The sequence below is a fragment of the Providencia sp. TYF-12 genome, from assembly GCF_041344805.1.
Classification (GTDB): Bacteria; Pseudomonadota; Gammaproteobacteria; order Enterobacterales; family Enterobacteriaceae; genus Providencia; species Providencia huashanensis.
Genome location: NZ_CP166833.1, coordinates 4,202,076 through 4,432,761, shown reverse-complemented (window position 1 = coordinate 4,432,761; position 230,686 = coordinate 4,202,076). Strand labels below are relative to the sequence as shown.

At 40.6% G+C, this 230,686-nt stretch carries 205 protein-coding genes, 10 tRNA genes and 1 pseudogene (2 of these 216 only partly in view); 127 read left to right on the top strand and 89 right to left on the bottom strand.

Annotation, left to right across the window (positions count from 1 at the left end; genetic code table 11):
* Together gppA and rhlB are read right to left on the bottom strand one after the other, a co-directional pair.
* Nucleotides 1–526, bottom strand: partial view of a guanosine-5'-triphosphate,3'-diphosphate diphosphatase gene (gppA, locus tag ABE954_RS20725; protein WP_129466658.1) — the start only. 977 nt of this gene lie to the left of the window's left edge; only the first 526 of its 1,503 coding nucleotides appear in the window; the start codon lies at nt 524–526; its stop codon lies beyond the left edge, outside the window.
* Nucleotides 527–537: 11 nt separating this feature from the next.
* On the bottom strand, nt 538–1,824 hold the full coding sequence (rhlB, locus tag ABE954_RS20720) for an ATP-dependent RNA helicase RhlB (RefSeq protein WP_166687218.1): 1,287 nt from the start codon (nt 1,822–1,824) through the stop codon (nt 538–540).
* Between the two features lie 117 nt (nt 1,825–1,941).
* Here rhlB and trxA point away from each other — a divergent pair, with 117 nt between their 5' ends.
* From trxA to ABE954_RS20625, 19 genes are all read left to right on the top strand, one after another.
* Nucleotides 1,942–2,268, top strand: a complete 327-nt coding sequence (gene trxA, locus ABE954_RS20715; protein WP_042845895.1) for a thioredoxin TrxA — start codon at nt 1,942–1,944, stop codon at nt 2,266–2,268.
* Nucleotides 2,269–2,990: 722 nt separating this feature from the next.
* Complete coding sequence (gene rho, locus ABE954_RS20710) at nt 2,991–4,250, top strand: transcription termination factor Rho (protein WP_042845893.1); 1,260 nt, start codon at nt 2,991–2,993, stop codon at nt 4,248–4,250.
* A 628-nt stretch (nt 4,251–4,878) separates the two neighbouring features.
* Nucleotides 4,879–5,964: a UDP-N-acetylglucosamine--undecaprenyl-phosphate N-acetylglucosaminephosphotransferase gene (gene wecA / locus ABE954_RS20705; RefSeq protein WP_042845892.1), complete on the top strand. Its 1,086-nt coding sequence runs from the start codon at nt 4,879–4,881 to the stop codon at nt 5,962–5,964.
* 29 nt (nt 5,965–5,993) lie between these two features.
* Nucleotides 5,994–7,052, top strand: coding sequence for an ECA polysaccharide chain length modulation protein (gene wzzE / locus ABE954_RS20700; RefSeq protein ID WP_042845890.1), 1,059 nt, complete (start codon nt 5,994–5,996; stop codon nt 7,050–7,052).
* A 98-nt stretch (nt 7,053–7,150) separates the two neighbouring features.
* The gene (wecB, locus tag ABE954_RS20695) at nt 7,151–8,281 is read left to right on the top strand and encodes a non-hydrolyzing UDP-N-acetylglucosamine 2-epimerase (RefSeq protein ID WP_048605856.1); all 1,131 of its coding nucleotides are present in this window, start codon (nt 7,151–7,153) and stop codon (nt 8,279–8,281) included.
* On the top strand, nt 8,278–9,540 hold the full coding sequence (gene wecC / locus ABE954_RS20690; RefSeq protein WP_042845888.1) for a UDP-N-acetyl-D-mannosamine dehydrogenase: 1,263 nt from the start codon (nt 8,278–8,280) through the stop codon (nt 9,538–9,540). The genes wecB and wecC overlap by 4 nt, the downstream gene beginning before the upstream one ends.
* Entirely contained in the window at nt 9,537–10,604 is a 1,068-nt protein-coding gene (rffG, locus tag ABE954_RS20685; protein WP_129466657.1) for a dTDP-glucose 4,6-dehydratase, read from the top strand. Before wecC ends, rffG begins: the two co-directional genes overlap by 4 nt.
* Nucleotides 10,605–10,612: 8 nt before the next feature.
* A complete protein-coding gene (rfbA, locus tag ABE954_RS20680; RefSeq protein ID WP_048605787.1) occupies nt 10,613–11,494 on the top strand; it encodes a glucose-1-phosphate thymidylyltransferase RfbA in 882 nt (293 codons plus the stop codon).
* Nucleotides 11,472–12,212: a dTDP-4-amino-4,6-dideoxy-D-galactose acyltransferase gene (gene rffC, locus ABE954_RS20675; protein ID WP_166696434.1), complete on the top strand. Its 741-nt coding sequence runs from the start codon at nt 11,472–11,474 to the stop codon at nt 12,210–12,212. Before rfbA ends, rffC begins: the two co-directional genes overlap by 23 nt.
* Nucleotides 12,199–13,329: a dTDP-4-amino-4,6-dideoxygalactose transaminase gene (rffA, locus tag ABE954_RS20670; RefSeq protein WP_042845881.1), complete on the top strand. Its 1,131-nt coding sequence runs from the start codon at nt 12,199–12,201 to the stop codon at nt 13,327–13,329. Before rffC ends, rffA begins: the two co-directional genes overlap by 14 nt.
* Nucleotides 13,329–14,579 carry a lipid III flippase WzxE gene (gene wzxE, locus ABE954_RS20665; protein ID WP_042845879.1) on the top strand — a complete coding sequence of 417 codons (1,251 nt, stop codon included), beginning with the start codon at nt 13,329–13,331 and terminating at the stop codon, nt 14,577–14,579. Before rffA ends, wzxE begins: the two co-directional genes overlap by 1 nt.
* Complete coding sequence (locus tag ABE954_RS20660) at nt 14,576–15,658, top strand: TDP-N-acetylfucosamine:lipid II N-acetylfucosaminyltransferase (protein ID WP_042845878.1); 1,083 nt, start codon at nt 14,576–14,578, stop codon at nt 15,656–15,658. The genes wzxE and ABE954_RS20660 overlap by 4 nt, the downstream gene beginning before the upstream one ends.
* Nucleotides 15,655–17,010: an ECA oligosaccharide polymerase gene (gene wzyE, locus ABE954_RS20655; protein WP_042845876.1), complete on the top strand. Its 1,356-nt coding sequence runs from the start codon at nt 15,655–15,657 to the stop codon at nt 17,008–17,010. The genes ABE954_RS20660 and wzyE overlap by 4 nt, the downstream gene beginning before the upstream one ends.
* Before the next feature lie 9 nt (nt 17,011–17,019).
* On the top strand, nt 17,020–17,772 hold the full coding sequence (wecG, locus tag ABE954_RS20650; protein ID WP_042845875.1) for a lipopolysaccharide N-acetylmannosaminouronosyltransferase: 753 nt from the start codon (nt 17,020–17,022) through the stop codon (nt 17,770–17,772).
* Nucleotides 17,773–17,995: 223 nt separating this feature from the next.
* Nucleotides 17,996–19,372 (top strand): amino acid permease, encoded by a 1,377-nt coding sequence (locus ABE954_RS20645; protein ID WP_042845874.1) that lies wholly within the window; start codon nt 17,996–17,998, stop codon nt 19,370–19,372.
* 167 nt (nt 19,373–19,539) lie between these two features.
* Nucleotides 19,540–19,616, top strand: a tRNA-Arg gene (locus ABE954_RS20640).
* Between the two features lie 79 nt (nt 19,617–19,695).
* Nucleotides 19,696–19,771, top strand: a tRNA-His gene (locus ABE954_RS20635).
* 15 nt (nt 19,772–19,786) lie between these two features.
* Nucleotides 19,787–19,872: transfer RNA gene (locus ABE954_RS20630), tRNA-Leu, on the top strand.
* 46 nt (nt 19,873–19,918) lie between these two features.
* A tRNA-Pro gene (locus tag ABE954_RS20625) sits at nt 19,919–19,995 on the top strand.
* A 766-nt stretch (nt 19,996–20,761) separates the two neighbouring features.
* Here the strand turns inward: ABE954_RS20625 and ABE954_RS20620 are convergent.
* On the bottom strand, nt 20,762–20,989 hold the full coding sequence (locus tag ABE954_RS20620; RefSeq protein WP_042845873.1) for a hypothetical protein: 228 nt from the start codon (nt 20,987–20,989) through the stop codon (nt 20,762–20,764).
* Nucleotides 20,990–21,335: 346 nt separating this feature from the next.
* Here ABE954_RS20620 and ABE954_RS20615 point away from each other — a divergent pair, with 346 nt between their 5' ends.
* A complete protein-coding gene (locus ABE954_RS20615) occupies nt 21,336–22,133 on the top strand; it encodes a DUF1460 domain-containing protein (protein WP_131680931.1) in 798 nt (265 codons plus the stop codon).
* A 134-nt stretch (nt 22,134–22,267) separates the two neighbouring features.
* On the opposite strand, the gene hemY is transcribed toward ABE954_RS20615, so the two are convergent.
* The 4 genes from hemY to hemC are packed head-to-tail and all read right to left on the bottom strand — an operon-like array spanning nt 22,268 to nt 26,399.
* Nucleotides 22,268–23,461 carry a protoheme IX biogenesis protein HemY gene (hemY, locus tag ABE954_RS20610; RefSeq protein ID WP_129466654.1) on the bottom strand — a complete coding sequence of 398 codons (1,194 nt, stop codon included), beginning with the start codon at nt 23,459–23,461 and terminating at the stop codon, nt 22,268–22,270.
* A 2-nt stretch (nt 23,462–23,463) separates the two neighbouring features.
* Nucleotides 23,464–24,699: a uroporphyrinogen-III C-methyltransferase gene (gene hemX, locus ABE954_RS20605; protein WP_048605790.1), complete on the bottom strand. Its 1,236-nt coding sequence runs from the start codon at nt 24,697–24,699 to the stop codon at nt 23,464–23,466.
* A gap of 3 nt (nt 24,700–24,702) precedes the next feature.
* Nucleotides 24,703–25,458, bottom strand: a complete 756-nt coding sequence (locus ABE954_RS20600) for a uroporphyrinogen-III synthase (protein ID WP_042845868.1) — start codon at nt 25,456–25,458, stop codon at nt 24,703–24,705.
* Entirely contained in the window at nt 25,455–26,399 is a 945-nt protein-coding gene (hemC, locus tag ABE954_RS20595) for a hydroxymethylbilane synthase (RefSeq protein WP_042845867.1), read from the bottom strand. The genes ABE954_RS20600 and hemC overlap by 4 nt, the downstream gene beginning before the upstream one ends.
* 667 nt (nt 26,400–27,066) lie before the next feature.
* Here hemC and ABE954_RS20590 point away from each other — a divergent pair.
* On the top strand, nt 27,067–29,640 hold the full coding sequence (locus ABE954_RS20590) for a class I adenylate cyclase (RefSeq protein ID WP_042845864.1): 2,574 nt from the start codon (nt 27,067–27,069) through the stop codon (nt 29,638–29,640).
* A gap of 16 nt (nt 29,641–29,656) precedes the next feature.
* Here the strand turns inward: ABE954_RS20590 and cyaY are convergent, their stop codons facing one another.
* Nucleotides 29,657–29,974 carry an iron donor protein CyaY gene (gene cyaY / locus ABE954_RS20585; protein WP_042845862.1) on the bottom strand — a complete coding sequence of 106 codons (318 nt, stop codon included), beginning with the start codon at nt 29,972–29,974 and terminating at the stop codon, nt 29,657–29,659.
* 216 nt (nt 29,975–30,190) lie between these two features.
* Between cyaY and ABE954_RS20580 the strand changes: the two genes are divergently transcribed.
* The 9 genes from ABE954_RS20580 (at nt 30,191) to ABE954_RS20540 (ending at nt 38,796) form a co-directional block, all read left to right on the top strand.
* On the top strand, nt 30,191–30,376 hold the full coding sequence (locus tag ABE954_RS20580; protein WP_042845861.1) for a lipoprotein: 186 nt from the start codon (nt 30,191–30,193) through the stop codon (nt 30,374–30,376).
* Nucleotides 30,377–30,397: 21 nt separating this feature from the next.
* Nucleotides 30,398–31,222, top strand: a complete 825-nt coding sequence (dapF, locus tag ABE954_RS20575; protein ID WP_042845859.1) for a diaminopimelate epimerase — start codon at nt 30,398–30,400, stop codon at nt 31,220–31,222.
* A 41-nt stretch (nt 31,223–31,263) separates the two neighbouring features.
* Nucleotides 31,264–31,968, top strand: coding sequence for a DUF484 family protein (locus ABE954_RS20570; RefSeq protein WP_129466652.1), 705 nt, complete (start codon nt 31,264–31,266; stop codon nt 31,966–31,968).
* On the top strand, nt 31,950–32,879 hold the full coding sequence (gene xerC, locus ABE954_RS20565) for a tyrosine recombinase XerC (protein ID WP_042845855.1): 930 nt from the start codon (nt 31,950–31,952) through the stop codon (nt 32,877–32,879). The genes ABE954_RS20570 and xerC overlap by 19 nt, the downstream gene beginning before the upstream one ends.
* On the top strand, nt 32,879–33,595 hold the full coding sequence (yigB, locus tag ABE954_RS20560; protein ID WP_187549486.1) for a 5-amino-6-(5-phospho-D-ribitylamino)uracil phosphatase YigB: 717 nt from the start codon (nt 32,879–32,881) through the stop codon (nt 33,593–33,595). Before xerC ends, yigB begins: the two co-directional genes overlap by 1 nt.
* Before the next feature lie 218 nt (nt 33,596–33,813).
* A complete protein-coding gene (uvrD, locus tag ABE954_RS20555; protein ID WP_048605792.1) occupies nt 33,814–35,976 on the top strand; it encodes a DNA helicase II in 2,163 nt (720 codons plus the stop codon).
* A 202-nt stretch (nt 35,977–36,178) separates the two neighbouring features.
* Nucleotides 36,179–36,991, top strand: coding sequence for a hypothetical protein (locus tag ABE954_RS20550; protein WP_371025678.1), 813 nt, complete (start codon nt 36,179–36,181; stop codon nt 36,989–36,991).
* 245 nt (nt 36,992–37,236) lie between these two features.
* Nucleotides 37,237–37,821: a 2OG-Fe(II) oxygenase gene (locus ABE954_RS20545; RefSeq protein ID WP_042845847.1), complete on the top strand. Its 585-nt coding sequence runs from the start codon at nt 37,237–37,239 to the stop codon at nt 37,819–37,821.
* 165 nt (nt 37,822–37,986) lie between these two features.
* Nucleotides 37,987–38,796 (top strand): hypothetical protein, encoded by an 810-nt coding sequence (locus ABE954_RS20540; RefSeq protein ID WP_217008062.1) that lies wholly within the window; start codon nt 37,987–37,989, stop codon nt 38,794–38,796.
* Nucleotides 38,797–38,840: 44 nt separating this feature from the next.
* On the opposite strand, the gene prfH is transcribed toward ABE954_RS20540, so the two are convergent.
* From prfH to ABE954_RS20510, 6 genes are all read right to left on the bottom strand, one after another.
* Nucleotides 38,841–39,452: a peptide chain release factor H gene (gene prfH, locus ABE954_RS20535; protein WP_226693414.1), complete on the bottom strand. Its 612-nt coding sequence runs from the start codon at nt 39,450–39,452 to the stop codon at nt 38,841–38,843.
* Nucleotides 39,452–40,585, bottom strand: coding sequence for an RNA ligase RtcB family protein (locus ABE954_RS20530; RefSeq protein WP_048605796.1), 1,134 nt, complete (start codon nt 40,583–40,585; stop codon nt 39,452–39,454). The genes prfH and ABE954_RS20530 overlap by 1 nt, the downstream gene beginning before the upstream one ends.
* A gap of 576 nt (nt 40,586–41,161) precedes the next feature.
* The gene (locus tag ABE954_RS20525; RefSeq protein WP_042845840.1) at nt 41,162–42,880 is read right to left on the bottom strand and encodes an amidohydrolase; all 1,719 of its coding nucleotides are present in this window, start codon (nt 42,878–42,880) and stop codon (nt 41,162–41,164) included.
* A 101-nt stretch (nt 42,881–42,981) separates the two neighbouring features.
* The gene (locus ABE954_RS20520) at nt 42,982–44,334 is read right to left on the bottom strand and encodes an APC family permease (RefSeq protein ID WP_042845838.1); all 1,353 of its coding nucleotides are present in this window, start codon (nt 44,332–44,334) and stop codon (nt 42,982–42,984) included.
* A 686-nt stretch (nt 44,335–45,020) separates the two neighbouring features.
* Nucleotides 45,021–45,914 carry an EamA family transporter RarD gene (gene rarD / locus ABE954_RS20515; RefSeq protein WP_042845837.1) on the bottom strand — a complete coding sequence of 298 codons (894 nt, stop codon included), beginning with the start codon at nt 45,912–45,914 and terminating at the stop codon, nt 45,021–45,023.
* Between the two features lie 159 nt (nt 45,915–46,073).
* A complete protein-coding gene (locus tag ABE954_RS20510; protein ID WP_042845835.1) occupies nt 46,074–46,544 on the bottom strand; it encodes a thioesterase family protein in 471 nt (156 codons plus the stop codon).
* Between the two features lie 156 nt (nt 46,545–46,700).
* Between ABE954_RS20510 and pldA the strand changes: the two genes are divergently transcribed.
* The 5 genes from pldA to ABE954_RS20485 all read left to right on the top strand — a co-directional run bounded on the left by pldA (nt 46,701) and on the right by ABE954_RS20485 (nt 52,403).
* Complete coding sequence (pldA, locus tag ABE954_RS20505) at nt 46,701–47,591, top strand: phospholipase A (RefSeq protein WP_042845834.1); 891 nt, start codon at nt 46,701–46,703, stop codon at nt 47,589–47,591.
* Between the two features lie 111 nt (nt 47,592–47,702).
* On the top strand, nt 47,703–49,529 hold the full coding sequence (gene recQ / locus ABE954_RS20500; RefSeq protein WP_166687224.1) for an ATP-dependent DNA helicase RecQ: 1,827 nt from the start codon (nt 47,703–47,705) through the stop codon (nt 49,527–49,529).
* A 20-nt stretch (nt 49,530–49,549) separates the two neighbouring features.
* Nucleotides 49,550–50,545, top strand: coding sequence for a lysophospholipase L2 (gene pldB, locus ABE954_RS20495; protein WP_042845831.1), 996 nt, complete (start codon nt 49,550–49,552; stop codon nt 50,543–50,545).
* A 13-nt stretch (nt 50,546–50,558) separates the two neighbouring features.
* A complete protein-coding gene (gene yigL / locus ABE954_RS20490) occupies nt 50,559–51,371 on the top strand; it encodes a sugar/pyridoxal phosphate phosphatase YigL (RefSeq protein WP_042845830.1) in 813 nt (270 codons plus the stop codon).
* A gap of 228 nt (nt 51,372–51,599) precedes the next feature.
* Nucleotides 51,600–52,403: a tetratricopeptide repeat protein gene (locus ABE954_RS20485; RefSeq protein ID WP_129466647.1), complete on the top strand. Its 804-nt coding sequence runs from the start codon at nt 51,600–51,602 to the stop codon at nt 52,401–52,403.
* A 3-nt stretch (nt 52,404–52,406) separates the two neighbouring features.
* On the opposite strand, the gene ABE954_RS20480 is transcribed toward ABE954_RS20485, so the two are convergent.
* The 4 genes from ABE954_RS20480 to rsgA all read right to left on the bottom strand — a co-directional run bounded on the left by ABE954_RS20480 (nt 52,407) and on the right by rsgA (nt 58,275).
* Nucleotides 52,407–52,745, bottom strand: a complete 339-nt coding sequence (locus ABE954_RS20480) for a hypothetical protein (RefSeq protein ID WP_048605800.1) — start codon at nt 52,743–52,745, stop codon at nt 52,407–52,409.
* A 7-nt stretch (nt 52,746–52,752) separates the two neighbouring features.
* Nucleotides 52,753–56,094: a miniconductance mechanosensitive channel MscM gene (gene mscM / locus ABE954_RS20475; RefSeq protein ID WP_042845826.1), complete on the bottom strand. Its 3,342-nt coding sequence runs from the start codon at nt 56,092–56,094 to the stop codon at nt 52,753–52,755.
* Nucleotides 56,095–56,124: 30 nt separating this feature from the next.
* Entirely contained in the window at nt 56,125–57,024 is a 900-nt protein-coding gene (gene asd, locus ABE954_RS20470; RefSeq protein WP_129466646.1) for an archaetidylserine decarboxylase, read from the bottom strand.
* 198 nt (nt 57,025–57,222) lie between these two features.
* Nucleotides 57,223–58,275 carry a small ribosomal subunit biogenesis GTPase RsgA gene (gene rsgA, locus ABE954_RS20465; RefSeq protein ID WP_042845824.1) on the bottom strand — a complete coding sequence of 351 codons (1,053 nt, stop codon included), beginning with the start codon at nt 58,273–58,275 and terminating at the stop codon, nt 57,223–57,225.
* A gap of 145 nt (nt 58,276–58,420) precedes the next feature.
* Between rsgA and orn the strand changes: the two genes are divergently transcribed.
* The 4 genes from orn to ABE954_RS20445 all read left to right on the top strand — a co-directional run bounded on the left by orn (nt 58,421) and on the right by ABE954_RS20445 (nt 59,536).
* Nucleotides 58,421–58,966, top strand: coding sequence for an oligoribonuclease (orn, locus tag ABE954_RS20460; protein WP_042845823.1), 546 nt, complete (start codon nt 58,421–58,423; stop codon nt 58,964–58,966).
* 262 nt (nt 58,967–59,228) lie between these two features.
* A tRNA-Gly gene (locus ABE954_RS20455) sits at nt 59,229–59,304 on the top strand.
* Between the two features lie 40 nt (nt 59,305–59,344).
* Nucleotides 59,345–59,420, top strand: a tRNA-Gly gene (locus ABE954_RS20450).
* Between the two features lie 40 nt (nt 59,421–59,460).
* Nucleotides 59,461–59,536: transfer RNA gene (locus ABE954_RS20445), tRNA-Gly, on the top strand.
* A 685-nt stretch (nt 59,537–60,221) separates the two neighbouring features.
* Here the strand turns inward: ABE954_RS20445 and queG are convergent.
* Entirely contained in the window at nt 60,222–61,403 is a 1,182-nt protein-coding gene (queG, locus tag ABE954_RS20440) for a tRNA epoxyqueuosine(34) reductase QueG (RefSeq protein WP_166696440.1), read from the bottom strand.
* A 293-nt stretch (nt 61,404–61,696) separates the two neighbouring features.
* Between queG and tsaE the strand changes: the two genes are divergently transcribed.
* From tsaE to rplI, 16 genes are all read left to right on the top strand, one after another.
* Entirely contained in the window at nt 61,697–62,161 is a 465-nt protein-coding gene (tsaE, locus tag ABE954_RS20435; RefSeq protein WP_042845821.1) for a tRNA (adenosine(37)-N6)-threonylcarbamoyltransferase complex ATPase subunit type 1 TsaE, read from the top strand.
* A 14-nt stretch (nt 62,162–62,175) separates the two neighbouring features.
* Entirely contained in the window at nt 62,176–63,462 is a 1,287-nt protein-coding gene (amiB, locus tag ABE954_RS20430) for an N-acetylmuramoyl-L-alanine amidase AmiB (protein WP_042845820.1), read from the top strand.
* A gap of 13 nt (nt 63,463–63,475) precedes the next feature.
* A complete protein-coding gene (mutL, locus tag ABE954_RS20425) occupies nt 63,476–65,428 on the top strand; it encodes a DNA mismatch repair endonuclease MutL (RefSeq protein WP_187549494.1) in 1,953 nt (650 codons plus the stop codon).
* Complete coding sequence (gene miaA, locus ABE954_RS20420; protein ID WP_048605805.1) at nt 65,421–66,362, top strand: tRNA (adenosine(37)-N6)-dimethylallyltransferase MiaA; 942 nt, start codon at nt 65,421–65,423, stop codon at nt 66,360–66,362. Before mutL ends, miaA begins: the two co-directional genes overlap by 8 nt.
* Before the next feature lie 106 nt (nt 66,363–66,468).
* Nucleotides 66,469–66,774 (top strand): RNA chaperone Hfq, encoded by a 306-nt coding sequence (gene hfq / locus ABE954_RS20415; protein WP_371025677.1) that lies wholly within the window; start codon nt 66,469–66,471, stop codon nt 66,772–66,774.
* A gap of 92 nt (nt 66,775–66,866) precedes the next feature.
* Nucleotides 66,867–68,147 (top strand): ribosome rescue GTPase HflX, encoded by a 1,281-nt coding sequence (hflX, locus tag ABE954_RS20410; protein WP_042845815.1) that lies wholly within the window; start codon nt 66,867–66,869, stop codon nt 68,145–68,147.
* A gap of 84 nt (nt 68,148–68,231) precedes the next feature.
* Nucleotides 68,232–69,434 (top strand): FtsH protease activity modulator HflK, encoded by a 1,203-nt coding sequence (gene hflK, locus ABE954_RS20405; protein WP_042845813.1) that lies wholly within the window; start codon nt 68,232–68,234, stop codon nt 69,432–69,434.
* Between the two features lie 2 nt (nt 69,435–69,436).
* Complete coding sequence (hflC, locus tag ABE954_RS20400) at nt 69,437–70,438, top strand: protease modulator HflC (protein WP_042845811.1); 1,002 nt, start codon at nt 69,437–69,439, stop codon at nt 70,436–70,438.
* 280 nt (nt 70,439–70,718) lie between these two features.
* Complete coding sequence (locus tag ABE954_RS20395; protein ID WP_042845810.1) at nt 70,719–72,020, top strand: adenylosuccinate synthase; 1,302 nt, start codon at nt 70,719–70,721, stop codon at nt 72,018–72,020.
* Nucleotides 72,021–72,386: 366 nt separating this feature from the next.
* Nucleotides 72,387–72,809, top strand: coding sequence for a nitric oxide-sensing transcriptional repressor NsrR (nsrR, locus tag ABE954_RS20390; RefSeq protein ID WP_004907407.1), 423 nt, complete (start codon nt 72,387–72,389; stop codon nt 72,807–72,809).
* A gap of 42 nt (nt 72,810–72,851) precedes the next feature.
* Nucleotides 72,852–75,320: a ribonuclease R gene (gene rnr / locus ABE954_RS20385; protein ID WP_042845806.1), complete on the top strand. Its 2,469-nt coding sequence runs from the start codon at nt 72,852–72,854 to the stop codon at nt 75,318–75,320.
* Nucleotides 75,321–75,406: 86 nt separating this feature from the next.
* The gene (rlmB, locus tag ABE954_RS20380; protein WP_071548703.1) at nt 75,407–76,153 is read left to right on the top strand and encodes a 23S rRNA (guanosine(2251)-2'-O)-methyltransferase RlmB; all 747 of its coding nucleotides are present in this window, start codon (nt 75,407–75,409) and stop codon (nt 76,151–76,153) included.
* Between the two features lie 156 nt (nt 76,154–76,309).
* Nucleotides 76,310–76,705: a 30S ribosomal protein S6 gene (rpsF, locus tag ABE954_RS20375; protein ID WP_042845804.1), complete on the top strand. Its 396-nt coding sequence runs from the start codon at nt 76,310–76,312 to the stop codon at nt 76,703–76,705.
* An 8-nt stretch (nt 76,706–76,713) separates the two neighbouring features.
* Entirely contained in the window at nt 76,714–77,031 is a 318-nt protein-coding gene (priB, locus tag ABE954_RS20370; RefSeq protein WP_042845802.1) for a primosomal replication protein N, read from the top strand.
* Nucleotides 77,032–77,035: 4 nt separating this feature from the next.
* Nucleotides 77,036–77,263 carry a 30S ribosomal protein S18 gene (gene rpsR, locus ABE954_RS20365; protein ID WP_000135199.1) on the top strand — a complete coding sequence of 76 codons (228 nt, stop codon included), beginning with the start codon at nt 77,036–77,038 and terminating at the stop codon, nt 77,261–77,263.
* Nucleotides 77,264–77,300: 37 nt separating this feature from the next.
* Nucleotides 77,301–77,750 carry a 50S ribosomal protein L9 gene (rplI, locus tag ABE954_RS20360; protein WP_042845797.1) on the top strand — a complete coding sequence of 150 codons (450 nt, stop codon included), beginning with the start codon at nt 77,301–77,303 and terminating at the stop codon, nt 77,748–77,750.
* A gap of 156 nt (nt 77,751–77,906) precedes the next feature.
* Here rplI and ABE954_RS20355 read toward each other — a convergent pair whose 3' ends face one another.
* Both ABE954_RS20355 and ABE954_RS20350 read right to left on the bottom strand, forming a co-directional pair.
* Nucleotides 77,907–78,617 carry a CDP-diacylglycerol diphosphatase gene (locus ABE954_RS20355; RefSeq protein WP_244058187.1) on the bottom strand — a complete coding sequence of 237 codons (711 nt, stop codon included), beginning with the start codon at nt 78,615–78,617 and terminating at the stop codon, nt 77,907–77,909.
* Between the two features lie 189 nt (nt 78,618–78,806).
* Nucleotides 78,807–79,406, bottom strand: coding sequence for a LysM-like peptidoglycan-binding domain-containing protein (locus tag ABE954_RS20350; RefSeq protein WP_131680922.1), 600 nt, complete (start codon nt 79,404–79,406; stop codon nt 78,807–78,809).
* 218 nt (nt 79,407–79,624) lie between these two features.
* On the opposite strand from ABE954_RS20350, the gene ABE954_RS20345 reads away from it, so the two are divergent.
* The gene (locus ABE954_RS20345) at nt 79,625–80,245 is read left to right on the top strand and encodes a peptidylprolyl isomerase (RefSeq protein ID WP_371025676.1); all 621 of its coding nucleotides are present in this window, start codon (nt 79,625–79,627) and stop codon (nt 80,243–80,245) included.
* 127 nt (nt 80,246–80,372) lie between these two features.
* Complete coding sequence (cysQ, locus tag ABE954_RS20340) at nt 80,373–81,113, top strand: 3'(2'),5'-bisphosphate nucleotidase CysQ (RefSeq protein WP_042845789.1); 741 nt, start codon at nt 80,373–80,375, stop codon at nt 81,111–81,113.
* Between the two features lie 55 nt (nt 81,114–81,168).
* Here the strand turns inward: cysQ and mqo are convergent, their stop codons facing one another.
* A complete protein-coding gene (mqo, locus tag ABE954_RS20335) occupies nt 81,169–82,662 on the bottom strand; it encodes a malate dehydrogenase (quinone) (protein ID WP_131680921.1) in 1,494 nt (497 codons plus the stop codon).
* An 8-nt stretch (nt 82,663–82,670) separates the two neighbouring features.
* Nucleotides 82,671–83,066 (bottom strand): cupin domain-containing protein, encoded by a 396-nt coding sequence (locus ABE954_RS20330; protein ID WP_042845785.1) that lies wholly within the window; start codon nt 83,064–83,066, stop codon nt 82,671–82,673.
* 448 nt (nt 83,067–83,514) lie between these two features.
* On the opposite strand from ABE954_RS20330, the gene ABE954_RS20325 reads away from it, so the two are divergent.
* Nucleotides 83,515–86,655: a hypothetical protein gene (locus ABE954_RS20325; RefSeq protein WP_371025675.1), complete on the top strand. Its 3,141-nt coding sequence runs from the start codon at nt 83,515–83,517 to the stop codon at nt 86,653–86,655.
* 35 nt (nt 86,656–86,690) lie between these two features.
* Here the strand turns inward: ABE954_RS20325 and nudK are convergent, their stop codons facing one another.
* Entirely contained in the window at nt 86,691–87,281 is a 591-nt protein-coding gene (gene nudK, locus ABE954_RS20320; RefSeq protein ID WP_071548700.1) for a GDP-mannose pyrophosphatase NudK, read from the bottom strand.
* Between the two features lie 137 nt (nt 87,282–87,418).
* Complete coding sequence (locus ABE954_RS20315) at nt 87,419–87,823, bottom strand: YgiW/YdeI family stress tolerance OB fold protein (RefSeq protein WP_042845781.1); 405 nt, start codon at nt 87,821–87,823, stop codon at nt 87,419–87,421.
* Nucleotides 87,824–88,000: 177 nt separating this feature from the next.
* Between ABE954_RS20315 and qseB the strand changes: the two genes are divergently transcribed.
* A complete protein-coding gene (gene qseB, locus ABE954_RS20310) occupies nt 88,001–88,663 on the top strand; it encodes a quorum sensing response regulator transcription factor QseB (RefSeq protein ID WP_042845780.1) in 663 nt (220 codons plus the stop codon).
* On the top strand, nt 88,663–90,018 hold the full coding sequence (qseC, locus tag ABE954_RS20305) for a quorum sensing histidine kinase QseC (RefSeq protein WP_166685224.1): 1,356 nt from the start codon (nt 88,663–88,665) through the stop codon (nt 90,016–90,018). Before qseB ends, qseC begins: the two co-directional genes overlap by 1 nt.
* 316 nt (nt 90,019–90,334) lie before the next feature.
* Here the strand turns inward: qseC and ABE954_RS20300 are convergent, their stop codons facing one another.
* On the bottom strand, nt 90,335–90,895 hold the full coding sequence (locus ABE954_RS20300) for a YtfJ family protein (protein WP_131680919.1): 561 nt from the start codon (nt 90,893–90,895) through the stop codon (nt 90,335–90,337).
* Nucleotides 90,896–91,194: 299 nt separating this feature from the next.
* Between ABE954_RS20300 and ABE954_RS20295 the strand changes: the two genes are divergently transcribed.
* A complete protein-coding gene (locus tag ABE954_RS20295) occupies nt 91,195–91,401 on the top strand; it encodes a DUF1107 domain-containing protein (RefSeq protein WP_042845777.1) in 207 nt (68 codons plus the stop codon).
* 80 nt (nt 91,402–91,481) lie between these two features.
* Here ABE954_RS20295 and ABE954_RS20290 read toward each other — a convergent pair whose 3' ends face one another.
* Entirely contained in the window at nt 91,482–92,849 is a 1,368-nt protein-coding gene (locus tag ABE954_RS20290; RefSeq protein WP_042845776.1) for a hemolysin family protein, read from the bottom strand.
* Nucleotides 92,850–93,161: 312 nt separating this feature from the next.
* Entirely contained in the window at nt 93,162–93,803 is a 642-nt protein-coding gene (gene msrA / locus ABE954_RS20285) for a peptide-methionine (S)-S-oxide reductase MsrA (RefSeq protein WP_042845775.1), read from the bottom strand.
* Nucleotides 93,804–93,936: 133 nt separating this feature from the next.
* On the opposite strand from msrA, the gene ABE954_RS20280 reads away from it, so the two are divergent.
* Genes ABE954_RS20280 through ABE954_RS20270 form a run of 3 tightly spaced genes read left to right on the top strand, consistent with a single transcriptional unit; the run spans nt 93,937 to nt 99,803 of the window.
* Complete coding sequence (locus ABE954_RS20280; RefSeq protein ID WP_166686942.1) at nt 93,937–95,679, top strand: autotransporter assembly complex family protein; 1,743 nt, start codon at nt 93,937–93,939, stop codon at nt 95,677–95,679.
* The gene (locus tag ABE954_RS20275) at nt 95,676–99,452 is read left to right on the top strand and encodes a translocation/assembly module TamB domain-containing protein (RefSeq protein ID WP_371025674.1); all 3,777 of its coding nucleotides are present in this window, start codon (nt 95,676–95,678) and stop codon (nt 99,450–99,452) included. The genes ABE954_RS20280 and ABE954_RS20275 overlap by 4 nt, the downstream gene beginning before the upstream one ends.
* 3 nt (nt 99,453–99,455) lie before the next feature.
* A complete protein-coding gene (locus ABE954_RS20270; RefSeq protein WP_042845772.1) occupies nt 99,456–99,803 on the top strand; it encodes a gamma-glutamylcyclotransferase in 348 nt (115 codons plus the stop codon).
* 94 nt (nt 99,804–99,897) lie between these two features.
* Here the strand turns inward: ABE954_RS20270 and ppa are convergent, their stop codons facing one another.
* Both ppa and fbp read right to left on the bottom strand, forming a co-directional pair.
* Nucleotides 99,898–100,428, bottom strand: a complete 531-nt coding sequence (gene ppa / locus ABE954_RS20265) for an inorganic diphosphatase (RefSeq protein ID WP_042845770.1) — start codon at nt 100,426–100,428, stop codon at nt 99,898–99,900.
* A gap of 211 nt (nt 100,429–100,639) precedes the next feature.
* Nucleotides 100,640–101,647: a class 1 fructose-bisphosphatase gene (gene fbp / locus ABE954_RS20260; protein WP_042845769.1), complete on the bottom strand. Its 1,008-nt coding sequence runs from the start codon at nt 101,645–101,647 to the stop codon at nt 100,640–100,642.
* Nucleotides 101,648–101,811: 164 nt separating this feature from the next.
* On the opposite strand from fbp, the gene mpl reads away from it, so the two are divergent.
* Nucleotides 101,812–103,194 (top strand): UDP-N-acetylmuramate:L-alanyl-gamma-D-glutamyl-meso-diaminopimelate ligase, encoded by a 1,383-nt coding sequence (gene mpl / locus ABE954_RS20255; protein ID WP_371025673.1) that lies wholly within the window; start codon nt 101,812–101,814, stop codon nt 103,192–103,194.
* Between the two features lie 81 nt (nt 103,195–103,275).
* Here mpl and ABE954_RS20250 read toward each other — a convergent pair whose 3' ends face one another.
* The 4 genes from ABE954_RS20250 to argR form a co-directional block, all read right to left on the bottom strand.
* Entirely contained in the window at nt 103,276–104,451 is a 1,176-nt protein-coding gene (locus tag ABE954_RS20250; RefSeq protein WP_048605828.1) for an anaerobic sulfatase maturase, read from the bottom strand.
* Nucleotide 104,452: 1 nt separating this feature from the next.
* Nucleotides 104,453–106,177, bottom strand: a complete 1,725-nt coding sequence (locus ABE954_RS20245; RefSeq protein ID WP_071548887.1) for an arylsulfatase — start codon at nt 106,175–106,177, stop codon at nt 104,453–104,455.
* A 105-nt stretch (nt 106,178–106,282) separates the two neighbouring features.
* Nucleotides 106,283–106,696 carry a DUF6122 family protein gene (locus ABE954_RS20240; protein WP_048605829.1) on the bottom strand — a complete coding sequence of 138 codons (414 nt, stop codon included), beginning with the start codon at nt 106,694–106,696 and terminating at the stop codon, nt 106,283–106,285.
* An 83-nt stretch (nt 106,697–106,779) separates the two neighbouring features.
* A complete protein-coding gene (argR, locus tag ABE954_RS20235; RefSeq protein ID WP_042845763.1) occupies nt 106,780–107,250 on the bottom strand; it encodes a transcriptional regulator ArgR in 471 nt (156 codons plus the stop codon).
* 494 nt (nt 107,251–107,744) lie between these two features.
* Between argR and mdh the strand changes: the two genes are divergently transcribed.
* On the top strand, nt 107,745–108,683 hold the full coding sequence (gene mdh, locus ABE954_RS20230) for a malate dehydrogenase (protein ID WP_042845761.1): 939 nt from the start codon (nt 107,745–107,747) through the stop codon (nt 108,681–108,683).
* A 466-nt stretch (nt 108,684–109,149) separates the two neighbouring features.
* On the opposite strand, the gene ABE954_RS20225 is transcribed toward mdh, so the two are convergent.
* Nucleotides 109,150–109,422 (bottom strand): helix-turn-helix transcriptional regulator, encoded by a 273-nt coding sequence (locus ABE954_RS20225; protein ID WP_042845755.1) that lies wholly within the window; start codon nt 109,420–109,422, stop codon nt 109,150–109,152.
* Nucleotides 109,423–109,935: 513 nt separating this feature from the next.
* Here ABE954_RS20225 and ABE954_RS20220 point away from each other — a divergent pair.
* Together ABE954_RS20220 and ABE954_RS20215 are read left to right on the top strand one after the other, a co-directional pair.
* Nucleotides 109,936–110,283 (top strand): DNA-binding protein, encoded by a 348-nt coding sequence (locus ABE954_RS20220; RefSeq protein WP_042845753.1) that lies wholly within the window; start codon nt 109,936–109,938, stop codon nt 110,281–110,283.
* A 133-nt stretch (nt 110,284–110,416) separates the two neighbouring features.
* Nucleotides 110,417–110,779, top strand: coding sequence for a DNA-binding protein (locus ABE954_RS20215; protein ID WP_166686945.1), 363 nt, complete (start codon nt 110,417–110,419; stop codon nt 110,777–110,779).
* Nucleotides 110,780–110,809: 30 nt separating this feature from the next.
* Here the strand turns inward: ABE954_RS20215 and ispB are convergent, their stop codons facing one another.
* Entirely contained in the window at nt 110,810–111,781 is a 972-nt protein-coding gene (gene ispB / locus ABE954_RS20210) for an octaprenyl diphosphate synthase (RefSeq protein WP_042845751.1), read from the bottom strand.
* Nucleotides 111,782–112,115: 334 nt separating this feature from the next.
* Between ispB and rplU the strand changes: the two genes are divergently transcribed.
* The 3 genes from rplU to cgtA all read left to right on the top strand — a co-directional run bounded on the left by rplU (nt 112,116) and on the right by cgtA (nt 114,043).
* On the top strand, nt 112,116–112,424 hold the full coding sequence (gene rplU / locus ABE954_RS20205) for a 50S ribosomal protein L21 (RefSeq protein WP_004905925.1): 309 nt from the start codon (nt 112,116–112,118) through the stop codon (nt 112,422–112,424).
* Nucleotides 112,425–112,443: 19 nt separating this feature from the next.
* Nucleotides 112,444–112,701, top strand: coding sequence for a 50S ribosomal protein L27 (gene rpmA, locus ABE954_RS20200; RefSeq protein ID WP_004905922.1), 258 nt, complete (start codon nt 112,444–112,446; stop codon nt 112,699–112,701).
* A gap of 166 nt (nt 112,702–112,867) precedes the next feature.
* Nucleotides 112,868–114,043, top strand: a complete 1,176-nt coding sequence (gene cgtA / locus ABE954_RS20195; RefSeq protein WP_042845750.1) for an Obg family GTPase CgtA — start codon at nt 112,868–112,870, stop codon at nt 114,041–114,043.
* Nucleotides 114,044–114,104: 61 nt separating this feature from the next.
* Here cgtA and dacB read toward each other — a convergent pair whose 3' ends face one another.
* The gene (gene dacB / locus ABE954_RS20190) at nt 114,105–115,553 is read right to left on the bottom strand and encodes a serine-type D-Ala-D-Ala carboxypeptidase (RefSeq protein ID WP_042845749.1); all 1,449 of its coding nucleotides are present in this window, start codon (nt 115,551–115,553) and stop codon (nt 114,105–114,107) included.
* Nucleotides 115,554–115,800: 247 nt separating this feature from the next.
* Between dacB and greA the strand changes: the two genes are divergently transcribed.
* The gene (greA, locus tag ABE954_RS20185; RefSeq protein ID WP_042845748.1) at nt 115,801–116,277 is read left to right on the top strand and encodes a transcription elongation factor GreA; all 477 of its coding nucleotides are present in this window, start codon (nt 115,801–115,803) and stop codon (nt 116,275–116,277) included.
* 119 nt (nt 116,278–116,396) lie between these two features.
* Here the strand turns inward: greA and yhbY are convergent, their stop codons facing one another.
* Nucleotides 116,397–116,690: a ribosome assembly RNA-binding protein YhbY gene (gene yhbY, locus ABE954_RS20180; protein ID WP_004905914.1), complete on the bottom strand. Its 294-nt coding sequence runs from the start codon at nt 116,688–116,690 to the stop codon at nt 116,397–116,399.
* 135 nt (nt 116,691–116,825) lie between these two features.
* On the opposite strand from yhbY, the gene rlmE reads away from it, so the two are divergent.
* The 16 genes from rlmE to ABE954_RS20100 all read left to right on the top strand — a co-directional run bounded on the left by rlmE (nt 116,826) and on the right by ABE954_RS20100 (nt 135,138).
* A complete protein-coding gene (rlmE, locus tag ABE954_RS20175; RefSeq protein WP_004905912.1) occupies nt 116,826–117,455 on the top strand; it encodes a 23S rRNA (uridine(2552)-2'-O)-methyltransferase RlmE in 630 nt (209 codons plus the stop codon).
* 57 nt (nt 117,456–117,512) lie between these two features.
* Nucleotides 117,513–119,498, top strand: a complete 1,986-nt coding sequence (gene ftsH, locus ABE954_RS20170; RefSeq protein ID WP_071548693.1) for an ATP-dependent zinc metalloprotease FtsH — start codon at nt 117,513–117,515, stop codon at nt 119,496–119,498.
* A gap of 68 nt (nt 119,499–119,566) precedes the next feature.
* Nucleotides 119,567–120,403, top strand: coding sequence for a dihydropteroate synthase (gene folP, locus ABE954_RS20165; protein WP_048605841.1), 837 nt, complete (start codon nt 119,567–119,569; stop codon nt 120,401–120,403).
* 4 nt (nt 120,404–120,407) lie between these two features.
* Nucleotides 120,408–121,745 (top strand): phosphoglucosamine mutase, encoded by a 1,338-nt coding sequence (gene glmM, locus ABE954_RS20160; protein WP_048605844.1) that lies wholly within the window; start codon nt 120,408–120,410, stop codon nt 121,743–121,745.
* A gap of 218 nt (nt 121,746–121,963) precedes the next feature.
* On the top strand, nt 121,964–122,308 hold the full coding sequence (gene secG, locus ABE954_RS20155) for a preprotein translocase subunit SecG (protein WP_042845742.1): 345 nt from the start codon (nt 121,964–121,966) through the stop codon (nt 122,306–122,308).
* Nucleotides 122,309–122,424: 116 nt separating this feature from the next.
* A tRNA-Leu gene (locus ABE954_RS20150) sits at nt 122,425–122,514 on the top strand.
* 58 nt (nt 122,515–122,572) lie between these two features.
* Nucleotides 122,573–122,649, top strand: a tRNA-Met gene (locus tag ABE954_RS20145).
* 251 nt (nt 122,650–122,900) lie between these two features.
* Entirely contained in the window at nt 122,901–123,353 is a 453-nt protein-coding gene (rimP, locus tag ABE954_RS20140) for a ribosome maturation factor RimP (protein WP_042845961.1), read from the top strand.
* A gap of 23 nt (nt 123,354–123,376) precedes the next feature.
* Nucleotides 123,377–124,885, top strand: coding sequence for a transcription termination factor NusA (nusA, locus tag ABE954_RS20135; RefSeq protein WP_042845741.1), 1,509 nt, complete (start codon nt 123,377–123,379; stop codon nt 124,883–124,885).
* 23 nt (nt 124,886–124,908) lie between these two features.
* Complete coding sequence (infB, locus tag ABE954_RS20130; RefSeq protein WP_042845740.1) at nt 124,909–127,647, top strand: translation initiation factor IF-2; 2,739 nt, start codon at nt 124,909–124,911, stop codon at nt 127,645–127,647.
* A gap of 111 nt (nt 127,648–127,758) precedes the next feature.
* Nucleotides 127,759–128,169, top strand: coding sequence for a 30S ribosome-binding factor RbfA (rbfA, locus tag ABE954_RS20125; RefSeq protein ID WP_042845738.1), 411 nt, complete (start codon nt 127,759–127,761; stop codon nt 128,167–128,169).
* Complete coding sequence (gene truB / locus ABE954_RS20120) at nt 128,169–129,122, top strand: tRNA pseudouridine(55) synthase TruB (RefSeq protein WP_042845737.1); 954 nt, start codon at nt 128,169–128,171, stop codon at nt 129,120–129,122. Before rbfA ends, truB begins: the two co-directional genes overlap by 1 nt.
* A gap of 112 nt (nt 129,123–129,234) precedes the next feature.
* Nucleotides 129,235–129,504, top strand: coding sequence for a 30S ribosomal protein S15 (gene rpsO, locus ABE954_RS20115; RefSeq protein ID WP_004905890.1), 270 nt, complete (start codon nt 129,235–129,237; stop codon nt 129,502–129,504).
* Nucleotides 129,505–129,903: 399 nt separating this feature from the next.
* A complete protein-coding gene (gene pnp, locus ABE954_RS20110; RefSeq protein ID WP_048605846.1) occupies nt 129,904–132,027 on the top strand; it encodes a polyribonucleotide nucleotidyltransferase in 2,124 nt (707 codons plus the stop codon).
* A 97-nt stretch (nt 132,028–132,124) separates the two neighbouring features.
* Nucleotides 132,125–133,042, top strand: coding sequence for a lipoprotein NlpI (nlpI, locus tag ABE954_RS20105; RefSeq protein WP_225833090.1), 918 nt, complete (start codon nt 132,125–132,127; stop codon nt 133,040–133,042).
* 170 nt (nt 133,043–133,212) lie between these two features.
* The gene (locus ABE954_RS20100) at nt 133,213–135,138 is read left to right on the top strand and encodes a DEAD/DEAH family ATP-dependent RNA helicase (RefSeq protein ID WP_166685221.1); all 1,926 of its coding nucleotides are present in this window, start codon (nt 133,213–133,215) and stop codon (nt 135,136–135,138) included.
* A gap of 209 nt (nt 135,139–135,347) precedes the next feature.
* On the opposite strand, the gene ABE954_RS20095 is transcribed toward ABE954_RS20100, so the two are convergent.
* From ABE954_RS20095 to ABE954_RS20080, 4 genes are all read right to left on the bottom strand, one after another.
* Complete coding sequence (locus ABE954_RS20095) at nt 135,348–135,479, bottom strand: hypothetical protein (protein WP_259672049.1); 132 nt, start codon at nt 135,477–135,479, stop codon at nt 135,348–135,350.
* A 97-nt stretch (nt 135,480–135,576) separates the two neighbouring features.
* Complete coding sequence (locus ABE954_RS20090; RefSeq protein WP_071548690.1) at nt 135,577–135,846, bottom strand: hypothetical protein; 270 nt, start codon at nt 135,844–135,846, stop codon at nt 135,577–135,579.
* Nucleotides 135,847–136,005: 159 nt separating this feature from the next.
* Nucleotides 136,006–136,722: a two-component system response regulator BtsR gene (gene btsR, locus ABE954_RS20085; protein ID WP_042845734.1), complete on the bottom strand. Its 717-nt coding sequence runs from the start codon at nt 136,720–136,722 to the stop codon at nt 136,006–136,008.
* Between the two features lie 18 nt (nt 136,723–136,740).
* Nucleotides 136,741–138,426 (bottom strand): sensor histidine kinase, encoded by a 1,686-nt coding sequence (locus tag ABE954_RS20080; protein WP_048605862.1) that lies wholly within the window; start codon nt 138,424–138,426, stop codon nt 136,741–136,743.
* Between the two features lie 646 nt (nt 138,427–139,072).
* Between ABE954_RS20080 and ABE954_RS20075 the strand changes: the two genes are divergently transcribed.
* The 3 genes from ABE954_RS20075 to ABE954_RS20065 are packed head-to-tail and all read left to right on the top strand — an operon-like array spanning nt 139,073 to nt 142,355.
* Nucleotides 139,073–140,044, top strand: coding sequence for an HlyD family secretion protein (locus ABE954_RS20075; RefSeq protein ID WP_042845733.1), 972 nt, complete (start codon nt 139,073–139,075; stop codon nt 140,042–140,044).
* A gap of 11 nt (nt 140,045–140,055) precedes the next feature.
* Nucleotides 140,056–141,201 (top strand): ABC transporter permease, encoded by a 1,146-nt coding sequence (locus ABE954_RS20070; protein WP_042845732.1) that lies wholly within the window; start codon nt 140,056–140,058, stop codon nt 141,199–141,201.
* The gene (locus tag ABE954_RS20065) at nt 141,201–142,355 is read left to right on the top strand and encodes an ABC transporter permease (protein ID WP_129466607.1); all 1,155 of its coding nucleotides are present in this window, start codon (nt 141,201–141,203) and stop codon (nt 142,353–142,355) included. The genes ABE954_RS20070 and ABE954_RS20065 overlap by 1 nt, the downstream gene beginning before the upstream one ends.
* Here ABE954_RS20065 and ABE954_RS20060 read toward each other — a convergent pair.
* From ABE954_RS20060 to ABE954_RS20045, 4 genes and pseudogenes are all read right to left on the bottom strand, one after another.
* Nucleotides 142,352–142,843, bottom strand: a complete 492-nt coding sequence (locus ABE954_RS20060) for a type II toxin-antitoxin system YhaV family toxin (RefSeq protein WP_336432227.1) — start codon at nt 142,841–142,843, stop codon at nt 142,352–142,354. The two genes, ABE954_RS20065 and ABE954_RS20060, sit on opposite strands and share 4 nt — an antisense overlap.
* Before the next feature lie 17 nt (nt 142,844–142,860).
* Nucleotides 142,861–143,191: pseudogene (locus tag ABE954_RS20055) on the bottom strand (type II toxin-antitoxin system PrlF family antitoxin).
* A 107-nt stretch (nt 143,192–143,298) separates the two neighbouring features.
* Nucleotides 143,299–144,174, bottom strand: a complete 876-nt coding sequence (locus ABE954_RS20050) for a U32 family peptidase (protein WP_042845730.1) — start codon at nt 144,172–144,174, stop codon at nt 143,299–143,301.
* Between the two features lie 17 nt (nt 144,175–144,191).
* Nucleotides 144,192–145,187 (bottom strand): peptidase U32 family protein, encoded by a 996-nt coding sequence (locus ABE954_RS20045; protein ID WP_042845728.1) that lies wholly within the window; start codon nt 145,185–145,187, stop codon nt 144,192–144,194.
* A 516-nt stretch (nt 145,188–145,703) separates the two neighbouring features.
* On the opposite strand from ABE954_RS20045, the gene ABE954_RS20040 reads away from it, so the two are divergent.
* Entirely contained in the window at nt 145,704–146,228 is a 525-nt protein-coding gene (locus tag ABE954_RS20040; RefSeq protein WP_042845726.1) for an SCP2 domain-containing protein, read from the top strand.
* Nucleotides 146,222–146,725 carry a GNAT family N-acetyltransferase gene (locus tag ABE954_RS20035; protein WP_042845724.1) on the top strand — a complete coding sequence of 168 codons (504 nt, stop codon included), beginning with the start codon at nt 146,222–146,224 and terminating at the stop codon, nt 146,723–146,725. Before ABE954_RS20040 ends, ABE954_RS20035 begins: the two co-directional genes overlap by 7 nt.
* Here the strand turns inward: ABE954_RS20035 and ABE954_RS20030 are convergent.
* The gene (locus ABE954_RS20030) at nt 146,698–147,036 is read right to left on the bottom strand and encodes a GIY-YIG nuclease family protein (RefSeq protein ID WP_048605870.1); all 339 of its coding nucleotides are present in this window, start codon (nt 147,034–147,036) and stop codon (nt 146,698–146,700) included. The two genes, ABE954_RS20035 and ABE954_RS20030, sit on opposite strands and share 28 nt — an antisense overlap.
* Before the next feature lie 270 nt (nt 147,037–147,306).
* Between ABE954_RS20030 and ABE954_RS20025 the strand changes: the two genes are divergently transcribed.
* Nucleotides 147,307–147,558, top strand: a complete 252-nt coding sequence (locus ABE954_RS20025; RefSeq protein ID WP_042845722.1) for a DUF1471 domain-containing protein — start codon at nt 147,307–147,309, stop codon at nt 147,556–147,558.
* Nucleotides 147,559–147,836: 278 nt separating this feature from the next.
* Entirely contained in the window at nt 147,837–148,286 is a 450-nt protein-coding gene (locus tag ABE954_RS20020) for a YhbP family protein (protein WP_181468820.1), read from the top strand.
* On the opposite strand, the gene nrdG is transcribed toward ABE954_RS20020, so the two are convergent.
* From nrdG to phnR, 12 genes are all read right to left on the bottom strand, one after another.
* On the bottom strand, nt 148,283–148,747 hold the full coding sequence (nrdG, locus tag ABE954_RS20015; protein ID WP_042845954.1) for an anaerobic ribonucleoside-triphosphate reductase-activating protein: 465 nt from the start codon (nt 148,745–148,747) through the stop codon (nt 148,283–148,285). The two genes, ABE954_RS20020 and nrdG, sit on opposite strands and share 4 nt — an antisense overlap.
* A 4-nt stretch (nt 148,748–148,751) precedes the next feature.
* The gene (nrdD, locus tag ABE954_RS20010; RefSeq protein ID WP_208292493.1) at nt 148,752–150,896 is read right to left on the bottom strand and encodes an anaerobic ribonucleoside-triphosphate reductase; all 2,145 of its coding nucleotides are present in this window, start codon (nt 150,894–150,896) and stop codon (nt 148,752–148,754) included.
* A 360-nt stretch (nt 150,897–151,256) separates the two neighbouring features.
* Nucleotides 151,257–151,643: a 2-iminobutanoate/2-iminopropanoate deaminase gene (ridA, locus tag ABE954_RS20005; RefSeq protein ID WP_042845718.1), complete on the bottom strand. Its 387-nt coding sequence runs from the start codon at nt 151,641–151,643 to the stop codon at nt 151,257–151,259.
* Between the two features lie 163 nt (nt 151,644–151,806).
* The gene (pyrI, locus tag ABE954_RS20000; RefSeq protein WP_042845717.1) at nt 151,807–152,271 is read right to left on the bottom strand and encodes an aspartate carbamoyltransferase regulatory subunit; all 465 of its coding nucleotides are present in this window, start codon (nt 152,269–152,271) and stop codon (nt 151,807–151,809) included.
* Nucleotides 152,272–152,285: 14 nt separating this feature from the next.
* Nucleotides 152,286–153,221: an aspartate carbamoyltransferase gene (gene pyrB, locus ABE954_RS19995; protein WP_042845716.1), complete on the bottom strand. Its 936-nt coding sequence runs from the start codon at nt 153,219–153,221 to the stop codon at nt 152,286–152,288.
* Between the two features lie 347 nt (nt 153,222–153,568).
* The gene (locus ABE954_RS19990) at nt 153,569–154,084 is read right to left on the bottom strand and encodes a fimbrial protein (RefSeq protein WP_210788815.1); all 516 of its coding nucleotides are present in this window, start codon (nt 154,082–154,084) and stop codon (nt 153,569–153,571) included.
* Between the two features lie 111 nt (nt 154,085–154,195).
* Nucleotides 154,196–154,699, bottom strand: a complete 504-nt coding sequence (locus ABE954_RS19985; protein WP_371025672.1) for a hypothetical protein — start codon at nt 154,697–154,699, stop codon at nt 154,196–154,198.
* A gap of 408 nt (nt 154,700–155,107) precedes the next feature.
* Complete coding sequence (gene phnV, locus ABE954_RS19980; RefSeq protein ID WP_166686951.1) at nt 155,108–155,905, bottom strand: 2-aminoethylphosphonate ABC transport system, membrane component PhnV; 798 nt, start codon at nt 155,903–155,905, stop codon at nt 155,108–155,110.
* Nucleotides 155,906–155,907: 2 nt separating this feature from the next.
* Nucleotides 155,908–156,768, bottom strand: coding sequence for a 2-aminoethylphosphonate ABC transporter permease subunit (phnU, locus tag ABE954_RS19975; protein WP_042845711.1), 861 nt, complete (start codon nt 156,766–156,768; stop codon nt 155,908–155,910).
* 1 nt (nt 156,769) lies between these two features.
* A complete protein-coding gene (gene phnT / locus ABE954_RS19970) occupies nt 156,770–157,879 on the bottom strand; it encodes a 2-aminoethylphosphonate ABC transport system ATP-binding subunit PhnT (RefSeq protein ID WP_129466675.1) in 1,110 nt (369 codons plus the stop codon).
* Between the two features lie 6 nt (nt 157,880–157,885).
* Nucleotides 157,886–158,899 carry a 2-aminoethylphosphonate ABC transporter substrate-binding protein gene (gene phnS / locus ABE954_RS19965; RefSeq protein ID WP_129466600.1) on the bottom strand — a complete coding sequence of 338 codons (1,014 nt, stop codon included), beginning with the start codon at nt 158,897–158,899 and terminating at the stop codon, nt 157,886–157,888.
* Between the two features lie 122 nt (nt 158,900–159,021).
* Nucleotides 159,022–159,741: a phosphonate utilization transcriptional regulator PhnR gene (gene phnR / locus ABE954_RS19960; RefSeq protein WP_042845704.1), complete on the bottom strand. Its 720-nt coding sequence runs from the start codon at nt 159,739–159,741 to the stop codon at nt 159,022–159,024.
* 139 nt (nt 159,742–159,880) lie between these two features.
* Here phnR and phnW point away from each other — a divergent pair, with 139 nt between their 5' ends.
* Together phnW and phnX are read left to right on the top strand one after the other, a co-directional pair.
* Complete coding sequence (gene phnW, locus ABE954_RS19955; RefSeq protein WP_371025671.1) at nt 159,881–160,984, top strand: 2-aminoethylphosphonate--pyruvate transaminase; 1,104 nt, start codon at nt 159,881–159,883, stop codon at nt 160,982–160,984.
* Between the two features lie 9 nt (nt 160,985–160,993).
* Complete coding sequence (phnX, locus tag ABE954_RS19950) at nt 160,994–161,803, top strand: phosphonoacetaldehyde hydrolase (RefSeq protein WP_042845701.1); 810 nt, start codon at nt 160,994–160,996, stop codon at nt 161,801–161,803.
* A gap of 54 nt (nt 161,804–161,857) precedes the next feature.
* On the opposite strand, the gene argF is transcribed toward phnX, so the two are convergent.
* Nucleotides 161,858–162,883: an ornithine carbamoyltransferase gene (gene argF / locus ABE954_RS19945; protein WP_048605881.1), complete on the bottom strand. Its 1,026-nt coding sequence runs from the start codon at nt 162,881–162,883 to the stop codon at nt 161,858–161,860.
* A gap of 162 nt (nt 162,884–163,045) precedes the next feature.
* On the opposite strand from argF, the gene rraB reads away from it, so the two are divergent.
* Complete coding sequence (gene rraB / locus ABE954_RS19940; RefSeq protein WP_042845698.1) at nt 163,046–163,459, top strand: ribonuclease E inhibitor RraB; 414 nt, start codon at nt 163,046–163,048, stop codon at nt 163,457–163,459.
* Between the two features lie 227 nt (nt 163,460–163,686).
* On the opposite strand, the gene ABE954_RS19935 is transcribed toward rraB, so the two are convergent.
* The 6 genes from ABE954_RS19935 to ABE954_RS19910 form a co-directional block, all read right to left on the bottom strand.
* On the bottom strand, nt 163,687–163,884 hold the full coding sequence (locus ABE954_RS19935; protein ID WP_034782721.1) for a heavy-metal-associated domain-containing protein: 198 nt from the start codon (nt 163,882–163,884) through the stop codon (nt 163,687–163,689).
* 61 nt (nt 163,885–163,945) lie between these two features.
* Nucleotides 163,946–164,398 (bottom strand): Cu(I)-responsive transcriptional regulator, encoded by a 453-nt coding sequence (gene cueR, locus ABE954_RS19930; RefSeq protein ID WP_042845696.1) that lies wholly within the window; start codon nt 164,396–164,398, stop codon nt 163,946–163,948.
* Nucleotides 164,399–164,442: 44 nt separating this feature from the next.
* Nucleotides 164,443–164,712 carry a glutaredoxin family protein gene (locus ABE954_RS19925; RefSeq protein WP_371025670.1) on the bottom strand — a complete coding sequence of 90 codons (270 nt, stop codon included), beginning with the start codon at nt 164,710–164,712 and terminating at the stop codon, nt 164,443–164,445.
* Nucleotides 164,713–164,769: 57 nt separating this feature from the next.
* Nucleotides 164,770–167,274 (bottom strand): heavy metal translocating P-type ATPase, encoded by a 2,505-nt coding sequence (locus ABE954_RS19920; RefSeq protein ID WP_042845693.1) that lies wholly within the window; start codon nt 167,272–167,274, stop codon nt 164,770–164,772.
* Between the two features lie 205 nt (nt 167,275–167,479).
* Entirely contained in the window at nt 167,480–170,620 is a 3,141-nt protein-coding gene (locus ABE954_RS19915; protein WP_042845692.1) for an efflux RND transporter permease subunit, read from the bottom strand.
* Complete coding sequence (locus tag ABE954_RS19910) at nt 170,620–171,852, bottom strand: efflux RND transporter periplasmic adaptor subunit (protein WP_048605884.1); 1,233 nt, start codon at nt 171,850–171,852, stop codon at nt 170,620–170,622. The genes ABE954_RS19915 and ABE954_RS19910 overlap by 1 nt, the downstream gene beginning before the upstream one ends.
* Nucleotides 171,853–172,135: 283 nt before the next feature.
* Between ABE954_RS19910 and ABE954_RS19905 the strand changes: the two genes are divergently transcribed.
* From ABE954_RS19905 to ABE954_RS19895, 3 genes are all read left to right on the top strand, one after another.
* Nucleotides 172,136–172,426, top strand: a complete 291-nt coding sequence (locus ABE954_RS19905; protein WP_226619061.1) for a DUF1471 domain-containing protein — start codon at nt 172,136–172,138, stop codon at nt 172,424–172,426.
* 30 nt (nt 172,427–172,456) lie between these two features.
* The gene (locus ABE954_RS19900; RefSeq protein ID WP_042845689.1) at nt 172,457–172,810 is read left to right on the top strand and encodes a helix-turn-helix domain-containing protein; all 354 of its coding nucleotides are present in this window, start codon (nt 172,457–172,459) and stop codon (nt 172,808–172,810) included.
* Between the two features lie 226 nt (nt 172,811–173,036).
* Nucleotides 173,037–173,435 carry a MerR family transcriptional regulator gene (locus tag ABE954_RS19895; RefSeq protein WP_166686953.1) on the top strand — a complete coding sequence of 133 codons (399 nt, stop codon included), beginning with the start codon at nt 173,037–173,039 and terminating at the stop codon, nt 173,433–173,435.
* Between the two features lie 43 nt (nt 173,436–173,478).
* On the opposite strand, the gene ABE954_RS19890 is transcribed toward ABE954_RS19895, so the two are convergent.
* The 4 genes from ABE954_RS19890 to pepA form a co-directional block, all read right to left on the bottom strand.
* Nucleotides 173,479–173,973 (bottom strand): GNAT family N-acetyltransferase, encoded by a 495-nt coding sequence (locus ABE954_RS19890; RefSeq protein WP_042845687.1) that lies wholly within the window; start codon nt 173,971–173,973, stop codon nt 173,479–173,481.
* A gap of 171 nt (nt 173,974–174,144) precedes the next feature.
* Nucleotides 174,145–177,015 (bottom strand): valine--tRNA ligase, encoded by a 2,871-nt coding sequence (locus ABE954_RS19885; RefSeq protein WP_198861468.1) that lies wholly within the window; start codon nt 177,013–177,015, stop codon nt 174,145–174,147.
* Between the two features lie 36 nt (nt 177,016–177,051).
* Entirely contained in the window at nt 177,052–177,501 is a 450-nt protein-coding gene (locus ABE954_RS19880) for a DNA polymerase III subunit chi (RefSeq protein ID WP_034782118.1), read from the bottom strand.
* Between the two features lie 724 nt (nt 177,502–178,225).
* Nucleotides 178,226–179,737, bottom strand: a complete 1,512-nt coding sequence (gene pepA, locus ABE954_RS19875; RefSeq protein WP_042845685.1) for a leucyl aminopeptidase — start codon at nt 179,735–179,737, stop codon at nt 178,226–178,228.
* Between the two features lie 340 nt (nt 179,738–180,077).
* On the opposite strand from pepA, the gene lptF reads away from it, so the two are divergent.
* The gene (gene lptF, locus ABE954_RS19870) at nt 180,078–181,175 is read left to right on the top strand and encodes an LPS export ABC transporter permease LptF (RefSeq protein ID WP_042845684.1); all 1,098 of its coding nucleotides are present in this window, start codon (nt 180,078–180,080) and stop codon (nt 181,173–181,175) included.
* Nucleotides 181,175–182,251, top strand: coding sequence for an LPS export ABC transporter permease LptG (gene lptG / locus ABE954_RS19865; RefSeq protein WP_071548680.1), 1,077 nt, complete (start codon nt 181,175–181,177; stop codon nt 182,249–182,251). The genes lptF and lptG overlap by 1 nt, the downstream gene beginning before the upstream one ends.
* A 59-nt stretch (nt 182,252–182,310) precedes the next feature.
* Here lptG and ABE954_RS19860 read toward each other — a convergent pair whose 3' ends face one another.
* From ABE954_RS19860 to ampH, 3 genes are all read right to left on the bottom strand, one after another.
* A complete protein-coding gene (locus ABE954_RS19860; RefSeq protein ID WP_042845681.1) occupies nt 182,311–182,808 on the bottom strand; it encodes a hypothetical protein in 498 nt (165 codons plus the stop codon).
* A gap of 124 nt (nt 182,809–182,932) precedes the next feature.
* Nucleotides 182,933–183,376 (bottom strand): hypothetical protein, encoded by a 444-nt coding sequence (locus ABE954_RS19855; RefSeq protein ID WP_129466590.1) that lies wholly within the window; start codon nt 183,374–183,376, stop codon nt 182,933–182,935.
* 202 nt (nt 183,377–183,578) lie between these two features.
* Nucleotides 183,579–184,802: a D-alanyl-D-alanine-carboxypeptidase/endopeptidase AmpH gene (ampH, locus tag ABE954_RS19850; RefSeq protein ID WP_042845677.1), complete on the bottom strand. Its 1,224-nt coding sequence runs from the start codon at nt 184,800–184,802 to the stop codon at nt 183,579–183,581.
* Nucleotides 184,803–185,215: 413 nt separating this feature from the next.
* Here ampH and ABE954_RS19845 point away from each other — a divergent pair.
* Together ABE954_RS19845 and ABE954_RS19840 are read left to right on the top strand one after the other, a co-directional pair.
* Nucleotides 185,216–185,300 (top strand) — tRNA-Leu (locus ABE954_RS19845).
* A 317-nt stretch (nt 185,301–185,617) separates the two neighbouring features.
* A complete protein-coding gene (locus tag ABE954_RS19840; RefSeq protein ID WP_154638025.1) occupies nt 185,618–186,880 on the top strand; it encodes an integrase arm-type DNA-binding domain-containing protein in 1,263 nt (420 codons plus the stop codon).
* Nucleotides 186,881–186,961: 81 nt separating this feature from the next.
* Here the strand turns inward: ABE954_RS19840 and ABE954_RS19835 are convergent, their stop codons facing one another.
* The 6 genes from ABE954_RS19835 to ABE954_RS19810 form a co-directional block, all read right to left on the bottom strand.
* A complete protein-coding gene (locus tag ABE954_RS19835) occupies nt 186,962–187,864 on the bottom strand; it encodes a hypothetical protein (RefSeq protein WP_154638026.1) in 903 nt (300 codons plus the stop codon).
* Entirely contained in the window at nt 187,861–189,651 is a 1,791-nt protein-coding gene (locus tag ABE954_RS19830; RefSeq protein ID WP_154638027.1) for an AAA family ATPase, read from the bottom strand. The genes ABE954_RS19835 and ABE954_RS19830 overlap by 4 nt, the downstream gene beginning before the upstream one ends.
* On the bottom strand, nt 189,648–190,826 hold the full coding sequence (locus ABE954_RS19825) for a restriction endonuclease subunit S (RefSeq protein WP_371025669.1): 1,179 nt from the start codon (nt 190,824–190,826) through the stop codon (nt 189,648–189,650). The genes ABE954_RS19830 and ABE954_RS19825 overlap by 4 nt, the downstream gene beginning before the upstream one ends.
* A complete protein-coding gene (locus ABE954_RS19820) occupies nt 190,823–192,445 on the bottom strand; it encodes an N-6 DNA methylase (RefSeq protein ID WP_371025668.1) in 1,623 nt (540 codons plus the stop codon). Before ABE954_RS19820 ends, ABE954_RS19825 begins: the two co-directional genes overlap by 4 nt.
* 97 nt (nt 192,446–192,542) lie before the next feature.
* Entirely contained in the window at nt 192,543–195,959 is a 3,417-nt protein-coding gene (locus ABE954_RS19815; RefSeq protein ID WP_371025667.1) for a DEAD/DEAH box helicase family protein, read from the bottom strand.
* Between the two features lie 387 nt (nt 195,960–196,346).
* Entirely contained in the window at nt 196,347–197,264 is a 918-nt protein-coding gene (locus ABE954_RS19810; protein ID WP_154638030.1) for a restriction endonuclease, read from the bottom strand.
* Nucleotides 197,265–197,688: 424 nt separating this feature from the next.
* Between ABE954_RS19810 and ABE954_RS19805 the strand changes: the two genes are divergently transcribed.
* A complete protein-coding gene (locus tag ABE954_RS19805; RefSeq protein ID WP_371025666.1) occupies nt 197,689–201,471 on the top strand; it encodes a DNA-binding protein in 3,783 nt (1,260 codons plus the stop codon).
* A gap of 403 nt (nt 201,472–201,874) precedes the next feature.
* Here the strand turns inward: ABE954_RS19805 and ABE954_RS19800 are convergent, their stop codons facing one another.
* Both ABE954_RS19800 and ABE954_RS19795 read right to left on the bottom strand, forming a co-directional pair.
* Complete coding sequence (locus ABE954_RS19800) at nt 201,875–202,093, bottom strand: AlpA family transcriptional regulator (RefSeq protein ID WP_154638031.1); 219 nt, start codon at nt 202,091–202,093, stop codon at nt 201,875–201,877.
* A 202-nt stretch (nt 202,094–202,295) separates the two neighbouring features.
* Nucleotides 202,296–202,871 (bottom strand): inovirus-type Gp2 protein, encoded by a 576-nt coding sequence (locus ABE954_RS19795; protein ID WP_154638032.1) that lies wholly within the window; start codon nt 202,869–202,871, stop codon nt 202,296–202,298.
* A gap of 663 nt (nt 202,872–203,534) precedes the next feature.
* Between ABE954_RS19795 and ABE954_RS19790 the strand changes: the two genes are divergently transcribed.
* The 6 genes from ABE954_RS19790 to ABE954_RS19765 all read left to right on the top strand — a co-directional run bounded on the left by ABE954_RS19790 (nt 203,535) and on the right by ABE954_RS19765 (nt 208,225).
* The gene (locus ABE954_RS19790) at nt 203,535–204,506 is read left to right on the top strand and encodes a hypothetical protein (protein WP_154638033.1); all 972 of its coding nucleotides are present in this window, start codon (nt 203,535–203,537) and stop codon (nt 204,504–204,506) included.
* A gap of 131 nt (nt 204,507–204,637) precedes the next feature.
* Nucleotides 204,638–205,525, top strand: coding sequence for a GTPase (locus ABE954_RS19785; protein ID WP_154638034.1), 888 nt, complete (start codon nt 204,638–204,640; stop codon nt 205,523–205,525).
* A 303-nt stretch (nt 205,526–205,828) separates the two neighbouring features.
* Nucleotides 205,829–206,293 carry a hypothetical protein gene (locus ABE954_RS19780; protein ID WP_154638035.1) on the top strand — a complete coding sequence of 155 codons (465 nt, stop codon included), beginning with the start codon at nt 205,829–205,831 and terminating at the stop codon, nt 206,291–206,293.
* A gap of 95 nt (nt 206,294–206,388) precedes the next feature.
* Nucleotides 206,389–206,727, top strand: coding sequence for a hypothetical protein (locus tag ABE954_RS19775; protein WP_371025665.1), 339 nt, complete (start codon nt 206,389–206,391; stop codon nt 206,725–206,727).
* 171 nt (nt 206,728–206,898) lie between these two features.
* Nucleotides 206,899–207,339, top strand: coding sequence for an antirestriction protein (locus ABE954_RS19770; RefSeq protein ID WP_154638036.1), 441 nt, complete (start codon nt 206,899–206,901; stop codon nt 207,337–207,339).
* Nucleotides 207,340–207,400: 61 nt separating this feature from the next.
* Nucleotides 207,401–208,225, top strand: a complete 825-nt coding sequence (locus tag ABE954_RS19765) for a DUF932 domain-containing protein (RefSeq protein WP_154638037.1) — start codon at nt 207,401–207,403, stop codon at nt 208,223–208,225.
* Nucleotides 208,226–208,352: 127 nt separating this feature from the next.
* Here ABE954_RS19765 and ABE954_RS19760 read toward each other — a convergent pair whose 3' ends face one another.
* From ABE954_RS19760 to ABE954_RS19745, 4 genes are all read right to left on the bottom strand, one after another.
* The gene (locus ABE954_RS19760) at nt 208,353–208,706 is read right to left on the bottom strand and encodes a hypothetical protein (RefSeq protein WP_154638038.1); all 354 of its coding nucleotides are present in this window, start codon (nt 208,704–208,706) and stop codon (nt 208,353–208,355) included.
* Between the two features lies 1 nt (nt 208,707).
* Nucleotides 208,708–209,205 (bottom strand): hypothetical protein, encoded by a 498-nt coding sequence (locus ABE954_RS19755; protein ID WP_154638039.1) that lies wholly within the window; start codon nt 209,203–209,205, stop codon nt 208,708–208,710.
* Nucleotides 209,206–209,951: 746 nt separating this feature from the next.
* Nucleotides 209,952–210,446 carry a FidL-like protein gene (locus ABE954_RS19750; protein ID WP_042845652.1) on the bottom strand — a complete coding sequence of 165 codons (495 nt, stop codon included), beginning with the start codon at nt 210,444–210,446 and terminating at the stop codon, nt 209,952–209,954.
* Nucleotides 210,447–210,453: 7 nt separating this feature from the next.
* Nucleotides 210,454–211,275, bottom strand: coding sequence for a winged helix-turn-helix domain-containing protein (locus ABE954_RS19745; RefSeq protein WP_129466555.1), 822 nt, complete (start codon nt 211,273–211,275; stop codon nt 210,454–210,456).
* A 1,158-nt stretch (nt 211,276–212,433) separates the two neighbouring features.
* Between ABE954_RS19745 and ABE954_RS19740 the strand changes: the two genes are divergently transcribed.
* The 15 genes from ABE954_RS19740 to ABE954_RS19670 all read left to right on the top strand — a co-directional run bounded on the left by ABE954_RS19740 (nt 212,434) and on the right by ABE954_RS19670 (nt 225,830).
* Complete coding sequence (locus tag ABE954_RS19740) at nt 212,434–212,724, top strand: helix-turn-helix domain-containing protein (RefSeq protein WP_048605919.1); 291 nt, start codon at nt 212,434–212,436, stop codon at nt 212,722–212,724.
* 143 nt (nt 212,725–212,867) lie between these two features.
* A complete protein-coding gene (locus ABE954_RS19735; protein WP_042845650.1) occupies nt 212,868–213,437 on the top strand; it encodes a fimbrial protein in 570 nt (189 codons plus the stop codon).
* Between the two features lie 132 nt (nt 213,438–213,569).
* On the top strand, nt 213,570–214,037 hold the full coding sequence (locus ABE954_RS19730; RefSeq protein ID WP_166686566.1) for a fimbrial protein: 468 nt from the start codon (nt 213,570–213,572) through the stop codon (nt 214,035–214,037).
* 40 nt (nt 214,038–214,077) lie between these two features.
* Nucleotides 214,078–216,585 (top strand): fimbria/pilus outer membrane usher protein, encoded by a 2,508-nt coding sequence (locus tag ABE954_RS19725; RefSeq protein ID WP_210845991.1) that lies wholly within the window; start codon nt 214,078–214,080, stop codon nt 216,583–216,585.
* A gap of 40 nt (nt 216,586–216,625) precedes the next feature.
* Nucleotides 216,626–217,366: a fimbria/pilus periplasmic chaperone gene (locus tag ABE954_RS19720; RefSeq protein WP_042845648.1), complete on the top strand. Its 741-nt coding sequence runs from the start codon at nt 216,626–216,628 to the stop codon at nt 217,364–217,366.
* Nucleotides 217,367–217,391: 25 nt separating this feature from the next.
* Nucleotides 217,392–217,991 carry a fimbrial protein gene (locus ABE954_RS19715; protein WP_129466550.1) on the top strand — a complete coding sequence of 200 codons (600 nt, stop codon included), beginning with the start codon at nt 217,392–217,394 and terminating at the stop codon, nt 217,989–217,991.
* Between the two features lie 17 nt (nt 217,992–218,008).
* Entirely contained in the window at nt 218,009–218,527 is a 519-nt protein-coding gene (locus tag ABE954_RS19710; protein ID WP_129466548.1) for a fimbrial protein, read from the top strand.
* Nucleotides 218,528–218,568: 41 nt separating this feature from the next.
* Nucleotides 218,569–219,117: a fimbrial protein gene (locus ABE954_RS19705; RefSeq protein WP_129466546.1), complete on the top strand. Its 549-nt coding sequence runs from the start codon at nt 218,569–218,571 to the stop codon at nt 219,115–219,117.
* A 10-nt stretch (nt 219,118–219,127) separates the two neighbouring features.
* Nucleotides 219,128–219,655 (top strand): fimbrial protein, encoded by a 528-nt coding sequence (locus ABE954_RS19700; RefSeq protein ID WP_371025664.1) that lies wholly within the window; start codon nt 219,128–219,130, stop codon nt 219,653–219,655.
* Between the two features lie 63 nt (nt 219,656–219,718).
* On the top strand, nt 219,719–220,231 hold the full coding sequence (locus tag ABE954_RS19695) for a fimbrial protein (RefSeq protein WP_371025663.1): 513 nt from the start codon (nt 219,719–219,721) through the stop codon (nt 220,229–220,231).
* A 39-nt stretch (nt 220,232–220,270) separates the two neighbouring features.
* Entirely contained in the window at nt 220,271–221,029 is a 759-nt protein-coding gene (locus ABE954_RS19690) for a hypothetical protein (RefSeq protein ID WP_206227294.1), read from the top strand.
* A gap of 635 nt (nt 221,030–221,664) precedes the next feature.
* The gene (gene mtnK, locus ABE954_RS19685) at nt 221,665–222,930 is read left to right on the top strand and encodes an S-methyl-5-thioribose kinase (protein ID WP_371025662.1); all 1,266 of its coding nucleotides are present in this window, start codon (nt 221,665–221,667) and stop codon (nt 222,928–222,930) included.
* A gap of 9 nt (nt 222,931–222,939) precedes the next feature.
* On the top strand, nt 222,940–224,040 hold the full coding sequence (gene mtnA, locus ABE954_RS19680; RefSeq protein ID WP_048605932.1) for an S-methyl-5-thioribose-1-phosphate isomerase: 1,101 nt from the start codon (nt 222,940–222,942) through the stop codon (nt 224,038–224,040).
* Nucleotides 224,041–224,083: 43 nt separating this feature from the next.
* Nucleotides 224,084–224,731: an L-fuculose-phosphate aldolase gene (locus tag ABE954_RS19675; RefSeq protein WP_042845637.1), complete on the top strand. Its 648-nt coding sequence runs from the start codon at nt 224,084–224,086 to the stop codon at nt 224,729–224,731.
* Nucleotides 224,732–224,825: 94 nt separating this feature from the next.
* Nucleotides 224,826–225,830 (top strand): multidrug DMT transporter permease, encoded by a 1,005-nt coding sequence (locus ABE954_RS19670; protein ID WP_129466536.1) that lies wholly within the window; start codon nt 224,826–224,828, stop codon nt 225,828–225,830.
* A gap of 81 nt (nt 225,831–225,911) precedes the next feature.
* Here ABE954_RS19670 and ABE954_RS19665 read toward each other — a convergent pair whose 3' ends face one another.
* The 4 genes from ABE954_RS19665 to ABE954_RS19650 all read right to left on the bottom strand — a co-directional run.
* The gene (locus ABE954_RS19665; RefSeq protein ID WP_129466534.1) at nt 225,912–226,916 is read right to left on the bottom strand and encodes a sugar-binding transcriptional regulator; all 1,005 of its coding nucleotides are present in this window, start codon (nt 226,914–226,916) and stop codon (nt 225,912–225,914) included.
* Nucleotides 226,917–227,314: 398 nt separating this feature from the next.
* Complete coding sequence (locus tag ABE954_RS19660) at nt 227,315–228,958, bottom strand: thiamine pyrophosphate-binding protein (protein WP_371025661.1); 1,644 nt, start codon at nt 228,956–228,958, stop codon at nt 227,315–227,317.
* Nucleotides 228,959–228,999: 41 nt separating this feature from the next.
* Nucleotides 229,000–230,469 carry an aldehyde dehydrogenase gene (locus ABE954_RS19655; protein ID WP_042845632.1) on the bottom strand — a complete coding sequence of 490 codons (1,470 nt, stop codon included), beginning with the start codon at nt 230,467–230,469 and terminating at the stop codon, nt 229,000–229,002.
* 13 nt (nt 230,470–230,482) lie between these two features.
* Nucleotides 230,483–230,686, bottom strand: partial view of an aspartate dehydrogenase gene (locus ABE954_RS19650; protein ID WP_181468787.1) — the end only. It continues 588 nt past the right edge of the window; the window shows 204 of its 792 coding nt (coding positions 589–792); its start codon lies off the right edge, out of view; the stop codon is at nt 230,483–230,485.

Genomic DNA, 230,686 nt, shown 5'->3' with positions numbered 1-230,686 from the left:
TTCGGTCGCTAAAATAGCGTTCAAGCCAAGTAACACAGCCCATTTCAAGGCTATAAAGTTGCTCCGCTTTAGCACCAGTCCCTGTGACTAGCTCAGTGCTGCCCCCGCCAATATCAACGACTAAACGTTGATCAGGGCCGCCTGTCGTATGTGCGACACCTTGGTAAATTAGGCGAGCTTCTTCTTCTCCTTGAATAACTTTAACGGGGTTTCCTAGGATATTACTGGCTTTCTCGATAAATAGGTCAGCATTTTTAGCTAAGCGTAATGTCGCTGTGGCGACGACTCGAATTTGCGTGTTCGGAATATCTTGTAGGTGTTCCGAAAATAGGCGCAGACACTGCCAGCCTCGTTCCATCGCTTGTTCAGAAAGAAGGTTGTTTTTATCTAACCCAGCCGCAAGCCGAACTTTGCGTTTAACCCTAGAAATAACCTGAATGCTGCCAGCAGTTTCGCGCACTACTAGCATATGAAAACTGTTTGAACCCAAATCGATGGCAGCATAAAGAGAAGAAGATTTCAGCATATCGTTTTTACTCAGCCTGGACGTTTATGGTTATTACGTGGGCCATTGTGGCGACGCGGCGAATTTGAATTGCGGCGAGGGCCCCCAGGGCGAGGACGATGACGGCGTTTTGGTGCCGGTAAATCATCCAATAGTGCTTCGCTATTATATTTACTCACAGGGATTGAGTGTTGAATATACTCTTCGATAGCCGGTAAGTTGAGTGCATATTCTTCACACGCGAGGCTGATTGAGTAACCACTTTCGCCAGCACGGCCAGTACGACCAATTCGGTGAACATAATCTTCACAATCGTCAGGTAAATCATAGTTAAAAACATGAGTTACAGATGGAATATGTAAACCCCGAGCAGCCACGTCAGTTGCGACGAGAATATCAAGGCTACCTTGTGTGAATTGCTCTAAAATACGTAGGCGTTTTTTCTGTGCGACATCCCCAGTAAGTAGCCCCACTCGGTGACCATCTGCAGCTAAATGAGCCCAAATATCATCACAACGATGCTTTGTATTAGCGAAAATGATACAACGTTCCGGCCATTCCTCTTCAAGTAAGGTTTGGAGTAAACGCATTTTTTCTTCATTAGAAGGGTAAAATAACTCTTCTTTGATACGATGACCTGTTTTTTGCAAAGGTTCTACCTCAACATATTCAGGGTTATTCATTTGTTCAAATGCTAATTCTTTGACGCGGTAAGATAGTGTTGCGGAGAACAGCAGGTTAAGCCTTTCTGTTGCAGCCGGAATACGGCGAAATAGCCAACGAATATCTTTAATAAACCCAAGGTCATACATGCGATCAGCTTCATCGAGAACAATGACTTGGATTGCGCTTAAATCGACGTAGTTTTGTTTGGCATAGTCGATAAGACGACCCGTTGTGCCAATTAAAATATCGACGCCATTTTGTAGAACTTTTAATTGTTCATCATAACCATCACCACCATAGGCTAGTCCCATTTTCAGGCCAGTATATTCAGCAAGCTCTTTAGCATCTGAGTATATCTGTACTGCCAGTTCACGAGTTGGTGCCATAATTAGCGCGCGAGGCTGGTTAGTTTTTTTCCCCTCAATAGCGGGATGAGTTAATAAATAATGAAATGTAGACGTTAAAAATGCTAACGTTTTACCTGTACCAGTTTGCGCTTGACCCGCTACGTCTTTGCCTTCGACAGTAAAAGGCAAAGTGGACGCCTGAATTGGCGTGCAATAATCGAAGCCTTTTTTATTAAGAGCTTCAATGACTTTAGGGTGCAATGCGAAGTCGGAAAACTTCTTTTCTGTCAAGTGTGCTTTACTCATAGTATGTTAGAATATCAGTTAACGGTTGGTTTACGAAAGTGTATCTTTTGAAATAAAGCATACTGCTGCCAATAATGTTACACTAAGTCTGCAAAAGATGAATTTTTGGAGTACAACATGAGCGATAAAATTATACATATAACTGATGCAAGTTTTGCAACTGAAGTTTTGAACGCAAGTTCACCTGTTCTCGTCGATTTCTGGGCAGCATGGTGTGGTCCTTGTAAAATGATCGCGCCTATTCTTGATGAAATTGCTGATGAATATACAGGCAAATTGACCATCGCAAAACTGAATATTGATGAAAACCCGGCTACCGCCCCAAAATATGGAATTCGTGGTATCCCGACACTTCTTTTATTCAAAAATGGTGAAGTTGCTGCAACCAAAGTGGGCGCATTATCAAAAACGCAACTGAAAGAATTTCTAGACGGAAATCTGTAAGTTATCGTTATATACAAGCCAAAACGTTTAGCGGTATATCTATTTTATCTAGAGAGCCGCTAGACGTCTTCACTTAAGCATGATAAGTTATCATTATTCCTCGTATAGCACCCATATGAATTACTTTGTATTCCATTGCTCTTATCTTATATATCTAGTTTGTTAGTTCTGTATTGTGATAATTGTTTCGTAATGATTGTTAATGATCAAAAACTGATGACACAATGATTTTAAATATGAAAATTGAGAATTTAGACGTTGAGTTCAAGCTACTGCTGCATTCAATATCATTTATTCCAATGTGTTTTTCATCTTAGTTAAAGATAGTGCATAAGCTACAGTAATGTAATCTAATGTTATTAGATCTTAGGGGATAGTAACAAACTGGGAAAAGTTAACGTTCAGTTCAAATGTGTTATTTAATGCGGTTCTGGCGTTAAATTTGCGATATTGGGATAGATGTTGTCCTAAATGTACAAAAAACTATTGCTAATGTTGTGTGTGTTTCTAATAATATACCGAACATCTTTCAGGTGAATCGTAGTCACATGTTAGAAAAATCATTAGTAATGACTAGCAAAAATTTTTATGCATTGTTGTGAGCGTATGATGAATCCGTTACCAACAGGGCTGTATAAAGTTAAACTGGCACTTAGTTATTAAGTTGCCGTCAATTTACGTTCATAGTTCGAGAATTACCCCGAGTTAAAGAACCCACCATTATGAATCTTACCGAATTAAAAAATACGCCAGTATCAGAATTGATTACGTTAGGCGAAAACATGGGGCTAGAGAACTTAGCCCGTATGAGAAAGCAGGATATTATTTTCTCTATTTTGAAGCAGCATGCAAAAAGTGGAGAAGATATTTTCGGCGACGGCGTACTGGAAATATTGCAGGATGGATTTGGTTTCCTCCGTTCAGCTGATAGTTCTTACCTCGCAGGTCCTGATGATATCTACGTTTCTCCTAGCCAAATCCGCCGTTTTAACCTACGTACAGGTGACACAATTTCAGGAAAAATTCGTCCTCCTAAAGAAGGTGAACGCTATTTTGCCCTCCTGAAAGTCAACGAAGTTAACTTCGACAAACCTGAAAATGCCCGCAGTAAAATCCTTTTTGAAAACTTAACACCATTACATGCCAATAGTCGTCTGCGTATGGAACGCGGTAACGGTTCTACGGAAGATTTAACTGCGCGTGTACTGGATTTAGCTGCACCAATCGGTCGTGGGCAACGTGGTTTGATCGTGGCTCCACCTAAAGCAGGTAAAACAATGTTACTGCAAAATATTGCAGCAAACATTGCACATAACCACCCTGATTGCGTTCTGATGGTACTGCTTATTGATGAGCGTCCAGAGGAAGTGACAGAGATGCAGCGTTTAGTTAAAGGTGAAGTTATTGCTTCGACTTTTGATGAGCCAGCTGCACGTCACGTTCAAGTTGCTGAAATGGTGATTGAAAAAGCTAAACGTCTGGTTGAACATAAAAAAGACGTTATTATCTTACTTGATTCCATTACGCGTCTTGCTCGTGCATATAACACCGTCGTTCCTTCATCCGGTAAAGTATTAACCGGTGGGGTTGATGCCAACGCATTACATCGCCCAAAACGCTTTTTTGGTGCTGCTCGTAACGTTGAGGAAGGTGGAAGCCTAACAATCATTGCGACTGCGTTAGTCGATACCGGCTCTAAAATGGATGAAGTTATCTATGAAGAGTTTAAAGGTACAGGTAACATGGAATTGCATCTTTCTCGTAAGATTGCAGAAAAACGTGTATTCCCTGCTATCGATTACAACCGCTCTGGTACCCGTAAAGAAGAGTTGCTGACGTCGCAAGATGAGCTACAAAAAATGTGGATCTTACGTAAGATTATTCATCCTATGGGTGAAATCGATGCGATGGAGTTCCTCATTAGTAAACTCGCAATGACTAAAACAAATGAAGAGTTTTTTGACTTCATGAAAAGAGCATAGCAGCTAAGATTTTCAAATCTTATAAATAGGTGCCATTATTGGCACCTATTTTTTTGCACCCATATCTTTGCTGAATACAAAAAATGAAGTTATAAAATAAGCTATAAATGATATTTATTGTTGTATGGTGTTAGTTTAGATAAATTAACCCTATGTTTTATTTCTTTATTTACACGCTGTATTAGTTAAACAAGTGTATATTCTCTACGCTACAATAATTAAAGACATACAAAACAATGGGTTTCTTTTAGTTCATTGAATTTAAAGAAATTAATTGGTTTTATATATTTTTGTGATTGAAATTAAATTTATTTAGGGCGTTTTATTATTTAATCTTTAAATGATTATTTAATGGTCAATTGATTAACTCTATTTTAGCGTATTGATTTTATGGCATGCATATTGCAGCTATAAAGTATAAACTTGGAAATGTTTCGTTATCGAATTAAAAACACACGTGTAGTGTGTATATTGATAATGTTATAGGAGTCTTTGTACGAATGAAGATTCGTCTTATAGCGGATTTTATTGCCAAGATGATAATGCATTGGCGCTTGCTTACTTATCGGCATTCACCAAAAAAAATTTAGTTTTGAAAGTTAAATATAAAGATTAAGAGAGTCGAACAGTGGACACCATACACTTTGTAACCAACCTCTTCTACGTTTTCTTGTTTTCGTTAGCCTTTATTTTTCTGGCCCGAGTTGTTGCGATAAAAATCGGGTTAGTTGATAAGCCTAACTTCAGGAAAAAGCACGTAGGATTAGTTCCTCTTGTTGGGGGAATTTCCGTTTTCTTTGGGATCTGTTTTGCGTTTTATATAACTGAAGAGTATATACCCCATAAATGGCTGTATATCAGTTGTGCAGGTTTATTGGTCTTTATCGGTGCGCTAGATGATAGGTTTGATATCAGTGTAAAATTAAGGGCAGGGATCCAAGCTATTGTTGCGGTTGTTATGATGACAGCAGCAGGGCTAAAACTTGAATCATTAGGCCATGCATTTGGGCCATGGGAACTCGTTCTTGGTCCATTTGGTTATATTGTCACTCTCTTTGCCGTATGGGCTGCAATCAATGCATTTAACATGGTTGATGGTATTGATGGGTTACTTGGGGGGTTATCTTCGGTTTCCTTTGGGGCACTCGGCTTTTTACTTTATCAAAATGGTAATTTTGCATTAGCCTTTTGGTGTTTTGCCTTTATTGCAGCTATCCTTCCTTATATTCTGTTAAATTTAGGCGTGTTAGGGCGTCGTTTTAAAGTATTTATGGGGGATGCAGGAAGTACTTTGATCGGTTTCACCATTATTTGGATCTTAGTCGCTTCAACTCAGGAAGAAGTTCACCCTATTAACCCAGTAACAGCTTTATGGATTATTGCGATCCCATTAATGGATATGGTTGCCATTATGTATCGCCGAATTCGTAAAGGTATGAGTCCATTCTCACCAGACCGCCAACATATTCATCATTTGATTATGCGTTCCGGTTTCACGCCAAAAGGTGCATTTGTATTGATTACTTTATCTGCAGCTATCTTGGCATGTATCGGAATTATTGGCGAAAGGTTAACATTTGTACCAGAGTGGGTAATGTTGGCATTATTTTTGCTTGTATTTATGATGTATGGTTATTGCATCAAACGAGCTTGGAAAGTCGCCCGTTTTATTAAACGAGTTAGACGTAGAGTCCGTCGAGGTGCAGTACGGTAACGACAAAACGAAAATAGAGGTTCTGTGCAGTGAATAACTCAGAAACACAACCGAGTCAGCATCAAACACCAATAGAGCCGGAATTGGATATCCGTGGTTTATGCCGCTCATTGTGGCAAGGCAAAATTTGGATCATTGCATTTGCAGTTATTTTTGCTGCAATTGCATTGGGAGCATCTTATTTTATGCAACCCAAGTGGAGCGCAACCGCAATCACGGATTTACCAACTGTAAATAATCTGGGAAGCTATTACTCTCAGCAGCAATTTCTGCGCAACCTCGATTCCCGTATAAATAATACCGGGCAAGAAGGGCAATTACCGACGATCGCAAAAGAAGCGTACCAAGAGTTTACAAAACAACTTGGTTCTTATGATACACGCCGTCAATTTTGGTTGAGTACTGATTACTATAAGCAACGCTTGGAAAATGACCCAAAAGCGGATGCTGCATTATTGGATGAACTCATCAATAATATTGAATTTACTCCCGCCGATGAAATCAAAAACCTAACAGATAGTATTAAGTTAGTGGCTGAAACATCAGCAGATGCGAATCAATTATTGCGCCAGTACACTCAGTTTGCGAATCAACGCGCAACAACGAACCTGAACGATGAAATTAAAGGTACTTGGGCAACTAAAATGCAATCCATGAAAGCCTTAGTTAAGCGTGAAGATATGGTTGCCAACGCGGCTTATGAAAGACGTCTGAATGTCTTAGAACAAGCACTTAAAGTCGCGGAAAAACAAGGTATTGTGCGTAATCAAAGTACAACACCAGTGGATGAACTCCCTGACTCTAAAATGTTCATGTTAGGTGCCCCATTATTACAGGCACAAATTGAAACATTGAAAGCTACAGGTCCTGATCATGATACCGATTATGATCAAAATATTGCCATGTTATCAACATTGAGCGTAGGACCAACTCTCCAAGATAATTTCCAAGCATATCGCTACCTGCGGACTCCTGAAGACCCCGTAAAACGCGATAGTCCTCGTCGAGCCTTTATGATGGTTCTTTGGGGAGCCATAGGGTTGTTAGTTGGTGCCGGAGTGGTACTTGCTCGCCGTCGCCCATCTTGATTTTGGGATATGCCACTGATGTTTTCATCAGTGGCATTATGAAGTCATTAAGATTACAAAAGCAGCACACTGCGAAAGATAAATATAAGAGAGTCACTGTGAAAGTATTGACTGTATTCGGCACACGGCCTGAAGCTATTAAAATGGCACCGTTGGTTCATGCACTTGCTGCGGATGAATTTTTTGAAGCAAAAGTATGTGTCACCGCTCAGCATCGTGAAATGCTAGATCAAGTACTGAAACTGTTTGAGATCACTCCCGATTATGATCTCAATATTATGAAACCTGGGCAAGATTTAACCGATATTACATGCCGTATTCTCGAGGGGTTAAAAGCTGTCTTTGCTGATTTCCAACCTGATGTTGTCTTGGTTCATGGAGATACAGCAACAACGATGGCGACTAGCCTCGCCGCATTTTATCATCGTATCCCAGTCGGGCATGTTGAAGCTGGGTTACGCACTGGTGATCTTTATTCACCGTGGCCTGAAGAAGCAAACCGTAAAATTGCAGGCCATTTGGCCATGTATCATTTTGCTCCAACTGAAAATTCGCGCCAAAATCTATTAAAAGAGTCAATCCCTGATAGCCATATTTTTGTCACGGGTAATACGGTTATTGATGCACTATTGTGGGTGCGCGATAAAGTGATGAGCGACCAGTATATGATGGAAAAATTGGCAGCTAATTATCCATTTATTGACCCAAACAAAAAAATGATTTTAGTTACAGGCCATCGTCGCGAAAGTTTTGGTGGTGGTTTTGAACGTATTTGCCATGCATTAGCAGAGATTGCCCAAGCACACCCAGATGTCCAAGTTGTTTACCCAGTTCACTTGAACCCTAATGTGGGTGAACCAGTTAAACGTATATTGCATGACATTGATAATATTATTTTAATTAGCCCTCAAGAATATTTACCGTTCGTTTACTTGATGAATCATTCCTATTTGATTTTGACGGATTCTGGCGGTATTCAAGAGGAAGCTCCTTCTCTCGGTAAGCCGGTTTTGGTTATGAGAGACACCACAGAACGCCCTGAAGCAGTTGATGCAGGTACAGTTCGCCTTGTGGGGACAGATACACAAAAAATTGTGGAAGAAGTTAATCGGTTACTGACAGATGACGCGGAATATCATGAAATGAGCCGCGCACATAACCCGTATGGGGATGGTCATGCATGTCAGCGTATTCTTGCAGCATTAAAAGGTAATCAGGTGAAATTATGAGTTTTGAAACTATTTCTGTTATTGGCCTTGGTTATATTGGTTTACCGACAGCAGCAGCCTTTGCATCACGTAAAAAGCAAGTGGTTGGTGTAGATGTTAATCAACACGCCGTTGACACCATTAATCAGGGGAAAATCCACATTGTCGAACCTGAGCTGGATGTTGTGGTGAAAAAAGCCGTTGAAGAAGGTCACCTGAAAGCCTTTACTACACCACAGCCTGCCGATGCTTATCTTATTGCTGTGCCAACACCGTTTAAAGGTGAGCATGAGCCTGACCTCACTTATGTTAGGGCTGCGGCAGAGTCGGTCGCTCCAGTGCTGAAAAAAGGCGATTTAGTGATCCTTGAGTCGACATCCCCAGTGGGAACGACTGAGCAAATGGCACAATGGATGGCAGAGGCTCGTCCTGATTTAACTTTCCCTCATCAAGCTGGTGAAGAGGCAGATATCGATGTTGCATATTGCCCTGAGCGTGTATTACCGGGGCAAGTCATGGTCGAATTGATTAAAAACGACCGTGTCGTGGGTGGAATGACGCCAAAATCTTCCCTACGGGCCAGTGAGTTGTATAACATTTTCCTTGAAGGTGAATGTGTTATTACCAACTCTAGAACAGCTGAAATGTGTAAACTAACGGAAAATAGCTTCCGTGATGTTAATATCGCTTTTGCAAACGAATTATCATTGATTTGTGCTGAACAAGATATCAATGTGTGGGAACTAATTAGCCTCGCTAATCGCCACCCTCGCGTTAATATTCTTCAGCCGGGACCGGGTGTTGGAGGGCACTGCATCGCAGTTGACCCATGGTTTATCGTATCGCAAAATCCAAAACAATCCCGCTTAATTCATACGGCGCGCTTGGTCAATGATGGCAAGCCTATTTGGGTAGTTGATCAAGTAAAAGCTGCGGTTGCAGATTGTTTAGTGGAAACGGGTAAAAAAGCCAACGAAGTGACGATTGCGTGCTTCGGTTTATCTTTTAAACCGAATATTGATGACTTACGTGAAAGCCCAGCGATGCACATTACTAAAATGGTGGCGAACTGGAACCCGGGTAAAACCTATGCGGTTGAGCCTCATATCCATGAATTACCAACCTCTTTAAAAGGTATTTCTGAATTAGTATCGATTGAACAAGCCGTTAATGAAGCGGATGTGATCCTCATGTTAGTTGATCACAATATGTTTAAAGGTATTCAAGGTTCAGCTATTCCACAAAAATGGGTTGTTGATACAAAAGGAGTGTGGCGTTGAAACGCATATTAATTACTGGGGGCGCAGGGTTTATCGGTTCTGCGGTTGTTCGTCACATCATTGAGAACACTGGCGACAGTGCGGTCGTGGTTGATTGTTTAACTTATGCTGGCAATTTAGAGTCCTTAGCGGCTGTTGCCAGTCACCCCCGCTATGCTTTTGAGCAAGTGAACATTTGTGATAGAACGGCACTAGACAAAGTATTTGAACAATATCAACCAGATGTAGTCATGCATCTGGCTGCTGAAAGCCATGTTGATCGCTCCATTGATGGCCCTGCTGCATTTATTGAAACCAATATAGTAGGGACTTACACACTGTTAGAAGCCGCGCGTTCCTACTGGTCTTCATTGGATGAAGAAAAAAAAGCTGCATTCCGCTTTCATCATATTTCCACTGATGAAGTGTATGGCGATTTAGAAGGCCCAGAAGGGTTCTTCACTGAAACAACACCTTATGCACCAAGTAGCCCATATTCTGCGTCTAAAGCATCGAGTGACCATTTGGTAAGGGCATGGGAAAGGACTTATGGTTTACCAACCATGATCACTAATTGCTCGAATAATTATGGTCCATATCATTTTCCTGAGAAATTGATCCCATTAATTATTCTCAATGCATTAGCGGGCAAGCCATTACCTGTATACGGTAAGGGGGAGCAAATTCGTGATTGGTTATTTGTTGAGGACCATGCGCGTGCATTGCATTTAGTGGCAACAACAGCTGAACCGGGCACCACTTACAATATCGGCGGGCATAATGAGCGCCGTAATATCGAAGTGGTAGAAGCGATTTGTGAGTTATTGGAAGAGCTACAACCACAGAAACCACAAGGCGTTGCTCACTACCGTGATCTCATTACCTATGTGAAAGATAGGCCGGGCCACGATATGCGTTATGCGATTGATGCTGAAAAAATTGAGCGTGAATTGGGGTGGAAGCCCCAAGAAACATTTGAGTCTGGCATTCGCAAAACCGTGCAGTGGTATTTGAATAACGAAACCTGGTGGCGTCGTGTGCAAGATGGTTCCTATGCCGGCGAGCGCTTAGGTCTTGGCAATTAGGTGAAAGTATGAAAGGTATTATATTAGCAGGAGGGTCGGGGACGCGATTGCACCCAATCACTCGTGGCATTTCTAAACAGTTATTGCCTATCTACGATAAGCCCATGATTTATTACCCGCTATCAGTACTGATGCTAGCGGGGATCCGTGAGATTTTAATTATCTCGACACCTGACGATTTACCCATGTTCAAACGCTTATTAGGTGATGGACATGAATTTGGTATTGAGTTGAGCTATGCGGAGCAGCCATCACCGGATGGTTTAGCACAAGCCTTTATTATTGGTGAAGAATTTATCAATGGGGATTCATGTTGCTTAGTGCTGGGTGACAATATTTTCTTTGGTCATTCATTTAGCCCGAAATTAAAAACAGTCGCGCAAAGGCAGCAGGGGGCAACCGTATTTGGCTACCAAGTCATGGACCCTGAACGTTTTGGTGTGGTGGAGTTTACTGATGATTTTAAAGTGCTCTCCATCGAAGAAAAACCTAAAAAACCAAAATCTAATTGGGCTGTTACAGGGTTATACTTCTACGACCAACAAGTCGTTGAATTTGCTAAGCAAGTAAAACCTTCTGAGCGTGGTGAATTAGAAATCACTTCAATTAACCAAATGTATTTAGAACGCGGTGAGTTGAATGTTGAGCTATTAGGACGAGGTTTTGCTTGGTTAGATACTGGTACGCATGACAGCTTAATTGAAGCGGGCACATTTGTACAAACTGTTGAAAAACGTCAAGGTTTTAAAGTTGCTTGTTTAGAAGAAATAGCATGGCGTAATGGCTGGCTTACTGATGAGCAAGTTCAGGCTTCAGCAGAGCAACTGAAAAAAACCGGTTATGGGCAATACTTAGAGGATTTATTACGTGTCCGTCCGCGCCAGTATTGATAGTTTGCAATGGGAGAGCGATTTTTTTCAACGCTCGACCGCAAAATTAAATTTCACGGGGGAAAACTCCAATATTATTCTTGCTTATCAGATGGATAAGTTTGATATCGTACAGGCTAAAGTCATGGCGTCTGAAACGGGGCTAATCGATGACTTAGCAAGTATGGGGTTTTCTTTTGTTGAAGGTGAAATTGACTTTGCACTCACTATTGGCACAGAAAATGCTTATCTTAAAGCAGGTTTAACAGCGGCAGATAATATTGTTACAGCGCAAGTGGATGATATCCCTGCACTGAAACAAGCTGCTGCTTCTGTCTTTAGCAAAAGTCGCTTCCGAGCACCTTGGTATAATGAAGGTGATAGCGGGCGGTTTTATGCTTTATGGATAGAAAAATCAGTACTTGGTACGTTTGATCACACTTGTTTATTAGTTAAAGACGCATCTGGCACAATTTTAGGGTTTGTGAGTTTACGCCATCTTGATGCAGACACAGCACGTATTGGGCTGTTAGCGAAAGTGCCAGAAGCGACAGGGCAAGGAGTGGGTCGTAAGTTGATGTCAGCCGCATTTGATTGGTGTGTACAACACCAAAAAAGACAGTTAAATGTTGCCACTCAAATCAGTAATGTTGCTGCATTAAATCTTTATTCACGTAGTGGTGCTGCCATTGCAAGCACTGCATATTGGTTATACAGGGGACAACATGATTCCATTTAATAAACCGCCAATTGTAGGTACTGAATTAGAGTATATGAAACAAGCCATGGAAAGTGGCAAACTGTGTGGTGACGGTGGTTTTACTAAACGTTGTGAAGAGTGGATGGAAAAACGTTTTGACTGCCCGAAAGTTCAATTAACACCCTCTTGTACTGCTTCATTAGAGATGGCGGCGATTCTAATCGATATTAAGCCGGGCGATGAAGTGATCATGCCTAGTTTTACGTTTGTATCAACATCAAACGCATTTGTGCTGCGCGGCGCAAAAATTGTTTTTGTTGATATCCGTCCAGACACAATGAATATTGATGAAACTAAAATTGAAGCGGCGATTACAGAGCGTACGCGAGCAATCGTGCCAGTTCATTACGCAGGTGTAGCCTGTGAAATGGATACCATCATGGACATTGCCAAAAAGCATGATTTATTCGTTATTGAAGATGCCGCACAAGGTGTGATGTCAACCTACAAAGGTAAAGCGCTGGGTACCATTGGCCATATCGGTTGCTATAGTTTTCATGAAACCAAAAACTACTCTTCGGGTGGTGAGGGTGGGGCAACATTGATAAATGATAAAGATTTAATCAATCGTGCTGAAGTGATCCGTGAAAAAGGGACCAACCGTAGCCAATTTTTCCGTGGGCAAGTCGATAAATATACTTGGCGTGATATTGGCTCAAGCTATCTGTTATCCGACTTACAAGCTGCTTACTTGTGGGCTCAATTAGAAGAAGCTGACAAAATTAATGATCGCCGTTTACTGCTTTGGCAACGTTATTACGACGCGCTACGACCTCTGGCAGAAGCAGGGCGTTTAGTTTTAGCCACAGTACCGGAAGGTATGAAACATAATGCCCATATGTTCTACATTAAGCTTAAGGATGTGGAAGAGCGTACGGCGTTTAATGACTATATGAAATCTCACGGTATTTTGACTGTATTCCATTATGTGGCATTGCACACGAGCCCTGCGGGCTTGGAGTTTGGTCGTTTTCATGGTGAAGACCAATATACAACGTCTGAAAGTGACCGTTTAGTACGCTTACCGATGTTTTACAATATGACGGATGACGAGCAACAAGTCGTCATTGAGCGAATCAAAGCGTTCTTTGCCTAATGTCGTTAGCTAAAGCATCGGTTTGGACTGCTGGCTCTACCCTAATTAAAATTGGGGTAGGCCTGTTAATTGTCAAATTATTTGCTGTCTCGTTTGGCCCTAGTGGCGTCGGGCTGGCGGGGAATTTCCGTCAGTTAATTACGGTACTAGGGGTACTATCTGGTGCAGGGATCTTTAATGGTGTCACAAAATATGTGGCGGAACATCATCAAGACCCACAGAAACTGCGTGCAGTACTCGGGACGTCATCAACGATTATCCTTGGTTTTTCGACCTTATTGGCGATTGTTTTTTTACTTTGCAGTGTGCCAATTAGTGTAGCGCTATTTGATAGTGAGAAATATAGCTCTGTTATTCAAGTAGTTGCCTTGATTCAAATGGGGATAGGTTATTCAAATTATTTCTTGGCTATTCTAAAAGGCTATAGGGACGCATCTGCTAATGCATTAGCGATTATTTTAGGTAGCATAATTGGGGTTTTTGCCTATTATTTATGCTATTTAGTGGGTGGCTACGAAGGGGCACTCGCAGGGTTAGCATTGGTGCCAGCATTGGTCGTATTACCTGCGGCTGGTATGGTTATTAAACGCAAACAGTTTGCGTTGTCATCGCTAAAACCTGCATGGGACAAAGCGATTGCGACTAATTTGGGTAAATTTACCGTCATGGCAATGTTAACTGCGGTGACTTTGCCAGTTGCCTATATCATGATGCGAAATTTACTGGCCCAAACCTATAGTTGGGATGACGTTGGCTTATGGACAGGGGTTACTACTATCTCTGATGCCTATTTACAGTTTATTACCGCCACATTTTCGGTTTATTTGCTGCCAACATTATCTCGTTTGCAGCATAAAAGTGAAATCTCAGCAGAGATCATCAAAGCATTGAAGTTTGTCTTACCCGCAGTGGCCGCAGTGAGTTTCACAGTTTGGTTATTGCGTGACTTTGCGATTTGGTTGCTATTCTCTGAAAAATTTATAGGAATGAGAGACCTTTTTGCTTGGCAGTTAGTTGGAGATGTACTGAAAGTAGGGGCTTATGTATTCGGCTATCTAGTGATTGCCAAAGCCGCATTACGTTTTTATGTTTTAACTGAAGTGAGCCAGTTTGTGCTATTGATGGTTTTTGCACATTGGTTTATTCCAGAGCATGGCGCTGTTGGGGCCACGCAGGCATATATGGCTACCTATATTGTATATTTTACTCTCTGTTGTTGCGTATTTTTGATTTACCGTAGGCGAGCATGACAACCTTAATACATGTACTGGGATCAAACCTCCCACACCATAATCAGACGGTATTGACGTTTTTTAATAACGTAATTTGCCAAGAAATGGCACCGTCAACAAAACCGCATTTTATGGTCGTAAGTGATGATGCGCAGCTTGCTGACGCATATCCACAGCTCGAAATAGAAGTTTTTAGTAGTAAAAAGTCGGTTGCTAATTGCGTGATCCAGCGGGCAAAAGCTGAGCGTCGGACCCGGTTTTTCTTTCATGGGCAATTTAACGCACCAATTTGGCTAGCATTGCTATTTGGCCAAATTAAATCCCATCAGTTTTGGTGGCATATTTGGGGGGCTGATCTTTATGAGGAATCTAACTCATTAAAGTTTAAATTGTTTTATATTCTGCGCCGTTTGGCTCAGAAAAAAGTCGGCCATGTTGGGGCAACACGTGGCGATTTGTGTTATTTCCATCAATCGAATCCGAAAGTGCCTGCATCGGTCTTGTATTTTCCGACTCGAATGGACCCTGCATTGACGATTACTGAGCGTAAGCCCCGTGAAGGTGAGCAATTAACTATCTTACTCGGTAACTCAGGTGATCGTTCTAATCGCCATGTAGAGGCTCTGAGCGCGATTAAACAGCAATTTGGCGATAAGGTTAACGTTATTGTCCCAATGGGCTACCCAGCGAATAACCAAGGTTATATACAGCAAGTCGAACAAGCAGCAAACAGTGAGTTCACCGCAGGGCAAGTGCAAATTCTAAAAGACCGTATGGAATTTGATGATTACCTTAATTTGCTGAAGTCTTGTGACCTTGGCTATTTTATTTTTAATCGCCAACAAGGTGTGGGGACGGTCTGTTTACTTATCCAGTTTGGGGTTCCATTTGTGATAAGCAGGCAAAATACATTTTGGCAGGATTTAACTGCGCAGAATGTACCTGTATTTTTCTATGGTGATGAACTGACAACCTCGCTGGTGGATGAGGCTCAACGTCAAATGAGCTTACTTGATAAACAACATATTGAATTCTTTGCTCCTAATTTCACTGAGGGTTGGAAAGATGTTCTCAGTGCCGCGGAGGAGCGAGCATGACACATGCAGAATTAGGTGGCTTAGCGTTTGTCTACCTGATATCAATTATTTTTATTGGTACTTTGCTTTATAAAGAGTTTGTGCGTGTTCGCTTTAATTTCAATATTTTCTTTTCAATGTTGTATTTATTAACATTTTATTTTGGCTTTCCGCTAACTTGCGCTTTGGTATTCCAATTTGATGTCGCAGTGGTACCGGCGGATTATTTGCTTTATGCACAGTTAGCTGCGACCAGCTTTTATGCAATCTATTACGTTGCCTATAAAACGCGGATTTCGAAGCGTACAGAGGTATCAGGGCGTGCTCTGTTTAGCATGAACAAAGTTGAAACCAATCTAACGTGTATGCTGTTGATATTAATAGCTGTAGTAACAGTTGGTATCTTCTTCATGCAAAATGGTTTCTTATTGTTTAAGTTGAAATCTTATAGCCAAATCTTTTCTAGCCAAGTGTCCGGTGTCGCACTAAAACGCTTTTTCTATTTCTTTATTCCTGCGATGTTGATCGTTTATTTCTTACGACCAACCCAAAAGCGTTGGGTATTCTTCCTTGTGAGTACCGTTGCCTTTGGCTTTTTAACGTATGTTATCGTGGGTGGAACAAGAGCGAATATTATCATCGCTTTTGCTTTGTTTTTATTCATCGGTATCGTGCGTGGTTGGATCACCTTGTGGATGCTAGCTGCAGCAGGGGTAGCTAGTATTGTTGGTATGTTCTGGCTTGCTCTTAAACGTTATGGCCTTGATGTGAACGGAGCAGAAGCTTATTACACTTTTTTATATTTGACCCGAGATACTTTCTCACCGTGGGAAAACTTGGCTCTGCTACTCAGCCATTATGATGAAATGGATTTCCAAGGCCTTGCGCCAATTATCCGTGACTTCTATGTTTTTATCCCATCTTGGGTTTGGCCAGAACGGCCAGATACCGTTTTGAACTCTGCTAATTATTTTACGTGGGAAGTGCTAAATAATCACTCAGGACTGGCGATTTCACCGACGCTTATCGGCTCTTTGGTCGTGATGGGCGGTGTGATTTTTATTCCGCTGGGCGCGATAGCCGTTGGCTTAATTATAAAATGGTTTGACTGGATTTATGGCATGAGCCTAAAAGAACCGAACCGTTATAAAGCCGCCATTATGCAGGCCTTTTGCTTCGGCGCCATCTTTAACATTATTGTTTTAGCGCGAGAAGGGGTCGATTCTTTCGTCTCACGAGTGGTTTTCTTCTGCTTAATATTTGGACTTTGTCTGATTTTAGCAAAATTATTGTATTGGCTATTTGAAACTGCGGGGCTTATCCGCATAAAAACAGCTTCTCTTTTGAGAAGCCAACAGCGTGAAAGTCGCTAAAGGAGTATCATGGAACCGTTATCAACTCAGGCTTCATCCGTTCCACAATATTGCATTCGTGGTCATAATATTTGGGGCTTCAAAAATATGGCCCATTTTTTAGATTATTTGTTTGCAGATGGAGAAACCAAAACGGGAACACTAGTTGCGATTAATGCGGAAAAAGTGATGATCGCTGAAAAAGATACCGCGTTAAATACCTTACTAGGCCAAGCAGAGTACTTGTATGCTGATGGTATTAGTATCGTACGTGCTATTCGCCGTAAATACCCACAAGCGGACGTTTCTCGTGTTGCAGGTGCCGATTTGTGGGAAGGCCTGATGGAAAGAGCAGGAAAAGAAGGCACTCCCGTTTTTTTAGTCGGTGGGAAACCTGAAATTTTAGAGCAGACAGAAAGTAAACTTCGCGCTCAGTGGAACGTGAATATTGTCGGGTCTCAAAACGGTTATTTTACTGCAGAAGAAAGGGATGCGTTGTTTGAACGTATCCATGCGAGCGGTGCGAAAATAGTGACTGTTGCAATGGGCTCTCCAAAGCAAGAAATTTTCATGCGTGACTGCCGACAGGTACACCCTGAAGCTTTGTATATGGGCGTGGGAGGTACTTATGACGTGTTTACTGGTCATGTCAAACGCGCCCCTAAAGTATGGCAAAACTTAGGGTTAGAATGGTTGTATCGTTTGTTATCGCAGCCATCACGGATCACTCGTCAATTTAAGCTGCTGAAATTTTTAGGCTACTATTACGGTGGTAAGTTGTAACTCTTCCAATAAAGAGACTTGCGTAATTGCTGGTCTCTTTCTTCAAATATTTCTATAATCCCTCAAAAATTAAAGCAATAACGTCGGTTTGTGCTCAATTTTCCTCACAATATGTTTTTAAAATTTGCCTAACTGACATTTTTCGACTGATTACAGTGGTGATGACTACTAAGCTTTAATTAACGCTGTAATTTAACCATGGTAATTTTTGACAGGGGTATTTATGGAAAATCCACAACAGGGACTTCAGCGTGGGCTAGAAGCTCGCCATATCGAGCTTATTGCACTTGGTGGAACCATTGGTGTTGGGCTGTTTATGGGCTCAGCCAGCACGTTAAAATGGGCAGGGCCTTCTGTTCTATTAGCCTATATCATCGCGGGTATTTTTGTTTTTTTCATCATGCGCTCGATGGGAGAGATGCTATTTCTTGAGCCTGTCACGGGGTCTTTTGCTTCTTTTGGTTATAAATACCTTAGCCCATTTTGGGGATGCCTGACTGCTTGGGGTTATTGGTTTATGTGGGTTGCCGTTGGGATCTCAGAAATCACCGCAATCGGTTTTTATGCGGAATACTGGTTTCCTGAGGTACCACAATGGGTTTTTGCTATTATTGCAGTGGTATTAGTTGCTTTAGCAAACTTAGCGGCTGTACGTTTGTATGGGGAATTAGAGTTTTGGTTTGCTATGATCAAGGTCACCACGATTGTGGTCATGATTTTGATTGGTTTAGGGCTAATATTCTTTGGTATTGGTAATAACTTTGAACCTATCGGTTTAGGGAACTTAACAGAGCATGGGGGCTTTTTTGCTGGTGGCTGGAAAGGTTTTCTATTTGCTTTGTGCATTGTTGTAGCTTCATATCAGGGTGTTGAATTAGTAGGGATTACAGCAGGGGAAGCGAAGAACCCCAAAGTCACGTTGAAAAAAGCCATTAATAATATCTTATGGCGTATTTTGATTTTTTATGTAGGGGCGATTTTTATCGTTGTTACGCTTTTTCCTTGGACTGAAGTGGGTCAACAAGGAAGCCCATTTGTTTTGACCTTTGCAAAAGTTGGTATTGTCTCTGCGGCAGCAGTCATCAATTTTGTGGTGTTGACCGCTGCGTTATCAGGTTGCAATAGCGGTATGTATAGCGGTGGGCGGATGCTATACGCATTGGCACAAAATAAACAATTACCAAGTTCATTTTTAAAACTCACAAAAAATGGCGTTCCTGGGCGTTGTGTGGGCTTTACTATCTTGTGTCTGGTTGCAGGCTCTAGTCTCAACTATATTATTCCAAACCCTGAGAAGGTATTTGTGTATGTATATAGTGCTAGTGTTTTGCCGGGGATGGTGCCATGGTTAGTGCTTCTTACTAGCCAGATCCGCTTTCGCCAGCAAAATAAAGAAAAGCTTGAGGGGCACACTTTCAAGTCGATACTATTTCCATGGGTGAATTATGCCACATTACTTTTTCTGGCTTGTGTGTTGATTGGAATGGCGATTAACCCAGATACACGCTTGTCATTAATCGTAGGGGCAATATTTTTATTGGTGGTTTCGGTTCTTTATTTTTTAATTCGCTGGGTGAATAGAGAAAATCAACAGGCCTAGCTAAAGTATTTTGGGGTATTTTTAGCGGAAATTGGTTGTCTGAGGGGGTGAATATGCTCTCTTTCTCAGCGAAATGGATAAAAGGCAAGCAATCGATATTTTTATTTCAAAAAGGACTAGACAGCGAGAGGATAAATCCGTACTATCCTCTCCCGCAACGGCGTTAAGCGCCCGTAGCTCAGCTGGATAGAGCGCTGCCCTCCGGAGGCAGAGGTCTCAGGTTCGAATCCTGTCGGGCGCACCATTTTTAGTACGCCGCTACGGTTGGCAAAATGACGTTGTATGTAGTAGAATAGCAACGCTTTGAAAAAAGTGAAGTTATGGTGGCTATAGCTCAGTTGGTAGAGCCCTGGATTGTGATTCCAGTTGTCGTGGGTTCGAGTCCCATTAGCCACCCCATTTTTTTGTGACATTGCGAGGGTGGCGGAATTGGTAGACGCGCTAGCTTCAGGTGTTAGTGTCCTATGGACGTGGGGGTTCAAGTCCCCCCTTTCGCACCACGAAAAAAGATAACTAATGCTATAAAAATCAGTACTACAAAAATTTCGGCGAGTAGCGCAGCTTGGTAGCGCAACTGGTTTGGGACCAGTGGGTCGGAGGTTCGAATCCTCTCTCGCCGACCAATTTAAAGAACCCCGCTTAATAGCGGGGTTTTTGCTTTTTATTGTCTGGTCTTTTTATTGGCTTCTTTGTCAAAACTTCTTTTCTTTCCTCTTCAGTTGGATCACTTTTGTTGATTGTGTTTTCACATAAGTTTTTTTAAAACAGGTAATATTTTGGAACTGTGAGAATTGCTATTTAACTTATTGTTTTTTCTTGAGAAGAAGATAAGTGTCGTGATCTTGATACAACCCTCTACTTACTTGTCTCCAAAAGGAGACATTTTAATCATTGATTTATAAGAAAAAATAAATAATGAATTTATGATGTCTCTAAATTGAGACAAGCAGGTGTAACGAAATATGAGAAGGGACACTCATAGAGAGAAATTATCTAGCTAGGTTGGATTGATGATTAAAAATAGCGAGTCAATCCGAGGGGTAGAGAGAAATAAAAAAAAATAGGCCCAAAAATATAGCTTTTATAAAAGTTGGCACGCATCCTGCATTATTATAGATGTAGATGCTCATCTCACTTCTTATGACAGCAAAGCTTCATAAACCCAGAGATGACGCAAAGCCGATTATCGGTGCCTATTGTCCAACTTAGATGATCAAGAGCTCATCCTCTTACCATCAACGAACGGGCGAAACGTTGAGTGAGGCACCATCCGTCTGTAGACCTGATTGTATTTTACACCTGCCTTGTGCAGGTGTTTTTTTTCTGCAATACAAACGACTTAGCCCCTTTACTGAAAACGTGAAAGAGGCTATTAAACAAGATAAGAGACTATTTTTTGCCTTTACTAAACCATTTGCTGAACCAGCGAGTAATGTAGGTATAGCAGAGGATGATGAACGTAATAATAAAAATGTCTTTACTGAGGTCTTCTGTATTAAAGCCAATAAATAGGATAAAAACAAAAGGCGATAAAACTAGCAGAAGAAGATCAAAAAATATTTGTAAACGGTTTGGACTTGCAATAACCCAACGCCAAATAGTTTTAATTACATTCATATAGATATCCCACATTCATTCAAGCCAAGATGTATATTATGCTTTATACACTATGTATTTCCTTTATGACATAGTAATCACAAAATTTGTTTATACCTTGGCACATAAGTGGTTTTATTTTTTTATGATTATGTCACCTAGCGTGATATTTGTATTTTGTTTCTTTATTTTTGACAGCGTAAAACATTCGTTTGAATTAAAGTGAAACGCTGTTATTTTTCGCTTAAAAATACACATTATTAGTATTTAAATTAAACCTTAAATAAACAATTTCTTACTTTACCTTGTCAGTAAAAATAAATCATCTTTAACTGATGATTCATTTTCCCAAGGAAAGGTATTTAAAATGAAATTTTTATTTTTTGCATTGCTTTCTTTTTGTGCAGTCTCTTTTTCATCAACTAACCAGCCAAATTATTTATTAGATATGAGTGATGATTCTAAATTAGCATTGGATCAGGTTATTCATAAAGTAATAATACCAAATCAAGGTCTACCCTATGGCAATCTTATTGATCAAGTTTCTAGTGTTTTTCTGGGGATGCCGTATGTCGCCAACACATTAGTTGGTGGACCAAACGTCAGTGAAGTACTTGTTGTTAATTTAGAAGGTGTTGACTGTTTTACTTATCTGGATTATGTCGCGGCACTAAGCAAATCAAACAGTAGGAATACGTTTTTAAGCGCCCTTGTGAATACGCGTTATAAAGACAGTGATGTTGCTTATTATAAAAGAAAACACTTTTTTACTGACTGGTATGCGGTATCACCACAAAATGCGACAGATGTGACAGCATTAATTAGCTCTGAGTCGGTTACAGTTGAAAAAAAATTAAATCAAAAAGCAGATGGTAGTGAGTTTATTAAAGGATTAGGTATTCACTCAAGAAAGGTAACCTATATTCCTACTCATGCAATTAATGAAATGGTTCTTAATAACTTAAAAACAGGCGATTATATTGGTATTTATTCACCAATTAAGGGGTTAGATGTTTCCCACACAGGTATTGTGATTAGAAAGAATAATCAGGTTTTGTACCGAAATGCATCATCACTTTCAAAGAATATGAAGGTTGTTGATACAAACTTCCTAGAATATATATCCTCCAAGACGGGTATTATCGTTCTTCGTCCTATTATCTAATTGGATATATGGGGCTAACAAATATGAATTAGCCCGTTATTTTACTTAACGATAAACTAACGGGTAGGTTTGTATACTAAATAAAATAGCCCCTAAGGTAACTTCTTGGGGGCTATTATAATTAATATAGCCTTTTATGAACGCTCTTGGTTCAATGAGTGTATTAAGGCCTCTTGGCGAATTTTTGCTGCTTCATTCGGTTTATGTAATTTGTCGAAAGCATCAGCTAACCATGATGCATCTTGTACATCAAAACGTTGAGCTAAGGCAGCTTTGAAATAAGTTTCTGCTTTATCCCATTGAGCATGCTGCAGTGACAAAACCCCCAATGTACTGTTTAGTAATGGCGTTGCCCCATTTTGCTTTTGCAGATGTAAAAGCGTTTTTTCAATAATTTCAGGGTGTTCGCTATTAAGCTTCGGCACTAACAATAACAAGCGCTCATCATATTGCTGCTTTAAGCCGTCAATGATCATTTTTTCAGCACTGTTAATGTCGCCACATTCAATTAAGTGTTCTGCTAAAAAAGCCTGCAATGCAGTTTCATGGCGGACGCGGCGAGGCTGAGCTTTCCACCAAGCCTTCAAGCCATCACTCCCACCTTCAGCCATACATTGGTTCATTAACCCTTTGTAAGCTTTCAGTTTTAATGCGTCTAACTCGTCTTCAGTGTGTAATTGTACTTTGGCCATTACAGGTAATAATTCGATCAGTGCTTGGTAAGCCCCTGAACGTAAATAAGCTTGTTCGGCTAGGCGTAAAACCTCTGGGTGCCTCGGTGCTTTATCGAGAAGTTTATCAATGCCGTTACGAGCCGCGTGTACTTCGCCTTCAGCTAATTGGATGCGAACGCGACTAATATCAACAGGGAGTTGATCATTACCTGCGGCTTCTGCTGCCCTATCTAAGTATTGGTGGGTACGGTATTCATCACCGCGCTGTTGCGCCGCCTCTGCTGCCATTAAATAGTTGATTACAGGTTGTTGGGAAAAATCAGCATGCTTGCTCATCAATTTTTCAACCTGCTCAAAATCACCTTCAGCTAACTTGAGTAGGGCTTTTTGCGTTTGGGTGTGTGCTTTATGATATTTACGCCCACTTACCCAACCTTTAGTCCGTGATGTGGTGCTCATAAAGCGGCGGTAACACCAACCAAGAAATAGCAACACGAATTGGAGTAAAATAAAGCCCAATATCAGGCTCGTTACACTGGTTGTAATGTCGTAGTTATCGGTGCGAATAAAAACATAGCCTTGGTGACCGGCTAATAGTGGCCCTAAGATGACACCTGCGATAAGAACAATAAATAGGATCAGTACCTTAATCATTGTTACCCCCTATTTCCAGCAGGCTCAGTTGACTCAAAAGGGTGTGGTGTATCTGCTGGTTCTGCTTTTTGTGTCTCAGTCGCGGGAACTGCGGCATCTGCTGCGGCATCAACAGCACCATCATTTGCCTTAGTATTGTCAGAGGATTGAGCAAGTAAGCTACGCACTCGCGTTTGCATGACTTTCTCTAGCTTTTCTTGGCTTTCTAAGGCATCAGGCATTTCAACATCAATCGGTTGATTAATTAGCTCGTCAATGGTTGATAAGAACGCTTTCGTTTCCGGCGCTTCAGTATCAAAATAAGCTCTTACCCATGTTGAAGCCTGCTCAAGCGACTGTTTGTATGTTTCTTCTTGGAAGCGAGGAACGGCTTGAGCTGCGATGAGCAACTGTGAACGAATGTTTTCACGAAGGTAAATGTCTTGATTTGGGGCTAGTAGTGGTGCTTCAGAACCGTCACGAGCCCTGACGGTGATGAAATCGTTAGTGAAGCTTTTCCAACTACGGGATAAGTTTTGTTGCCAATCAGAAATGTCATCACTGACTTCGGCATTATCTTCATTTTTAGCATCACCACTGTTTAAATCGGCTAAACGTAAGTTATCAACGTCGTTACTGAGTTGGTTTAGGCGTAAGATAATACCGTCATAGTCGACTTGATTGATGGCGGCTAATTTTGCCATGTCATTGTTAATTGACTTGCGAATATCGAGCAGACTTGGGTCGTTCATTTCAGCCAAACTAGAGTCTGCACTTTTTAATAGGACAGCTGCTGTGACAGGGTCGTGGTCGTTCCACAGTTTTCTTCCTGCCATTTTTACCATAAAGTCAGCTTGTGCAATCAGCCAGCTTTTAACATCACTACTGGAAAGGGCAGTCACGTGAGCTTGCAGTTCTTGCATGCGACGATTGAGCCTATCTTCATACTCGCGAGATTGGTTTTTCATCTCAGTATTCGCGGTAATTAGGGCATCTAAACGTTGTCTATCTGAATTTTGTTGTTCGATTAAATCACTCAATTGCTGTTTTAGTTCATTGTTTTCATTTACTAAAGTTGCATTGTTTTGTTGAGTGAAATAATAAAGACCACCACCAATGGCGATGATAATAGCGATAGCAATTACTCCGCCAATGAGACCAGAACGTTTTTGTTCCGAAGAGGTTTTTTTTTCGGAGTGCTGTTGTTTTGCACCTGTTTCTGGGGTAACCGTCTCGGTTGTTTTATCGTGTTCCGTCATAAATTAGCATCCCATGTCGGTTGAAATTAATGCTTCTAATAAAGCATTATTATCTGCACTATTAGCTACACAGACCCTCTGCCATCCAGCTTGGCGAGCTTGATCTGCAATCCGTTCACTGACAACGAGTAAGCGGCGGGTAAACCACCAATTTTGATACTCTTCAGCGATTAATTCTTCTAGTAAAGCTAACATTTGGCCACTGGTTATCACAATGTCAGTGATATCAACTTGAAACCATTTGCGATTAAATTCGTTTTTTTCGTAAGGGATTGGGTGCCTTGCATAACATTCACAATAGTCGACTTGCGCACCTCGAGCCCTTAATGTTGAAGCAAGAAGTTCTCGGCCACCATTTCCACGCAATAAAAGGGCGTGTTTCCCTTCGAGAAACTGGAGATCAGGAAGCGTGAGTAGCACTTCGCTGGTTTCCCCTTGTTCAGCCCAATGGGCTGGCTTCCCGGTTACTTTCTTGAAAAACTGGGCGGTAGAGCGACCAATACCATAGTAAGATAGCTTATCTGACCAGTTACGTCCCATTTGTTCAAGTGTTAAATTTGCGTACTCGACTGCATTTTTAGATAAAAGAAAGACTAAGTCGTTTGTATTGAGGTGATCAAGGCGTGAAACTAGCGTGTTTAATTCAGCGCCTGGTCCAATACTGATCAAAGGGGAAGAGTAGGCTTCTCCCCCTTTAGCGGTGATTGCCGTTATTAGCTCCGAACCTGTGGGTTCAGGGCGTGTAACAAGAACCCTCATGCAGGTGGGTTCCCGTTATAAACTTCGGCTAAAATTTCCCTTGCACCGCGTTCGAGGAGTTCTTCCGCGAGTGATACACCCGCTTGGCTTGCTTCATTTGGGGCGACAAGTCTTTCTCCACGAATAATAATACTCCCATCAGGTGCGCCAACAAGAGCACGTAGCCATATTTTGTCGTCTTGCCAAATAGCATAACTACCAATAGGGACTTGGCAGCCCCCTTCTAAACGCATATTCATTGCGCGTTCAGCAAGAACACAAATAGAAGTCGTATCATTATTAAGCTTAGCGAGCAGCTCTCGTGTAACACTATCGTTTAATCGACACTCAATGCCAACGGCCCCTTGACCAACAGCAGGGAGACATTGTTCCGGTGCAAGAGCTGTGCGTATACGTGCTTCTAACCCTAAACGTTTTAGCCCTGCTACCGCTAAGATAATGGCGTCATATTCACCATTATCGAGTTTAGATAACCGTGTGCCTACGTTACCGCGGAGATCCCGAATGACTAAATCCGGACGAAGTTCTCTTAATTGGCATTGGCGACGTAAGCTAGATGTCCCAACGATGCTGCCTTTTGGCAACGCATCAAGATTGTCATAGTGGTTTGAAACAAAGGCATCTCGAGGGTCTTCGCGTTCACAAATAGTGACTAGGCCCAAGCCTTCAGGAAATTCAACAGGAACATCTTTCATTGAATGAACGGCAATATCTGCACGCCCTTCTAATAAAGCCAGTTCAAGTTCTTTGACAAACAAGCCTTTTCCCCCCACCTTTGCGAGCGGAGTGTCAAGAATGATATCCCCTTTTGTCACCATCGGAACCAGCTCAACCTGCAAGTTAGGATGTAATTGCTCTAGCTTATCTTTGACAAAATGCGCTTGCCATAAGGCCAAAGGGCTTTTGCGCGTAGCAATGCGCACAATATTTGTTGATGTCATTTTACTGTTTTCTCTAGCGAAGAACGCCGTAGATTAACCATACAATTGACGTTAGTTTTAACATGTTAAGGATATTTTTTCCAGCTGAGCTCAAAGCCACCGCTGTGTGGCTATCTTAGTGTTTGCTGTTGTTTGGTTCATTCCACTACATTCTTTACCCACCTTCACTTACTCAACATGAAATTCGGCCATACACTGACAAATCGTGATGTTACTTTTCGATGGTCTCTTGATAAATATTTTCCGGTGATGCGTGCTAACCAAAGAATTATTTTAGCTTTTCGTGCTGTTTTTTTTGTTGGGTTACCTGTAGGTTTCATCTGTTCATGTTGAAGCGTTCAAGCATAGATGCTGCATGTATTACGCTTACATGGCATTTTACATAGTGGTTTTGTTGTTCAATTTGCATCAAAAGTATTATTCCATTGAAAAACAAGGGATATTCTGATGCATTAAAAAATAAAAACCTTTTTATACAATATGTTGAAAAGCATTTAGTATCAAAAATAAGCACGTAAAATAATGTGATCTACTTTACCCTTTTGCTGCAAGGTGTTAAATTGATCACGTTTCCGACAATTCATTTGAAAACTTTTTTAAATCTATCTCTATCTGTTGGGTGCTGGGAAATTCCCAGATTTGTATTACATTCAGTCAGGCGTAACTCTTGTATCTCTATATTGAAACCTTAAAGCAAAGACTTGATGCGATAAACCAATTACGGTTAGAGCGCGCAACAGCATCTATGAGTGAAACCTTTTCGAAGGTTTATAACCTGCTGCCTGTCTTGTTTCATTATCATCATCCAATGATGCCTGGTTTTATTGAAGGTAATGTACCCCATGGCGTCTGCTTTTTCTCTCCAGATACAGAACAAATGAAGTGGTTGGGGCAATTTGAACGCTTCCTACCAATCGAAAAGCCCACTAATGGTGAATTACCCATAACTGGGATTTATTCAATGGGCAGTACCTCCTCTGTAGGGCAAAGCCATTGTTCAGATATCGATGTTTGGGTTTGTCACCCTTCTTGGTTAGATCACGAAGAAAAACGTTTTTTACAAAAGAAATGCACGTTAATTGAACAGTGGGCAGCGTCTTTAGGCATTGATGTAACCGTTTTTCTAATCGATGAGAATCGTTTTCGCCATCATGCGAGTGGGCATATAGGCGGGGAAAACTGTGGTTCAACGCAACATATTCTATTGTTAGATGAGTTTTATCGTACTGCGGTTCGAATGGCCGGCAAACGCTTATTGTGGGCGATGGTACCTGTTGAAGAAGAACAACATTATGATGAATATGTTATGGGGTTATATGCACAAGGTGTATTAACGCCAAATGAGTGGTTGGATTTAGGCGGATTGAGTGAACTTTCAGCCGCAGAATACTTTGGTGCAAGCTTGTGGCAACTTTATAAAAGTGTTGATTCCCCTTATAAAGCAGTATTAAAAAGTATCTTATTAGAGTCTTATTCATGGGATTATCCTAATGGCAAACTACTGGCTATGGAGTTTAAACGCCATTTACATGCCGGTGAAATCGTGTGTTATGGCTTGGATTCCTACTGTTTAATGCTTGAACGCGTCACAAGGTATCTTGTTGAAATAAACGACTTAACTCGTCTTGACCTTATACGTCGTTGTTTTTACCTTAAAGTTTGTGAAAAACTTTCTGAAGAAGATAGCAATGCTTTTTCTGGTTGGCGTCGAGATGTCTTATCCCAATTGGTGGCATCATGGGGCTGGGGAGCAGAACGTTTAACAGTACTAGATACACGCAGCCAATGGAAAATTGAGCGTGTCCGTGAAGCGCATAATGAGCTACTCGACACCATGATGCAAAGTTATCGTAATTTAATTCGCTTTGCGCGGCGAAATAATTTAAGCGTTAGTGCAAGCCCACAAGATATTGGGGTATTAACTCGTAAATTATACGCAGCCTTTGAAGCGCTTCCGGGTAAAGTGACGTTAGTTAACCCTCAGATTTCACCGGATTTAAGCGAAGAGCACCTCACTTTTATTTATGTGCCAGCAGGGCGTGCAAATCGTAGTGGTTGGTATTTGTACAACCAAGCCCCGAATATTGATGCGATTATTGGGCACCAGCCTCTGGAATATAACCGTTACTTAAATAAATTAGTGGCCTGGGCATATTTTAATGGCTTACTAACTGAAACGACACAAGTTTATATGCATAATGGGCAGTCGCAGTGTGACGAAAGAAAACTGCTTGAACTTATGCATGACGTCTCAAATCATTTCCCAATTAGGTTGCCGGCTCCAACACCAAAAGCGCTATATAGCCCCTGTGAAATTCGCCACCTTGCAATAATCGTTAACCTAGAAAAAGACCCGACTCAAGTTTATTCAGAGCAAGTGGTTCATGTCGATTTTAGGAAATTAGATATTTTCAGCTTTGGCGAGTCACAGCAGTGTCTCATTGGTAGTATTGATTTGTTGTATCGTAATTCATGGAATGAGGTAAGGACGCTCCATTTCAGCGGTGAGCAGTGTATGCTAGAAGCGTTAAAAACGATTTTAGGTAAAATGCACCAAGACGCATCACCACCGGAAGCTGTTGAGGTCTTTTGTTATAGTGAGCACTTACGGGGGCTTATTCGTACTCGTGTACAGCAATTGATATCGGAATGCGTAGAACTGCGTTTATCAAGTAATAGTAATGACCCTGGGCGCTTTAAAGCGCTCCGCATAGCAGGGCAGACTTGGGGGCTGTTTTTTGAACGCCTGAATGTCTCAGTACAAAAACTAGAAAATGCGGTTGAATTCTATGGCGCAATTTCCCATAACAAGTTACATGGCTGGCCGGTTAAACTTCAGGCAAAAAGTGATAACCATTTGCCAGCTGTTGTTGATGGTTATGCGAGTGAAGGGATTGTACAGTTTTTCTTCGAAAATACGGCGGATAACACAGGTTTTAATATTTACGTATTAGATGAAGCTAACCGTGTGGAGATTTACTCTCACTGTGAAGGTTCCAAAGAAGACTTGGTGCGTGATGTCAGTAAGTTCTACTCCTCCTCCCATGACCGCTTTACCTATGGTGCTAATTTTATCAACTTCAATTTACCGCAATTTTACCAAATTATTAATCATGACGGTAAAAACCAAGTGGTTGCCTTTTCGGGCGCAACGTGGCCATTTACATCAGAGGATGATGACGAAGTGGGGCATGATATGCATTTAAGCCAATCAGGGCACCCACAAGCGCATTACTTTTAGTGATAGTTGTTTAAAACTAGAACGAAAATGGCTGTTGGCTTTGGAAAGCAATGGCTTCCGCTAACTGGTTTTTAAACTCATTGCCAGAACGGTCACAGACCCATTCCCCTTGTTTGTAATCATAATGGTATCCGCCTTGTTTGGTCGCTAGCCAAATTTGGTGAAATGCCTCTTGTTTGTTGATGATGATTTTGCTGCCATCTTCAAAACTGAGTGTCATAACACCGCCATTTATCTCACAATCGATATCGGCATCACCATCGTAATTGTCCAAATGCTCTTCAATAGAGCCCAGTAGCGCTTCTGCTAGCTGGTGAAATTCACTGTCATTCACGGTTAAAATCCTGTTTGCTCACAATTAGTTAATTAAAATTATAGGAGGGATCAAGCATTGGGGTCAATCTCAGTGCGCTGACTAAAAATTTCAGATTAAATTTAGCCTAGAGTATATAATATAAGCATGCTTGATAAACAGACGTGATTTGCTAGGTCACTCCTGTTATTGTGTAAAATATCAGATGTCAAAAGTTAGTATCACAGGCGAAAAAGAATGAAAAAAAGTTTATTTGGGCTTAGTGCACTTGTTATGTTATTTACCTTATCTGGTTGTGGCTTGAAAGGCCCTCTTTATTTCCCGCCGGAAGAAACTGTTGCTCCTGCTCAGGCGCCTGATGTGCAACCAACAGCGCCAAGCAGCTCAACCGAAGAGCCTGCTACAACAAATCATAACCAGTAAGTTGCCGCTATGGAGCGTGAAATGCAATTCTCTAAAATGCATGGCTTAGGCAATGACTTCATGGTTGTCGATGGTGTCACACAAAATGTGTATTTTTCGCCAGAACTTATTTGCCGGCTGGCAGATAGGCATACTGGTGTCGGTTTTGATCAGCTATTATTAGTTGAAGCCCCCTATGACCCTGACCTTGACTTTCATTATCGCATTTTTAATGCGGATGGCAGTGAGGTGTCACAATGTGGTAATGGGGCGCGTTGTTTTGCGCGTTTTGTTCGGCTTAAAGGTCTGACTAATAAGCAAAAAATTAAAGTTAGTACCCAATCAGGCCGGATGACATTAACCATAAATGAAAATGATGATGTCTGCGTTAATATGGGAGAGCCTGATTTTGAGCCTCAAAGGGTGCCATTTCGCGCTATTAAAGAAGAAAAAACCTATATTATTCGAGCTCAAGAACGTACAGTGTTATGTGGGGTTGTTTCAATGGGTAACCCACATTGCGTCATTCAGGTTGAAAGTATTCATACCGCAGAGGTTGAAATTTTAGGGCCAGCTTTAGAGAGCCATGAGCGCTTTCCCGAACGCGCTAATATTGGTTTCATGGAAATTATTAATGCTGAGCATATTCGCTTGCGCGTTTATGAGCGTGGTGCAGGTGAAACTCAAGCATGTGGTAGTGGAGCATGTGCCGCAGTGGCTGTTGGGATCACTCAAGGGTTATTGGCGAAACGAGTACGTGTTGATTTACCCGGCGGGTCGTTAAATATAACTTGGGAAGGTCCAGGGGCTCCGTTGTATATGACAGGCCCAGCAACTCATGTCTACGATGGGGTCATCCAGCTATAAAAGTCACACAGCGATAATTTTACCGAGTTGAAGAGGGGAATATGGATAAAACCGAAAAAGCACTGAAGAGAAAACATCAACTTGATGAATTCGATGTGGTGCAATATCTAAAGGAAAATCCTTACTTTTTTCTTCGTAATGCACAATTATTGGAGCAGTTGAAAGTTCCACATGTTGTACAAGGTGCTATCTCATTACCTGAATTAGTGATGAATCGCCAACGTTTGAAAATCAAAGAGCTTGAGCAAGATATCCGTTTTATGGTAGAGCAAGCGCATGAAAATATAGAGCTTTTTGATGAGTTATTGGTTCTGGTGATAGACATGTCATCAGCCAAAAGCTTACAAGAAATGTTACTTACTTTAAATCGCTGGGCAAAAAAATTAGGTTTATCAGGCGCATCGGTTCGTTTATTCAGTGATAGTTGGTATTTATCAGCCCCTTTAGATGCCCATCAACTGGTGATTTCGCGTCGTGTTTTTGAGCCTATCAGAATTCAACGATTTGGCGATAAACGTAACTATCTTGGTCGTTTAAATGGCCCTGAAATCCAATTGCTTTTACCAGATGCGCTCAATGTCGGCTCTGTGGCTATCTCATTATTTGGTCATCATGGTGAATCGGGCATGGTTATTTTTACTAGCCGCGACCGCGAGCATTATCAACATGGTATGGGGACGGTTATGTTGGAAAAAGTGGCTCAAATTCTCCCGAGGTTATTATGCCAATGGATAGAACGCCTGTAGAGTCTCAGCCGAAAGGGCTGATGATGCAAGTTGAGGCCTTCTTACGTTATCTGCGAGTTGAACGTCGGTTAAGCCCTGTCACTATTACTAATTATCATCGTCAATTGAGTGTTATTGTTGAAATGCTAACCTCATTGAAAATCACTGAATGGCAAAAAGTTGATACAGCTATCGTACGGAATATCGCGGCTAAAAGTCGCAAATCAGGCCTACAGGCTGCAAGTATGGCTTTACGATTATCGTCATTGAGAAGTTTTTTGGATTGGATGGTGCATCAAGAGGCGTTGCCTGCAAACCCAGCCAAAGCAATTCAAGCACCCAAATCCAAAAAACGTCTTCCTAAGAATATGGATGTAGATGAGGTCTCCCAACTGCTAAATATGGATAGCGGTGATCCACTAGTTGTGCGCGACCGTACTATGCTGGAAGTGATGTATGGTGCTGGATTGCGTTTATCTGAACTTGTTGGTCTTGATGTTCGTCACCTTGATTTAAGCACTGGTGAAGTTTGGGTGATGGGAAAAGGAAGTAAAGAGCGAAAAATTCCAATGGGAAAAACAGCGGTGAGCTGGCTACATCGTTGGTTAGAAATGCGTGAGTTATATGAGCCAGAAGATGATGCTGTTTTTATCTCAACCCAAAGTGGGAAACGAATTTCGAATCGAAATGTACAAAAACGTTTTGAACAATGGGGAATAAAACAGGGGGTTAATAGTCACATTAATCCTCATAAATTACGCCACTCCTTTGCGACACATCTCCTTGAATCAAGTGGTAATTTACGTGGGGTGCAAGAACTTCTTGGTCATGCGAACTTATCAACAACACAAATTTATACGCACCTTGATTTTCAGCACTTAGCCAACGTTTATGATGTGGCTCATCCGAGGGCAAAGAGGGAGAAACCTTAATGCATTTTTACCGCCCACTGTCACCAATTATGGCGATTACGTTTGATTTGGATGACACGCTTTATGATAACCACCCAGTTATTGATAAAACGGAAGAGGAAGTCTTACGTTTTGTTCGTGAATACGACCCTCGATTCAATCATTTTAGCAATGATGACCTCTATGCTTTTCGCCGCCTTGTGGAAGAACAAGAGCCTGAGATCTGCCATGATATTTCCCGTTGGCGCTGGCTTTCTTCAAAAATGATGTTTTGCCATTATGGCTATTCGCGAGAAGATGCACAAAAAGGGGCAGATGACATCATGGCACATTTCACTTACTGGCGTAATAAAATAGATATCCCTGAATCTACACACGCAACACTTGCCAAATTAGCTGAAAAATTACCGTTAGTTGCGATAACCAATGGTAATGCAGAACCTGAAGCGTGTGGGTTAGGCCAATACTTTCAGTTTGTTTTAAAAGCCGGGCCAGATGGCCGTTCAAAACCTTATTGTGATATGTACCGTTTAGCTGCACAGCGCCTTGATCTTGAACCGAAATTCATTCTTCATGTTGGGGATAATCTACTGACAGATGTTGAAGGCGCAATCAATAGTGGTATGCAAGCCTGCTGGATTAACCTTGACCAAAAAAACCTAATGGGGGAGAAAGACGTGCGTTTATTGCCGCATGTAGAAATTTCTCAGTTGGCTTCTCTTTTATCATTGGTATAATCATTTCTCTGTATAAAAACACAGTAGTATTTGCTATTGTCGTGCTGCTACCAAACCTATTAAGGTTGGTAGTAAGTCGAATAGGTCATTTAAAATAAATCAGGAAAATCAATTTATTGGTTTTTGATTGATAACACAAAGTGGGAAATTACGTTTTTATTCCCCTTTGTTAACAACCTCACAGTGGTATTTTCCACTGCTTTGCTTTGATGGTAATTATGGACGTCTCTTATCTGCTTGAAGGTCTCAATGACAAACAGCGCGAAGCGGTTGCCGCACCGCGTACTAATTTACTTGTGCTCGCGGGGGCGGGCAGTGGTAAAACTCGCGTATTGGTACACCGAATTGCCTGGTTAATGTCGGTGGAAAATGCATCACCATTTTCTATTATGGCAGTGACGTTTACTAACAAAGCAGCGGCAGAAATGCGTCATCGAATCAATCAGTTGATTGGCAGTAGTGAAGGTGGGATGTGGATTGGCACATTCCATGGTTTAGCACACCGCTTGTTGCGCCAACATTATATGGATGCCAATTTACCGCAGGATTTTCAAATTTTAGATAGTGATGACCAATATCGCTTAATTCGACGTTTGCTTAAAGCAATGAATTTAGATGAAAAACAATGGCCCCCACGTCAAGGAATGTGGTACATCAACGGCAAAAAAGATGAAGGTTTACGGCCCCAACATATTGAAAGCTATGGTAACCCTGTTGAAGCGACGTGGTTGAAAGTATATCAGGCGTATCAAGAGGCTTGTGATAGAGCAGGTTTGGTCGATTTCGCTGAGCTGTTACTTCGGGCTCATGAATTGTGGTTGAATAAACCCCATGTATTACAACACTACCGTGAACGTTTTACTAATATTTTAGTGGATGAATTCCAAGATACTAATAATATTCAATATGCATGGATTCGAGTATTAGCAGGGGAAACAGGCAAGGTCATGATTGTTGGTGATGACGATCAATCAATTTATGGCTGGCGTGGTGCCCAAGTAGAGAATATCCAACGGTTTCTTAATGATTTCCCCGGTGCAGAAACAATTCGTCTTGAGCAAAACTATCGCTCGACAAATAATATATTAAAAGCGGCGAATGCTTTAATTGCGAATAACAGTGATCGGCTAGGCAAGAATTTATGGACAGAAGGAGGGGATGGTGAACCCATTTCACTCTACTGTGCATTTAATGAATTAGATGAAGCCCGCTATATTGTTGGGCGTATTAAACAATGGCAAGAAAATGGCGGGGCGTTAAAAGATTGTGCCATGTTATATCGTAGTAATGCCCAATCGCGTGTACTTGAAGAGGCGTTAATTCAAACTAACATGCCTTATCGCATATATGGCGGCCAACGGTTCTTTGAACGTCAGGAAATCAAAGATGCACTTTCTTATTTAAGGCTGATAGCAAATCGTAATGATGATGCCTCGTTTGAACGCGTGGTCAACACGCCAACACGAGGAATAGGTGAACGTACTTTGGATACCGTTCGCCAAACAGCACGAGATCAACAATTAACTTTATGGGAAAGTTGTGAGTACTTACTTCGTGAGCAAGTACTTGGAGGGCGAGCTGCGGCAGCAATAGAGCGTTTTTTAGAGTTAGTTGAAGCGTTGGCGAAAGAAACGCAAGATATGCCATTGCATGTTCAAGCAGATAGGGTTATTCACGATTCTGGTTTGCGTGCAATGTATGAGCAGGAAAAAGGCGAAAAAGCCCAAGCGCGTATCGAAAACTTGGAAGAGTTGGTGAATGCAACGCGTGACTTTAGCTACCAAGAAGAAGACCAAGATTTAATGCCATTACAGGCATTTCTATCACATGCAGCTCTTGAATCAGGGGAAGGGCAAGCGGATGCCAACCAAGATGCTGTTCAATTGATGACTTTGCATTCAGCCAAAGGTTTGGAATTCCCAGTTGTATTCATTGTCGGAATGGAAGAAGGGATGTTTCCCAGCCAAATGTCAATGGATGAAAGCGGGCGTCTTGAAGAAGAGCGTCGGCTCGCTTATGTGGGGGTTACCCGAGCAATGGAAAAACTTACCATTACTTATGCAGAAAGTCGTCGGTTATACGGTAAAGAAGTCTATCACCGTCCATCACGCTTTATTGGTGAGCTACCGACTGAATGTGTCGAAGAAGTTCGCCTAAGAGCCACAGTTTCTCGTCCGGTTAGCCATCAACGCCTTGGTACACCAATCAGTCAAAATGATTCAGGTTATGCGCTAGGCCAGCGGGTAATGCACCCTAAATTTGGTGAGGGGACTATTATTAACCTAGAAGGCAGCGGTGAACATTGTCGTTTACAAATTGCCTTTCAAGGGCAAGGGATTAAATGGCTGGTGGCTTCATATGCACGGCTAGAGAATTTATAGTTACCATAAATTTCAAATATAACACCACCGTTCTAGGTGGTGTTATTTATAATATAATAATTATATTATGTATCTCTAAAACTATTTAGTTTATTTGTTTTGGTTTTTCATATGATCTATTAATTTGTTTTTTTATTTTTATCTTTTAATATTGAATTGTAGTTCATGGCTAACGTAATAGTAATAAATGGAGCTTAATTATATGGATAGTAAACGTATTTCTGCACTAAATGAAAGATTGATAAATATAAAAAATAAAATTAAAGATATAAATGGCTTATTAAAGAGATATAAAAACAATATAGATGAAATGTCAAATAATATGGAATTAGTAAAAATACAATTAGAGCAGTCTGAGCATCCTAATCGAGTCAAAATGAACAAAATTATGGATGAGGTTAAACAGAAAATAAAGGTCAGAGACAAAGAGCAGAGAGACGAGCTTAAATCACTAGGCGAGTTTTTTAACAAGAAAGAAAAAAATATAAAGACATTTATCAAACCAACAAGTACATATAAGGCAGTCAACTTTGTTAATGTGGGTGGGTTAAAAAGTCGGATTTTTGATTTTATTGCAGTAGTTAATAGGGATAGTGAATTAGTGAAGAAGGAACTTAGTTCTCTTCAGATTGAACTGAACGAAGTTAGCACGAAATATCCGGGTATTAAGGGTGATTGGTTAGAGGCGTTGCTGAAACCAGATGCACTTATTGGAACAGCGAAACCAGATGCACTTATTGGAACAGCGAAACCAGATGCACTTATTGGAACAGCGAAACCAAATACACTTATTGGAACAGCGAAACCAAATACACTTACTGGAACAGTGAAACCAAATGCACTTATTGGAACAGCGAAACCAGATGCCCTTATTGAAATGACAGCGGCGCTAGAGCCGTCTCAGGAAATGACTTCATCTGTAGAGGCACTGGTTGAAACTCAACATAAACCTCTCGTTTTTGTTGCTAAGCACAGTTGTTTTGGAAGGACGGCATGGTGTGGAATAACACACTGATAATATTGTTTGATTTTTAATCTGTAAAATAAATCAATCGAAATAATTTATTAGTGTAAGGTACTTATTTATATAGGTACCTTATTCAATCAAATGATTAAAAATACTTACATAATGAAAAATAAAGGGTTTTTAGTTAGAAAGATTGATTCGATAGTTTAATCAATAAGATTTAAGCTTTTAATTTTATCTTTTTGTTTTTTTAGCGTATAAAGTTTTACCGAATAACCTTTCTAGTATTTATCATGTCAATTAATAAACTTATCGATTCACTCTCTACACAGGGCTGGTATGTGTGGGACGGTTTCTTGATCCCGCCTAATATAAAAGCTATCAAGGATTGCATTCCAGAAACACTGCAAGATGCACGTATTGGTCACCGTAATTTGTTACAGGGGAATAAAGCAATTCGAGGTGACCAAACAGTTTGGTTAGAACCTGAAATGGGGGCTCCTATCTGTGATTATATGGAGAAAATGGAACAAATAAGACAGGAAATCAACCGTCAACTTTACCTAGGTTTACGCGGTTTTGAAACGCATTTTTGCCGATATTCACAGGGTGGTTTTTATAAGAGACATGTCGATAACCCTAGGGGGGTTGGGCGGCGTAAGGTCACGACGGTTTTATATATGAATGAATCATGGCAACCTAGTGATGGTGGTGAATTGGTGGTTTACGACCAAACAGGTAATCAACTGTTTACATTAGAGCCGATTGCGGGGCGTATGGTCTTTTTTATGTCAGAAGAGTTTCCCCATGAGGTTTTACCAACTAAATTGATACGTGAAAGTATAGCCGGTTGGTTTTTAACTGAAACAGTATCTTAATTAGTTTTTTCATATTCTAGATACTGTTAGATAGTAAGCTATCTTATCAAGATTTCAACAATAAACTTTTAAAACATACAAACTATAAATTTGTATTTTAACGTTAATAACGATATTTTATTTTACTACGTTAATAGTAGCTTAACTTTAAAAAGGAGTTTTATTATGAAATCTAATTATGGAACGCTTGATAACGTAAAAAATTTGATTAAAGAATTAAATAATCAATTCAAAGTTATTGAAGAGAAGTTTTTAAAGTATGAAACTGAACAGATTAAAAATTTTTATAAACTAATTGATTTAAAACCGTTAAGTTCAGATGAATTAGTATTAGAAAATAGAGAGTCTACAGTAAAATATATTTTTGAATCAATGAGTTTTTATAGTGAAAATAAAATTAAACATTTACTTTTTAAAAATTTAATTCATGAATTAAGTGAATATAATGATGTTGCAGTAGATAAAAAGCTAATAAGTACGCTTGATAAGTTTCAGGAGGGGATAGGTAAAATATCGGATATAACATACACTCTACCTAAAATTTACGCCTCAAAACCGCCGCTTATTCAACATGCTTTTCTATCAAGCTTCAATAATAATATAGAAATGAAATATCTATTTAAAGAAATAAATAGTGAAGTCATTAAATATGTTGATATCATCAAGAAAGACTACAATCCCCAAGAGCAAGTACAGATTTCATCGTTGATTAAAGCGAATCAAAGTAGCGCGTTTCTTCCCCAAAGCCCACTGCAAGCTATAGAGGAGCAGGCTAAAGCCTATCGTAAAGTACTTGAGCCACAGAATTTAGCACCAGTTATCGAAGGGTTTAGAGAGGGTACACAAGAAACTTTATTATCGAACCACATGGCGGCACTAAAGCCAGTAGAAAGTCACTCTTTAGATAACAACCTGTCAGCAGATTTTACTATTCACGGCTGCCAGATCTTTATTCCACATCAATATCGTATGTAATAGGTCACGTTGGGGGTCCACCTTTCAGAGTGGACCCCCATTAGTTAGTTACTTCGCTTAAACTCTATTCCAACAAAAGTGATCGTAGCATTTCCCCTTTCTATTTGGTAATGGGAATGATGTCGCTGTTTGTCTAATGAGCTCAGTTGTTGTGAGTAATACTCACTGAGTTTCCACTGGATTAATTGCCTTGCGAGTCTCTTATTTGCGTGTTGGCTACGCTCAGACTGGACTTTAACCGCAATACCTGTGGCAATGTGTTTTGCTCTAACTGCAGAAGACGTTTTATTTACATGTTGCCCACCCGCGCCTTGGGCTTTAGTAAATTCAAACTCAATCTCACTTTCTTCAATAGGTTTGATCGCTGAAAAACGCGTGACATTGAGAAACCAATTTTTCCGTTTATGGCGAGGCCTGATGGGGCTTTGACATTGCCATTGAACAGTGCCGCACCAAGTATTGGCTAATGTTTCTGTATTTTCACCTTCCAGGCAAACTAATGCAGATTTTAACCCTTGCTTCGATGGGACAGACTCTAACAAATTGACTGTAACTTGGTGTTTATTCGCTTCTTGTAGAAAACAGGCTAGTGCTTTTTCAACTGCAATACAGCATTCTTCAGGGCCTTGTGCAGAGGAAAATTGTAATAACATGATTAACACTCCCCACTGGTTTTGTAGGTAATGATAGGTTTAAGCCTAGCCACCACTTGGATTACTCCAATATTCACCATGCTTTCAATCACAGTATCAATTGATTTATACGATTGTGGGGCTTCTTCATAAATCAGTTGTTTATTGGCGCAAATGACACGGCTACCTAGTTCTGTTCGAGATAATTGAACAGGTGTGTAGCGATGAGATAGGCGGCCTTTACACTCCCCTCGCATCCATTTGCGCCCAGCGCCGTGAGCGAGGGAATTCAGGCAAGCGTCATTTCCCTGTGGTGCGACTAAATAACTGTAATCGCCACGCGAACCAGGAATAATTACCAGCCCTCGGTCTGAAGGGGTTGCTCCTTTACGATGTAACCACCCAGTTATGCCATTAATTTGACATGCCTCGACTAAATTATGGTTAACATCTAGGCTTAGTTCACCAGTTGATTTAACCTGTTGCAGCATGCGTAGCCCTATAAGACGGCGATTTACCTGCGCAAAATGTAAAGCACCTTGATGAGCTTTAAGGTAATTATCAGCATCACGAGTGCCTGATAGAAGCCCATTGTGGTTATATTTTTCAACGTGTTGTCGAAGAATTGATTGGCCTAAACCACGCGAGCCGCTATGAACTAATAGCAGTAGCTGTTGCTTATTTAACCCACTCGTAGCAAATAATTCAGGGTGCAATACTTGGTCAATGGCTTGGAACTCTGCAAAATGATTCCCACCACCAATAGAGCCTAATGATGCCATAAATTCACATGTTCTCATTGTGTCTGGCACATGTTCTTCGAGCCATGCTAATGAGGCATGATCTGACATCTGAGATAGCTGTTTTTCTAATTTATCGAGGTTAACTTTTGATTGTTTAATATCTGTTTTAAACAGACTCATACCGCAGCCGATATCATTGCCAACTAATGCAGGATAGAAGCGTTTAGTAGAGAAAAATGCCGCACCAATTGGATATCCTCGGCCTGGATGAAGATCTGGCATACCAACAACAGATATCATATCTGGTAAGTTTGCCGTTGTTTGTAATTGTTGGATCGCTTTGCTTTCAATCCATGTATTTTTCGTTGCGATATAACTAACGTGTTCGCTAACGAAATGAAGGGTATTGCCCATAAGCTATTTACTCATTTAAATATTAAAAATAAGGTTATTTAGCGGGCCAATATGAATAGGATCTTTTTTTTAAAGAATGGCTATTTTTGACAGTGCCCGCAAAGAGTTTGATTAATTTTTGACATTGTAAACCTCCTTGCAGTTAGTTGATGAATATAAAACGTTGTGAATACTAGCTATAACTTTTTTCTTTTGCAAGCGCTATTTTTACAAAGAAATATTTTTAGTCATTTTCTTATAATAATATATTCTCGTTAATATTTTTCGATAATTTATAACGAGATTGTTTATTATTATATTATATGATTATTAATTTTAAAATATACTTTTTATTATCGTAATAACAGGTGTGAGGAATATAAAAGTTTGTTACGCTGTGATTCTGTGCTTGAGCCTTTCTGGTTCAAACTTATTTTTTGGATCAGAAATGAAAAAGCCCCGTTAGTTATTATTAACCAACGGGGCTCGATCCAAACCTAGACAGTTAGGTTTGTGGTTTTAAGCACCTAATTAAAATACCCCAACGCTACTATTAGTATTGGGGTATTTATTCATTTAAATAATAGAAAAATATAATTAAGCGATATGAACGGTTTTTCCACCGATAATTGTGCGCAATACTTTTACATTTTCAATATCATCGGCTGGGATTTCAAATACATTGCGATCTAGCACTATCATATCGGCAAATTTGCCTGCTTCGAGTGAACCAAGTACATCTTCTCGGTGTTGCGCATAAGCAGAATCAATAGTTGCTGAGCGCAAAACTTCGATAACAGTAAGGTTGCGGTCATTATCCAGTCTTGGCGCTTTTTGACCATTAATATCACGCCCACGTCGTGTAGCTGCCACTTTTAAGTCATACCATTCGTCAAAATCATCAATTGGCCAGTCACTACCAAAAGCAACAACAGCACCTGCATCGACAAATTTAGCGATAGGTTCTAATTGTTCAAAACGTTCATCACCTAGCATTTTCTTTTCAAAAGCAGCGAGCTCAGGTGTTGGTGCTGCCCATTGGAAAGATAGGCAAGCGATGGTTTTCAAGCGGGCAAAGCGTGCATAATCATCTGCATGTACTAGTTCGTTATGGGCTAAGCCTGGGCGAATATCTTTTTCGGGGTGTGCCGCTCGCATTTTTTCAATCGCATCTAATACAATTGACACAGCACCTTCGCCGACAGTGTGTAAGTGTGGGTCATAACCTGCCGCTGCTATTTTTTCCATCAGTTCATCAAGGATTTCGGCAGTGAAGTAGAGGTCGCCATAGTTATTAGTTTCGACCCAATTAGGGGCATCATCAGTACCTTGATTAATACGATATGGTTGTAATAATGACGCGGTCATGGTTGGAAACTGCATCACGCCATCAACAAACATCTTAATATTATTCAATCCTATTCCTGGAGCCGGTGTCCAATCTGCTTGGTGCCATTTTTTGGCAAATGCAACGGCTTTATCCACCGCGCTAGCAACGGATGCCACATCAGGAGTTTCATCTGGGGTAATTTCACGAGCCGCTTGGAAACGGAGCGTTAAATCACCGCGTTGTTGTAATTGTGAAAATGCTTCGAGTTGTTGTTCAGAAACCCGAGCATCCATGACCATAGTCACGCCTTGTTGATTTAATACTTTTTGAACTAATTCAGCAACTTCAATAGCTTGGTCATCGCGAATAGAAGGAATGCTGTCGGCTGCACGCATGGCAGGGGCATCTTCTAAAATACCGTTTAACTCGCCATTTTCATATTTACCAATTTTACCATCAGGGGGCTCAGGGGTTTCTTTGGTAATGCCAAAGAGTTCGAGTGCACGGCTATTGGCGAGCAATGTATGGCAATCATTGGAAAACAGGACGACAGGGCGCTGAGTGTTCAGTTTATCCATGTCTTCACGGTACATATCAACCCCTGCAGGGAGCATTCCTTGGCGTAGCCAAGCGGTTACTTTTAGCCAATCATTTTCACCGGTACGAGGGTCTTTATCTAAATGGTCTTGAACGCGCTCTAAAATTTGATCGATAGTCAAAGATTCATAGTTCAAATGGCAGCCGAACAATTGAATGCCACCCCAAAATGGGTGCATATGGCCATCAATAATGCCGGGCATCATCATTTTGCCTTCTAAATCGATACTTTCTGTTTCAGGACCAACATATTGATGAAGTTCATCTGAGGTGCCTGTTGCGAGAATATAGCCGTCACGGAGCGCAATCGCATCAACTACGCGATTCTGGTTATCTGCGGTGTAGATATAACCGTTAAAATAAATAACATCAGCAAATGGATTATTCATAGTAAACCGTCTGTATCAGTAGTGCTTTAGAAGCAACAAAGCTAAAAAAACAACGGGGAAGGCAAATGCTCCCCCGTAATTATTTATAAAGTATGAAATGATTAGTTAATAATCATCTCAGTTTCGTCATCAGAAATTGCAGGAGGACGACGAGTGAAGCCATGGGTGAGCAGGGTGAGATAAACAGCACCAGCAGCTAACCACCATAAACCGACTTTAAAGGCTTCGCTATCAAGGCTTGTCCATAACCATAAGGTTAAGATAACACCAATGGACGGCATTATCAGGCATGTGACAATTTTTGTATTATCTAATGACGCTTTTCGGTCAATATAGAAATGTTTGATTACGGATAAATTCACGAAAGTGAAGGCAATCAAAGCACCAAAGCTTATCATCGATGCAACCATGCTTAGGGATAAAACTAACGAAAGCAGGGAAGCGATAGCCACAAAAATAATGGAATAAACAGGCGTATTGAGTTTTGGATGTAAATAAGCAAATAAAGAACGCGGCAGTACGCCCTCACGGCCCATCGCATAGAAAATCCGCACAATACTGGCCTGTGAGGTCATCGCTGAGGCAAATACACCAATAACATAGGCGGTGATAAAGCTCGATGCCATCATTGCGCCACCGACTTGTTTCATCACAGCAAGGCTAGCAACATCGGTATTAGGAATAAAGTCCTGCCACATTGGATAAACGAGGTGTGCGCCGTAGGAGATAACGACAAATAGCGTTCCAGCGATAAACACAGTGTATAGGATTGCTTTAGGTAATGCGCTGCGTGCATCTTTGGTTTCTTCTGCCATGGTTGAAATTGCATCAAAGCCAAGGAAGGCTAGGCACAGCACTGCGGCACCTGCAAACAGCCCAGAGGCTTGATCTGCCATAACCGTAATTGGTGCCAATAAGGCATCTGCATCTAATACAAATGATGTTTTAAAGCTTAGGTATAAAAATACAGCGATAAACACAAATTGCATTAAAATGATTAGCATATTCATTGAGGAAACTAATTTGATCCCCAATATATTCATAATGCTAACAATTGTGATGGTGCTACAAATAATCACATACATTGGAATATCAGGGAAAGCTTCATGAACGAAGATCCCAATCGCGATGTAGTTGATAATTGGTAGGAATAGGTAGTCGAGCAATTGTGCCCAACCAACTAAAAAGCCAAGTGTGCCGCCGAAAGTTTTTTGTACATATGAGTAGGCAGATCCAGAAAGTGGAAGTGCGCTAGTCATTTTGCAATAGCTCATGGCAGTAAAAAAGACAGCGGCTAATGTAATCAAATAAGCGACAGGCAAATGCCCTTCACTTAATACAGTAACTTGCCCATAGGTGGTGAAAATTCCGAGTGGTACCATATAGGCCAGCCCGAAAAAAACTAACGCAGGAGTGGTTAGTACGCGTTTCATTTGAACGGTATTCTGTTGCATTTTGAAGCCCTTCCCAAAAGCCCTTAACAACGTTAACTCTGTCTGAATACTCAGGGAGAGTGAACCTAAAATGCAGCCATATAGCTTGGTCTTTATAACATTGGCTATAGTACTACACTGTTTTTATTTAATACTTACGCGTCATATTCAATTTCAGAAAACCTCGCACCAGGACATTTTAATTAAATGTCATCGTGCGCACTTTAATGAAACGTCAGTGATGAATCGGACCATCACCATCCGCTGGGGTGAATACAAGCGGCGTACAATATAATTACCAAGTTCCTATTAAGCAATCATTAATTGAAAAAAATATAGAATTACTTTTATATCAATAAGTTGTTTATAGAAGAGTCAGTTAATTGATGAGAATTTAAGATAGGTTAAATGATAGCTATTTTTAGAATAAAATCAAGCTAAATGAGATTGTTGTAATTAATTGATTTGTATGATTATTTTTGATTTCTTTATGGGGTGTGAGAATTAATCTATCTGGTTTTGATTAACTCTAAGTATTATTCATAATAAAAAATTAATATTCTTTTTTATCATCATTGCATTAATTAAATTAATTATTTTTGTTCCATATAATGAAACACCGACTTTCTTTTTATATTAAAAACAAAGTCGGTGTTTGAAATTGGCACTGTTTATCCACTATGCAGCTTTATATAAATTGCGATAATTTATTTCTTCCTCAGCTTTTGTTGAGTATATAAAGCATCTAATGTAAACAAAACTAATGCAATCCAGATAAAGCCAAAAGTTACTAATAATTCAGTGGTCATGACTTCGCCATACACAAAGACCGCCAGCAAGAACATAATACTTGGCCCCATATATTGGAAAAACCCAAGGGTGGATAACCGTAAATGGTTTGCTGCCTCTGTGAATAATAATAATGGCACCGTCGTAATAACACCCGCGGCAATCAATAGAATATTCAAGTGCCAATCATTGACAGCCATGTTACTGGTAGGGCTATCTGCAAAAAATAATAAGAAAATAACGCCAACAGGTAGTAGCCATAATGTCTCGAATGTCATCCCTGTTTGAGCATCTACGCCAAGTTTTTTACGTAATAAACCATACGTTGCAAATGTTACAGCTAGACTTAAGCCGATAACGGGGACTGAACCGAATTGCCAAAGTTGGATTAATACCCCAGTTAAGGCAAGCGCGACGGCAAACCATTGCATAGGACGAAAGCGCTCTTGTAAAAATAACATACCAAACAATACGTTAACTAATGGGTTGATAAAGTAGCCTAAGCTTGCTTGTAACATATAACCATTATTAACAGACCAAATATAAATTAACCAGTTGCAAGCAATTGTTGTCGCTGTCACGCCGAGAAGTAATATTTTCTTGGGTTGCTTGAGTACTTGACGGACATAATTCCAATGTCGTGAAACGGTTAATAACAAAATCATAAAGAAAAATGACCAGATAATACGATGAGTCAGGATTTCTTCTGCGGGCACTTCTTGGATACTTTTAAAATAAATAGGTGCGACACCCCAAATAAAATAGGCGCCTAAGGCACATAATACGCCTTTGGTAGTATTTTGCTGGCTCATTGTTGGCTCTGAAATTGAATTAAAAACTAAAAGAAATTTATACAGAGATACCGAGCCGTTTTTTGTGCGGCTCGATTTTTGATGTCACTAATGTGACATTGCTCAGGTTTTTTTACAAGTTAATAGTTTACTAAGTGACTAATTATTTACAACACTAACTCAACCAACGAGATAAGTAGCGGTCGCGGTCGCAATATGTTGGTTATTTTCATTATGTAATTCACAACGGGTGACGGCTATTTTATTGCCGTCTCTTAATAAACTGGCACTCGCGGTAAATACTTCACCACGTCCAGGACGTAAATAATCCACGCGTAGATCAATTGTGCCCATTCGCGACATTTTATCCACAATTTCTGTATGTGATAGCGGGTCAATGCGCTGCAATATGCGGTTAATACACACCATTCCGCCAGCAACATCTAAAATAGAGGCAATCACACCACCATGTAGAATATTTTGAGTGAAGTTGCCAATGAGTTGTTGGCGGTTTTCAATTGTTAGCTGAACAAAATCATCATTCATATTGGCCAGTTTAATGCCGAGTAATTGGTTAAAAGGCATTTTGTAGATAAATGCATGGCTCATTAGCTCACTGGCTTCTTCTAAGGTATAGATACGGTCATTCATCATGTTCATCCTTTGAATAAAATGTAAATGATAAGTTAACATTATGTGTAAAATATGTCTCTAACAAACGTATGAATAATCTTTCAACAGTCTGTGGGTTTTATGTGTAAAATAGGACAAACTTTTTTTTGACGATGTTGAAAATAGGAATGACTAATGCGTGCTTTAGCAGTGTTATTGAGTGCCGTGCTCTGTTTTTGGTCTGCTTCTCTATCTGCGACTGAAATTAATTCCCAGTCAAATCAGGATATAACGAGCAACACACCAATCAGAGGGAGCATTATTTCAGGGTTATTACAAAATTATGATAACCCTTTTGTGTTGTATCCGTATGAATCAAATTACATCATTTACACCTATACTTCCTCGATAAATAAAAATGCGATTTCGAGCTACAACTGGGGGGATGATGCATTAAAAGATGAAGTTAAATTTCAATTAAGTTTAGCCTTTCCTTTATGGGAGGGGATTGCAGGGGATGATTCCATTCTCGCGGTCTCGTATACACAACGTTCTTGGTGGCAACTGAGCAATAAAAAAGAATCTTCTCCTTTTCGTGAAACCAATTATGAGCCGCAGGTTTTTGTCGGCTGGCTAACCGATTATCAACTGGGTGGCTGGACTTTGCGTGAAATTGAAACTGGTTTTAACCATGAATCAAATGGTCGTTCCGACCCAACCTCACGTAGCTGGAATCGGGTATATGCAAGGATGATGGCACAAAATGGCAATTGGCAAGTTGACCTAAAACCTTGGTACCGTATTCATGAAAGCGAAGGTAGCGATGATAACTCAGATATCACAAAATATATGGGATATTACCGCCTGAAAGTCGGTTATGCGCTGGGTGACAGTGTGTTTACAACCACGGGTCGTTATAACTGGAACACCGGTTATGGCGGTGCTGAATTAGGTTGGAGCTATCCAATTAGTAAACATGTGCGAATTTATACTCAGTTGTTTAGCGGATATGGCGAGTCAATGATAGACTACAACTATCGCCAAACTCGATTTGGTATCGGTGTTATGTTAAACGACATGTTGTAATCTAAGGTTAGCTCAACCTGATTTTGTTAGTTAGAGCTAAATATCTTTTGATGAATCAACAAATTCGCTGCTCAACTGGGCAGCGACTTGTTTTATAGATTGAGGAAGTTTGTGTCAACTGCTTGTGTCATTAACCAACTTTCGCTGGCTGAAAATGTGCTTAACAGTACATTTGGTTACCAGTCATTTCGCTCTGGGCAAGATGCAGTTATTGGGGCTATCCTTGATAATCGTGATTGCTTAGTGTTAATGCCAACAGGGGGCGGCAAGTCCTTATGTTACCAAGTGCCTGCTTTAGTAAAAGAAGGGGTTACCTTGGTGGTCTCTCCTCTTATTTCACTGATGAAAGACCAAGTAGACCAATTGCGGTTACACGGTGTCAGTGCGGCTTGTCTAAATTCATCGCAAACCTCCCAAGAACAGCGCCAAATCATGGAATTATGTAGCCGTGGTGACATTAAATTATTATATGTTGCCCCTGAGCGGTTACTGACTGATTATTTTCTGAGCCAATTATCGAATTGGAATATCAGTTTGCTGGCGGTTGATGAAGCGCACTGCATTTCACAATGGGGGCATGATTTTCGCCCTGAATATCGTTCATTAGGTCAGTTAAGGCAATCTTTGCCTGATATCCCCGTTATGGCATTAACGGCCACCGCAGATGAAACAACTCGAGCAGATATTATTCGCTTATTAGAGCTGCGTGATCCTTTGGTTCATGTGAGCAGTTTTGATAGACCAAATATTCGTTATACCCTAGTAGAGAAATATAAGCCTTTGGATCAACTTTGGTTTTTTATTAAAAGCCAAAAAGGGAAGGCGGGGATCGTTTATTGTAATAGCCGTAATAAAGTTGAGGAAACCACCGAGCGCCTGCAAAAACGTGGCTTGAGTGTTGCAGCTTACCATGCGGGGCTAGAGGCTTCACAACGAGAGTGGGTACAAGACGCCTTTTTAAAAGATAACTTACAAGTTGTGGTTGCAACAGTGGCTTTTGGAATGGGCATCAACAAATCCAATGTACGGTTTGTTGCTCACTTTGATATTCCTCGTAATATTGAAGCATATTATCAGGAAACGGGTCGTGCGGGGCGTGATGGCGTTGAAGCCGAAGCAATTCTATTTTATGACCCAGCAGATATGGCATGGCTGCGTCGTTGCCTTGAAGAAAAATCCGCAGGTATGCAGCAGGATATCGAGCGGCATAAACTGAATGCGATAGCCGCTTTTGCGGAGGCTCAGACCTGTCGTCGCTTAGTCTTACTGAACTACTTCGGCGAAAATCGACAGCAGCCTTGTGGTAATTGTGATATTTGTTTAGACCCACCGAAACAGTATGATGGGTTAATTGATGCACAAAAAGCGCTTTCTTGTATTTATCGTGTTGGTCAACGCTTTGGTATCGGCTATATTGTTGAGGTGTTGCGTGGTGCGAATAATCAACGGATACGGGAGTTAGGGCACGACAAGCTGCCTGTTTATGGTATCGGTAAAGAACACAGTAATGAGCATTGGGTTAGTGTGATCCGCCAATTGGTACATTTAGGCATGATCACTCAGAACATTACGCACTTTTCTGCACTGCAACTCACCGAAGCCGCTAGGCCAATATTGCGAGGTGAAAGTGCATTACAACTCGCAGTTCCTCGTGTTTTAGTGGCAAAAAGCCGTAATCAACAAAACAAAATTTATCATGGTAATTATGATAAGAAGCTATTTGCGAAATTGCGTAAATTACGTAAATCGATAGCAGACGAAGAAAATATCCCACCATTTGTGGTATTTAATGATGCGACACTTATCGAAATGGCCGAACATACACCAACCTCTTCGGTTGAGTTACTGTTAATTAATGGCGTTGGTGAGCGTAAGCTTGAACGTTTTGGGGATGCATTTATGACGCTTATCCGAGACCATCTTGAAGGTTATGAATGAATAAATAAGGAAACTACCGGATGACGCCTGAAAGCCTAAAAGAAAGTTGGCTGAATCGAGAAACTCAATTTTCTGCCTTTACCAATGGCCCCCTTTTAGATTTCTGGCAGCACCGTGAAGAATTTAATTTCCTTGGTGTTGATGATATCCCTATTCATTATGTCCGGTTTATTCATCCTACCCACCATAAAGCGGTCGTCATTTCACCTGGTCGAAGTGAAAGTTATGTGAAGTATCCTGAAGTAGCATATGATTTTTATCATTTAGGCTATGACGTATTTATTATAGATCATCGTGGTCAAGGGCGTTCAGGCCGTATGCTGACAGACCCTCAAAAAGGGCATGTTGAAAAGTTCACTGACTATATTGATGATTTTGAAAAATTTATCGAATTAGAGGTTAAGTATCGCCATTACCCAAAATGTTACGCATTGGCGCATTCTATGGGGAGCGCAATTCTTGCAGGGTATTTATTGCGCGATAGCCTCACCTTTGATGCTGCGACTCTGTGCGCACCGATGATTGGTATCAATCTGCCAATGCCTCGTTGGATGGCGAGTTTTATTGTTGATAGGGCAGAATCACGTGAGAGTGTGCGTAATGATTATGCGGCATCAACAGGTAAGTGGCAGCCTTTACCTTATTTAATCAATGTATTAACACACAGCTCAGAGCGTTATCGGCGTTATTTGCGTTACTATGCGGATTACCCCGAATTACGTTTAGGTGGGCCAACATACCACTGGTTGCGTGAGAGTTTTGCGATGGGCGATGAGCTAATTGCGAAAGCGGGGGACATTGATGTACCACTGATGGTGTTGGAAGCCAGCGAAGAAAAAGTGGTCAGCAATAAAGAGCTACAAGCTTTTTGCCAAAGTCGGCAAAAAGCGCAAATAGGAAGAGAAGAAAAATTACCTCTCGTCATTGAAGGGGCACACCATGAAATCCTATTTGAAGTGGATGCGTTAAGAGCTATGGCACTCAACGCTATCTGTGATTTTTTTGAGCAGTATTAGTTAGGGTTTGAATATGAAATATCCAGTAGTTGCCTCCGATTTAGATGGGACATTACTATCTCCCAATCATGACTTAACGTCTTATACCAAAGACACATTAAAACAGTTAGTTGAAACACAAGATATTCATTTTGTGTTTGCTACTGGGCGCCATCACGTGGACGTTGCACAAATCCGCGATGGCTTAGGCATCGATGCTTATATGATCACTTCAAATGGTGCTCGTATTCATAACACACAGGGTGACTTGATTTTTGAGCACAATGTTGATGCCCAAATCGCCCATGAGCTTTGCCTAATGGAATTTGATAACCCAGAGCTCGTCACTAACTATTATCATGGTGATGATTGGTTTATTAACCGAGAAAGCCCAGAGCAAAAAGAGTTTTTCAAAGAATCGGTGTTTAATTATCAACTGTTTGATCGACATAACTTTAAAACCTCAGAAGTTTGCAAAGTTTATTACACCAGTGAAGATCATGATCTATTAGTGGATTTGCAGCAGCGAATTCAGGATCGCTGGAAAGATAAAGTGAATGTCACATTTTCTTTGCGTAGCTGTCTTGAAGTTATGGCTGGGGCAGTTTCTAAAGGTGAGGCCTTGAAGCAAGTTGCTGGGTTACATGGCTATGCTACAAATGATTGTATCGCATTTGGTGATGGCATGAATGACAAAGAGATGCTTACCATGGCTGGAAAGGGTTGTATTATGCAAAATGCCCACCAGTTACTGAAGGATGCGTTACCGACGATGGAAGTGATCGGTTCAAATAGTGATGATGCTGTTGCTCGTTATTTAAGAAACAAATACTTAAGTAACGTATAGTGTTGAGGTAAGCCCTTCAGTAATAAGTTGGGTAAGTATGGTATTTACCCAACTTATTTATACTTAATTTAGAAAGCTAGCCTGTTGGGACTGAAATTCGGCGAAACGTGCTTTTTAAGTCAATTAGGTCATTTTTCCTATTTTTTCTCACAAAGAGAAAATTTACACTAGGGGTCTAGGTGTTTGGGTCGATATTAATGGATATAGCACTGTTGAGGGTTTCTTAGGATGAAAAAAATTGCGTTAGCATTGTTGGTGAGTTCTGTTTTTTATAGCTCAGTATTAATTGCAACACCGAGTACAGCTCCTACTGCTGCAACCACAGAGCAAGAACCCACGATAGAGCAGATTAAACAATTAGCGCAAAAAGGTGACCCTGAAGCTCAATTCCAACTTGGAGAACGTTATTTTAAAGGTAACGGGGTTTCTCAAGACTCGAAAGCCGCAGCGGATTGGTTTGTTCGGGCTGGGAACCAAGGGAATTCTGACGCACAGTTTAGGCTTGGCACCATGTTTGTGAATGGTTTTGGTGTTCGTCGTGACTATGATAAAGCGATGTTATGGTATGAGCAAGCGGCGGAAAATGGTGATACCCGCGCTGAAACCAATATGGCAATGATGTATGCCCAAGGCTTGGGTGTCCCACAAAATTTAGAAAAGGCCGCTTTTTGGTTTAGAAAAGCCGCTCAAGGCGGTAATGTTATTGCCCAATTCCATATTGCTCAGATGTATTCGATTGGCAGTGGTGTTGATTTAGATGATGAAAAAGCTGTCTTTTGGTTTAGAAAAGCCGCCAAACAAAAAGATGCCAAATCCCAAGACCGTTTAGGGGTGATGTATTCAGAAGGGCGTGGTGTTAAGAAAAACTTACAGCAAGCTTATGCATGGTTATCTACCGCAGTTTATAGTGGCAATGCGGAGAGCCGCCGTTTGCAAAGTAAAATTGAAGAGCAATTAGAGAGCGCAGACTTACAACAAGCGCAGAAACTGGCTGAAAGTTATATTAAATCCTACGGGAAAAAAGCCAGTTGATTGTTAGTTTGATGGGCCGGAGATAATTCTGGCCCCTGCCATTATAAGTAGTGACAATATCAGGTAGCTCCAACTCAACCGATAAAAGCGGTTATAACCCCACCCCCGTCGGATACTCAGCTGTACCTCTTTAGAAGAAAGCGTCGCCGTCATCATGCGAAATATCACAATGTAGACTAAGCAATAAGCTTGCCATAGGTAGAGTGTATTAAATGCGAAACTTTTACCAACGATTAATAAGATAATTAATGGGATCAAAAAGAATAAAATTGACCCAACTCGTTCAAGTTGGGCAATCCTCAACTTAATTAGCTCATCTTGATGCTGTGGCTCTAGCGACATAATCGGTTTACAACTCCCCAGATTTACGAGCAGGATTACGCCCAGAGAGGTTGTTAGTTGCACTCTGCAGTGAGTTATCGCGCACATCGACCCTCGCTTGGAATGGTGGGAATGGTAAGGTAATCCCTTGTTCAGCAAAGGAAACTAAAATATTTTGGTGGATCTCATGACGAGCCGGTAAGCGGTGCCCCATCTCAGCTGCATAGACACGTAACTCAAATATTTGAATCCCTTGCTGTAAATCAACCAAATACACTTCTGGCGCTGGGTTATCTAAGATCATCGTAGAGCGATTCGCTGCGCGTAAAATAGTGTTAGTCACTAACTCACTGTTGGCATCTGATGGTGCGGGGATGGTCATAACGATACGGGTGATAGTGTCAGAAAGTGACCAGTTAATAAATTGCTCGGTAATAAAAGCCTTGTTCGGCACAATAATTTCTTTTCTATCCCAATCTGTTAGGGTCGTTGCCCGGGTATTGATTTTGGTGATGCTACCCGTTAAGTTACGAATAGTCACGGTGTCCCCGATACGAATTGGTTTTTCAAATAAAATCATCAAACCAGAAATAATATTGGCAAAAATTTCTTGTAAACCGAAGCCAAGCCCAACCCCCATTGCCGCGATTAACCATTGAAGTTTTGACCAGTCAATCCCTAACATAGAGAAGCCGACAATGGTACCAATAAGGGTGATACCATACTTGGTTAGTGTACTGATAGCGTAGCCAGTACCTGGCGTTAAATCTAAATGCTGTAATACTGCAAGTTCCAATAAAGCTGGAAGGTTACGAACTAATTGAGCCGTTACAATAATCGTTAAAATGGCAATAAAGATAGAACCCATCGTGATAGGCTGAATAGTATCAACACCATTTACTGTGGAAGTCACATCCCATAAGCGAATATTTTCTAAGAAAGAAAATGCAGTGTGTAATTCTGACCACAGCCAAATAAGTGATACCAAGGCTATCATGGTTAAAATTGAGCGTACCAGCCCAACAGATTGGGTACTGATAGTATCAAGGTCAATGACCTGTTCTTCGATATCAATATTCCCTTCGCTACTGGCACTTGCTTGTTGGTTATCATCTTCACCTTTGGCTCGTTGTGCCAAAATCTCTGCACGGCGCTGCTTAGCACGCTCAAACGCAAGCTTACGGCGTTGCATCGACATCCATCGACGAATGGTGTGATATATAATGAGGATCACAAACCAAATTGCCACGGAGGTTTCTAAGCGGGCGAGTAGGGCTTGTGATGTTGAAAAATAGCCTAAAATAGAGAAAAATGCGGCAATGATGGGGGCGAGTAATATCATCCACCATAGTGCTTTATTAACAATATTTTCCCCAGACCCATGTCTATCTATATACAGCGGAATTTGTGAGCGACGTAGGTTATTAGTAATTAGGCTTAATGCGATACACAAAAAGATGAAGCAGAAACGGCCAATACTTGCCGCAAATTCCCTATCACTATAATGTTCAAAGGTAATAATGGCCATAACGAGAGGGACGATAACAAAAATAGCCATACGGTAATAACGCATCGCTCGTTTGACAGCGTCTTTATCCCAACCAAAGTGGGAAATAAATAACCCCGTTGGGCGAGAGAAGGTCTCACTGATCATAAACAGCCATAAAAGTGGTGTGGTTGCACTCACGCCAAAACCAATGGCAACGGCCATCGGATACTGCCATGCACTTTGTAACCCATAACCTATAGCGGACCACATCATTGGTAATGGCAGTGCCACAATAATCGACCAGAAAATAGTACGGATGGTTAAATAGAAGCGGTCTTGCGTCACTTTACCGATACGTAAACTGGAGCGATCAAGGAATGCTTGGTAATGTTTGCGAGTACTGATGCTAAAAATGACCAGTGCTATTGAACCTAAAAGATATAAAAAAGTATCTTGGGTTGTCACCATAACACTGAGTGCGCCAGCAAGCTGGGACAAGGTATCAAGTGACAGTAACTGGGTAATATCTGTGACTAGCAATACGGGATAACTGATGCTAATTGGCGGGACATCAGCTACCCAAAATAGGTAGCGGTTAGACGCATCTTTTACTTCTTTTAATGCATCTGTTAATTGCCCTGTCGCAACATTTAACTTTGTCAGTTCTAACATTTCAGCGTCAAGGCCTGAAATCAACGAGGTTAATAGCTCCCGACGTGTTTTGATTAAAGATTGATAAACCTGAATTTGGGCTGCATTTAGCTCATTAGCCGTTTCTTGTTCGCGGGTATCAATTTTAGTTAGTCTATCAAGGCTATCTTCGTAATTTAAGCGTTGGACTCGTAAATCAGCCATTTCACGGTCAAGTTGCTGGCTTTTAGGGATATCTGGCAAACGAGAAAGCTGTGTCCTCAATGCTTCCCCTAGAGTACTCGAACTACTGATCCATTGAGCTTGCTCGCGAATGGTTGTTAATGCTTGGCGAGCATCGCGAATACTGGTAGAGATTTCCGATTGGCTGGTGGTAATCGCACTCATACGTTGAGCTTGAGCCGTTAATTCTTGTGACATTTTACGGTTGACATCAAGCTGTTCTTTCAAAAAGGGCGTTAATTCACCTTGTTCAGCCAACATTTCTGTATGTTCTAAAGCTAAAATGGCTTTTTGTTGGCGTTGAGTATTTTGAAAGTCACGTAATTTTTGAAGCTCAAGCTCCATGCGTTGATAACGTTTTTTATATAACTCTAAAGTAATACGTGAAATTTCTTGGCGATTATTGGCGGACAACTGCGCCATTTCTAATTCATTAACGGCTGATTTGCGAGCACTTACTTCCGCTTGAGCTAAGGTATACTGGGCTTCAGCCAAAGGCGTTGATGGAGTACTAAGGGATTGAAAGCGTGATGTTGCTTCAGTGAGTATACGCCTTGCTTCAGAAAGTTGTTGTGGCAGTACATTTAATGACTCACTGATCTCTCGGCCTTTATCTTGCTCCTGTTGGGTTAGACGGCTTTGGTCCAGTAATTGGCTACTGAGTTGAATAATACGCTGGTCTAATTCCCCTAAACTAATCCCAACTGGGATAGGGGCAGGTTGATCACTTTCGTTAAGTAGCTTTTGTCTTAGCTCCTTAATAATATTAGGGAAATCATCAATAGCTTTTTGATAAGATTTTGCTTTAGCTTCAGAATCACGAGTTTCGTTTATCCAATTGAGTGCGCCTTGTAACGCTTGAGCTATTTCTGCATCTTTGGGGTTTTTACTCGAATCAAGTTGTTTGAGCTCCTGCTTAATCTGTGCTTCATCCTGCGCCGCCGTAGGCGCCGCAACGGAAGAAAAAACGATTAACAGACTAACAAAAAAACTGATAATCAAACGCACAGTAAGGAGCTCCTTTAAGGAATGAGTGATTTACTTAACTTCAGTTGGTTCTTCTGCTACTTGATCTGCTACAGTTTCAGCGAGTAATTCACCCATACGTGTAGCATAACCAGGGATCAGCGATGGGTTAAAACTGATTTTATTGGCTTCAAATAAGTTAACCACCGTTGAACCAAGTTTAAAAAGCCCCATTTCTTCGCCTTTTCTCAGGAAAATAGCACCTTCAGAACCTAATTCAGGGTAAACCCAACGCTTGATTACACCTTCACGAGTCGCATTCACACAGCCGCTCCAGACTGTATCTATACTACCTACGATGGTTGCACCAACAAGAATTTGCACCATTAAACCAACTGGAGTGTCAAAAACGCAAATCAAGCGCTCATTACGCGCAAACAGATTCGGGACGTTTTGTGCCGTCAGTGGGTTCACAGAAAATAGGTCACCAGGGACATAAATCATTTCTTTGAGCAAACCATCACATGGCATGTGGACACGATGGTAATCACTTGGCGATAGATAAGTCGTAATAAATTGGCCACCGCGGAAATGCTCAGCTAATTGATATTGCCCAGCGAGTAATGCTTCAACGGTGTAATTGTGGCCTTTTGCTTGAAAAATAATGCCATCATTAATTGAACCAAGTTGACTCACCGCACCGTCTGCGGGCTGGGCAAGTTGATTATCTTTTTCAACGATTGGGCGTGCATCTTCTTTTAGCAGACGGATAAAAAACTCATTAAAGGTAGAATAAGCGGTCAATTCACTTTTTTGGGCTTCATTCATATCCACTTTATAGGCTTTTACAAACAGCTTAATTGCCCATTGTGTCAGAAACCCTGCATTTCGGCTCGCAAACCAGCCTGCGAATTCAGTAAGGCATTGTTTTGGAAGCATATATTGCAAGCGAATTTTAAATTTATCTAGCACGTTAACCTCTGGTTTTTAAAGGTATGTTAGCAAAAGGGCGGCTATTGTACACAGTTTACTCGCCATATTTCAAACGGTAGTAGGGGGTACCTAAGTGACAGGGAAATACATGTCTTTGGGGTTACCCAATTTTACTGCCGAACACTACTTAGAACTATTTAGAGCCGTAAACAACAAGGTTGTAAGCGCTCACTAACTTCACTTGTCTTTCGCTGTAAAGTTACCGCGGGGTTTGACCTGTTCCATACTCTCTAAGATGCGATGGTAGTTTTCAAAGCGTGATTCGGCAATTTTCCCTGTATCTACGGCTTCACGCAGCAAGCAACCAGGATCATCCAAATGTTTGCAATCACGGAATTTACAACCACCAAGGTATTCTTTAAATTCGACAAATCCTTTCGTCACTTGTTCCGTGGTTAAATGCCACAAACCAAATTCACGAACTCCGGGGGAGTCAATCACATCACCACCTAGCGGAAAATGATACAAACGCGCTGTTGTCGTTGTGTGCTGGCCTAACCCAGAGTTGTCTGAAACGTCATTAACGAGAATCGCCTCTTCATTATGCGGAAGTAACGTATTTAGTAAACTAGATTTACCGACACCGGATTGCCCTACAAATACCGACATTTTACCTGCTAGTATGTTAGTAAGTGCTTCCATTCCTTCATTAGTATGGCTAGAGACCTCGAGAACTTGGTAGCCAATATCACGATAAATAGTCATTAAATCGCTTACCCATTCGCGATTCTCTGTATCGAGTAAATCGACTTTGTTTAACACGATAATGGGTTGAATTCCGATAGTTTCACAAGCCACAAGATAGCGATCGATAATATTGAGAGACAGTTCAGGTAAAATCGCTGAAACCACCACGATTTGGTCAATATTTGCAGCGATTGGCTTTAAACCATCATAATAATCTGGACGAGTTAATACTGAGTGGCGGTCATGCACAGCTTCAACGATACCATTAACTTTAATGTCACTTTGTGTGTTTAAGGCAGGGCGCCATACCACTTTATCCCCAGTCACCAGAGATGAAATGGTCCTACGCAAGTTGCAGCGTTGTATTGTGCCGTCGAGAGCCTCAATATCTGCATGTTGCCCAAACCGGCTGATGACTAGGCCTTCTTGCGCTTCGCCTAATTGGCTATCATCAATCTCAACTGTTTTTTGCTTTTTAAGCCTTTTTTGATGATTTTCCTGAACGCGGCGCTGTTGGCCTTTGGAAAGTTTCTGTTTAGCCACCTGTCCTCTCTTCGCTATTGGTAGTCGTTTAGAATATCAATTATACAGTAAGTTGTTAGTAGAGCTTGCTAAGGCAATACCTGTCACTTAAGGCATGAACAGTGCTATCATACCTTAACTTCATAGAATGCAGTTAGGGTATATCATGCAAAAGAATGAGAATAATTTAATTTGGATCGATTTAGAAATGACTGGTCTCGACCCCGTTCGTGATCGCATTATTGAAATTGCCACTATTGTAACAGATAGTCATCTTAATATTTTAGCAGAAGGCCCCGTAATTGCAGTACATCAGACTGATGAGCAACTTGCGTTAATGGACGAATGGAACGTGAATACTCACACCAACAGTGGGTTAGTTGAGCGCGTACGTAAAAGTACAGTGAGTGAGCGTGAAGCGGAGTTAGCCACTATTGAGTTTTTAGAAAAATGGGTTCCTCAGGGGGCATCCCCAATTTGTGGCAATAGTGTTGGGCAAGATAGGCGTTTTCTGTTCAACTATATGCCTGAATTAGAACGCTATTTTCACTATCGTTACCTTGACGTTAGTACGCTAAAAGAGCTTGCTCGCCGTTGGAAACCTGAGATTTTAGCGGGTTTCACTAAGAAAAATACTCACCAAGCCCTTGATGATATTCGTGAATCAGTCGCTGAGCTAGCTTATTATCGAGAGACATTTATTAAAGGATGAAAAGGTTTATAAATCTGCGGTCAATAGGCTGGTATAAGTATTATTGTTGAGTAAGTTACCAATGTTAATGTATTGAAATCAGATTTTTACAACGTTTGTTGATAAAATCACCATTGTGACTATTTTGTCGGCAAACGAATAAAAAAATTAAAAATTTGGGTCTAGGGGCTTGCTAGAATCTGAATTTTTCGTATAATGCGCTCCCCGTACCGATGAAGTTTTTGTAGTTAAGTCGGCACGTGGAATACCTAGAAATGGTGATGCGGGAATAGCTCAGTTGGTAGAGCACGACCTTGCCAAGGTCGGGGTCGCGAGTTCGAGTCTCGTTTCCCGCTCCAAATTTTCTTGGTGTTTTAGCTAAAGCACTATTTTCGTGATGCGGGAATAGCTCAGTTGGTAGAGCACGACCTTGCCAAGGTCGGGGTCGCGAGTTCGAGTCTCGTTTCCCGCTCCAAACTTTCTTAGTGTTTTAGTGATAGCAATACCCACCAAATGCGGGAATAGCTCAGTTGGTAGAGCACGACCTTGCCAAGGTCGGGGTCGCGAGTTCGAGTCTCGTTTCCCGCTCCAATATTTTCTTATCGTATTATTTTCTCTTATTACTCTTTCGTATTATTTACTCACACTTAAATCTAAGTGAAATCACGTATCGTTATAAATTCTGACGATCGACTGCTTTTTGGTACATATAATTTCTACAAGCTAGGATCGACGCGGCTTAAACGATCTTTTCCAGATCTTATTCCGATTTTTACTTGCATTCATCATCCGGTCGCCATAGAATAGCCACCCCTTGCTAATAGGGTGTTCTATTTGGTGTTTTATTTAAAAGTGGTTAGGTTAGCCTATTAGACAAAAAATTATTTTTTACCGGGTTTTACTCTTTTTTCATGGTAACTTGGTCTTTTAGTCACTTTATATCGATTAATCAACGTAAAATCAGTTTTTTTCTCTTATTACCTCATTGAAAAGTTATCCACAGCCTCGCCAATCTTAATGGGCGATTATTGTCGTTTGAAATAACTTATTGCACAGAGTTATCCACAGGATGATAGGTTGTTTTTGTTTACATTATCAAGATATGACTTGTTAATTACTCTTTCGTAACCCATTGATTTTTAGTGGTGGGATATATTTTTCTAAAATGTGTTGAGCACGACTTGCAAATTCTTTACCTATTGGTAGCTAAGCCTTTTTTTATTTTATTCACATCTGTTTGACAATTCTTTTTTTTGAATATATAGCCGCGCTTTTTTTAGGCGTCTCTAGGCAAACCTTTAGTAATGGCGCGTACAAGACGCTTTTGTTGTGAAGTTTGAATTGTTACTTGATTTTCGTTGCGTCGATTGAGCTGCTGTTGGATTGCCCAGTGGAAGTGTTCATCCAGCATCCCGTTGATCCCTAAACGGTTTTGTAAGGCAAGTACAATGTTATCTTGGTAGGGGGCATTACCTAATGCTACGCTAATATTGCGTAACCATTTGATATAACCAATTCTGCGGATCGCCGATCCTTCTGTCAACGTTAAAAATTTATCTTCTGTCCATGAAAAAAGCTCAAGAAGTTCAGGGGTATGCAACGCTCGTCTCGGGCTGAAATCTTCTTCATCGGTAAGCTGTGAAAAACGGTTCCATGGGCAAATCAATTGGCAGTCATCACAACCATAGATGCGATTTCCCATTAATGGCCTAAATTCTTCAGGAATAGCGCTATCTAACTCGATAGTAAGGTAAGAAATGCAACGCCTTGCATCTACGGTATAAGGTTCGACAATCGCGCCAGTGGGGCAGGTCGTCATACAAGCCACACAGCGGCCGCAACCCTCTTCGATAGGTTGATCAATAGGCACTGGTAAGTTAATCAATAACTCGCCTAGAAAAAACCAAGACCCTGCCTCACGATTTAATACGAGAGAATGTTTCCCTGTCCAGCCTAAGCCTGCTTTAACGGCAAGGGGACGCTCTAAGATAGGTGCTGAATCGACAAAAGGCCTAAAGTTAAGGTCGCCAACATGGATACCATTTGCTAGCATCATCCCATCAAATTCGCGACAATAGGCTAAAATACGGTCAGAAAGTACTTTTAAACGTTTTTTCAATAGCTTATGATAGTCACGGCCAAGAGCATAACGGCTAATATAGCCTAGCTCAGGGTTATTCAGTGTACTGGCAAATGCGGCTTTGGCTGGAAGGTAGTTCATGCGTACACTGATGACGCGTAATGTGCCGGGGTGTAATTCATGAGGTCTAGCACGCATCATACCGTGGCGGTTCATCCATTCCATTTCTCCATGGTATTGTTTGTCTAACCATGCTTGCAGCTTGGGTTCTTCTTCAGATAGATCTGTATCGCAGATCCCCACCTGTTGGAAGCCCGCTTCAATGCCCCATTGTTTGATATTCTGGGCCAGAAGATTGAGATCGAGGTATGTCGCCATAGATCCTATTATGGTAAAGGTTAAAACGGCAGGCACTCTATCATGTCCTGTGTTTTTCATCAAAATACAGGAAAAAAATGCCTCAATAATTTAGAACTATTATAGGATATTTCTGATCTCATCATTCAAGTCATGTTAATTAAGAAAAATGGCCCGGCTTGGGTTAAGATAAGCAGTAATAATGATATTAATTGTTATATCTGTTATCCATTATTGCGCGATGAACAATAATGCAAAAGATCTTAGGCCTAAACAGGCTAGATAGTTCACTAATGACGTAATCAAAGAACAATATGAAAGAACGTACAATACAACTTGCCAACGAAGAGCAAACTGTTGCGCTAGGTTGCACTATCGCTAAAGCTTGCCAGCAAAATACCGTGATCCACTTGTTTGGAGATCTTGGGGCAGGGAAAACAACCTTCAGCCGTGGTTTCTTGCAGGCTCTTGGTCATCAAGGTCATGTAAAAAGCCCAACTTATACATTGGTTGAGCCATATGAATTAGCGGGTCGTCAGGTTTTTCACTTTGACCTTTATCGCTTAGCCGATCCCGAAGAACTTGAATTCATGGGTATCCGTGATTATTTTTCTGAAAATTCGATCTGTTTGGTTGAATGGCCGCAGCAAGGTAAAGGTTTTTTGCCTGAAGCGGATCTTGAGCTCCATCTAACCTATCAAGGTGAAGGGCGTCAGGCTCACTTTATTGCTTTGTCTGCAAATGGGGAGTCGTTGTTAGAAGCATTATCCCTACTTTAAGGAAGCTATTGCTCATGTTGAATGCATCAATACATAAAATAACAAAAAAGGGTTTTTTTACTGTTTTCTTCCTGTTTATGTTATCGATAGTGTGGTTGTTTGTTGCGAAAGCACAGGCAGCGACGTTGTCTAATATTCAAGTCAGTAATAGCCCATCACAGGCAGAAGTGACCCTAAGCTTTACCGATGGTAAGCCTGATTACTCGTATTTTCCATTGCATTCGCCTGAGCGCCTTGTTATTGATCTAAAACAACGGGGCGAGATCATTGGGCTCCCCCTTAAAGTCCCCGCGGGTGATTTAGTTAAATTGGTGCGCTCGAGCCAACCGTCAGATAATCAACATAAAAGGGTCGTCTTGGAGTTGTCTCGGGCTGCAAAAACTAAAGTGCAACTTAAGCAAGTTTCTGGCCAATACCAATTAATATTTACCATTTATACCGGTAATTCAGCAAATTCAGCATCACTAAATCGGACGAGTAGTGCAGCGGCTCCAGTGGCAAATAGTGCGTCGGATAAACCATTAAAAATGAATAAGCCAGCCCCTGTTGCAACACCTGTTCCCGTTAATAATAAGCAACTGCCAAAAGGCTCTAAACAAGTTGTAATTGCGATTGATGCAGGGCACGGAGGAAAGGACCCCGGGGCAATTGGTAAAAATGGTTACAGAGAGAAAGATGTTACGCTCAGTGTTGCACGCAAGTTATATCAGCGCCTTGAGGCGGACCCAATGTTCAAGCCCGCAATGACGCGTGATGGCGACTACTTTATTTCAGTCAGCGGTCGCTCTGAGGTTGCACGTAAAAAAAGCGCTAACATGTTAGTGTCTATACATGCCGATTCTGCGCCGAATAGCCGTGCTCGTGGGGCTTCTGTATGGGTATTATCTAACCGGCGTGCAAACAGTGAATTAGGTAGCTGGTTAGAGCAACGTGAGAAACAATCGGAACTATTAGGTGGGGCAGGTGATGCGCTTAGTGGTGCTGATCCTTACTTAAGCCAAGCGGTTTTAGACCTGCAATTTGGTCATTCCCAACGAGTTGGTTATGATGTTGCGGTTAAAGTTATCGAACAACTACGGAAAGTTGGCAATATTCATAAAAAAACACCAGAACATGCAAGCCTTGGTGTACTTCGCTCCCCTGACATTCCATCAATTTTAGTTGAGACAGGGTTTATCAGTAATACAGCTGAAGAGCAATTGTTGAAATCCAATGAATATCAAGACAAAGTTGCTGAAGCTATTCATTTAGGGTTACGCCAATATTTCCTTGCGAATCCAATACAAGCGGCACCACGCTAAGGGGTTTTGGGTCATGGCAATACACATTCTCTCTCCTCAACTCGCAAACCAAATTGCCGCAGGTGAAGTGGTTGAAAGGCCTGCCTCAGTAGTGAAAGAGCTTGTTGAGAATAGCCTTGATGCTGGGGCTACACGGGTTGATATCGATATTGAACGTGGGGGAGAGAAACTGATCCGCATCCGTGATAATGGCAGTGGGATTAGCAAAGATGAGCTGATCCTCGCTTTAGCACGTCATGCAACCAGTAAAATCGCAACGTTAGATGACCTTGAAGCGATTATGAGTATGGGGTTCAGAGGGGAGGCTCTTGCTAGTATTAGCTCGGTTTCACGTTTGACCTTAACATCAAAACCAGCAGATCAAACAGAAGCATGGCAGTCTTACGCTGAAGGTCGGGATATGGAAGTGTTAGTTAAGCCCGCGGCCCACCCAAATGGCACAACCGTTGAGGTGTTAGATTTATTCTATAACACGCCAGCACGGCGCAAATTTATGCGTACAGAAAAAACGGAATTTGGCCATATCGATGAAATTGTTCGTCGTATTGCGTTATCTCGCCCTGATGTTGCTATTAACCTGACGCACAATGGCAAATTGGTGAAGCAATATCGTGCTGCCCATGATGAAACTCAACAAGAAAGGCGGCTTGGTACCATCTGTGGTACCGCTTTTATGCAAGGCGCATTGAGCTTATCTTGGGAACATAGTGACCTTGCTATTAAAGGCTGGGTGGTTTCACCATCGAATATGCCAGTTAGTGAAGCACAATATTGTTATGTAAACGGCAGAATGATGCGTGACCGGCTGATTAATCATGCAATACGTCAAGCTTATGAAGGGCACTTAGAAGAAAACCAGCAGCCTGCCTATGTCCTTTATTTGACCATTGACCCGAAACAGGTTGATGTTAATGTGCATCCGGCAAAACATGAAGTGCGTTTCCATCAGGCTCGCTTAGTCCATGATTTTATTTATCAGGCTGTTCGTACTGTACTACTAGAAGCAGCATCAATTGGTGAATTGCCTGGTATTGAACCTGCAAATGCAGAATTTGAAAACCGTACCTCAGCAGGGGATAATTATTTTTCTTCTGTATCTTCTTCAACGAAGCCTGCTGAAACTGAACATGACGCTCGGGAGCCACTGAAACCGTCGTACGGAAAGGAGAGCAGGGAAAAGCAAGTTGCAGAGCCTTTGCTATCACAGCCAAAAGCGACATATTCAGGGGCCATAAAGACAGAATCAAAAAACCTCGCACCGGCCTACGACAAAAAAGCAGGTAGCCTTTACCAAAGCTTAATGTCGATCCCTGTTGCCCCTGAAGATAAAAAAACGCTATTTCCAGAAAGGCAAACTATAGATAACCCGCAAGTTACGTCACAATCTGTAGCAAAAAATGCGGATGACTACCTTTTTGGCAAAGTATTGACAATTTACGCAAAAAACTTTGCATTAATTGAGTCTTCATTAGGGTTAATCCTGCTATCCTTAACGGAAGCTAATTATTTATTGAAACTTGCGCAATTGTCACCTGCGGAAGGTGGTTTAAAGCCTCAACCATTGTTAATCCCTCTAAAATTGTCACTTAAAAGTGATGAAATAGAGGTTTTACAGCGGTACAAGGAACAATTGACAATATTTGGTATCGAAGCCACGATATTTCATGGAAAAGTAACAATTCATACGGTATCGTTACCACTAAGAACACAAAATTTATCACAGCTTTTTTCTGACTTGCTCGGTTTTTTATCGACAAAAGAAAGCGTAACCGATGAAGATATCGCACAATGGCTCGCTAAAGCGATTTCACAGGTGAAACCAGATGAAAGCTGGAGTTTAGCTCAGGCTGTCCAGTTGCTGGCTGATGTTGAGCGGGTTTGTCCGCAGTGGGTGAGAAATCCTCCATCAACATTATTACAATTAATTAATTTACAATCCGTGGTAGCTACACTAACAAATGAGTGATTTAGTAACTCAGAAAAAACCTGATGCAATATTCTTAATGGGTCCAACGGCCTCAGGTAAAACCGCTTTAGCGATAGAACTTCGCAAGCATCTGCCTGTGGAAATAATTAGTGTCGATTCGGCATTAATTTACCGTGGAATGGATATTGGTACAGCAAAACCAACGGCAGAAGAACTCAGCCAAGCTCCCCACCGTTTGATTGATATTCTCGATCCAGCTCTCCCGTATAGTGCTGCCGACTTTCGCCGTGACGCATTAAATGTAATGGGGGAAATTACAGCACAAGGTAAAATCCCATTATTAGTAGGCGGTACGATGCTGTATTTCAAAGCATTGTTGGAAGGGCTTTCACCATTACCTTCTGCAGATCCTGCTGTCCGCTCAGAAATCGAACAAATTGCACAAAAACAAGGGTGGGATGAAATTCACCGTCGTTTGGCTGAGGTGGACCCGGTTGCGGCAGCAAGGATCCACCCTAATGATCCACAAAGATTATCCCGTGCTTTAGAGGTATATCTCATTTCGGGACAAACTTTGACTGAAATGACACAAACAGCCGGTGAAGAATTGCCTTATAATGTGTTTCAGTTTGCTATTGCGCCACAAGATCGTAAAATTTTACATGAGCGTATAGAACAACGTTTTCATCAGATGATAAACGCGGGCTTTGAAGATGAAGTGCGAGCGCTTTATCAACGAGGTGACTTACATGTCGATCTCCCTTCAATTCGTTGTGTGGGGTACCGGCAAATGTGGTCATACTTAGATGGCGAAATTAGCCATGATGAAATGATTTATCGGGGGGTCTGTGCAACTCGCCAATTGGCAAAACGCCAGATTACCTGGTTAAGAGGCTGGGAACATATTCACTGGTTAGATAGTGAACAACCTCAGCAAGCGCTTGACACAGTTATGCAGGTTGTATGTGCATAGGACTGATGTTTGTGTACAATTAGAACGTTAAGCGCAATTTTTGAGTAGTTAATTTTGGAATCTTAAAGATTCTCTTTTAAAAACAACAAAATAAGGAAAACATAGAATGGCTAAGGGGCAATCTTTGCAAGATCCGTTCCTGAACGCATTACGTCGTGAAAGGGTTCCGGTCTCTATTTATCTCGTTAATGGCATCAAATTGCAGGGGCAAATTGAATCTTTTGACCAATTTGTCATTTTATTAAAAAACACAGTTAGTCAGATGGTTTATAAACATGCTATCTCTACTGTTGTCCCTGCTCGCCCTGTCTCCCACCATAGCGGTACTGGTGGCAGCACTGGTACTGGTAATGGTAATGGTAATTACCATTCAGGTGCTCCGGCAGCGCAAGATGGCGAAGTAACTGAGTAAGTTTGTACGCTAAAAGACAAGGAAAGCATGGGTAGGGAGACTATACCTATGTTTTTCCTTTGCAATTATTGTTTAGCCTAAGAGGTTACACCTTGTTTGATAGGTATGAAGGCGGTGAACTAGCGGTATTAGTCCATGTCTTTTTTTCTCAAGAAAAAGACGTTGATAATCTGGCAGAATTCGAGTCACTTGTGACATCTGCTGGGGTAAAGCCAGTACAAATAGTTACGGGCAGTCGTAAAGCTCCTCATCCAAAGTTTTTTGTTGGTGAAGGAAAAGCAGAAGAAATAGCCCAAGCCGTTGAGGAAAGTGGTGCAGATGTGGTGTTGTTTAATCATACTCTAAGCCCTGCTCAAGAACGTAATCTCGAAAGGATTTGCCAATGTAAGGTGGTTGACCGTACAGGGGTAATTTTAGATATTTTTGCTCAACGCGCACGCACGCACGAAGGTAAACTTCAAGTTGAATTGGCTCAATTACGGCATTTATCGACTCGTTTAGTGAGAGGATGGACGCATCTTGAGCGACAAAAAGGCGGGATTGGCTTACGTGGTCCCGGTGAAACTCAACTTGAGACAGACCGGCGGTTATTACGGGACAAAATCAAACAAATTTTATCTCGTCTTAGCCGGGTGGAAAAACAGCGTGAACAAGGGCGTCAAGCGAGAAGCAAGGCGGATATTCCAACTATATCCCTTGTGGGTTATACCAACGCAGGTAAATCCAGCCTGTTTAACCGTATGACGGCCGCGGATGTTTATGCTGCTGATCAGCTATTTGCAACACTTGACCCAACGCTTCGCCGTATTGATGTAGAAGATGTTGGCGCCGTGGTTCTTGCAGATACTGTGGGTTTTATCCGTCATTTACCACATGATTTGGTTGCGGCATTTAAAGCAACCCTGCAAGAAACACGTGAAGCAACGTTATTGCTGCACGTTATCGATGCAGCAGATAATCGTTTGGATGAAAATATCCATGCGGTTGAAAGCGTGTTGGAAGAAATAGAAGCGGATGAAATACCCGTACTTTTAGTGATGAACAAAGTGGATATGCTGGAAGATTTTATCCCGCGTATCGACAGAGATGAGGATAACAAACCTGTTCGTGTCTGGGTTTCAGCACAAACGGGTGATGGTATCCCGTTGCTGTTACAAGCATTGACGGAACGTCTTTCAGGTGAGATCGCACATGTTGAATTGCGTTTACCACCTAATGAAGGTCGTTTGCGAAGCCGTTTTTATCAACTCCAATCTATCGAACGTGAGTGGTTGGAAGAGGACGGCTCAATCGGCCTTGAGGTGCGTATGCCAATGGTGGATTGGCGACGTCTATGCAAACAAGAGCAGCAATTACCTGACTACGTTATATAATTGTATAGTTAGGCAATGGAATTGATATTAAGAGCCCTATCGCTCTTAGCCCTGAAAATCAATCATAAAGAATGGAGCTAAAACATGGCGTGGAATCAGCCCGGTAATGACGGACAAGACCGCGATCCGTGGGGAAGCGGCAATAAAGGCGGCAACTCTGGCGGGAACAAAGGTGGTCGGAAACGTGGGGCTTATGATCTCGACGATCTCTTTCGTAAACTAGGCAGTAAGCTTGGTGGAAATAAAGGCAGCGGTGGCGGTGATGGTGATAACAAACAATCATCACCAATTAGTGGCCGTTTAGGTATGTTAGCTCTTGCTGCCATCGTTGTTGTATGGGCCGGCTCAGGTTTCTACACCATTAAAGAAAGTGACCGTGGTGTAGTTTTACGTTTTGGTGAATATAGTGGCATTGTTGGGCCTGGTTTGAACTGGAAACCTACGTTTATTGATAGGGTTATACCTGTTAACGTAGAAACTGTTCGTGAACAAGCTACAAATGGCATGATGTTAACATCAGATGAAAACGTGATCCGCGTTGAAATGAACGTTCAGTATCGTGTTACCGACCCAGCACAATATTTATTTAGTGTAACGAACCCAGACAACAGTTTACGTCAGGCGTTAGATAGCGCAGTGCGTGGTGTTATTGGTCAGTCTGCGATGGAGCAAGTACTGACTACGAATCGTGCTTTTATCCGTGATGTCACACAAAAAGAGCTCGAAGCAACAATCGCACCATACAAAATGGGTATCACATTACTCGATGTCAACTTCCAAGCCGCGCGTCCACCAGAGGATGTTAAAGCAGCCTTTGATGACGTAATTGCAGCAAGGGAAGAAGAACAAAAAACAATTCGTGAAGCTCATGCTTATCGAAATGAAGTTCTTCCATTGGCAAAAGGTAATGCTCAAAAGCTGATTGAAGAAGCAGAAGCTTATAAAGCGAGTGTGGTCTTCAAAGCAGAGGGTGAGGTGGCAAGCTTTGCCAAAATGTTACCTGAATATCGTGCTGCGCCAGAGATAACTCGTGAGCGTCTCTATATTGATACGATGGAACGAGTTCTGAGCAATACACGTAAAATCATCGCGAATGATAAGAGCAACAGCATGCTAGTTCTGCCGCTTGATCAAATTATGCGTAATGGTAATGCAGCACAAGCACCAAAAGTGGCTCCATCAGCAAGAATGACGACACCAAGTAATAATTCGTCATCTTCAGGCGCAACTTCTACGCAGCCAAATAACGCTGTCCGTGGTGATGCAGTTAGAGTAGGGAGACAATAATCATGCGTAAATCGCTAATTGTTATCGTTATTGCCATTTTGGCAGTTGCATACGCATCTATCTTTATTGTGCCTCAAACGGATCGCGGTATTGTTTTGCGTTTTGGTAAGGTTCTGCGTGACTCTGAAAACAAGCCGATCATTTATGAGCCGGGTCTACATTTTAAAGTGCCATTTATTGAAACGGTTAAAATGTTAGACGCACGTATTCAGACGCTGGAAATTCAAGCTGACCGTTATTTGACGAGTGAAAACAAAGATTTAATGGTGGATTCATACCTGAAATGGCGCGTTACTGATTTCAGCCGTTACTATGTAGCGACGGGTGGCGGTAACCCATATCAAGCAGAAACACTATTAAAACGTAAGTTTAGTGACCGTTTACGTTCTGAGTTTGGTCGTTTAAGCGTTAAAGATATCATTACAGACTCTCGTGGTCGTTTAACTATTGATGTCCGTGATGCACTGAATAAAGGTTCTGCTACAGACGAAGCAACGAAAGATGCGGATGCAGCGATTGCTGATGCAGCAAAACGTGTAGAAGAAGAAACTAACCTGAAGCCACTGGTTGTTAATGCAAATAGTATGGCTGCATTAGGTATTGAAGTCGTTGACGTACGTATTAAACGTATTGAACTGCCAAATGAAGTTTCTGAAGCTATCTATGCTCGTATGCGTGCAGAGCGTGAAGCGGTAGCTCGTCAGCATCGTTCACAAGGCCAGGAAGAAGCGACTAAAATTCGTGCAGTTGCAGATAAAACTGTAACTGAAACCCTAGCAGAAGCTGAACGTACTGCTCTGACTTATCGAGGTGAAGGCGATGCAATGGCAACGAAACTGTTTGCTGATGCATTCAACCAAGACCCAGAGTTCTATGCATTTATTCGTAGCTTGCGTGCTTATGAGCAAAGCTTCAAGAGTGGTGAAGACGTGATGGTAATGAGTCCTGATACCGATTTCTTCCGCTTTATGAAAGCACCTACTAAGCTTCGCGCGACAGATTAATAAATAAGCTAAGTTGCGTGCAACCTAGCAAAATAACTGTTAAGCTATTAAAGAAAAGCCCGCTTCGGTGGGCTTTTTTTCGCCTGTCGTTTTAAGTGTAGGATTTTTCAGGGAAAATTTAAGCTGCTCAACTGATGATATTCACTTTGAGTTTACGGCAGAAATAAAAATACCATTTTACTTGCTTTCCAGAAAAAAATTTTTGTAATGCCAAAATATCACTGGAACAGTTCATTTTTGATGGTAGAATTCATTTTTAAGCAACCGAGTGTATTTCAAAATGGGTAAGAACGTTGTCGTACTGGGCACCCAATGGGGTGACGAAGGGAAGGGCAAGATCGTTGACTTGCTGACAGAGCGTGCTAAATATGTAGTTCGCTATCAGGGCGGCCATAATGCTGGCCATACTCTTGTTGTAAACGGTGAAAAAACCGTTCTCCACTTAATTCCATCCGGTATTCTTCGTGAAAATGTCATCAGTATTATTGCTAATGGTGTAGTTCTAGCGCCAGATGCATTAATGAAAGAAATGAAAGAATTGGAAGACCGCGGTGTTCCTGTTCGAGAACGCTTACGTCTTTCTGAAGCCTGCCCACTGATCCTGCCTTATCATATTGCATTAGATAATGCGCGCGAAAAAGCACGCGGTTCTAAAGCGATCGGTACAACGGGTCGTGGTATTGGTCCTGCTTATGAAGATAAAGTTGCACGTCGCGGTTTACGTGTTGGTGATTTGTTTGATAAAGCAACGTTTGCAGAAAAATTAAAAGAAATCGTTGAATATCATAATTTCCAACTGGTTCATTACTATAAAGAACCTGCTGTTGATTACCAGAAAACGTTAGATGATATTATGGCTGTTGCTGACATCTTGACTGGCATGGTAATTGATGTTTCTGATCTGCTCTATAAAGCCAATCAGAAGAATGAATTAGTGATGTTTGAAGGTGCGCAAGGTACATTACTGGATATCGACCACGGTACTTACCCTTATGTGACGTCTTCAAATACAACGGCTGGTGGTGTTGCGACAGGTTCAGGCTTAGGTCCGCGCTATGTTAACTACGTACTGGGTATCATTAAAGCTTACTCTACACGTGTTGGTGCTGGTCCATTCCCAACTGAACTATTTGATGAAGTGGGTGACTTCCTGCGTGAGAAAGGCCAAGAATTTGGTGCGACTACAGGTCGTAAACGTCGTACAGGTTGGTTAGATATCGTTGCTATTAACCGTGCGGTACAGATCAACTCATTGTCAGGCTTCTGCATGACTAAACTGGACGTGTTAGACGGTTTAGAAGAAGTTAAACTTTGTGTCGGTTACCGTCGTCCAGATGGCCAAATACTTGAAACTACGCCTTTGGCGGCAGACGAGTGGGATGGTTTAGAGCCAGTTTATGAATCAATGCCGGGTTGGAAAGAAACAACTTTTGGTGTGAAACAAAGAGAATTACTGCCACAAGCTGCTTTGAATTACATTAAACGTGTTGAAGACTTAACCGGTATTCCAGTTGATATTATTTCAACCGGTCCAGATCGTTCAGAAACAATGATCTTACGTGACCCATTTGACGTTGAGTAATAACACTGACAGCGCCTAATACAGGCGCTGTTTTTTTACTGCCTTATCCACATTTCCTGCCTTGTGATGTATCTTCTTTGATAAAGCATTCCAAATTTCACATAATATCCGCATAATGATTGATAAAATTGAATCTTCTGTATGTATTTTGTGCAATTAAGTGCATATTTGATTTGGGTAATACGCTAAACTGTATTTAAGTCTATATAATTTACTTACGTGCTCTATTTTATGCAGAAAGTAACGTTTCTGGGAGTAAAATAGAAAATATGCATTTTAAGCTAAGTCACATTTTTTAAGCCAAAAGCTTTTTTAGACTAATCGCTTTGTGGCCAAATGCGTTAAAGCCAAAATTTTGAGGTGATTGTGCAACTAACGAGTTTTACAGACTATGGATTACGAGCTCTGATTTATCTGGCTTCTCTCGGTGAGGGGAAGATGACCAGTATTACAGAGGTCACCGAAGTTTATGGTGTATCTCGTAACCATATGGTGAAAATTATTAATCAACTCAGTCACCTAGGTTATATAAAAGCCACCCGAGGTAAAAATGGCGGGATTACACTTGGGCAACCAGCTGAATCTATTCGTATAGGGGATGTGGTTAGGGCATTAGAACCCCTAACACTTGTTAATTGTAGTGGTGAATTTTGCCACATAACACCTGCGTGTCGTTTGAAAGGTGTATTACACCAAGCAATACAGCAGTTTTTACAAGAACTTGATCAATATACGCTGGCGGACATGGTAAAAGATAACAGCCCGCTCTATCAATTACTGCTTGATTAATATTCGCAGTAGTTATGAATTCTGATGACAACGGAGGTAACGATGTCACAAGATCCTTTTCAGGAAAGAGAAGCAGAAAAATACGAGTCACCAATTCCAAGTCGAGAATATATTCTTGACCTTATCTCTAAACGTACAGCTCCTGCCAAACGCGAAGAAATCGCACAATTATTGAACTTATCAACTGAAGATGAACTAGAAGCTTTACGTCGCCGGTTAAGAGCGATGGAGCGTGATGGTCAACTGGTCTTTACACGCCGCCAGTGCTATGCGTTGCCAGAACGCCTAGATTTATTAAAAGGAAAGGTAATCGGCCACCGTGATGGTTATGGCTTCTTACGCGTTGATGGTAAAAAAGAAGACTATTATTTGTCTCAAGATGAAATGAAACGCGCTTTGCATGGCGATATCATTTTGGCTCAACCTTATGGGCAAGATCGCAAAGGGCGCACGGAAGTCCGTGTTGTCCGCGTGTTAGAACCCCGTAATAACCAAATTGTTGGCCGTTATTTTATTGAGTCAGGCATGGGGTTTGTTGTACCTGATGATAGCCGCCTTAGCTTTGATATTTTGGTCCCTAAAGACAAAATTAATGGCGCTCGTATGGGGAATGTTGTAGTTGTTGAGTTAGTCACTCGTCCACAACGCCGTTCTCAAGCTGTCGGTAATATTATTGAAGTACTGGGTGAAACGATGGGAACCGGAATGGCGGTTGAAATCGCATTACGCACCCATGAAATTCCACATTCTTGGCCACCTCAAGTTGAAAAACAAGTTGCTGACCTCAGTGAGCATGTCCCTGAGTCAGCCAAAAAAGGGCGCGTTGATTTACGCGACTTGCCTTTAGTGACAATTGATGGTGAAGATGCCCGCGACTTTGATGATGCCGTTTATTGTGCACCGAAGAAAGGCGGAGGTTGGCGCTTATGGGTCGCAATTGCGGATGTTAGTTACTATGTTCGTCCGCAGACAGCTCTAGACACCGAAGCGCGTAGCCGCGGTAATTCGGTATACTTCCCATCTCAAGTAGTCCCTATGCTGCCTGAGGTGCTATCAAATGGTCTGTGCTCATTAAACCCAGGTGTTGACCGCTTGTGTATGGTGTGCGAAATGACGGTGTCTGCATCAGGAAAACTGTCTTCATACAAATTTTATGAAGCTGTTATGAGCTCTCATGCAAGGTTAACTTATACAAAAGTATGGAAAATCTTAGAAGGTGATGAAGAGCTACGTGAACACTATAAAGCACTTGTGCCACATATTGAGCATTTGCACCAACTATATAAAGCATTAGATTCCGCACGTATTGAGCGTGGTGCGATTTCTTTTGAATCTGAAGAAGCGAAATTTATTTTTAATGCTGAACGCCGCATTGAAAGTATCGAGCCGGTTGAGCGTAATGATGCACACAAATTGATTGAAGAGTGCATGATTTTAGCTAATATTGCGGCAGCTCGGTTTGTTGAGAAAAACGAAGAGCCCGCGTTATATCGCGTGCATGATCGCCCTAAAGAAGAGAGCGTGATGAATTTACGCTCTGTTTTCAGTGAATTAGGTTTAACTTTACCCGGCGGAATGAAACCTGAGCCAAAAGACTATGCTCAGGTCATGAATGAAGTGGCAGAGCGCCCTGATCATGAATTGCTGCAAACTATGATCCTGCGTTCAATGAAACAAGCTATTTATGACCCAGAAAATCGCGGTCACTTTGGTTTAGGTTTAAAATCGTACGCCCACTTTACGTCGCCAATACGCCGATACCCGGATTTAACATTACACCGTGGTATCAAGTATTTGCTGGCTAAAGAGCATGGTCATTCGGATAAACGTTGGACTGAAACGGGTGGCTGGCATTCTGATATGGACAGTATGCTACAATTAGGTGAGCATTGTTCGATGACTGAGCGCCGTGCTGATGAAGCAACTCGTGACGTCGCAGACTGGCTGAAATGTGACTTTATGCAGGATCAAGTTGGTCAAGTTTTCACAGGGTTAATTACCAGTGTGACCGGTTTTGGTTTCTTTGTTCGTCTGAATGATTTATTTATTGATGGCTTAGTGCATATTTCTACCTTGGATAACGATTACTATCGTTACGATGCTATTGGTCAACGTTTAATTGGTGAGTCATCGGGTACGACCTATCGTCTTGGTGATGAAGTGGAAATCCGTGTTGAAGCCGTGCACATGGATGAGCGTACAATTGATTTTGCTTTGATTTCAACAACTCGCAAGGCTAAAAACCCTGGTAAAACGACTCGGGACAGAATGAAGAAAGATGTCAAAAATGCGACGCGTTCAACCCGTAAAAAAGGGGATGCAAGCAAAGAGAAAAACTTCGAGCCTGATTCTGCATTCCGTCGTTCTGAGAAAAAAGCCAAAAAAGGTGATGCTAAGCCAGATGTGAAAGGTAAAGGAAAGAGTAAAAAACCTTCCGATAAAACCAAGAAAATTACGGCTAAATTAAAAGCAAAACGTGTTGCAAAGAAAATACCAAAACAAGATGGATAGGTCTTTCTTAGCTGTAATACTTTGTTAATTAACGAAAGTGGCGTAAACGCGCCACTTTTACATTTTTATCAATACATAAGAAATTTATGAGCGAAATGATTTATGGCATTCACTCTGTGAAAGCCTTACTTGAGCGTTCACCGCAACGCATTAAAGAAGTGTATATTCTGAAAGGCCGCGAAGACCGTCGATTAATGCCACTCGTGCGTGAAATCGAAGCCTTAGGTGTTGTCGTTCAAGTTGCCAATCGTCAGTGGATGGATGGGAAAACCGAAGGGGCGGTTCACCAAGGTATTATTGCGAAAGTGTTGCCGGGTAAGCAGTATCAAGAAGGTGACTTGCCCGACTTACTCGACAATACTGAGTCGCCATTCTTATTGGTACTCGATGGCGTGACAGACCCTCATAACTTAGGGGCTTGTTTACGTAGTGCGGATGCGGCTGGTGTTCATGCAGTTATTGTACCGAAAGATAAGTCTGCTCAATTGAATGCAATAGCCAAAAAAGTTGCTTGTGGAGCGGCCGAAAATGTACCGCTTATCCGAGTTACAAATTTGGCAAGAACCTTGCGCTTGTTACAAGAGTACAATGTTTGGATTGTGGGGACAGCGGGAGAAACTGACCATAACTTGTATCAAAGCAAGCTAACGGGGGCTATTGCTCTAGTGATGGGAGCAGAGGGCGAAGGTATGCGCCGTTTAACTCGGGAGCATTGTGATGAGCTAATCAGTATCCCGATGGCAGGTTCAGTTTCGTCACTGAATGTCTCCGTTGCAACAGGGGTTTGCTTGTTTGAAGCCGTTCGCCAACGTCTGGCGGGTGTTAGCAAATAAATATTATGGTAATAACTGCATCCATCACTTGAGTTTTATCTCAGGGATGGGTATAGTTACGCGTCAATTTTTTAGCCGCACTCAATAAGTTCCTTGCCTCCGCGGGCCGCGGTTAACCCAGACAGGAGGCTAATAATCCGTAAGGAGCAACTTCTAATGCGTCATTACGAAATCGTTTTTATGGTCCATCCTGACCAAAGCGAACAGGTTCCGGGCATGATCGAGCGTTACAGTGCTGTTATCACTAACGCACAAGGTCAGATCCACCGTCTGGAAGACTGGGGCCGTCGTCAACTGGCTTACCCAATCAACAAACTGCACAAAGCTCACTATGTTCTTCTGAACGTAGAAGCTCCACAGGAAGCGATTGATGAGCTGGAAACTAACTTCCGCTTCAACGATGCCGTTATCCGCAGCATGGTTATGCGCTTAAAACACGCAGTAACAGAAGCTTCTCCAATGGTTAAAGCTAAAGACGAACGTCGTGGCCGTGACCTATCTGATGAATATCAGGAAGAAGAAGCTGAAGAAGCTGGGGATTCTGAAGAGTAATTGCGCAGGTGACCACCAATCGTTTAGTGCTCACAGGCATAGTCTGTAAAGCATTGATTCGAAAAGTGAGTCCGTCAGGCATTCCTCACTGCCAGTTTGTTTTAGAACATCGTTCGAAGCAACAGGAAGCGGGGTTGTCAAGGCAAGCATGGTGCAGAATGCCCATTATCGCCAGCGGACAAACCTTACAAGCCCATACTCACAGTATAACGGTCGGCAGTTGGATTACAGTAAGCGGTTTCATTAGCACTCATCAAGGGCGCAATGGAATTAGCAAGATAGTCCTCCATGCCGAGCAGATTGATTTGATAGATTCTGGAGACTAGCCATATGGCACGTTATTTCCGTCGTCGCAAGTTCTGCCGTTTCACAGCGGAAGGCGTTCAAGAGATCGACTATAAAGATATCGCAACGCTGAAAAACTACATCACTGAAAGTGGTAAAATTGTACCAAGCCGTATTACCGGTACTCGTGCAAAATATCAGCGTCAGCTCGCTCGTGCTATCAAGCGCGCTCGCTACCTGTCTCTGTTACCATATACTGATCGTCATCAGTAATTGGTACAGTCCATTAACGACTTAAGAGGATAAGGTAATGCAAGTTATTCTGCTTGATAAAGTAGCTAACCTAGGTAGCCTAGGTGATCAGGTTAACGTTAAATCGGGCTATGCTCGTAACTTCTTAGTTCCACAGGGCAAAGCTGTTCCTGCAACTAAGAAAAACATCGAATTCTTCGAAGCTCGCCGCGCTGAACTGGAAGCTAAATTAGCTGACGTTCTAGCAGCAGCACAGGCTCGTGCAGCAGCAGTTACTGCGCTGGGTTCTGTAACTTTAGCTTCTAAAGCTGGTGACGAAGGTAAACTGTTCGGTTCAATCGGTACTCGTGATATCGCTGATGCAGTTACTGCAGCTGGCGTTGCAATCGCGAAAAGCGAAGTTCGCCTACCAAACGGCGTTCTGCGTACTACTGGTGACCACGAAGTTCACTTCCAGTTACACAGCGATGTTTTCGCAGAGCTGAACGTTATCATCGTTGCTGAGTAATCAAAAATGATGGTATGCACTGTTGATTTATCAGTGGTGCAATAAAAAACACCGGCATAGCCCGGTGTTTTTTGCTTTCTAGGGGATCTATTTCCCTATAACCTATATTCTAAGTAATTCATTGGAATTAGCTTTAATGTATTTAAACGCTAAACTTTATTGATTTGCTAAACATTGGTAGTCGAGTATTTCCCCCGCTGAACCTAAATTCAACTCCGTGATATCCAACCGATTTGCTAGCAACACCTTTGAGCCATCTTTCAGCTGTACCAGCGCTAAACCATAATTTCCCATCTCGTCGTGATGTTTCACAACATAATCATACAGTTGATTGAATGGATTTTTTGCATCGTTAAATTCAGGTTGAAGTTTTTTTGCTAAGTAATGATGGCCAACGAGCTCAGTTGGTAGAAAAGCCCAGTCTGTTGTTATCGTTGACGAAAATTGGTTTAGTTTCTGGTGGACTTCTTGTTTTAAACAGGCAAGGTGAATATGTAATTGGTCTTGTGAACGCCCATATTGCGAATTAACGGCAATAGCTAATAAATCATCAGGGATCTCTTTTTTTGATTGTTGCAATAAACTGGCCCGTTCTTGCCAAGCTAAAGCGAAATAGTTAGGCACATTTGCCGTTATTAATTGTTTTGCTTCAATCCCTTTAACCTTACTGGTAGGGATAACTAAGTTATGTAATGGCCCTTTTTTGTCTTTAAATAACACATACTGATTTTCCGTATCGACTTTTAGGCAAGGGGGAGTGATTGAGTGAGTTTGTTGTTGGGGAATGCATTGGCTATTAATGATATTCCAGAGTGCATTAGCATTGAGTTTAATCCAAGAAATATAACCAATAATGATGGCTAACAATAGGAAAAAAAGCCCCAAAAAAAGTTTAACCCATTTATTTTTTAGCATAATAATTTGTTAATGTGTATATTTTAGGTTGAAAGAACTTTAAGTATACAGCAAAAGCAGGTAGGTGAGAGGGAAATAGTGGTTGGATGTCGCTTATCGGGCAGCTTAATGACAGTGAATTAAGCTGCCCATCGTTATTTACTATGGCGTACGGTAATAGCCACCGTCACTTAACCTAGCAAAGCTATAAGTTTTCCCATCAGATGCGGTAATTTCCAATAGTTGGACTTCGCCTTTTGCATTTGCTTTCAAACGAATTTTTTGCCCTTGGCGCAAATTACTTAATGGCTTTTCTGCGCCTTCAACGCGAGCCATGGTAAAGGCATCATTGGCTTGCAGGTTATTATCACGAAATAGTTGGGCGAGTGTTTTGCCTTTTTGTACGCGATAATTCTGCCATTTATTGGCTGATGAACTCACCGTATTAGGTTCTTCACTTGGCGGTTGCGCGGTTGCCGTTGGTGGCTCAACCGGTGCAGGGTCAATGGGTTCAGGTACTATTTCGGGCTCTGAGGGTAACGATTGTGGTGCGCTTTCTCCTTGGGTTTCAGGTTCTTGGGTTGGAGAGGGGATGACTGGGTCAGGTGTAATATCAGGTGTGGTTGGCGGTGGGACCACAATAGGTTGATTCTGTGCAGTTGTGTTTAACGGTTTATCTTCCGCGGGCCAAAGTAGGGCTACCACGACAATGAGAACTAAAGTAGCAATACCATAGCGGTGAAATTTTGAAAGTTTAAACATCACTCCTCCTTGATGAGGCAATGAGTAAATTTGTTCATATTTCCACGATATTAACACCATTTTATTGTATTTTAAGGGCCTGACTCGATTTTTCAGAGAACACTGAGTTAATTTATCGCTAATCAGCTGCTTTTATTATTTAGATCGATTGTTTGGGTTTACCCATAAGTGTCAGGCTGCTATCCTTGCTTTTTTCTCAAAACCATATGGGTGTTTTCATGGCAAACCAAAATTTCGATTCAGTAGAAGCACAAGCGAGTTATGGCATTGGTCTACAAGTTGGGCAGCAATTATTAGAGTCAGGCTTAGAAGGTTTAGTGCCAAATGCGATTTTGGCAGGGCTTGTTGATGCTTTAGAAGGCAATATGCCATCAGTGCCTGTTGAAACACTACATAAAGCACTGCGTGAAGTTCATGAACGCGCCGATGCTGTTCGTGTTGCACGTCAGGCTGCATTAGCAGAAGAAGGCCAACAGTTCCTTGATGAGAACCAAAAACGTGAGGGTGTTTCAACCACTGAATCTGGTTTGCAATTCTCAGTAATTAACCAAGGTGATGGTGCAATTCCTTCACGCACAGACCGTGTTCGTGTTCACTATACGGGTCGTTTAGTTGATGGCTCAGTATTTGATAGTTCAGTTCAACGTGGTCAGCCAGCAGAATTCCCAGTGAGTGGCGTGATCCCTGGGTGGATTGAGGCATTAACACTGATGCCTGTAGGGTCTAAATGGGAGTTGTATATCCCTCATCAATTAGCATATGGTGAGCGCGGTGCGGGTGCTTCTATCCCTCCATTTAGCACATTAGTGTTTGAAGTAGAATTATTGGAAATCTTATAATTTAAGTAAATTTGCTTAAGTTTTAGATAAATGCCTCATTGTTGGTTCAACGGTGAGGCTTTTTTTATAGCGTAAACTTTTCACGCTTGCTAATCTTGCTGTAAAGGGTGATTGAGAGGTGATTAAAATGCTACAACAAATTTGTGAACTAGCTCAAGAAGCAGGCTATGCCATTATGGAAACCTACAATGCACAAGAGCCTTTGCAGGTTGAACATAAAAGTGATAATTCCCCTGTAACAGAAGCGGATATTGCAGCTCATAAAGTCATTGCAGCAGGGCTCACTCGTATTGCTCCAGATATTCCACAACTTTCGGAAGAAGACCTTGTTGACTGGTCAGTTCGTCAACATTGGCAACGCTATTGGCTAATAGACCCACTTGATGGCACAAAAGAATTTATCAATCGCAATGGGGACTTTACCGTTAATATTGCATTGATTGAAAATGGAGTGCCTGTGATGGGGGTTGTGTATGCCCCCGCGAAAGGGCTGTTATATTACGCAGAGGGGAGCCAAGCATGGAAAGAAGAAGGTGGTCATAAACAGCGTATTCATGTTCAGGATATGAAACCCCCTGTCATTGTGATCAGCCGTTCCCATCAAGATAGCGAACTGATGGATTATTTAACCCAAATGGGCGAACACACTACGGTGGAAATTGGTTCCTCATTAAAGTTTTGTTTAGTTGCAGAAGGCAAGGCGCAGCTTTATCCACGCTTTGGGCCAACCAATATTTGGGATACTGCGGCAGGTCATGCTGTGGCTATTGGTGCGGGTGCGAAAGTGGTTGATTGGCATGGGAAAGTACTGGATTACACGCCAAGGGAATCATTTTTAAACCCAGGTTTTCGTGTTATTTTATTCTAGATAATTAAAACCAATAGTTGGCGCTTAAACATTCAAGTGCCAACTATTCGGAGTGCTAGTTGTCTAATTGCAGTACTTTAGCCGTTGCTGCCCGGATATCTAAACAGGCTTTTGCATCTTGTTTTAAATCAACCCCATAAGTTGGAATAATTTGTTTTAAGCGTGTTTCCCATCCCTCTGCTTTAAGTTGCTCATCGAAACAGGTTTTTAGTACGTTTATCGCAATAAAAGCAGCCGTTGACGCCCCCGGAGAAGCCCCCATTAATACAGAGAAGGATTTATCTGCACTGGTAATTAGTTCAGTACCGAATTCTAAAACCCCTTTCTTATCGTGATCTGGTTTTATAATTTGCACTCGTTGCCCTGCAACGACTTCTTTCCAATCTTCATGTTGAGCATCAGGGTAGAATTTTTGCAACATGGCAAACTGGTGAGCAGAAGTTTGTAGCACTTGCCCCACCAAATATTCAGCAAGTGACCAGTTATCTTTGGCGACCGCTAACATGGGTTCGATATTATTGAGATGAACCGATTCAAATAAATCGAGATAAGAACCATGTTTTAAAAACTTACTAGAAAAGCCTGCATAGGGCCCAAATAATAATGAACGTTTACCCCCAATTATACGGGTATCCAAATGAGGTACTGACATTGGTGGCGAGCCTTTATCCGCTTTCCCATAAACTTTAGCATGATGGCGCCCTGCAATTTGTTCGTTATCACAACGTAACCAGATACCACTGACAGGGAAACCACCAAACCCTTTACCTTCGGGGATGCCTGATTTCTGTAATAATTCAATAGCACGCCCACCGGCTCCTACAAAAACAAATTTTGCCGAAGTAACTTGTTTTTCATGAGTAATTAAATTTTTTACTTCTACATTCCAGCGGCCATCTTTTGTTTGTTTAACATCAATGACTTCATGCTTATAGTGAAGAGAAAAACCGGTTTGTTCGCTAAGTTGTGCAATTAATAGGTGGGTGAGAGCGCCGTAATCGACATCGGCTCCTGTCGCGACACGAGTGACCGCAATTTTTTCATCGCTTTCACGCCCTTCCATTAATAATGGAGCCCAGTCATCGATCTGCTTGGGGTCATCACTGTACTCCATATTATGGTAGCAATGGTGAGCGGACATCTGGCGAAAGCGTTGCTGTAAAAATTTCACATTGTCTTCACCCCAAACGAAACTCATATGTGGGCAAGGGTGAATAAAATCGCGAGGGTTTTTTATTTTGCCTTTTGTGACAAGGTATGACCATAGTTGGCGCGATAAATCGAATTCGGTGTTAACCTCAAGTGCTTTACTTATATCTACAGTGCCATCAGGGTTAGGTGGCGTATAGTTCATTTCGCAGTTTGCCGCATGGCCGGTTCCTGCGTTATTCCAAGGATGAGAGCTTTCCTGAGCACAATCGTTTAATCTTTCAAAAATAGAAATTGTTAACGAAGGCTCTAACTCTTTGAGAAATGTAGCGAGGGTTGCGCTCATAATACCAGCGCCGATGAGGGCTATATCGACATTCTCTACAATAGGTTTATCCATTATGACCTCTAATTTTTAGTCGGGGTGAAGCAAAGCTGAGTATCTTCTTGATAGACAACATAAGCACGACGCCATGGTTCATCACCAATAAGCCGCCACTTATGACCCGTCCCAGTATTATCTTGCGCTAACAGAATATCACCTGGATTAATGACAAACTTAGAGCCATCTTTAGTTTCAAACTCTAAAGTACCGGTAAGAGTGATGACATAACGAGGAACGGGGTCCTTATGCCAATCGAAAGATCCGCCTGAAACGGTTTCACGAAAAGAAAGTTCACTAACAGCTATAGGAAGAGTTTGGTTATCACCATCTGCATTAGGAACACGACCAAGCTCTAGAGTTCCTTCTTCAAATAGAGAATTTCCATCTTCTCCCGTCCACATACGAACACAGCGTATCATTTTGTTTAGCTCCTTAATGACGTACAGAAATGTATCACAACTATTCGATATTCATTAGATATAACAAGCAAAGCTCTTAAAAAGATAATATTTAAATTTGATATAGTTTTAAATTTAAAGTGTTTTAGGCTTCAGGTCAAAAATATTATCTGATTATCTAAATATAGCTTAATAACAACAGTGAAACTTAGTTTTTTACCATTAATATTAAATAAATTTAATTTTTAAATCTTAATTTGATTGTCTTTTTAGGATGGTGTTAAATATGTCTTGGATAGATTTTCTATGCTTAGAAAATATCTTTAAGTATATTTACTTTAGATTTTTCTATGGTTGGGTTGTGGTTTGATTATACAAAATATAATATTTTTGATGTTTTATATAAGAATTTTTATATCCATAATGTATTGTAAAAACCAAATGTTAACTGATTTTTAAAAGTTAGATAATGGATAAAATATCATATAAATCCTCATTGCGAAGTAATGAAACTAGTATTTTTGATAAGATAACTAATGCAATTTCATCTTTTCCTTTAATAATTAAAAATATAACTAATACTACACATTTTCCTAACAGAATAAACTTAAATGGGAGAATAGTAAAAAAATCCGAGAAGGTTGATGCTAATAAGGCATTAAAAGAAATTTTAGATATTGGGAAACATATCCATCGCGAAGCTATTGAGGTAACTCAATCTCCAATTCAAACTCAGCCTAATATTAATCATAAATTATCGTTGAAAGGTAACAAGGGGTTAATAGTTGGTAGCTTATTATTATTGGATCTGCAAAAAAATAATGCCATTCATCGTAGTGGTCATGAGGAGAATACAACAAATTTGATGGGGATGGAAAGGGGTGAAAGAAATTATAATGATACTATTCATTTTCATAGGAAAAGACGAAGTGTTTCCGAATCACTTAACCTAAAATTTGATATGAAAACAAATGCATACCTAGATCACTTAAGGGAAAGAGAAACTGGTTTTATAGGTAAAAAAAGTTATATTGGCTCATTGGTTTTTAAGTTAGAGGCTAAAGGCTGGCCATTAGATTTTAACTTATTAAAAAATAGATTTGAAAAGGACAAGTCACGTAGAATAAAAATAATAAATAAGTCTAAAAATATGTTAAAAGAAGCAGAGGCTAAAGCTTTTAGCCATAGGTTTAAAGCATTATTTGGACAGCCAATAAACTATTTAGGTCGAGAAAATAGTAGGTTAGTAAACAATGAAGGTAAAATAAAAAAATTAAAGCAGCATATCGCTAGGGAGGAAGCAAGGTTAACCAAAGAAACTGAAAATTTGTCTGTGCTTAATTTATTACTTCACCCTGATAACCCCAATTTTTCTACAGCTTGGATGGGTTTCTATAAAAAAATAGATTACTTGTATGCAGAAAAAAATAAAATTGATTTAGAATGTAAGGAATATAGCCAGCATTTGGAATCATTGCCTAAAAATAGTAACCCAATTGCCTTTAGGTATATTAGTTCTGAAAAATATAGTACAGAAGTAAAGCTAGCTAATGCAAGAAAAGAATATAAATTGCTCACTGCTAAAATTAATTCTATGGAAGCAGCGGCAAGTATTGAGATGTCTCAAAATGATTTAAAATCGCAACTTAGTCTAGAGACTCAAATGGAAAGAATAGCTGCTGAATTAAAAGTAACGCAGGTAAATGAATTGGAGCTAGAAAATAATGTTAAGAATGCTAAAGAAGAGTTAGATAAGCTAATATTATCTGGTTTATTAGTTAATGGCATAAATATTGATTGTACTGATCTCGATAAAGTTTGGCAGGTTCATTTTTATCAGGGAGCTAACTTTAAAGGAAGTATTTCGTTTTCTAATACAATAAAAGAATTTAGCTTAAGGAAGGTTCTGTTGGGGGAAGCAGATCGTTCTATTTTTATTCATGTGGGAGGCTCTCAAAGTATTTTAAAAATAAATAGTAAAAATAATGATGCGAAGAATGAAACATTACTCAAATTATTAAATGATAAAAAAAGCCGATTAAATATTGCGGACTCAGTTATGTCAGAAATTGAGAATTCTGCATTTAAAAAAATAGATAATATTGATTTTATTGATAATTTTAAATTCAGTGTACATGGTAAAATTTTGCATGTTTTATCAAAATCATCTCAACAATTATCAAAAGAACCTAAGATCTATCAACATATTATTGAAGGGTTTATTAGTGGATTAATCAAGCCTAGTGTCGTTTTATTTGAGGGTAAAGTTGTTCCTGGTTTACTTTCTCTTGGAAGTGAACATCATAACCTAATTTTTTCACTTCCAGATAATGACCTTATTATTTCTAGTACATTCCACGAAAATAAGAAGTTAGCTAAATTTATTCATAAGCATTTAACTAAAATTGACCAAGAGGGGTTTAGCAAAAATAATTTAGAAAATATTAAACATATAGATAACCGACTAAATCAGAAGTGGCAGCATAGGTTAACCTTTATTGAAAGAAGCCCCAATATTCAGTTTAAAACTGAGCCTGAGATTGATCCTTATCGATTGCTACTAAAAAGTGGAGTTGAAAAAAATTTTTCTGATCTAAATGGTGTTATTTATACATCATATGAAAAAACAGCAAAATTAAGTAATGACGTCAAGAAAATATTGATTGAGTCTGCTGAAGTTATCATGATGTTAACAACTACAGGGGTATCATCACCTTGGATTATATCCGCTGAATTTATGGCGGGCATTTCTTTAAAATTAGCAAACATATATTTAGATATGCAGCTAATTGAAAACTCAGATCGTGGTGCCGATATAGAGCAGGCAAAGAAAAATTTGATGGTTGGAAAAATATATTTATCACTTAATCTTGCTAAAGCACCAAGGTTGATGGTGCAGGTTATCGGCAAGTGGTTAGATTTAATTAATACATTAGAAGGTATTGCGGCAGAAAGATTATTCAATCCATTAGCTAAATATTCAAAGTTTAGGGTAAATCGAGGAGGAGACGATTTAGCAACAACCGCATTTCGATATGCTAAATTAGATCAATTTAGTTTCCCTAACCTATTAAAGAAAAAACACCCTGATGGCTTATGTCATGGGTTATCTTTAGAGATCTTGCAACGGTTAGAAGAAAGCGTTGACCCACAAAAACACTTATTTTCTGTTGTTGCTAGCTTAAAAGAGGATTTAAAAAAGCCTGCTTCTTTCTCAGGGAAGGTATTTGATAGTATAGAGAGAAAACAAACTCAGCCTTCTTTATTTAAAACCCAGAAATATCATAGAGAACCGACTGTAAGATATAGGGGAGATCACCATGATTTAGTCAAAAAATTAGAGGATGATGTGATGGAGCTAAATCCGGGTGATACTGCACTAATAAGGGCGTATATAAGAAAGTCAGATGGTTCAATTCTTTCTGAAGGGCACATAATTATGGTTCAACGTATATCTAACCAACAATTTGAGTTGTTTGATTCTAATAATGGTGTTTTTTCATACTCGACAGAAACGGGGTTCAAAAAAGCATTAATGAATTATTTTAATTTGGCTTATCGTGACCACGGTTTGTTAATCCCTGGAAGTTTTACTCGTTTTATCTTATAGCTATAGTAATAAAGGCTTTTAGCTCCTTATAAAAATTAATATTTTAGAATTGAATTCAATGCTAGGTGTTGTATTAACATAATAGTCTTACCATCAACAATTTCGCCAGTTTTGATAGCTTCTAACGCTTTAGGAAATGGCCATTCTAAGACTTCAATATCTTCACCTTCTTCAGCTAACCCGCCACCTGCATTGCTGCGGTTATTGTCGTTGTACTCAGCAATATAGAAATATAGCTTCTCGGTAACGGAACCGGGGCTCATAAATGCTTCGAAGACTTTTTCTATTTTGTCGACTTTAAAGCCAGTTTCTTCCTCTGCTTCGGCAATGATACGGGTTTCCGGTGAAGCATCGTCAAGCAAGCCTGCGGCAGCTTCAATCAGGAAATGCTGGTAACCATTTACGTACATAGGCATACGGAATTGGCGTATCAAGATAATGCTGTTTTTTATTTTATTATAGAGCAGAATGACTGCGCCATTGCCTCTATCATAGACTTCACGCTCTTGTTGTTGCCAGTTTCCATCTCTTCTTTGTAATTCATAGGTGTATTTTTTTAAGATATACCAATTATCGGAAAGTAGTTTTTCTTTGATATTACGTAGTTGGGGCTGTTTCAGTGACATTGGATGATCCAAAATAACAATTATATTTATGTCTAATCTAGCATTGTTAATATTGGTATAAAATAGGATTTTGGCGATGAAGTAATAGCATACTTCAGGTACAACCCTGAAGTATGCTAACGAAGGGATATGATGGGTTATTTAATGATCTGAATTTGTTTAACTTCAACTTCCCTTGAATTCCAATCTTTATCGATTTTACCGCGGATTTCGACTTTATCTTTTGGTGTGACATTAACACCATTCCAACGTTTTTCACTGATTTCAAGGTTGATGGTGCCTGTGCCATCAGTAAATTCATAATGTTTATAGTCAAGTTGTTTAACGATATTACCACGTAAAATAACCCAGCTATCATCAGACATCTCTAGTGCTTTTGCGACGGTTGTTTCTCCGCTATTAGGGCCAATAAAGCCCCCATTTTGATTGGTTTGCGTTGTATTATTAGTGACAGCACCCGGACCGTCAAAACCGCCATTTGCAGCAAAAACAGGGGCTGTTGCAAGAGCGGCAATTAATGTAATTAAAGGTAATTTTTTCATGATCATTTTCTCCAAATAAGACGTAAACTTGTTTATATGGAAGTTATTAAAGCAGGTAAATCTTAACAGGATCTTAAGAAACTTAATTGATGCATTATATTTTTAATTTAATAAATAATAGCTAGTCATTTCATTACTGATGGGATAAATATAATAATATTCTGATACGGAGGGGTTATGCGTATTCTATTAATCGAAGATGACAGGCTAATTGGTGATGGGTTAAAAGTAGGGTTAACTCAGCTGGGTTTTTCTGTTGATTGGTTTATGGATGGAAAACTGGGGCAACTTGCTCTTTTTGATGCTCCCTATGATGCCGTGGTACTTGACCTCTCATTACCCAATATTGATGGCATGGACATTTTGGCACATTGGCGCAAACAGGGGCGTGATGAACCGGTATTAATTTTGACAGCCAGAGATGCTCTGGAGCAGCGGGTACAAGGCTTACAACGTGGAGCGGATGATTATCTGTGCAAACCTTTTGCCTTAATGGAAGTTATGGCTCGTTTGCAGGCATTGATCCGCAGACGAAGTGGTCAGTTAACACCTAAATTGACTCATGGAGATGTGGAAATGGACCCGTCTGGGATGACGGTAACTGTTAAAGGGGAGCCTGTTCAACTTAAAGGGAAAGAATTGGCATTATTATCTCTATTTATGCATAACCCAAATAAAATTCTATCGCGAGGCTTAATAGAAGAGAAACTGTATAACTGGGAAGAGGAAGTATCGAGTAATTCAGTTGAGGTACATATTCACCATTTAAGACGCAAGTTAGGTAATACGTTTATTCGTACTGTTCATGGTGTCGGTTATCGATTAGGTGATGATGAATAATGAAAACATTTAGTCTTCGGCTAAAACTTACCTTAATGTTGCTGTTATTAGCATTGGTGACATGGGGTATCGCGAGTTCACTAGCTTGGTATCAAACGTATAAAACCATTAATGAGCTATTTGATACACAACAAATGGCATTTGCTAAACGTTTGTCTGTATTGCCTTCAGATCTTGAATTGTCTAAACCTTCATTAAAGAAAACAAAAAAATTATTACGGAAAAATCGAGGCGATCAAGATGATGATGCATTAGCTTTTGCTATTTTTACGCTTAAGGGGCAGATGGTTTTAAATGATGGTGATAATGGGAAAAAGATTGTATTTAACTTTGCAAGGGAAGGTTTTTCTGATGGGAGAGTTACAGGAAGCGATGACTCGTGGCGCTTTGTTTGGTTAAAATCTCAAGATGGGCAATATGTTATCGTGGTTGGCCAAGAGTGGGAATATCGGCAAGAAATGGCAACGGATATCATGGTGGCGCAATTTATGCCTTGGTTGGTGGCATTGCCGTTGATGCTAGTCGTATTTCTATGGCTTTTAACCCGTGCTTTGCGGCCTTTAAAAGAAGTTGCAAACCAATTGCGCTATCGTCAGCCTGATGAATTAACACCTATTGAAGTATCACGTATTCCAACCGAAGCAAAGCCAATCATAGACTCAATGAATGGTTTGTTTGAGCGAATCAATAATATGTTTGCGCGAGAAAGGCAGTTTACATCTGATGCTGCCCACGAGCTGCGTAGTCCTCTCGCAGCCTTAAAAGTGCAAGCGGAGGTGGTACAAATTGCAGGGAATGACATTGATATTCGTCACCATGCAGTAGCAAACTTATCCGAAGGGATTGACCGTGCATCTCGTCTTGTTGACCAATTGCTCACATTATCAAGGTTAGAATCGATATCCCAACTTGAAGATATTACTGAATTATCTTGGTTATCTCTGATTGAAACTGCAATCAATGATATTCAGCCGGAGGCGCAGGCTCAAGGAACCACGGTGATCAGCATGATTAAAGGCGAACCGCCGACATTAAAAGGCCAAGCACTGTTATTGAGTGTACTGCTCAGAAACCTACTTCATAATGCAATACGCTATGGCAAAGCGAAAGGGCGAGTAACGCTAACGTTGTACGCAGACCACCTTGAAATTGAAGACGATGGTGATGGGGTGACCCCAGAAGTTTTACAACGCTTGGGAGAACGTTTTTATCGGCCTGCGGGGCAAGAAAAAACAGGGAGTGGTTTAGGGCTATCTATTGTTAAGCGAATTGCTCAATTGCATAACTTACAGGTTATTTTTGCTAACAGTGATAAAGGCGGTTTTTGCGTTAAAGTATATTGGTTGGTTTATTAAATTTATGTGAGTTACAGCGTCGCTAAGATATAACGCGTTATTATTAATTAGGTAGAATGGGGTAATGCAAAGAACACAACCACCTTGGTTATAAATTGTTTTTATTGGGAAGTTTTTAAAGCAATATGTGTTGGTTAATAAAACTATCAATAAACCATATAATAATGAGTAGTTATTAATGAAATGGTTATAATTATGCATATGGCATATTGAGGAATTTTAGAATAACTGACTATTTTTGTGTTCGCTGTTTTATGATTGCTAATGGGCTTATGTAGTGTGCACTTAAGGGACACTACATAAGATGGATGTCATGTTACTGATTTAAGCTGGAAACAAGTAAACTCATCACTTTTTCAATTTCTTGAGGGGTTAATTCACCATCTTTGAAAAATAATACTTTCCCTTGGTTATTCAATACGATAATTGCGGAGCTTTCAGGTTTTAACCCCCATGCATTTTTGACGACACCGTCACTATCAACAATAAATTGAGAGTAAGGAAACTCTTTTTTACTGTCTTCAACACTATTTTTAACAAATACACCTGTACCGAAAATAGCGTCATCCGCATTCACGATAGTCGTGGTTTGATAGGCATCGTGAGGGAGTTTGGCTTGTTTGATAGCTTCTATTAACGGTGCATTAAGTTCTTTCGCTGAAGAGCGGCCCGCAATATGTTGGATAGTGCGTACCTTGCCAATTAATTGCTGGCTTTTCCATGGCTGATTATCCAGTTTCCCTTCATCGTTTATGATGAGCTCCCCCTTGTCAGATATAGAAACGGCAGGAACTGTTTGGTTTAATTGAATATTAGCAGCAGTGGCGGCGGTTGATATTCCGAGTAAAAAAATCGACACTAAAAGATTTTTAATCATATATACCCCTTAAATTTTGCTTTAGCCTTGTTAGAGAGGTGAACCTAAGTACCAATTCTATAATTGATACTTATAGCATAGCTCATCGGATGAGTTTCAAAAGAGAATTTAACATTTTTTTAAAATTCAGAATAAAGACAAGGTTTGTAAGGATTTAACAGTTATTTGACACTGTCATGTTATGTCAGCAAATTGAATAAAACTGCAATTTTAGAACCAAAATGGAAATTTCTGGTCTATGATTATTGTACGGTATGAGTTATTGAATATCGTAAGAACAAAGGGGAGGCTAAGTTCTAATGAAAATTTTTAACCGTTATAACCCATTTAAGATTGCTCTTTACGTCAAAACGTTATTCCGTGGCAGGCTCTATATTAAGGATTTTGGGGCATTTGAGTTTAATTATGGGAAAATTTTACCACCTAAAGTCAGTGATAAGCGCCATTACAATGTGATGAGTGAGGTTAACAAACAGGTATTATTATTACAGGCGGAGTTAGGGTAGCGTTAATCAAACTTAGGTTTGGTTAACAATAGCGCCACTCAAGGTGGCGCATTGAAATGAAACGGCTTTGCAACTAAATATTAGTGTTCAGTATCTTTGGTTTGTCGTTTTGCATCAGCCGTTTCAGTCGTGTTTTTTCCCGGTTGTACAATTACTGGTGCTGGTATTGCCGTGAGGCGAGTTACCAGTAGTTGGTCGATTTTGTAGTTATCAATATCGACAACTTCAAACTTATAACCCGCATATTTAACGTAATCTGTACGCTTTGGCATCCTTCTTAACCGGTACATCATAAAGCCTGCGATGGTTTCATAGTTACTAAAGTCAGGGAAATCATCGATATCTAAAATGCGCATGACATCTTCAATAGGGGTTCCCCCTTCAACTAACCAAGAGTTCTCATCACGTACCACAATTTGTTCTTCTTGCCCTGAGCCAACTAAATCGCCCATTAAAGTAATCATCACATCGTTGATAGTAATGATACCCATAACAAGCGCATATTCATTAAGAATAACGGCGAAATCGACAGCATTCGTTTTAAATGCTTCTAGTGTATCTGACAGGGAAAGGGTATCCGGTATCATTAGCGTATTACGAATATGTACACCGTCTTTTAAACTTAGACTTTGCCCATTCAATACGCGATTAAGTAGCTCTTTGGAATCAACGTAACCAATGACATGGTCAATACCTCCAGCACAAACGAGGAATTTAGAATGTGGTTGAGTTGAGATTTTATGTTTAATACTTTCTTCTGATTCGTCTTTATCAAAATAGATAATACTTTCACGTGGTGTCATCGCTGATGGCACAGTACGAGATTCAAGCTCAAAAACATTCTCAATTAATTCATGTTCTTGCTTACGTAATACCCCAGCGACCGCGCCTGCTTCAACGACGGCAAAGATATCATCAGAGGTGATATCTTCATTGCGCGATATAGGTAACTTGAATAGCTTGAAGATGAGGTTGGCAAGGCCATTAAAGAACCAGACAAAAGGGCTGAGAACCACCAAACAAAAGCGCATTGGATTGACAATACGGATGGCGATTGCTTCGGGTTTCACCATGCCAATACGTTTTGGTGTTAAATCCGCCACTAAAATAAATAAACTAGTCACAATGGTAAAAGAAATGATTGAAGCGATTTGTTGTGCCCAGTTAGGGGATAAAAACTGAATAAATACATCATACAATGCAGGTGAAAAAGCTGACTCGCCCACAATACCTGCAAGAATGGCAACGGCATTTAAGCCAATTTGCACGACGGTAAAAAACATACCAGGCATTTCTTGTAATTTGAGTACTCGGGCCGCGTTAATATTCCCTTCGTCTGCCATTAGCTTAAGTTTAATACGGCGGGAAGCTGCCAATGAAATTTCAGACAAAGAAAAGAATGCGCTAATTGCACATAATAAAAGAACGATCAATAAGCTGTTAATCATAGGTTTTCCTGACACCCTTCAACACTAAGATTGATTCATTTTTAATGATCTCAGTAGGTATCATCTCGGGTAGAAAATATATTCAATAAGTAAATATATAGTAGCGCACTATGCGCAAAATAATTGATATGTTCGATGAGTATAGCATCGGGTATATTTATCTGGCTAGATATTCATCATAAATCATGTTGTAGGGCGGTGTTTACTTTATTGCCTGAGCCGTGTACTCGATTATGCTCAGGTAATTTATTATCTATCTACAACATGATTTATCTAGAATGAAAAACAAATTAAAAACTAATAAGTTATGTTTTAATTATTTAATGAGGGGGGTAAGCAAACACCAATACCCCCTAAGCCACAATAACCATTTGGGTTTTTGTATAAATACTGCTGGTGGTAATCCTCTGCGAAATAGAAGGTTTCCAATGGCGTAATCTCAGTTGTAATCTGACGTACATCATTTTGTGCTTTCATTGCTGCTTGGTATGCTTGCAAGGTCTTCATTGCTTGCTGGTCTTGTTCATCGGAAACCGTATAGATGGCCGAGCGGTATTGGCTGCCAATATCGCCACCTTGGCGCATCCCCTGAGCAGGGTCGTGATTTTCCCAAAATAAGGTTAATAATTGGGTGTAATCGATCGTTTGTGGGTCAAAAACGACCCGGACGGCTTCCGCATGCCCTGTTAGCCCTGAACACACTTCCTCATAGGTTGGGTTTGGTGTTAACCCACCACAATATCCTGCTGAAGTGGAATAAACGCCAGATTGCTGCCAAAATAGACGTTCTACACCCCAGAAGCACCCCATAGCAAAATAAGCGATTTCCATATTCTTAGGAATAATCTCAATCGAATGATGGTTAACCGCATGATATGGTGAGTAAGTTATAGCGGTTGCTCTGCCGGGCAGAGGTTGTGCAATATTTGCAGAGTGAAATTTATTAAATGGCATAATGATTCCTATGTATATTGACCGCACAAAAAAACTAAAAATAGGGATAAAAACTTGTGTATCCGGCTAATTTTACTCAAAATAAATTGATATGAAGTATTTAGTCAATCGAATAACCACCTTAGGAGTAGGCGTGTCGAAATACCCACTAGCTTGTTTTCTCTGCCTAACTGCGGCACTACCAGTGGCACACGCAGCGAACCTTCGCCTTAATATTGAAGGGCTTGAAGGCCAACTTAATCAAAACGTGCGAGTACAACTTTCTAATATATCTCAAGATGAAGTTGTACCCAATGGTCGTTTTCGAGCCCGTGTTGAGAAAGCAATTCAAGAAGGTTTAAAGCCTTTAGGTTATTATCAACCTTCCGTTGAGTTTAGTTATGAAGAAAAAACCCCGCCTGCTCGTTCTGTATTGACTGCTAAAGTAACTCCTGGAGAACCCATTTTATTGAGAGGGGTGACAGTTGAATTACAAGGTGGTGCAAAAACCGACCCTGACTATGAAAAGATGGTTAAAAAATACACACCAAAACTGGGTATTATCCAAAATGATGGTGAATATGAAGATTTCAAAGGTCGTTTTAGCAGCCTAGCTATTCGTAAAGGTTATTTTGATGCAATGATGGAGAAAAGCCAATTAGGTATTTCTCTTGACCACCATGCTGCTTATTGGGATTTTGATTTTAATAGTGGGGAGCGTTATCGCTTTGGCGCCATTTCTTATCAAGGGTCGCAAATTCGTGAAGATTATTTGAATAATCTCGCTCCGTTTAAAAAAGGGGAATATTACACCTCCGAACAACTCGCTGAGTTTAACCGTCGGTTAGCAGAAACTGGCTGGTTCTCTTCTGCGATTGTCACTCCGGACATCACAAAAGCGCGTGAGGCGGATTCCGATGTGTTACCTATGGAGGGTGTGATGGTCCCCCGCGCCAAAAACTTTATTGAACTTGGTGGCGGTTATGCAACTGATGTCGGCCCGCGCGTTAAAGCGACATGGAATAAACCTTGGGTCAATTCAAGGGGGCAAAGTTTTACATCAAGTATCAGCCTTTCTCAACCAGAGCAATTGATTGACGCTAGTTATAAAATTCCATTAAAAGCCAATCCTTTAGAGCAATACTATGCCGTTCAAGGCGGTTTTAAACGCACCGATTTAAATGATACACAATCAAATACTACGACTTTAAACGTATCTCGTAACTGGGACTACTCTTCCGGTTGGCAATATGGCGTGAATATGCGTTGGATGCTGAGTAACTTTACCCAAGCTGATGTCACTAATACGACAATGCTATTGTATCCAGGGGCTTATGTTAGTCGCATTCGTCAACGTGGTGGTGTGATGCCAAGTTGGGGGGATAGCCAACGTTATTCAATTGATTATTCGAATAAAATTTGGGGTTCAGATATCGACTTTGCTGTATTGCAAGCTAAAAATGTATGGATAAGAACCCCATGGGAGGGGCACCGTTTTGTGGTACGAGGTAATATAGGTTGGATTGAAACCAATGATTTTGACAAAGTCCCGCCAGACTTGCGTTTCTTCGCTGGTGGTGATGGTAGTGTACGTGGATATGGATATCAAAAAATCTCCCCAGAAGACAGTAAAGGTAAACTGACAGGGGCATCTAAGCTGGCTGTTGGCTCTGTTGAATACCAATATAATTTCACCGGTAATTGGTGGGGCGCCACTTTTATTGATAGCGGCGAAGCAGTAAATGATATTAAAAAGAGTGATTTTAAAACTGGCGCAGGTATAGGTGTTCGCTGGGTTTCTCCAGTAGGACCGATTAAATTTGACCTTGCAACACCAATCGGTGATTCAAATAACGACAAAATACAATTTTATATCGGTTTGGGGACTGAATTATGAGGTGGTTGAAATGGCTAAAATGGATAAGTCTTTCCATTTTATTAATTCTAGTTCTTATTATTGCGGCATTAAGTTGGGTAATTGGCACCCAATCCGGTCTTCATTTTGCTTTAAATTCAGCGACTCGCTTTGTTCCTGAATTAACGATTGATAAAATAGATGGTGATATCAGTAATTTAACGTTGACTGGCGTGAAGTATCAAATGCCAGGCATTGATGTTAATGCAGGGGAATTACATTTAGCATTACGCCTAGGCTGCCTGAAAAGCCGTGAATTATGTATTGATAACCTTAGCACTGATAATGTAATGGTAAATGTTGATACGGCGCAGTTACCGCCATCAGAAGAAGCACCTGCTTCAGAGCCACTAACTGAACTCAAAGCACCGCTAACCATTCGTTTAAACCAGCTTTCGTTAGTTTCAACTCACGTCAATGTTGATGGTATGGATATTGATTTAGCTAAATTTACCACAGGGGTAACGTGGGAAGATAAAGCTATCACAATTATTCCGACAGATATTATTGACTTGGCAATTCATTTACCTGAAACGCAACAAGATCAGGCGACGGAAGACAAACAACCCGACCCTGTACCGATTAACGAGCAAAAATCGTTAGCAGATGAACTAAAAGAATTGTTCTCAAAACCGCTACTGGCTGAATTACCTGAAATAATTTTACCTGTTAATTTAAATGTTGAGGGGATTAATGCATCGAACTTTCAATTAACTGGTGGGGCTGACGTTAAGATTAACCAATTACATCTTAGCTTGTCTAATGAGGGGCAGCAGGTACTGGTTAAACAGTTAAAAGTTGATGCGCCACAAGGTAATGTGGCTTTATCTGGAACAGCAATGTTGAAAGATAAGTGGCCAGTATCTTTATCAATATTGGGAGAGAGCCGTTTAGAGGATTTAGATGGGCAAAAAATAGATTTGTCTTTAAAGGGCGGCTTAATTGATGAACTAAAATTGGCATTGAATCTGCAAGGCCCAATTAATGCGACGTTAGATGCAGAAACTGACTTATCACAAGCGGATTTGCCAATTTTATTAACACTAAAAAGCGATAAGCTGACATGGCCTTTAGTCGGTGATGCACAGTACCAGTTAGATGGCACACGCCTACGTTTAAATGGCCGCCCATCCGCTTATGATATGTCTTTGCGTTCTGCTATTACTGGGCAAGATCTTCCTCCATCAACCTTACTCTTAGACGCCAAAGGTAATGAAGAGCAAATTAACCTTACGCGTTTACGCTTATCCGCTTTACAAGGGAATGCGGACATCACAGGGGTGGCTGACTGGAGTAAAGCAATCAGTTGGAATGCGGTGCTAACCTTGTCAGGTATCAATACCGCTAAACAATATCCCGAGTGGCCAGCGAAGGTCGATGGTAAAATTGTTACGCGCGGTAGCCTATACGGTGGGAGCTGGCAATTGCAAGTCCCTGAAATTATGCTGGATGGTAATGTAAAAAATAACTTACTGAAAGCGCGTGGGCAGGCAAAAGGCAATGCAGCCGGTCAGTGGGACATCCCTAATTTTAATTTAGCACTAGGCAAAAATAATATTGATGTAAAAGGGACGCTTGCTGATAAATGGAATCTTGATGCAAAAATTAACGCACCTGGGCTCAATGGTCTACTACCCGGTTTAGGGGGGGTGATTGTTGGTGATGTGAAATTACGGGGTAATTTGCAAACGCCAGAAGCGTTAATTGACTTAACCGCTCGCGGTGTGAAATGGCAAAATGATCTCGCTATTGATAACGTGGTTATTAAGGGTAATGTTGCTACTGGTGAGCAGATAAAAGGCGATTTATCCGTTGTCTTACGCCAATTAAAGCAAGGTGATCTGGTCATTAGTAACCTGAATCTTGACGCGAAAGGTAGTGAAAAGCAGCATACACTGAAGCTGAATGTTAAAGGTGAACCTGTCTCAGGGCAGTTATCACTCGCAGGGAGCTTTGACCGCCAAACAGAAGTGTGGAAAGGTAACCTGACCAATACGTTATTTGATACTGTTGTCGGTGAGTGGCGCTTGAATCAAGCCATGTCACTTAATTACGCTAATCAAACGCAAGAAGTGACAATTGGTCGTCATTGCTGGGTAAATCCAGATGCGCGTTTATGTGTGCCAAAACCAATTAAAGCAGGTAAAAGCGGCAGTGCTGACATTGTATTAGAACGCTTTGACTTAGCAATGATTAAACCGTTTATGCCTAAAGATACACGTGTTAGTGGTGTCTTTAGTGGCAAAGCAAATGCCATTTGGAAAGACGATGGCAGTATGCCGCAAGTGAAGTTAGATTTACGTGGCAATGACGTTAAAGCAACACAGTTTGTTGAAGGGACGCGTTTACCTATCGCATTTGATACCTTAACGTTAAGTGCAGGGCTCAAAAATGGTAAGGCAGACGTTAATTGGTTGTTTGGTTTGCAGAATAACGGCCAGATGCGCGGCAATATTCAAATTTCAGATATTGAAAAACGCCGTCTGTTAGCGGGTAATGTAGAAATCAATTCGATTACTTTAGATTTAATTAAACCGCTGCTTGGTCAAAAAGAAGTGGCTAATGGCCGCTTGAGTGCCAATTTACGGCTAGGGGGCTCAGCAAATAACCCATTATTAAATGGTAATTTATCGCTTTCTAGCTTAGAAGTTCGCTCAGCGATGATCCCATTTGATATTAAAAGTGGTCATTTAGGTATTAATTTTAATGGCACTAGCTCTGTGATGAATGGGCAAATCAATACACCGGAAGGTTATTTGAATATCGATGGTGATGCTGATTGGCGTAACATTGATGCGTGGCGAGCTAAAATAATGGCGCGTGGTAATAACTTACGGGTTTCTCTGCCACCAATGATTAAGATTGATGTACAGCCGGATATTGTGTTTGATGCATCGTCATCCTTATTAACCTTGAATGGTTCTGTGACAATCCCTTGGGCAAGAATTACTGTTCAGGAATTACCTGAATCTGCGGTTAGCGCATCATCTGATGTGGTTATGCTAGATAGTGATTTAAAACCAATAGAAGAAAAAGCGCCATCAATCCCAATTCAAACCAATCTAGATATTAAAATTGGTAATGATGTTCGGTTAGATGCGTTTGGTTTGAAAGCTCGTTTGACTGGCTTGTTGAAAGTTATTCAAAATAAGCATGGCCTCAGTTTGAATGGTCAAGTTGATATTCCTGCAGGGCGTTTCCGCGCTTATGGGCAAGACTTAATCGTCCGCAAAGGCCAAATACAGTTCTCTGGCCCTGCCGATCAGCCATTCTTAAATTTAGAAGCTATCCGTAACCCAGATAACACTGCTGATGATGTTATTGCGGGTGTTAAGGTAACAGGGCTTGCAGATAAGCCGAAGGTAGAAATATTCTCTGAACCTGCCAAAACGCAACAAGAAGCACTCTCTTATCTGTTAAGAGGGGAAGGGTTAGATAGTGGTGATGCAAATGGTTCACAAATGACATCAATGCTTATTGGCCTTGGTGTTGCACAAAGTGGGCAATTAGTTGGCAAGATTGGTGAAACATTTGGGGTATCTGATTTGGCTGTTGATACCCAAGGTGTGGGGGATAGCTCCCAAGTTGTGGTGAGTGGTAAGATCACTAATGATTTACAAGTGAAGTATGGTGTTGGTATCTTTGACTCATTGGCGACGTTAACGTTACGTTATCGATTGATGCCAAAACTGTATTTAGAAGCGGTGTCTGGTGTTAACCAGGCCTTGGATCTCCTTTACCAATTTGAGTTTTAGATTATGCGTGTAATTGTTTATGGCAGCTTAAGGCAAAAGCAAGGTAATCATCACTGGATGACTTATGCTCAACTGTTAGGGGAGCATAAGCTAGAAGGCTATGAACTGTATGATCTTGGGTTTTATCCTGCGGTGGTTAAGGGGGATGGGGTGATAGAGTGCGAGGTATATCGTATTAACCCATCTATCTTAACAGAGCTAGATGAGCTAAAGAAAAACTCCCAAGATTATGCGAGGGAGCTAATTTCGACGCCATATGGCAACGCTTGGATTTATCTATATAAACATTCTGTTGATGGTCTGCGCCGCATAAAAAGTGGTGACTGGCTTAAACGTAATGAAGAAGAATAAACGTTTAGCCATTTAGGCTTTGTAGTTTGTTAATAAAATAAAAAAGCTCTGGTATTTACCAGAGCTTTTAACAATCAATGACCCTAAGGGAAAATTATTTTTTTGCAGCGCGTTCGAAAGAAGAAATAATTTCTGCTTTAGCGGCTTCTACGTTATCCCAACCGTCAACTTTAACCCATTTACCTTTTTCTAAATCTTTGTAGTGTTCAAAGAAATGGGTAATTTGTGCTTTCAGTAGTTCAGGGATATCGTTCACATCTTTAATGTGGTCGTATTCTTTGCTTAATTTAGTGTGTGGAACAGCAACTAATTTAGCGTCTTCACCTGATTCGTCAGTCATTTTTAAAACCCCAACTGGGCGACAACGAATAACTGAACCCGGCTGTAATGGGTATGGAGTAGGGACTAACACATCAACTGGGTCGCCATCTAAAGACAGAGTATTGTTGATGTAACCGTAGTTGCATGGATAGAACATTGCTGTTGACATAAAACGGTCTACAAACAGCGCGCCAGATTCTTTATCAACTTCATATTTGATAGGGTCTGCGTTAGCTGGAATTTCGATGATAACGTAGATATCTTCTGGCAGATCTTTACCTGCCGGTACATTGTTCAGGCCCATTTAAGTGTATCCTTTGTGTGAATAATGAATTTACCTGCTGACTTTTAAGCTGCTGGTGGAAACGGTATTAATGACTTATTTCCATGCAAGTTAAATCTCAGGGTAGATAACGTGGGGACATTATAGCCGTAAAAGGGGGGAAAACTCACTAGTTGGAGAAAAAAAGGGGCAAAAAAGGCGGGAAGCCCCGCCTATTAGCTAGTTATATGAATTATTCGGTGTCAGGGAACTCACGCATGAATGATTCTGCTTTCTCCACCATTGACTCTGTTCCTACGAAGAAAGGAGCACGTTGGTGTAATTCACTAGGGATAATATCCAGGATGCGGTTAGCGCCATCGCTTGCTTTACCGCCGGCTTGTTCAGCTAAGAATGCAATAGGGTTGCACTCATACAGAAGACGCAGTTTACCATTTGGATGGCTTGCTGTACTTGGGTAAATATAAATCCCCCCTTTAAGCAAGTTACGGTGGAAGTCTGCGACTAAAGAGCCAATATAGCGGGTGGTATAAGGACGGTTTGTCGCTTTATCTTCTTCTTGGCAGTATTTAATGTACTTTTTAACACCCATTGGGAACTTGATGTAGTTACCTTCGTTGATAGAGTACATTTTACCTTCTGATGGGAACATGACTTTCTCATGAGAAAGGCAGAAAACACCTAAAGAAGGATCGTAGGTAAATGCATGGACGCCAACGCCAGTGGTGTATACCAACATAGTAGAAGAACCGTAAACAACATAACCGGCAGCAACTTGGCGATGACCTGGCTGTAGAAAATCCGCTTCAGTAACTGGTTGCCCAATTGGTGTAATACGGTGATAAATTGAGAAAATTGTCCCAACGGAAACGTTTACATCGATATTTGAAGAACCATCTAATGGGTCCATTAAAACGACATACTTTGCGTTTTCAGCACGATCTCCTTCGAAAATGACAATTTCGTCTTCTTCTTCAGAGGCGATACCGGCAACTTCTCCGCGGGCTTTTAAAGCCGCTTTCAGTTTTTCGTTTGCATACAGGTCTAGCTTCATCTGGACTTCGCCTTGAATATTCGAAACACCATTGGTGCCAAGAATATCTACCAGCCCAGCCTTGTTAATATCACGATGGATAATTTTAGCGCCCAGTTTGATTGCTGATAGTAATGATGTCAGCTCACCTGTTGCATGAGGAAAATCTTGTTGCTTTTCGACGATGAATTCGCCTAATGTTTTCATGACGAAGGTCCTGAATAAAATTGACAAAGGTTTTGCGGGGTATTGTACCCTCGCGCGCAGAGAGTTTAACTAAATAAAAAAAAGATTAATAGGTTAATGCATTTATAAACCTGCTATTGATGGGTAGAATAGTGACAAACCTCATGCTAATTGGATGAAAAAGAATGCACATACATATTTTAGGTATATGCGGTACCTTTATGGGTAGCTTAGCAATATTGGCTCGTTCTCTAGGCCATAAAGTCACGGGCTCTGATGCAAATGTGTATCCACCAATGAGCACTTTGCTTGAAAATCAAGGCATTGAACTCATTCAAGGTTATGACCCTTCACAACTCGACCCAGTACCGGATATGGTGGTTATTGGTAACGCCATGACGCGTGGTAACCCTTGTGTTGAAGCTGTATTAGAAAGAGGCTTACCTTACACTTCAGGTCCTCAGTGGCTACATGACCATGTATTACCAGAACGCTGGGTGCTCGCGGTGGCAGGGACGCATGGAAAAACCACTACCGCGGGTATGTTAGCGTGGGTGTTAGAAGATTGTGGTTATAAGCCTGGTTTCCTAATTGGTGGTGTCCCCGGTAACTTTGATGTGTCGGCAAAAATAGGGGAAAGCCCATTTTTTGTTATTGAGGCAGATGAATATGATTGTGCATTTTTTGATAAGCGTTCTAAATTTGTTCATTACAGCCCGAGAACGTTAGTCCTGAATAACCTTGAATTTGACCATGCGGATATTTTCGAAAGCCTTGAGGCGATACAAAAGCAATTCCACCATCTGGTTCGTATCATTCCAGCCAGCGGCAAAATTTTCACACCAGATAATGACAATCACTTAAAACAAGTCATTGGTATGGGCTGTTGGAGTGAACAGGAGCTTGTTGGTGGTGAGCATGGTGAGTGGCAGGCAGTAAAATTGAATCATGATGGTAGCCATTTCGAGGTTTACTATCAACAAGAGAAAGTGGGTGAAGTCACTTGGTCACAAGTGGGCAATCACAATATTCAAAATGCATTGATGGCGATAGCCGCTGCACATCATGTCGGCGTCCCCGCCAAGGAAGCTTGCCTTGCTTTGGATAAGTTTATCAATGCACGTCGGCGGTTAGAGCTGCGTGGTGTTGAGAATGGTGTGAGTGTTTATGATGATTTTGCTCATCACCCAACCGCTATCTTGGCAACATTAGAAGCATTACGTAGCAAAGTGGGGGGGACTTCACGCATTATCGCCGTACTCGAACCTCGTTCGAACACCATGAAAATGGGGATTAACAAAAATGATATTGCGCCAGCCTTAGGCCGTGCAGATGAAGTCTTTTTATTCCAACCTGCTAATATTCCGTGGATGGTAACGGATATTGCAGAGAAATGCGTGCAACCTGCTCGTTGGAGCGCTGATATTGACGCTTTGACAAATATGGTCATTGAGACGGCTCAACCTGGCGACTATATTCTCGTGATGAGCAATGGCGGGTTTGGTGGCATTCATGGCAAATTGCTTGCGGGTTTAAAGGCTAAAGCCGAAATAGAATTAGATGAGTAATGGTTTAAACCGTATTTATCTGTAAATAAGCCCCCTATCATAGTTTGTGAGATAGGGGCTTTTGGTTAATACTAACCTTCGTTAAAACCCTATTTCTTGCCGCCATTGTTGAACGCCGCGCATACTACGTTCATATTTCCTTAGCGGTGCCATAACAGTATTAAAAAACTGAAAATAGCCTTCACATAACTTGTTTTTCCCCATCGAATTGATATGCGCTGGGCATCCGCCTTGGCAAACCGCTTTTACCGTACAAGATTGGCATTCTCTGCGGGTGCTTTTATTTTGCCCAAAAGGTAGTTCTATAGAATTGAGGACGAGTTCACTCAAAGGTGTTTGTTCTAAGATGTTCCCAATGTGATGGCTACTATTTATTTGGTGGTCACAGGCAAATATTTGCCCTTGAGCTTCCATGACCAAGTTAGTACCACAGCGTTCTGAGTGGACACAAGTCTGGCTAACATGGGTAAAATACTGGCTGTAAACGTGCTCAATGTTCATCACATGTACATTGCCAACGTGGCGTTGAGATTTCCAGTGTAAATAGATATCAGTTAAAAATTTTCCCCAATTAGGAGCCGTCAATGTAAATTGATGTTCAAGCGCACTACCTTCGGTCATTAATGGTTGGAATTGAATAAATTTTACACCAAGCTGAATAAAGTGCTCATAGATGGTTTGTGCTTGATTGGCTACGGCATCATGTACAACCGTCAAGATGTTGAATTCAATATCAAACTCTTGTAGAAGCCTTATGCCCTTTAGGACGGCGTTGTAACTACCTTGCTGGCCTTTTTTGTCTAAACGATAGCGGTCATGTATTTCTTTTGGTCCATCTAAACTCACACCAATAATAAAATTATGCTGCTTTAAAAAGCGGCACCATGCAGGGGTGAGCAAGGTACCATTGGTTTGTAGACTATTAGAGATTTTCACATGCTTTGGTGCATATTTTTGCTGCAAATCAATGGCCTTTTTATAAAAATCTAACCCAGCAAGTAGGGGCTCTCCACCTTGCCACACAAAATTAATTTCTTTGCTGTAGGTTGGTTGAGAAGCAATATAATTACGGATAAAAGGTTCTAACATCTCTTTTATCATGGGTTTAGGTCTAGGTAATTGGTCTTCTGGATAATAACAATAATCACATTTCAGGTTACAACCCGCCCCAACAGGTTTAAGCAAAATATGAAAAGGGACAACCGCCCTTGTGGGCGGTGAAAACGAAGAAAGGCTATCATAAAAGGCGATTTTCATATTATTCCCCTGATTGATTCACTGAGGGAATAATACGTTTATGCGTTTTGGGGTCGATACCAATATAGTTACCTGTTTTTTCATCATAACCAATATAATCAATGGCTTCTCCTTTGGCTTCAATCACCATGCCAGTTTTAGCAAATTGTTCATATTGCTGACGAAGTTTCTCAAGGATCTTCGGATGTTGTGTTGCAACGTTTTGCGTTTCTAGCGGATCATTTTTTAAATTAAACAACTCCCATGGCGCCATTTCTGCTTTTGCCGAGTTTGGAACAAGGCGGCGTAGTTTCCAATCACCTTCAACCAAGGCTGCCTGATTATGTAATTCCATGGCAAATGAATAGCGGGTTTTAACGGGGATATCTTGGGTAAAATGTTGTTTAAAGCTAACTCCTCTAATGGGGACTGGGTTGATATTTTTAATTTTTTTATTGGGGTCAATATTGGCAAATTCATATAAGGTTGGCGCGATGTCATAAACGGCCATAGGGGTATTATCAATACTACCCGCTTTATGGATACCAAGGCCTTTGATAATGAAATTGGTATTAATGCCACCCTGTGCGCTAGTAGTTTTATGGTAATTGGCATACGGAGCATTGCTAACATTAGCCCAATGAGGGCCTGCTGAAATAAATGAATTTTTACGACCTAAGTTTTCGTAGCTATTATCAAATTGCGTCCAAAATGCAGGGTCGCCCTCGTAATAAAAGCCTTGAGCAGGGTTAGCTCCATTATCAGTGGCAAAAATAATGATGGTGTTTTTATCTCGCCCAGTTTCTTTTAGCGTCTGGAATACATTGCCAATTTGCTCATCCATATTAGCTATCATGGCGGCGTAGACTTGCATGGTTTTAGCGGCATAGCGTTTTTCTTCGGGGGTGAGTTGTTCCCATTCTTTATCTAAATCAAGGTGAGGCATCGGCGTTTTATCTGTAATAATCCCGATTTCTTTTAATCGGTTGATTCTCTGCCGGTAAATTTTCCCATAGCCTTCATCATATTGACCGTCAAAACGCTGGGTCCAGTCATCTGGTGCTTGTAGGGGGTCATGGGGAGCCGTGAAGGCTAAATAAGCAAAAATGGGCTGTTCACTGGGTGTTTCTTTGATCCATTTTTCAAGTTGTTGTGCATAAGCTTCGCTGGAGTAAAAATTCGCAGGTAAAGCGGTTTTCTTACCATTTAACGTGTAATAGGTATGGAAACTTTCAACGGTACCAAGAGGAACTGCATCATCAAAATGGCTAGTGCCACCTCCCATAAAGGCAAAAGCTTGGTTAAAACCCCTATCGGTTGGCTTGGAGCCAGAACTGTAGCCTAAGTGCCATTTCCCTGACATCAGTGTGTTATAGCCAGCATCTTGGAAACGCTCGGCCATGGTAACAACGCGATCAGTTAGCCGTAATTCATAGCCTGGTTCACCGACTGTATTTTCGTACCACCACATTCCACCGATACCAGCTTGCTGATTGGTGGCGCCAGTGAGTAGCATGGAGCGTGCAGGTGCAGACATCGGTGAGGTGTAATACTGGCTCATTCTGACACCTTGTTCTGCCATTGTTTGTAAATTAGGTGTCGGGATCTCACCGCCAAAAGGACTGATATCGGAATACCCCATATCGTCGGCGATAATGATTAAAATATTAGGTTTTTCAAGGGGGGCGCTGTAAGCAAAGTTTGATATTGCACTGCTTAATGCAACGGCTAATAGTGTTTTTTTGATCATTCCATGGCCTCAATTGTTAATAAATTGTTTCATTAACATTAGATATTGTTGCTATGGATGACTATCGTTCTTTGGAATTATATCTATGGTATAAATGAAAGCTTAATTAACACTCAAGGAAGGCATAGAAATAGGGCATTGTGTGACAGCTAAGCTCAACGTGATTGGGGCATTCATTTCTTTTTTGAGACTGCCCATATAACAATCTAATGAATCTGTAAAAAGATGGAATAAGCAACCTACAGCGACAGCCTTGAGCTTCCATGAAGGCATAAATAATAACACCACATAAGCAATAGCAGCCCAAAGGGAATGAAGAGGATGAAAGCCAATACCGCAACGCTCAGGGTCGAAAATTGGATCTGCTAATAGGTGGTCTAAATCGATAGCCATAGTCGCTATCATGATTAACGCTGCGATCTTCCAATTTTTTCGCCAAAATAAATAAGCAAATAGAATTGGCATCAAAAAATGGAAACCATAATGTACGAGGTTACGGAAAATGTCGAATAACACAGCGAAGTCCCAAAGCAGTTAGGGGGCAGAAAAAATAGAGGGAAATAAGACTTCCCTCTTCATATCAATGAATATCGATAAAATTATAATTCTTGTTCAAACAACGCTAAGATAGCTTCATACAGTTCTTGCGTTGTGAAGTTATTTGCAGGTGTAGAGAAAATCGTGTCATCTCCCGCGATACTGCCTAAAATCCCCTCCGCTTTCCCCAAAGAGTCTAGTAAACGTGCAATAAGTTGTGCGGCACCTGGGCTAGTTCTAATGACGACAACTGAAGGGTTATAGTCAATATCCAACACCAAATTTTTGAGAGGGCTGGTAGCAGTAGGAACACCGGGCTCTGTCGGTAGGCAATACACCATTTCCATTTTTGCATTACGGGTGCGAACCGCACCAAATTTTGTCAGCATTCTGGAAATTTTTGATTGATTGATGTTTTCGAAGCCTTCTTCTTGGAGAGCTGTGACAATTTCAGCTTGTGAGCTGAATTTCTCTTCTTTCAATAGGGCTTTAAAAGCCTTAACCAAGTCTTCTTGTTTAGACGGAGTGCGCATAATTAACCCATTCTTCGGCATTAAACTGAGTTGTATTATCCGTAAAAGTGCATTTTTATGCAACAAAATTGCGTTATGATGATTTTATAAACAGTATTCAATGTGCCCTTGAGTTAAAGAGCCATGGAGAGGTTAATGATAAACATTAATTTATCTTGTTTGCCCATAGTTAAGCGTCAGCATAATAGGCTAATGAACTTACGCAATAAATATTGTAAAATTGTTGTTAATAAAAATGATTTTGTTTGAATAATAAACAGTAAAAACAACTTATTGTGCGAAAATCAATAGTAAGAAAAACTATTTGTTAAAAAAGTGCCCGTTATCTCATTAACAGATAAGGAATTTGTTTAGAATACTGGCAATTAGTAGACAAGTTCTCTAGCGTTAAACTCTCTCTCTATCTGTTAACAAATTGTTTTTTATACGTAATGTGTTAAGTGTATAACAAATAAAGTGATATCTTTTTAAAGTACAAATTAAGGAGTTTCAGAATGAAAGTTGCAGTCCTAGGTGCAGCAGGTGGTATCGGTCAGGCTCTAGCCCTTCTTCTCAAAAACCAGCTCCCAGCAGGTTCAGAACTCTCCCTCTACGACATCGCACCAGTAACGCCAGGTGTTGCTGCTGACTTAAGCCACATCCCTACTGATGTTAAAGTAACAGGTTTTGCTGGTGAAGATGCAAAACCGGCGCTAAAAGGTGCAGATATTGTTCTTATTTCAGCGGGTGTTGCGCGTAAACCAGGCATGGATCGCTCTGACCTGTTTAATATTAACGCGGGTATTGTTCGTAATCTGGTCCAACAAATCGCTGAAACTTGCCCGAAAGCGTTAATTGGTATTATTACTAACCCTGTGAATACTACAGTTGCAATTGCAGCAGAAGTACTGAAAAAAGCAGGTGTTTACGACAAGAATCGTTTATTCGGTGTGACAACACTGGATATTATTCGTTCTAATACTTTTGTTGCTGAATTAAAAGGCAAAAATGTCAATGACATCGAAGTTCCTGTAATCGGCGGTCACTCAGGTGTGACAATTCTTCCTTTATTATCACAAATTGAAGGTGTTAGCTTCACTGACGAAGAAGTTGCAGCTCTGACTAAGCGTATCCAAAATGCAGGTACAGAAGTTGTTGAAGCTAAAGCCGGTGGCGGGTCAGCGACTCTGTCTATGGGCCAAGCAGCAGCACGCTTAGGCTTATCTTTAATTCGCGGCCTACAAGGCGAAAGCAATATTGTTGAATGTGTTTACACCGAAGGTGATGGTGAGCACGCACGCTTCTTCGCACAACCAGTTGTTTTAGGTAAAAATGGTATCGAAAAACACTTACCAGTGGGTAAATTAAGTGCGTTTGAAGAAAATGCGCTAAAAGAAATGTTAAGTGTATTAAAAGCAGACATTGAGTTAGGCGAAAAATTTATTAACGGCTAATGCCAATTAATTTTTTCTAACTAAAAAAAGGTTGAGTTCAAGTCTATAGAACTCAACCTTTTTATTTTTGTCACACCACGCCACGGTATTCTTCACCTCATGTACTGACTCCAATGAAGATCTATGAGTACTTATTTCCCATAGTAATGGATGCAAAATAGACGCCAGCCAATATTGTATAGGGGCTAATTGTTTTACTCATTTATAATCGATGATGTAAGCAAGTGGTTTTTGGCTGCTTAATGATATGGGGCATCTTATTGTTAGTTAATGGGCTGTAGGGGAAATATTGAGATTGCAAATCGAGTGAAGAAATATAGATGACTTAATATAACGCCCCATCAATAAGGTTTTTGGGTTTAGATAAAAATTGTCTCAACTTAATCAATTAGTATTAATCAGTTAGTATAAGAATATAAAGCCACCGATAATAACTCATAACAATGGCTTTATATTCATTATTTTTTTAGCTTTCTACTTGTGTTTTATCTCTGACTTTCCTTTCTAATAAGTTCCCCGAGATAGGGTCATAATACCGACTAGGCCAAATTTCAGAAGGATGGATACCTAAAAAATTGGCAATGATCCATTCCCCTTTAGGCCAAGGGCGTGATAGTGCATTCGCTAACGTAGAAGAGCTAAGACCTGCCTCTCTAGAAATAGCGGCCAGAGTTGTTCCACGCTTACGTAAAGCGGCGATGATGTCTGCTGGATGCCAGTCCGACTTCCGTAAAATCATTTTTTAGTCCTTTTTTCGCTCAGAATAATGTAGAGTTAATGGTACGAGTAACGGGAAACTGTGATACATTCAGTACAAACTCCCTGTTATTGGAAATAAAATAACAGAAATTTCCCAAAATAATTTCCAGTTTTTTCTAAAAACTTCATTTTATGAAACTGTCGGGGTTTTTGTGAAACTAAATAGAAAGTCAGTGTTAATAATTGTGAATTAGGATAAAACTTTGAAATTAAAACTAACTCTTTCGAGTTAGTAGTGGAAATGGCGTATTTAATGTTATCCGTTACTTGTATTAGTAATATATATAAATTACTCAATAAAATTAGTTAAATTATTAGCGAGTAAATCATTTAATTATCTGTTATTAAAAGAAATTAGAATACTAATAACAAATATTATTTGTATATTATTATTTGTAGTTATAAATAAAATGAATGAGTTAATGTTTTTAAGAAAATATAGATAGTTTTCAGCAACTAGAAATAAATTGTCATCATGACTAGGAGGGTCAGCATGTACAAGGAATGGCTAACTGCAAAGGAGTTGGTTGGGTTGCAAGGGCTTCCCATGACGACTCAAGGCATTAATGCGATGGCAAGGCGAGAAAATTGGGTCAGCCGTAAAAGGCGGGGGATTCAAGGAAAAGCGTTGGAATATCATATTAGTTCTTTGCCTATCGATATTTTTGAAAGCCAGTTTGTGAATGAAACTTCTGCACCTTATCAAGTCAAACGAAATGATAATTCGTTTATTTGGCAGGAGGCATATAACCAGCTTTCTAACGAGGAGCGTGACATTATTTTGACATTCATTATGCGTGAAGGGGCTTTAGCACTAATCGATTTAATTAATAATAAATAGTTTACAAATACTTAAGATGCAAATAATTAGTATATAAAAATAATATTATATTGAGTCTAAAATTTTTTTAACAGTTGACGATTTGGTAAAGCTGCAACAGCAGGTTTCATAATATAAGCGTGAAAGTGAAAATATGAAAAAATTGTGGTTCACTGCAAAAGAATTAGCAGGGCTAGAAGGTCTCCCTACATCGCCTCAGGGGGTAAACCTAATGGCAAGACGAGAAAGCTGGAAGCATCGTCGCAAACGGGGCGTTCAAGGTAAGGCTGTTGAATATTATGTAGAGAGCTTACCTGATGAAATTCAAGGGCAACTCAGTTTATGTGAGCCATCGGTGACTTACCAAAGCCAAAGAATAGATGCACTGCAAATTTGGTCAGAAGCCTATTACCAATTGACGGAGGCTGAACGCAATAAAATTGTCAAATATATCTTGCGTTACGGCTTATCATCACTTCTTGCTCAAATTGGTGAAGAAGAGAAAGAGGAAAAATAACTCCTCTTTCTCGCATCGCATGAGTGAATCTTAGGAATGGCGTTGTATGGCAATGTGCGCTAGGCCAATTAATGCTTCTTTATAGATAGAATCATCAATAACATCTAGCATATCAATGGCTTTTTGTGCCTCTTCTTGTGCGCGGGCATAGGTATACTCAAGGGAGCCACAACGTTTCATCGTTGCGAGGACGGTATCTAATAAGTGGCGTCCATTGCCTTGCTCGATCGCTTGGCGGATCAAAGCAGATTCTTCTTCATTACCATGTTGCATGGCGTGAAGAAGAGGGAGCGTTGGTTTACCCTCATCAAGATCGTCACCTGTATTTTTACCTAATTGCGCATTATCTGCATCGTAATCCAAAAGATCATCAATGAGTTGAAATGCCGTACCAATATAACGACCATAATCTTGCAAGGCTTTTTCTTGCTCTGGCGTCGCATTGGCTAAAATAGCAGAAGCATGAGCTGCAGCTTCAAATAAACGCGCCGTTTTACTGTAGATCACTTGCATGTAGTTTTCTTCAGTAATATTGGGATCGTTACAGTTCATCAACTGTAATACTTCCCCTTCGGCGATCACATTAGTCGCTTCAGACATCAGCTTTAACACCCGCATTGAATCAAGATCTGTCATCATCTGGAAGGATCGAGTGTAAATAAAATCACCGACAAGAACACTTGCCGCATTACCAAAAACGGCATTAGCGGTTTGTTTTCCACGACGCATATCGGATTCATCGACAACATCATCATGCAATAACGTTGCGGTATGAATGAACTCGATCAAGGCTGCGACTTGGGTATGCTTATGACCAGAATAGCCGAGTGCTCGCCCTGCAAGCACAGCGATCATTGGCCGGATCCTTTTGCCACCACCACTGACAATGTAATAACCAAGTTGGTTAATTAGCGCAACATCTGAATTCAATTGACTGAGAATAGCCTCGTTTACCGCAGACATATCTTCAGTTGTTAGTTCAATAATAGATTCTAAATTCATCGTAATTTATTCATATTATTAGTTTTTGGTTCATTCCCTGAATAAAAAATCGGGAGACCGATATAACAGTTATGGTATTAGCATAACATTATTAATAATAAGATTATCAGGTGTGATGCAAAAAATGTTTAAATAAGTAACAATTGAAGCAATAAGCGTGAAATCAATGCTCAAAAACGGTTATTGAGAAAAAAGTCGTATTTTTTGTCATCTAACCGCATTATAGGCTTGTGTTCTGATGCTTTTTTGCGTAGAATTCGCGCCCTATTGTGAATATTTTATAGCGTGCTCTGGAATTGAGATATTTAACGGGTACGCGGAAAGCGGAGTTAATATGTACGCGGTTTTCCAAAGTGGTGGTAAACAACACCGAGTTAGCGAAGGTCAAACTGTCCGCCTAGAAAAGCTGGACATCGCAACAGGTGAAACTGTTGAATTTGATCAAGTTCTGATGGTTGCTAATGGCGATGAGATCCAAATCGGCGCTCCTGTCGTTGAAGGCGTTAAAGTGAAAGCGGAAGTTGTTGCACACGGCCGTGGCGAAAAAGTAAAAATCGTCAAGTTTCGTCGTCGTAAACATAGCCGTAAACAACAGGGTCATCGTCAGTGGTTCACTGATGTTAAGATCACTGTCATCGCTTAAGATTTAGGAGAGCAGATTAATGGCACACAAAAAGGCTGGTGGTTCGACTCGTAACGGTCGTGACTCAGAAGCAAAACGTTTAGGTGTTAAACGTTTTGGTGGTGAAGCTGTATTAGCAGGTAGCATCATCGTTCGTCAACGTGGTACTAAGTTCCACGCAGGTAACAACGTAGGTTGTGGCCGTGACCACACTCTATTCGCATTAGCGGATGGTAAAGTTAAATTTGAAGTTAAAGGTCCAAACAATCGTAAATTTATCAGCATCGAAGCTGAATAAGTTTTCTGATCTTTAATTCAGAATTAAAGCCCTGCAAAAAACTTTTGCGGGGCTTTTTATATTCAGGCATTTTGTTTCTAATGAAGTGCACTCGTATTAAAAAATACGCCATCTCTGAGTAAAACAGCCATCCAGCGTTATATGGCTCAGAAACGGAGAGAGAATTATGAAATTTGTAGATGAAGCCAAAATATTAGTCGTGGCAGGAGATGGTGGCAATGGTTGTGTCAGCTTCCGCCGTGAAAAATACATTCCGAAAGGGGGACCTGACGGAGGTGATGGTGGTGATGGTGGTGATGTTTACTTGCAAGCAGATGAAAACCTCAACACCCTGATCGACTATCGCTTTGAAAAATCATTTCGTGCAGAACGTGGGCAAAATGGTCAAAGTCGTGAGTGTACCGGTAAGCGTGGTCAAGATATCACGGTTAAAGTCCCTGTAGGAACGCGTGTACGCGATTTAGGCACTAATGAAATCCTTTGTGACATGACCCGCCATGAACAGCGCCATATGGTTGCTAAAGGCGGCTTTCATGGCCTTGGGAATACACGTTTTAAATCTTCAGTAAATCGAGCTCCACGTCAACGCACTATGGGGACGAAGGGCGAAACTCGCGAAATACTGTTAGAACTGATGCTATTAGCTGACGTAGGCATGTTGGGTATGCCAAACGCAGGTAAATCAACATTTATACGTTCTGTATCAGCCGCTAAGCCAAAAGTAGCTGATTATCCATTCACAACTTTAGTGCCAAGCCTAGGTGTGGTGCGTATGGATAACGAACAAAGTTTTGTGGTCGCGGATATTCCTGGGTTGATCGAAGGCGCTGCGGAAGGAGCAGGTCTTGGGATCCAATTCCTGAAACACTTAGAACGTTGTCGTGTTTTATTACACTTGATCGACATCTGTCCTATTGATGAATCAGATCCTGTCGAAAATGCCAAGATCATCATCAGTGAACTAGAAAAATACAGTGAAAAACTGGCTGCGAAGCCTCGCTGGTTAGTCTTTAATAAGATCGATATCTTAGGTGAAGAAGAATCCGCACAACGCGCAGCAGAAATTGCTAAAGCAATGGGTTGGGAAGATAAATATTACATGATATCAGCAGTTAACCATGAAGGTGTAAAAGCACTTTGTTGGGACATCATGGAATTTATGAATACTCAGCCACGCGATATGGCAACCACTGAAGATGCTCCGCAACCAGAAAAAGTCGAGTTCATGTGGGATGATTATCACAAAGAACAGCTTTCTGGCGCTGAAGATATTGATGATGACTGGGATGACGATTGGGATGAAGATGACGACGAAGGCGTCGAAATCATTTACCAGAAATAGTTATCGTTGAGACATAAAAAAGGCGCAAAGGCGCCTTTTTTAATTACCAAATTTTGATTGATCAATTTTTCTGGTACAGATCTTTATACAAACGGCTTTCGAAGCGCACTAACGGTACACGACGACTGCGTTGTTGGCTCTGTGGTACGGCATAAGCAGAAATAAACTGTACAAATGCTACGCGTTGCCCACTGGCTGTTGTAATAAAGCCGGCTAGGTTATAAACCCCCTGTAATGCACCTGTTTTGGCAGACACTTTCCCATTAACGCCCGCCTCATCAAAACCACCACGATAGCGTAATGTCCCATCATGACCTGCTAAGGGGAGCATAGAGATAAAATCGAGCTGTTGATCGTTTTTAGCGACAAACTGCAAAACTTCCATCATCGTTGCCGGGGTGATTAAATTATGGCGTGATAACCCTGAGCCATCGACCATGACAGTATTGCCAAGATCGATCCCCGCTTTTTGTTTCAAAACTTGCCTTACGGCATCAGACCCTGAGCGCCATGTTCCTGGAACACCATAATATTCGCGACCAATGGTACGAAAAACAGTGTCGGCAATCATGTTATCGGATTTCTTTAACATTACTTTCAATAAGTCATGTAAGGGCTTAGATTCTGTTTTGACTAACACTTGTGATTGAGCTGTTGGCTGAGTCCGTTTTTTTATATGACCGACTAATTCGATGCCTGCGGTAGTGAGCTCATTTTTGACAATTGCCCCTGAGTAGCTAGCTCCATTTTGCACCGCAAAAGCGAGAGGTAAGGGGTCACTACGTTGAGTAAGGCAACCTGTTAAAGTATAGCGATTTAACTCACCGGGTACGACGTCAAGTTCGCAATAACGGGCTTCGGGAGAGCCTTTTGCCAATGTTTTGACTTCACTGAACATGTTAACAGGATAAAAACTAGCTGTTTTGATAAAGGCAAAATCACCTGCTTTTTCAGCAGGGTATAGGGATACAGAAAAACAATTGCGGTCGATAATAGCGGCAGCAGGTGGCGCACTGAAGCATTGGGTCATATCATTCCATACCCAGCCAGGTGCTTTATCGTGGCTGGTAAATGCGGAAATATCGACGATCAAATCCCCATCAATTTTTTCGATCCCTAGCTGTTTTAACGCATTTGCCATGTTCCGAATTTGCTGGCGAGTTAACGTTGGGTCACCACTGAAGCGGATGACTAAGTCACCTGTCAGTGTATTGTTGCTCAGTTTTGCACTCGTTTCAAAATTGGTAACAAAACGGTAATCTGGCCCCAATTGCAACAATGCTGCAAGTGCCGTCACCACTTTTTGGGTGCTCGCTGGAAGAGCCATTTGCTGGGCGTTATAATCAATTAATGGGGTATTACTTCCCACCGTTTGCGCGACCAGAGCAAGGTTAGTGCCGTCAGGTAGATACTGCTTGTATTCATCAATTGGGATCGCCAAAGCTTGGCTACTGGCTAGGGTGATCCCTAAAGTGATTATCCATTTTCTGGTTAAAGTTAATAATGACATATATTTCACGCATTAGGGTGGACATACAGCACATACTAAAGTGTAATGCCTAATAAAGTAAACGGTGACCCGCTATTAAGTCTCAGTTAAAATAGCGTACATTATGATAAGATAAATGAGTACATAAGTCTGATTGAGTTTTTTTACCTAGAACACCCCCCTGTTATACAGAGGTGTTCGGTGTGCTGTTGTTACAAAATCAGGAAGATACTTATTTTTAGATAGGATTGAACCGAGGTATTTATTAATGAAACAGATCCCGATGACAGTACTTGGTGCGGACAAACTAAGAGAGGAACTGGAGTTCCTGAAATCTGTTCGCCGCCCAGAAATTATCGCCGCAATTGCTGATGCGCGGGAGCACGGTGATTTAAAAGAAAATGCAGAATATCATGCGGCTCGTGAGCAGCAGGGCTTCTGTGAAGGCCGTATCCAAGAAATCGAAGGTAAACTTTCTCACGCACAAGTGATTGATGTAACCAAAATGGTTAATAACGGTCGAGTGATCTTTGGCGCAACAGTGACAGTATTAAATGTTGATACCGACGAAGAGCTAACGTATCGTATTGTTGGTGATGATGAGGCTGATATTAAAGTTAATCTGATTTCAGTCAATTCACCAATAGCACGTGGTTTAGTCGGTAAAGAGGTTGACGATGTCGTCTCAATCAAAACCCCAGGTGGGGATGTAGAGTTCGAAATTCTTAAAGTTGAGTATATCTGATTCCTATTTTACTGAATTGGTTATATTATTTCCCCGGATTTAAAGAAAAAGGCCGCAGGCGGCCTTTTTCAACATATAAAACATGCTTTCAATGGCATTTTTATATAAATGATGGGTTATTATTTAGGTAAAATGATTTTGCGATCCGCCGAAGGGCGGTAAATAACAAGAATTTTACCAATGATTTGTACATTTACTGCACCAGTTTCGCGAACAATCGCATCAGCGATCAAATTTTTAGTATCACGGTCTTCGCCTGCGATTTTGACTTTGATAAGCTCATGATGCGCTAGTGAGAGTTCAATCTCAGCTAAGACACCTTCGGTTAAACCGTTGTTGCCAATCATAACGACAGGGTTTAAGTGATGAGCGAGACTTTTTAGGTGCTGAATTTGTTTTTTATTAAGATTCATCGATTTTTTGCTTGGTTAGTATTGAAAATGGCTTATTCTACCGCCATCTGATATCTATCACCATCAATTATATCTGTTCGATGGTAAAGAAGCAGCAACATAGGTGTAGATCTTTTAGTATAGTTGGAAGACACAATGGCCAATAAAAAACGTTCGGCAAGCTCAAGTCGCTGGTTGCAAGAACATTTTAGTGATAAATATGTTCAGCAAGCACAAAAAAAAGGGCTACGCTCACGTGCATGGTTTAAACTGGAGGAAATCCAGCAAGGTGATAAAATATTTAAACCAGGTATGACCGTTGTTGATTTAGGAGCAGCCCCTGGTGGTTGGTCACAATATGTTGTCAGCCAAATAGGTCATAATGGGCGTGTTATTGCTTGTGACTTATTACCGATGGACCCAATCGTTGGCGTTGATTTCCTTCAAGGGGATTTTCGTGACGAGGCAGTGCTCGCCGCTTTGCTAGAACGAGTAGGCGACAAAAAAGTACAGGTGGTCATGTCAGATATGGCCCCAAATATGAGTGGGACACCTGCGGTCGATATTCCTCGCTCTATGTATCTGGTTGAATTAGCATTGGATATGTGCCGTGCTGTATTGGCGCCTGGGGGGAGTTTCATTGTTAAAGTGTTTCAGGGAGAAGGCTTTGACGATTACCTTAGGGATATCCGCTCCCTGTTTACGAAAGTAAAAGTTCGTAAACCTGAATCTTCGCGGGCACGGTCACGTGAAGTATACATTGTAGCGACAGGGCTAAAACTATAGTACCCTGAGCGTTATTTGTTAACACAGTTGTAATATGAGGTTAATCCCTTGAGTGACATGGCGAAAAACCTGATTCTCTGGTTAGTCATCGCAGTTGTTCTGATGTCCTTGTTCCAGAGTTTTGGCCCAAGCGATTCGAATAGTCGCAGAGTTGATTATTCTACGTTTATCAATGAGTTAGCCCAGGATCAGGTACGTGAAGTTCGTATCACAGGTCGTGAACTGAACGTCAGAAAGGCTGATAATAGCCGCTATACAACTTATCTTCCTATGCAGGATGAGAAGCTGTTAGACACCATGCTGAATAAGCATGTGACTGTCGTTGGTGAACCACCAGAAGAACCTAGCTTACTGACATCTATTTTCATTTCCTGGTTCCCAATGCTTCTGTTGATTGGTGTCTGGATTTTCTTTATGCGCCAGATGCAAGGTGGCGGCGGCAAGGGGGCAATGTCATTCGGCAAAAGTAAAGCCCGCATGTTGACGGAAGATCAGATAAAAACAACATTTGCAGACGTTGCAGGGTGTGATGAAGCGAAAGAAGAAGTCGGTGAAATCGTAGAGTTTTTACGTGAACCTGCTCGCTTCCAGAAACTTGGCGGTAAAATTCCTAAAGGCGTCCTGATGGTAGGGCCTCCTGGTACAGGTAAAACACTACTTGCAAAGGCTATTGCGGGTGAAGCAAAAGTCCCATTCTTTACTATTTCCGGTTCAGACTTCGTGGAAATGTTTGTGGGGGTTGGTGCTTCTCGTGTTCGTGATATGTTCGAACAAGCGAAAAAAGCTGCGCCTTGTATCATCTTTATTGATGAAATCGATGCTGTCGGTCGCCAACGTGGTGCAGGTTTAGGTGGTGGTCATGATGAACGTGAACAAACCCTGAACCAGATGCTAGTTGAAATGGATGGTTTCGAAGGTAACGAAGGTATTATTGTTATTGCCGCAACTAACCGTGCAGACGTACTTGACCCAGCGTTATTACGTCCAGGTCGTTTTGACCGTCAGGTTGTTGTTGGCTTGCCAGATGTTCGTGGCCGTGAGCAAATTCTGAGAGTGCATATGCGTCGTGTTCCTATCGACCCAAGTGTTGATACTTTCATCCTTGCTCGTGCAACCCCTGGTTTTTCTGGAGCAGAATTAGCCAACCTAGTGAACGAGGCGGCATTGTTCGCAGCTCGCGCAAATATGCGTGTCGTTTCTATGGTCGAATTTGAAAAAGCTCGTGATAAAATTTGGATGGGTGCTGAGCGTCGTTCTCTGATGATGACTGAAGAACAAAAAGAATCAACGGCTTACCATGAAGGTGGCCATATGATTATCGGTCATTTAATGCCAGAGCATGACCCTGTTCACAAAGTCACAATCGTTCCACGTGGTCAAGCGCTGGGTGTGGCATTCTTCTTACCAGAAGGTGATGAAGTTAGCCGTAGCCGCTTAAAACTGGAAGGGATGATTGCGACAGCATATGCGGGTCGTATCGCAGAAGAACTGATTTACGGGCGAGATAAAGTCACCACGGGTGCCTCTTCTGATATTCAGTTTGCAACGAATACAGCGCGTAACATGGTGACTCAGTGGGGCTTCTCAGACCGTTTAGGTCCAATGCAATACTCAAAAGAAGAAGGCCCTGCATTTTTAGGTCGTTCTGCGGGTAATGGTTCAGGTATTTCTGATGAAACAGCGCGTATTGTTGATGAAGAAATTAAGAAAATCTTAGACCACTGCTACCAATTGGCTTATAAAACACTGGAAGACAATATTGATATTCTGCATGCAACGAAAGACGCATTGTTGAAATACGAAACTATCGATATGCCAATGATTGATGATTTAATGAATCGTCGTCCAGTACGTGAACCAGCAGGTTGGGATGAGGACAAAAAAGTCAGTAACGTGACTGGAACATTTGGCAAAGGTGCGTCAAATAGCGATAAAGTTGCTGATAAACCTCAAACTGAAGAACCAAAAAATAATGCTGAAGAGCCAAGCAACAATACTGATGAATCAAACCCATCAGACAATAACGATAACAAGCCACAATAAGTTATCGGAAAAGTAAGGTAATCGAGAGCCCCAGTTCGCTGGGGTTTTTTTCGTTAAGGAAAATAACAATGCAAATCAAAGCGAGAGGCAGTGTCCTTGATTTATCCACACCGCAAGTGATGGGGATTCTGAATGTTACTCCTGATTCGTTCTCAGATGGTGGCACTCATAATCGTTATCATGATGCATTAGAGCATGTAGCTAGGATGGTGCAAGAAGGGGCAACCATTATCGATATTGGTGGTGAGTCAACTCGTCCTGGGGCAGCTGAAGTTTCTGTTAGCGAAGAACTCGATAGGGTGATCCCTGTAGTAGAGGCTATTGCCCAACGTTTTGATGTGTGGATTTCTGTTGACACTTCGAAAGCGCAAGTGATGTCTGAAGCGGCAAAGGCAGGGATGCATATGATTAATGATATTCGCTCACTTCATGAGCCGGATGCATTAGACGTTGCTGCTCAAACTGGGTTACCTGTGTGTATTATGCACATGCAAGGCCAGCCACGAACAATGCAAGCCGCCCCAAATTATGAGAATGTTGTGCGTGAAGTTAAAGACTATCTAGAGGCTGAAATTGCACGTTGTGTGAATGCTGGAATCGATAGGCAGCAAATTATCCTTGATCCAGGCTTTGGGTTTGGTAAAAACTTGTCGCATAATTATCAATTATTGGCAAACTTAGAACAATTTCATAATTTCGGACTACCGCTATTGGCTGGTATGTCACGTAAATCTATGATTGGGCAATTATTGAATGTTCCACCTCAAGAGCGTCTCGCAGGCAGCCTTACTTGCGCAGTTATTGCTGCAATGCAAGGAGCGCACATCATTCGAGTTCATGATGTCAAAGAAACAGTGCAAGCGATGCAAGTGGTACAGATGACTCTGTCAGAAAAGGAAAAGTAAGCGTATGAGTGAGCGTAAATATTTTGGTACCGATGGTATCCGTGGCAAAGTGGGTGATAGCCCAATTACTCCTGACTTCGTTTTAAAATTAGGTTGGGCAGCAGGGAAAGTCCTTGCTCGTCATGGCTCACGTAAAATTATTATCGGTAAGGATACGCGTATTTCTGGTTATATGCTGGAGTCTTCTCTAGAAGCTGGGCTAGCGGCCGCTGGGCTATCAGCATCTTTTACAGGGCCAATGCCGACGCCAGCGGTGGCTTATTTAACACGTACTTTCCGCGCTGAAGCGGGGATCGTTATTTCCGCTTCCCATAACCCTTATTATGATAATGGCATCAAATTCTTTTCAATTGATGGGACTAAGTTACCTGATGAAGTCGAAGAAGCCATTGAAGCTGAAATGGAAAAACCGATCACTTGTGTCGAATCAGCAGAATTGGGTCGCGCTAATCGGATTGTAGACGCTGCTGGGCGTTATATTGAGTTCTGTAAAGGGACGTTCCCAAATGAGCAAAGCTTATCCAGCCTAAAAATCGTTATTGACTGTGCTAATGGTGCGACTTATCACATTGCCCCCAATGTATTTCGTGAGTTAGGTGCGGAAGTCATTACTATTGGTTGTGACCCGAATGGGATCAACATCAATGAAGAATGCGGCGCTACTGATGTTCGACAACTACAACAAAAAGTATTAGAAGAAAAAGCAGACGTCGGCCTAGCGTTTGATGGTGATGGTGACCGTATTATCATGGTTGACCATATGGGCGAAAAAGTGGATGGCGACCAAATCTTATTTATTGTCGCTAGAGAAGCTCTACGCCAAGGTCAATTAAAAGGCGGGGTAATCGGTACATTAATGAGCAATATGGGCTTAGAAATAGCCCTGAAACAGTTAGGCATTCCATTTGAACGAGCTAAAGTGGGTGACCGCTATGTGCTCGAAAAATTACAGGAAAAAGGCTGGCGCATGGGCGCGGAAAACTCAGGCCATGTAATTTTACTGGATAAAACCACCACGGGTGACGGTATTGTTGCTGGCCTACAAGTTTTGAGCGCTATGGTACGTAACCATATGAGTTTGCATGACTTATGTAGTGGTATGAAATTATTACCTCAAGTGCTGGTTAATGTTCGGTTCAAAGGCACACACGACCCTCTACAAAATGAGGGGGTTATTGCTGCTAATGAAGAAGTTGAAAAGCAACTGGCAGGTAAAGGCCGCGTGTTACTCAGAAAATCGGGTACAGAGCCGTTAATTCGTGTCATGGTTGAAGGCGAAAATGAAGCGGATGTAACTGCAATGGCGAATCGTATTGCGGATGCAGTTAAAGCCGCAGGTTGATTGTAATAAATAAAGCTGAGCAATATTTCGAAAATTTGTTGTTTTTTTCCGCAAATAATCGATAGAGTTTAAAATAGACTTGCTTGTCGGCTCAGCTTTGGGTAGTATTCGCACCTGCTCAATCCTGTAAGAGTGTCCTTTTGCGGGGAATTGGGCGGGTGTGCAGTGATAAAGGTCATAGCATTAGGCTATGCACCGTAACTGAATAGGTAACTCAAATGTACATAGCTCTTTTAATTATTTTCCTGCTAGCAGCTATCGGGCTTATCGCTCTGATTATGTTACAGCAAGGTAAAGGTGCTGACATGGGTGCATCATTCGGTGCGGGTGCTTCTGCAACACTGTTTGGCTCATCGGGTTCAGGTAACTTCATGACTCGTATGACTGGAATCTTGGCTGCTGTGTTTTTCATCATCAGTTTAATACTTGGCAATATGACTGCAAATAAGTATGGAACTGGTAGTGGTAGTAAGTGGGAAAACATTAGTGAACCTGCGAAAGTCGAGCAACCAACAGACGTGCCGGCAGCACCAGCTACACCAACGAGCGATATTCCTCGTTAAGTGTTAAAGATTCCGAATGAAGGCAGTTATTGTCATCATTGAGTAGTAAGCTCAGAAATGAGTAAGAAGTTAAAAATTTGAGGTTATTGATTTTAAATTGATAACCTCGCCTCAGTGCCGAGGTGGTGAAATTGGTATACACGCTACCTTGAGGTGGTAGTGCCTACAAAACGGGCGTACGGGTTCAAGTCCCGTCCTCGGCACCATTATTTTGATAGCTTGTAGTTTACGAGTTATCAGTGTAGAATATGTCACGTTTTCGAACGCGGGATGGAGCAGCTTGGTAGCTCGTCGGGCTCATAACCCGAAGGTCGTCGGTTCAAATCCGGCTCCCGCAACCATTTCTTATTCAACATACCTTGTCAGTATCGTAGTCAGAGTTGTTGTCAGATGTAGCAATCAAGTGTAGTTATCTAATAGCTCCCAAAATTTCTCATCGATTTCTCTAGACTTTGCAGGTATAATAAGAATATGGTGAACCCGTGCACTACAGGGTCCAGTTGCATAAAGCCCCGAATTTCGGGGTTTTTTGTTATTTGACAATCGAATTAACTGGGCTTTTATAGCCCTTTTTTTATGTCTGGGGGTGGGCTTGTCCACATTAGAACAGCAATTAACAGAGATGATTTCAGCACCTGTGGAGGCGCTAGGCTTTGAATTTGTTGGCTTAGAGTTTGTCCGTGGTCGCACATCGACACTGCGTGTCTTCATTGATAGTGAAGAAGGCATCACTGTTGACGATTGTGCTGATGTCAGCCATCAGGTTAGTGCAGTATTGGATGTCGAAGATCCAATTTCTGTTATTTATAACCTTGAAATATCGTCACCTGGGCTTGAGCGCCCATTATTCACAGTCGCTCATTACGAGCGTTTTGTTGGTGAAGAGGTGGCGTTAACTTTGCGTATAGCAATGCAGAACCGCCGTAAATGGCAAGGAATTATCAAAGCCGTAGACGGTGAAATGATTACGGTTACTGTAGATGGTAAGGATGAGGTGTTCGCCCTCGGCAACATCCAGAAAGCTAACTTGGTACCCCACTTTTAATAAAGTTCAATGAGGCAACTAGGATGAATAAAGAAATTCTGGCTGTTGTAGAAGCGGTTTCTAACGAAAAATCCCTCCCTCGTGAAAAAATCTTCGAGGCTCTGGAAACAGCATTAGCGACGGCAACCAAAAAGAAATATGAGCAAGAAATCGATGTTCGTGTTGAGATTGACCGTAAATCCGGTGATTTTGATACGTTCCGTCGTTGGTTAATTGTCGATGAAGTGACAATGCCAACTCGCGAAATCACATTAGAAGCAGCGCAATACGAAGACCCTGCACTGCAACTAGGTGAGTATGTTGAAGACCAGATCGAATCTGTTGTGTTTGACCGCATTACAACACAAACTGCAAAACAAGTTATTGTTCAGAAAGTTCGTGAAGCTGAACGTGCTATGGTTGTTGACCAATTCCGTGAGCAACAAGGCGAAATTATCACTGCTCAAGTGAAGAAAGTTAACCGTGAAAACATCACGTTAGACTTAGGTAATAACGCTGAAGCGGTTATTCTGCGTGAAGATATGTTGCCACGTGAAAACTTCCGCCCAGGTGACCGCATACGCGGAGTCCTGTATGATGTCCGTCCTGAAGCTCGCGGCGCACAACTTTTTGTTACGCGTTCTCGCCCGGAAATGTTGGTTGAATTATTCCGCATTGAAGTGCCTGAAATTGGCGAAGAAATTATTGAAATTAAAGCCGCTGCGCGTGATCCAGGTTCTCGTGCAAAAATCGCTGTAAAAACTAACGATAAACGTATCGACCCAGTTGGTGCTTGTGTTGGTATGCGTGGTGCGCGAGTTCAAGCCGTTTCTAGTGAGTTAGGCGGCGAGAGAATCGATATTGTGTTATGGGATGATAACCCAGCTCAGTTCGTTATTAATGCAATGGCTCCGGCTGATGTTGCATCTATCGTCGTCGATGAAGACAAATGCACGATGGATGTTGCCGTAGAAAGCAGTAACTTGGCACAAGCAATAGGGCGTAACGGTCAAAACGTTCGTCTAGCTGCTCAGTTGCTGAAAAAACACCGTGGTGATGACAAATGGGAACTGAATGTCATGACCGCAGAAGAGCTAAATGCAAAACATCAGGCAGAAGCACATGCTTCTATTGATACATTCACCAAGCATCTTGATATTGATGAAGAGTTCGCCACTGCACTTGTTGAAGAAGGCTTCTCTACGTTAGAAGAACTGGCTTACGTGCCTATTAATGAACTTCTGGAAATTGACGGTCTTGATGAAGATACCGTTGAAGTTCTACGTGAAAGAGCGAAAGCTGCCCTCACCACAATTGAGTTGGCTCAAAAAGAGAGCCTAGGTGATAATCAGCCAGCAGAAGATTTGTTGAATCTTGACGGTATGGATCGTACTCTTGCCTATAACTTGGCTACTCGTGGAATCTGTACACTGGAAGATCTTGCTGAGCAGGGCATCGACGACCTGATTGATATTGAAGGTCTGGATGATGAGAAAGCAGGTACGCTCATCATGGCCGCACGTAATATTTGCTGGTTCGGTAACGATGCGTAAACACTGTAGCAGGAAGGAACGGCATGACAGAAACTGTAAAAACATTGGCAACGGAAATTCAAATCACAGTTGATCGCCTGGTACAGCAATTTGCTGAAGCAGGGATCAAAAAAAGTGAGAATGACTCTGTTAGCCAGTCAGAAAAAGAAGCTTTACTGAACCACCTAAACCGCGAACAAGGCGGGGCGGCGGGTCAGCCAAGTAAGTTAACACTACAACGTAAAACTCGTAGTACGTTGAGTGTTCCGGTCACCGGTGGCAAAAGCAAATCGGTAAATGTTGAAGTCCGCAAAAAACGCACTTATGTGAACCGTGACGCTGAAGAAGCGAAAGCGGAAGAGCAGGCACAGCGTGAAGCGGAAGAGCAGGCACAGCGCGAAGCTGAAGAACTGGCACAACGTGAAGCACAAGCTAAGCGATTAGCAGAAGAAGCTGCAAAACGCGAAGCAGAAGCAAACGCAAAACGTGATGCCGAAGATAAAGCAAAACGTGAAGCAGCAGATAAAGCTACGCGCGAAGCAGCGGAAAGAGAAAAAGTGAAACCAAGCGAAAATCATCAAAAAGCAGGCAAATCGTCTGAAACTAATGCCGACAAACAACGCCGTGAAGCTGAAGCTGCAGAGCTAAAACGCAAAGCTGAAGAAGAAACTCAACGTAAAGTTGAAGCAGAAGCGCGTCGTGTTGCTGAAGAAGCCCGTAAAATGGCTGAAGAAAATGGCGAAAAATGGACGGCTGAAACTAAAACTGAAGAAGACAGCGATTATCATACAACCACTTCTACGCACGCTCGTGCCGCTGAAGATGAAAATGATGCGAAAGAAGAAGGCCGTCGTTCTCGTAACCGTACCGCTAAAGCACCTCGCCAGAAAAAAGGTAACAAGCTTTCAGAGAAAGCTGATCGCGAAGAAGAGCGTGCAGCAGGTCGTTCAGGTCGTACTAAAGGTAAACAACGTAAAGGCAGTTCCTTACAGCAAAGCTTTACTAAGCCAGCTGCTGCGGTAAACCGCGATGTTATCATTGGTGAAACGATCACTGTAGGCGAACTTGCTAATAAAATGGCGGTTAAAGGCTCTCAAGTCATCAAAACAATGATGAAGATGGGCGCTATGGCGACTATCAACCAAGTGATTGACCAAGAAACTGCACAGCTTGTTGCAGAAGAAATGGGTCACAAAGTTATTCTGCGTCGTGAAAATGAGCTAGAAGAAGCGGTAATGAATGACCGTGATACAGGCTCTGCATTACAAGAACCACGCGCACCAGTTGTTACTATTATGGGTCACGTTGACCATGGTAAAACGTCTTTACTTGACTACATTCGTTCAACGAAAGTGGCATCAGGTGAAGCCGGTGGTATTACTCAGCATATCGGTGCGTACCACGTACAGACCGATAAAGGTATGATTACCTTCTTAGATACCCCAGGTCACGCCGCGTTTACCTCTATGCGTGCTCGTGGAGCTCAAGCAACGGATATCGTTATCCTTGTTGTTGCTGCCGATGATGGTGTTATGCCACAAACAATTGAAGCTATTCAGCATGCGAAAGCAGCGGGTGTACCAATTGTGGTTGCAGTCAACAAAATCGATAAGCCAGAAGCTGATCCAGACCGCGTCAGAAATGAGTTATCTCAATACGGTGTTATTTCCGAAGATTGGGGTGGTGATACTCAGTTCATTAGCGTATCAGCTAAGAAAGGTACAGGTATTGATGACCTACTGGATGCTATCTTACTGCAAGCTGAGGTTTTAGAACTGAAAGCAGTTTATGCAGGAATGGCAAGCGGTGTTGTTGTTGAATCTTACTTAGACAAAGGTCGTGGCCCAGTGGCAACTATCTTAGTTCAAGAAGGTACACTGAACAAAGGCGATATCGTCTTATGTGGGTTTGAATATGGCCGTATTCGTGCAATGCGTAACGAATTAGGTAAAGAAGTTCAATCTGCAGGCCCTTCTATGCCAGTTGAAATTTTGGGGCTATCAAGCGTCCCATCTGCTGGTGATGAAGCGACAGTAGTTCGTGATGAGAAAAAAGCCCGTGAAGTTGCTCTATATCGTCAAGGTAAATTCCGCGATGTTAAATTAGCGCGCCAGCAGAAATCTAAACTGGAAAACATGTTTGCGAACATGGAAGAAGGTAAAGTTTCTGAACTGAATATCGTGCTGAAAACTGACGTTCAAGGTACTTGTGAAGCGATCACTGACTCTCTGATGAAACTGTCAACTGATGAAGTTAAAATTAAAATCATCGGTTCTGGCGTTGGTGGTATCACTGAGACAGATGCAACATTAGCAGCGGCATCAAATGCTATCATTCTTGGCTTTAACGTCCGTGCAGATGCATCTGCGCGTCGTGTCATTGAAAGTGAAAGCGTTGATTTACGTTACTATTCCGTTATCTATAGCTTGATTGATGAAATCAAACAAGCAATGAGCGGTATGTTGGCACCTGAATACAAACAACAAATCATTGGTCTTGCAGAAGTCCGCGATGTATTTAAATCACCGAAATTTGGTGCTGTTGCAGGTTGTATGGTTACAGAAGGTACCATCAAGCGTAATAACCCAATTCGTGTACTGCGTGACAACGTGGTTATCTACGAAGGTGAGTTAGAGTCTCTGCGTCGCTTTAAAGATGATGTTGCTGAAGTTCGTAACGGCATGGAATGTGGTATCGGTGTTAAGAACTACAACGATGTTCGTGTCGGCGATATGATTGAAGTCTTCGAAGTTATTGAAGTTAAGCGTTCGATCGACGGTTAATTTTATAGATACCCGTAATATCACTTTGTTATAAAGCGAAGCGGGTAAATATCTTCATACTTTATTTTCCATTGGGGGGCTTAGCCCCCCAATTTGTCAGGAGATAGAACAATGGCAAGAGAATTCAGTCGTTCTCAGCGCGTTGCACAAGAAATGCAAAAAGAAATTGCAATCATTTTGCAACGTGAAGTGAAGGATCCTCGCATTGGTATGGCAACGGTTTCTGGTGTTGAACTGTCTAGGGACTTGGCATACGGTAAAGTATTCGTTACGTTTTTAAATATCTCTCATGAAGAACATGAGTCTGATATGGTAAAAGAAGGCATTAAAGCGCTGAATGAAGCTTCAGGTTTTATTCGTTCTTTATTAGGTAAAGCCATGCGCTTACGTGTTATTCCTGAACTGACATTCTCTTATGATAGTTCTTTGGTTGATGGTATGCGTATGTCTAACCTCGTTTCGAATGTCATTCGCGATGATGAAAAACGTCGTGCTGATGCAGATGATAAAGAGGAAAAATAATGGGGCGTCGTCGTAGCGGCCGTGATATCGACGGTGTAGTGCTGCTGGATAAACCTACGGATATTTCTTCTAATGATGCGCTGCAAAAAGTGCGGCGCTTTTTTAATGCTAATAAAGCTGGGCATACAGGGGCGCTTGATCCGTTAGCAACAGGTATGTTGCCCGTTTGCCTTGGTGAAGCAACGAAGTTTTCCCAATTTTTACTCGATTCAGATAAGCGTTATCGTGTAGTAGCTCGTTTAGGTCAACGTACTGATACATCGGATTCTCATGGCGAAATCATCAGCGAGCGTAACGTTGAGTTTACGCCGCAACAGTTAGATGACGCCTTAGCGTTTTTCCGAGGCGATACACTGCAAGTACCTTCGATGTATTCCGCATTAAAACACCAAGGTCGTCCATTGTATGAATATGCACGTAAAGGGATTACGGTTGAGCGTGAAGCCCGCCCAATTACTGTGTATGAACTACAGTTTATTCGTTTAGAAAATAATGAGTTAGAACTGGAAATTCATTGCTCGAAAGGGACTTATATTCGTACTATTGTTGATGATTTAGGCGAAATGTTAGGCTGTGGCGCTCATGTGATTTATCTACGGCGTATTCAAGTCGCTAATTACCCATATGAGCGCATGGTAACATTAGAGCAATTAGCCGCTTTGCGGGCACAAGTAGATGCAGGAGAAGGTTCTTTTGAATCATTACTGGATAGCTTGTTATTGCCAATGGATACCGCAGTTGTTCATTTCCCAGCTATCAATATTACTGAAGAAACAGCGGCTTACTTTAAACAGGGTCAACCTGTTAGGGCGAATGTTGAAGGTCTCATTGAAGGGGACATGGTCCGAGTGACTTGCGGTGAAGAGCAGCGTTTTATCGGTATTGCTCTGATTAGCGAAGATGGCCGTGTGGCACCAAAGCGTTTGGTTGTGGAAAATGAACAATCCGCATAGTGGCGCTTATTGCTTTGCTGTTATAAGCAGCGTAGAATAGCGGCGCTTAATCTTGAGATGCTAAATTAGAGATTGGCTCTCATCACTTACATTAATCATTTTGGAGTTTATTATGTCTCTAAGTAATGAAGCGAAAGCTAAAATCGTTGCTGAGTTCGGCCGCGGTGAAAATGACACTGGTTCAAGCGAAGTACAAATCGCTCTGCTGACTGCACAAATCAACCATCTGCAAAGCCACTTTGCAGAGCACAAAAAAGATCACCACAGCCGTCGTGGTCTGTTGCGTATGGTTGCACAACGCCGTCGCTTACAAGCTTACTTGAAAGGTAAAGATATCGCACGCTACACTGCTCTGATTGAGCGTTTAGGTCTGCGCCGCTAATCTTACTCTAGATAATTCCAGTTGCGGCTAGGCGACCAATGAGTGAGTGGCTAGGAATGTACATCAGTATGTGACTAGTACGAGTGAGTGTAGTCAACAACGTTGCAACTTGAAGTATGACGAGTAGAGTCAGTTTCAGAGAAAAGGGGCCACAGGCCCCTTTTCTTCTAAAAGTTATTTTGAAAGTTGAAGTAATACTCGAATTGTTCTTAACTTAAATGTTAAGCTATGGTTTGTAATTAGTTGTTTTAATAATGCCTCTTCGCTACATCCGATTCGCGCGGCTAATGAGAACATTGATGACTTGAATATCAATCTTCTCATTAGTCGCGAGGCTGTAGGAAGAATAAGCCAATGCTATCCGAGATGCTCAGATAGCCTTACAAAAAGGGTAATATTGTGTTAAATCCTATTGTTCGTAAATTCCAATATGGTCAACATACCGTTACGATTGAAACGGGAATGATGGCGCGTCAAGCGACAGCCGCTGTTATGGTTAACATGGATGACACTGCGGTATTTGTTACTGCGGTTGCTCAGAAGAAAGTTAAAGAAGGTCAAGATTTCTTCCCTTTAACTGTTAACTATCAAGAACGTACATACGCAGCAGGCCGTATCCCAGGGAGTTTCTTCCGTCGTGAAGGTCGTCCTGGTGAAGGCGAAACGTTAATCGCACGCTTAATTGACCGTCCACTGCGCCCTCTGTTCCCAGAAGGTTTTTTAAACGAAATTCAAATCATTGCTACAGTTGTGTCTGTTAACCCACAAGTTAACCCTGACATCGTTGCGATGATCGGTGCATCTGCAGCTCTTGCGCTGTCTGGCACGCCATTTAATGGCCCAATCGGTGCTGCTCGTGTTGGTTTTATCAATGACCAATATGTTCTTAACCCAACAGCTGATGAGCTGAAAAACAGCCGTTTAGATTTAGTGGTTGCAGGTACCAATAACGCGGTCTTAATGGTTGAATCTGAAGCTGACTTGTTAAGCGAAGAACAAATGTTAGGTGCGGTCGTATTTGGCCACGACCAACAACAAATTGTTATTCAAAACATCAATGAGTTGGTCAAAGAAGCAGGTAAAGAAAAATGGGATTGGCAGCCAGAGCCAGTTAACCAAGCATTAAATGACCGCATTGCGGCATTAGCAGAAAGCCGTATGGGTGATGCTTACCGCATTACTGAGAAACAAGAACGTTACGCGCAAGTTGATTTAATCAAAGATGAAGTCATTGCTACATTAGTCGCTGAAGATGAAAACGTTGATGTTTCTGAAGTTGCTGATATTTTAGGTAACTTAGAAAAACAAGTTGTACGTAGCCGTGTTATCCGTGGTGAACCTCGTATTGACGGTCGTGAAAAAGACATGGTTCGTGCACTTGATGTGCGTACCGGTGTTCTGCCACGTACTCATGGGTCTGCATTGTTCACACGTGGTGAAACTCAGGCACTGGTAACTGCAACTTTAGGTACAGAGCGTGATGCACAGGTTATCGACCAGCTAATGGGCGAATACACTGACCGTTTCTTATTCCATTATAACTTCCCTCCATACTCTGTTGGTGAAACTGGTATGGTAGGTTCACCGAAACGTCGTGAAATTGGTCATGGTCGTTTAGCGAAACGTGGTGTGTTAGCTGTAATGCCAGATCACGCAGATTTCCCATATACTGTCCGTGTTGTATCTGAAATTACTGAATCTAACGGTTCATCATCTATGGCTTCTGTCTGTGGCGCTTCACTCGCATTAATGGATGCAGGTGTGCCAATTAAAGCTGCTGTTGCTGGTATTGCAATGGGGCTGGTGAAAGAAGGTGACGATTTTGTTGTCCTATCTGACATTTTAGGTGATGAAGACCACTTAGGTGATATGGACTTTAAAGTTGCCGGTAGCCGTGATGGTATCAGTGCACTGCAAATGGATATCAAAATCGAAGGGATTACCAGCGAAATTATGCAGGTTGCTTTGAACCAAGCGAAAGGCGCACGTTTGCACATCTTGGGGACGATGGAACAAGCTATTAATGGTCCTCGCGAAGAAATCTCTGAATTTGCACCACGTATCTATACGATTCGTATCAATCCAGACAAAATTAAAGATGTCATCGGTAAAGGTGGTTCTGTCATCCGTGCATTAACGGAAGAAACAGGCACTACGATTGAAATCGAAGATGATGGTACAGTGAAAATTGCTGCAACTGATGGTATCAAAGCGAAAGAAGCCATTCGCCGTATTGAAGATATTACTGCTGAAGTTGAAGTTGGTCGTATTTACCCAGGTAAAGTGACTCGTATCGTTGACTTTGGTGCATTCGTTGCTATTGGTGGCGGTAAAGAAGGTCTAGTACACATTTCTCAAATCGCAGATAAGCGTGTTGAGAAAGTGACTGATTATCTGCAAATGGGTCAAGAAGTCCCAGTTAAGGTATTAGAAATCGACCGTCAAGGCCGTATCCGCCTTAGCATGAAAGAAGCGGTAGCAACTGAGGAACCAAGTTCGCAACCTCAGGACTCAGCAGAATAAGTTGACCTAGCTGCGCTCTATTTGTTTAGAGCGCTATCAGCCTAAATTTGCTGAAACCATAATTTGTTGTAAATGCGTGGTAATGTAAGGGCGGAGTATGTTGAACAGTATCTGTCTTCGGGTAAGAGATTATCGCACGTTACCGCGTGTGCTCTTGGCGCTTATCTTTTTTGTTATTATTGGATGTAGCAGCAAAGATTGGCGAAAGAACGAGGTTTTTGCCGTTCCACTTCAACCTTCATTGCAACAAGAAGTGATATTGGCTCGTATGGAACAAATCCTTGCGAGCCGGTCTTTAACCGATGACGAATACGCACAGCTTTTATATGAGCGCGGTGTGTTGTATGATAGTCTAGGTTTAAGGGCGCTGGCGCGTAATGATTTTTCAACTGCGTTAGCCATACGTCCTGATATTCCTGAAGTTTTTAATTTTTTAGGGATATATTTTACGCAGGCAGGGAACTATGATGCTGCCTATGAAGCGTTTGATTCTGTTTTAGAGCTTGATCCAACTTACAATTTCGCGCGGATGAATCGTGGCATCGCTTTATATTACGGTGAACGGTACAAACTAGCGCAGGATGATCTGCTGGCGTATTATCAGATAGATCCAAATGATCCTTTTCGTGTTTTATGGCTTTATCTTGTAGAAAAAGACATAGACCCGCGTACGGCACAAGATAATCTTGCTGCTCGTTACAACCAAGCGGAGAAAGGGCAATGGGGCTGGAATATCGTAGAATTCTATCTTGGCAATATCAATGAAACAACATTGATGGAGCGTTTGAAAGAAACGTCTACGGATAACACTTCGCTCGCTGAGCATCTCAGTGAAACTAACTTCTATTTAGGTAAGCATTACCTAAGTCTGGGGGATAAGAATAGCGCAGTTGCGTTATTCAAACTGACGGTAGCTAACAACGCTCACAGCTTTGTTGAACACCGCTATGCATTGTTGGAATTGGCGCTGTTAGGCCAAGAACAAGACGACCTTTTAGAATCGGGCCAGCAATAGCTGACGAACATTTCATGATTAATTTTTAAGTCATCATCCCTCGGGGTGACGGCCTATTTGTTCGTTTAATAAACACAATTTGAGCCAGTTCACATTTTAAATGAAAATGACCGAAATGATTTTCGCATGGTTATGTAAACTGGCTGCCATTATGTATGAGGCACCTTTACATGACTACTGAGACCGATATTTCTTTTGCTGATTTAGGTTTATCAGCATCTATTTTGACAGCACTGAACGACCTGGGATACGAAAAACCATCACCAATCCAGCAACAATGTATTCCATTATTAATGGATGGTAACGATGTATTAGGTATGGCACAAACCGGTAGTGGTAAAACCGCTGCATTTAGTTTGCCATTACTGCAAAACATTGACCCAGATTTAAAAGCTCCGCAAATTTTAGTTCTGGCACCAACTCGTGAGTTGGCTGTTCAGGTAGCTGAAGCGATGAGCGATTTCTCTAAACATATGAGCCGCGTTAACGTCGTTGCTCTATATGGTGGCCAACGTTATGACGTGCAATTGCGCGCGTTACGCCAAGGTCCACAAATCGTTGTGGGTACACCTGGCCGTCTTCTTGACCATCTGAAGCGTGGTACTTTAGATCTTTCTAAATTAAAAGGCTTAGTCTTAGACGAAGCTGATGAAATGCTACGAATGGGCTTTATTGAAGATGTTGAAAACATCATGAGCCAAATTCCAGCAGAGCACCAAACCGCATTGTTCTCTGCGACAATGCCTGAGCCAATTCGCCGTATTACGCGTCGCTTTATGAAAGAACCTAAAGAGATTCGTATTCAGGCAAGCATTACCACACGTCCTGACATTGCTCAAAGCTACTGGACTGTTTACGGTATGCGTAAAAATGAAGCGTTAGTTCGTTTCTTAGAAGCAGAAGATTTTGATGCGGCGATTATTTTCGTCCGTACTAAAAATGCAACATTAGAAGTCGCAGAAGCATTAGAGCGTAACGGCTATAACAGCGCAGCGCTGAATGGTGACATGAACCAAGCTCTGCGTGAGCAGACATTAGAGCGCCTGAAAGATGGTCGTTTAGATATCTTGATTGCGACTGACGTGGCAGCTCGTGGTTTAGACGTTGAGCGTATTAGCTTAGTCGTTAACTATGATATCCCTATGGATGCTGAGTCTTATGTTCACCGTATTGGTCGTACTGGCCGTGCAGGTCGTGCGGGCCGTGCCTTACTGTTCGTTGAGAACCGTGAGCGTCGCCTGTTACGTAACGTTGAACGTACGATGAAACTGACTATTCCTGAAGTTGAACTGCCAAATGCAGATTTGTTAAGTCAACGTCGTCAGGAAAAATTTGCTGAAAAAATCCAGCAACAATTAGAAAGCAGCGATTTAGACCAATATCGTTCACTGTTAGCGAAAATGTCTCCATCAGAAGATGTTGATATGGAAACTCTAGCAGCAGCGTTACTGAAAATGGCTCAAGGCGAACGCGCCCTGATCCTACCACCAGATGCACCTCGTCGTCCGCGTCGTGAATTCAACGACCGTGATGATCGCCGTGGTGACCGTCGTGACCGCAATAGCAATGGTAATGGTTTTGACCGTGCAGAGCGTGGGGAGCGTGGCGGTCGTCGTGAGCGCCGTGATGTTGGCGATATGGAAATGTATCGTATCGAAGTTGGTCGCGATGACGGTGTGGAAGTTCGTCATATTGTTGGTGCGATTGCTAACGAAGCGGACATCAGTAGCCGTTATATTGGTAATATCAAACTGTTTGGTACTCACTCAACCATTGAGTTACCAAAAGGTATGCCAAGCGAAGTGTTAACTCACTTAAGCCGTGCACGTGTATTAAATAAACCAATGCAAATGCAACTGATTGGTGATGCACAACCGTTTGAGCGTCGTGGCGGTGGTGAGCGTCGTGGTGGTCCTCGTCGTGAAGGTGGTAGCGAGGGAGGTTTCGGTGCAGGTCGTCGCAATGACCGTGGTGGTGAGCGTCGTAGCAACGGTGGTGGTGAACGCCGTGGCGGTGGTAACCGTGGCAATGCAGCACCTCGCCAAGATGGTACTAATGCGGCACCTCGTCGTCGTAGCAGCAGCCATAACGCGTAATAGCTAGGTTTTGGGGAGTTTAATCCCAATAAAACGAAACCCGTACTTTGAAGTGCGGGTTTTTTTATTAGTCATTTTTATTTAAGTATATAGTGGCGATAAAGCGTTTTTTCTAAATCTTGTGCTGTGCTAATAAAAAGTAGGATAACGACGTTATTTGTTTGCTTATCAAATTCATATAAACAGCGATATTGGCTAGTTATATCGATTCACTCTCGAATAAGTAGACCATTATCGGCTAACATTTGATTTGGGCGATATGGTTTAGGATCTTCTGATATTGCTTTTACGGATGATAGAAGTAGCTCATCAACAAACGCTGCAGCTTGAATACTACTCATAAAATTGATTTTTAAACGATTCTACATCCTGTAGTGACCATAATGCAGTTTCTGCGAGGGTGACCGTATATGGTTGTTCCATCACAATTTCCTTTCATTATTTTCTTGCTGCACGTAATTTTTCTAGCGCTTCTTCTGGTGATAAGGTTCTTTTATTTTTAACATCATCTTTTGCTGCCATCACCAATTTTAGCAGTGCATTTGCTTGGCGCTCTCTTTCTCTTTCTTTTAGCTCTATTTCACGTTCCACACTAGTTTGAATAAAAAGCTCGGACTGCCCATTTTTTGTTACAAAAACGCCCCCCTTAAAGAGCTCAGGGTTACCAAGGCCTTCACGTGCTGCTTTTTGCGACATTGTATTAGATATATTTTGTTCCTATAAATGGTGAACACACAACACGGAATACAGAATAACGTATTGTGTGTTTTTTGAACTTATGTTTCTGTTTATAGAAAAATTGTTTTGATGTACATATTTATTATTAATTTATACACCAAGTGCATGTGTGAGAAGTCGAAGAGCCATTTAGACCAAACCCAATGCCTCTTTTAGTGGTTTGAGGTAACGGCGGCTAACGGGGATGCGTTCGCCAGAGCTAAGCACTAACTCGGCTTGCCCACTATCGCCAAATAAAATTTCATTTAATTGGGTCATATTGACTAAGTATTGGCGATGGCAGCGCACTAGCGGTGTACGAGTTTCTAAGGTGCGTAATGTGAGTTCAGTAAAGCCTTCTTGCCCTTGTGTACTCATGACGTAGACGCCACTCAAACGAGAAGTTGCATACAATACTTCATCGAGTTTCATCAAATAAATACGGCTATGACCAGTACACGGAATAAATTTAAGTGGTTCATTATTACCCAGTAGCTCAAGGTTTTGTTTTTGTTTACCTTGACGGAGCCGGCTTAATGTTTTCTCCAATCTTTCTGGCTCAAGGGGTTTTAATAAATAATCAAAAGCATGTTCTTCAAAAGCCTGAATAGCAAATTCATTAAAAGCGGTTAGAAAGACAATATAGGGGCGGTCTTCAGGATCTAACATGCGCACCATTTCAAGGCCAGTTAAGCGCGGCATTTGGATATCGAGAAAGACCACATCAGGCTTTTTTTTATGGATTATCCCAATAGCTTCTATCGCATTGGCACATTCGCCAATGATTTCAATATCATCGTGTTCTTCGAGGAGGCAACGGACGTTTTCCCGCGCAAGTGGTTCATCATCAACAATTAATACATTCATAGGGTTACATTATCATTATTATGGTGCCGCCAAATACGGTAGGCGGATTTTCATTCGTGTGAATTTTTCTGGCTCATGCTCTACGCTAATGCCGTATTGTTCGCCATATTTTAAACGCAAACGTTTATCGACCAAGCCCATCCCTAAGCCATCACTTTGCTTCGCAGATTGGTAGAGCCCTGCGTTGTCTTCAATTTCAATATAGACGTGTTCGCTACCGATATAACTACGTATTGTAATATATCCCGTCTCTAATAACTGTGAGGTGCCGTGTTTAATTGCGTTTTCAACAAGAGGTTGTAAGGTAAATGCAGGGAGTTCAACATGTTTAACTTCCTCTGGAATGTCGATGTAAATCTGTAAGTTTTCTTGAAAACGAGCTTTTTCTATTTGTAAGTAAGCATTGATATGTTCAATTTCTTCTCCTAAAGTGGCATTTTGTTCCGGACGTTTTAAGTTATTACGGAAAAAGGTCGAAATATATTGCACTAATTGCCCCGCTTGTTGGCTGTCTTTGCGGATCACGGCCTGCAACGTGTTGAGTACATTAAATAAAAAATGAGGGTTTACTTGGGCATGGAGCAATTTTACTTCTGATTGTAGCAGCGATTGTTTATTGCGTTCGTATTGCCCTGCCAAAATTTGAGCTGAAAACAAGCTGGCAATCCCTTCACCTAATGTACGGTTGATTGAGCTAAATAGGCTATTTTTGGCTTCATAGAGTTTTATGGTTCCAATCACTCGGTCATTTTCGCCTCGTAGGGGAATGACGAGTGCCGAGCCAAGTTTACAAGTTGGGCTGAGGGAACATTTATACGGTGTTTCATTCCCATCGGCATAGACAACCTCATTATTATCAATGGCTTGTCTTGATTGTGTCGATGAGATTGGTGTTCCAGGTCGGTGGTGGTCTGCCCCAATACCAATAAAGGCGAGTATTTTTTCGCGATCGGTAATGGCAACAGCTCCAATTTCCAGTTCTTGGTAAATAATTTTGGCAACTTTCATGCTGTTATCCGCATTAAAGCCTTTACGTAGAATACCTTCGGTCGTTAAGGCAATTTTAAGGGCCTGTGCGGAAAAAGCGGTGGTGTATTTTTCAACAATTGCGCGTCGGTCGAGTAGAATACGAATAAACATGGCTGCACCAATGGTGTTAGCGACTAACATCGGTGCGACAATACTTCTCACCAGCTCAAGGGCTTCATCGAAAGGGCGCGCAAGTAATAGAATAATCAGCATTTGTAGGACTTCAGCTACAAAAGTCGCACAACTGGCAGTAACTGGGTTAAAAATTTTATTAATTTCGCCACGTTTCATATAGTAACGATGGACTAAGCCACCAATGAGCCCCTCGACAATAGTCGAAACCATGCAAGCAAATGCACTCATCCCTCCTAATGAATAACGGTGTATTCCGCCAGTAAAACCAACGGCAAACCCGACAGCAGGGCCGCCAAGTAGCCCACCTAATACCGCACCAATTGCCCGAGTATTGGCAATGGAATCATTGATATGTAAGCCAAAATATGTCCCGATAATACAAAATACGGAAAAAATCAGGTAGCACATCACCTTGTGGGGTAAGCGGATAGTGACTTTCAATAAGGGAATGACGAGTGGGGTGCGGCTGAGCGCCCATGCGATAACAAGGTAGACGCACATTTGCTGGAGTAGGAGTAATATTAAATCAAATTCGTACATGCTCGTCATATTTCACATTGTGGGGGTGTTGACTTTGTCATCTCGCCCTAGTCACATACTACTGTATGCTCCTAGGGCCTCGTTTCCTCGTCGCCTACCCACAATGCGAACTATTTAGAGCATGGCTCGTCATGTGCACGTTATGGGATGTTGACTACGTTCAGCTCTTTGGGTCATATACTGATGTATGCTCCCCAAGATGTCTTCTCTTGTCGCCTACCCACAATGCGAACTATTTAGAGCATGGCTCGTCATGTGCACGTTATGGGAGGTTGACTACGTTCAGCTCTTTGGGTCATATACTGATGTACGCTCCCCAAGATGTCTTCTCTTGTCGCCTACCCACAATGTGAACTATTTAGAACATGGCTCGTTATATTTTGCATTGCGGGAGTGATTCACTTTAGCGTCTATTTTTAGTCTTTATTTGGCGAGTGATTATACCGTAAGTCATTGGTTAAGTAATCGACATTTGAGTAAAGGACATTCATCATTATTTGACATAAGAAAAAAATCGATTCAATATTAGACAATGCCCTACCTTTTCGTGATCTTGCGCACGAATTTATTAACGCTGTATTTAATTTTCTTGTCATACTCTAGGGATGATAGTTTCCCCCGTTATTATTTAAGGTTCACATAAATAATGAAAAAAAGAACAATAGTACTGATTTTGCTGATGCTCATTTTAATAGCAGCAGCTGCACTTTTTCATTCCCATAATCAATATTTATTGTTGCAGGGAGAAGTGGATGCACCTGAAGTTATTGTCACCTCAAAAGCGAAGGGGCGAGTGGTTGAACGCCATGTCGAGCGTGGGGACGATGTCAAACAAGGGCAGCTTTTATTAACGTTAGAAAGCCCTGAGTTGCAAGCGCAATACGAAGCCTCAAAAGCGGCAAGGGACCAAGCAAAAGCTCAGCTCGAACAATCGATTAACGGGACCCGAGCAGAGACTATTCGGGACCTTAAAGCCACATTAGCGCAAGCAAACTCACAATATCAAAATGCTTCTCGCGAATATGCGCGTTTGAGTAATTTAAAAAGCAAAGGGTATGTTTCAGCAAATGAACTTGATAATGCCCGTAAAGCCAAAGATGTTGCATATTCTCAAGTACAAGGTGCAAAAGCTCGGTTAGAAGAGGGGCAGAATGGGGATCGTGTTGAGTTACGAAAACAATACGAAGCAGCTCTGAATCAAGCAGAACAAAAACTTACAGAGCTACAAGTACAGGTTGATGACCTACAAGTCAGAGCGCCTGTTGATGGTGAAGTCGGCCCTATCCCAGCAGAAATAGGTGAACTATTCAATGCAGGCAGCCCGTTAATTTCATTAATTCGCTTACCTCAGGCTTATTTCATTTATAACTTGAGAGAAGATATTTTAGTCAATGTGAAAAAAGGCGATAAAGTTCAACTTGATGTGCCCGCATTAGGCAATAAGGTGATTGAGGCTGAGGTTCGTTATATTGCACCAAAAGGTGATTACGCAACAAAGCGTGCAACCCGTGCAACTGGTGACTTTGATTTAAAAACGTTTGAAATTCGTTTATATCCATTAGAGCCAATTGATGGGCTGCGGCCCGGTATGAGTGTGCTATGGCACTGGGATAAGTAAAAGGTGTTGCCATGAAATTAAAGTTCGCTTGGCAAGGCTTCGAGCATGCTTTTAGCCGTGAAACTAAAATGGCTATCCGTAGCCCTGTTTTTCACTGGTTGAGCTGGTTGTTTCCATTGATGTTGTTTACGTTGGTGAGTTCTAACTTTTCAGAAGGAACGCTGATGGATTTGCCTGTGTCAGTGGTAGATGACAACCATAGTCCAGTATCTCGGCAAATTATTCGCGACTTGAATTCAGGCCCTCACGCAGATGTAAAAACTATCGATGACAATCTGAATACATCCTTAAAAAGATTAGGCAGCTCAAAAGATTATGCATTACTGTACATCCCCCATGATTTTGAAGAGGATGTGTTAAGAGGGCGCCAACCTGAACTGCGTATGTACTACAACGCTTTATTTTACGCATCGGGAAGTTATGCAATTCAAGACTTTAGCGGCTTAGTTGCGGAGCTAAATGCAAAGTATCGCCAAGAACTGGCGAGGTCGATGGGAAAAGCACTACCGCCGTTGGCGCAAGTGACACTTTCTTATGACAGCTTGTTCAATCCGAGTGGTAGTTATATTTATTACCAGCAGTTTGCTGCGACTATTCATATGTTACAGCTGTTTGTCGTCACAGCGACTATTTATACTATGTCGCGAGGGAGCACTTTACAAAGCGTTAAACCTTTCGCTACTGCCCTATTAGGGAAGATGGCCCCGTATACGTTATTTTTCACGACATTGTTGGCAATTGAACTTGCTGCACTCGTGACCATTTTTGATGCTAAAGTGGTGGGTAACCCATTGTATATGCTGGTGGTAGGCTTCTTTTATGTGATAGCGGCACAAAGTATTGGGGTATTACTATTTAGCTTTACCTCTAGTGCTATTATGGCTTATAGCTTAATAGGGATGCTAGTGAGTATCGCTTTAGCGTTCTCAGGAATGGCTGTGCCTGAATTATCGATGATTTTACCCGCGCGAATTATTTCTAATATTGAACCCCTTACGCATACACTTAATGCAATGTTCGATATTTTCTTACGGGAAATTTCGTTTGGTCGAATTGTAGAAGTTTGTTTGTTTTTATTAATTTACCCTGTCGTAATTGCCTTTTTAGTTCGTAAACGCTTGGTTAAGCGGCTTGCAACTCAAGGAGGGGAAGTTTAATGGCGGTCTATTTTGCGACTTTCCGTAAAGTGCTACTGGGTATGTTAGAAAAGCCGATGTGGCTACTACTTTTAGTCTCATTGTGCGTGATGAGTTTGGTCTATGCAAAACCTGTTTTATGGGATTTGCCTGTTGCCGTGATCGATATGGACCATAGCACTGCTAGCCGCGAACTAATCCGTGATTTAGACGCAACGCCAAAAGTACAATTGCATGGTTATGATAACCTTGCGCAGGCTCGTCAGGATATGATCGCTAGAAAATTATTTGCGATAATTATCATTCCAACCGATTTTCAGCAGCATTTACTAAGTGGTAAAAGCATTACTGTCCCTGTCTATGGTGATGCGACTAACCGCCTCGCTAGCGGCCAAATTCAACAAGAGCTTTCAAAAGCATATCAAACTCTTTTAAACGCTTATAATACGCAATTACTAACAAAAGCAGGTTATAGCAAAGAACAAGCCAAAGTTATCATTACCCCAGTCCGCAGTGAAACTGAGCCGTTGTATAACCCCGGAGTCAGCTTTGCGGCCATTGTTTTCCCAGGTTTATTGGTGATGTTGTTACAGCACTCCTTGTTGATCGCTTGTGTGCGCGTCAGTATTGCGATCCGTTCAACACCGAAAGGTAAACCGCCTTTAGCCGTTTATTTGGGAGCATTATCTGCGTTAATACCCATTTGGTTGTTTTTATCTACGGTCTTTTTTGCACTTTGGCCATGGGTATTGGGCTTCCGGCAAGAAGCACCGCTGTACTTAATTTGGATATTTACCTTCCCGTTCCTATTAGCGGTTATTGGCCTAGGCAAGTTGGTAACAGAATGCTTGCGCAGTGTTGAAATGATCTATTTAACGTTAGCGTTTATCACTACGCCAGTGTTTTATATGTCAGGCACTATTTGGCCATTACAAGCGATGCCAGATTGGGTACGTATGATTGCTTCAGCATTGCCATCAACATGGGCCACAAACGCCATGGCAGGCCTTAACCAAATGGGATTGCCGTTTAGTGAGGTGTTGATGGATATCGTTATGATGCTAACACTTGGTGTAATTTATACGGTTATTGGTGTGTTTATTGGCATGCTAAGAGATGGAGAGTTACGCCATATTAGCCATATGTTTAACCGTTGGCGTAGGCATCGGCATTAATTGTTATTTTTGAGTAGGAAACCTATGGCTGAGTTAGGATCAACGGCTTTTGTTGCCATTTTTGCTTCTTGGCTTAAGGTTTCCCAGTCATCAGGAGGGCTTAGCATTGAGGCAAATACTTGATAGGCATCATTTTTGGAACTATATGAACGTAATGTACTGAAATCATTTACCCAACTAATAATGATGATTTTATCTTTTTCACTGCAACGAAAGAATAAACGGAACTGCTGTAAAAATTTAGCCCGAAACCAATGTTTGTGTTTCGTTCCTAAGGTATTGCCTTGGTAAAAAATTGGGTCAAGTGGGTTGACTGCAATTCGTTCTGTTATCACTTTATTAATTGCAGCGAGTAATTTTGTGGGAGCTTTCTTTTTATAGCCTATTGGGGCAGATTTTTTTAAGGTTTGTACTGTACTGACTAATGCAACTAACTGTTCTAAGAAACATGAGTGAAAAAAAAATTTCCATCCGTTAATTTCTAACATTCCCTGTGACTCCATGATTAACTATCAGTAAGTGGTGCATCTAAATCAATGTCGATATCCGCAGTAAGCTCATTGACCTTATTCCATAATGCTACAGGCACAGGATAAATGTATCGTGGATTTTCTTTCATATCTTTTTCTAGGAAATTGAGAAACTATAGGGTCCTCATGGGCGTTTGTTTGCCTAGAAATAATGACATTACCATCTGCTAATAGCGAATATTCAATTATTTCAACAGGTTGTAAGTTTAAAGCATCATGTATGGCCGCAGGGATAGTTGTTTGACTGCGTTCGGTAAGGCGGGATTTTGCACGTAAAGAAACAGTGTTTGGGTTTATATCAATCATTTTATTTACTTCAAAAATTTCCAGCCTATCCTCAGTGTAATGCAAATGCATTGTGCAATGCATTTGCATTACACTGAGGATAGGTGGTTATGAGGTGGGTAATAGGCTTAAGGCACCATCGACAACCCTGCAATTTGTCGCCAGTAACCATTGCAATTTTGGTTGATAATATTCAACGGGATCTCCCCATTTTCATTGGCTTTAAACTGCTTGATTACCTCAAGGGTCTCAATGCCTTCAGGTGAAATGCGCACAATATCCACAAGGTCATGCATTGAATACAGGTCATTGCCGAGGTTATAGCAAGCGCCACTGAGTGTTTGAATACCATTTAAGGTAAATACTTGCTGCTGTTCTTGAGAAAGAACCTTGCGCCCTTGGGGGTAGTTAATACAGCAAGTCTCACATTCGTCTTTTTGCCGATTTTCTGAACGAGCCGTAAAACAGCGGGCAGAGTAGGCCAGAGGTAAATGACCGTAGCTCATCACTTCCACCTCAAATTTACCGTGGATACCAATATCATCACATTGATTGAGCAAATTAATTAGCCAATCACGAGATAGCTCTACAGGCATACACCAGCGCGTCATACCTTGGCGTAATAAAATATTTAAAGTTTGTGCGTTATAGCAATTTAACCCGTGCCCAGCGACAAAAGGAAGGTTTCTTTCGACTAACATGTTGACCACACCAAAATCATGGGCTTCAACGAGAAACTCACCATTATCAACTAACTTGCTGATTTCTTTAAGTTCGGAAGGGGCTTGAAGAAGGGCAAGGGTACTCAGAACAATTTGTTTGCCGCTCTTGGCCAGTTGTTGGGCGAGCTCTATCCAATCATTGGGTTTCATTTCTCGGCGCTTACTGCAAACCGTTTCTCCAAGGTAGATAATATCGGCTTCACTTTCGATTGCGCACTGATAAAATTCACTTAATGTGTGTTTTGGCCAGTAATAAAGAACCGATCCTAATGAGTACTGCATAATATTTACCTTTTCAATTACTGCCACTTGCGATGATAAGCACCCAAAGTCGTCTGGCTGCCTTCTGAAAGCCCACCTAATACTTTTAGCCATTTAGGGTCGGTGGTGAAGTTATCAGGGTTGGCTTTGTAACGGTCAATCGCTTGGCGCCAAATCCGTGTTACCTCCGTGACATAAGCAGGGCTGCGCTGGCGGCCTTCAATCTTAACCGAAGCAATACTAGCGGCCATGAGTTCTGGTAACAGTTCAATCGTGTTGAGGCTAGTTGGTTCTTCTAGGACGTGGTATTTTTGACCATCGACAAGGTAACGCCCCTTACACAAAGTAGGGTAGCCTGCATTTTCATGTTCTTGGTAGCGGTCGATTAAGACGTCATTCAGGCGAGACTCCATACCATTTTCTGTTTGCTGCCAACGAACAAAACGAGCTGGTGAGCAAGCGCCTACGGTGTTTGGTGATTCGCCCGTTAAGTAGGAAGATAAATAACAACGGCCTTCAGCCATGATGCATAAACTACCAAAAGCAAACACTTCAAGCGGCACAGGGCTATTTCTAGCGAGTTGTTTTACTTGATGAATAGATAAAACGCGTGGAAGGACAACACGATGTACTTGAAAGTTTCGCTGATAGAAGCGGATCGCTTCTGTATTGGTGGCTGAAGCCTGAACCGATACGTGTCTTTCGATATGCGGGTACTTGTTTGCTGCATACTCTAACATCGCGATATCGGCTAAGATTAACGCATCAGCCCCTAAATCCGCAGCAAGATCGACGGAGTTTTGCCAACGTTCATAACCGGTAGGGTGTGCAAATGTGTTAATCGCAATATGCAATTTGCGATTATGGTTATGAATGTAGCGCTCTGCTTCATGCAGCTTTTTTTCAGTGAAATTGAGCCCTGCGAAGTGGCGCGCATTGGTATCGTTTTTTAACCCAATATAAACAGCATCTGCGCCGTTATCGACAGCGGCTTTCAACGCAGGCAAATTCCCTGCTGGGCAGAGTAATTCCATTGGCCTATCCCTGTATAAAATTTAACAACGGACATTCTAGTCAAGGGAACTGTTATAGATTTTGATTTAGAGCAGAGAAATTGTTAATGGATATCAGTATTCGTTAATTAAGGCTGTGGGTGACTGAATTAGTGAGTGACTTTTTTGTGAGTTAGGGCACTAAAGAATAAAATTAGACCCGTTTCATAAATCTGGATATTAAGTCATTTTTGGTTATTTATTGATCATGATTTGTGGTAAAAGCCACCAATAGAAACTATCCATTTTGTTAAAAATAAATATGGGTGACATGGGCAAAAATTGATATAGGATCAGACCAATAAGGTGTTTTTTTGGCAAGATAACTCATCGTGAGCTAAATAGTGTATTGATGATCTCAGTAATTGGGGTTATTAACTACAAATATTTTGTTTAACTAATTGAATATACAATATGTTACCCTAAATAATTCGAGCTGCTACTGTTGTTGAGTAGTTACCCGAAAACGGGCAGACAATTAAGACGGGAGTCAGTACTGTGCTAGGTAAAATTCGTTCTCAACTCATCACAAAAGGTCCTTCATTTTTGAAATTACCTTTAAAAGTGACCCCATTTGCTGTGCAACGCCATGTGCTTGAACAGCTACTAAGTTGGCAATTTCGTGAGTCAGTCAAAGAAGGGGAACTCGATTTTCTCGAGGATAAATGGCTAAAAGTTGAAGTTCGTGACTTATCATTGGTGTGGTTTATCAGTTTGCAAGATGGCCAATTAGCCGTTAAACAGAACGCACAAGCTGATGTCAGCGTTAGTGGTAATGCAAACGACCTTATTTTGATAGCAGCACGTAAAGAAGATCCCGATACTTTATTTTTCCAACGTCGCTTGGTGATTGAAGGGGACACCGAATTAGGTTTATACGTTAAAAACTTAATGGATGCTTTTGAATTGGAAAATATGCCGGCTCCGCTGCGTTTTGCTTTACTGCAATTGGCTGAGGTGATTAAAACGGTTCATGATAGCGAGGACGTAGAGCACAAATCGCCTGCGTTAACTTCATGCTAATTCGAGTTGAAATCCCAGTCGATGCAATGGGAATTGATAAGCTATTGCGTGAAACTTTTCCAACAGAAGCGGAAGCTAACCTTGTTCAGCACTTGCGAGAAGACGGCTTATTAACGCTTGGTGTTGTTGCGACCAATGACAACGGCGAAGTCATTGGTTATGTAGGCTTTACACCTGTTGATGTCAATGGTGAAGACGTACAATGGGTTGGGTTAGCTCCTTTAGCGGTTAGTAAAGCTCACCAAGGCCAAGGCATTGGTGAAAAATTGGTTTATGAAGGGTTAGATAGCCTGAATGAATTTGGTTATGGTGCTGTCGTCGTTTTAGGGGATGAGCGTTACTATTCACGTTTTGGTTTTGAACCAGCCTCAAAACAAGGAGTGAATTGCCAATGGCCTGAACAACAAACCCATTTCCTGATATGTGGGCTCGAAAATGGCGAAATAGGGGCTCATCAAGGCCTAGTGACTTATTCTTCACACTTCAGTAATTTATAGTTAGCTAAGTAATCAATGAGATTATCAGGCTGGTCAATGACCAGCCTTTCTTTTACCTTTTTATTCAACTTCTTAATTTGATATTCCACTTGTGAGGCAGTTGATCGTGAACCGACAAAACACGAGAAAGCTAATATAAGTGGCGTTTTCCCTTTCAATGCTTTTGCGCCTGTACCCGCTTTATGTTGTTCAAAACGGCGTTGCACATCTGTCGTGATACCACAATACAAGGCATTATTTTTCTCTCTTACTAAGTAAAGATACCAATTACTTTGCTGATCTTCGCTTTTTTTTGATGTGTTTTTTATCATTTTGTGCTGGCGTGTTGAGATAAAACAATAGGTTAACAACGAATATATTCGTTAAGAAAGATGTTTATAACATATTAAATTTTAAATGAAAAATGATATAAAACTGTCACAAATCCGTAACCTCAAGTTAGGTTTTGATTCAAATAATTTGAATAACTATAGCAAAATTAGCTAATTTTCATTCTGAGTTAAAGCGCATAATATGATCCATATCACAGAGGGACAGTAAAAATCCCAACTAAAAATCAAGTTTGTTAAAAGGAACATACCATGAAAAAATCAACATTATTCGCTGCTGCTTTAGCTTTAGGTGCTGTTTCATTTGGTTCAATGGCAGCTGATGAAGTTCAACATTCTAGCCAACCGGCTGCAGGTTATGTATCTGTAACAGGTGCTGTGAGCGTAAATGACCTTACCGCACAATTAGCCAAAAAAGCTGATGAAGCTGGTGCGACCTCATTCCGTGTCATTTCTGCTGGCGGTGAGAATTCAATGAGTGGTACAGCAGCTATCTATAAATAAATTTACTCGTCATACTTCGAGCCGTAGTGTTGTTGGCCGTGTTTATTCGCACTAGTCACATACTTATGTATGCCTCTAGCGCCTCGTTTACTTGCCGCCTAGCTACAACTCGAATTATTTAGAGTAAAGACTTAGGTGAGATAGCCTAAAAAGCCAAGTTAATTAGAACCATTTTCTAATTAGTTAGGCTATAGTAATAGCGAATTTACGCCTACGTTCAGAACATTTTAAGCAAGCTCACGGGGTTATCTCCAAGAGCTTGTTCTGAACGGGTTTATATGGAAACCGCTATGACCCCTGAACAAACCTTACAACACATCCAGCGCTATATCGCCCGCCAACACGTTTTTTCCTTATTTGCTCATCATCACAATGATATCTGGCCTGCCAGTTGTTATTATGCATTTGATGCGAAAACTATGTCGTTGATTTTAATGACTGATGCCAGTTCGAAACATGGACAATTGATGGTAGCTAACCCACAAGTCGCTGGGACGATTTCGACACAATCGAAAACGGTCAATCAGATACAAGGTATTCAATTTATCGGCAAAATAGCAAGGTTGGAAAGTAAACCAGAACAACTAGCTAGAACAGAGTACTGCCGTCGTTTTCCTGTGGCATTGACAGCGAAACTGCCTATTTGGCAGCTTCACTTAGACAATGTCAAAATGGTGGATAATAAATTGGGATTTGGTACAAAATTACATTGGACCCGAGAAGCTTAGCGCAAATGGTGGATCACCTGATTTGCGCTGCCACGCCAAATTAAACGTGGGTCGTGCAAATTTTGCTCAAACTTACCGTCAATCAAGGTATTCACAAAACTGACCACCTTTTGTTGCTCAAGGGTAAGCTCATTCAATTTGTATCCCGTCCATACCCAAATGTCTTTATCTGGGCAGACTGTTTTTACTCGCTTCACTAGCTTGAGTATCGCTGGCAAATTGGCGGGATGTAGCGGGTCTCCACCGGACAGGGACAAGCCCTGCCGACGAATACGCGTGTCTTGCAAATCTTGAATGATTTGATCTTCCATTTCTTGGGTAAATGGTACGCCGGAATCCACCCGCCATGTGCTTTGGTTATAGCAACCGCGGCACTGATGCACACAGCCAGAAACAAACAGTGTACAGCGGGTACCTGGACCATTAACAACATCAACGGGGTAATATTGGTGGTAATTCATCATATTAACCTAATTGACCATTACCTAGATGTTTAATACGACGTTTCACCTCTTCTTGTTTCCCCGCATTGAAGGGCCTAGCATCTGGGCTACCTAAATAACCGCAAACTCGGCGAATAACAGAAACTCGGTTGGTGTCATGGTTTCCGCAAGCAGGGCAAGTAAACCCTTTACTGGTACAGGAAAACTCACCAGAGAAGCCGCATTCATAGCATTCATCTATTGGTGTGTTGGTTCCATAATAAGGGACGTGCTGATAGCTATAGTCCCACACATCTTCCAGCGCCCTAACATTATGTTGTAAGTTCGGGTATTCGCCGTAACAGATAAAACCGCCATTCGCGAGAGCAGGGTAAGGGGCTTCAAAGTCAATTTTGTCGTATGGGTTGACTTGTTTTTCAACATCTAAGTGGAAGCTGTTGGTGTAGTAGCCTTTATCTGTGACACCAGCAATAACCCCAAATTCAGCGGTGTCGATACGGCAAAAACGGTCACACAGGTTTTCACTTGGTGTGCTGTATAAGCTGAAACCGTAGCCTGTTTGAACTTTCCATTCATCAGTAGCTTGGCGTAAGCGGTTGACGATAGCCACTGCTTTTTCGCGCAGTTTTTCGCTGTCATACACATGCGTTTCTGAACCAAAGAGTGCATTGATTGTTTCATGTAACCCAATGTAACCTAAGGAAATTGATGCTCGTCCATGCTTAAATATTTCAGCAACATTATCATCAGCTTTTAACCTTACACCACAAGCACCTTCCATATAGAGGATTGGGGCAACGCGGGCTTTCACTGTTTCTAAGCGGGCAATACGAGTCATTAAGGCTTTTTTCGCGATAGCGAGGCGTTCATCCAGTAATGCCCAAAATGCATCTTCACTGCCTTGTGCTTCGATAGCAATACGAGGCAAGTTGAGGCTGATAACCCCTAGATTGTTGCGTCCATCATGAATTTGTTGCCCATTTTCTTCATATATACCCAGAAAACTGCGACAACCCATTGGTGTTTTAAATGAGCCAGTGACATCAACAACACGATCGTAATTAAGAATGTCGGGGTACATGCGCTTACTGGCGCATTCTAAAGCGAGTTGTTTGATATCGTAATTAGGGTCACTTAGCTTATGATTTAAGCCATCTTTAATCGCAAATACGAGTTTAGGGAAAACGGCTGTTTTACGGTTTTTACCTAACCCTGCAATACGATTTCTGAGGATAGATTGCTGAATTAATCGGGCTTCTTTTGATGTGCCAAGACCAAAACCAAAGGTGACAAATGGGGTTTGGCCATTCGCGGTGTGTAGTGTGTTAACTTCATATTCTAATGATTGGAAGGCGTCATAACATTCTTTATCGGTACGGCTTTGGGCATAACCTTCTGCGTCTGCAATTCCCCATTCTTTGGCGACTTTTAGGTGTTTTTCGTAGCTGATTGCGACATATGGCGCTAAAATTTCGTCAATACGGTTAATTGTTGTACCGCCATAAATATGACTCGCAACTTGTGCAATGATTTGTGCTGTTACTGCTGTTGCGGTAGAAATAGATTTCGGGGGTTCTATTTCGGCATTTCCCATTTTAAAGCCGTTAGTTAACATGCCTTCAAGGTCAATTAACATACAGTTAAACATTGGAAAGAAAGGGGCATAGTCGAGGTCGTGATAGTGGATTTCGCCTTTTTCATGAGCAATCACGACATCACGAGGTAAAATATGTTGTTTAGCATAGTGCTTTGCGACGATCCCTGCGAGTAAATCACGCTGAGTTGGGATGACCTTACTGTCTTTATTTGCGTTTTCATTGAGTAACGAGACGTTGCTTTGTTCTATAAGGCCTCGAATATCATGAGTCAGCTGGCTACGTTTTTCGCGTTCGCTGTCCCTATCGTGGCGATATTCAATATAAGCGCGTGCTAAGTCCTTATACGGCCCAGCCATCAATTGGTTTTCTACGGCGTCTTGGATCTCGGCAATATCCACTTGGTTTCGGCTGCAAAGTTGCTCTTTAACTATAGTTGCAACTTGAAGACAGTAATCGTCATCCTTAACATTTACTGCGGCAGCAGCACGTTTAACGGCTTCCTGAATTCGTGGAAGGTCAAAGTTGACCTGACAACCATCTCTTTTAATCACAACCGTTCCCACTGTCATTCTCCTTGCTAAGTTATCCACAGCGTTAATCAAAGTATTTTTGATCTTGATTATTACGACTCTTCTGTGGATAAAATGTGAATAAATACTACATATTGTGCCAATTGATATAATTAAAGCACAATATGTAGGATATTGCTTTTTTTTAGCAGCAATAAGTTTGATCCAAAACAAGGAAAAAAATTAATTGTATGAATATCAAAAGCGGGGAAGTTAAAAATAAATACTTATCATCAGGGAGTGCTAATTTAACTTAAATTATAGTTTTGTTCGCTAGACTTAAGAAAGGATAAGCTGTATCGGTATTATCAAAATAACACCCCATATAAAGATGATGGGGTGTTTAAAGCAAATTAGCGGTTACTTACGAACAGCAATAGCTTCGATTTCAATTTTGACATCTTTAGGTAGGCGGGCTACCTCGACGCAAGAACGAGCAGGGAATGGCGCATTGTGTTGTTTGAAAAATTCTTCATAGGTGGCATTCACTGTCGCAAAGTCATTTAAATCTTTTACAAACACCGTTGTTTTCACGATATTAGCTGCACTTAAGCCCGCTTTTTCTAAAATAGCTTTGACGTTAGCTAGGGATTGACGTGTTTGTGCGGCAATATCTTCCGGGACTTCACCTGTTTTAGGGTCAACAGGAATTTGGCCTGATGTCATCACTATACTGCCCAAATCTACGCCTTGAACGTAAGGACCGATCGCTGCTGGTGCATTTTCTGTATTGATTTCGAATGACATAATTACTCCGTTTCATCACGTAAAGAGAAGATACTCATGTTATTTCAACCTGCGGCTATATGTGCGGATTTGAATATAATTTGAGTATAACTGTATGGGTCATCAGGCGCTATTATAAACATGGATCACGCCTGAACAACACCGCAGTCTACGCTGAAATATCCTATTGGTTATTGATCACAGCGTCTCTATCGAATTCTTTTTCGCAAAACTGGCAAGTCAGAGCCACTTCTTTGTCGATTTTTTTCACACGAAAACTGCTGGATACCGGCTCATTATGGCTAATACAGTTACTGTTTGGGCAAATCAGTACGTTATCGATATAGTCAGGCAAGGTGAGTTCTAATTTTTCCACCACTTGGTAGTCTTCAATACGATTGACAGTGGCTTCAGGGGCATACATTGCTAATTGGTTAGCTTGTTCTGGAGTTAAAAAGGTATTTTCAATTTTAATAATATCTTTTTTGCCCAGATTGCTAGAAGGCAGGTTTAAGCCAATAGTGATACGCTCATCGGTTTTTGTCAGTTTAAATAATTTCAGGAGCTTGAAACCAATTTGAGCAGGAATATGGTCGATAACGGTGCCGTGGCTGATCGCTTCAACTTGTAATTTATGGTCGTGTGTCATGGTGATTTTCCTCCTCAGATAGCTAATTCTTTATTTAAAACCAGTGATAACAATGCTTGTCGTGCATAAATCCCATTGCCAGCTTGTTGGAAATAGTAAGCGTAAGGTGTGCTATCGACATCGACAGTGATCTCATCGATTCGTGGCAGAGGGTGTAATACTTTTAAGTTCGGTTTCGCACAATGTAAATCAGCAGCATGAAGAATAAATTGGGCTTTAACATTGGCGTATTCTGATGGGTCCAGACGCTCTTTTTGTACGCGTGTCATGTACAGAATATCGAGCTCTGGCATGACCTCATCAATATTATTATGCAGGCTATAAGTTGCGCCTTTCTCTTCTAATATATGCAAAATATGATTTGGCATAGACAGAGCTTCAGGTGCAATAAAATAGAAGTGGTTGCCTTCAAATTTTGATAACGCTTGGGTCAGAGAATGCACTGTTCTGCCATATTTGAGGTCACCAACCATGGCGACTTGTAGATTTTCTAACCTACCTTGTGTTTCTTGAATAGTGAACAGGTCGAGTAAGGTTTGAGTAGGATGTTGATTCGAGCCATCCCCTGCATTGATGACAGGGATATGCCCTGCAAACTGGCTGGCTAGTCGAGATGCCCCTTCCTGTGGGTGGCGCATTACAATTGCATCAACATATTGGCTAATCACCGAAATGGTATCTGCCAGCGTTTCGCCTTTCTTGCCTAATGATGTATTGGTACTGTCAGAAAAACCAACAACCGAAGCGCCTAAGCGGTGAATAGCGGTTTCAAATGATAAACGTGTCCGCGTTGAAGCCTCAAAAAAACAACTTGCGATGACTTTATGTTTTAGAAGTTCAGGTTGTGGCTGTTTTTTCAGTGAAGCGGCGACGTTGAGTACGAGTTCAAGGTCTGAACGATCTAAATCATTAATTGAAATGATATCGCGTTGGTATAAAGGGTTCGGCATTGTTGTTCTCCTGTGTCAGCAAGACATGTTAGGTCTATAGGCCAAAAAAAAGCCCCTCAATTGAGGGGCTTTCTTGGAAATACGAAGGGGAAAAACAGGCTGTCCAAACCGCCTGAAGGCAGTGTGTTGGAGGTGTTCTCTGTAAAAAATACAGCAGCAGCGTTCATAGTTTCTCCCGGCAAATTGTGGCGCATTATACGCATCTCATTCTTTGACGCAAGCGTTTGCATAAAGAAAAATAAATTTTTTTAATTTTTGCATTTAGAGCGAAAACTCGCCTACTGAATAAAAGCGGAAAAATCAGCGAGATGAGGGTGGAGTTACTGATTGTAGTTATTGTTTTTGTATTACGGGTAATCTACCGCTAAGTTCCCTGCAATGTTAAATGAGTGCTCACCGTAGTCGCCGGTACCATTAGGCGCAACCCTGATTATAGTGGCATCGATATAATAACTTTTTTGATTTTTTATCATCGTAATATCAACGCTTTTATTCGGGAGAATAGGTGCTCCTTGCCAACTTAATTTCACACCAAAAGCATGACTTGAAGTTTGAAATAGTGTATTTGAATTGGCGGCCGGTGCTGCGTTAAACGATAGCTTCGCGTTGACGGTAGCATTACAGTCAATATTGAGTGCGATTTTATGTGGTGCGGTTTCTTCGCCTATACGATTACTATGGCTAACAGATAATGAGCGATGGCTTGCGATTGTGTTGTCAGAAATATGACATATAGTGGGTGTCATTGAAAATGAGCCACTAATATGGATAGGTACATTTTGCGTTGCCGCTTGTGAAATAGAAATAGCGCTGAGGAGTAGCCCAAAAGAGATGAAAACTTTAAAAAAAATAACGGAATTCATAATGTTTCCCAAATGATAAATCATGCATTTTATCTATTTTCATATAAATTATTATTACGTGGCTGAGTAATGAATTAACCCAGCCACAATCATATAGAGGAGTAATAAATATTACTGATAGGTAATTGCTAAGTTAGCCGTAATGTCAAAGGTATGATTACCAAAGTCATTGGGACCATTAGCAGTTAAACGGGTTAGGCTGGTAGAAAATGAAATACCGTTCCCACCTTTTACCACTTTAAAGTCATCACTTTGACCAGGTTTAACTATAATATTGTTATATTTTAATTTTACACCGAATGCATCACTTGATGTTTTAAATGTTTCAGGTGAATTTGGTGCGTTATTTGCGACAAAAGTGAGTTTAGCATTAGCAGGGAATTGGCATGTGAAGCTTAAATAGCCAGAATTATGGAATGCAGTTTCATCGCCGACTTTTTCTAGTGTATTGATCGCACCAAAATCTGTTCTGTTTTCAAGCTTTGCATCATTACAAGGTTGGGTGACATTTGAGAAGGTGCCTTTAATATTAATTGGCATATTTTGAACAGCTGATAACGCAGGTAAAGAAACACACAGTAATAGCGCTAAACCACTTTTTTTTAGCAAGTGCATAATAAAAATCCTTTTATTGATTTTGAGAAGTATTTTATTTTAATGAAGTTATTAAAAATATTAAATAGACGATATTTAAATAAACATTTAATTTTGTTTTAAAAAATAAATCCCATTAAAAGACTCTTTTTAAACTGTAGTGGTTTATGTGTTTAATTATTTTAAGAGTAAATGCTTAGGTAATATTTTGATATAAATAATTTATATTTTAATAACTATGTTTGTTTACTTAAGTATTATATTTAATATTGCATTTTTATTTTTTGGTTAATAACCATTTTAATGTTAATGAATTTGTTATTAATGTTAATTTAAATGATGAACTGAATATATAATTATAATTTTGGTAATATCAAAATATTGAAAAATGAATAAAAGCTCATTGCGAGCTTTTATTGGGGGTTGCTCTTATTTTTGACTTAACTTAGTCGCTATTTTTTCTAGCTTGAACATTAATAATAAGGTGATGGCGACCAGTACAATGGTCAGTGCTGAGCCATCTGCGATATTACCACGGTCGGTTAAGCTAAAAATTGAGACGGGCAGGGTGGCCCAACCGGGGGGATATAACATCATCGTTGCGCCTAACTCCCCTAAAGATAGGGACAGGCTTAATGCTAATGCTGAGATCATCCAAGGCATCAAGAGTGGTAGAGTGACGTGACATAGTCGATACCAAGGTGAAGCACCTAAACTAAAGGCGACATTTTCAATATCAGGGGAAATGCGGGTTAGCCCAGTAGAAACATTGCTAAATGTGAAAGCTGAAATTAATACAAAGTGGGCACTGAATACAATCCAAAATGTCCCGTTCATTTGTAGATATCCTTGGCTAAATGCAACAAGGATACCAAGACCAATAGAGACTGAAGGTATTGCGCTTGGTAAGTAAAATGCGATACCGAGTAATTTTTGCCATTTCCCGCTCTGTCGTCTGAGCACCAATGCGGCCCAAAGCCCACAAAATAGGGCAAATAGGCTGGCACAAAACCCAATAATTAAACTAGAAAGAATAGCATCCCAAGCTGGGCCACTGAATGCATTGACAAAATGCTCAAATGTAAACCCTGAAGGCAAGATACCATTCCATTGCTGGCTGAAACTCGACATTAAAATCATCACTAACGGCAGCAAAAATAATAGTGAAAACAAGCTAATAGCAATCAAGGTTGCGACGGCTCGACCTTGTTTAGACCAAATCAACATAGTTAATTCCTTACTCCGAGGCGAGTTGTAGCCATTCTATAGAGAAAAAATAACCCGAGAGAAAGTAAGATGTTTACTAAAGCAATCATACAGGCAACCGCATAATCAGACTCTAGTATGGCTTTGCTGTACACCATCATAGGTAAGGTATTCACGCCTTTTGCGCCGATAAATAAAACGATCCCAAACTCATTGGTGGTTAATAGTAAGCAAAGACTGCCGCCAGCAAGTAAGGCGGGAAGTGCGGCTGGAAAAATCACTTGAGCAATAACACGAGCGGGGTGCGCACCTAAAATACTCGCAGCTTCTAATTGGCTTTTATCTATTTGCCGTAGAGCAGCCATCAATGGGCGCATAATTAACGGCGTGAATACGGTGATCTCGGCTAAAATGACCCCATTGATAGAATATAGGAAATCAACTGGCGGTAGTTCGAAATCAAATAATGCCATTAACGTGCCATTTAGTAGCCCAGCGGAACCATAAATAAAAGTAAACGCGAGAGTAATCAAAAAGGTGGGTAATGCAATAAATGTATCAATAACTTGGGTAATAAAACGGCTACCAGGAAAGGGGATAAACACTAATATCAGGGAAAGTATGCTCCCTACGATAAGGCAGCCTAAGGTAGCAAAAAACGCGATTTGCAGGGTGTTCCATAGACCATTAATGAAACGTTTAGATTCAATTAGTTGCCAGAGTGCATCTAGCCCCCAGACACCAGTTTCATTTTGTAGTGCTTGTTGGGCGATTAACAATAACGGATAGAAAAAGAGTGTGGCTAACACCAGCAATGGCGGTATTATCCAATAAATGGGTTTTAGAGAGATACTTGACCGTTTTGGCACACTGATATATGACATGTCATTCCTCAATCAATACGGTATCAGTAGGCGAAAACCATAAGGTGAGTTTATCGCCTACTTTGGGCTGTGAAGCTAAGTGCGTTACCGCAACACTGACTGTTTCGCCCGCAACATCACAGACTAAATGGGTCAAGTCCCCCTGCCAGCGAATTGATCGTAAAACAGCCTGCAATTGATTGCTCGTTTCGTTTCTTGGCGTTAGCGTAATATGTTGTGGGCGGATGCATACCCATTTGTGTGTGCTTGCTCGCATACCGGGGGTATAAGCTTCCAGCAATGTACCACTACAGCTCACATTGACAATTGCTGGGTTGGCTGAAAAACCGAGGGCGGTAGCATTTAAAATATTGGCACGGCCTAAAAACTCAGCGGAAAAACGGTTTGGTGGGCGGTGATATAAGGCATTCTTTTCACCATGGGCGACGAGATAGCCCTCCTTCATGATACCAATTTTGTCGCCTAGGGCGAGTGCTTCTGTTTGGTCGTGGGTGACATAAAGAATAGTTAATTCAGGTAGTTCACGGTGTAAGCGTGCAATTTCTTCTACCATATTATGGCGAATCTGTGCATCAAGTGCAGAGAGAGGTTCATCGAGTAATAAAACGCGAGGACGTACCGCAATCGCTCTAGCAATCGCCACCCGCTGTTGTTGCCCTCCCGATAATTGATGAGGGTAGCGAGTCGCATAATCTGTCATCCCAACAATCTTCAAAGCCTCGGTGACCCGTTCATTGATCAAGACTTTAGGTTGTTTCTGGGCGCGTAATCCAAACGCTACGTTATCCTCCACCTTCATATGAGGAAAGAGTGCATAGTTTTGTACCACCATCCCAAGCCCGCGTTGATAGGGAGGGAGGTGGGTGATATCGGTATCACCTAATAATATCCTTCCACTATCGGGTTGAGCAAACCCTGCAATAGCACGCAATACAGTGGTTTTTCCTGACCCTGATGGGCCAATTAGTACTAATATTTCTCCGGGGTCAATGGTTAGGCTTAACGGCTTAAGCACGACATTGTTATGATAGGAAACACGCAAGGACTCTAGTGTGATCCCTGAGTGTTCTGTTTGCTGCATTGCGGCAGTGAGTTTACGTTTCATTAGCATCACAAATTACTCACCATCAGTGACTTTTTGCCAACGTGAAATATCGCTGGAAAGTGAAACTTCGACTTCATCCCAATTTGGTTGCCATGTTTTAACACCTTCAAGCATTTTCACAGCTGTACGGTATTGTTCATCGGAAGGCGTGATATCGGAACGAACAGGCATTCCCCATGACAACTCACTCACACGGCTTTGTGATTGTTTATCTAACAAAAAGTTAATTAATTTTTTGCCATTTTCTGTTTCAGGCCCGTTTTGTACTAGGCCAACAACATAAGGCAAAACGAGCGCACTACGCTCCCCATTATCATCTTTTGGCCAGAAAATTTGTACATTTGGGTTGCGCGCCATTTGGGATAAATTCATTTGTAAATCGCCATTGGCAATATAAAGCTCACCTTTGTTAACTAGTGCGGTCAGTTTACCGGTAGAGGCGGATGGGCCTACGTTATTAGCTTGTAATTTACCAAGGTAATCAAACCCTGCATCTTTGCCATTAAAACTATGAAAAACTTGCAGCATGACAGCCGTACCGTCACCGGCTTGCCCTGGCGTAGAGTATTGCAGCTTATTTTTAAAACGCGGGTCGAGAAGAGAAGCCCAATTTTCTGGTGGTGATTTTAGTAACTTAGCATTATAGATAAAGGTTAAATAATTATTGACCAATGGCGTGTAATAGTGATTTGAAGTTGGAATACTGGCCGCAGCCTCTGGAGTAAATTTTGCTAACAGTTGAGTTTTAGCGGCGCGTTGGATAAACGGAGGAACAGTGATTAGCACATCGGCTTGTGGGTTGGTACGTTCTTTCGCTAAGCGTTCAACTATTGCACCAGAGCCACTTTCAACATATTGCACTTTGATGCCTGTTTGTTTGGTGAAAGCTGCAAATTGGTTTTTATACCAACTATTATTACCGTCATGTAGGCCATCAGCTGAGTAAACCGTGACAACATTATCGGCAAATACTGTTGTTGAACAAAAGGTTGCCATCAATAGGCAGGCTAAGTGAGTTTGTTTCATTGTCTTCTCCTGTTAGGGTAAAATGCACTCTGGTATATACCAGATTCTTTTACGCTAACGGGTTTATATGACAAAAAGATGAAACAGAGCTAAATAGTGAAAATATTTTACTGATGTTGGTTTTACAATGTATCGACTTCAATTCTCAGGCTGTCATGACGCCAATATTCCACATCATAATCTAGAACTCTTCCGTATTGATCATAGTTCAAACGCTGCAGTAGTAATGCGGGACGACCCACCGCGACCCCGAGTGCATAAGCGGCTTGAGGAGGCATGGCTGTTGGGTAGAATGACAAGTGCATACTGGTATATATCAACCCGAAATGGGTTTCATATACCTCGGTTAAACTGCCATTGAGATCATGGCGTAGTAACTCGGGGACTCGGGCTGGTAGGCAATGATTTTCACAATAACAAACAGGCCTTTCATCGGCAAAGCGTAGGCGTGTGAGTAAGTATATTTGCTCGAAAGGTTGGAGCTGCAACGGACTCATGGCGTCAAGGGGGACAGTGACAACTCGGCCATCTAACAAGGTCGTTTTAGGCTGGCGGTTTTGCTCAAGGCAAAGTTTATGAAAATTAGTATTTTGTGTTGGGTCTAACCAAAGGCGTTCAGGAGTGACAAACCAGCCACGGCGTTCAGAACGATAAATTGCGCCGCTTGATTCTAATTGCGCCAAACTTTCACGGATAGTGACCCTCGTGGTACCAAAAATAGCACAAAGCTCGCGCTCAGAAGGGAGCTTATCGCCACTTTTTAGTTCCCCATTCTGAATTCTTTTTTGTAATTGAGCCTTAATTAGCAGGTACTGAGGCATTTCATCCGTTGATAATTTCATTGTTATTTCCGCTGATTATTTCTTCCACATTATACATAGTTATATGAATTTTTTGTTGCACGGGCACTTTTCCTTTGACCTTTTGATCTCCCTAAGACCATTATAATAGAAATCTGGTATAGACCAATAGGTGAATTGAATGACAACCAAAAATTATTTGCTGTTAACACCGGGTCCGCTAACTACCTCTAAAACGGTGAAGCAGGCCATGTTATTTGATAGTTGTACATGGGATGACGACTATAACTTAGAGGTAGTACAAAAGGTCCGCCAACAGCTAGTTGCCCTATCAACGGCGCAGTCAGGCTACTCATCGGTATTATTACAGGGCAGTGGCAGCTATGCGGTGGAAGCGGTTTTAGGAAGTGCGATACACCCAGAAGATAAATTATTGATTATCAGTAATGGTGCATACGGCGCACGGATGGCTGAAATGGCACAGCGTTTAGGGATTACACATCATCTCTATGATTGTGGTGAGGTGGTAAAGCCAGATATTGAATGGATAGAACAATTACTACAACAAGATAGCCAGATCACACACATTGCGATGGTACATTGTGAAACGACGACGGGGATTTTAAACCCGATAGAGCAAGTCGCCGCGCTAGCGAAGCAGTATCAAAAACGCTATATCGTTGATGCCATGAGTAGCTTTGGCGGTATCCCAATGGATATTGGGCAACTAAATATTGATTTCTTGATAAGTTCGGCAAACAAATGTATTCAAGGAGTACCGGGCTTTGCATTTGTGATAGCACGCACTGAAGCACTTGAAAATTGTAAGGGGCGCTCTCGCTCATTATCTCTCGATTTGTATGCCCAGTGGCGTTGTATGGAGGATTTCCATGGTAAATGGCGTTTTACCTCACCAACGCATACGGTATTAGCTTTTGCTCAGGCTCTTAAAGAGCTTGAAGCTGAAGGGGGCATTGCCGCTCGTTTCCAACGTTATCGGCAAAATCAGCGAAAACTAGTCGCAGGTATGCGAGCTCTCGGATTTAAAACATTATTAGATGATAGCAACCATTCACCGATTATCACCGCATTTTACTCACCAAGTACAGTTAATTACCAATTTAAAGAGTTCTATCAGCGATTAAAATCGCAAGGTTTTGTTATTTACCCAGGTAAGGTGTCACAGAGTGATTGTTTCCGTATTGGAAACATTGGCGAAGTGTATGAAACAGATATTGACGCATTATTGTTAGCGATAGAAAAAGCCATTTACTGGAAACAATAAGGAAGAATTATGAACCGCATTCAGGCTGTTATTCTGGATTGGGCAGGTACTACGGTAGATTTTGGATCTTTTGCCCCCACGCAAATTTTTATTGAAGCATTTAAGCGTGTGTTTGATATTGAGATCACCTTAGCACAAGCCCGTATTCCTATGGGGTTAGGTAAGTGGCAACATATTGAAGCACTTGGGAAATTACCTGAAATTGACACTTTATGGAAGGTGAAATTTGGGCGCTCAATGACCAGTGAAGATATCGATACAATCTATGCGGCATTTATGCCATTGCAGATTGCCAAAGTTGTCGACTTTGCAGCACCAATAGCTGGAGTTTCCGACACAATCACTACTTTACGCCAGCAAAATATTAAAATTGGTTCTTGTTCTGGTTACCCTCGCGCAGTAATGGAGAAATTAGTACCTGCAGCACAAAAACTCGGTTATCACCCTGATTACTGGGTCGCGAGTGATGATATCCCTGCGGGAGGACGCCCGGGGCCTTGGATGGCATTGCAAAATGTGATTGAACTAGGCGTAGAAGCAGTATTTTCCTGTATAAAAGTTGATGACGCAGTGCCCGGTATTGAAGAAGGCCGCAATGCAGGAATGTGGAGTGTTGGGTTGTCTGTTTCAGGTAATGAATTTGGCAAAACATGGGAGGAGTACCAAAGTATGCCAGAAGAGGCAGTTAGCCAACTGAAACAGCAGGCGGCTGATAAACTTTTTGCCGCAGGAGCTCATTATGTTATTGATACTTTAAACGATTTACCTTCAGTTATCGATTCCATTAACCAGCGTTTAGCAAAAGGTGAGCGCCCTTAACGCTTGATTATGGCACCATCGGCATGATATTCGTGCCGATGGTGATTGCCAATCTTAGAAGATATTTACCGGTAGTTCAGGGGCTAATGTTGCGACCATTACGGCTTTGATAGTATGTAAGCGGTTTTCTGCTTGGTCAAAGACGATACTATAAGGGGATTCAAAGACTTCTTCCGTGACTTCTAGCCCACCATACATATTGAACTCTTTCGCTAGCTGAGCCCCAAGCGTGGTATCTTCATTATGGAAAGCGGGTAAGCAGTGCAGGAACTTCACATTCGGGTTGCCTGTAAGCTTAATCACATCCATATTCACTTGGTACGGCTTTAATAAATTAATACGCTGCGCCCAAGCCTCTTTGGCTTCTCCCATCGAGACCCAAACATCAGTATAGATAAAGTCAGCTCCTTTAACGCCTTCAGCCACATCTTCAGTGAGCGTAATTTTTGCACCTGTTTTTTTCGCTATCTCTTGGCAAGCATTGACCAGCTCTTCTTCCGGCCAGCAGCTTTTCGGGGCGACTAAACGCAAATCTAAACCTGTGAGAGCCGCAGCTTCTAGCATCGAGTTGCCCATGTTATTGCGTGCATCGCCTAAATAGGCAAATTTAATTTCTGAGAATGGCGTATTTGGTCGGTGTTCTTGAATGGTCAGCAGATCGGCTAATAACTGTGTGGGATGGAATTCGTTGGTTAATCCATTCCATACAGGCACTCCCGAGTGCGCGGCTAATACTTCTACGGTTGATTGAGCAAATCCCCGATATTGAATGCCGTCGTACATCCGCCCTAGCACCCGTGCGGTATCTTTCATGGTTTCTTTATGACCGATTTGGCTACCAGAAGGCCCTAAATAGGTCACTCTAGCGCCTTGGTCGAACGCACCAACTTCGAATGCGCAACGTGTGCGAGTAGAGTCTTTTTCAAAAATGAGTGCAAAGTTTTTACCTGCGAGGAGAGGGTGTTCTGTACCGGCTTTTTTTTCTGATTTTAACCAAGCTGAGAGTTTTAACAGTGAATGAATTTCGCTAGATGTAAAATCAAGTAGCCTTAAAAAATGCTTGCTATATAAGGGGTTCATAAATTACGGCCTTTTTATGTTGAATTAATATTCAATTTATATCCATAAAAATTCAAAATCAACCCCAAGTGAAAAAGAAATTATTTTTAAATGTATGGTTTCACTGTCAACCCTATGGGAGAATGGGGCGAGACTAGTGATAATGGAACAAGGGGTGTGGATATGGTAGATAAAGCTGAACTCGATGCGCAGTATGAAGAAACTCGGCTAATTATCGAGGAACTGTTAGAAGATGGTAGCGATCCTGATGCATTGTATGCAATTGAGCATCATTTCTCTGCGGACAACTTTGCGTTATTAGAAAAAGCAGCAGTTGAAGCATTCAAGCTAGGTTATGAAGTGACGGATGCGGAAGAGTTAGAAATTGAAACAGGTGAAACGTTGATGTGTTGCGATGTGATCAGCGAAAGCGCATTAAACGCAGAACTTATTGACGCACAAGTTGAACAGCTAATGAAGCTGGCGGAAAAAATGGGTGTCAACTATGATGGTTGGGGCACTTATTTTGAAGACCCAGATGCAGAATATGATGACGAAGACGGTGATGATATCGAGCCCGAAGATCGCGTTCATTAATTCTAACATCTAAGACTGTGATAATGAGCCTGCCTTTGAAAAATGACCAAAAGCAGGCATTTTAAAATAAAATAGTTGAACTGGATGTACAAAAGGTTATTTCAACAAGGCGTTTGTTATTCATGCCCTTGAAGATTGACTAATATTCAATAACCTATTCGATTTTTCGCCAAACAAAATATGTTTGTCTGCAGTCTGAAATATATTAGCTATTACTCCCTACTAAATTATTTAGGATCTGCCGGGTATCCCGCGGTGCTGAGCGCTGTACGGAAAATACTTTCATCTATATGGCTGGTAATTAGCACTTTTTTTGTCGTTGGGTCCGTTTCTACCTGTGCATTAGCATCAATATCTAACACAATTTTGGTAATTGATTTAGCGCAGCCACCACAAGCCATTTTAGGTATTGTAAGGTTAATCATTTTCTAACTCCTATTATTAACATTTTGATAAATATACAGCTTTACCCTATTGGAAGGTCAATCAGTTTTTTACTGAATAATTTGCGAGTTGTCCTTTTTTAGTGACTGGAGTTTCAAGGTATTCGGCTGGATTCACTAAGTTTTCAATGATAGGGCAGTCAGGATCACTATTACCGTGGCAATGTTTTGTCAGTACTTCGAGAGTATTTGCGATACCTTGTAGATCATTAATTTTTCTTTTTAATTCATGAAGATGAGTAAGTGCCATATTTTTAACATCAGCACTAGCACGTTCTCTATTGCGCCATAAGCATAGTAGAACTGAAATCTGTTCAGTCGGGAAACCTAGGGCTCGGGCGCGACGAATGAGGTTTAGGCTATCAATATCTGTTTGACTATAATAGCGATACCCTGCATTAGTCCGTTTTGCTTTGGGGATTAACCCAGTCTGCTCATAATAGCGGATCATTTTTGCTGAGATGCCAGAAAGTTTAGCGGCTTGACCGATATTCATAATCTTATCTCCTCAATAGAATAGGTATTTTAGAAATAAAATACCTAGCTATTTTCTTTAGGTAGTTTGAGTGCTGCTAATATGTTTGGTTTTTGCGATGAAAAAGTACCGTAAAAAATATGTTCCCCAATGATGATAATGGGAGCAACACGTACACCTGTTCGAGCTTTAGCTTCAGCCATAATTTGGGGGTCGGTAAGGTCTCGTTCTTCAAAAGAGAGCTGTTCTTTAGCTAACCAATCCTTAAGTTGTTGACAGTCAGGGCAAGTTGGCGTGGTGTAAATCAATATTTGTTCTTTTGATGAGAGTGTCATAGCTAACTCCTTTCTACGAGTAAAGCCAGACTTTATAAAGTCTGGCGATTAAGTCCTTTATTGAGTTTGAGCCATACTATCTTTCATAGGGGCTTGGAAGCGTTTTAGACGTAAGGCATTACCTAATACGAATACGCTAGAAAGTGCCATTGCGGCGGCTGCTAAAATAGGTGAAAGCAAAGTTCCGTTAATTGGGTATAGCAAGCCTGCGGCTACTGGGATCAATAGCGCATTGTAAGCGAATGCCCAGAACAGATTCTGTTTTATGTTACGAATAGTTGCTTGGCTTAATGCAATGGCATCAACAACACCGCGTAGATCTCCTGACATCAATACGACATCTGCGGCTTCAATAGCGACATCTGTTCCTGTACCAATTGCTAATCCAACATCTGCTTCGGCTAATGCTGGGGCATCGTTGATACCATCACCAACAAATGCGACTTTATTACCATTGTTACGGAACTGTTTTAGGGCTGAAACTTTACCATCTGGCAATACTTCTGCGGCAACTTCATCAATCCCAAGCTGTTTAGCGATAGCTGCGGCAGTCGCTGCATTATCACCAGTGATCATGGCAACTTTTAAACCTAAAGCGTGTAACGCGTTAATAGCCTCTGGTGTTGTTTCTTTAATGGGATCAGCTACGGCGATAATTGCAGCTAAGCGACCATCAATAGCTGCGTACAATGGGCTTTTTCCTTGCTCTCCTAGTCGTAGCGCAGATTGCTGGAAGTGACTGACATCTAATCCGAGTTGTTTCATAAAGCGATCGGCGCCAACAGAGACTGCTCGACCATCTACTCTGGCTGAAATACCAAATCCTGGGACAGCTTCAAATTCTTCAATTGCCGCAAATGTCAGACCTTTTTCGTTTGCTGCGTTGACAATTGCTTCCGCAATCGGATGTTCAGAACGGGTTTCAATTGCAGCGACCAAGGATAAAACTTCATCATATTCAAAGCCATCTGCAGGGACTAGGTCAGTGAGCTCTGGACGTCCTTTTGTTAATGTCCCCGTCTTATCAAGAGCAACTACAGTGACATCGCGTAGAGCTTGCAATGCTTCGCCTTTGCGGAATAGAACACCTAACTCAGCCGCTCTTCCTGTTCCAACCATGATAGATGTCGGTGTTGCGAGGCCCATTGCACATGGACATGCGATAATGAGTACAGCAACAGCATTAATTAATGCGAAGGTCAGGGCTGGGTCTGGGCCAAATATTAGCCAAATAAAGAATGTGATCACGGCACCTGTCATAACGGCAGGTACAAACCACATCGTGACTTTATCAACTAACGCTTGAATAGGTAATTTTGACCCTTGTGCCTCTTCAACTAAACGAATTATCTGGGCTAATACAGTGTTTGAACCAATTTTAGTGACGCGAAAACTAAACGCGCCTGTTTTATTTATTGTGCCGCCAACAACTTCAGAACCTACTTCTTTAGATACAGGAACAGGTTCTCCTGTGATCATGCTTTCATCAACATAGGAAGCGCCTTCGATGACTTCACCATCTACAGGGATTTTTTCACCAGGGCGAACGAAAACAATATCATCCGTTATAACTTGATCCAGAGGGATCTCAATCATTTTTCCATCGCGTTCTACACGAGCCGTTTTAGCTTGTAACCCTACAAGGCGTTTAATCGCTTGGGAGGTTTTTCCTTTCGCTCGCGCTTCTAATGTGCGACCAAGTAGAATTAACGTTACGATAACGACAGCTGCTTCAAAATACACATTTGCGGTGCCAGCTGGGAGAACTTGGGGGATAAACGTTGCTACTACTGAATACCCATAAGCCGCGGCAGTACCTACAGCAACAAGTGAGTTCATATCAGGCGCAGCGCGTAATAGTGCTGGAACTCCTTTTTGGAAAAAGCGCAAACCAGGACCAAACAAAACAAGGGTTGCTAATATAAATTGGATATACCAATTGAGTTGCTGCCCAAGGTTTTCTGATACCCAGTGGTGAATACCTGGAATAAAGTGTGAACCCATTTCAATAATAAATACTGGTAAGGTAAATATAGCCGCAGTGAACAACGCACGACGTAGAGAGCGCTCTTCATTTTCACGGCGCTCATTGGCTTGGTCATTTGCATTGGTCGTTGTATCTGATAAACGGCGAGGTTTATAGCCAGCTTGAACAATGGCTTCTTCCAAAGTGGCGATAGTGACCACTTCAGATAAATGGCGAATACGGGCGCGTTCTGTTGCTAAGTTAACATTCGCTTCAATTACACCCGGTATTTGTAATAATGCTTTTTCAACGCGACCGACACACGATGCGCAGGTCATCTCTTCGATCGCCAGTTCGGTTGTTTCTTCCCGCACTTTATAACCTGAGCTTTCTATCGCGCGGATTGCTACGTCTGGATCAACATCACCTTTAAAGGTGATATCAGCACGTTCTGTTGCTAAATTCACCACAGCTGTATCAATATTTGTAACCGCTTTTAATGCCTTTTCAACACGACCAACGCAGGATGCACAGGTCATGCCTTCTACTGGCAAGCTCAGTCTATTGACTGAGGTATTAGAGATATTTGTTGTCATGGACCTACCCTCTTGAATGTCTTTATTGAGTAAAGACTAACGTTTACCTTAAGGGTAAGGTCAAGTGCTATTTTTTAATTTTTATTTATATTAATGATAATTTCCTTTATTTTTTTGTTTTATAATGAATTTTATTTGGTGATTAAATAGAAAGCTCACCAAACTACTTGTGCTTAGTGAGCTTCCTTATCGGATAAAATATACGTTATGTTGATTTCTTGGACGTTAATCTCCGTATCGTCATATAAAATACAGGGGTTAGCAATAAGCCGAAGAAGGTGACGCCTAACATGCCGAAAAATACCGCGATCCCCACTGCTTGTCTCATTTCAGAGCCTGCTCCAGTGGCTAGTACCAGTGGAATAACTCCAGCAATAAAGGCGAAAGATGTCATCAAAATAGGGCGCAATCTTAGGTGCGAAGCCTCCAATACAGCGGTTAGTGGATCTTTTTCTTGCTTCTCTTGCACTATTGCGAATTCAACAATCAAGATAGCATTCTTCGCCGCAAGACCGACCAGTACAATAAAGGCAATTTGTGTGAAAATATTATTATCCCCGCCGAGCAACCAGACTCCCGTAATTGCTGACAGTAGTGCCATTGGGGCTATTAGTAATACTGAGAATGGTAACGACCAACTGTTATATTGGGCAGCTAATATTAAGAAGGCAAATAGTACAGCTAATGGGAAAATATAGAGAGCAGAATTACCCGCTAATTGTTCTTGGTAAGTTAAATCTGTCCATTCAAAATCCATTCCTTCAGGTAAGGTATCACGTAAGATTTTCTCCATTGCGTTAGTTGCTTGACCAGAGGTATAGCCTGGAGCTGCATTGCCAGTAATATCAACGGAAGGATAGCCGTTATAATGGATCACGCGGTCTGGGCCATTTGTACGAGTAATAGTCACTAATGCACTTAAAGGGATCATTTCGCCATGTTTATTACGCACTTTGATCAGTTCAATATCTTTTGGGTCCATTCTAAATGGAGTATCAGCTTGAACAACAACACGATAGGTACGACCGAAGCGATTGAAGTCATTGACGTAGAGAGAACCTAAATTGATTTGTAAAGCATCGAAGATATCGGTCAGTGTTATTCCTTGAGACTTGGTTTTCTCACGGTCAATATCTACATCTATTTGTGGGGAATTAGTCTGAAAACTAGCCATCATTCCTGTTAACTCGGGTGATTGCATCGCTTTCATAAGGATTTGTTCTTGCACTTGTGCTAATGCATCAAAACCTAGGTCAGCCCTATCTTCGATTTGTACTTTAAAACCCCCCATTGAACCAAGTCCAGGCACAGGAGGTGGAGGAAATATACCAACAAATCCGTCAGGTATCTGGCTGAATTTGCCCATTAAGCGCTCTGCAATCGCATTTGCAGACAAGGAGGGGTCAGTTCGCTCATCAAAAGGCTTGAGCATGGCAAACATGAGGGCAGAGTTAGGCAAATTAACAGGCCCATTCACTGAGAGGCCAGGGAAAGCCACTACATTTTCAACTCCTGGTTCCATCAATGCAAGGCGTGACATTTCTTTGACAACGGCTTCTGTTCTATCGAGAGATGAACCGGATGGTAATTGAGCAACGCCAATCAAATAGTATTTATCTTGTGCGGGAACAAAACCATTAGGCACTACTTTGAAGCCTAATGCGGTTAGCCCAACAAACCCCAGATATAGCACTAGAACAATTAAGCTTCCTCGAATACAACGGCGTACGATTAGAACGTATTTGTTAGATAATGTATTGAAAAAAATATTAAATTTTGTAAAGAAACGACCAAATATTGCATTGATAATACGAGTAAGCCAATCTAACTTTGTATTTTTATCATGGGATTTGAGCAAAATCGCGCTAAGGGCAGGGGATAACGTTAGCGAGTTAATTGCTGAAATAATTGTCGAAATAACAATGGTTAATGAAAACTGACGATAAAATTCTCCTTGTAGGCCAGACAAAAATGCGGTGGGAATAAAAACGGCGGCTAGAACTGAGGTAATCGCAAGGATTGGGCCTGTAACCTCCTCCATTGCCTTAAATGCGGCTTCTTTTGGGGCTAAGCCCTCTGAAATATGCCTTTCAACGTTTTCGACGACGACAATAGCATCATCGACAACTATTCCTATTGAGATAACTAAACCAAATAAAGATAACGTATTTAGAGAAAAACCAAACAGGTACATAAAGGCAAATGTGCCGATTAAGGATACTGGTACAGCGACTAATGGAATAATAGAAGCACGCCAACTTTGTAAAAACAAAACAACAACCAGGACAACTAATATGGTGGCTTCAAGCAGTGTGATGGCGACAGATTTTAAAGAAGCACTGACAAATATGGTTGGGTCATAGGCGATTTTATAATCGATTCCTTCGATAAAGTTAGCTTGTAAACGCGCCATAGTTTCTCTGACTGATTCGGCAACCTCTAATGCATTTGCCCCTGGGCTCATCACAATTTGTAGCCCGACTGCATTTTGCCCATTCAGCAAACTACGAAGTGAATAATTATCGGCACCTAGCTCTAGCCTAGCGACATCTTTTAAATAGGTGGCTTGTCCATCTTCTCCTGAGTGAATAATAATATTGCCAAATTGTTCTTCAGTTGTGAGTCGTCCAAGGGCGTTTATACTAACTTGAAATGATGATGTTGCATTCGGTTGTTGCCCAATAGAGCCTGTAGCAACTTGGACATTTTGTTCTCGAATAGCGGCAACGACATCATTTGCGGTTAGCCCTAATGAGGCTATTTTTGTTGGGTCAATCCATGCTCGCATCGCATATTCACCTTCACCCCATACTAATGCGCTTGCCACTCCAGGTAGTCTTGCGATTTCATCACGGACATTGAGTAATGCATAGTTAGAAACAAACAGAGGTTCGTAGACATTATTAGGCGAATACATATGGACAACCATTAGTACGTCCGGTGAAGTTTTCTCTGTGGTAACGCCAATTTGCTGAACTTCTTGGGGTAAACGGGGAATAACGCGTGATACTAAGTTTTGTACTTGGATCTGCGCGATATCGGGGTCAACATCTTGTCTAAACGAGATTGTGAGCACCATTTTTCCATCGGTTGACATCTGTGAGCTCATATAGAGCATGCCCTCGACGCCATTTACTGCTTGCTCAATGGGGGAGGCAACGGTGTCTGCAATCACTTTTGGGGTGGCACCAGGATAACTCGCAATAACTTGAACTGTCGGCGGTGTTACCGATGGATATTCGCTTAGGGGAAGCTTATAAAAGCTTAATACCCCAGCTATCACTATAAATATTGATAAAACCATAGCGAAAATAGGGCGCTGTATAAAGAAATGAGGAAACTTCATTATTGTTTCTCCTCGACTTCATTGACGGTCAGATGTTTGTTGTTCGTGGTTGACTGAGTTGCTTCTGCTGCTAATGAGGGATGCATAGGAATAGGATTAGGCATGACTTCCATACCGGGTCTAATAAGGCCTTTAATAATAATTTTCTCACCAGCAGTTAAACCGTGATTAATGACTCGGAGGCCGCCAATCATGGCGCCTAGTTCCACAGGGCGATATTCTGCCTTATTATTTTTATCTAGAACGAGGACGTAGTTCTGCCCTTGATTAGAAGCAATCGCTTGGTCATCAATTAAAATTGAAGGTGTTTTTTCTCCTATAGGCAGTTGTGCACGAATAAACGTACCGGGTATCAATTTGCCATCTTTATTGGCGATAACCGCTCTGACTTTTACTGTGCCAGTCGTTCTCTCGATTTGATTGCCAATAAAATTAAGGGTGCCAGTATATTGCGTATGTTTTTCATTTGGTAACCGTATGGTCACTGGAGGTAAAGCTGTCGCGCTATTTTTTATTGTTGACGGCTGTAAACTTGTTAGTTTATGAAAGGTAGTTTCATCAATATCAAAGTAAGCATATATTGGGTCAATAGAAACAATCGTGGTTAAGCGAGTCGCCTCATTCGTATCCCCACCAGTCACTAAATTACCTTCAGTAATAAATGCTCTATCAACTCGACCCGCAATCGGTGAACGGATTTGGGTATAAGATAAATTTAATTTAGCGGACTCTACGGCTGCTTTGGCGGATTTTACTTGCGCATTATTAGCCGAAAGTATAGAAAGGGCATCGTCATAGTCTTTACGGGAAATCGCCCCTTTATTGACTAATCCTTTGAGGCGCTGGTAATTTCGCTGAGCTTGTATGGCTAAAGCTTCTGCTTGGCTTAATTTTCCTTCTGCATCAAGTAGTGCTATTTGAAAGGGTCGCGGATCTATATGAAAGAGTAAATCCCCTTTTTCAACCAGTTTCCCCTCTGGAATTTCTATCGAATTAATGCGTCCACCAACCCGAGGGCGTAAATCCACGATTTTGGGAGACGCTAAATAGCCTGTAAATTCAGAGGAAGGGACAATTTCTTGTTGAATAACTTCTGCTACAGGCACTTTGGGAAGTATGGTGGAACTTGCTGTTTCTGATTTGTTATCATTATTTGCGTCTTGAGCAATAACTAGACCACTTATGCCCATAGCTACAACAAATGTAGCGTATATCCCGATTTTTATTTTCATAATAAACCTTACCTAATTAATTGATCTCATTGTTAGCTTAAAACTTGAATAAGAAATATTTGGGCAGGGTAAAGGTTACAGTAGTTGTAAGGTCAACCGTTTTAATTTAATAAGGCTTTAATAGGATATTAAAAATCGAAAAGGAACCTTTAATTAATTCAATTATGATTAATTGACTAAAATATACTGTGCAAAAATAGAAATAAGCTATTGACCTTGTATCTACTTTAAGGTTTTTAATAATAATCATTAATTTAAATACATACTTAAATAAGGGTTAATGATGAAGAAGATGATAGTTTTATTAGCGTTAAGTTTATTTAGTTACCAGGGTTTGGCTTCCGGTAATAAGGTTAACTTTCAGCCGGTATCAAATAAAATAATTGAAAATAATTCCTCAACAGAACCTCACAGAAAAATATTAGTAACAAAGACTTTTGTTGGTGATGCTAGTTTGTCATCAATTGAAATGCAGGCTCAGCAAGAAGCTAAAAAGTTAGGAGCGAGCCGCTATAAAATTGTTGGCGCAAGCGGTGAAAATCAACTTCGAGGACATGTCACATTTTATCAGTAAAGCCATTCGGTTTTATTAAGGAGATGAGCGATGAGTCATCAAACCATTAGAGAAAATGTAATACAAGATATTCTTTTGTGGATCGATATGAATGTAGATAAACCACTACAGATAGCGGAAATCTCTGATAGAGCAGGATATTCAAAGTGGTATTTCCAACGTATTTTTAAAAATACGGTTGGTGTGAGTTTAGGACAATATCTTTTAATCAGCCGCTTGTTAAGGGTATCAACAGATTTGAAAGAAACCAATGATAAAATCATTGATATCGCTTTCAGGTATGGATTTGATGGTCAGCAAGGGCTAACACGAGCATTTAAGCGAGAATTGAAAGTGACCCCTGCTAAATATAGGAGAGAAACAATGCTAAGATATCATGCATAGTTTAGTGAATAGGTTTTAGAAGAAGGAATAGAATTAGCTAGTCATCTGGCTAATTCTATATACCAAAAGAACCAAAAAATACGATACTAATAAATTTAATTATATATTTTAATAATATAGTGGACAAATGAAAAAAATATGTTTTTTTCTTGACATTACAATGATGGTAAGGATTAGTATTATTGAAAGTTTACAATGGGCTGTATCCGTTTTTAGGTGGTCAATAATGAAAATAGGTGAATTATCAAAACTATTCAACATTCCAAGGGAGACTATACGTTTCTATGAAAAAGAGGGGTTAATTATTCCTCCTAATAGAAATGATAATAACTATCGAAGCTATAGTGAAAATCACATTGAGAGACTAAGGTTTATTAAAAACTGCCGTAGTCTTAATATGTCTCATCGCGAAATAAAAAAACTATTAGACTTATTGGATAATAATAGTAATGATTGCCAATTAGTTGAATCTGTTATTAATACGCATTTAATTAATGTGAGAGAAAATATTGAAAAATTAATTAACTTAGAGAAGGAACTAATTATTTTACAAGAACATAGTGATGAAATAGGTTCTCGATATAAATGTGGGATCATAAAAAATCTATTATCTAAAGAATATTAGATAAATAAGGATAGCATATTGACTACCCTTATAAGCTTTATAATTACAACGCTTTTAACATACGAATTTCACAGTCGCTATGGCCTGTATTACCTAAAGGGGCATCAATAAATTCAAAACCTAACTTTTCGTATAGCTTAATTGCGGCTTGTAAGTCTTTGGTGGTTTCTAAATAGCAACGGGTATAACCTTGTTGTTTCGCAAACTCCAGTGACATCTGCACAATTTTTTTGGCTAAGCCTTTGCCACGTAATACGGAAGATAAATACATTTTCTGTAATTCCGCTGTTTCGTTATCGCCGCCTGCCAGTTGTGAAACACCGCCGCCACCGACAATTTCCCCATCCATTTCTACCACCCAATAAGCGCTACGGGGTTTGTTGTATACCTCAAATAAGGTATCTAAGATGGGGTCTGCAACGGCAAAGCCTTTATCTGCAGTTAAACCATGTTCAGCAGAAACTTCACGGATCACCGCGGCAATCCCTGCATTATCTTGTTGTTCAATAAGTCGAACGTTATAGTTTTGTGTTGTCATGTGAAACTCTTGATTATTATTGTGTACAACTCAGTGTAGAGAGAACCAGAAGGGAACTTCAATCTGAGAACTGCGAACGCAGTCGTTTGATGATACTCGAATTATTCAGCAAGAAAAAGCCCTTATTAGTAAACCAATAAGGGCTTTCAAGTCGGCTAAATTAATGAACCGTTATAAAGAGGCAATTGTCACTTTTTGCGCTTCAATTTTCGCTTTCGCTTCAATATTAGCGGTTAAACGCTCACGCTCTTTTTCCACTACCGCAGCAGGTGCACGGCTTACAAAACCTTCATTTGCCAGTTTGTTTTCAATGGTTTCGATCTCTTTAATCACTTTTTCCAGCTCTTTATCTAAACGAGCCAGTTCGGCGTCTTTGTCTACTAGACCCGCCATTGGGATCAGTAACTCTGCACCACCAACTAATTTGGTGACAGATATAGGCGCTTCTTCACCTTCAGTTAATACTGAGATGCTTTCTAAGCGAGCCATTGACTTGATAAAGTTCTGGTTTTCATCGACACGACGTTTCGCATCGGCAGAAGCACCACGCAGCATTACATCGAGCGGTTTACCTGGGGAAATATTCATTTCAGCACGAATATTACGCACGGCGATAATCGCTTCTTTGATCCACTCAAGGTCACTCAGCGCGAGTTGATCCACTTTAGCCGCATCGAACTCAGGGAACGCTTGTAGCATGATAGTATCAGCGTCGATACCTTTCACTACTTTGACGCGTTGCCAGATGGTTTCAGTGATAAACGGAATGATAGGATGCGCAAGGCGCAGTAAGCCTTCTAATACCTCAATTAAAGTGAAACGAGCCGCACGAACTTGTGCTTCGTTACCTTTATGAACCGCAGGTTTAGACAGCTCTAAATACCAGTCACAGAACTCGTTCCATGTGAAATCATACAGAATACCCGCTGCGATATCGTAACGGTGAGTGTCTAACGCATCGCGGTAAGCTTTCACTGTCTGATTAAATTGTGCCATGATCCAGCGGTCAGCGAGTGAAAAGCTCATCTCTCCGCCGTTTTGGCCGCAATCTTGACCTTCCGTATTCATCAACACGAAACGGCTCGCATTCCAGAGTTTATTACAGAAGTTACGGTAACCAGACAGGCGTTTCATATCCCAGTTGATATCACGACCTGTTGACGCTAATGCCGCTAAAGTAAAGCGCAGTGCATCGGTTCCGTGGGCTTCAATTCCTTCTGGATACTCTTTACGGGTGCGTTTAGCGATCTTTTCAGCCAATTGTGGCTGCATCATGTTGCCTGTGCGTTTTTCGAGTAAATCTTCCAGAGAAATACCGTCAATCATATCCAGTGGGTCAATAACGTTCCCTTTGGATTTCGACATTTTTTGGCCTTCTTCATCGCGGATCAGGCCTGTCATGTAAACAGTTTTAAATGGAACTTGTGGCTCGCCATTTTCATCTTTAATGAAATGCATGGTCATCATGATCATTCGGGCGATCCAGAAGAAAATAATATCAAACCCACTGACTAATACATCGGTTGGATGGAAAGTTTTCAGTGCATCTGTATTTTCTGGCCAGCCGAGGGTGGAGAATGTCCACAAGCCGGAAGAGAACCAAGTATCTAGAACGTCATCATCTTGACGTAGTGTGATATCTGCCCCTAAGTTGTTTTCACGGCGAACTTCGTCTTCGTCACGACCTACGTAGACGTTGCCTTTTTCGTCATACCACGCGGGGATGCGGTGACCCCACCACAATTGGCGAGAAATACACCAATCTTGGATATCACGCATCCACGAGAAATACATGTTTTCGTATTGGCGAGGAACGAACTGAATACGACCGTCTTCGACAGCTTTGATGGCATCACGGGCTAAAGGCTCAGTACGTACATACCATTGGTCAGTTAGCATTGGCTCAATAACGACACCACCACGATCGCCATAAGGGACGGTGAGGTCATGAGGTTTCACCTCAACGAGTAGGCCTAATTGCTCAAACTCTGCCACAATAGCTTTACGTGCTGCAAAGCGCTCCATGCCACGGTATGCTTCAGGCATTTCGCTGCTATAAGCGGTTGATGGGTTACCGTTAGTATCGAAAACTTCAGCTTCGCTACGTACGTTACCATCTAAATCCATCATGTTAATCATCGTTAACTGATGGCGCTTACCGACTTCGTAGTCATTAAAGTCATGAGCTGGGGTGATTTTCACGCAGCCCGTGCCTTTTTCCATATCGGCGTGCTCGTCACCAACAATAGGAATACGGCGGTTAACAATTGGTAGGATAATTTCTTTACCAATCAAATCTTTATAGCGAGGATCTTCTGGGTTAACAGCAACGCCAGTATCTCCCAACATGGTTTCAGGACGTGTAGTAGCAACGACTAAATAGTCTTTGCCTTCGGCGGTTTTTGCCCCGTCAGCTAATGGGTAACGCAGGTGCCACATAGAACCTTTAACTTCACGGTTTTCAACTTCTAAATCAGAAATTGCGGTGTGCAGTTTTGGGTCCCAGTTAACAAGGCGCTTACCACGGTAAATTAAGTTTTCTTTGTAGAGACGAACGAAAGCTTCTTTAACAGCTTTAGATAAGCCTTCATCCATGGTGAAGCGTTCGCGTTCCCAATCAACAGAGTCGCCTAGCCGACGCATTTGTTGAGAAATAGTGCCGCCAGATTCTGCTTTCCATTCCCAAATTTTGTCAATAAATGCATCACGGCCGTAATCGTGACGGTTTTTGCCTTCTTCTGCCGCAATTTTACGCTCAACGACCATTTGAGTCGCGATACCTGCGTGGTCAGTACCTGTTTGCCATAAGGTATTTTTACCTTGCATACGTTGGTAACGGATCATGGTATCCATGATGGTTTGTTGGAAGGCATGCCCCATATGCAGGCTACCAGTGACGTTCGGTGGTGGAATGACGACACAGAAGCTATCTTGGGTGGTATCCCCATTAGGTTTGAAATAACCGCTTTTCTCCCAGTGAGCATACAGTGATTGCTCAATTTCTGCGGGGTTATAGGTTTTATCGAGCGAAGGCTCATTCATTGGGCTATCTGGTTTCTTTTCCATTATCTTTTGTATTCAGTAAGTTGGCGGCGCCGCCATAGTCAAATTGAAGCCGACGCTACGGTATATTTTGTACCGCTCACGCGCCAACTGTTTTAAAGTTTCATCAATAGGTACGAAGTCTATCACTTCATGGAAAGCCGTGGCAAAATCTGCGAACTGATTTTGTAAATTAATCAGTATATCACGTGGCGTATTTCCCCGTTTGGCAGGCCAACAAATTTCAATAGGCGCACCATAACGAGGGCCTTCACCCGCTAAATTATGGGGAACAAACTGATGTGGGTCACGCTGCCACAAGGTTTCATCTATTTTTTCTGCCTGTTGCTGCGTTTCGCAAGCAATCAGAACTCGCTTCCCATTACGCCACAATTGAGCAGCAAGCTCGCAAGCTAGCCATTCATGGGCTTCAAGATCAGGAAGCGGTGAGGCTTGTGTTAGTTGGTAAAATGTACCTTTTTTCATATACCCATTATACCCGTCATACTTCAGTTTGTAGGGGTGTTGGCTACGCTCTTTCGCCTTAGTCACATACTTATGTATGCTCCTAAGGTCTCAGTCGCTTGCCGCCTACCTACAAACTGAATTATCTAGGGTATAGCTTAAATCGCTACCCTTCAATTTGCAGGGGTGTTAGCTATGTTTTTCGCCTTAGTCACCTACTTATGTATGCTCCTAAGGTCTCAGTCGCTTGCCGCCTACCTACAAACTGAATTATCTAGGGTATAGCTTAAATCGCTACCCTTCAATTTGCAGGGGTGTTAGCTACGTTTTTTCGCCTTAGTCACATACTTATGTATGCTCCTAAGGTCTCAGTCGCTTGCCGCCTACCTACAAACTGAATTATCTAGGGTATAGCTTAAATCGCTACCCTTCAATTTGCAGGGGTGTTAGCTACGTTTTTTCGCCTTAGTCACCTACTTAGGTATGCTCCTAAGGTCTCAATCGCTTGCCGCCTACCTACAAACTGAATTATCTAGGGTATAGCTTAAATCGCTACCCTTCAATTTGCAGGGGTGTATTTTGGTAACCAAGTGCAGTATATATCTATGCTTAATTATATCCTTTTTTATAGCTGCCTCAAAATGGCTTTCTCAGTGCCTTGAAAACCAAAAAACAATATCCCGAATCACTATTGCTCATCGGGATATTTTTATGGACGAGATACAGCTAAATCATTTAAATGGGATTACTCATCACCATTTAAACCCGCGCGGTTTAGTAAAAACTGCGCTAGCATCGCGACCGGACGACCAGTAGCCCCTTTCGCGGCACCTGAACGCCAAGCGGTACCTGCAATATCAAGGTGTGCCCAGTTATATTTAGTGGCAAAGCGAGATAGGAAGCAGCCAGCGGTAATTGCACCTGCTGGACGACCACCTGTATTCGCTAAATCAGCAAAATTAGGGGTGATTTGGTCAAAATACTCATCCGCTAGTGGTAAGCGCCATGCACGGTCACCCGCTTGTTCCGAGGCATTTAACAGCTCATGAGCTAGTGGATTATGGTTTGACATCAACCCTGTATAATGGCTACCTAATGCAATTACACAAGCCCCTGTTAAGGTAGCGATATCAATAACCAGCTCAGGTTCAAAGCGTTCAACATAGGTGAGTGCATCACACAGAACTAACCGACCTTCCGCATCAGTATTAAGTACTTCAACGGTTTGCCCTGACATGGTAGTTAAAATATCGCCGGGACGATAAGCGCGACCACCAGGCATGTTTTCACAACCTGCTAGTACCCCAATCACATTGATTGGAAGTTGCAATTCAGTGATAAAACGCATCACGCCATACACACTTGCCGCACCACACATGTCGTATTTCATTTCATCCATGCCTTCGCCTGGTTTGATTGAAATACCACCTGAGTCAAAGGTTAACCCTTTACCGAGCAGAACAATTGGCTTGCTGTCCGCATCTGGGTTGCCTTTATATTCCATAATGGACATCAGTGATTCATTTTGTGAACCTTGCCCCACTGCTAGATAGGCATTCATTCCCAGCTCTTTCATTTGCTCTTCACCAATCACACGAGTGGTTAGTTTGCTATCTGAAATATCTGCTAGTTGACGAGCTTGAGAGGCTAAGTAACCGGCATTACAAATGTTTGGTGGCATGTTACTTAAGTCTTTCGCAGCTTTAACCCCTGAAGCAATGGCTAAGCCATGGGAAATCGCGCGCTCACCACTGGTCAATTCACGGCGTGTTGGGACATTAAACACCAGTTTGCGTAGTGGGCGACGGTGCTCTGTTTTATTACTTTTTAGTTGGTCAAACACATACAGCGATTCTTTTGCTGTTTCGACTGCTTGACGTACTTTCCAGTAGTTATTGCGGCCTTTTACATGTAATTCAGTTAAGAAACATACGGCTTCCATTGAGCCTGTTTCATTCAGAGTACTAATTGTTTTCTGAATAATTTGTTTAAATTGGCGTTCATCTAATTCGCGCTCTTTACCACAACCGATAAGCAGAATGCGTTCAGACAGAACATTTGGTACATGATGGAGTAGCAGGGATTGCCCTACTTTACCCTCAAGTTCGCCGCGGCGCAGCAGGGCGCTGATATATCCGTCACTAATTTTGTCCAGCTGTTCAGCAATTGGGGACAGACGGCGTGGTTCAAAGACTCCGACAACAATACATGCACTGCGTTGTTTTTCCGGGCTACCACTTTTTACACTAAACTCCATGCGTTCTCCTGAATCTTAAAGACAAAGGCCGATGCTCCCGCTAGAATTAGCGTTTCGCATGATCTACCTCATAGAGAATGAACTCTTTATGTTAAACTGACCATCTATACGCGAAATAAACCAAGTTGTATGCTGTTTATCGCGATACAACTACGAAGTATGGCGAGTATATTTGGTTTCGCGAATATTAAGCATGTTCTGATATTTTAATCAGTATAGAGAATGCTTTTATATCATTCTAGCCATACAATAAACTAGAGTATATGTTAGTAAATGGCAGACATTGAACGAACTTAGCCATTTTCTACCCAAAAGACAAGTTTTCACAGGCGTAATAAGCGTGATCATTATTAGATATTTGGTACGGGAAACCCTGAAAAGTCAGTTAGCCATACTTTTTGTATTGATGCTAATCTTTTTTAGCCAGAAGTCGATAGATATTCTGGGCGCTGCCGTTCAGGGCAATATTCCATCAAACTTAGTACTTCCTTTACTGGGGTTAGGTGTGCCTGAAATGGCGCAACTTATCTTACCTTTAAGCCTATTTCTTGGGCTATTGATGACCTACAGTAAGCTTTATACTGAAAGTGAAATTACGGTAATGCACGCCTGCGGTTTAGGGAAAAGTGTTTTGGTCAAAGCGGCGTTAGTGCTGGCCATGATTACCGCCATGGTGGCAGTTGCCAATATTACGTGGATGCTACCGTGGTCATCTCAATATCAAGAACAAGTGTTAGCGGATGCTAAAGCTAACCCAGGTTTAGCCGCAATGGTGGAAGGGCAGTTTAAAACCACAAAAGACGGCAACTATGTTTTGTATATTGGTGATGTAAAAGGGAGTAATTTCAAAAATGTTTTCCTAGCGCAGTTACGTGCTGCGAATGAACAGCGCCCTTCTGTAGTGGTTGCCGAAAGTGGTTATATGAAGGAAGACCCTGATGGCCGTCAAGTGGTCATTCTTAATGAAGGGACCCGTTACGAGGGGACGGCATTATTACGTGATTTTCGTATCACTGACTTTGTCAATTACCAAGCCATAGTCGATCATCAAACAGGTGAGGCTCGTAATGACCGCGTTGAGCAAAAGAATATGCTGCAATTGTGGAATGAAAATACACCTGAAGTGAATGCAGAGTTTCATTGGCGTTTAACGATTGTTTTCTCGGTTATCGTCATGGCTTTAATGGTGGTACCTCTAAGTGAAGTGAACCCACGTCAAGGTCGGGTGCTAAGTATGTTACCTGCGCTGCTGTTGTACCTCATCTTCTTTTTGCTGCAAAGTACGTTACGCAATAGTGCAGATAAAGGTGATATTGACCCAAGGTATACCATGTGGGCAGTGAACTTAGGGTATTTAGTCTTAGCGGTGATCCTCAATGCATGGAACACTGTTCCTATGCGCCGTATGCGTCTTAAATTGAGTAAAGGGGTTGCCTGATGTTTGGTGTTTTAGATAGGTATATCGGTCGGACCATCCTAAATTCTATTTTGGTGACGCTTTTTTTATTGGTTTCACTCGCTGGGATTATTAAATTTGTCGAGCAACTGCGTAAAGTGGGTGATGGTGATTACACTGCGTTGAGCGCGGGGGTTTTTACTTTACTTACGGTACCAAAAGATATTGATGTTTTCTTCCCGATGGCGGCCTTATTAGGGGCGTTAATGGGCTTAGGTGCACTCGCTTCACGTAGTGAGCTGGTGGTCATGCAAGCTTCTGGTTTTACCCGTTTACAGATTGCCCTTGCGGTGATGAAAACGGCTATCCCTCTGGTTATCGTGGCGATGTTCATTGGTGAATGGATTGCACCAGCCGGTGAGCAATGGGCGAGAAACTACCGTGCAGAAAAAATCGTTGGTAATTCATTAGTGGTTACTGACGAGGGAATGTGGGCAAAAGATGGCCGCGACTTTATACACATTCAGCGTATTAATAACGCAACATCGATTCAAGATGTATCGATTTACCGTTTTGATAAGCAACAAAAACTTAACTCGGTGATGTTTGCTTCAAGTGGGGAGTATGACACGGCAAATAAACAGTGGGTGTTATCTCAAGTGGATGAGTCAATATTAAGCAGTGAGAAAAAAATTACGGGTTCACAGCGGTTGACGGTTGACTGGAAAACTAACCTTACCCCAGAAAAACTAGGGATAGTTTCTTTGAATGCGGATTCGTTATCTATTCGTGGTTTATATCAGTATGTTTCTTACTTGAAAGAAAGTGGTCAAGTTGCAGCTGTTTATGAATTAAGTATGTGGAAAAAAATATTGGCGCCACTCTCTGCCGCTGTCATGATGTTAATGGCCGTTTCGTTTATTTTCGGGCCATTACGCACCGTACCAATGGGGGTACGTGTTATTTCAGGTATTGTGGGCGGCTTCTTATTTTATGTGCTAAACCAAGGGTTTGGTAACTGGAGCCTTGTTTATTCAGTACCACCGATTATTGCAGCTATCTTGCCAAGCTTATTGTTCCTAATTGTCAGTATTGTTTTATTAGTGAAACGAAAATAGCGTTTTATAGGTCATTAAAGGCTGTGTATCTTCGGGTATCACAGCCTTTTTCTTTGTCGTCATTTACTTAGTAATAAGTTTCCTAACTTACTGATAATTCGTAATAGTTTATTCTGAGGACGGAATAAAACTTGTTGTTGCCTATTATCTGCAGATGTACTGATATATTCACCTTTAATCCCAATAACATTCAATCGACTTTTATTCGCTAACTGTTGAGCACAAGAAAAAATACCGCCATTCGCCGTATATGACTGGCGAATAAGATAAGCTTTTTTCCATTCTTGCTCTGTGAATGCGATTTGTACTTCTTTTCGTGCTTCACTGACAAGTTTTTTATATTCAGGTGTTTGTTCTAATTTCTTTTGATTGTTTTTTAAAGGATGAGAATTGAGTGATCCAAGATTTATTTCTACTGATGTCGGTTTCTGCGGGGCAGGGAATATGTTTTGGTGGTTATGGATTCTTCTAAGTTGGAGAACCAACTCAGAAACGTTGCCCTGTTTAATGGTACAGGGCCGTGTTATATGATGTAAAAAAAATGGAGAAGTACGCATTTTAATTCCTATTCATCAAGTAGAAGAGGGATTAAGATTAGCCTTGAATCAGCTTACAACATTGCATAAAACGATTATAAATATAAGAAATAGCTTGAATAATAGGGCATTAATACTGTTATTATTAACCAACTATTGCGTAACCTAATGCACTGATAAAGGCGACTACCCTTGTTTGGGGTTGAAATAACTTTTTTCTGGCTCCTGAGATATGACTTTGGTTATCAATAGCTAAAATATTTTGGCGACTCCGGTTTGCTAATTGCTGAGCAAGTGAAAAAAAACCACCTTTCATACTATTTTGTCGTTTAAATTTAAAAGCCGTTTGGCACTTTTCCCGATATATTCGCCTTTCTTCTTGTCGGTAAGCTTTGATAGCTTGTAATTCTGAGCCATCTAAATATTTGTAGGGGTATTGAGTAGCAATAGACCTATTCTCTACGTACTCTGGTTTTTTAGTACAATGGCCTTTAATACTATTCAAAATTTCTATCAATTCAAATTGGCTAATTTTCGGGCATTGTGTAGCCTGACAACTTAATGTTATCGCGTGGTTTTTTGTTTTCATTTTAGCTCTGGATGTGTTAATGGAAGGCTAAAAGATTATCGGGAATTTGAATGAATTGATTTTAAAAATGGGTAGTAAAATTATCAAAAACAGCCTGAATATATCAGGCTGTTGTCGCAATTAATGAGATAATGCGGGTAAATCCACGTTTTAGGGTCGGGGTGTAACTCGCCATTGTTTGTAATGCTTTGGCGGTACTCCTTCAATGTTTTCCATATGCGTGGTTAGAAGATAGCGAAGCGACGAGTTCATTAACGCCAATAGTTAACTTACTAAATTTGCTGCTATCTTTTCGGGTCATGACGACAAATACCCCAATGTTTTGCTGTGGGATCATCGCCATATAGGTATTAAACCCACCGCCGCCGCCTGTTTTCTGGTAAATTCCTGGAGTGCCATTCTTCGGTTTCATATAAACCCACCCAAGGCCTAACCCATCCGCATGGCCAGCGACGTCCATTCCTTTAATTTCTAACAATTTTTCGCGAGGGAAATAGATGCCTTGCTCACGAGCCGCGGTGACTTTCCTTAAGCTCTTATCTGTCGATAAAAATTGTTGCATCCACTTTTGCATATCTGCTGGGGTTGAATACACACCACCGCTTCCTGCTGCTGCAAGTGTATTATGGCAAGGGCTTGGTTTAGTGCCTTCCATTAAACGTGCACATTGAGCTTTATTGGGTGTATAGGTGGTATTGGTCATTTTGGCTGGGGAGGTGACATAATGACTAAACAATTGTGGGTAAGAATGACCTGATGCTTTCACCATGGCATCAGCTAATAAGTCATATGCAAGGTTAGAATAGGATGCCTCAGTGCCTGGCGTCGCATCTAATTTGCCTGTTTTTAACCATGTCCAGCGGTTATCTTGGGTTGGCCAAATAAATACAGGACGCCCCCATTTTCCGCCTGGTTGCTCACGAGGTAAGCCACTGGTGTGGCTTGCAAGGTGGTAGAGGCGAATCGGCTGCCCACTGGCGTTATCAGGCACAGTAACACCATGATAGGCATATTGTTGCAGCGGGTCAGTAATTAATAACTTTTTGTCTTGTTCAAGCTTGATTAATATTTCACTCGTCATCAATTTAGTAATTGATGCTATGCGAATGAGTGAATTTGGCCCCGGTTTTTTACCATTGCCGGGTGCCGTTTCGCCATAATAACGGGATAAAACTTGGTTATTATCAATAACAATTATTGCCATACCTCTGGCGTCGCTTTCGTTAAAAATACGATTGGCATATAAATCGACAATTTTAGCAACGCGTTCGTAGGTCCTTCTATCTCCTTCAAAAACCTGCCAGTCAGTAGATGCAATATCATTCGTTTGCAGAAATTTTGGTGTTTTTTTGGTCGTTGTTGAACATGCCATCAAGGCTAAAGACAACGCAGATACTGACAGAATTTTTAGTAATGATTTCTTCATGTTTGAAGCCAGCCGATATGATTGTTTGCAAATGGCTATTCAGCCAATCTTATTTTTTCTTAGCGAAAATTTTCATTACCACACCAATTAAGATGCCAATAAAGATCCCTGTCGCTATCCACCCAACAAAACCCATGATAAAGCCTTAATGTTTGTATTAGATTGCGGATAAACTAACAAAAATAATTGTCTATCGCCAGTGACCCAGCGTTGTGATAAGAAAAATAGTTAGGGAAAGCTACCATATCGGCTAATGAAGATATAAACAAAAGAAGCTTTCTTTCTCTTATCATGTGATTTTAGCAATATGCGTTTTTTTTAATCGAACAGACTTGATCTTCAAGAATAAGTGTTGCCAGTAGACACAAAGCAAGTATAATGGCAGCGTTTTCCAAGAAACACATCACTTCAGTGCCGGAGTGGCGGAATTGGTAGACGCAGTTGATTCAAAATCAACCGCCTTCGGGTGTGCCGGTTCGAGTCCGGCCTTCGGCACCATAAGAACATCAAGAGACGTCAACGGACGTCTTTTTTTGTATCTAAAATCCAGTGTTTGCAAGGCTTCCCCCGCGTTTTCAGTCAATGTATGTCAACTTAACTCAACCCACATCAACCTCCGTGTGAGTATACATCTGAGTATATACACCGCTTCGATAATGAATGTATACTCATTTTACCACGAATTACTGATGTTAGAGCAAGGCAGGTGCAGCCTGTGGCGTAGACACTTAGTTGGCTATGTAACTCGAAATCATCGACAGTAATCTGAGATATCTCATTTATATACTCACTCTGGGGTGAAGAGGACAAAGAATATGGCATTAACCGATACGAAAGTTCGTGCAGCTAAACCAGACGAGAAAGCTTATACACTGACAGACAGTGATGGCTTATTTCTTTATATTCACCCCAATGGTTCTAAATATTGGCGCTTCCGTTTTCGCTTTGGCGGCAAACAACATTTAATGGCCTTTGGTGTATATCCTGAAATTTCCTTAGCAGATGCAAGAGAAAGAAGGGATGCTGCCAGAAAACAAGTTGCTTTAGGCATCGACCCACGCGAACTTAAAAAAGAGTTAAAGGAAGAACAGCAAAAGGAATTTAATACCTTTGAGAAAGTTGCTCGTGATTGGCATGCGACCAATAAGAAATGGATAGAGAGCCATAGTCACCGAGTATTAAAAAGTCTTGAAGACAATATCTTTGCGGCTATTGGTAAATGTAATATTGCCGAACTGAAAACCCGCGATCTCCTCGAACCGATTAAAGCCGTAGAGATGTCTGGACGTCTTGAGTTGGCAGCACGTTTACAACAGCGTGTGACAGCCATTATGCGTTATGCTGTACAAAGCGGTTTAATTGACTATAACCCAGCGCAAGATATGGCTGGCGCAGTTGCCACTGGTAAACGAGTTCATAGAGCCGCATTAGAACTTAAACGTCTACCTGAGTTCTTACAACGTATTGATGATTATAAAGGAAGACCTTTAACTAAACTTGCAGTCAAACTCACCTTATTAGTCTTTATTCGTTCCAGTGAACTGCGCTTTGCTCGTTGGGATGAAATCGATTTTGAGAATGCCATGTGGACGATCCCCGCAGAACGCGAAGCGATAGAAGGGGTTAAACACTCACATCGCGGATCAAAAATGCGTACTCCTCACCTAGTCCCTTTAAGCCGACAAGCCATTGAGATCTTAAAACAGATCTATCAATTCAGCGGCAACCACGAACTAATCTTTATCGGCGATCATAATCCTAGAAAGCCAATGAGTGAAAATACAGTGAATAATGCATTACGTGTGATGGGTTATGATACTAAAACAGAAGTTTGTGGGCATGGTTTCAGAACGATGGCATGTAGTTCGTTGATTGAGTCAGGGCTATGGTCGAAGGATGCAGTAGAAAGGCAAATGAGCCACCAAGAGCGTAACTCGGTAAGAGCTGCTTATATCCATAAAGCAGAGCATATTGATGAGCGCCGATTGATGGTGCAGTGGTGGGCAGATTTCCTAAGTGTGAATCTGGAGAAGGGGGTTAGTCCGTTTGAGTTTGGCAGGACCAGATTGAATAATTAAAATTTTTTGAAGTGTTTTTTAATATATGAAGGGTATTGAGAACCACGAGGTTTTATCGCGGTTCTTTCAAAATTTCTATATCTAATAATTAATTAGGACTTCTTCGATTACATTATAATAATTTAAATCTGTATATTGTAGCCAGTTAATATTATGATTTTCCTTATTAAGGATAAATATATCATCTGTGGCATCGCTTTCATCGAGACCGTATGGGAAGCAAAATCCTCCTAACTCTGTTAATAAGTATCTATTGTGCAGGGATGGGCCGCCAGCTTTTTCAGATAGAGATCTTATAATAATGTTTAGCTCTTTTCCTTCTGGGATATTTATATTAACGCGTTGAATATTATACTTTATATGTTCTGCAGTTGTAGCGTTTTGTTTAGAACCATCAAAAATTATAACGATATTGATTGCACTATTTGAGTTGTAATTAAATACTGAAGCTACAATAGCTTTAAGTACGTTTAACCACCGGCTACTGCCTTTGAAATATGGATCCACTAATATCACTTCAGCAGATAGCCTAAGTAAACTTGATGTTGAGCTATCAATATCTTCAATTGTTTTACGTATCCTTTTCTGGAGGGGGTAGTTAATTTCTAGGAACCCATTAAAATCTAGATAATTTGGAATGTCTAAATTATCAGCCGAAATAATATGACCAAAGTTATGCTTTTCATTCTCGCATAGTATATTTTCCGACCAGTTCAATTCCTTGTTATATATACTTAATCTTTTGGCCTTGTGAAACTCTCCAATTGAATTTATAAGTTCTATAAGTCTAGTTTTTTCAAGATCATTTGCGTTAGGATCTTGTAACTCAAAAATTTTCCGTTTCATCTTTTTTATTTGAGGAAAATCACAATATATAAATGAACTGCCTAGTGTAAATTTTCTTATAAAATCACTGTAATCTCGCCTGTTCTTGGCGAAATCGAGCAACAAAGATGGATTGATTACGCATTCATGTAACATCACATTAATTCCTCTCTTCTCTCTGAAAAGAATCCATGTGGCCAGTGCTCTTTGAATTCACCATCTTCATCTATATGTATGCGTGTAGCTTGAACTCCATCTATTTGCTCTTCTAGATAAATTATTGAAATATCGCTTGATATCACAGGAGAGAATCCTGTCGGTAGCTCACCGTCTGTTGTTTGGCGAATACGTTTGAGTAAGCGAAGTACTAAATGTTCACTATGAGTTTCAATTAGAAATCCAATAGCGTTGTTTGCCTGCGTTAATAAGTCACCTATATCAACTTGTATACGGGGGTGAACATGAAGTTCTGGTTGCTCGCAAGCTATCAATCCTTGCTTACGGCTTAGTGTAGCAACGATTAAAGGCATTAGCTGTGGAATACCGACTCCGATTTCATTTGGTGAAACGGAAATATTATTGTTTATATCCCAAAGAGAATATCCAAATTTAGTGGAGATTTCATCAATATTTTGTTCTGTTTGGTTTTTATATAATGAATCAATCTGTATATTTAAATTTTCTTCAATGGATTGGAATGTTTGTTCTTTTAAAATTCGTTTAATTTCTGAGAATTTTTTGTCAACGCGTAATGCAATCCCATAACCAAGGTTCAATTTACATTTACTTGATATCCATTCATTAACTGAATTCATTAACCTTATGTCAGACATGCCTAATGCATGCCAAGCAGCTGAGCCATTATACCAATTTTTTTGTTGATATTCATATTGAGGTTTAAATAATTCATCTGGAACTATACGAAGTGGCCCAATACATAAACTTTCTTTTAAAATTCCATATAAGTTATCAATAGGTGAAACAAGTAAATCACTAATAATTTCTATTACTCTTTCATTAAAGCGAACATTTTCTAGAGCTAGCGAAGTTTTTAATTTTTTCCCTATTTTAGGTAGTGCTCCAGAGTGACATTCAATAGAAATGGGAGCGTGAATTATTTTATATGGTGTAAAGGAATTTTCGCTAATTAATTCTTCATCAGTAGAGGTAATGTTATTAGCACTGTTAATTCTTGGCTCTGTAATACTTTCATGGAATTCACTTACGAATGCATTTTCATTAAAAATCAGATTGCTTATTCGATTTTCGAGATTATTATCATAACCTTTCTGAACATCTCTGTAATCAATGTTTTTTTCATTAAAAATAGAGCATAGAGTTTCTTTTAGAGCTTCATGAATAGATTTCTCCTCATCGATTAGATTTACTAACCACTCATCATGATTCTCAGGTAATAACAATGGGTGGAGAAAATTAATTGCACTCAGTATTGGTTGTTTAAGACCTGAGTCACTAGTAATCTCTGCGATATTTTGATCGTCAAAGGCTACAGTATATCGAGAAATGTATGCAGTTTGTAAGGGGATGGACCAAGCTATTTCAAAATCGATAGACATTTTATCTGCCCCTTCTGAAGGGCTAGATATTCCTATGTTTAAATCCTCGAAAAGATCCTCAATTACTCCGTAGCTGCTCCCGATACGTCCATCTTTAATGAACTCGATCTTTATTTTTATAGTTTTCGTCAGATCATGTCCATGAACTAATTTTTCAAAACCACCGACATACTTATCGTTTAGTGCTTCTAACTTTTGAGGGTTGCATTGACCTTTCTCGATTATTTGTTGTAAATAGAAAAGCGCCATCAATACTGAGCTCTTACCAACAGAATTAGGCCCCACTAAGAGAGTTAATGGGGAAAACTCTATGGTTTGAGTTTTTTTAAAAGATCTGAAATTAGTAAGCGATAACTTGGTTAATTTCATATACTTTCCTTTTGATTAAATGTGTTATAGCAAATGGAATTAAATAAGTTGTCGAGCTCAATTTTGCTTGTAGTATGTGATATTAATTTTCTTTTTACTGATTTATATATCTTTTCATATTCCACTTGTAGATCCAAGGGTGGTATTAGAATATTAATGTTTTGCATTTCCTGAGCATTAATATTTGCCATGCCAACAATGCTTTTACTCATATTTAGTAATGTATTTTTGCCATGTGCAGAGTTTAAATATCCTGAAATGTAATAATTATTTCCATTTTCGTTTGGCCTGACCCTAATCAAATATCCAGCATAAGCCATCTCTTGATCACTATCAAAAATAGCTGTTTTCCCTACCAATTCTTTGCTGTTGGTTCTATTGAATAACAAGTCTCCTTTTTTGACCAAGAACTTCTCTCTATATTTTTCATCTAAGTCAATATATTTCAAGCTAGTTAAATCCCAATCGCCCTGATATGTAATATTTCCCATTCTAAGCATAGGATACTTGCCATCTGTTTCGGATGCTTTATCTGATGAGCCATAATTTACAGTACTGACTAGATCTCGAATAGTACCAATAGGAAATTTTTTTGAATTATTTTCTGGGTCACCAAACATATCCAAAAATGTTGCGCGTAGAAAATCGTCAACAAGTTTGATGGCCTGTACTCGTTTAATACGAATAGCACTTACTGTATCAAGTATAACTGCGATTTTTTTCTGAATGTTTAAAGGGGGTAGAGGTACATTCAGTGAGTTTATAAAAGGTAATGTAATACCTTTAACTGTAGCTCCTTTTCCTTCGCTCTCGATGTAGCGACTTTGAGATTCTAGCCATCGTAAAAGATAACGTTTATCAACTATATTAGTATCTTTAACGAAAAGAGCTTTCAAATCTTGATTTATAGCCACATCGATTAAATTTATCGCTACCTTGCCTAATGCCATTCTGCTTGGAATAATAATGTTGCCGGCAGGGATTATATTGGTAGCCGAATTTCTTGCTCCTAGAGCGGTGATACTATCTATTGTAGAAGAGATCTCTGATGATTTAAAATCCTTAACAGATGCCCAAGGGATATCTCCGCCCCAATATTCAGAATTATTTTTATCAGGTGTACCACCACCTTTAATGTCTACAAGCGCACCTAGTTTTACAATCGGCCAAGTCACAGCATTTTCTCCAATTCTTCCAAATCAACAAGAATTTCTTTCTCCAAATATTTCAATCGTTTTAATATCAATTTTGGGTCTTCATGCTGTTCATTTTCATAAATTACTTTCTTATATCGATTAATAGAGAGATCATATTTCTCTGCTGATATATCGGCCTTTGAAACTATAAACGCAGGCTGAGTACGGTCTTGGTAATTAGAAGTAATATTAATTCCCTGCGGGTATTGCTGTTTGAGCAGAGAGCTAAACTTATCTCCAATAAAGTTATCTGTCGGTAAGCCTTTACTCTGGCGGTAATACTTCCAGCTAGCAATAAGATATGGGAGGTCGTTATCATTTATTGGATTACGTTTGTCATCCAAACTGTATCCGTCATTTTGTAGATCGTAGAACCAGACCTCATCCGTCTGACCGCCTTTGGTAAAGATCAGGATCGCCGTTGCCACCCCAGCGTAAGGCTTAAACACACCGGAAGGCAGGTTGATAACAGCTTCAAGCTGATTATCTTCTATCAGAGCCTTACGTAGTGATTGATGTGCTTTACTGGAACCAAATAGTACACCTTGGGGGACAATAGTTGCACTACGGCCACCAACCTTCAGCATTTGTAGAATACGCGCTAAAAATAAAAGTTCTGTTTTTTTTGTTTTCACTGTTGCCAGCAGAGAAGGGTCAATGTCTTCTTCGTCCAGAGAACCAGTGAATGGAGGGTTTGCCAGAATCAAGTTAAAAGCACTCTTACTTGCCTGTGGAAAATTGCTGCTAAAGCTTTGGCTCATGGTATCTTGATAATGAATATCTGGATGTTCTACACCATGCATTATCAGGTTCATTGCTGCGATACGCAGCATGGTGGTATCAAAGTCGTATCCATGGAACATATTCTGATCAACGTGGGCACGGTATGCTGTAAGCAGGTCACCGGTATATATTTTCTGCTCTTCCAATTCACCATGTTCGTTGACACCTAATTCTCTATGAATCGACTCTAGGGAACTGTATTTCTCCAGTAGATACTCATAGCTAGTTGCCAGAAAACCACCAGTACCACAAGCAGGATCACAAACTGTTTCATTACGAGCCGGATTAGGCTCCATCATTTCTACGATGGCACGGATAATGTGCCTGGGAGTACGGAACTGACCATTAATGCCAGCGGTCGTGAGCTTACTGAGTAGGTATTCATATAAATCACCCTTGGTATCTCCACGATCTAGTGGCAGGTTTTTGATCATCTCGACTGCTTTGGTCAACAGTGACGGTTTTACTATCTCTAGGCGGGCATCTTTCATAAAGTTGCCCAACAGTGAATCGCTGTTGCCTAATGTCCGAAAATGCTGGAATACGCCGTCACGTACCACTTCCATCATTTCATCGGCACCTAAATTGCTATACTGACTAAAACGAAACTCTTGCTGTTCAGGGGAAAATCGTGGCTTGAAATCGATTTTTGTCAGTTGCTTACGTTTTTCGTCTTTCAGCTCAAGGCTATCCAGCATCCGGGAGTACATCAGATAGGTGATTTGCTCGATCACTGTCAGGGGGTTAGTTATACCTCCAACCCAGAAATCTTCCCATAAATTATCAATGCTGCTTTTTAATTCTTTTGTAATCATAAGGTTTCTTTAATTCACATTTATTGCTACCGTTCGTAGCTCTGAAAATAGAAAGCCCCGAGTGTGCGAGGCTTGAATGGATCCATTATAGCGCAGGTCAAGGAACGACTACACCCAACTCTTCTACGATTTTTTGCAACGTAACGATCTGCTGCATATCCGGGAAGATTCCGGTGACACCCTCACCATGTATCTGGGTAAAAGGCTGTTCGAAGAGCTGTTTCATCTCGATAGTACCGTAATCACGAATATGGTTTTTGAGCATCTCTAGGAAACGAATTTGCTGGCTGTTAAGGTGATTTTCAGATGCGAACATTGCGAAGCGTTCTGTAACAGCTTTCCCATCCATACCGATAATCGTACGTAACAGTTTATCCATACTCGCAGTTGCCTGTGGAAAGAAGTTTTTCAGATCTCGAATATCGACATTGGGGTTTTGAATTAGCACAAGTTTTGCCAATTCGTCTAACTCTTCAGGTGTCACTGGTTCACCATGGCGAATTTTCTTGAGCACGGGGTTTTGCTGGAATAATGGTTCCAGGGCCCCCTGAACCTGTTGACGCCAAAGTCTGAAATCTACAGTTCGAACTTGTGTTTTCCTGATACTGCTTTCTATCTGAGTTATATCCTCAGTAACATCTACCGTGAGCGCCCCAACTTGAGGTATGACTTCTTTTTCCATCAGATGCATGATGCCACGCAGATGAATGCGCATGTCTTCGAAATCATCAAAACTAGCTTGTTTCCACCAAGAAAGTTCTCGCAAATTGTTAATGCGCTCTCCCTGTTGCTGTACCTGTACCAGATGAGGGGGAAGTCGTTCTAGTTTTTCAACTACGGTAGGCCATAGCCCATCCAGCTTTTCTACATTGGTGTAGCGGGTAGTTTGTGCAGCTAGCATATCCATATCGAAACGCATGGCGTCACTTTGGCCGCGTACATCTACCCATTGCATTAATGGCGCAATAAAATCGAGTAATACCTGTTGGGTCTGTGGGGCAAATTGTTGCAGAAGCCTTTCATCGCTACATTGTGCTTTTTGCTGCCATCTTTCTTGCACTGCTATGGAATTTCCATCAAGAGAATTAATTTGCACCAATAGCTGTGCGGCTACTCGATTAACTGCTTGTTTATCAAACTTTTGTAATGCTGCCCGGCCTAGCTCAATCCATGCCTCGAAACGCTTCTGTGCTAAGGGCTTGCTGGCTGTAACCTCAGCTTCCTCTGTATTTAGTTCGTGATACTCGAAGTTACCCCAGTGATCAAAGATGCGGAATTTCTCTTTATCCAGGGATTTTCCATTCTCGTCAGTACCATACAGACCTTGAGCTAAACGTGTTCCACGGCCAATCATTTGCCAGAATTTCACTTTCGATTTTACGGGTTTTGCAAAAACCAAGTTGACGATTTCTGGTACATCGATGCCGGTATCCAACATATCAACTGAAATAGCGATGATAAGCTCTTTGTTGGTACTTTCATCCAACCCTTTAAAATCTTCGATAAGCTGCTCTGACCTAGTTTCCTGATTATCAATAACCTGACAAAAACGGCCCGCAAACTGCGGGTACATTTCATCAAATAAATCTCTTAGCAAGATGGCATGGTCGTGCCCTCTAGCGAATATAATCGATTTGCCGGGAAGCTGGCCGTCTTTATCTTTAAGACCATTTTCCATCAGATTACGTATAATTAACCGGTTAGTGTCTCGGTTATAGATCCGATCATCGATGGCTTTGCTATCAAACTCCAGAGTATTGGGATCAATATTCTGTTCTTCTAGTTCACGTATCTGAGCATTGCTTAAGTTATCCCTCCTAATTCCCTCACGTAAAAACTGTGTAGTGTGAGTGACAACTTCATAGGGTACCAGGTTGTTGTCTGCGATCGCATCTTCCAGGCTATAGTTCGCTGTAGGAATGCGCCCTTCACAGCCAAACAGCCCGAAAGTGGTTTTGCTGACCATATCAATAGGGGTAGCTGTCAAACCTACCTGTAACGCATCAAAGTATTTGAACAAATCACCATATACGTTATAGATAGAACGGTGTGATTCATCCGCAATAATGAGGTCGAAATAACCAACATCAAAGCGATCCATGATGTTAATCATTCCTGGATAGGTTGCTATATAGACACGGGCATTAAGCATATCTTTCTTTGGAGATACGCCAACCACATACATCGGGTCGCTGATGTATTGTTTAAACGCGTTCCCTGCCTGCTTACGTAGTTCTCTACGGTCGCAAAGGAATAACACACGTTTCACCCAGCGGGCATCAATCATTAGTTTGCTTAAAGCGATAGCAACTCGAGTTTTTCCCGTACCAGTAGCTTGTACAATGAGAGATTGACGATATTTTTGAGTAAAACGTTCACTTACTCTTGCCAGGGTCTCTTGTTGGTACAAGCGGCCAGCGACAAGCTCACCTTTGCTGTCTCTGGCGTGAGGAACTTTATTCAATGGTAAGCGAGTCTCGCGTTGTTGAATCAGATATTGCAGGCTTTCTTTACTGTAGAAACCGAATACTTTACGTGGAGGGTAGCCCTGGGTTTTATGGTCATCCCACAGATAAATATCGTAGCCATTGGTATAAAAAATAACAGGTCGTTGGCCGTATTCTTTCTCCAACCAATCAGCATATAGTCTGGCTTGTGTCCGACCTTTATCTGGACTGACTTTAGTTTTTTTTGCTTCAATTACGGCAATCGGTTTGTGGCTATCGTCCCATAGTACATAATCTGCAAATCCGTTGCCTGATGTCGTTGGTTGTTCTTTAACAGGATGCTCTTGAGATACCTGTTCAGTATTGGCAGCGTCGGTAGCCACATCCCAGCCTGCAGCAATGAGGCGTGAGTCAATCAGATGGCGGCGAGTCTCAGCTTCATCTAATGATAGAATGTCAGCAACTTGCTGGTTACGATCTTTTACTTCATGCAGGTGTTGTTCAAGTATTTCTGTTTTTTCCTGCTCTTTTTGCAATGCGCGCTGAAGCGCAATTTCCCGTTCACGAGCACTATTAAGATCTTTGATCGCTGTATCTAAACGTTTTTGCTGTTCCGTAAGATTAACTGAAGTATTTAGGGCATCAGACAATGGAGGTAGAGCAAAAGATTGGCAGTCATCAACATTCCCCTGAGCGTAACGAACGTAAAGCCATAGCCCTAATAGAAATGCTTCTTTTAACAACCAGTATGCATCCTGAGCTTTAATAGTGCTTCCATGAGCTGCACGATTGCCATGAATGCGCAGAGCATCCATTTTCATCACAATTGCTTCAGGCATGATGCTGGTAAACACAGAAGCATTCATTAGGTCATACAAGCTAGCTTTGAACCCTTCAGGTAGGCGTTCCTGTCGGTAGATCCAGCGAACAATTTGCTCGTCATAGTTACGTAGCTTAACTAAGCAACTTTCTGGATCGGAATGGACGTACTGTTCTGCTGCGGTCGCAAGGCTTGCTAAATCAGGCCACTTACTGCGTAACATTTCAAAATTGCGAGACTGCTCCATTAATTCGTCGCCTTATACAATGGATACAATTAGATATAGTTGATTCTATCATAGGTTTGTAGGTAATTTGTGTGAGCTGAAAAAGTAGAGCAGTAAATTTGTGCTTATAGTTTAGATAGTCAGATTCAATCAATATATGTGCTGAGGATTTAGGGAAGAAGATAGGTAACTAACTGTGAACGTTTTATCATCTATGTAATATCTTGATATGTTTCTTCACCCAGATATTACATAGATGACTGAATAGCCACTGATTCTCTCGTTTAGCGATTTTGTCTAATTTAAAGTGGTCTATCATGTCGATGATTATTCACTGTATGTTAACTTGAATAGCCATTATTGGTATTTTCTTAAAAATTCAAAATTACTGAAATTTACCATCACATTTTATCCTTCAAAAAATTCCTCATCGATACGTTTCAAGTACAGGATTTGTTCGTCACGACTACCGATATTGTAGCGAAGCATTAATTTAGCTAATTCTTGTCCATTGATAAGGACGATACGCATGCCTAAGTTTTTCGCAGTTTGTATTGCTGATTGGGTGAAGTCAGATGTAGTGACAAATATGCCTTTCTGTGCTTTTTTAAGATTAAGAGAACCGAAGAAATCACGGATATCTCCTGAACTAACATTATTTCCTTCAGCATAGCGCTTAGCTTGTATATAGACTTGATCTACACCTAATGGATCTTGACTAATAACTCCATCAACACCGTTATCACCACTTTTGCCTAGAGTATGAGCCATTCCTTCATTGGTGCCGCCGTATCCCATCGCAAGTAACAAATCAATAAGTAGTTGTTCAAAAAAGGCAGGACTAACTTTACGAGTACGAGTAAGAATTTCTGAGGCTAGAGTGTCATTGATTTGTATGTAAGCCTTACGAAGAACTTCATCTGGAGTTATTTCTTCAATATTTTTATCATCAGATTGAGTTAATTTTGCTCGCCCATTATCTTGACCTTTAAATGCAATGAACTCATCGAACTGTTTTAGGTAATTATTATCTACGATAATGTTAGGATCGTTAACTGCCAATTGTCCTCTTTCCGTCAAGATAAAATGTGCACGGCGTGTAACTTCAAGTAATCCAGCTTTAGTCAAATAAGTTCTAGCCCAACCTATACGATTATCTAAAACAGTTTGTTTACCACTAGGTAGACGTTCTTCTCGTTCAGCATCAGTGAGTTGAAATTTATCAGATAATTGATTGATGACATCGCGAAGTTTAACTTCTTTTCCACCAGCGGCACCTACAATTTCTAAAAACGGGCGCATAAAGGTTTGGTAGTTAGGTATCATTTATCACCTTTTGACTATGAATTCATACATTAAGGTTGCCATGTTTGAAGCATCATAAGCTTTTAGTTTAAAAACCTAGCAACTTTCTTTGATTATTATATACGAGCTATTTTCTTAGAAATATTAAGTAAAGCACGCTAATAGAGCTTTAAAATTTTACTTCAACATATGAGCTCTAATGATTTATATCGCTTAATTAAAGGGTATGAGAAAACGGTAGAAAGAACAATGGTTGAAGTAGGATTGTGGGATACTAATGACGATGTTGCTAATAAACTCCTCCGTATTTTGGTCAATTCAGAATTTCCATGTTTTCTAAACGACGCTAAAGTATTCCATTAGAACTGATTAAGGTTCTATTGACTATGTGTAGATTTAATTCAATGATTAGAATCAGATATTACTTATAAGGAAATTTTAGCAAGTGATACTTATATCTAAACTCAGAGGTCTGTGGTCAAAAAAAGAGGTAAGCACTACAGATGGCGAACAACATGAAATATATGATGCCCTAACTCCAAAAATAGTTATTGATAATAGTGTTAAGCCCTATTTTGATGCATTAGATTTTGCTTTTACAAAACATGATGTAAAAAATATTGCTATTACTGGGCCTTATGGTGCAGGTAAGAGCACAGTAATTCTGTCTTATCTGAAAAAACAGCTTAAACAAAATTTTATTAATGTGTCGCTTGCCGATTTTTCGTTATCAGAAAAAGGTAATAAAGGCCCACTGGAGAATGCGGAGATTGAGTTAAGTATACTCCAACAGATATTATATAAAGAAAATAAAGATAACCTTCCTGATTCTCGTATTGATCGTATTCAAAACCGAAATAAAAAACATATATTCACTCTGTTTCGAGACGCATTGACGGTTGTGGCGCCATTGTTGTTATTGGCGATTACGTTGTTTCCTAAAAAACTACTGTCCTTATTTGATATAAGTGAAGCTACGTTAGCGACGATTATTAATGCCTCTTCTGAACGTTTGACGATTAGTGGTGTAATGGGGCTAGTCAGCTTATTTTTTATTGTTAGAATTGCTTCCAGAGCGGGCATTTTTGATAAAAAGCTTAAGCTTAGTAAACTAGCGTTCCTTCAAGGCAGCGCGGATATGACTACACAAGAGTCATCCTCCCTACTCAATAATTGCTTGGATGAGATAGTCTACTTTTTTTCTCGGACACACTATAAGATTGTGGTTTTTGAAGATTTGGACAGGTTGGGAAATACTGAGGTATTTGTCAAACTAAGGGAGATTAACCAGATTATAAATAATAATCTACACAATCAACCAATTAGGTTTATTTATGCATGCCGAGATGATATTTTTTTAGGGGCAGATATTCGAACTAAATTCTTTGACTTTATATTACCAGTGGTCCCTGTGATGGATGCTCGAAATGCTTACACTCATCTGAAAAACAAGCTTAAAGGCTTTCCTGCCGATAGCCTAGCACTCCTTAAACAAATGTCTATGTATATTAGTGATATGCGTTCACTACAAAATATTGTCAATGAGTTCAACCTGTTTAGTCTAGTGGTTAATGATAATAAAAATCATGCTAAAATTTTCGCGCTGATATTTTATAAAAATATCTATGCACAAGATTATAATTTGACAGATAAAAAATCTGGTGTGCTGTATGCTTTTATTCACGACTACCGTTTGCGTAAATTGCATGAAAATTATTTTCATTCTCTAGATAAAAAATTAGAACAACTTACGGATAAGTTAGAAAAAATTAAAAAAGAGTCAGCTAGTTCTGATGCAGACTTGCGTAAGCAAATTATCTGTCGGTTTATTTCTCCTGAACTATGGTCAATTGTCTCTTTTGTAGAAAAAGCTGATACTTATTATGAGCAATATCATATATATAATGCTCAAAGTTTTTATGAGACTGAGAGTGAGTTTTTAGCATTTTTTAATAAGCAAGAACAAAGATTTGTCGGCTATCGGCTTAATAATACTGTACAGCGTGTCTCTATTGAGACATCTTCCGTAGTAGAGGAGTATTACCGAAGAGTTAAGCTTACTGCGAATGATAGAGCGGAAGAATATCAAAAAACTGTTAAGGAGATTGATGAGGCTAAGGAAAGTGTTCGTACCCGAAATGCAATTTCGTTGTCTCAATTATTGAAGTTAATTGGTTGGGAGCAATTTAAAACTATTGCGGAAGACTATATTAAAAAATGTAACGACCGAACGATTATTGATGTGAAACAGTGGGAGACGATTCACAATGGATTTCGCTTTGGTGGTTTTGAGGCTCTTTTTTATTTGTTGAGTAATGGCTACATCATGCAGGATTTTATGATGTTCCGTTCTGTCTTTCATGAGGGCACTATTTCTATTAATGATAATGACTACATCAAGGCTGTTGGCCGCCATATGAGCTGTGAAGAAGTAAACCAAAATTTCTTATTGGATAACCCTAAAGACGTGTTGGCAGAATTGATTGAACAGCAGTATCAATACCGTTCAGGTGCTATTCATCATCAAATTATTACTGCTTTGCTGGATAGTCGCTTGGGTACTAATGACCATGCAACTTTGTCAGCAATGATCGCGATGATTTTCCAGCAGTCCCCTGCGGATATCCTGGCTATTTTTAGTGTATTAGAAACTCGTTTTGTTAGCGCTAATGATTTCAAACGGTTAATTACCTTTTCACTGAGCAAGAATAGCTATTTGGATAAGATGATCGCCGTGCTTGATGAGCAAGAGCCCAGTCATATCACTACTGCAATTATGACAAAAATGATAGCGTGGGTTTCTCCAGAAAATTCTGACAATCAGGAAAATTATCAACGCTTTATTATTGAGCAAGGGTTTGGTTTAGTTTCCTCTTTGGAAGATAGTGAGCTTGAAGCGTTTCTCGATAATATTAAACAGCTCAACGTTATTTATCACGATATTTCTCTTCCTATTACACCGAACGAACAGACTGCATTACGCTTTATCGCCGACAACCAAATGTATCCTCTCGATAAGGTCAACTACCGAGTAGTTGTGGCAGGATTGCTAGATAATCCAAATGTGTCTTGTGATAGCGTTGATAAGCAGCCGTGGTCTTTATTGGCAAAATACTCATTACCTAGTGTGAAAGCATATGTGGACAGTAATATTGATACCTTTGTGCAGGAAATTTTTATCTCTTCTCACGAGGACAGTGTGGCTATCGTTTCGGTATTGACTCACTCGGCGCTCAGTGATGATCTTAAAGTTGAAATACTGAAAAAGATGTCATTCACAGTAACGGATTTGCACAAATTTCCAGAACACATCGATATTGACGATGAAGAATTCTCCTATCACGATCTATTCTATCACTATGACCGCGTGACGCCGTGCTGGGAGGCATTATTAGCTTATATTTATGAAGCATGCCATCTTGACGTATTAACCCAGTATATTGAAAAGCACGCTCAATCTCTCAGCCAACAAGAAATGAAAACCATTGAGGGCGATGAATACGATTTACTTTACATGAAAGTTATCTGCAACGATCAACTCAGTGATAGTGGCTATGCCTCAGTATTAAAACCTATCTACATTAATGTCAATCATTGGGATAAGCGACTCAGCCCCGCTAACTTCCAGCGTCTGATAAATAACAATAAGGTACCTCTGAATACTGAATCTTTCCAACAGGCTGCACAATGTTTTGTTCTATCCTCCAATAAAGAGAGCATTGAGCCTTTTGTATTGTGGTTTTCTCAATTTAAAGAAACTTTTTTCTCCAATACAGATTATTATTTATTGACTGGCGAGGAGGGTGCTATTGTTTTAGAGGAAATGCTGATAGCTCTTCATAAATCCCAACACTTTACTCCATCAGAAAAAGCATTGCTGCTATTCATCTATCGAGAACGCTGTAGCGAATCATTTTTCGAAACTCTTTCTTTCACCCATGAGGAGTTGATTGCTTTAATAGAAAAGTCAACCGATGATAGCTTTACTATTAATCTAATAATTAAGCTAATAGAAAAAGGATATCACGAAAGATCGGAGATTAGCCGATTGGTCAGTAAACTTGGCGGAAATGAGTTCGCCAAAATATTTAACCAAAAAAGCGCTACGCTGAATCTCAGTAATATCCAAGAAGCTGAACAGTTTTTGTCTGCCTTAGAACAGGCAGAGCTAATTAAGAAGTGGTCACTGAAAGAGGAAGGAAAATACCATGTCCAATGTCGCTATTGACCATAAATTAGCTCATTGTTAAACGCTTATTTTGCACTCGGATTGTTTACTTTTACGATGAAAATATCTTCTGTTTTTGTTGTGGGTTTAATGACGCTACTTAGTAATTTAGTTAGCTTTGCTAAACTTGATAAGTTAGCTGGCTACTTTAAAAGTATTAAACACTTAAAGTGGCCAGTTTTAATTAACTACGACAAACAACTACCAATGAGTAGTTTTAAATTATAATATCACTGATCGCGTGTTTTGTTCGTATGAACATTAGCTAGCGTGATTCAATAGTTATATTAATCAGATATGCTCAAAGAAATTTGCTGGTATAGATCAGGTTGTGTGAAATTAAGATGAACTTTTCTAAGTGAGATGAGGCAAGCTCTGGTAGCTTAATATGCAGGATAATGCATTAGTTTTCTCTCGATTTATCAATTCGTATTTGTAACCATTGTTCAACTTCACTTCGTAACCAACGTGAGCTACGCCCTAGTTTGATAGGCTTAGGGAATTCACCATCTTGAATGAGCTTATAGAACCACTTATCCGTTAACCCCGTTAGTGCTGTGATAAATTTCATGTCAATGAATTGGTCGTTCAGTAGTGGGGTGCCAGTTGTTTGAATAGCCATTGTTTGTTTCTCCGATAATTGAAAAGGAGAAGGATTCGAAAAGGTATAATGGGAGTTGCGGGAATCCTTCAAACAATAACTGACTGGCGTTATTTTTGATTCAGCATGAAAGATTAGATCGAGCTTAATGACTGTTTCCCATGTATGAAGAATTCCCCCCTGAGTTAGGGGGGATGAAATTATGATGCCAGTTTTCATTCACCTATTTTTTATTTCGTTTTCTTCCAATTTTTTTTGCAGTCGGAATATCGCTGAGCTGATAAATACGGCGTTCTGTACGCTGACTATCTTTGCCTAAATAACTTAATATATATTTCATACCACTACGACCATCCTCGTCGGAATATTCAATAACACACTCACCAGGAACTGGATAATATGGTTTTGGTTCACAGTGGTGTGCATAACCTTCACCTTCAGTAACTTCGTCCCATATATCGCGAATATCTTCCCAGAAACCCCATACCTTCTGATGACGTTGACCATTAATGTAAAATGCTGCGTGAATATGCAAACGATGTTGCTCTCCATATTCTAATACCCATGCAAAACCTACAATGCTAGAAATATCTTTTACTTGTTCAATTAACAATGTCATATCCGAAGTGATTTGATGAATATCGGCATATTTAAATGATTTACTGTCTTTACGATAAGCAAAATCGATACGCAACATGAGAAGTTTTGAATAATGTTCAAATAGATCATCTTGATGATTAAATAAATCATGTTGTAATAAATAGTCTGGTTTGTGATTAAAATTAATTGCGCTTTTCATAATGGTTATCCTCAGTGATTAATGTTTCTCATGGGATAACGGCACTATTTAAATTTTGAATGAAATAGAAAGTAAATCATGATAGTTCTAGGCGGGACCTTGCCATCAATCATTAGACTACTAAGAAATCTTATTAAATTAGTAAAAATGAAAAAATTAGTAGGTAATAATTTAAGCATTTTTTTTAGAAATTAGATTAATAAAATTTAAATGAAATATTTTATGTGTAACCCATCTTTCATTAATCTAATTGCTATTTTTCATAGTAATGGATGTGAATAAGTGACTAGATTAAATTCAGTATTATTTTGGGTAGATAGATTAGTCAATTACCTTCTTTATTAAATAATACTAATTAACCTTAATGAAATATTTTAACTAAAAAATGGAGAGGGAAAGCATGGGTTAACTTGTCTAGGATTTGAGTGCTTTGAATGTTCAGACTTTGACTAAGCGCTCCTTGATGACAAGTAGGTACTACATTAGAATTGTTTTCTTCCATGAAAAGCATCTTTTGTGATTGAGCACCTGGAATTTAGCTTGTTTTTATCAAAATTAGTCATGAATAAATCATGGAAATTTGATGTGAAAAACAAGTATAAATCATGAGGTTTTAATGGTAGCATCTTGTAATTATCACGGCGTGATTTACTGGAGGGGGAGATGGCTTTTAATTATAATGATTACTCAACGGAATTTAGTAAGAAGACACGTTCTGAGTATGATGTCTTATTGAATAGTAATAAAAGGGAATTAATTTATTATATTCATCGCTTACAGAGTTATAGAAATTGGCGAGCTTATATTTCAGATTTGAATTACAATGATATTAGTAATATAAAAAAACAAATAGAAAACTCGATAAATAAATTTACATATCATGATGGTGATATAAATAAATTCATTGATAGAATGTTAAATAATTATCATAATCACGGCATTCGAGAAAGTGAATTTGAATGGTTGAAAAGTGATGAGCGAGCATGTTTTTTAGTATTATTAACCTTATTAATTAAGGATACTAAACCTGATGATTTAATCGGTATAGAAGAAAATAACAAACTTAATCTTCAATCTGGCTCTATTTATTACTCTATCATTGCTTGGTTTGATAAATTCACTGAGCCAAGAAGTCAGCGAAGTGGAAGGCATGAGAATGAAAAAAAATTAAAAAAATATTATGAAAGGTGCATGGGCTTAGACGAAAATTCAGTTTTCAGCTGGCTTATGGGTATGAATGATGTAGGTGAAATAAATTATTGTTATAACTACTTGCAACGCTTAGGTATGAATACGTTAGTTGTTGCTGTGAGTAATGAGAGCGCAGAATTTATATTTCGCCTAGGTGAAAAATATAATGTTAATAAAAAATCAGTTTTAATCGCTTTTTTTGACTACCTATACTTATCATCAGATATAGGTGTTTTTGCTGCTGAAAACTTAAAAATGAAAATGGCGAGTGCACTCTCTTCTTGGAAAAATAGAAAAAATAAAGAAGGCTATGTTGATGTGCATTTTGATATCAAAAAAGAAAATATTCCTAAGCTGGATGAACTTAAAAAACGATTTAACGTAATGTCTAAAAAGGATGTCGTCAATGCGTTGATAGAATATATGTATGATAAAAAAGAATAGTCTTTCTAGATATATTAAATAGCAAGTTTAAAATTTTTTCAGATATATATCATTTTAGTGATATCTCATCCTTGATATCTCAATAAACCATCAGCCACCCATTTGGGTGGCTGATTTATTTTGAGGTTAATATGAAAAAATTATCGGGCAATGCCCTTATTCGTCGTCATCTCCGACGCTACCCTCGTTCACTGCGTCAAACCTTATTAAAAGAGCTCAATCAGCTTGTTACCTATCAGCCTGTGATTGGTATCATGGGCAAGACTGGTGTCGGGAAATCCAGTCTGTGTAATGCCTTATTTCGCAGTCAAGTTTGTGTTGTCAATGCTGTTGTCGCTTGTACTCGGCAGCCCCAACAGGTCAAGTTACGCTTTGGACGGCACACACTAACGCTAGTTGATTTACCCGGTGTCGGAGAAAGCCAAGCGCGTGATGAGGAATATCGTGAACTCTATCGTAAGTGGATACCTAAACTCGATATGGTGTTTTGGGTTTTGAAAGCCGATGACCGTGCATTTTCTATTGAAGAAAAGTTTTATCAAACAGTATTCACGGAGTATAACGGAGAGCTACCGGCTATTACTTGGGTTTTGAATCAAGTTGATAAGATAGAGCCTGTAGAGCAGTGGCACTGGGCATCCGCACAGCCTTCAAAACAGCAGCAAGCTCATATCACATTGAAACGACATGCTATCGCCAAACAAATGCATATCTCTGCAGATACCATCATTCCTATATCTGTTAAAGGCCGATATCACCTTCCCCAATTGGTGGAGGTGATTATTACTCGTCTCCCAAAGCAGGCTCGCAGTCCCTTAATCCCGCATCTACAAAATGCCTATCAGACCACAACGGTTATCAATCATGCGCGTAGCTCTTTCGGTGATACGGTCGTAGATATCATTGAGCGCGTGATTGATTTCGCACCACTTCCCCAAATTGCTCGGCACGCCCTCAAATCAACAACGCATCATCTTGCTCAAGCAGCGCGTTCTGTCTGGTCATTTTTCTTTAACTAATTCAATTGCATGATTGTCATATTGAGCCATCGATAAACTATTTTACGTTGTCATGATCGAATTTGTCGATCGAACCGATCGGTATTTTTCATTATCCATACGGAAATGATGGCTATACAATCTCTCAGAGATATCAATAAATTTAATTTATTTATAAAAATCAATGCGATAAATCGCAGGGTTTGTCACGTTATTAAGAATTGAGAGCCATCAGTTGTTTGTTGAGCACTCACTTTTTGTTCGTATTAATGAAGTCTTAGAGCCTTTTATCTGAATAGGCAAAATCACTAACTGGAAAATATCATGAAAACAAAACTTATTGTTTCTGCACTTTTTATTTCGGCTTTAACACCGACATTCAGTCACGCTTTTGGTAACTCACACACTTGGACGAGTAACAAAACACAAGGCGTAACCGAGTTTGTCATTCTGGGTCAGGGCCAATCTCAGCTTTATCTGTCTTGTGATGATAAAGGTGATAAACCTATAAGGATTATTTTTACTGATATCAACGGTCATCAAATCAGTATGGACTCAGGGCAATTTTTGGAGATGAAATTTGATGGGAAGGAACTATCTCAAATCAGCGAAAGCGCAAGCCGAGCCGGCTCAAGTCATCTAGCCTCAGCTTGGTATAATTTACGGACAGCTAAACAAGTTACAGTGTCTAGCGATGAAGGGCAGCCCGCGACTTTTACACTCAATGGAGCGGCATCAATTCTTCCTGAATTTGGTGATGATGGTTGTTTCGCTGAATTTTTCCTTTAGTCATATCTCATGACAGCTAATGAGCCATATTGCATCATTTGCCAGATACGGCTATGGCCTTCTTTTCTATTACTCTTCTATTTGCGACCAATATAATGATTGTGAAAAAACAAATTTGTGCACTCTTATTAGGCCTCAGTGCTTTTTCTGTCTATGCTGAACAAGCACCTATCCAACTTAAATCCGGCCCCAGTAATGCAGGGCGTACATACAGTAAAGTGTATATTACTTCGAATGTCGATAGTGTAATTATCAAGAGAATCATCGTTAATCGAGGCAATTGTAAAGATGCAGAGTACCTCCCTTGGAAGCCTATTAGGCTGAATTTTGGCAACACGTATGAACGTATTTTCACGGGTAAACGTGCAGGAACACCGTGTAATATACTCGAAGTGGTTGTTGATACAAACCAAGGTTCATGGACTTTTAAATGAACGTGTTAATATTATTACTTTAATTCTTATCTTTTATGGCCTGCTCATAATGGCAGGCTACCTGAATTTAATTATTCCTCTCGTACACCTACTGTAAAAACAGATTATCCCTCATCTTTCTCAAGCACCATTTTTATTATTCATTATTGTTTTATTACATGGAGTAATCACATGTCTTCCTCTTATCCTGCGCTAGAATCAAATCTATTTATTCATGCAAATGTCGTTCCGCTTTCTGCTCGTTCAAATTTCTGGCAAACCCACTTTGGCACAGTGAAAGGCTTCGCCACGTTTGAAGTGGTAATTTTCACTATCATGGGCCAGTTCTGCGATGAGTACACTGGCGGCTATTGGGAATACTGCACATTACCCAACGGCGGTGCATTTATTTATCCTGATTTGGCCCCTGAAAAACTCTCGCTATTCAATATGCATAATGGCAACGAAGCGAGTCTCAGCCCTGAAGCAGCAGGCGTTGCCATCTGTTTGATGCTGTATAGCCAGTGGTCATTTAGAACCAAAAGTGAAGTATTGGTCGAGCGTTTCTATCAGCTTCGTGACTATGCCATTCAACATCCTGAAAGTTCAGCTATTTTTCATCTTATCGATTAACTGCTTCCTTAATTTATTCTCTCAGTCTTACCTATCTTATTTATTTTCAAGGAAATTCATTATGACTCGTTTAGCTTCCCGCTTTGGTGCGGCGAATAGCATTCGTCGCGACCGTCCATTAACAGTTGAAGAATTATTCCGTACTGTACCGAGTGTGTTCTCTGAAGAAAAACACGAATCTAGAAGTGACCGATACACTTATATCCCAACCATTAGCTTGCTCGATAGCCTACAAAAAGAAGGCTTCTATCCGTTTTTTGCTTGCCAGACTCGTGTACGTGATGCTAGCCGTCGAGAACACACCAAGCACATGTTACGGTTACGTCGCCATGACCAAATCACAGGAATACAAGTACCTGAAATCATCTTACTGAATAGCCATGATGGTTCGAGTAGTTATCAAATGCTGCCGGGGCTATTTAGAGCGGTATGCCAAAATGGTTTAGTTTGTGGAGATACCTTTGGTGAGATACGTGTGCCCCATAAAGGCGATGTTGTAGGCAAGGTAATTGAAGGAGCCTATGAGGTACTGGAAACCTTCGATACAGTTGCTGAAAAGCGTGAACAAATGCAATCTCTCATGTTACCGCCACCAGCACAGCAAGCCTTAGCACAAGCGGCATTGACGTATCGCTTTGGTGAAGAGCATCAACCGATTACCGAGGAACAAGTATTGCAGCCGCGTCGCTGGGAGGATAAGAAAGATGATCTGTGGACGGTATATCAACGCTTACAGGAGAATTTAATTAAAGGAGGATTATCAGGTAGGAACGCTAAAGGCAAGCGAGCTCGCACACGTTCGGTGAGTGGCATTGATGGGGACATTAAATTGAATAAAGCTCTTTGGGTGATGACAGAAAAGATGTATGAGTGTTTTGGTTATTAGTTTTTATATCCAAATAAATATTAGGTCTCATATTAAGTATATTATTTGACTGCGGTTTGGATTTAATTGTTATTTTTTAGGTTTCGGAAATAATTAACTCCGAAACCTAAATTAGTTAATCGATATATTATTTTGATATATATAGACTATTGATTATTATTTCTGCTGCTTTTTTTATTTCTTTCGATGGTTCTGGATCTAAATTAGCTTCAATTTTATTAATTTCATTCATCCAATAAAAAAATTCATCATCAGAAAAATCTGAAGGTTTTTTTCCTGATTCTCTCTCAATAAATTCAATTAACAAAGTTGTCAATTGTTTTATTTTTATAGAGGGGGAGCTTTGGGATGTATCTTCAAAGAAATCTTTTTGATAATCACTAAAAAAATTTGCTTGTTTTAAGTATCTACTTAAGTAATAAAAGGCTGATCTAATTTCGGGTATATCATAACCTTGAATTATTGACTCTAAATTTTTCATTTTAGCCGATCCTAATAATATCAAAAGCTGACTGAGGTAAATCTGACAAAATATATTCATGAGATAAAGGGTTTGCTCTATCTTTAACGTTGACTTTTTTGTAATACGGGATTGCATCAAGACGAGAGATTACACATAGTAGAGGCCTAAAATGTTGATCTTTAGCATTTTTAGTAATATATACAATTTCATCATGTTTCTCCTGATCAATTTTGCCTAGTTTTAGCATAATTGATGCCCCATTACGGATTCCCATCTTGTTTAGCTCAATCTTCGTATTATGATGATCTGAGCCATCTACTTCTTTTTTTAACGTATTGTATATTTCTAAAGGAGATGAGCTAGGTGGTACGGTAAAGTGTGGGGAGTCAAAATCTGAACCAAAATATGGTGTACACCACATATAGTGTTTATCGCCATAATATTTTTTATTGATATTATAGGCTAGCATTGTCATAGCTGAATACAAAATTGGATTTTTTATATCGTTCAATGACATAATTTTTCCTTGTTTATTATAGAGCTTATTTATTGTAGATTGAGTAATATTCTATCAAACATTTCCTAAATAATTTTTTAAAAATGAACTGTTTTTATAATGGTTTTGATTTTATTGAACTGAGTCACATAATAAAATATTACTTGTTAGCCTTTAGATAAACCACTGAGTATACATTTAAGTATACAAAAAATTCTATATAAATTTATATCAAACAAAAACAATGTATTGTCTATAAAGTGCGAGTCCGGCCTTCGCACCATAAGAACATCAAGAGGTATCAATCGACGTCTTTTTTGTATCTGAAATCCAGTGCTTGCAAGGCTTGTCCTTACTTTTGACGCTAAGATCAACTCAGATCGATTACCTGCATACCCAATCATGTATCGGGTGATTTGGTGCTGAGTTTCAACAAAGCTTCGATAGCCTATTATCATACCCAAGCACCTAAAACGCGTTTGATTGGCGCATTGTCCCAGCAATTGCCTTGTTGAAATAAACTTTGCTTTAACTGGTTAACTCATTTATCCATAGTAAATTTACTAGCACTTATAGCGTTAGTAGCTTTGAGTACGGAATAGCTCTGGTCAAGGGAAAAACTAGTCTCAAATTAAATTCTGCACTGAAATTACGTCGAGTTTGCATTGTCATATAGGTCACCTTGAACTAATAACACCTCTATTCAGGTAGCCAATTGACTATGACACTTCAGTCCGTATATCTTCTCTCAATATGCTTTATTGATATCAGATAGGAGGCAACTCGTTTTCTTTTTGTTCCCCACAAATAAAGTAAGGGCCAAATGCACTGGAAAAGAGATACCTTCCAGGGGAGATTTGATTAATTTTCGAGTAACTGGTTGTACCAAAAGAAAATGCTTTTAAATAGTGATTGAATACTTCATCACTCACATTATCATTTTTTGCCTTTCTCACTAATGTAATTTTCGTTTTGATATTATCGATTTCATCAATAGTCGAGTTAGTATAGTGAACGACTCTATTCACGGAATAGGTTTTATCCGTGGAAATTGAACCAACCAACTTTATATAACCGCTATTATCCTTTTGATGGACGATCCTTAAGTCAATTTCATATCCAGCTTTAGGGTATAAGGGAGACTCAAAATTTGAGTTAATTTGTGCACTACAGTATTTGTTGTCCTCTACAGTCACAGAATAAAAAAATAGGCCAACTGACAATAATGCAATGACACACAATAAAATAGTAATTTTTCTCATTCTTAACCTACCAATTTATTCGAGTTGAAATACATATTTTATTATCTTCGCACTTAGTCAGTAGGGTTTGTTTTTCTACTTGAGCATTACTATGGTTACTGTAGTAATAAAAAATGGCGCTGTTATTACATTGTAAATTAAACTCTTTTACATGTTTATCAATATCTTTTGAATTATTTTTATCGTCAAAATTACTGTTAAATGAATAAACAGGGCATGACCCTATTGTACTGACAAGGTACGTATTAACTTTGTCAAAGCTTAATGCACCAAAAAATAAATTATACATTGAAGCCAGTGTTAAAATGACGCTTAAGCCAAGTATAATTTTCAATGAGAAATTACGCTTTAACGTATAACATACTCGGGGTTTAGCTATAACGGAAGATACCGCGACTTGATTATGTGTATTAAGCTCAATTAAAGGTAGTTTATCCCTTCCATCAAGTTTTTCTGTATCTCCTTTTTCTTCACTATGGCGAACAAGCTCGGTGTTACGTTGTGTAATAATGAGTTCTGAAGATAAAATAACACCTTTTTTAGGAATATTTAAAATTGCATTATCTATCTCAAGGTGCTGATAAAGTAGTTTTCGCAGAGCACTGATATATTGGTTTAATGTATTAATTGAGGCAGTCAAACCATGCTCATCCCAAACTTTTTTTAAAAGCTCTTCTCTTGGGATGATCATGTTATTATTTTCGACTAATACTCTGAAAATACGATTTAAAATAGGTGTAAGCTTGGCCACTTCGCTGTTTGAGCCTAGCTGAATTATCTCACCAGTTTCAGAATCATATTCTATACAATTGTTCAATATATATATCATTGTTTATAATTTTTACTCTGTTAAAAATGATTTTTAAGTTTATAAATTTCACTTACAGTCAGTCTGTTAATTATATTAAGCACTACCTCACGATTTTACAACACATTGATTTGTGGTTTTCTTAATCTAAAGCATGAATGATTGATTTAACAATTAATATGAATAACAACCAAATTATTACACGAGAATGGAGTGATGTCAGTTAGAAAGGAAGGTTTTCAAAGAGGTGAGCTAGCTGTTTAGTCTAAAAAAATAAATTTTTTAGACTTATAGTTTTAAGTTTTAATAAAGTTTGGTTTTTTAATTCGATTTATAAGAAGTACTTTTTTACACCTAGAATACTATAGTCATATGATCCTACTCTGGGGATAATTAAAGTTTAATAAACAATGGGTTACCTGTTTTCCGTGTTTGTATCTACTTTGAGTTACACTAAATAATCCCCTCTACATTCCAACATTTCTGTTGAAATGATTCATTTATTCCATTTCCTTGTTTTCTTTAGACAGAAAGAACGAGTAAGTAAAATCACCTTTATAGATGAGCTTTGTTAGGCTTTAAAATTTAGCTACGGTACTAATATGACAGAAAAGCAAAAGTCTTATTTACCCCTTCAGTTTCTTTGTAGGTAGTCTTAAAACAAATATCTATTTTATCAACTAAAACTAAAGGTAATATTTATTCTATAGTGTAATTGTCATATTTTGACTATCTATATAAGTTATTTTAATAAAGTTATCATATATCTTTTATTGAATAACTGTAACAAATTGCAAGTATGATAGGTGAAGATATGAGTACTAAATATTAAATCTGACAATGTTAACGAAAACATAATTTATAACGTGATTAACTAAATTTCTTCAACCTATTGATATATAAGATTATAATAACTTATAATTAATTTTAATAGGTTATAATATATATTTTTATATTTTTCAATAGGTAATACCTATCTAAAAGCTCGCTTTTCATTGCTTAAAACACTTTTACTCCAATATTGGATAAATCTATAGTAAGCGACATCAAATGAGTTGAGTTAAAAAATACTCCTCCGTTAAATGACTTATTATTATATTAGAATTTATTATTTAGAATCTGGCTATGGTTTTAAGCTAATCGATTATTGATTAAAATATATTTTTAGGAGACTTGGCTATGTTTGTAGAAAATGTAGATAAGATAAAAAGTGAAGTTAAATATATCAATGGATTAGATATTACAAAAGAAACAGGTAAGTTTTTAAAATCAGCTAGAATAGAAAAATGTTTGTCTGGTACTGAAGTTGGAAAATTATTATACCTGAGTCAACAGCAAGTTTCTCGTTATGAGAATGGGTTGTGTAATATATCGATCGATATGCTAAATAACTATTTGCATGCACTTGGCAAGGATTGGTCTGATTATTATTACTACGTTATTGCAAATAATTTTTCGAACAAAATTTAATTGTCTAATTTTAAATTTTAAAACTGATTTCCTTAATTAGAGTAATTAAGGGTTTTACTCATGCCTATAAATAGGTATGAGCTTAGTGTCAATGTTAATAATCATTCGGTTATTAATTTATTTTAATTTATATAGGTAAATATATGAAAAAGTTAGTTATCGCAACAATGGTTTTTGGTGCAATGAGTGCGTCAGCATTAGCAGTTGATGCAGGTACTGGTAAAGTTCATTTCAGTGGTTCAATTATTACAGCGCCATGTTCAATTGCACCGGGTGATGAAAACCAAGAAGTACCATTAGGACAAATTTCTAATACAACACTTGAATCAGGTGGTATGTCTTCAGCTCAACCATTCGCAATTAAACTGGAAGGTTGTACTTTAAATGCAAAATATAAAGGTACAAATGAAGATGGTGAAGAAGTCGAATTAACTTACAATAATACTGTTAATGTAAAATTCACCGGTACTGAATGGGTTAATTCTGGTAATAATACTGGTTTAATTCAAATTACTGGTGATGGACAAGGTGCTGGTGTTAAATTAATGACAGTTTCAGGAAATAAAATTGACCTGAATAGCTCTACAACCCAAAACTTTGTTGCAGGCGATAATTCACTAAGATTCCAAGCTGCTTTGCAAGGTGTTTCAGGTGCACAAGTTAACCCAGGCAAATTTGAAGCAACTACAAACTTTGTTCTTTCTTATAACTAAGTTTCTGCAAAATATTAAGCGCTGACCTACTAGGAAAACACTAAATACTAAATAAAGGACATACCACCAATGATTGTTATCAGGAAAATCACGGGCTTCCTAATTTTATTAATTATAGGAGCCAATAACTCTTTGGCTGATAACAATACTATTATTGGTAAGGTAAATATGCAAGGAAGCATTTTAGAAACAGCATGTGCTATTTCAATGGACTCTTATGACCAATCAATAGATATGGGTGTAATTCCAATGAGTCTTATAAATCAATATGGTCATAGTCCAATAAAGTATTTTTCAATTAAATTAATTGGTTGCCATTTAGAAACGTTATCAGGAAAGCATTGGAATTATTTCACATTAACATTCGATGGACCAGCCAAAAATAATTTGTTCGAATTATTTGGTCACGCAAAAGGAATATCATTGTCTCTAGAAGATGAAAAAGGAAATTTAATATATCCCAGTATTCCTCTTAAAGAACACTCAATAATACCTGGGGAATCAAACTTAAAATATGGTGTGAAGCTTATGAGAAATGGTTTATCTCTAAAGTCAGGTGGATATAGAACAACAATAAAATTTAAAGTTGATTATCACTGAAGATATTTGAAATTTATTTTTGGGTAGTCAGGAAATTAATATGCCTATTAAGCAAAATAAAATACGACAATATATATTAAAAGGCTTGATCATATCAATGCTCTATAGCAGTATGCTGACTACCACATTTGCTAGGGTAATTGAATTTAATACTGATGTATTAGATGTAGAAGATAGAAACAATATTGATTTAGAACAATTTAATCGTATTGGATTTATTATGCCTGGTACGTATAACTTGAAAATTAATATTAATGGTCATTCATTATCTGAAATGTCAGTTATATTTAATGAAAGTGAAACTTCAGATTCAGGTAGTGTGGCTTGCCTTTCCCCAGATATTGTCGAAAGATTAGGGTTAACAAAAGAAGCCTTAAATAAAGCATTATGGGAACAGGGTGGCCAATGCTTAAATTTAAATAGTTTAGATGGGATGTCTGTTGAAGGGGATCTATCTACCTCTTCACTTAATATTAATGTCCCTCAGGCCTATTTAGAACAAATTTATGAAAACTGGGACCCTCCTAGTCGTTGGGATCATGGTATTTCGGCTTTATTATTTGACTACAATATAAATGGAGCAATTAACGATTCGCTTGAACAAGATCAAACATCATCATCTTTAAGTGGAAATGGTGTAGCGGGTATTAATTTAGGTGCATGGAGATTCCGTGGTGAATGGCAATCTCAAATCAATCGTACAACTGGAGAACAAAAAACAACTCAACATAATTTTGATTGGAATCGTATCTATGCTTATCGAGCGATAGCCGCTTTGCAAGCAAAATTAACTCTAGGTGAGGATTTTTTAAATTCAGGTGTATTTGATGCATTTAAGTTTATTGGGCTTGGATTGCAATCTGATTTGAACATGCTGCCGCCTAACTTACGTGGTTATGCACCAGAAATAGTTGGAACAGCAAAGACAAATGCCACAATTACTATACGTCAGCAAGGAAGAGTGATTTATGAAACACAGGTCGCTCAAGGCCCATTTCGTATTCAAAACCTCAGTGATGCAATTACAGGAAAAATGAATGTTACAGTTGCTGAGCAAGATGGGACCACACAAACATTTGATGTTGATACCGCCAGTCTGCCCTTTTTAACACGGCCAGGTCAGGTTCAATATAAATTTGCAACGGGAAAACCTATTGATAACCAAGGCCACCGTCAAGGTGTGAGCTTCGGTATGGGAGAATTTTCATGGGGAGTCAGTAATGGCTGGTCATTATTTGGTGGAATATTAGGTAGTCAAGACTATAAATCAACATCTATTGGTATTGGTCGTGACCTGTTGGTTTTTGGCGCGCTTTCATTTGATATCACGCAGTCTATTGCAAATATTCCTAACGATGGTTCGTTAAAAGGTAAATCTTATCGTCTGAATTATTCAAAGCGTTTTGAGGAATATAACAGTCAAATTAACTTTGCTGGTTATCGTTTTTCAGAACGAGATTTTATGAATATGAGTGATTTTTTAGATTTTCGAGTAACAGGTATGCGTTATGGCTCTAGCAAAGAATTATATACGTTATCAATTAATAAGAACTTTATTGAAAGTGGTCTTTCTTTGTACTTTAACTATAACCACCAAACCTATTGGGACCGACCAGCCAATGATTATTACAGCTTAATGCTATCAAAATATTTTGATATAGGCAGTTGGAAAAATATTAGTGCAACTGTTTCCGCAAATAGGCAGCAAACAGACTCAAAAAGTGACGATAGCATTTATTTTTCAGTCTCTATACCTTGGGGAAGCTCTGCAAGCCTCGGTTATTCGATGGATATAAGTCATGACTATGTTTCAAATAATGCATCCTATTTCGATACATTAACAGAAAGAATGAATTATCAATTTAACATCGGAAACAATCGTAAAGGCGCGACAACAAGTGGGTACTTTTCATATCAAGGAAATGATGCTTGGCTTTCTACTAACGTTAGCTATGCGATGAATCAGTATCGTGCCGCTGGGTTTAGTGCAAATGGCGGATTAACAATAACACCAGAAGGTGGGGCATTCCATGGTTCTAGCCTTGCAGGGGGAACTCGGCTCTTGGTTGATACAGATGGTGTTCCTGATATTCCTATTCGTGGCTCAGGTATTGCAGTTAAAACGAATTTATTTGGTAAAGCAGTCATTAGCGACATGAGTAATTACAACCGAAATAATATACAAATTGATTTAAATAACTTACCCGATAATGCAGATGCGCAGCAGTCAGTGCAACAAGCAACATTAACGGAAGGAGCCGTTGGTTATAGACACTTTGATGTGTTATCAGGATTAAAAGGTATGGTCGTTATCAGGTTAGAAGATGGGACATATCCCGCTTTTGGTTCCCAAGTTAAAAATAGTAAAGGGCAAAACACCGGTATTGTCGGCGACGAAGGGAATACCTATTTGAGTGGAATTAATGCCGATGAAGTAATGCGAGTAAATTTATCTTCTAACCAAGAATGTAAAATTGTTTTTCCCAAAAAGTTGGATGACTTATCGGGAGGGTTATTGGCACTTTGTGTTCGAGAAAATCACCAATAATCTAATGTCTAAATAAAGAAAAAGTAAAGGTATATAAATTATGAAATATAAATTATCCCACAGTTTATTAATAGGGCTATCCAGCATTTTATTGGCAAACATGTCTTTCGCTGGTGTTTCTTTAGATCGCACTCGCATTATTTTTGACGGTAATCAAAAATCTGTCACTTTAAATATAAACAATAATAATCCTGAGCTACCTTACTTAGCTCAAGGTTGGTTAGAAAACCAAACTGGTGAGAAAATTACTAAGCCATTAGTTGCGTTGCCACCAATTCAACGTTTAGAGCCTAGTAAATCTAGCCAAATTAAAATTGATTTAATGCCAACGATAAACGAGTTACCACAAGATAGAGAAAGCCTATTCTATTTTAACTTGCGCGAAGTGCCACCTAAAAGTGATAAAGATAATGTATTGCAAATTGCGTTACAAACGCGAATAAAATTATTTTATCGCCCAGCAGCTATCGTTCCAAAAGATGATGAAAAACCATGGCAAGAAAAAATCACATTAGAGAAATCAGGACATGAGGTCATTGTCAAAAATCCAACGGCATATTACGTCACAATTTTAAATGCATTTTCAGACAGATTAAAAACCGATCCAAATGATTTTGCTCCAATAATGATCGCACCATTTGGTAGCGAAAAATTAGGTGTAAGTACAAGTGTTTTAGGTAATAACCCCGTACTGATTTATATCAATGATTACGGTGGTAGACCTGAATTACATTTCCGCTGCCAAGAAATGAACTGTCAAGTAGAAGAACAGAAATCCTGATACTCTTTAAGAAAAGGAATATAAGATGAATGTCTTTCAAAAAAAATGGAATCCTGTTCTATTACTATTTTCTATATCTGGAATGACATTTGCAGAAAATCAATTTCCAATTAATCATTGGGATGTTGATGGGCAGCATGGGCAAGTGCATGTGAAAGGAATACTAACAGAAAGTCCGTGTCGTATTGCAATGCATTCAATGTATCAAGATATTGAAATTAGCGATTTAAAAACAGCAGATTTTCCCAGTATTCATTCTATGGGAAATGAGTATCCGTTTTATATTGAACTACTTGATTGCCTTGCAACACCCGTTAACATGCTAGATCCGTACTCTGGTAATATGACATGGAGTAATGACCAACCTGGGTTTTCAATAAGGTTCGTCACAACTAAAAGTGAAAATATGTCGAAGTATATCTCAATTAGAGGTATTGAAGGCTTAGGCTTAGTACTGAAAGATAAACAAGGAAATACTATTACTCTAGGGGAATATACAAAACCTAAATTAATTCCACAAGGGCAAAGTATTTTAACTTACAGTGTGATTCCTGTTAGAACTTCGATGAATATGACGCCAGGTAAATTTTCATCGGTTATTAGCTTTCAATTAAATTATGATTAACTCTGAGTAAAATTCAAATGAAAGAGAAAATAAGTATTTTAATAATTTCTACCCTAGTGTCTATTTTGAGTATACAAATTCCATCTGCATTAGCGGCGAATTCTGTAAGGATTAATTTCAAAGGAAACTTAATTCAGAACCCACCTTGTGAAATTACAGGGTTAAATGGTAATGAAATTACTATTGACTTTCAAGATATGGTTATTAGAAATATAACTGGAATGAATTATATGCAGGAGATTAAATATAAATTGACTTGTGATGCGCCAAATAATACAGGGCTTTCATTAAGTATAAGGGGGACTGCTGCTAGTTTTAATACAAGTTTACTTACAACGAGCAATACAAATTTAGGTATTTCATTTTATAGTGGATCTACAAATTTATCTACAATTCGTGTAAATCTTGACCCTATAAAATTTCCAAATAGCCGTCGAGACCCTATTTATGCTAATCCAGTAATTAATGCTAAAGCAGCTAATATTACAGCGGGTAGTTTTACTGCAACTGCAACGCTTTTAGCGGAGTATGAATAAGATTAAAATTTATTATTCAGTGTATCTATAAAGGTTTCCCTATGATAAAAACAGTTAACATTTTCGCTAAGATGATAAACTATTTCTTATTTATATTTTTAATATTAAATAGCCCTAATGTTTTTTCTAATAACTCTACGAGCTTATCATTTAAAGGAAATCTTATTGATACACCTCCATGCGATATTTATGGAACAGAAGGCATCAATAAACCAGTTAATATTCAATTTAGTAAGATAGCGATTCAACGTATTGATGGTAAACGGTTCCAAAAAAATTGGTCTTTAAATATTGACTGTGGAGCTAATTTAGGCAGTAACGTGTCTTTAGAGCTAAATTATATGGGGAACCCAGTATTATTTGATGAAAAAGCATTAGAAACTTCCCGAGCTGGTATAGGGATTCGTTTATATAACGCAACAGATAGTACCGTTATTGCACCGAATGATAAGAAAAAACTTACTATGACAAATAATGGTAAATTACAGATTCCGCTATATTCTATACCCGTAAAAATAGCCAAGCCTACTACACCGATAATAGAAGGGAAATTTACAGCAACAGCAACAATTTCCATTAATTACCCCTAAGGAAATTAATATGAAAAAAATAAACTCTGGCCTATTTTTGGGTTTTCTAATGATGCTATGCGCAACCTCATTTGGAGATAATAATAATACAGTTCAGTATGAAGGCACGTTAATTTCATTACCTTGTACAATAGATGAGAGTACGCCAACTGTAGTTGAGTTTGGTGTTATTGTTGATAAACAGCTTTATTTACATGAAAAAACATCACTAAAACCATTTTCTATTATTTTACAAGATTGTGATGTATCTATTGCCAATACAATTTCACTATCAGTTCAGGGTACTGCTGGTAATGTAACTTCGGATGGCTATTTAATGCTAAATCCTAGTAGTACAGCGAAAGGTGTTGTCATAGGTTTAATGGATAGCTCTGGGAAAAAGATACCTATGAATTCAGTGTTATCTCCTATTGCTATTTCAAATGGAACAATGGCGATTCAATTGAATGCCTTTATTAAAATTGAAAGTCAAAATGAAACAAAAATAATACCTGGTGAGTTTACGGCTATGCTCTATTACACCTTGGATTTCAATTAATATACAAGTAAATTTTAAAAATGTCGTATTTGAATTCTAATGAAAGACCAATAGGTGATTTAAATGAATAAATCTAGAAAATATAAAAGGGGATTTGTAAATGGTATAACATCCATACTTATATTTCTTGTTAATTTTAACGTTAATGCTGCAATATTTAATACGAATGTTAGTGTGATTGTTTTACAGCAGACTTGTGATATCACATCATCGATAAATCCAAATCAACCTATTACTATTGATTTTGGTGATATTTCTGTACCTAAAATTAATGGTTTAGAATATCAAAGGGAAATTCCTTTTAATTTAAATTGTTCTGATGGTGCAAATAACCCTGCATTAAAGCTACGAATAGTTGGGAGTGATGGCATATATTCCACAATGTTAGGGACAAGTAGAGATAATTTATCAATTATATTCCGATTTGGAAATAATATATTAAATTTAAATGGCTGGGCTAATTTTAATTACAGCTTAAGACCCAAGTTGACAGCCGCGCCTTTTACAATGAGCCATAGCACATTGACTGGCGGCACGTTTACTGCAAGCGCCACTTTGGTGGTTGAATACCAATAATAATTAAATGGTTATTGAAAATTGAAGGTAATATTTATTATGCCAAAAGTTATTTTTATTCTTATTTTTTTATTTTCGAGCATCGCTCACGCTGATCGTACGATGCTTTCAAACGTCGGTCAATCAGCACCCTTATTCGTTATCGCTTCGTGGTTTACAACTGGAAGCAATAATCCTGCTGAAAATACAGTAATACCTTGTGCAGGTTCTCAATGTAGCTATGGTGTGGTTTTATACTATGAAAATGGAAGTGTTATTGATTTTAATGGTCGAAGTATACCCGTTACAGCAGGAATGACCTGGAAGATGGCGAATGATATGTTTATTCGCCGATTTGGTGCAACAGGAATAGCAACATGGCAATGGAATTGGCAACCAAGCCAATGGGAGGTTTGTATAGGCGCAATCCCTGCAAGTTCAGGTGCATTAGGACTAGGGAGGCCTTTTTCAATTTATAGTTCCCCTTGTACACCAGTACCGCCTGTTAATGTCCAATGTAACGTAAATGGTGATGCTAATATTACACACGGTACTTTAAATGCTGGGCAAGTTAATGGGCATACAGCAGAAGCAACTATTCAACTAAGCTGTAATCGAGCCGCAACAGTTTCAATTGAAGTCCCATCTCCAGATATTGATTTAGGTGGCGGTGTAAAATCTCGTGTTAGTGTCACAAACGGTAGTCGTATTTCGGTTGCCAATTCAGTGGCCTTAAAAATTAAATCGGTATTAAGCGGCACAGCTCCAACAGCAGGACAGCATTCAGGTAGCACAGTAATTGTATTCAATATTGTTTAGTTTAGAGAAAAAACACTATTTAGAAAATTGAATGCAATTCAAAACCAGCCCTGCCTAAATATACCTACGATCCCCTCCTGATGAGGGGGGAATGTGAAATCCTCATTAGGGAGGATGATGTATATCAGTACTTAATCATTTATTTTGGTGTGTATTTATGTAGCTAATGAATTTTCAATATGGAGAGATTTGTGGGTATAAAAATAATGACTAAAAATATAGTATTTAAATAGCAAATACTCTGAATGAATATAGCTAAAAGCCTCTCTTTTTACTCTAATAACCTATATATACCTAGCCATGACCACCCCGCCTTAAAATCACATTCAGTTTTATCCTTAAAAATGAAGCGTTCGTAAATTAGATAAGAAATATTTAGCGCTCAATACTGAGAAAATTTAACCACTGTAGCAGTGAGGGTTATCCTCTATATAGCTATACAAATGAACTTTATATAAAACATAAGATAATCATGCTCAGGGTGGTTTTTATCGTCTTTAGGCTAAATATTACCTGTATCTCAATTTATTGGCTTTCAGAAAGTGAACGTAGATCACATTAACTTTTACAATTGATAATGTATACTTTGCATATGTAAAGTATAAGGCGATTAAACAACAGTAAGGGGATTTGTTATGTTGGACTCAATTCCAGCAGGCTACAAGCCGCTGACGTGTGAAACACTACCAATTTATTTAGCTTCCAAACTGACTTCGTCATGCGCGTTAGGTGGAGAGCCTAATCAATGGAAAGTAAATGAAGTTGGTGATGGTAATTTGAATATGGTGTTTCTTGTTGAAGGGACACAAAAAACAATTGTGGTAAAACAGGCACTACCATGGGTCAGGGCTGGAGGGGAAAGCTGGCCATTGTCCCTGACTCGAGCAGGTTTTGAATACAATATTTTATCTCAAGAAGCTCGCTGTGCAGGCCATGAATTAGTTCCTGAAGTCTATTTTTATGACCAAGAAATGGCACTGTTTGCGATGGAGTACCTTTCACCTCATATCATCCTGCGTAAAGAAGTGATAGCAGGTAAAAAATTCCCAAAACTTGCTGAAGATATTGGGACATTTATTGCCAAAACTCTTTTTTATACCTCAGATATCGGTATGAAAGCCGATCAGAAAAAAGCGCTGACCGCTCAATTCTCTCTGAATCATGAGCTTTGTAAAATTACTGAAGATCTGATCTTCACTGAGCCATATTTCAATGCCGAACGTAATAATTGGCTATCCCCTGAGCTAGACCAAGCAGTAGAAAAGATGTGGCAAGATAAAGAAATGATCCAAGTTGCCATGCGTTATAAATATAAATTTATGACTGAAGCACAATCATTGTTACATGGTGACTTGCATTTAGGCTCAGTAATGGTCACCGAGAGTGATACAAAAGTTATCGACCCTGAATTTGGATTTATGGGACCAATGGCGTTTGATATTGGTAACTATATTGGCAATTTACTGATGGCTTTCTTTTCTAGACCAGCATGGGATGAAAATCCATCAAGTCGTGTTGAATATCAAAACTGGTTACTTGACCAAGTCGATTCAACTTGGTCTGTTTTTGTTCGAGAATTCCGCCAATTATGGAATACAAAAACACAAGGGGACGCGTGGCCTTCAGAACTCTATCAACATGAACTCGGCCGCCAAGCTTTACAGGAAGCCCAAGACCAATTCTTTGCCACACTACTTGAAGATTCCTTAGTCAATGCGGGAATGGAAATGAACCGCCGCATAATTGGATTCGCAGGGGTGGCAGAGTTTAAACAAATTAAAGACATTGCTCTTCGTGCTGAATGCGAAAAACGCGCACTTACCATGGCTCGCGAGCTTATTGTCAATGCCAGTCTTTATAAAGAGATGGCTTCAGTTATCCAATTAGCTAAAAAACAGTAAGAGGAATTCATGAATATTGAAGGGAAACACTATCGTACAGTTTGGGTTTCTAAAGATGGAAAATCAGTAGAAATTATCGACCAAACTAAACTGCCTTTTAAATTTGAAGTACTCACGCTCGATTCCGCACAAAAAGTAGCAACTGCTATTCAAGAAATGTGGGTGCGTGGGGCGCCTTTGATTGGGGTTGTTGCTGCTTACGGAATGGCACTAGGTATGCAACAGGACCCGAGTGATAAAAATCTACAATCAAGTTATGACTTGTTAATCAAGACCCGACCTACTGCTATCAATTTAAAGTGGGCACTCGATAGAATGATGGAAAGCTTGAAGGATGCTCCTGAACAGACGCGTAGGGACATTGCTTGGGAGCTTGCCGGAAAACTGGCCGATGAAGATGTCGAGTTGTGTGAGCAAATTGGGCTCCATGGCGTAGAAATTATTCGGGAAATCGCGAGTAAAAAACCGGCAGGCAGTGTCGTAAATATATTGACTCACTGTAATGCAGGCTGGCTTGCCACGGTCGATTGGGGGACCGCACTTTCGCCAATTTATAAGGCTCATGAAGAAGGGATTCGTATTCACGTTTGGGTAGATGAAACTCGCCCGCGTAATCAAGGTGGCCTTACTGCATTTGAATTGGGTTCACACGGAGTTCCTCACACATTAATTGCTGATAATGCCGGTGGTCACCTGATGCAGCATGGCGAAGTGGACCTATGCATTGTTGGTACTGACCGAACCACAACGCAGGGGGATGTCTGTAATAAAATTGGAACATATCTAAAAGCGCTGGCGGCTTATGATAATCAAATTCCATTTTATGTTGCGCTCCCATCTCCAACTATCGACTGGACGCTTAAGGATGGGAAAACAATCCCCATAGAGCAACGCAATGGTGCTGAACAGTCACATGTATATGGGATCAACCCCGAGGGTGAACTAAGTTGGGTTAATACTGCGCCGGCAGGCACCACATGTGGTAATTACGCCTTTGATGTCACGCCTGCTAAATATATTACTGGATTGATCACGGAGCGTGGTGTTTGTGCAGCGAATGAACCTGCATTAACCAACATGTTCGCCGACCTAAAAAATTCGGTTATTTAATTGAGTGTGCATGGGGTATATGCACGCTTTCTAAGGAACTAAGATGGAAAGACTCAAATTAGCGGCAGATATTATCGTCACTTGCCAGGAAATGAATGCTTCTGGGTTGAATCAAGGGACGTCGGGTAATGTCAGCGTGAGGTATCTTGATGGAATGCTCATTACACCAAGTGGTATACCTTATTCGAAAATGACACCCGATATGATTGTTTTTGTTGATGGTCAGGGGGTATCAGAGTCTGGAAAAACACCATCAAGTGAATGGCTCTTTCATCTGGCTTGCTACCAAGCCAGACCTGAATTAAATGCGGTTATTCATACACATGCGGTGAACTGTACCGCGGTATCCATAATGAACCATGCGATCCCCGCAATTCATTATATGATAGCGGTGACAGGGACGGACCATATTCCTTGTATTCCATACCATACATTTGGTAGTGCTGAGCTTGCAAACAGTGTGTTTGAGGGAATTAAATCTAGCAAATCACTTTTGATGCAACACCACGGCATGATAGCGATGGAAACAACACTGGAAAAAGCGTTGTGGCTTGCTGGAGAAACAGAAACTCTAGCAGATCTCTACATCAAAATAGGCGGACTACACAGCAAAGTTCCCACTTTATCTAAAGAAGAAATGACAATAGTCATCGGTAAATTTAAAACGTACGGTTTAAAAACTGACGCTTAAATTCAACTTGTTCTCATCGATAGCAGCCATTTTATAAAATGGCTGCCAACCTCTACCTATAACGATTAATTATAATTATCCCAAGGAGTTATTCATGTTTATCGTGGAATCATATCCTATAGCAATAATTATGTGTTTTATCACGATGATTTGTTGGGGGTCATGGGCTAACACAACAAAACTAGTCAGTAATAAGAAATGGGAGTTCCCTCTCTTTTATTGGGACTATTCTCTCGGTGTTTTATTCTGTTCTCTATTATTTGCTTTTACTCTCGGGTCAATTGGTGAAGAAGGCCGTAGTTTTATTTCTGATATTCAGCAGGCGGATATCAATATTATCTTTCTTCCTATATTGGCAGGTATGATTTTTAATGTTTCAAATATTCTTCTTGTTGCTTCAATTAGTTTAGCTGGTATGGCTGTTGCATTCCCTGTCGGTGTTGGGCTTGCATTAGTTCTCGGTGTTATCACAACTTATATTGGTAGCCCTCAGGGGGACCCAACTATTTTGTTCTTAGGGGTTGCTTGTGTAGTCGCCGCAATCATCCTAACTGCGATTACTTACAGCCGTGTTACTCAATCATCGGATAAAAGTCGCCGTAATAAAGGCCTGATAACTGCTATTTTTGCCGGTATCATTATGGGGTCATTTTTCCGTTTCCTCGCTCAATCGATATCAGGTAATTTAAGTGAACCAGAAGCGGGGTTGATGACACCTTATTCTGCACTTGTATTATTTGCTTTAGGTTTGTTTTTATCTAACTTTGTCCTTAATACACTGGTAATGAAAAAACCAATCGTAGGAGAACCAGTTAAAGGGAAAATGTATTTCTCTGGTAGCTTAAGGGACCATCTCTGTGGTTGGTTGGGCGGAATCATCTGGTGTATTGGTTTAGGGCTGAGCCTAATCGCATCAGGGCAAGCAGGGTATGCAATATCCTATGGATTAGGGCAAGGAGCTACTATGATTGCCGTGATTTGGGGGGTATTTGTTTGGCGTGAATTCGCCAGCGCACCAGCTGGCACGAATAAGTTACTCTTAGCTATGTTTTTGCTGTATATCGCCGGTATTATCCTTATCATAGCGGCAAATCAGTAAATATTTTGCCCCATTATGTCTATAGTGGGGTAAATATTCTTTTTTATTAGGTGAGCCGTAAAAAGTGCGGCACCTTGCTCTTTAGGATGGGGATGAATCAACGTTGGGCAGCTCGCAGGATAATAAAAACTCAGCTGTTCCTTCATCAACAATAAGGTCTGTGACATAGCCGCCGAGTAATGCCCCTAAGGTTGCAGCATAGCCGCTCTCGCCCCCAGCCAGAAATATTTTACGCTCAATTTGCCTTAATTGGGCAAGGCTTATTCCTAGTATCCGTTGATCAACTTCAGCAATAACAGGTACTCCATTTTTGTCGTAGAACCGGCCACAAATGACGCCGACGGCCCCTGCATCTCGGTAGTTTTGCATTTCTTTTTTGCTTAGGACACCGACTTGAATTAACGGGTTTTCATCCAGTGCGCTTCCTACAACAAAGAAGGCTTTTGTGCAGTGAGTTAATACTTCAAAATTAGCACGAATGATGGGTTCAGCTTGTAATTCCATGGCTAACCTTGCACTGGAGACAACCGCTGGGACATGAAGAGAAGCCACTTTCCCTGACAGTTTAAACGCTATTTGTGACGACGATTCGAGGATTGTCAGGTCTGGCTGAGAAGGCATGGAACCTAGCATCTGGATCACGGTGACATTTTTACATGAATTTGGTGTCATCGTTTTGCTCATCTCATGGATGGTTCTTCCCCAAGCAACCCCAAGAACGTCATTGTTCTCGATAACTTGGTTTAAATACATCCCTCCAGCACGGGAAAGTCTGGAACGCATCAATTTTGAGTCTGTTCGTTTTCCGGCATGCTCGCCATCAGGCACAATGATAACTCGATACAAACCAAATTTATCACGAATACGTAAAGCGGCATCAATTGAGCCAAAGACATTGGTATCTAAATTGATCTGAACTAAACCATTTTCTCTAGCAGTTTGTAGATATTTGACGACGGTGACACGCGAAAGGCCCATTAGGGCAGCGACTTCAGTCTGGCTTTTGCCTTCCTGATAATATAGCCATGTTGCGTGTAATACAGGATCATCATTGAACAAGCTGCTGTTTACTTGCTCTTTACTCATTATTGTCTCCTGGCATCATTTGGAAAAGCCTAGTTTAAACTATAAGAATATTACAGCCAGTCTTTCTCAAGGTTGTTTGCTTTTTTGAGCGGGCAAATCATTATTGGGTTAATTCGTGAATAGAACAATAAAATTTAGAAACGATGCTTTGTATTATAAGGAAAAAAATGGTGATGCCCTAACTTCTATTTAAATATAATTTCCACTATCCACTCTCAATGTAAAATACATAATAACCTAACAAATACTAACCTGTTGTCAGGAGCGGATTTTTTGCCATATTGAGCAAAATGTGGTGAATCAGCTAGGAAAGTAATTTGTATCAGACATAGGAGAGTTTTTTGTTTAATGGATTTGTAAAGCGCGACGGAGTGCCGCGCTCGATAAGAAGTTAGAGGTTAAAATAGTTTTTTCTGCGGGGGGCCCGAGAAATTCATTTTACCGATATGATTCATTAATACTTCAACGACAACTGGCCGCTTTAAAGCAACAGCTTGATGAAGTATAGGTTGGAATTCGCTGGGTTTATCTACCGTTAGGGCGGTGATCCCCATCGATTGTGCTAGTTGGCTAAATGATGGTGTTAATAACTCATTATAATATTGGCGACCTGAGAAATATTTTTCCTGAATACCACGCATGACACCATAACCTTGGTCATTCATGATTATCAACACAATCGGTAGTTGTTCTTGAGCCATAGTCGCAAGCTCACCGACCCCTAACATCAAACCGCCATCCCCAACTAAGCCAATCACTGCGGTATTTGGGTTGGCTTTCGCACTACCAATGGCCATCGCAAGGCCTAAGCCAATGGCACCCGCTAAGGAATGAATATTGTGCATCGGCTGTGTAGCTTTTAATAAACGGCTGCCCCATAAGCTGCCTGATACAGTAATGTCCCGCACAAAAATACCATGTTCGGGTAAGGCTTGCTCGACAGCATCACTGAGTTCACTGTATGGCCCGCATTGTGCCCTTAATTGCTGTTCTGCCAACTGAACGGCTTGTTGTATTTGCTGTTTCCATGCAGAAGAAACTGGGCGGTTAGCTTGCTCAATTTTATCGGCAAGCGCATTAAGCAGGCCTTTACAATCCCCTGTGATATTGAGGTCGGCTAAGTAATTGCGGTTTGCCGCTAACGGGTTAATATCAATTTGGATGATGGGGTGAGGTAATGGTAATGACCAAGTTTTAGTCTCATTACTGCGTAACCGGGAGCCCGCGACCAGCGTCAAATCACATTCACGCATTAATGTCTCAATTGAGTCCGCATTATGAAAAGCACGCAGGCTGAACGGGTGATCATCCGATAAAATACCTCTTCCATGGGTGCTGCTGATTACGGCGACACCTTGGTTAGCCAAGCGTTTAACGGCTTCTACCGCCTGCAATGCACCGCCACCGACCCACAATAATGGGCGCTGTGCATGCTGAAGTTTGTCCCAAATGGCTTCTATCTGTGATGAGCAAATTGCGGGCAAAGTTGGCACAGAAAGCGGGGCACTTAATAAGGACAATGGCACTTGGGCACTTTGAATATCAATGGGGATTTCAATCGAAACAGGGCCACACGGGGCGGTTTGCGCAACTTGGATTGCTTTATGCAGTGTCGCCACCGCTTGTTCTGGTGTATGTACACGGAATGCTTGTTTAGAGCTTGAACGCAAGAAACCCAGTTGATCCGCTGTTTCATGAATAAACCCTGCATCCATATCTAAATAGGCTTTTTCAACCTGCCCAGTAATGTGGAGCATTGGTGAACAAGCATTCATAGCTTCAATCATTGACCCCACTGCATTTCCTGCTCCAGCCCCCGTACTCGTTAGCGCGACGCCTAAGCCACTAAAACGGCTGTGTGCATCGGCCATCGTTACTGCCCCAGCTTCTCCACGGCTTGGGGTAAAGTCAATTTTAGCACGACGGCCAATCGCATCGGCAATAGGTAAATTGTGAATAGAAATAACCCCGTAAACCGTTGTGACTTGGTATTGTTCAAGTGTTCTGGCGATAGCTTCGCCAATTGTAATCATTTCAGACATTGTATTCTCCTAAATGCAGCCGTAATCCTTTAACGGATAAGCTATTCACACCAACGGTTTGGTTGTGGGTTAAGTGCCAAAAAAAGGCTTTTTTGTTGCATATAGGCTTTTAGGCTTTCTAAGCCTTTTTCTCTGCCAATGCCACTTTCTTTAAAGCCCCCAAATGGGGTTGAGATGGAAAAAACTTTGTAGGTATTGACCCAAACTGTTCCTACATCAAGGGCATCCGCCAGTTTAAAGGCGCGAGTATAGTCGCGAGTCCAAATCCCCGCAGCCAGCCCATAAACGGAATCATTAGCTTCTTGGATCAATGTGGCTTCATCATCAAAGGGGATCACCACTAAGACGGGGCCGAAGATTTCTTCTTGGCAAACACTAGATTGATTACTGAGGCCTTCAATAATGGTCGGTAAGAAATAATTGCCATTTTGTAGTGCGGGGTCTGTGGGAACGGTACCGCCAAGGCGAATATGACCGCCTTGTTGGACGGCTTGTTCAACGTAGGTTTTGACGCTATCACGGTGAGCCGCTGAAATTAAAGGCCCCACATGGATGCGTTCTTGCCTTGGGTCGCCAATAATCAAGTTCTGGGTTAATTGGGTTAATTTTTCCATAAAAGGTTGGTAGATATCGCGGGCAACAAATAAGCGAGAACCTGCGATACAAGCTTGCCCCATTGAACTAAAAATACCGTAACAGACTCCATGAGCGGCAATGTCTAGGTCAGCATCTGCTAGCACAATTGTTGGGGATTTCCCACCCAGTTCGAGGGAGGTCGTGATCAGTTTATCAGCCGCAATATGAGCCAGTTGGCGACCCGTGTTTGTCCCCCCGGTGAAAGAGATTTTTCGCACTAACGGGTGGCGAACCAATGCATCACCCACAATAGAGCCTTTTCCCGGTAATACGCTGAGTAAGCCACTTGGTAACCCTGCTTGTTCAAAGAGTTCTGCCAATTTTAATGAAATTAGTGGCGTGGCTTCTGCAGGTTTTAAAATAACCGCATTACCTGCGGCAAGCGCCGGAGCAATTTTTTGCATATCGCTGGCAATGGGGGAGTTCCACGGTGTGATGGCGGCGATCACTCCGATGGGTTGGTAAGTGCTTATTGTCATCAAGTCTGGTTGGCGCCGAGGTGGAAGCTCCCCTCCAGAAACCTCACAAACGGCGGCAAAATAACGTGCGGTGGCGGCTGCGCTCATGACTAAACCACGCGCTTCAGCCCACGGCTTCCCGTTGTCCAAAGTTTGTAATTGCGTTAAGGTTTCACGCTGCTCATCAATCAATGCGCTGACGTTATATAAGATAGCCGCGCGTTGATGCGCAGGCATATTGCGCCAGGTAGGTTCTCGCCAAGCTTTGTCCGCCGCGTTTACGGCGTCTTGGACATCTTCAAGGCTGGCACTGTTGAGAGTAGCAACGACATGGTTATCACCCGGAAAACGTGATTGCATTTCAGGTCCACGACCTTGTTGCCATTTTCCTCCCACAAAAATATCCATTTTATTCATGATTAGGCTCCTATTAGCTTACCTGTTGCTCAGCAATACGGCGGCAAATTTCAACGGCACTTAGGGCTGCAAGCATAGATGTCTTTGGGTTTGAAGGTAGGGGGTTGCCATTTAACTCAATAGAAAAATGCCCGAAATCCCCTCTTACATCAATTTGATGCGAATTTTTGGTGGTGTCCGGATCAACGATGAGTTGTACCTGAGTTGCATCCATACC

Coding starts and splice junctions, on each gene's coding strand:
- rhlB (WP_166687218.1), bottom strand. CDS start 1,824: ATGAGTAAAGCACACTTGACAGAAAAGAAGTTTTCCGACTTCGCATTG.
- trxA (WP_042845895.1), top strand. CDS start 1,942: ATGAGCGATAAAATTATACATATAACTGATGCAAGTTTTGCAACTGAA.
- rho (WP_042845893.1), top strand. CDS start 2,991: ATGAATCTTACCGAATTAAAAAATACGCCAGTATCAGAATTGATTACG.
- wecC (WP_042845888.1), top strand. CDS start 8,278: ATGAGTTTTGAAACTATTTCTGTTATTGGCCTTGGTTATATTGGTTTA.
- rfbA (WP_048605787.1), top strand. CDS start 10,613: ATGAAAGGTATTATATTAGCAGGAGGGTCGGGGACGCGATTGCACCCA.
- rffA (WP_042845881.1), top strand. CDS start 12,199: ATGATTCCATTTAATAAACCGCCAATTGTAGGTACTGAATTAGAGTAT.
- wzxE (WP_042845879.1), top strand. CDS start 13,329: ATGTCGTTAGCTAAAGCATCGGTTTGGACTGCTGGCTCTACCCTAATT.
- ABE954_RS20660 (WP_042845878.1), top strand. CDS start 14,576: ATGACAACCTTAATACATGTACTGGGATCAAACCTCCCACACCATAAT.
- wzyE (WP_042845876.1), top strand. CDS start 15,655: ATGACACATGCAGAATTAGGTGGCTTAGCGTTTGTCTACCTGATATCA.
- wecG (WP_042845875.1), top strand. CDS start 17,020: ATGGAACCGTTATCAACTCAGGCTTCATCCGTTCCACAATATTGCATT.
- ABE954_RS20645 (WP_042845874.1), top strand. CDS start 17,996: ATGGAAAATCCACAACAGGGACTTCAGCGTGGGCTAGAAGCTCGCCAT.
- ABE954_RS20620 (WP_042845873.1), bottom strand. CDS start 20,989: ATGAATGTAATTAAAACTATTTGGCGTTGGGTTATTGCAAGTCCAAAC.
- ABE954_RS20615 (WP_131680931.1), top strand. CDS start 21,336: ATGAAATTTTTATTTTTTGCATTGCTTTCTTTTTGTGCAGTCTCTTTT.
- hemY (WP_129466654.1), bottom strand. CDS start 23,461: ATGATTAAGGTACTGATCCTATTTATTGTTCTTATCGCAGGTGTCATC.
- hemX (WP_048605790.1), bottom strand. CDS start 24,699: ATGACGGAACACGATAAAACAACCGAGACGGTTACCCCAGAAACAGGT.
- ABE954_RS20600 (WP_042845868.1), bottom strand. CDS start 25,458: ATGAGGGTTCTTGTTACACGCCCTGAACCCACAGGTTCGGAGCTAATA.
- hemC (WP_042845867.1), bottom strand. CDS start 26,399: ATGACATCAACAAATATTGTGCGCATTGCTACGCGCAAAAGCCCTTTG.
- ABE954_RS20580 (WP_042845861.1), top strand. CDS start 30,191: ATGAAAAAAAGTTTATTTGGGCTTAGTGCACTTGTTATGTTATTTACC.
- dapF (WP_042845859.1), top strand. CDS start 30,398: ATGCAATTCTCTAAAATGCATGGCTTAGGCAATGACTTCATGGTTGTC.
- ABE954_RS20570 (WP_129466652.1), top strand. CDS start 31,264: ATGGATAAAACCGAAAAAGCACTGAAGAGAAAACATCAACTTGATGAA.
- xerC (WP_042845855.1), top strand. CDS start 31,950: ATGGATAGAACGCCTGTAGAGTCTCAGCCGAAAGGGCTGATGATGCAA.
- yigB (WP_187549486.1), top strand. CDS start 32,879: ATGCATTTTTACCGCCCACTGTCACCAATTATGGCGATTACGTTTGAT.
- uvrD (WP_048605792.1), top strand. CDS start 33,814: ATGGACGTCTCTTATCTGCTTGAAGGTCTCAATGACAAACAGCGCGAA.
- ABE954_RS20550 (WP_371025678.1), top strand. CDS start 36,179: ATGGATAGTAAACGTATTTCTGCACTAAATGAAAGATTGATAAATATA.
- ABE954_RS20545 (WP_042845847.1), top strand. CDS start 37,237: ATGTCAATTAATAAACTTATCGATTCACTCTCTACACAGGGCTGGTAT.
- ABE954_RS20540 (WP_217008062.1), top strand. CDS start 37,987: ATGAAATCTAATTATGGAACGCTTGATAACGTAAAAAATTTGATTAAA.
- ABE954_RS20530 (WP_048605796.1), bottom strand. CDS start 40,585: ATGGGCAATACCCTTCATTTCGTTAGCGAACACGTTAGTTATATCGCA.
- ABE954_RS20525 (WP_042845840.1), bottom strand. CDS start 42,880: ATGAATAATCCATTTGCTGATGTTATTTATTTTAACGGTTATATCTAC.
- ABE954_RS20520 (WP_042845838.1), bottom strand. CDS start 44,334: ATGCAACAGAATACCGTTCAAATGAAACGCGTACTAACCACTCCTGCG.
- rarD (WP_042845837.1), bottom strand. CDS start 45,914: ATGAGCCAGCAAAATACTACCAAAGGCGTATTATGTGCCTTAGGCGCC.
- ABE954_RS20510 (WP_042845835.1), bottom strand. CDS start 46,544: ATGAATGACCGTATCTATACCTTAGAAGAAGCCAGTGAGCTAATGAGC.
- pldA (WP_042845834.1), top strand. CDS start 46,701: ATGCGTGCTTTAGCAGTGTTATTGAGTGCCGTGCTCTGTTTTTGGTCT.
- pldB (WP_042845831.1), top strand. CDS start 49,550: ATGACGCCTGAAAGCCTAAAAGAAAGTTGGCTGAATCGAGAAACTCAA.
- yigL (WP_042845830.1), top strand. CDS start 50,559: ATGAAATATCCAGTAGTTGCCTCCGATTTAGATGGGACATTACTATCT.
- ABE954_RS20485 (WP_129466647.1), top strand. CDS start 51,600: ATGAAAAAAATTGCGTTAGCATTGTTGGTGAGTTCTGTTTTTTATAGC.
- ABE954_RS20480 (WP_048605800.1), bottom strand. CDS start 52,745: ATGTCGCTAGAGCCACAGCATCAAGATGAGCTAATTAAGTTGAGGATT.
- orn (WP_042845823.1), top strand. CDS start 58,421: ATGCAAAAGAATGAGAATAATTTAATTTGGATCGATTTAGAAATGACT.
- queG (WP_166696440.1), bottom strand. CDS start 61,403: ATGGCGACATACCTCGATCTCAATCTTCTGGCCCAGAATATCAAACAA.
- tsaE (WP_042845821.1), top strand. CDS start 61,697: ATGAAAGAACGTACAATACAACTTGCCAACGAAGAGCAAACTGTTGCG.
- amiB (WP_042845820.1), top strand. CDS start 62,176: ATGTTGAATGCATCAATACATAAAATAACAAAAAAGGGTTTTTTTACT.
- mutL (WP_187549494.1), top strand. CDS start 63,476: ATGGCAATACACATTCTCTCTCCTCAACTCGCAAACCAAATTGCCGCA.
- miaA (WP_048605805.1), top strand. CDS start 65,421: ATGAGTGATTTAGTAACTCAGAAAAAACCTGATGCAATATTCTTAATG.
- hfq (WP_371025677.1), top strand. CDS start 66,469: ATGGCTAAGGGGCAATCTTTGCAAGATCCGTTCCTGAACGCATTACGT.
- hflK (WP_042845813.1), top strand. CDS start 68,232: ATGGCGTGGAATCAGCCCGGTAATGACGGACAAGACCGCGATCCGTGG.
- hflC (WP_042845811.1), top strand. CDS start 69,437: ATGCGTAAATCGCTAATTGTTATCGTTATTGCCATTTTGGCAGTTGCA.
- ABE954_RS20395 (WP_042845810.1), top strand. CDS start 70,719: ATGGGTAAGAACGTTGTCGTACTGGGCACCCAATGGGGTGACGAAGGG.
- rnr (WP_042845806.1), top strand. CDS start 72,852: ATGTCACAAGATCCTTTTCAGGAAAGAGAAGCAGAAAAATACGAGTCA.
- rlmB (WP_071548703.1), top strand. CDS start 75,407: ATGAGCGAAATGATTTATGGCATTCACTCTGTGAAAGCCTTACTTGAG.
- rpsF (WP_042845804.1), top strand. CDS start 76,310: ATGCGTCATTACGAAATCGTTTTTATGGTCCATCCTGACCAAAGCGAA.
- rpsR (WP_000135199.1), top strand. CDS start 77,036: ATGGCACGTTATTTCCGTCGTCGCAAGTTCTGCCGTTTCACAGCGGAA.
- rplI (WP_042845797.1), top strand. CDS start 77,301: ATGCAAGTTATTCTGCTTGATAAAGTAGCTAACCTAGGTAGCCTAGGT.
- ABE954_RS20350 (WP_131680922.1), bottom strand. CDS start 79,406: ATGTTTAAACTTTCAAAATTTCACCGCTATGGTATTGCTACTTTAGTT.
- ABE954_RS20345 (WP_371025676.1), top strand. CDS start 79,625: ATGGCAAACCAAAATTTCGATTCAGTAGAAGCACAAGCGAGTTATGGC.
- cysQ (WP_042845789.1), top strand. CDS start 80,373: ATGCTACAACAAATTTGTGAACTAGCTCAAGAAGCAGGCTATGCCATT.
- mqo (WP_131680921.1), bottom strand. CDS start 82,662: ATGGATAAACCTATTGTAGAGAATGTCGATATAGCCCTCATCGGCGCT.
- ABE954_RS20330 (WP_042845785.1), bottom strand. CDS start 83,066: ATGATACGCTGTGTTCGTATGTGGACGGGAGAAGATGGAAATTCTCTA.
- ABE954_RS20325 (WP_371025675.1), top strand. CDS start 83,515: ATGGATAAAATATCATATAAATCCTCATTGCGAAGTAATGAAACTAGT.
- nudK (WP_071548700.1), bottom strand. CDS start 87,281: ATGTCACTGAAACAGCCCCAACTACGTAATATCAAAGAAAAACTACTT.
- ABE954_RS20315 (WP_042845781.1), bottom strand. CDS start 87,823: ATGAAAAAATTACCTTTAATTACATTAATTGCCGCTCTTGCAACAGCC.
- qseB (WP_042845780.1), top strand. CDS start 88,001: ATGCGTATTCTATTAATCGAAGATGACAGGCTAATTGGTGATGGGTTA.
- qseC (WP_166685224.1), top strand. CDS start 88,663: ATGAAAACATTTAGTCTTCGGCTAAAACTTACCTTAATGTTGCTGTTA.
- ABE954_RS20300 (WP_131680919.1), bottom strand. CDS start 90,895: ATGATTAAAAATCTTTTAGTGTCGATTTTTTTACTCGGAATATCAACC.
- ABE954_RS20295 (WP_042845777.1), top strand. CDS start 91,195: ATGAAAATTTTTAACCGTTATAACCCATTTAAGATTGCTCTTTACGTC.
- ABE954_RS20290 (WP_042845776.1), bottom strand. CDS start 92,849: ATGATTAACAGCTTATTGATCGTTCTTTTATTATGTGCAATTAGCGCA.
- msrA (WP_042845775.1), bottom strand. CDS start 93,803: ATGCCATTTAATAAATTTCACTCTGCAAATATTGCACAACCTCTGCCC.
- ABE954_RS20275 (WP_371025674.1), top strand. CDS start 95,676: ATGAGGTGGTTGAAATGGCTAAAATGGATAAGTCTTTCCATTTTATTA.
- ABE954_RS20270 (WP_042845772.1), top strand. CDS start 99,456: ATGCGTGTAATTGTTTATGGCAGCTTAAGGCAAAAGCAAGGTAATCAT.
- ppa (WP_042845770.1), bottom strand. CDS start 100,428: ATGGGCCTGAACAATGTACCGGCAGGTAAAGATCTGCCAGAAGATATC.
- fbp (WP_042845769.1), bottom strand. CDS start 101,647: ATGAAAACATTAGGCGAATTCATCGTCGAAAAGCAACAAGATTTTCCT.
- mpl (WP_371025673.1), top strand. CDS start 101,812: ATGCACATACATATTTTAGGTATATGCGGTACCTTTATGGGTAGCTTA.
- ABE954_RS20250 (WP_048605828.1), bottom strand. CDS start 104,451: ATGAAAATCGCCTTTTATGATAGCCTTTCTTCGTTTTCACCGCCCACA.
- argR (WP_042845763.1), bottom strand. CDS start 107,250: ATGCGCACTCCGTCTAAACAAGAAGACTTGGTTAAGGCTTTTAAAGCC.
- mdh (WP_042845761.1), top strand. CDS start 107,745: ATGAAAGTTGCAGTCCTAGGTGCAGCAGGTGGTATCGGTCAGGCTCTA.
- ABE954_RS20225 (WP_042845755.1), bottom strand. CDS start 109,422: ATGATTTTACGGAAGTCGGACTGGCATCCAGCAGACATCATCGCCGCT.
- ABE954_RS20220 (WP_042845753.1), top strand. CDS start 109,936: ATGTACAAGGAATGGCTAACTGCAAAGGAGTTGGTTGGGTTGCAAGGG.
- ABE954_RS20215 (WP_166686945.1), top strand. CDS start 110,417: ATGAAAAAATTGTGGTTCACTGCAAAAGAATTAGCAGGGCTAGAAGGT.
- ispB (WP_042845751.1), bottom strand. CDS start 111,781: ATGAATTTAGAATCTATTATTGAACTAACAACTGAAGATATGTCTGCG.
- rplU (WP_004905925.1), top strand. CDS start 112,116: ATGTACGCGGTTTTCCAAAGTGGTGGTAAACAACACCGAGTTAGCGAA.
- rpmA (WP_004905922.1), top strand. CDS start 112,444: ATGGCACACAAAAAGGCTGGTGGTTCGACTCGTAACGGTCGTGACTCA.
- cgtA (WP_042845750.1), top strand. CDS start 112,868: ATGAAATTTGTAGATGAAGCCAAAATATTAGTCGTGGCAGGAGATGGT.
- dacB (WP_042845749.1), bottom strand. CDS start 115,553: ATGTCATTATTAACTTTAACCAGAAAATGGATAATCACTTTAGGGATC.
- greA (WP_042845748.1), top strand. CDS start 115,801: ATGAAACAGATCCCGATGACAGTACTTGGTGCGGACAAACTAAGAGAG.
- yhbY (WP_004905914.1), bottom strand. CDS start 116,690: ATGAATCTTAATAAAAAACAAATTCAGCACCTAAAAAGTCTCGCTCAT.
- rlmE (WP_004905912.1), top strand. CDS start 116,826: ATGGCCAATAAAAAACGTTCGGCAAGCTCAAGTCGCTGGTTGCAAGAA.
- ftsH (WP_071548693.1), top strand. CDS start 117,513: ATGGCGAAAAACCTGATTCTCTGGTTAGTCATCGCAGTTGTTCTGATG.
- folP (WP_048605841.1), top strand. CDS start 119,567: ATGCAAATCAAAGCGAGAGGCAGTGTCCTTGATTTATCCACACCGCAA.
- glmM (WP_048605844.1), top strand. CDS start 120,408: ATGAGTGAGCGTAAATATTTTGGTACCGATGGTATCCGTGGCAAAGTG.
- secG (WP_042845742.1), top strand. CDS start 121,964: ATGTACATAGCTCTTTTAATTATTTTCCTGCTAGCAGCTATCGGGCTT.
- nusA (WP_042845741.1), top strand. CDS start 123,377: ATGAATAAAGAAATTCTGGCTGTTGTAGAAGCGGTTTCTAACGAAAAA.
- infB (WP_042845740.1), top strand. CDS start 124,909: ATGACAGAAACTGTAAAAACATTGGCAACGGAAATTCAAATCACAGTT.
- rbfA (WP_042845738.1), top strand. CDS start 127,759: ATGGCAAGAGAATTCAGTCGTTCTCAGCGCGTTGCACAAGAAATGCAA.
- truB (WP_042845737.1), top strand. CDS start 128,169: ATGGGGCGTCGTCGTAGCGGCCGTGATATCGACGGTGTAGTGCTGCTG.
- rpsO (WP_004905890.1), top strand. CDS start 129,235: ATGTCTCTAAGTAATGAAGCGAAAGCTAAAATCGTTGCTGAGTTCGGC.
- nlpI (WP_225833090.1), top strand. CDS start 132,125: ATGTTGAACAGTATCTGTCTTCGGGTAAGAGATTATCGCACGTTACCG.
- ABE954_RS20100 (WP_166685221.1), top strand. CDS start 133,213: ATGACTACTGAGACCGATATTTCTTTTGCTGATTTAGGTTTATCAGCA.
- ABE954_RS20095 (WP_259672049.1), bottom strand. CDS start 135,479: ATGAGTAGTATTCAAGCTGCAGCGTTTGTTGATGAGCTACTTCTATCA.
- btsR (WP_042845734.1), bottom strand. CDS start 136,722: ATGAATGTATTAATTGTTGATGATGAACCACTTGCGCGGGAAAACGTC.
- ABE954_RS20080 (WP_048605862.1), bottom strand. CDS start 138,426: ATGTACGAATTTGATTTAATATTACTCCTACTCCAGCAAATGTGCGTC.
- ABE954_RS20075 (WP_042845733.1), top strand. CDS start 139,073: ATGAAAAAAAGAACAATAGTACTGATTTTGCTGATGCTCATTTTAATA.
- ABE954_RS20070 (WP_042845732.1), top strand. CDS start 140,056: ATGAAATTAAAGTTCGCTTGGCAAGGCTTCGAGCATGCTTTTAGCCGT.
- ABE954_RS20065 (WP_129466607.1), top strand. CDS start 141,201: ATGGCGGTCTATTTTGCGACTTTCCGTAAAGTGCTACTGGGTATGTTA.
- ABE954_RS20060 (WP_336432227.1), bottom strand. CDS start 142,843: ATGTTAGAAATTAACGGATGGAAATTTTTTTTTCACTCATGTTTCTTA.
- ABE954_RS20050 (WP_042845730.1), bottom strand. CDS start 144,174: ATGCAGTACTCATTAGGATCGGTTCTTTATTACTGGCCAAAACACACA.
- ABE954_RS20045 (WP_042845728.1), bottom strand. CDS start 145,187: ATGGAATTACTCTGCCCAGCAGGGAATTTGCCTGCGTTGAAAGCCGCT.
- ABE954_RS20035 (WP_042845724.1), top strand. CDS start 146,222: ATGCTAATTCGAGTTGAAATCCCAGTCGATGCAATGGGAATTGATAAG.
- ABE954_RS20030 (WP_048605870.1), bottom strand. CDS start 147,036: ATGATAAAAAACACATCAAAAAAAAGCGAAGATCAGCAAAGTAATTGG.
- ABE954_RS20025 (WP_042845722.1), top strand. CDS start 147,307: ATGAAAAAATCAACATTATTCGCTGCTGCTTTAGCTTTAGGTGCTGTT.
- ABE954_RS20020 (WP_181468820.1), top strand. CDS start 147,837: ATGGAAACCGCTATGACCCCTGAACAAACCTTACAACACATCCAGCGC.
- nrdG (WP_042845954.1), bottom strand. CDS start 148,747: ATGAATTACCACCAATATTACCCCGTTGATGTTGTTAATGGTCCAGGT.
- nrdD (WP_208292493.1), bottom strand. CDS start 150,896: ATGACAGTGGGAACGGTTGTGATTAAAAGAGATGGTTGTCAGGTCAAC.
- ridA (WP_042845718.1), bottom strand. CDS start 151,643: ATGTCATTCGAAATCAATACAGAAAATGCACCAGCAGCGATCGGTCCT.
- pyrI (WP_042845717.1), bottom strand. CDS start 152,271: ATGACACACGACCATAAATTACAAGTTGAAGCGATCAGCCACGGCACC.
- pyrB (WP_042845716.1), bottom strand. CDS start 153,221: ATGCCGAACCCTTTATACCAACGCGATATCATTTCAATTAATGATTTA.
- ABE954_RS19990 (WP_210788815.1), bottom strand. CDS start 154,084: ATGAATTCCGTTATTTTTTTTAAAGTTTTCATCTCTTTTGGGCTACTC.
- ABE954_RS19985 (WP_371025672.1), bottom strand. CDS start 154,699: ATGCACTTGCTAAAAAAAAGTGGTTTAGCGCTATTACTGTGTGTTTCT.
- phnV (WP_166686951.1), bottom strand. CDS start 155,905: ATGTTGATTTGGTCTAAACAAGGTCGAGCCGTCGCAACCTTGATTGCT.
- phnU (WP_042845711.1), bottom strand. CDS start 156,768: ATGTCATATATCAGTGTGCCAAAACGGTCAAGTATCTCTCTAAAACCC.
- phnT (WP_129466675.1), bottom strand. CDS start 157,879: ATGCTAATGAAACGTAAACTCACTGCCGCAATGCAGCAAACAGAACAC.
- phnS (WP_129466600.1), bottom strand. CDS start 158,899: ATGAAACAAACTCACTTAGCCTGCCTATTGATGGCAACCTTTTGTTCA.
- phnR (WP_042845704.1), bottom strand. CDS start 159,741: ATGAAATTATCAACGGATGAAATGCCTCAGTACCTGCTAATTAAGGCT.
- phnW (WP_371025671.1), top strand. CDS start 159,881: ATGACAACCAAAAATTATTTGCTGTTAACACCGGGTCCGCTAACTACC.
- phnX (WP_042845701.1), top strand. CDS start 160,994: ATGAACCGCATTCAGGCTGTTATTCTGGATTGGGCAGGTACTACGGTA.
- argF (WP_048605881.1), bottom strand. CDS start 162,883: ATGAACCCCTTATATAGCAAGCATTTTTTAAGGCTACTTGATTTTACA.
- rraB (WP_042845698.1), top strand. CDS start 163,046: ATGGTAGATAAAGCTGAACTCGATGCGCAGTATGAAGAAACTCGGCTA.
- ABE954_RS19935 (WP_034782721.1), bottom strand. CDS start 163,884: ATGATTAACCTTACAATACCTAAAATGGCTTGTGGTGGCTGCGCTAAA.
- cueR (WP_042845696.1), bottom strand. CDS start 164,398: ATGAATATCGGTCAAGCCGCTAAACTTTCTGGCATCTCAGCAAAAATG.
- ABE954_RS19925 (WP_371025670.1), bottom strand. CDS start 164,712: ATGACACTCTCATCAAAAGAACAAATATTGATTTACACCACGCCAACT.
- ABE954_RS19920 (WP_042845693.1), bottom strand. CDS start 167,274: ATGACAACAAATATCTCTAATACCTCAGTCAATAGACTGAGCTTGCCA.
- ABE954_RS19915 (WP_042845692.1), bottom strand. CDS start 170,620: ATGAAGTTTCCTCATTTCTTTATACAGCGCCCTATTTTCGCTATGGTT.
- ABE954_RS19910 (WP_048605884.1), bottom strand. CDS start 171,852: ATGAAAATAAAAATCGGGATATACGCTACATTTGTTGTAGCTATGGGC.
- ABE954_RS19905 (WP_226619061.1), top strand. CDS start 172,136: ATGAAGAAGATGATAGTTTTATTAGCGTTAAGTTTATTTAGTTACCAG.
- ABE954_RS19900 (WP_042845689.1), top strand. CDS start 172,457: ATGAGTCATCAAACCATTAGAGAAAATGTAATACAAGATATTCTTTTG.
- ABE954_RS19895 (WP_166686953.1), top strand. CDS start 173,037: ATGAAAATAGGTGAATTATCAAAACTATTCAACATTCCAAGGGAGACT.
- ABE954_RS19890 (WP_042845687.1), bottom strand. CDS start 173,973: ATGACAACACAAAACTATAACGTTCGACTTATTGAACAACAAGATAAT.
- ABE954_RS19885 (WP_198861468.1), bottom strand. CDS start 177,015: ATGAATGAGCCTTCGCTCGATAAAACCTATAACCCCGCAGAAATTGAG.
- ABE954_RS19880 (WP_034782118.1), bottom strand. CDS start 177,501: ATGAAAAAAGGTACATTTTACCAACTAACACAAGCCTCACCGCTTCCT.
- pepA (WP_042845685.1), bottom strand. CDS start 179,737: ATGGAGTTTAGTGTAAAAAGTGGTAGCCCGGAAAAACAACGCAGTGCA.
- lptG (WP_071548680.1), top strand. CDS start 181,175: ATGTTTGGTGTTTTAGATAGGTATATCGGTCGGACCATCCTAAATTCT.
- ABE954_RS19860 (WP_042845681.1), bottom strand. CDS start 182,808: ATGCGTACTTCTCCATTTTTTTTACATCATATAACACGGCCCTGTACC.
- ABE954_RS19855 (WP_129466590.1), bottom strand. CDS start 183,376: ATGAAAACAAAAAACCACGCGATAACATTAAGTTGTCAGGCTACACAA.
- ampH (WP_042845677.1), bottom strand. CDS start 184,802: ATGAAGAAATCATTACTAAAAATTCTGTCAGTATCTGCGTTGTCTTTA.
- ABE954_RS19840 (WP_154638025.1), top strand. CDS start 185,618: ATGGCATTAACCGATACGAAAGTTCGTGCAGCTAAACCAGACGAGAAA.
- ABE954_RS19830 (WP_154638027.1), bottom strand. CDS start 189,651: ATGAAATTAACCAAGTTATCGCTTACTAATTTCAGATCTTTTAAAAAA.
- ABE954_RS19820 (WP_371025668.1), bottom strand. CDS start 192,445: ATGATTACAAAAGAATTAAAAAGCAGCATTGATAATTTATGGGAAGAT.
- ABE954_RS19815 (WP_371025667.1), bottom strand. CDS start 195,959: ATGGAGCAGTCTCGCAATTTTGAAATGTTACGCAGTAAGTGGCCTGAT.
- ABE954_RS19810 (WP_154638030.1), bottom strand. CDS start 197,264: ATGATACCTAACTACCAAACCTTTATGCGCCCGTTTTTAGAAATTGTA.
- ABE954_RS19800 (WP_154638031.1), bottom strand. CDS start 202,093: ATGGCTATTCAAACAACTGGCACCCCACTACTGAACGACCAATTCATT.
- ABE954_RS19795 (WP_154638032.1), bottom strand. CDS start 202,871: ATGAAAAGCGCAATTAATTTTAATCACAAACCAGACTATTTATTACAA.
- ABE954_RS19790 (WP_154638033.1), top strand. CDS start 203,535: ATGGCTTTTAATTATAATGATTACTCAACGGAATTTAGTAAGAAGACA.
- ABE954_RS19785 (WP_154638034.1), top strand. CDS start 204,638: ATGAAAAAATTATCGGGCAATGCCCTTATTCGTCGTCATCTCCGACGC.
- ABE954_RS19780 (WP_154638035.1), top strand. CDS start 205,829: ATGAAAACAAAACTTATTGTTTCTGCACTTTTTATTTCGGCTTTAACA.
- ABE954_RS19775 (WP_371025665.1), top strand. CDS start 206,389: ATGATTGTGAAAAAACAAATTTGTGCACTCTTATTAGGCCTCAGTGCT.
- ABE954_RS19770 (WP_154638036.1), top strand. CDS start 206,899: ATGTCTTCCTCTTATCCTGCGCTAGAATCAAATCTATTTATTCATGCA.
- ABE954_RS19765 (WP_154638037.1), top strand. CDS start 207,401: ATGACTCGTTTAGCTTCCCGCTTTGGTGCGGCGAATAGCATTCGTCGC.
- ABE954_RS19760 (WP_154638038.1), bottom strand. CDS start 208,706: ATGAAAAATTTAGAGTCAATAATTCAAGGTTATGATATACCCGAAATT.
- ABE954_RS19755 (WP_154638039.1), bottom strand. CDS start 209,205: ATGTCATTGAACGATATAAAAAATCCAATTTTGTATTCAGCTATGACA.
- ABE954_RS19750 (WP_042845652.1), bottom strand. CDS start 210,446: ATGAGAAAAATTACTATTTTATTGTGTGTCATTGCATTATTGTCAGTT.
- ABE954_RS19745 (WP_129466555.1), bottom strand. CDS start 211,275: ATGATATATATATTGAACAATTGTATAGAATATGATTCTGAAACTGGT.
- ABE954_RS19740 (WP_048605919.1), top strand. CDS start 212,434: ATGTTTGTAGAAAATGTAGATAAGATAAAAAGTGAAGTTAAATATATC.
- ABE954_RS19735 (WP_042845650.1), top strand. CDS start 212,868: ATGAAAAAGTTAGTTATCGCAACAATGGTTTTTGGTGCAATGAGTGCG.
- ABE954_RS19725 (WP_210845991.1), top strand. CDS start 214,078: ATGCCTATTAAGCAAAATAAAATACGACAATATATATTAAAAGGCTTG.
- ABE954_RS19720 (WP_042845648.1), top strand. CDS start 216,626: ATGAAATATAAATTATCCCACAGTTTATTAATAGGGCTATCCAGCATT.
- ABE954_RS19715 (WP_129466550.1), top strand. CDS start 217,392: ATGAATGTCTTTCAAAAAAAATGGAATCCTGTTCTATTACTATTTTCT.
- ABE954_RS19710 (WP_129466548.1), top strand. CDS start 218,009: ATGAAAGAGAAAATAAGTATTTTAATAATTTCTACCCTAGTGTCTATT.
- ABE954_RS19705 (WP_129466546.1), top strand. CDS start 218,569: ATGATAAAAACAGTTAACATTTTCGCTAAGATGATAAACTATTTCTTA.
- ABE954_RS19700 (WP_371025664.1), top strand. CDS start 219,128: ATGAAAAAAATAAACTCTGGCCTATTTTTGGGTTTTCTAATGATGCTA.
- ABE954_RS19695 (WP_371025663.1), top strand. CDS start 219,719: ATGAATAAATCTAGAAAATATAAAAGGGGATTTGTAAATGGTATAACA.
- ABE954_RS19690 (WP_206227294.1), top strand. CDS start 220,271: ATGCCAAAAGTTATTTTTATTCTTATTTTTTTATTTTCGAGCATCGCT.
- mtnK (WP_371025662.1), top strand. CDS start 221,665: ATGTTGGACTCAATTCCAGCAGGCTACAAGCCGCTGACGTGTGAAACA.
- mtnA (WP_048605932.1), top strand. CDS start 222,940: ATGAATATTGAAGGGAAACACTATCGTACAGTTTGGGTTTCTAAAGAT.
- ABE954_RS19675 (WP_042845637.1), top strand. CDS start 224,084: ATGGAAAGACTCAAATTAGCGGCAGATATTATCGTCACTTGCCAGGAA.
- ABE954_RS19670 (WP_129466536.1), top strand. CDS start 224,826: ATGTTTATCGTGGAATCATATCCTATAGCAATAATTATGTGTTTTATC.
- ABE954_RS19665 (WP_129466534.1), bottom strand. CDS start 226,916: ATGAGTAAAGAGCAAGTAAACAGCAGCTTGTTCAATGATGATCCTGTA.
- ABE954_RS19660 (WP_371025661.1), bottom strand. CDS start 228,958: ATGTCTGAAATGATTACAATTGGCGAAGCTATCGCCAGAACACTTGAA.
- ABE954_RS19655 (WP_042845632.1), bottom strand. CDS start 230,469: ATGAATAAAATGGATATTTTTGTGGGAGGAAAATGGCAACAAGGTCGT.